Origin of the sequence: Kitasatospora sp. CB02891 (assembly GCF_002803145.1) — a bacterium.
Lineage (GTDB): Bacteria > Actinomycetota > Actinomycetes > Streptomycetales > Streptomycetaceae > Kitasatospora > Kitasatospora griseola.
The window spans coordinates 848,933-1,078,241 of sequence record NZ_NNBO01000001.1 but is presented as its reverse complement, the minus strand read 5'-3'; the positions used below and the strand labels follow the sequence as shown (position 1 = coordinate 1,078,241).

Annotated in this window: 193 protein-coding genes, 4 tRNA genes, 3 pseudogenes and 2 riboswitches (2 of these 202 cut by a window edge); of the genes and pseudogenes, 106 read left to right on the top strand and 94 right to left on the bottom strand. The window is 73.9% G+C overall.

Annotation, left to right across the window (positions count from 1 at the left end; translation table 11 throughout):
- Positions 1–120 carry the 5' portion of a nitrous oxide reductase family maturation protein NosD gene (locus CG736_RS05040; RefSeq protein ID WP_232733788.1) on the bottom strand. Its footprint begins 1,215 nt before the window's first position, so the window shows 120 of its 1,335 coding nt (coding positions 1–120); the start codon lies at positions 118–120; its stop codon lies off the left edge, out of view.
- A gap of 31 nt (positions 121–151) precedes the next feature.
- Here CG736_RS05040 and CG736_RS05035 point away from each other — a divergent pair, with 31 nt between their 5' ends.
- The 3 genes from CG736_RS05035 (at position 152) to CG736_RS05025 (ending at position 2,736) form a co-directional block, all read left to right on the top strand.
- A complete protein-coding gene (locus CG736_RS05035; protein WP_232733787.1) occupies positions 152–1,303 on the top strand; it encodes a Dyp-type peroxidase in 1,152 nt (383 codons plus the stop codon).
- A 100-nt stretch (positions 1,304–1,403) separates the two neighbouring features.
- Positions 1,404–2,291, top strand: coding sequence for a hypothetical protein (locus tag CG736_RS05030; RefSeq protein ID WP_157815416.1), 888 nt, complete (start codon positions 1,404–1,406; stop codon positions 2,289–2,291).
- 10 nt (positions 2,292–2,301) lie between these two features.
- Positions 2,302–2,736 (top strand): hypothetical protein, encoded by a 435-nt coding sequence (locus tag CG736_RS05025; RefSeq protein ID WP_157815415.1) that lies wholly within the window; start codon positions 2,302–2,304, stop codon positions 2,734–2,736.
- A gap of 38 nt (positions 2,737–2,774) precedes the next feature.
- On the opposite strand, the gene CG736_RS05020 is transcribed toward CG736_RS05025, so the two are convergent.
- The 5 genes from CG736_RS05020 to CG736_RS05000 are packed head-to-tail and all read right to left on the bottom strand — an operon-like array spanning position 2,775 to position 9,034.
- Positions 2,775–3,854, bottom strand: a complete 1,080-nt coding sequence (locus tag CG736_RS05020; RefSeq protein WP_100584871.1) for an XdhC family protein — start codon at positions 3,852–3,854, stop codon at positions 2,775–2,777.
- Between the two features lie 22 nt (positions 3,855–3,876).
- Positions 3,877–5,307, bottom strand: coding sequence for an NCS2 family permease (locus CG736_RS05015; protein WP_100584870.1), 1,431 nt, complete (start codon positions 5,305–5,307; stop codon positions 3,877–3,879).
- Between the two features lie 15 nt (positions 5,308–5,322).
- Positions 5,323–7,680, bottom strand: a complete 2,358-nt coding sequence (gene pucD, locus CG736_RS05010; protein WP_100584869.1) for a xanthine dehydrogenase subunit D — start codon at positions 7,678–7,680, stop codon at positions 5,323–5,325.
- Positions 7,677–8,162 (bottom strand): (2Fe-2S)-binding protein, encoded by a 486-nt coding sequence (locus CG736_RS05005; protein WP_100584868.1) that lies wholly within the window; start codon positions 8,160–8,162, stop codon positions 7,677–7,679. The genes pucD and CG736_RS05005 overlap by 4 nt, the downstream gene beginning before the upstream one ends.
- Positions 8,159–9,034, bottom strand: coding sequence for a xanthine dehydrogenase family protein subunit M (locus CG736_RS05000; protein ID WP_100584867.1), 876 nt, complete (start codon positions 9,032–9,034; stop codon positions 8,159–8,161). The genes CG736_RS05005 and CG736_RS05000 overlap by 4 nt, the downstream gene beginning before the upstream one ends.
- Before the next feature lie 306 nt (positions 9,035–9,340).
- Here CG736_RS05000 and CG736_RS04995 point away from each other — a divergent pair, with 306 nt between their 5' ends.
- On the top strand, positions 9,341–10,888 hold the full coding sequence (locus CG736_RS04995) for a PucR family transcriptional regulator (RefSeq protein ID WP_100584866.1): 1,548 nt from the start codon (positions 9,341–9,343) through the stop codon (positions 10,886–10,888).
- 7 nt (positions 10,889–10,895) lie between these two features.
- Here the strand turns inward: CG736_RS04995 and CG736_RS04990 are convergent, their stop codons facing one another.
- The 3 genes from CG736_RS04990 to CG736_RS35940 form a co-directional block, all read right to left on the bottom strand.
- The gene (locus tag CG736_RS04990; protein ID WP_100584865.1) at positions 10,896–12,122 is read right to left on the bottom strand and encodes an acyltransferase; all 1,227 of its coding nucleotides are present in this window, start codon (positions 12,120–12,122) and stop codon (positions 10,896–10,898) included.
- 2 nt (positions 12,123–12,124) lie between these two features.
- Complete coding sequence (locus CG736_RS04985) at positions 12,125–14,215, bottom strand: bifunctional polysaccharide deacetylase/glycosyltransferase family 2 protein (RefSeq protein ID WP_100585048.1); 2,091 nt, start codon at positions 14,213–14,215, stop codon at positions 12,125–12,127.
- A 118-nt stretch (positions 14,216–14,333) separates the two neighbouring features.
- Complete coding sequence (locus CG736_RS35940) at positions 14,334–14,759, bottom strand: hypothetical protein (RefSeq protein ID WP_157815414.1); 426 nt, start codon at positions 14,757–14,759, stop codon at positions 14,334–14,336.
- A 386-nt stretch (positions 14,760–15,145) separates the two neighbouring features.
- Here CG736_RS35940 and CG736_RS04980 point away from each other — a divergent pair, with 386 nt between their 5' ends.
- Positions 15,146–16,060, top strand: coding sequence for a glycoside hydrolase family 16 protein (locus CG736_RS04980; RefSeq protein ID WP_100584864.1), 915 nt, complete (start codon positions 15,146–15,148; stop codon positions 16,058–16,060).
- Positions 16,061–16,120: 60 nt separating this feature from the next.
- Here CG736_RS04980 and CG736_RS04975 read toward each other — a convergent pair whose 3' ends face one another.
- Entirely contained in the window at positions 16,121–17,206 is a 1,086-nt protein-coding gene (locus CG736_RS04975; protein WP_369879841.1) for an alpha/beta hydrolase, read from the bottom strand.
- 281 nt (positions 17,207–17,487) lie between these two features.
- Here CG736_RS04975 and CG736_RS04970 point away from each other — a divergent pair, with 281 nt between their 5' ends.
- From CG736_RS04970 to CG736_RS04960, 3 genes are all read left to right on the top strand, one after another.
- A complete protein-coding gene (locus CG736_RS04970; RefSeq protein WP_100584862.1) occupies positions 17,488–18,624 on the top strand; it encodes an ROK family glucokinase in 1,137 nt (378 codons plus the stop codon).
- Between the two features lie 1,190 nt (positions 18,625–19,814).
- On the top strand, positions 19,815–21,608 hold the full coding sequence (ggt, locus tag CG736_RS04965; RefSeq protein ID WP_100584861.1) for a gamma-glutamyltransferase: 1,794 nt from the start codon (positions 19,815–19,817) through the stop codon (positions 21,606–21,608).
- A gap of 105 nt (positions 21,609–21,713) precedes the next feature.
- On the top strand, positions 21,714–22,517 hold the full coding sequence (locus tag CG736_RS04960; RefSeq protein ID WP_232733786.1) for an exodeoxyribonuclease III: 804 nt from the start codon (positions 21,714–21,716) through the stop codon (positions 22,515–22,517).
- A 9-nt stretch (positions 22,518–22,526) separates the two neighbouring features.
- On the opposite strand, the gene CG736_RS04955 is transcribed toward CG736_RS04960, so the two are convergent.
- A complete protein-coding gene (locus CG736_RS04955; RefSeq protein WP_100584859.1) occupies positions 22,527–23,024 on the bottom strand; it encodes a hypothetical protein in 498 nt (165 codons plus the stop codon).
- Positions 23,025–23,139: 115 nt separating this feature from the next.
- Here CG736_RS04955 and CG736_RS04950 point away from each other — a divergent pair, with 115 nt between their 5' ends.
- The 4 genes from CG736_RS04950 (at position 23,140) to CG736_RS04935 (ending at position 27,831) form a co-directional block, all read left to right on the top strand.
- Positions 23,140–23,667 carry a PadR family transcriptional regulator gene (locus CG736_RS04950; protein WP_043911223.1) on the top strand — a complete coding sequence of 176 codons (528 nt, stop codon included), beginning with the start codon at positions 23,140–23,142 and terminating at the stop codon, positions 23,665–23,667.
- A complete protein-coding gene (locus tag CG736_RS04945; protein WP_100584858.1) occupies positions 23,664–24,350 on the top strand; it encodes an ABC transporter ATP-binding protein in 687 nt (228 codons plus the stop codon). Before CG736_RS04950 ends, CG736_RS04945 begins: the two co-directional genes overlap by 4 nt.
- Positions 24,347–26,713 (top strand): FtsX-like permease family protein, encoded by a 2,367-nt coding sequence (locus tag CG736_RS04940; RefSeq protein WP_100584857.1) that lies wholly within the window; start codon positions 24,347–24,349, stop codon positions 26,711–26,713. Before CG736_RS04945 ends, CG736_RS04940 begins: the two co-directional genes overlap by 4 nt.
- 470 nt (positions 26,714–27,183) lie before the next feature.
- Entirely contained in the window at positions 27,184–27,831 is a 648-nt protein-coding gene (locus CG736_RS04935) for a hypothetical protein (RefSeq protein WP_100584856.1), read from the top strand.
- Positions 27,832–27,961: 130 nt separating this feature from the next.
- Here the strand turns inward: CG736_RS04935 and CG736_RS04930 are convergent, their stop codons facing one another.
- Complete coding sequence (locus CG736_RS04930) at positions 27,962–28,648, bottom strand: lysoplasmalogenase (protein ID WP_100584855.1); 687 nt, start codon at positions 28,646–28,648, stop codon at positions 27,962–27,964.
- Positions 28,645–29,520 (bottom strand): sterol desaturase family protein, encoded by an 876-nt coding sequence (locus tag CG736_RS04925; protein WP_100584854.1) that lies wholly within the window; start codon positions 29,518–29,520, stop codon positions 28,645–28,647. Before CG736_RS04925 ends, CG736_RS04930 begins: the two co-directional genes overlap by 4 nt.
- A gap of 89 nt (positions 29,521–29,609) precedes the next feature.
- Here CG736_RS04925 and CG736_RS04920 point away from each other — a divergent pair, with 89 nt between their 5' ends.
- Together CG736_RS04920 and CG736_RS04915 are read left to right on the top strand one after the other, a co-directional pair.
- A complete protein-coding gene (locus CG736_RS04920) occupies positions 29,610–30,992 on the top strand; it encodes a DUF2398 family protein (protein ID WP_100584853.1) in 1,383 nt (460 codons plus the stop codon).
- A 24-nt stretch (positions 30,993–31,016) separates the two neighbouring features.
- Complete coding sequence (locus CG736_RS04915) at positions 31,017–31,433, top strand: hypothetical protein (RefSeq protein ID WP_100584852.1); 417 nt, start codon at positions 31,017–31,019, stop codon at positions 31,431–31,433.
- Here the strand turns inward: CG736_RS04915 and CG736_RS04910 are convergent.
- The 6 genes from CG736_RS04910 to CG736_RS04890 form a co-directional block, all read right to left on the bottom strand.
- Complete coding sequence (locus tag CG736_RS04910) at positions 31,423–31,635, bottom strand: cold-shock protein (RefSeq protein WP_100584851.1); 213 nt, start codon at positions 31,633–31,635, stop codon at positions 31,423–31,425. The two genes, CG736_RS04915 and CG736_RS04910, sit on opposite strands and share 11 nt — an antisense overlap.
- A 75-nt stretch (positions 31,636–31,710) precedes the next feature.
- Positions 31,711–31,887: a hypothetical protein gene (locus CG736_RS35935; RefSeq protein ID WP_157815413.1), complete on the bottom strand. Its 177-nt coding sequence runs from the start codon at positions 31,885–31,887 to the stop codon at positions 31,711–31,713.
- A gap of 32 nt (positions 31,888–31,919) precedes the next feature.
- A complete protein-coding gene (locus CG736_RS04905) occupies positions 31,920–33,029 on the bottom strand; it encodes a hypothetical protein (protein ID WP_100584850.1) in 1,110 nt (369 codons plus the stop codon).
- A 324-nt stretch (positions 33,030–33,353) separates the two neighbouring features.
- Positions 33,354–35,009 carry a BCCT family transporter gene (locus CG736_RS04900; protein WP_100584849.1) on the bottom strand — a complete coding sequence of 552 codons (1,656 nt, stop codon included), beginning with the start codon at positions 35,007–35,009 and terminating at the stop codon, positions 33,354–33,356.
- A 73-nt stretch (positions 35,010–35,082) separates the two neighbouring features.
- Positions 35,083–35,712 (bottom strand): TetR/AcrR family transcriptional regulator, encoded by a 630-nt coding sequence (locus CG736_RS04895; protein WP_157815412.1) that lies wholly within the window; start codon positions 35,710–35,712, stop codon positions 35,083–35,085.
- A gap of 76 nt (positions 35,713–35,788) precedes the next feature.
- The gene (locus tag CG736_RS04890; protein WP_369879836.1) at positions 35,789–36,700 is read right to left on the bottom strand and encodes an acyl-CoA thioesterase; all 912 of its coding nucleotides are present in this window, start codon (positions 36,698–36,700) and stop codon (positions 35,789–35,791) included.
- A 105-nt stretch (positions 36,701–36,805) separates the two neighbouring features.
- Between CG736_RS04890 and CG736_RS04885 the strand changes: the two genes are divergently transcribed.
- From CG736_RS04885 to CG736_RS04865, 4 genes are all read left to right on the top strand, one after another.
- On the top strand, positions 36,806–38,110 hold the full coding sequence (locus tag CG736_RS04885; RefSeq protein ID WP_100584846.1) for an SWIM zinc finger family protein: 1,305 nt from the start codon (positions 36,806–36,808) through the stop codon (positions 38,108–38,110).
- Positions 38,111–38,243: 133 nt separating this feature from the next.
- The gene (locus CG736_RS04880) at positions 38,244–40,907 is read left to right on the top strand and encodes a DUF6493 family protein (protein ID WP_100584845.1); all 2,664 of its coding nucleotides are present in this window, start codon (positions 38,244–38,246) and stop codon (positions 40,905–40,907) included.
- Between the two features lie 339 nt (positions 40,908–41,246).
- Complete coding sequence (locus CG736_RS04870) at positions 41,247–41,780, top strand: TetR/AcrR family transcriptional regulator (protein WP_043911254.1); 534 nt, start codon at positions 41,247–41,249, stop codon at positions 41,778–41,780.
- Positions 41,781–41,832: 52 nt separating this feature from the next.
- Entirely contained in the window at positions 41,833–42,186 is a 354-nt protein-coding gene (locus CG736_RS04865) for a hypothetical protein (RefSeq protein WP_100584844.1), read from the top strand.
- A 7-nt stretch (positions 42,187–42,193) separates the two neighbouring features.
- Here the strand turns inward: CG736_RS04865 and CG736_RS04860 are convergent, their stop codons facing one another.
- The 3 genes from CG736_RS04860 to CG736_RS04850 all read right to left on the bottom strand — a co-directional run bounded on the left by CG736_RS04860 (position 42,194) and on the right by CG736_RS04850 (position 44,851).
- Positions 42,194–43,516, bottom strand: coding sequence for an MBL fold metallo-hydrolase (locus CG736_RS04860; RefSeq protein ID WP_369879869.1), 1,323 nt, complete (start codon positions 43,514–43,516; stop codon positions 42,194–42,196).
- A 324-nt stretch (positions 43,517–43,840) separates the two neighbouring features.
- The gene (locus tag CG736_RS04855; RefSeq protein ID WP_198520348.1) at positions 43,841–44,296 is read right to left on the bottom strand and encodes a MaoC family dehydratase; all 456 of its coding nucleotides are present in this window, start codon (positions 44,294–44,296) and stop codon (positions 43,841–43,843) included.
- Positions 44,297–44,431: 135 nt separating this feature from the next.
- Positions 44,432–44,851 (bottom strand): pyridoxamine 5'-phosphate oxidase family protein, encoded by a 420-nt coding sequence (locus tag CG736_RS04850; protein ID WP_100584841.1) that lies wholly within the window; start codon positions 44,849–44,851, stop codon positions 44,432–44,434.
- Between the two features lie 167 nt (positions 44,852–45,018).
- On the opposite strand from CG736_RS04850, the gene CG736_RS35930 reads away from it, so the two are divergent.
- The 13 genes from CG736_RS35930 (at position 45,019) to CG736_RS38530 (ending at position 59,189) form a co-directional block, all read left to right on the top strand.
- Positions 45,019–45,855, top strand: a complete 837-nt coding sequence (locus CG736_RS35930) for a hypothetical protein (protein ID WP_043911262.1) — start codon at positions 45,019–45,021, stop codon at positions 45,853–45,855.
- 142 nt (positions 45,856–45,997) lie between these two features.
- Positions 45,998–46,627, top strand: a complete 630-nt coding sequence (locus CG736_RS04840) for a hypothetical protein (RefSeq protein ID WP_100584840.1) — start codon at positions 45,998–46,000, stop codon at positions 46,625–46,627.
- Positions 46,621–47,535, top strand: coding sequence for a hypothetical protein (locus tag CG736_RS04835; protein WP_100584839.1), 915 nt, complete (start codon positions 46,621–46,623; stop codon positions 47,533–47,535). Before CG736_RS04840 ends, CG736_RS04835 begins: the two co-directional genes overlap by 7 nt.
- An 88-nt stretch (positions 47,536–47,623) precedes the next feature.
- Positions 47,624–48,256 (top strand): SAF domain-containing protein, encoded by a 633-nt coding sequence (locus CG736_RS04830; protein WP_100584838.1) that lies wholly within the window; start codon positions 47,624–47,626, stop codon positions 48,254–48,256.
- Positions 48,256–49,704, top strand: coding sequence for a hypothetical protein (locus CG736_RS36825; protein WP_198520347.1), 1,449 nt, complete (start codon positions 48,256–48,258; stop codon positions 49,702–49,704). Before CG736_RS04830 ends, CG736_RS36825 begins: the two co-directional genes overlap by 1 nt.
- Positions 49,694–51,295 (top strand): CpaF family protein, encoded by a 1,602-nt coding sequence (locus CG736_RS04820; protein ID WP_100584837.1) that lies wholly within the window; start codon positions 49,694–49,696, stop codon positions 51,293–51,295. Before CG736_RS36825 ends, CG736_RS04820 begins: the two co-directional genes overlap by 11 nt.
- Positions 51,295–52,272: a type II secretion system F family protein gene (locus tag CG736_RS04815; RefSeq protein ID WP_100584836.1), complete on the top strand. Its 978-nt coding sequence runs from the start codon at positions 51,295–51,297 to the stop codon at positions 52,270–52,272. The genes CG736_RS04820 and CG736_RS04815 overlap by 1 nt, the downstream gene beginning before the upstream one ends.
- The gene (locus CG736_RS04810) at positions 52,269–53,156 is read left to right on the top strand and encodes a type II secretion system F family protein (RefSeq protein ID WP_100584835.1); all 888 of its coding nucleotides are present in this window, start codon (positions 52,269–52,271) and stop codon (positions 53,154–53,156) included. Before CG736_RS04815 ends, CG736_RS04810 begins: the two co-directional genes overlap by 4 nt.
- Before the next feature lie 52 nt (positions 53,157–53,208).
- Positions 53,209–53,478 carry a hypothetical protein gene (locus CG736_RS04805; RefSeq protein WP_035868447.1) on the top strand — a complete coding sequence of 90 codons (270 nt, stop codon included), beginning with the start codon at positions 53,209–53,211 and terminating at the stop codon, positions 53,476–53,478.
- On the top strand, positions 53,475–53,921 hold the full coding sequence (locus tag CG736_RS04800; protein ID WP_100584834.1) for a TadE family protein: 447 nt from the start codon (positions 53,475–53,477) through the stop codon (positions 53,919–53,921). Before CG736_RS04805 ends, CG736_RS04800 begins: the two co-directional genes overlap by 4 nt.
- On the top strand, positions 53,918–54,355 hold the full coding sequence (locus CG736_RS35925; RefSeq protein WP_157815411.1) for a TadE/TadG family type IV pilus assembly protein: 438 nt from the start codon (positions 53,918–53,920) through the stop codon (positions 54,353–54,355). The genes CG736_RS04800 and CG736_RS35925 overlap by 4 nt, the downstream gene beginning before the upstream one ends.
- 80 nt (positions 54,356–54,435) lie before the next feature.
- Complete coding sequence (locus tag CG736_RS04790) at positions 54,436–54,831, top strand: hypothetical protein (RefSeq protein WP_152645006.1); 396 nt, start codon at positions 54,436–54,438, stop codon at positions 54,829–54,831.
- On the top strand, positions 54,831–59,189 hold the full coding sequence (locus CG736_RS38530) for a BTAD domain-containing putative transcriptional regulator (protein ID WP_100584833.1): 4,359 nt from the start codon (positions 54,831–54,833) through the stop codon (positions 59,187–59,189). The genes CG736_RS04790 and CG736_RS38530 overlap by 1 nt, the downstream gene beginning before the upstream one ends.
- Positions 59,190–59,314: 125 nt before the next feature.
- On the opposite strand, the gene CG736_RS04780 is transcribed toward CG736_RS38530, so the two are convergent.
- Positions 59,315–60,241 carry an NAD-dependent epimerase/dehydratase family protein gene (locus tag CG736_RS04780; protein ID WP_100584832.1) on the bottom strand — a complete coding sequence of 309 codons (927 nt, stop codon included), beginning with the start codon at positions 60,239–60,241 and terminating at the stop codon, positions 59,315–59,317.
- A 159-nt stretch (positions 60,242–60,400) separates the two neighbouring features.
- On the opposite strand from CG736_RS04780, the gene CG736_RS04775 reads away from it, so the two are divergent.
- Both CG736_RS04775 and CG736_RS04770 read left to right on the top strand, forming a co-directional pair.
- Positions 60,401–61,306 (top strand): MerR family transcriptional regulator, encoded by a 906-nt coding sequence (locus CG736_RS04775; RefSeq protein WP_100584831.1) that lies wholly within the window; start codon positions 60,401–60,403, stop codon positions 61,304–61,306.
- An 18-nt stretch (positions 61,307–61,324) separates the two neighbouring features.
- Positions 61,325–61,555: a hypothetical protein gene (locus CG736_RS04770; RefSeq protein WP_100584830.1), complete on the top strand. Its 231-nt coding sequence runs from the start codon at positions 61,325–61,327 to the stop codon at positions 61,553–61,555.
- Here the strand turns inward: CG736_RS04770 and CG736_RS04765 are convergent.
- Together CG736_RS04765 and CG736_RS04760 are read right to left on the bottom strand one after the other, a co-directional pair.
- Positions 61,542–63,017 carry a phospholipase D-like domain-containing protein gene (locus tag CG736_RS04765; protein WP_100584829.1) on the bottom strand — a complete coding sequence of 492 codons (1,476 nt, stop codon included), beginning with the start codon at positions 63,015–63,017 and terminating at the stop codon, positions 61,542–61,544. The two genes, CG736_RS04770 and CG736_RS04765, sit on opposite strands and share 14 nt — an antisense overlap.
- Positions 63,018–63,264: 247 nt before the next feature.
- Positions 63,265–63,747 (bottom strand): VOC family protein, encoded by a 483-nt coding sequence (locus CG736_RS04760; protein WP_100584828.1) that lies wholly within the window; start codon positions 63,745–63,747, stop codon positions 63,265–63,267.
- A gap of 221 nt (positions 63,748–63,968) precedes the next feature.
- On the opposite strand from CG736_RS04760, the gene CG736_RS04755 reads away from it, so the two are divergent.
- Entirely contained in the window at positions 63,969–64,805 is an 837-nt protein-coding gene (locus tag CG736_RS04755) for a nucleotidyltransferase domain-containing protein (RefSeq protein ID WP_157815410.1), read from the top strand.
- Here CG736_RS04755 and CG736_RS04750 read toward each other — a convergent pair.
- The 3 genes from CG736_RS04750 to CG736_RS04740 all read right to left on the bottom strand — a co-directional run bounded on the left by CG736_RS04750 (position 64,771) and on the right by CG736_RS04740 (position 67,529).
- Positions 64,771–65,898 carry a hypothetical protein gene (locus CG736_RS04750; RefSeq protein ID WP_100584827.1) on the bottom strand — a complete coding sequence of 376 codons (1,128 nt, stop codon included), beginning with the start codon at positions 65,896–65,898 and terminating at the stop codon, positions 64,771–64,773. The two genes, CG736_RS04755 and CG736_RS04750, sit on opposite strands and share 35 nt — an antisense overlap.
- Before the next feature lie 42 nt (positions 65,899–65,940).
- Positions 65,941–66,690 carry a class I SAM-dependent methyltransferase gene (locus tag CG736_RS04745; protein WP_100584826.1) on the bottom strand — a complete coding sequence of 250 codons (750 nt, stop codon included), beginning with the start codon at positions 66,688–66,690 and terminating at the stop codon, positions 65,941–65,943.
- A 290-nt stretch (positions 66,691–66,980) separates the two neighbouring features.
- Complete coding sequence (locus tag CG736_RS04740) at positions 66,981–67,529, bottom strand: DUF4240 domain-containing protein (RefSeq protein WP_157815409.1); 549 nt, start codon at positions 67,527–67,529, stop codon at positions 66,981–66,983.
- Positions 67,530–67,656: 127 nt separating this feature from the next.
- Between CG736_RS04740 and CG736_RS04735 the strand changes: the two genes are divergently transcribed.
- The gene (locus tag CG736_RS04735) at positions 67,657–68,610 is read left to right on the top strand and encodes a zinc-binding dehydrogenase (RefSeq protein WP_232733785.1); all 954 of its coding nucleotides are present in this window, start codon (positions 67,657–67,659) and stop codon (positions 68,608–68,610) included.
- On the opposite strand, the pseudogene CG736_RS38850 reads toward CG736_RS04735, so the two are convergent.
- Positions 68,507–69,105, bottom strand: a pseudogene (locus CG736_RS38850) (DUF6210 family protein). The gene CG736_RS04735 and the pseudogene CG736_RS38850 overlap by 104 nt on opposite strands.
- Before the next feature lie 92 nt (positions 69,106–69,197).
- On the opposite strand from CG736_RS38850, the gene CG736_RS04730 reads away from it, so the two are divergent.
- Both CG736_RS04730 and CG736_RS04725 read left to right on the top strand, forming a co-directional pair.
- Entirely contained in the window at positions 69,198–70,241 is a 1,044-nt protein-coding gene (locus CG736_RS04730) for a S66 peptidase family protein (RefSeq protein ID WP_100584823.1), read from the top strand.
- A 195-nt stretch (positions 70,242–70,436) separates the two neighbouring features.
- The gene (locus CG736_RS04725; RefSeq protein WP_100584822.1) at positions 70,437–72,656 is read left to right on the top strand and encodes a hypothetical protein; all 2,220 of its coding nucleotides are present in this window, start codon (positions 70,437–70,439) and stop codon (positions 72,654–72,656) included.
- A gap of 7 nt (positions 72,657–72,663) precedes the next feature.
- Here CG736_RS04725 and CG736_RS04720 read toward each other — a convergent pair whose 3' ends face one another.
- Together CG736_RS04720 and CG736_RS04715 are read right to left on the bottom strand one after the other, a co-directional pair.
- On the bottom strand, positions 72,664–73,053 hold the full coding sequence (locus tag CG736_RS04720) for an Imm1 family immunity protein (RefSeq protein WP_100584821.1): 390 nt from the start codon (positions 73,051–73,053) through the stop codon (positions 72,664–72,666).
- Positions 73,054–73,119: 66 nt separating this feature from the next.
- Positions 73,120–73,527, bottom strand: a complete 408-nt coding sequence (locus CG736_RS04715) for a carboxymuconolactone decarboxylase family protein (protein ID WP_198520345.1) — start codon at positions 73,525–73,527, stop codon at positions 73,120–73,122.
- A gap of 431 nt (positions 73,528–73,958) precedes the next feature.
- Between CG736_RS04715 and CG736_RS04710 the strand changes: the two genes are divergently transcribed.
- Together CG736_RS04710 and CG736_RS04705 are read left to right on the top strand one after the other, a co-directional pair.
- Positions 73,959–75,593 (top strand): ABC-F family ATP-binding cassette domain-containing protein, encoded by a 1,635-nt coding sequence (locus tag CG736_RS04710; protein ID WP_100584819.1) that lies wholly within the window; start codon positions 73,959–73,961, stop codon positions 75,591–75,593.
- A gap of 598 nt (positions 75,594–76,191) precedes the next feature.
- The gene (locus CG736_RS04705; RefSeq protein ID WP_100584818.1) at positions 76,192–77,859 is read left to right on the top strand and encodes an ABC-F family ATP-binding cassette domain-containing protein; all 1,668 of its coding nucleotides are present in this window, start codon (positions 76,192–76,194) and stop codon (positions 77,857–77,859) included.
- A gap of 62 nt (positions 77,860–77,921) precedes the next feature.
- On the opposite strand, the gene fabG is transcribed toward CG736_RS04705, so the two are convergent.
- From fabG to CG736_RS04690, 3 genes are read right to left on the bottom strand one after another with little or no spacing between them, the layout of a single operon-like run.
- Positions 77,922–78,680 carry a 3-oxoacyl-ACP reductase FabG gene (fabG, locus tag CG736_RS04700; RefSeq protein ID WP_100584817.1) on the bottom strand — a complete coding sequence of 253 codons (759 nt, stop codon included), beginning with the start codon at positions 78,678–78,680 and terminating at the stop codon, positions 77,922–77,924.
- A gap of 35 nt (positions 78,681–78,715) precedes the next feature.
- The gene (locus CG736_RS04695) at positions 78,716–79,903 is read right to left on the bottom strand and encodes a thiolase family protein (protein WP_100584816.1); all 1,188 of its coding nucleotides are present in this window, start codon (positions 79,901–79,903) and stop codon (positions 78,716–78,718) included.
- 55 nt (positions 79,904–79,958) lie between these two features.
- A complete protein-coding gene (locus CG736_RS04690; protein WP_100584815.1) occupies positions 79,959–81,107 on the bottom strand; it encodes an acyl-CoA dehydrogenase family protein in 1,149 nt (382 codons plus the stop codon).
- Between the two features lie 136 nt (positions 81,108–81,243).
- On the opposite strand from CG736_RS04690, the gene CG736_RS04685 reads away from it, so the two are divergent.
- From CG736_RS04685 to CG736_RS04675, 4 genes and pseudogenes are all read left to right on the top strand, one after another.
- Positions 81,244–81,873 carry a TetR/AcrR family transcriptional regulator gene (locus CG736_RS04685; protein ID WP_100584814.1) on the top strand — a complete coding sequence of 210 codons (630 nt, stop codon included), beginning with the start codon at positions 81,244–81,246 and terminating at the stop codon, positions 81,871–81,873.
- Between the two features lie 167 nt (positions 81,874–82,040).
- Complete coding sequence (locus CG736_RS04680) at positions 82,041–82,466, top strand: hypothetical protein (RefSeq protein WP_157815408.1); 426 nt, start codon at positions 82,041–82,043, stop codon at positions 82,464–82,466.
- A gap of 100 nt (positions 82,467–82,566) precedes the next feature.
- Positions 82,567–82,911, top strand: a pseudogene (locus CG736_RS38845) (DUF3592 domain-containing protein); the annotation flags it as partial.
- Between the two features lie 593 nt (positions 82,912–83,504).
- Positions 83,505–84,236, top strand: coding sequence for an MIP family channel protein (locus tag CG736_RS04675; RefSeq protein ID WP_043911319.1), 732 nt, complete (start codon positions 83,505–83,507; stop codon positions 84,234–84,236).
- 143 nt (positions 84,237–84,379) lie between these two features.
- On the opposite strand, the gene CG736_RS04670 is transcribed toward CG736_RS04675, so the two are convergent.
- The 10 genes from CG736_RS04670 to CG736_RS04625 all read right to left on the bottom strand — a co-directional run bounded on the left by CG736_RS04670 (position 84,380) and on the right by CG736_RS04625 (position 94,784).
- Positions 84,380–85,567 (bottom strand): aminoglycoside phosphotransferase family protein, encoded by a 1,188-nt coding sequence (locus CG736_RS04670; protein ID WP_232733784.1) that lies wholly within the window; start codon positions 85,565–85,567, stop codon positions 84,380–84,382.
- Positions 85,568–85,640: 73 nt separating this feature from the next.
- Positions 85,641–86,630, bottom strand: coding sequence for an L-histidine N(alpha)-methyltransferase (egtD, locus tag CG736_RS04665; protein ID WP_100584812.1), 990 nt, complete (start codon positions 86,628–86,630; stop codon positions 85,641–85,643).
- Entirely contained in the window at positions 86,627–87,403 is a 777-nt protein-coding gene (gene egtC, locus CG736_RS04660; protein ID WP_100584811.1) for an ergothioneine biosynthesis protein EgtC, read from the bottom strand. Before egtC ends, egtD begins: the two co-directional genes overlap by 4 nt.
- A complete protein-coding gene (gene egtB, locus CG736_RS04655) occupies positions 87,403–88,731 on the bottom strand; it encodes an ergothioneine biosynthesis protein EgtB (RefSeq protein WP_100584810.1) in 1,329 nt (442 codons plus the stop codon). Before egtB ends, egtC begins: the two co-directional genes overlap by 1 nt.
- Positions 88,725–89,987 (bottom strand): ergothioneine biosynthesis glutamate--cysteine ligase EgtA, encoded by a 1,263-nt coding sequence (gene egtA / locus CG736_RS04650; RefSeq protein WP_232733783.1) that lies wholly within the window; start codon positions 89,985–89,987, stop codon positions 88,725–88,727. Before egtA ends, egtB begins: the two co-directional genes overlap by 7 nt.
- Before the next feature lie 359 nt (positions 89,988–90,346).
- A complete protein-coding gene (locus CG736_RS04645; RefSeq protein ID WP_157815407.1) occupies positions 90,347–90,622 on the bottom strand; it encodes a hypothetical protein in 276 nt (91 codons plus the stop codon).
- Between the two features lie 98 nt (positions 90,623–90,720).
- Positions 90,721–91,263 carry a HEAT repeat domain-containing protein gene (locus tag CG736_RS04640; RefSeq protein WP_100584807.1) on the bottom strand — a complete coding sequence of 181 codons (543 nt, stop codon included), beginning with the start codon at positions 91,261–91,263 and terminating at the stop codon, positions 90,721–90,723.
- A gap of 68 nt (positions 91,264–91,331) precedes the next feature.
- Positions 91,332–91,982 (bottom strand): hypothetical protein, encoded by a 651-nt coding sequence (locus CG736_RS04635; protein ID WP_232733782.1) that lies wholly within the window; start codon positions 91,980–91,982, stop codon positions 91,332–91,334.
- A 210-nt stretch (positions 91,983–92,192) separates the two neighbouring features.
- A complete protein-coding gene (locus CG736_RS04630; protein WP_232733781.1) occupies positions 92,193–93,440 on the bottom strand; it encodes an MFS transporter in 1,248 nt (415 codons plus the stop codon).
- A 162-nt stretch (positions 93,441–93,602) separates the two neighbouring features.
- Positions 93,603–94,784, bottom strand: a complete 1,182-nt coding sequence (locus CG736_RS04625; RefSeq protein WP_100584804.1) for a winged helix DNA-binding domain-containing protein — start codon at positions 94,782–94,784, stop codon at positions 93,603–93,605.
- Between the two features lie 523 nt (positions 94,785–95,307).
- Between CG736_RS04625 and CG736_RS04620 the strand changes: the two genes are divergently transcribed.
- From CG736_RS04620 to CG736_RS04600, 5 genes are all read left to right on the top strand, one after another.
- Positions 95,308–97,191: a glycoside hydrolase family 6 protein gene (locus CG736_RS04620; protein WP_100585044.1), complete on the top strand. Its 1,884-nt coding sequence runs from the start codon at positions 95,308–95,310 to the stop codon at positions 97,189–97,191.
- 217 nt (positions 97,192–97,408) lie between these two features.
- Positions 97,409–98,215 carry an SAM-dependent methyltransferase gene (locus CG736_RS04615; RefSeq protein WP_100584803.1) on the top strand — a complete coding sequence of 269 codons (807 nt, stop codon included), beginning with the start codon at positions 97,409–97,411 and terminating at the stop codon, positions 98,213–98,215.
- On the top strand, positions 98,212–100,446 hold the full coding sequence (locus tag CG736_RS04610; RefSeq protein WP_232733780.1) for a bifunctional diguanylate cyclase/phosphodiesterase: 2,235 nt from the start codon (positions 98,212–98,214) through the stop codon (positions 100,444–100,446). The genes CG736_RS04615 and CG736_RS04610 overlap by 4 nt, the downstream gene beginning before the upstream one ends.
- A 130-nt stretch (positions 100,447–100,576) precedes the next feature.
- The gene (locus CG736_RS04605) at positions 100,577–101,491 is read left to right on the top strand and encodes an NADP-dependent oxidoreductase (RefSeq protein WP_100584802.1); all 915 of its coding nucleotides are present in this window, start codon (positions 100,577–100,579) and stop codon (positions 101,489–101,491) included.
- Positions 101,488–102,243, top strand: a complete 756-nt coding sequence (locus CG736_RS04600; RefSeq protein WP_100584801.1) for a VOC family protein — start codon at positions 101,488–101,490, stop codon at positions 102,241–102,243. The genes CG736_RS04605 and CG736_RS04600 overlap by 4 nt, the downstream gene beginning before the upstream one ends.
- A gap of 218 nt (positions 102,244–102,461) precedes the next feature.
- Here the strand turns inward: CG736_RS04600 and lnt are convergent, their stop codons facing one another.
- Together lnt and cobN are read right to left on the bottom strand one after the other, a co-directional pair.
- Positions 102,462–104,021, bottom strand: coding sequence for an apolipoprotein N-acyltransferase (gene lnt, locus CG736_RS04595; RefSeq protein WP_100584800.1), 1,560 nt, complete (start codon positions 104,019–104,021; stop codon positions 102,462–102,464).
- 169 nt (positions 104,022–104,190) lie between these two features.
- A complete protein-coding gene (cobN, locus tag CG736_RS04590) occupies positions 104,191–107,799 on the bottom strand; it encodes a cobaltochelatase subunit CobN (protein ID WP_100584799.1) in 3,609 nt (1,202 codons plus the stop codon).
- 169 nt (positions 107,800–107,968) lie between these two features.
- Positions 107,969–108,107, bottom strand: a riboswitch (cobalamin riboswitch).
- A gap of 193 nt (positions 108,108–108,300) precedes the next feature.
- On the opposite strand from cobN, the gene CG736_RS36820 reads away from it, so the two are divergent.
- From CG736_RS36820 to CG736_RS04575, 3 genes are read left to right on the top strand one after another with little or no spacing between them, the layout of a single operon-like run.
- Complete coding sequence (locus tag CG736_RS36820) at positions 108,301–109,656, top strand: hypothetical protein (protein WP_232733779.1); 1,356 nt, start codon at positions 108,301–108,303, stop codon at positions 109,654–109,656.
- Positions 109,653–110,279: a precorrin-8X methylmutase gene (locus CG736_RS04580; RefSeq protein ID WP_100584798.1), complete on the top strand. Its 627-nt coding sequence runs from the start codon at positions 109,653–109,655 to the stop codon at positions 110,277–110,279. The genes CG736_RS36820 and CG736_RS04580 overlap by 4 nt, the downstream gene beginning before the upstream one ends.
- Positions 110,276–111,835 (top strand): precorrin-2 C(20)-methyltransferase, encoded by a 1,560-nt coding sequence (locus tag CG736_RS04575; RefSeq protein ID WP_100584797.1) that lies wholly within the window; start codon positions 110,276–110,278, stop codon positions 111,833–111,835. The genes CG736_RS04580 and CG736_RS04575 overlap by 4 nt, the downstream gene beginning before the upstream one ends.
- Before the next feature lie 16 nt (positions 111,836–111,851).
- Here the strand turns inward: CG736_RS04575 and CG736_RS04570 are convergent, their stop codons facing one another.
- The 4 genes from CG736_RS04570 to CG736_RS04555 form a co-directional block, all read right to left on the bottom strand.
- On the bottom strand, positions 111,852–112,592 hold the full coding sequence (locus CG736_RS04570; protein ID WP_100584796.1) for a cobalt-precorrin-6A reductase: 741 nt from the start codon (positions 112,590–112,592) through the stop codon (positions 111,852–111,854).
- Between the two features lie 141 nt (positions 112,593–112,733).
- On the bottom strand, positions 112,734–113,144 hold the full coding sequence (locus tag CG736_RS04565) for a RidA family protein (protein WP_100584795.1): 411 nt from the start codon (positions 113,142–113,144) through the stop codon (positions 112,734–112,736).
- 32 nt (positions 113,145–113,176) lie between these two features.
- Positions 113,177–113,935 (bottom strand): IclR family transcriptional regulator, encoded by a 759-nt coding sequence (locus CG736_RS04560; protein ID WP_100584794.1) that lies wholly within the window; start codon positions 113,933–113,935, stop codon positions 113,177–113,179.
- Positions 113,932–115,077, bottom strand: coding sequence for a sugar kinase (locus tag CG736_RS04555; protein WP_232733778.1), 1,146 nt, complete (start codon positions 115,075–115,077; stop codon positions 113,932–113,934). The genes CG736_RS04560 and CG736_RS04555 overlap by 4 nt, the downstream gene beginning before the upstream one ends.
- Positions 115,078–115,324: 247 nt before the next feature.
- On the opposite strand from CG736_RS04555, the gene CG736_RS04550 reads away from it, so the two are divergent.
- The 3 genes from CG736_RS04550 to CG736_RS04540 are packed head-to-tail and all read left to right on the top strand — an operon-like array spanning position 115,325 to position 118,951.
- Positions 115,325–116,659 carry an alanine racemase gene (locus CG736_RS04550; protein ID WP_100584793.1) on the top strand — a complete coding sequence of 445 codons (1,335 nt, stop codon included), beginning with the start codon at positions 115,325–115,327 and terminating at the stop codon, positions 116,657–116,659.
- Positions 116,659–118,269, top strand: a complete 1,611-nt coding sequence (locus CG736_RS04545; RefSeq protein ID WP_100584792.1) for an amidohydrolase family protein — start codon at positions 116,659–116,661, stop codon at positions 118,267–118,269. Before CG736_RS04550 ends, CG736_RS04545 begins: the two co-directional genes overlap by 1 nt.
- Before the next feature lie 52 nt (positions 118,270–118,321).
- Positions 118,322–118,951 (top strand): bifunctional 4-hydroxy-2-oxoglutarate aldolase/2-dehydro-3-deoxy-phosphogluconate aldolase, encoded by a 630-nt coding sequence (locus CG736_RS04540; RefSeq protein WP_100584791.1) that lies wholly within the window; start codon positions 118,322–118,324, stop codon positions 118,949–118,951.
- 160 nt (positions 118,952–119,111) lie between these two features.
- On the opposite strand, the gene cobM is transcribed toward CG736_RS04540, so the two are convergent.
- The 4 genes from cobM to CG736_RS04520 all read right to left on the bottom strand — a co-directional run bounded on the left by cobM (position 119,112) and on the right by CG736_RS04520 (position 123,179).
- Entirely contained in the window at positions 119,112–119,852 is a 741-nt protein-coding gene (gene cobM / locus CG736_RS04535; protein WP_100584790.1) for a precorrin-4 C(11)-methyltransferase, read from the bottom strand.
- Positions 119,849–121,114 (bottom strand): precorrin-6y C5,15-methyltransferase (decarboxylating) subunit CbiE, encoded by a 1,266-nt coding sequence (cbiE, locus tag CG736_RS04530; protein ID WP_100584789.1) that lies wholly within the window; start codon positions 121,112–121,114, stop codon positions 119,849–119,851. The genes cobM and cbiE overlap by 4 nt, the downstream gene beginning before the upstream one ends.
- Before the next feature lie 124 nt (positions 121,115–121,238).
- Positions 121,239–122,504 carry an IS4 family transposase gene (locus CG736_RS04525; protein WP_100584788.1) on the bottom strand — a complete coding sequence of 422 codons (1,266 nt, stop codon included), beginning with the start codon at positions 122,502–122,504 and terminating at the stop codon, positions 121,239–121,241.
- A gap of 228 nt (positions 122,505–122,732) precedes the next feature.
- Positions 122,733–123,179 carry a MarR family winged helix-turn-helix transcriptional regulator gene (locus CG736_RS04520; RefSeq protein WP_232733777.1) on the bottom strand — a complete coding sequence of 149 codons (447 nt, stop codon included), beginning with the start codon at positions 123,177–123,179 and terminating at the stop codon, positions 122,733–122,735.
- 211 nt (positions 123,180–123,390) lie between these two features.
- Here CG736_RS04520 and CG736_RS04515 point away from each other — a divergent pair, with 211 nt between their 5' ends.
- Complete coding sequence (locus CG736_RS04515) at positions 123,391–124,536, top strand: S9 family peptidase (protein ID WP_232733776.1); 1,146 nt, start codon at positions 123,391–123,393, stop codon at positions 124,534–124,536.
- Positions 124,537–124,577: 41 nt separating this feature from the next.
- On the top strand, positions 124,578–125,141 hold the full coding sequence (locus tag CG736_RS04510; protein ID WP_100584786.1) for an HAD domain-containing protein: 564 nt from the start codon (positions 124,578–124,580) through the stop codon (positions 125,139–125,141).
- 136 nt (positions 125,142–125,277) lie between these two features.
- Here CG736_RS04510 and CG736_RS04505 read toward each other — a convergent pair whose 3' ends face one another.
- Positions 125,278–125,559, bottom strand: coding sequence for a hypothetical protein (locus CG736_RS04505; protein WP_100584785.1), 282 nt, complete (start codon positions 125,557–125,559; stop codon positions 125,278–125,280).
- Positions 125,560–125,736: 177 nt separating this feature from the next.
- Entirely contained in the window at positions 125,737–127,206 is a 1,470-nt protein-coding gene (locus CG736_RS04500) for a carboxyl transferase domain-containing protein (protein ID WP_100584784.1), read from the bottom strand.
- Positions 127,207–127,600: 394 nt separating this feature from the next.
- On the opposite strand from CG736_RS04500, the gene CG736_RS04495 reads away from it, so the two are divergent.
- Both CG736_RS04495 and CG736_RS04490 read left to right on the top strand, forming a co-directional pair.
- Positions 127,601–128,038 (top strand): Rrf2 family transcriptional regulator, encoded by a 438-nt coding sequence (locus CG736_RS04495; protein ID WP_100584783.1) that lies wholly within the window; start codon positions 127,601–127,603, stop codon positions 128,036–128,038.
- A gap of 186 nt (positions 128,039–128,224) precedes the next feature.
- Complete coding sequence (locus tag CG736_RS04490) at positions 128,225–129,406, top strand: globin domain-containing protein (RefSeq protein ID WP_100584782.1); 1,182 nt, start codon at positions 128,225–128,227, stop codon at positions 129,404–129,406.
- Positions 129,407–129,476: 70 nt separating this feature from the next.
- On the opposite strand, the gene CG736_RS04485 is transcribed toward CG736_RS04490, so the two are convergent.
- The 12 genes from CG736_RS04485 to CG736_RS04430 all read right to left on the bottom strand — a co-directional run bounded on the left by CG736_RS04485 (position 129,477) and on the right by CG736_RS04430 (position 141,221).
- Positions 129,477–130,259 carry a DUF3050 domain-containing protein gene (locus tag CG736_RS04485; protein ID WP_100584781.1) on the bottom strand — a complete coding sequence of 261 codons (783 nt, stop codon included), beginning with the start codon at positions 130,257–130,259 and terminating at the stop codon, positions 129,477–129,479.
- A gap of 93 nt (positions 130,260–130,352) precedes the next feature.
- Positions 130,353–131,315 (bottom strand): alpha-ketoacid dehydrogenase subunit beta, encoded by a 963-nt coding sequence (locus tag CG736_RS04480; RefSeq protein ID WP_100584780.1) that lies wholly within the window; start codon positions 131,313–131,315, stop codon positions 130,353–130,355.
- The gene (locus CG736_RS04475; RefSeq protein WP_232733775.1) at positions 131,312–132,295 is read right to left on the bottom strand and encodes a thiamine pyrophosphate-dependent dehydrogenase E1 component subunit alpha; all 984 of its coding nucleotides are present in this window, start codon (positions 132,293–132,295) and stop codon (positions 131,312–131,314) included. The genes CG736_RS04480 and CG736_RS04475 overlap by 4 nt, the downstream gene beginning before the upstream one ends.
- On the bottom strand, positions 132,292–133,209 hold the full coding sequence (locus CG736_RS04470) for a phytanoyl-CoA dioxygenase family protein (RefSeq protein WP_100584779.1): 918 nt from the start codon (positions 133,207–133,209) through the stop codon (positions 132,292–132,294). Before CG736_RS04470 ends, CG736_RS04475 begins: the two co-directional genes overlap by 4 nt.
- 18 nt (positions 133,210–133,227) lie before the next feature.
- Positions 133,228–134,232 (bottom strand): 4-hydroxyphenylpyruvate dioxygenase family protein, encoded by a 1,005-nt coding sequence (locus tag CG736_RS04465; protein WP_100584778.1) that lies wholly within the window; start codon positions 134,230–134,232, stop codon positions 133,228–133,230.
- Positions 134,229–135,518 carry a beta-ketoacyl-[acyl-carrier-protein] synthase family protein gene (locus CG736_RS04460; RefSeq protein WP_100584777.1) on the bottom strand — a complete coding sequence of 430 codons (1,290 nt, stop codon included), beginning with the start codon at positions 135,516–135,518 and terminating at the stop codon, positions 134,229–134,231. Before CG736_RS04460 ends, CG736_RS04465 begins: the two co-directional genes overlap by 4 nt.
- Entirely contained in the window at positions 135,515–137,146 is a 1,632-nt protein-coding gene (locus tag CG736_RS04455) for a class I adenylate-forming enzyme family protein (protein ID WP_100584776.1), read from the bottom strand. The genes CG736_RS04460 and CG736_RS04455 overlap by 4 nt, the downstream gene beginning before the upstream one ends.
- Positions 137,147–137,201: 55 nt before the next feature.
- Positions 137,202–137,771 carry a hypothetical protein gene (locus CG736_RS04450; RefSeq protein WP_100584775.1) on the bottom strand — a complete coding sequence of 190 codons (570 nt, stop codon included), beginning with the start codon at positions 137,769–137,771 and terminating at the stop codon, positions 137,202–137,204.
- Positions 137,768–138,871: a beta-ketoacyl synthase N-terminal-like domain-containing protein gene (locus tag CG736_RS04445; protein ID WP_100584774.1), complete on the bottom strand. Its 1,104-nt coding sequence runs from the start codon at positions 138,869–138,871 to the stop codon at positions 137,768–137,770. The genes CG736_RS04450 and CG736_RS04445 overlap by 4 nt, the downstream gene beginning before the upstream one ends.
- Entirely contained in the window at positions 138,868–139,263 is a 396-nt protein-coding gene (locus CG736_RS36815) for a hypothetical protein (protein WP_232733774.1), read from the bottom strand. Before CG736_RS36815 ends, CG736_RS04445 begins: the two co-directional genes overlap by 4 nt.
- Positions 139,263–139,529: an acyl carrier protein gene (locus CG736_RS04435; RefSeq protein ID WP_100584773.1), complete on the bottom strand. Its 267-nt coding sequence runs from the start codon at positions 139,527–139,529 to the stop codon at positions 139,263–139,265. Before CG736_RS04435 ends, CG736_RS36815 begins: the two co-directional genes overlap by 1 nt.
- Positions 139,530–139,787: 258 nt before the next feature.
- Positions 139,788–141,221, bottom strand: coding sequence for a class I adenylate-forming enzyme family protein (locus CG736_RS04430; RefSeq protein ID WP_100584772.1), 1,434 nt, complete (start codon positions 141,219–141,221; stop codon positions 139,788–139,790).
- Between the two features lie 188 nt (positions 141,222–141,409).
- On the opposite strand from CG736_RS04430, the gene CG736_RS04425 reads away from it, so the two are divergent.
- From CG736_RS04425 to CG736_RS04410, 4 genes are all read left to right on the top strand, one after another.
- Positions 141,410–142,516: an alpha-hydroxy acid oxidase gene (locus CG736_RS04425; protein WP_100584771.1), complete on the top strand. Its 1,107-nt coding sequence runs from the start codon at positions 141,410–141,412 to the stop codon at positions 142,514–142,516.
- A gap of 103 nt (positions 142,517–142,619) precedes the next feature.
- On the top strand, positions 142,620–143,507 hold the full coding sequence (locus CG736_RS04420) for a methyltransferase domain-containing protein (protein ID WP_100584770.1): 888 nt from the start codon (positions 142,620–142,622) through the stop codon (positions 143,505–143,507).
- Positions 143,507–144,595, top strand: a complete 1,089-nt coding sequence (locus CG736_RS04415) for an alpha/beta hydrolase (protein ID WP_198520343.1) — start codon at positions 143,507–143,509, stop codon at positions 144,593–144,595. The genes CG736_RS04420 and CG736_RS04415 overlap by 1 nt, the downstream gene beginning before the upstream one ends.
- Positions 144,592–145,899 carry a PLP-dependent aminotransferase family protein gene (locus CG736_RS04410; RefSeq protein ID WP_232733773.1) on the top strand — a complete coding sequence of 436 codons (1,308 nt, stop codon included), beginning with the start codon at positions 144,592–144,594 and terminating at the stop codon, positions 145,897–145,899. Before CG736_RS04415 ends, CG736_RS04410 begins: the two co-directional genes overlap by 4 nt.
- Positions 145,900–145,967: 68 nt before the next feature.
- On the opposite strand, the gene CG736_RS04405 is transcribed toward CG736_RS04410, so the two are convergent.
- The 3 genes from CG736_RS04405 to CG736_RS04395 form a co-directional block, all read right to left on the bottom strand.
- Positions 145,968–146,732 carry an ABC transporter permease gene (locus tag CG736_RS04405; RefSeq protein WP_043911405.1) on the bottom strand — a complete coding sequence of 255 codons (765 nt, stop codon included), beginning with the start codon at positions 146,730–146,732 and terminating at the stop codon, positions 145,968–145,970.
- A gap of 46 nt (positions 146,733–146,778) precedes the next feature.
- A complete protein-coding gene (locus CG736_RS04400) occupies positions 146,779–147,732 on the bottom strand; it encodes an ATP-binding cassette domain-containing protein (RefSeq protein ID WP_198520372.1) in 954 nt (317 codons plus the stop codon).
- A gap of 159 nt (positions 147,733–147,891) precedes the next feature.
- Positions 147,892–149,067: a glycosyltransferase gene (locus tag CG736_RS04395; protein WP_100584768.1), complete on the bottom strand. Its 1,176-nt coding sequence runs from the start codon at positions 149,065–149,067 to the stop codon at positions 147,892–147,894.
- 197 nt (positions 149,068–149,264) lie between these two features.
- On the opposite strand from CG736_RS04395, the gene CG736_RS04390 reads away from it, so the two are divergent.
- The 7 genes from CG736_RS04390 to CG736_RS04360 all read left to right on the top strand — a co-directional run bounded on the left by CG736_RS04390 (position 149,265) and on the right by CG736_RS04360 (position 155,930).
- On the top strand, positions 149,265–150,197 hold the full coding sequence (locus CG736_RS04390; protein WP_100584767.1) for a 3-oxoacyl-[acyl-carrier-protein] synthase III C-terminal domain-containing protein: 933 nt from the start codon (positions 149,265–149,267) through the stop codon (positions 150,195–150,197).
- Between the two features lie 131 nt (positions 150,198–150,328).
- Positions 150,329–150,652, top strand: coding sequence for an acyl carrier protein (locus CG736_RS04385; RefSeq protein ID WP_100584766.1), 324 nt, complete (start codon positions 150,329–150,331; stop codon positions 150,650–150,652).
- A 2-nt stretch (positions 150,653–150,654) separates the two neighbouring features.
- Positions 150,655–151,530 carry a 2-hydroxy-acid oxidase gene (locus CG736_RS04380; protein WP_100584765.1) on the top strand — a complete coding sequence of 292 codons (876 nt, stop codon included), beginning with the start codon at positions 150,655–150,657 and terminating at the stop codon, positions 151,528–151,530.
- Complete coding sequence (locus CG736_RS04375) at positions 151,527–152,342, top strand: 4'-phosphopantetheinyl transferase superfamily protein (RefSeq protein ID WP_100584764.1); 816 nt, start codon at positions 151,527–151,529, stop codon at positions 152,340–152,342. Before CG736_RS04380 ends, CG736_RS04375 begins: the two co-directional genes overlap by 4 nt.
- Positions 152,339–153,217: a hypothetical protein gene (locus tag CG736_RS04370; protein WP_100584763.1), complete on the top strand. Its 879-nt coding sequence runs from the start codon at positions 152,339–152,341 to the stop codon at positions 153,215–153,217. The genes CG736_RS04375 and CG736_RS04370 overlap by 4 nt, the downstream gene beginning before the upstream one ends.
- Positions 153,218–153,222: 5 nt before the next feature.
- Complete coding sequence (locus CG736_RS04365) at positions 153,223–154,866, top strand: condensation domain-containing protein (protein WP_232733772.1); 1,644 nt, start codon at positions 153,223–153,225, stop codon at positions 154,864–154,866.
- Positions 154,867–154,988: 122 nt separating this feature from the next.
- Positions 154,989–155,930, top strand: coding sequence for a DUF5996 family protein (locus CG736_RS04360; protein ID WP_100584762.1), 942 nt, complete (start codon positions 154,989–154,991; stop codon positions 155,928–155,930).
- Position 155,931: 1 nt separating this feature from the next.
- On the opposite strand, the gene CG736_RS04355 is transcribed toward CG736_RS04360, so the two are convergent.
- Positions 155,932–157,449 carry a glycosyltransferase family 39 protein gene (locus tag CG736_RS04355; RefSeq protein WP_100584761.1) on the bottom strand — a complete coding sequence of 506 codons (1,518 nt, stop codon included), beginning with the start codon at positions 157,447–157,449 and terminating at the stop codon, positions 155,932–155,934.
- Positions 157,450–157,662: 213 nt separating this feature from the next.
- Here CG736_RS04355 and murQ point away from each other — a divergent pair, with 213 nt between their 5' ends.
- Positions 157,663–158,571, top strand: a complete 909-nt coding sequence (gene murQ / locus CG736_RS04350) for an N-acetylmuramic acid 6-phosphate etherase (RefSeq protein WP_100585038.1) — start codon at positions 157,663–157,665, stop codon at positions 158,569–158,571.
- A gap of 28 nt (positions 158,572–158,599) precedes the next feature.
- Here the strand turns inward: murQ and CG736_RS04345 are convergent, their stop codons facing one another.
- Positions 158,600–160,666: a SpoIIE family protein phosphatase gene (locus tag CG736_RS04345; RefSeq protein ID WP_100584760.1), complete on the bottom strand. Its 2,067-nt coding sequence runs from the start codon at positions 160,664–160,666 to the stop codon at positions 158,600–158,602.
- A 224-nt stretch (positions 160,667–160,890) separates the two neighbouring features.
- Here CG736_RS04345 and CG736_RS04340 point away from each other — a divergent pair, with 224 nt between their 5' ends.
- On the top strand, positions 160,891–162,273 hold the full coding sequence (locus CG736_RS04340) for a histidine kinase (RefSeq protein ID WP_157815406.1): 1,383 nt from the start codon (positions 160,891–160,893) through the stop codon (positions 162,271–162,273).
- 56 nt (positions 162,274–162,329) lie between these two features.
- Here CG736_RS04340 and CG736_RS04335 read toward each other — a convergent pair whose 3' ends face one another.
- On the bottom strand, positions 162,330–162,974 hold the full coding sequence (locus tag CG736_RS04335) for a response regulator transcription factor (RefSeq protein WP_100584758.1): 645 nt from the start codon (positions 162,972–162,974) through the stop codon (positions 162,330–162,332).
- A 95-nt stretch (positions 162,975–163,069) separates the two neighbouring features.
- Here CG736_RS04335 and CG736_RS04330 point away from each other — a divergent pair, with 95 nt between their 5' ends.
- The 5 genes from CG736_RS04330 (at position 163,070) to CG736_RS04315 (ending at position 167,165) form a co-directional block, all read left to right on the top strand.
- On the top strand, positions 163,070–164,872 hold the full coding sequence (locus CG736_RS04330) for an AMP-binding protein (protein ID WP_100584757.1): 1,803 nt from the start codon (positions 163,070–163,072) through the stop codon (positions 164,870–164,872).
- A gap of 289 nt (positions 164,873–165,161) precedes the next feature.
- A tRNA-Ala gene (locus CG736_RS35920) sits at positions 165,162–165,236 on the top strand.
- Between the two features lie 158 nt (positions 165,237–165,394).
- Positions 165,395–165,469 (top strand) — tRNA-Val (locus CG736_RS04325).
- A 12-nt stretch (positions 165,470–165,481) separates the two neighbouring features.
- A tRNA-Trp gene (locus CG736_RS04320) sits at positions 165,482–165,554 on the top strand.
- Positions 165,555–165,590: 36 nt separating this feature from the next.
- Positions 165,591–167,165: an SDR family NAD(P)-dependent oxidoreductase gene (locus tag CG736_RS04315; protein WP_100584756.1), complete on the top strand. Its 1,575-nt coding sequence runs from the start codon at positions 165,591–165,593 to the stop codon at positions 167,163–167,165.
- A 65-nt stretch (positions 167,166–167,230) separates the two neighbouring features.
- Here the strand turns inward: CG736_RS04315 and CG736_RS04310 are convergent, their stop codons facing one another.
- From CG736_RS04310 to CG736_RS04300, 3 genes are all read right to left on the bottom strand, one after another.
- The gene (locus tag CG736_RS04310; RefSeq protein WP_100584755.1) at positions 167,231–167,521 is read right to left on the bottom strand and encodes a hypothetical protein; all 291 of its coding nucleotides are present in this window, start codon (positions 167,519–167,521) and stop codon (positions 167,231–167,233) included.
- 217 nt (positions 167,522–167,738) lie between these two features.
- Positions 167,739–168,497, bottom strand: a complete 759-nt coding sequence (locus CG736_RS04305; protein WP_100584754.1) for an SDR family NAD(P)-dependent oxidoreductase — start codon at positions 168,495–168,497, stop codon at positions 167,739–167,741.
- Positions 168,498–168,593: 96 nt separating this feature from the next.
- Positions 168,594–169,733 (bottom strand): acyl-CoA dehydrogenase family protein, encoded by a 1,140-nt coding sequence (locus CG736_RS04300; RefSeq protein ID WP_100584753.1) that lies wholly within the window; start codon positions 169,731–169,733, stop codon positions 168,594–168,596.
- A gap of 222 nt (positions 169,734–169,955) precedes the next feature.
- On the opposite strand from CG736_RS04300, the gene CG736_RS04295 reads away from it, so the two are divergent.
- A complete protein-coding gene (locus CG736_RS04295; protein ID WP_100584752.1) occupies positions 169,956–170,552 on the top strand; it encodes a TetR/AcrR family transcriptional regulator in 597 nt (198 codons plus the stop codon).
- 63 nt (positions 170,553–170,615) lie between these two features.
- On the opposite strand, the gene CG736_RS04290 is transcribed toward CG736_RS04295, so the two are convergent.
- Positions 170,616–170,858, bottom strand: coding sequence for a hypothetical protein (locus tag CG736_RS04290; protein ID WP_100584751.1), 243 nt, complete (start codon positions 170,856–170,858; stop codon positions 170,616–170,618).
- 169 nt (positions 170,859–171,027) lie between these two features.
- Between CG736_RS04290 and CG736_RS04285 the strand changes: the two genes are divergently transcribed.
- The 3 genes from CG736_RS04285 to CG736_RS04275 all read left to right on the top strand — a co-directional run bounded on the left by CG736_RS04285 (position 171,028) and on the right by CG736_RS04275 (position 174,919).
- Positions 171,028–171,546 (top strand): SigE family RNA polymerase sigma factor, encoded by a 519-nt coding sequence (locus tag CG736_RS04285; protein ID WP_100584750.1) that lies wholly within the window; start codon positions 171,028–171,030, stop codon positions 171,544–171,546.
- Between the two features lie 79 nt (positions 171,547–171,625).
- Positions 171,626–172,573, top strand: coding sequence for a hypothetical protein (locus CG736_RS04280; protein WP_100584749.1), 948 nt, complete (start codon positions 171,626–171,628; stop codon positions 172,571–172,573).
- Between the two features lie 180 nt (positions 172,574–172,753).
- Positions 172,754–174,919, top strand: a complete 2,166-nt coding sequence (locus tag CG736_RS04275) for a tetratricopeptide repeat protein (protein WP_100584748.1) — start codon at positions 172,754–172,756, stop codon at positions 174,917–174,919.
- Between the two features lie 33 nt (positions 174,920–174,952).
- Here the strand turns inward: CG736_RS04275 and CG736_RS04270 are convergent, their stop codons facing one another.
- Together CG736_RS04270 and CG736_RS04265 are read right to left on the bottom strand one after the other, a co-directional pair.
- Positions 174,953–176,596 carry a translation initiation factor 2 gene (locus CG736_RS04270; protein WP_100584747.1) on the bottom strand — a complete coding sequence of 548 codons (1,644 nt, stop codon included), beginning with the start codon at positions 176,594–176,596 and terminating at the stop codon, positions 174,953–174,955.
- Between the two features lie 161 nt (positions 176,597–176,757).
- Positions 176,758–178,626 carry an NAD(P)/FAD-dependent oxidoreductase gene (locus CG736_RS04265; protein ID WP_157815405.1) on the bottom strand — a complete coding sequence of 623 codons (1,869 nt, stop codon included), beginning with the start codon at positions 178,624–178,626 and terminating at the stop codon, positions 176,758–176,760.
- 244 nt (positions 178,627–178,870) lie between these two features.
- Between CG736_RS04265 and CG736_RS04260 the strand changes: the two genes are divergently transcribed.
- From CG736_RS04260 to CG736_RS04245, 4 genes are all read left to right on the top strand, one after another.
- A complete protein-coding gene (locus tag CG736_RS04260; RefSeq protein ID WP_100584745.1) occupies positions 178,871–180,151 on the top strand; it encodes an MFS transporter in 1,281 nt (426 codons plus the stop codon).
- Positions 180,148–180,456, top strand: coding sequence for a sulfurtransferase TusA family protein (locus tag CG736_RS04255; protein ID WP_100584744.1), 309 nt, complete (start codon positions 180,148–180,150; stop codon positions 180,454–180,456). Before CG736_RS04260 ends, CG736_RS04255 begins: the two co-directional genes overlap by 4 nt.
- Positions 180,457–180,545: 89 nt before the next feature.
- Positions 180,546–180,690: riboswitch (cobalamin riboswitch) on the top strand.
- A 67-nt stretch (positions 180,691–180,757) separates the two neighbouring features.
- Positions 180,758–181,204, top strand: a complete 447-nt coding sequence (locus tag CG736_RS04250; RefSeq protein ID WP_232733771.1) for an acyl-CoA thioesterase — start codon at positions 180,758–180,760, stop codon at positions 181,202–181,204.
- A 260-nt stretch (positions 181,205–181,464) separates the two neighbouring features.
- The gene (locus CG736_RS04245) at positions 181,465–183,189 is read left to right on the top strand and encodes a putative Ig domain-containing protein (RefSeq protein WP_100584743.1); all 1,725 of its coding nucleotides are present in this window, start codon (positions 181,465–181,467) and stop codon (positions 183,187–183,189) included.
- A 46-nt stretch (positions 183,190–183,235) separates the two neighbouring features.
- Here CG736_RS04245 and CG736_RS04240 read toward each other — a convergent pair whose 3' ends face one another.
- A complete protein-coding gene (locus tag CG736_RS04240) occupies positions 183,236–188,680 on the bottom strand; it encodes a tetratricopeptide repeat protein (RefSeq protein ID WP_100584742.1) in 5,445 nt (1,814 codons plus the stop codon).
- A 353-nt stretch (positions 188,681–189,033) separates the two neighbouring features.
- Here CG736_RS04240 and CG736_RS04235 point away from each other — a divergent pair, with 353 nt between their 5' ends.
- Positions 189,034–189,516 (top strand): chromosome partitioning protein, encoded by a 483-nt coding sequence (locus tag CG736_RS04235; RefSeq protein WP_157815404.1) that lies wholly within the window; start codon positions 189,034–189,036, stop codon positions 189,514–189,516.
- A gap of 86 nt (positions 189,517–189,602) precedes the next feature.
- Here the strand turns inward: CG736_RS04235 and CG736_RS04230 are convergent.
- Positions 189,603–189,690, bottom strand: a tRNA-Leu gene (locus tag CG736_RS04230).
- A 248-nt stretch (positions 189,691–189,938) separates the two neighbouring features.
- On the opposite strand from CG736_RS04230, the gene CG736_RS04225 reads away from it, so the two are divergent.
- The 3 genes from CG736_RS04225 to CG736_RS38525 all read left to right on the top strand — a co-directional run bounded on the left by CG736_RS04225 (position 189,939) and on the right by CG736_RS38525 (position 193,013).
- Positions 189,939–191,261, top strand: a complete 1,323-nt coding sequence (locus tag CG736_RS04225; protein ID WP_043911451.1) for a M20/M25/M40 family metallo-hydrolase — start codon at positions 189,939–189,941, stop codon at positions 191,259–191,261.
- A gap of 206 nt (positions 191,262–191,467) precedes the next feature.
- Positions 191,468–191,710 (top strand): chaplin, encoded by a 243-nt coding sequence (locus CG736_RS04220; RefSeq protein WP_100584740.1) that lies wholly within the window; start codon positions 191,468–191,470, stop codon positions 191,708–191,710.
- Between the two features lie 361 nt (positions 191,711–192,071).
- Positions 192,072–193,013 (top strand): chaplin, encoded by a 942-nt coding sequence (locus tag CG736_RS38525; RefSeq protein ID WP_369879820.1) that lies wholly within the window; start codon positions 192,072–192,074, stop codon positions 193,011–193,013.
- 118 nt (positions 193,014–193,131) lie between these two features.
- Here CG736_RS38525 and CG736_RS04210 read toward each other — a convergent pair whose 3' ends face one another.
- Positions 193,132–193,341 carry a DUF5703 family protein gene (locus CG736_RS04210; protein ID WP_043912690.1) on the bottom strand — a complete coding sequence of 70 codons (210 nt, stop codon included), beginning with the start codon at positions 193,339–193,341 and terminating at the stop codon, positions 193,132–193,134.
- A gap of 353 nt (positions 193,342–193,694) precedes the next feature.
- Between CG736_RS04210 and CG736_RS04205 the strand changes: the two genes are divergently transcribed.
- A complete protein-coding gene (locus CG736_RS04205; RefSeq protein WP_100584738.1) occupies positions 193,695–194,297 on the top strand; it encodes a hypothetical protein in 603 nt (200 codons plus the stop codon).
- A 220-nt stretch (positions 194,298–194,517) separates the two neighbouring features.
- Here CG736_RS04205 and CG736_RS04200 read toward each other — a convergent pair whose 3' ends face one another.
- The 3 genes from CG736_RS04200 to CG736_RS04190 all read right to left on the bottom strand — a co-directional run bounded on the left by CG736_RS04200 (position 194,518) and on the right by CG736_RS04190 (position 198,159).
- Positions 194,518–196,611 (bottom strand): helix-hairpin-helix domain-containing protein, encoded by a 2,094-nt coding sequence (locus tag CG736_RS04200; protein WP_232733770.1) that lies wholly within the window; start codon positions 196,609–196,611, stop codon positions 194,518–194,520.
- Between the two features lie 28 nt (positions 196,612–196,639).
- Positions 196,640–197,620 carry an aldo/keto reductase gene (locus tag CG736_RS04195; protein WP_100584737.1) on the bottom strand — a complete coding sequence of 327 codons (981 nt, stop codon included), beginning with the start codon at positions 197,618–197,620 and terminating at the stop codon, positions 196,640–196,642.
- A gap of 140 nt (positions 197,621–197,760) precedes the next feature.
- The gene (locus tag CG736_RS04190) at positions 197,761–198,159 is read right to left on the bottom strand and encodes a hypothetical protein (RefSeq protein ID WP_100584736.1); all 399 of its coding nucleotides are present in this window, start codon (positions 198,157–198,159) and stop codon (positions 197,761–197,763) included.
- Positions 198,160–198,269: 110 nt separating this feature from the next.
- Between CG736_RS04190 and CG736_RS04185 the strand changes: the two genes are divergently transcribed.
- Positions 198,270–199,316 carry an LLM class F420-dependent oxidoreductase gene (locus CG736_RS04185; protein ID WP_100584735.1) on the top strand — a complete coding sequence of 349 codons (1,047 nt, stop codon included), beginning with the start codon at positions 198,270–198,272 and terminating at the stop codon, positions 199,314–199,316.
- A gap of 175 nt (positions 199,317–199,491) precedes the next feature.
- Entirely contained in the window at positions 199,492–200,193 is a 702-nt protein-coding gene (locus tag CG736_RS04180; protein ID WP_157815403.1) for a hypothetical protein, read from the top strand.
- Between the two features lie 307 nt (positions 200,194–200,500).
- On the opposite strand, the gene CG736_RS04175 is transcribed toward CG736_RS04180, so the two are convergent.
- Both CG736_RS04175 and CG736_RS04170 read right to left on the bottom strand, forming a co-directional pair.
- On the bottom strand, positions 200,501–201,973 hold the full coding sequence (locus tag CG736_RS04175) for a right-handed parallel beta-helix repeat-containing protein (protein ID WP_100584733.1): 1,473 nt from the start codon (positions 201,971–201,973) through the stop codon (positions 200,501–200,503).
- A gap of 495 nt (positions 201,974–202,468) precedes the next feature.
- Positions 202,469–202,813 (bottom strand): DoxX family protein, encoded by a 345-nt coding sequence (locus tag CG736_RS04170; protein ID WP_100584732.1) that lies wholly within the window; start codon positions 202,811–202,813, stop codon positions 202,469–202,471.
- A gap of 94 nt (positions 202,814–202,907) precedes the next feature.
- Between CG736_RS04170 and CG736_RS04165 the strand changes: the two genes are divergently transcribed.
- From CG736_RS04165 to CG736_RS38840, 7 genes and pseudogenes are all read left to right on the top strand, one after another.
- Positions 202,908–203,351, top strand: coding sequence for a MarR family winged helix-turn-helix transcriptional regulator (locus CG736_RS04165; RefSeq protein WP_100584731.1), 444 nt, complete (start codon positions 202,908–202,910; stop codon positions 203,349–203,351).
- A gap of 540 nt (positions 203,352–203,891) precedes the next feature.
- Positions 203,892–204,566: a hypothetical protein gene (locus tag CG736_RS04160; RefSeq protein ID WP_100584730.1), complete on the top strand. Its 675-nt coding sequence runs from the start codon at positions 203,892–203,894 to the stop codon at positions 204,564–204,566.
- A 330-nt stretch (positions 204,567–204,896) separates the two neighbouring features.
- The gene (locus CG736_RS04155) at positions 204,897–206,060 is read left to right on the top strand and encodes an ALF repeat-containing protein (RefSeq protein ID WP_157815401.1); all 1,164 of its coding nucleotides are present in this window, start codon (positions 204,897–204,899) and stop codon (positions 206,058–206,060) included.
- A 118-nt stretch (positions 206,061–206,178) separates the two neighbouring features.
- On the top strand, positions 206,179–207,597 hold the full coding sequence (locus CG736_RS04150; RefSeq protein WP_100584728.1) for an ALF repeat-containing protein: 1,419 nt from the start codon (positions 206,179–206,181) through the stop codon (positions 207,595–207,597).
- Positions 207,598–207,709: 112 nt separating this feature from the next.
- Positions 207,710–208,963: an LPXTG cell wall anchor domain-containing protein gene (locus tag CG736_RS35910; RefSeq protein WP_157815400.1), complete on the top strand. Its 1,254-nt coding sequence runs from the start codon at positions 207,710–207,712 to the stop codon at positions 208,961–208,963.
- A 206-nt stretch (positions 208,964–209,169) separates the two neighbouring features.
- A complete protein-coding gene (locus CG736_RS04140) occupies positions 209,170–210,513 on the top strand; it encodes a S1 RNA-binding domain-containing protein (RefSeq protein ID WP_100584727.1) in 1,344 nt (447 codons plus the stop codon).
- Positions 210,514–210,720: 207 nt separating this feature from the next.
- Positions 210,721–211,209, top strand: a pseudogene (locus CG736_RS38840) (TetR/AcrR family transcriptional regulator); the annotation flags it as partial.
- Positions 211,210–211,362: 153 nt separating this feature from the next.
- On the opposite strand, the gene CG736_RS04130 reads toward CG736_RS38840, so the two are convergent.
- Complete coding sequence (locus CG736_RS04130) at positions 211,363–212,361, bottom strand: magnesium and cobalt transport protein CorA (protein WP_369879814.1); 999 nt, start codon at positions 212,359–212,361, stop codon at positions 211,363–211,365.
- Positions 212,362–212,423: 62 nt separating this feature from the next.
- On the opposite strand from CG736_RS04130, the gene CG736_RS04125 reads away from it, so the two are divergent.
- The 4 genes from CG736_RS04125 to mshC all read left to right on the top strand — a co-directional run bounded on the left by CG736_RS04125 (position 212,424) and on the right by mshC (position 216,038).
- Positions 212,424–213,119 carry a histidine phosphatase family protein gene (locus CG736_RS04125; RefSeq protein WP_043911471.1) on the top strand — a complete coding sequence of 232 codons (696 nt, stop codon included), beginning with the start codon at positions 212,424–212,426 and terminating at the stop codon, positions 213,117–213,119.
- 185 nt (positions 213,120–213,304) lie between these two features.
- A complete protein-coding gene (locus tag CG736_RS04120; RefSeq protein ID WP_043911479.1) occupies positions 213,305–213,868 on the top strand; it encodes a DUF3090 domain-containing protein in 564 nt (187 codons plus the stop codon).
- A gap of 53 nt (positions 213,869–213,921) precedes the next feature.
- Positions 213,922–214,719, top strand: a complete 798-nt coding sequence (locus CG736_RS04115) for an SCO1664 family protein (protein ID WP_100585036.1) — start codon at positions 213,922–213,924, stop codon at positions 214,717–214,719.
- Positions 214,720–214,808: 89 nt separating this feature from the next.
- Entirely contained in the window at positions 214,809–216,038 is a 1,230-nt protein-coding gene (gene mshC / locus CG736_RS04110) for a cysteine--1-D-myo-inosityl 2-amino-2-deoxy-alpha-D-glucopyranoside ligase (protein ID WP_100584724.1), read from the top strand.
- Between the two features lie 219 nt (positions 216,039–216,257).
- Here the strand turns inward: mshC and CG736_RS04105 are convergent, their stop codons facing one another.
- Positions 216,258–217,169, bottom strand: coding sequence for a PAC2 family protein (locus CG736_RS04105; protein ID WP_043911482.1), 912 nt, complete (start codon positions 217,167–217,169; stop codon positions 216,258–216,260).
- A gap of 136 nt (positions 217,170–217,305) precedes the next feature.
- Complete coding sequence (locus CG736_RS04100) at positions 217,306–218,052, bottom strand: hypothetical protein (RefSeq protein ID WP_100584723.1); 747 nt, start codon at positions 218,050–218,052, stop codon at positions 217,306–217,308.
- A gap of 245 nt (positions 218,053–218,297) precedes the next feature.
- Between CG736_RS04100 and adhP the strand changes: the two genes are divergently transcribed.
- The gene (adhP, locus tag CG736_RS04095; RefSeq protein WP_100584722.1) at positions 218,298–219,311 is read left to right on the top strand and encodes an alcohol dehydrogenase AdhP; all 1,014 of its coding nucleotides are present in this window, start codon (positions 218,298–218,300) and stop codon (positions 219,309–219,311) included.
- Positions 219,312–219,371: 60 nt separating this feature from the next.
- On the opposite strand, the gene CG736_RS04090 is transcribed toward adhP, so the two are convergent.
- Both CG736_RS04090 and CG736_RS04085 read right to left on the bottom strand, forming a co-directional pair.
- A complete protein-coding gene (locus tag CG736_RS04090; protein ID WP_100584721.1) occupies positions 219,372–220,898 on the bottom strand; it encodes an FMN-binding glutamate synthase family protein in 1,527 nt (508 codons plus the stop codon).
- A gap of 147 nt (positions 220,899–221,045) precedes the next feature.
- Complete coding sequence (locus tag CG736_RS04085) at positions 221,046–222,023, bottom strand: glycosyl hydrolase family 18 protein (protein ID WP_100584720.1); 978 nt, start codon at positions 222,021–222,023, stop codon at positions 221,046–221,048.
- A 282-nt stretch (positions 222,024–222,305) separates the two neighbouring features.
- Between CG736_RS04085 and metH the strand changes: the two genes are divergently transcribed.
- The 3 genes from metH to CG736_RS04070 all read left to right on the top strand — a co-directional run bounded on the left by metH (position 222,306) and on the right by CG736_RS04070 (position 228,642).
- Positions 222,306–225,809, top strand: a complete 3,504-nt coding sequence (metH, locus tag CG736_RS04080) for a methionine synthase (protein WP_100584719.1) — start codon at positions 222,306–222,308, stop codon at positions 225,807–225,809.
- 179 nt (positions 225,810–225,988) lie between these two features.
- Complete coding sequence (locus CG736_RS04075; protein WP_043911494.1) at positions 225,989–226,693, top strand: HAD family phosphatase; 705 nt, start codon at positions 225,989–225,991, stop codon at positions 226,691–226,693.
- Between the two features lie 350 nt (positions 226,694–227,043).
- On the top strand, positions 227,044–228,642 hold the full coding sequence (locus tag CG736_RS04070; RefSeq protein ID WP_100584718.1) for an ABC transporter substrate-binding protein: 1,599 nt from the start codon (positions 227,044–227,046) through the stop codon (positions 228,640–228,642).
- 69 nt (positions 228,643–228,711) lie between these two features.
- On the opposite strand, the gene CG736_RS04065 is transcribed toward CG736_RS04070, so the two are convergent.
- Positions 228,712–229,309, bottom strand: the 3' portion of a protein-coding gene (locus tag CG736_RS04065) for a response regulator transcription factor (protein ID WP_043911498.1). Its footprint extends 74 nt past the window's final position; the window shows 598 of its 672 coding nt (coding positions 75–672); its start codon lies beyond the right edge, outside the window; its stop codon occupies positions 228,712–228,714.

Genomic DNA, 229,309 nt, shown 5'->3' with positions numbered 1-229,309 from the left:
CGACGAGGAACAGGCGGCCAGCGCCGGCAGCAGCAGGCCCAGTGCCACGAGGCCGGCCCGGAACCGGCGCGGACCGGTCCGACGGCGCATCAACGGGTGGAAATCATGGAGGAGTTGCATGAAACGTGTTCTATCGTCTCCAATAGCGGCCATGCACATCGAATCGGGGAACCCGCAGGACGCCGCCGCCACTGCCCGGCCCCGGATCGGCCGTCGGGCGCTGCTGTCGGCCGGCGCCGTGCTGGCCGCCGGGGCGGGCGCCGCCACCGCCACCGCCTTCGGTCGAAACCCCGGGCCCGCGCCGGCCGCCGCGCCGCCCGCCCCGATTCCGCACCACGGCGCGCGGCAGTCCGGCCTGACGTACCGCCAACTCCCCGCCACCAGGCTGCTGGCCCTCGACCTGCCCGCCTCCGCCGACCGCGCGGCGCTGCGCGGCCTGCTCGCGGGCCTCGACAAGGTGCTCGCCGCCGCGTCCGACGGCAGCCTCGCCGACCCGCGACTGGCCGCCGCCCCGATCTCCTCGCTGGTCGCGATCGGCCCCGCACTGGCCGCCCGGCTGAAGCTCGACGCGCCCGCCGAACTCGCCGAACTCCCGGCCTTCCCCGGTGACCGGCTCGACGAGAAGCGCGGCGGCGGCGACCTGCTGCTCCAGGTCTCGGCCGAACAGCCCTGGACCACCGGCATCCTGACGGAGCATCTGCTCGCCGCGGCCAAGCCCTTCGGTGCTTCGTCCCGATGGAGCCAGGCCGGCCTGCTGCCGCCCGTCCCCGACGGCGAGACCCCGCGCAACCTGTTCGGCTTCAAGGACGGCAGCGCCAACCCCGACCCCGCCGACCCCGGCCTCTGGCACTCCGACGGCACCATCCTGGTCTACCGCCGGATACGCATGGACAGCGCCGCCTTCACCGCGCTCCCGACCGACCGTCAGGAACTGGCGATGGGCCGCCGCCTCGCCTCCGGCGCCCCGCTCACCGGCACCGCCGAGCACGACGACCCCGACATCTACATCAAGCACCCCGACGGCTCGTACGTCATCCCCGCCGACGCGCACGTCCGCCTCAGCAGCCCCCGCCTCGACGGCGGCGCCCGGATGCTCCGCCGCGGCTACTCCTACGACGACGCCCCCGACGACCGCGGCCTCCTCTTCTGCGCGTTCATGCGCGACCCCGCCCTGTTCACCCGCGTCCAGAACCGCCTCGCCGGGAACGACGCCCTCAACCCCTTCCTCACCCACAACGCCTCCGCCGTCGCCTGGGTCCTCCCCGGCTCCCAGCCCGGCCGGCCGTTGGGTGCGGCCCTCTGAGCTCCTCGGTACCCTGGGGCCGCCGATCCGGGAACGTGCGCAACCACCGTGACGGCGACGGGATCTGACGGACCGAGGATTTGCCTGGATGGGGATGGACATGTCCGACAACGCACGCCTCTCCGGGGAAGTCCTGCTGGACGTCGGCAGCCCGGAGGAGTACCGGGCGACCGTCCTCCGATTCCTCACCGATGCGCTGGGCCGGATCGAAGGCCCGCTGAAAGCCCGCGTCGACGACCTCGCGGACGGCAGCGCCGGGCGGGTCCACGGCGACGCGCTCGTCGGCCGAATCCGGCTGTCCGCGGCCTCGTTGGAGCTCGGCGGCATGTTCCAGCACCGCCCGTACAGCCCGGAGAACCTCGACTGGCTCGCCGAACGGGCAGCGGAGGGCCGGACCGTGTACGCAGTGGCAGCCGTCATCGGGCAGGGCGGACTCAACGTCGAGGTCGTGTGCGACCTGACGGCATGGCGCGACGACGCCGACGACCGGTGGGCGGTCCTGCGGATGGAGACCCCGGACTCCGGCGCCCTGGTGGAGAGCATCCGCGCGGTGGCCGAGCAGGTGGACCCGGTGTTCGGATCCATCGGCCACGGCGGGGAGATGACGTGCACCGAGCTGGAGCACGCGCTGGGCCTCCGCGACCTCGGCGACACCTACGACGACGCCCGCCGGATCCTCCGGGGCTACGACTGGATCACCGTCGCACCACGGCAGTTGGCAGCCGAACACGGCGGCGCCGCAGCGTTCGCCGGCTCGGCCCTCTCCACCGTCGACGAACTCCCGTCCGGCGCCCTGTGGCTGGCCGCCACCGAAGAGTTCGCCGACTACCGCGGCTCGGCGGTGTGGGCGATGTTCGAGGCGGTGGCCCCCATGCTCCCGACCGGCCTGCCGACCCGGCGCGAGTGGCCGGGCGTGCCGCGGCAGGTGAGCCCGGTGGTCCTGGAGGACGCCGAGAAGTACGGCGCGACGCGGGCGTTCGATTCCTGATGGAGGAGAAGTGAAGCGCAGGCCGTCACGCGTCATGGGACTGCCGTCGTTCTTCGCGGTGGCGCTGCTCGGCTTCGGACTGATCGGCGGCTGCGAGCGGTACTCCGCGAAGAAGGACCACCCGGATGTGACGGGAACCTGGGTGGCCGGTGAGGAGCGGCTGGAGATCCTGCCCGATGGGCGGTTGGGAAGTACGACGGTCCTCGAGTCGTTGTGCCGCGCCTCGCTCGAAGGGTCCACCGCTGTCAAGGAAACCAGCGGTGGCACCTGGCAGTACAAGGAACTGCCCTCCGCAGGGCCGGGCATCGAGGTCGTCCTGCCGGATTTCTTCGGACCCGGCCGCGCGTGCCCGGTCGAACTGCTCTTCAGGATGTCGGGGAAAGCCGTGGACAGCCTGGCGCCGACCAGCGGGCCGCCGTCGCCCGACCGGTTCCGCAGGCAGTGAGATCTGCACACCGCTCGATGTGCCGGTCGGACGTCCCGTCAGGCCTGTTCGTGGTGGATCGGCCCCCTGGTGGCGGTGAGGGGCAGGCAGGTGCCGCCGCGGGTGTGGGCGACGAGTTCGGCGGCGATGGAGACGGCGGTCTCCTCGGGGGTGCGGGCGCCGAGGTCGAGGCCGATGGGGGAGTGGAGGCGGGACAGTTCGGCGGGGGTGAGGCCGGCTTCGCGGAGGTGGGTGAGGCGGTCGTGGTGGGTGCGGCGGGAGCCCAGGGCGCCGACGTAGGCGAGGGGGAGGCGGAGGGCCCGTTCGAGGAGGGGGAGGTCGAACTTGGCGTCGTGGGTGAGGACGCAGACGGCGGTGCGGGCGTCGAGCCGGGAGGCTTCGGCGTCGAGGTAGCGGTGGGGCCAGTCGACGACGATCTCGTCCGCGTCGGGGAACCGGCGGCGGGTGGCGAAGACCGGGCGGGCGTCGCAGACGGTGACGCGGTAGCCGAGGAACCTGCCGATGCGGGCGAGGGCGGCGGCGAAGTCCATGGCGCCGAAGATCAGCAGGCGCGGGGGCGGGACGTAGGACTCGACGAAGACGGTGGCGTCGCCGACCGGCAGGAGGCCGGTGCGGCCGGCCGCCAGCATGGCGCGGGTCTCGGCGACCACCGGGTACGGGAGCGGGAGGGCGCCGTACGAGGCGTCGGGGGTGACGGTGAGGGTGCGGCCGAGCAGGGCCGGCGGTCCGTCGACGATCCGGGCCACCGCGACGGGGGCGCCGGAGGAGACCAGGCGGACGGCGGCGTCCAGGCCGGGGGAGGTGCCCGGGACGACGGGGTGGACGAAGACGTCGAGGGAGCCGCCGCAGGTCAGGCCGACGGCGAAGGCGTCCTCGTCGCTGTAGCCGAAGTGTTCGAGGACGGGGGTGCCGGAGGCCAGGGCCTCCTGGCAGGACTCGTACACCGCGCTCTCCACGCAGCCCCCGGAGATCGAGCCGACGGCCTCGCCGTACGCGTCGACGGCGAGCGCCGCGCCCGGGCCGCGCGGGGCGCTGCCGGAGGCGCGGACCACGGTGGCGACGGCGAAGGGGCGTCCGGTGGTGTGCCAGGCGTGGAGTTGCGCGGCGATGTCCTGCACGAAAGGTGCTCCCTCCGGGTGGCTAGTGGACGCCGAGCCAGGACTTGATCGGGGCGAGGGCGAAGTAGACGACGAAGACGACCGTGAGGATCCACATCAGCACCCCGGGCTCGCGCCACTTGCCGGTGCCGGCCTGGACGACCGTCCAGGAGACGATGCCGGCCGCGACGCCCGCGGTGATGCTGTAGGTGAAGGGCATGACGACGCTGGTGAGGAAGGCGGGGACGGCGACCTCGCGGTCCGACCAGTCGATGAGCCGGGCCTGACTCATCATCAGCGAGCCGATCACCACCAGCGCGGCGGCGGCGACCTGGACCGGCACGATGGCGGCGAGCGGGGAGAAGAAGAGCATCAGGGAGAAGACGGCTCCGATGACGACGGAGGCCAGGCCGGTGCGGGCGCCGTCGCCGACGCCGGTCGCGGACTCCAGGAAGACGGTCTGCCCGGACGCCCCGGCCACGCCGCCGATCGCGCCGCCCGCACCGTCGATGAACAGCGCCTTCGACAGGCCCGGCATCCGGCCCTTGGAGTCGGCGAGGCCGGCCTCGGTGCCGACGCCGATGATGGTGGCCATCGCGTCGAAGAAGCCGGCCAGGACCAGGGTGAACACCGCGACGGAGGCGCTGATCGCGCCCATGCCCTGCGCGCCGAACGCGCCGAACAGGTCGACGTGGCCGAAGAGGCCGAAGTCGGGTGCGGCGACCGGCGATCCCGGCCAGACCGGCGCGGAGCCGCCCCAGTCGTCGGCGGTCAGGTCGGCGGCCTTGTTGACGATCATCGCGGCCGCGGTGCCGACCGCGAGGCCGATCAGGATCGCGCCGCGCACACCCCGGGCCAGCAGCACGAAGATCAGCAGCAGGGTGAGTGAGAAGAGCAGCACCGGCCAGCCCACGAGTTCGCCGAACGGGCCGAGGGAGAGCGGGGTCGGCCCGCCGGTGTGCACGAATCCGGCCTTGACGAAGCCGACGATGGAGATGAACAGGCCGATGCCGATGGTGATCGCGTGCTTCAGCGCCAGCGGGATGCCGTGCATGATCTTCTCGCGCAGGCCGGACACCACCAGCAGCACGATCAGCAGGCCGTAGATCACGCACAGGCCCATCGCCTGCGGCCAGGTGCTGTGCGGCACCACCAGTGCGGAGATCACGCCCGAGACGGACAGGCCGGCGGCGAGTGCGAGCGGCACCTTGCCGAACACGCCCATCACGAGGGTGGTGACGGCGGCGGCGAGCGCGGTGGCGGTGACCAGCTGGGCGTGGTCGAGGCGGTGCCCGGTGACGTCCGCGCCGCTCAGGATGATCGGGTTGAGCAGCAGGATGTAGGCCATCGCCATGAAGGTGGTGAGGCCGCCGCGGACTTCCGTGCCCACGGTGGACCCGCGCGCCGAGATCAGGAAGTACCGGTCCAGCGTGCCGCGCGAGGTGGGGCCGGGTTCCGCCGGGGTCTGTGCCATGTCGGTTCCAAGGGGTCAGGGCGTGTCGGTGAGGTGCTCCGGCCGCACCGGGATGCGGGTGAGCGCCTTCCCGGTGGCCTGCCGGATCGCCGCCACGATGGACGGCGTGGCGGAGACGGTCGGGGCCTCGCCGACGCCGCGCAGCCCGTACGGGGCGTGCGGGTCGGGGAGTTCGAGGAGTTCCACCGGGATCGGCGGGGTGTCGAGGATGGTCGGGATCAGGTAGTCGGTGAACGAGGCGTTGCGCACCTTGCCGTCCGTCAGCACGATCTCCTCCATCACCGCCAGGCCCAGCGCCTGCGTGCAGCCGCCGTGGATCTGGCCGACCACGGCGAGCGGGTTGAGCGCCCGGCCGACGTCCTGAACGGCCGTCAGTTCGACCACTCTGACCAGACCGAGCTCCACATCCACGTCCACCACGGCGCGGTTCGCGCAGAAGGAGTACTGGACGTGGCCGAAGCCCTGGCCGGTCTCCGGGTCCAGCGCGGCGGTCGGCCGGTGGCGGTGCACCCGGGTCTGCTCGACGGGCTCGTCGCCGAGCAGCTCGGCCAGCGGGGCGAGCACCCCGGCGGAGGCGGACACCACCTGACCGCCCGTCAGCGTCAGGTCGCGGTGCGTCCAGCCGTGCCGGCGGCGTCCCCGGTCGAGCAGCACCTCGCGGACGGCCTCGGCGGCGAGCTTGACCGCGCCGCCCGTCATGTACGTCTGCCGGGACGCCGAGGTGGAGCCGGCCGAGCCGATCCCGGTGGTGGCGGGGTGGATGGTGACCCGCTCGACGCCGAGCTCGGTGCGGGCGATCTGGGCGTGCACGGTGATGCCGCCCTGGCCGACCTCGGCCGCCGCGGTGTGCACCAGGGCGACCGGCTCGCCGCCGATCACCTCCAGCCGCACCCGGGCGGTCGAGTAGTCGTCGAAGCCCTCGGAGAAGCCGACGTTCTTGATGCCCACCGAGTAGCCGACGCCGCGGACGATGCCCTCGCCGTGCGAGGTGTTGGACAGCGCGCCCGGCAGCGCGCGCCGGTCGGACGGGTCGAGCGGCGGCGGCAGCGGCCGGTCCTTGGCGCGCTGCAGCAGCTCGGCGACCGGCGCGGGCGCGTCGATCGGCTGCCCCGTCGGCATCAGGTCGCCCTGCGCGACGGCGTTCAGCTGCCGCAGCTCCACCGGGTCCATGCCGAGCGCGGCCGCCAGCCGGTCCATCTGCGACTCGTAGCCGAACGCGGCCTGCACCGCGCCGAAGCCGCGCATCGCCCCGCAGGGCGGGTTGTTGGAGTACAGCGCGAGGGCGTGCATCCGGACGTTCGGGATGACGTACGGGCCGTGGCCGAGCGAGGCGGCGTTGCCGGCCACGGCGGCCGAGGTGGAGGCGTACGCGCCGCCGTCCAGCACGATCCGGCAGTCCGCGAAGACCAGCTTCCCGTCCCGGGTGGCGCCGTGCTCGTAGCGCATCCGGGCCGGGTGGCGGTGCACGTGGCCGAAGAACGACTCGTCGCGGGAGTACACGATCTTGACGGGCTTCCGGGTGTGCAGCGCCAGCAGGCAGGCGTGGATCTGCATCGACAGGTCCTCGCGGCCGCCGAACGCGCCGCCCACCCCCGCCAGCGTCAGCCGGATCTTCTCCTCCGGCAGGGCCAGCACCGGGGCCATCTGCTGCCGGTCCACGTGCAGCCACTGGGTGGCGATGTACAGGTCCACGCCGCCGTCCTCGGCGGGCACCGCGAGACCCGACTCGGGGCCGAGGAACGCCTGGTCCTGCATGCCGACCTCGTACTCGCCCGCCACGACCACGTCCGCCAGCGCCCGCACCTCGTCGGTGACGCCGCGGCCCGCCACCAGCCGCTGCTCGTGGCAGAGGTTGCCGTGCGCGCGGGCCTTGTACTCGTGCGGCTCGTGGACGTACCCGTGGGTCTCCGGATCCAGGCACTGCTGCTCGGTGGTGATCGGGGTGAGCACCTCGTAGTCGACGACGATCCGCTTCGCCGCCCGGCGGGCCGTCTCCGGATGGTCGGCGGCCACCAGGGCGACCGGCTCGCCCTGGTAGCGGACCTTGTCGACGGCCAGGGCCGGCTGGTCGGCGACCTCCAGACCGTAGAACTTGGCGCCCGGGATGTCCTCGTGGGTGAGCACCGCGTGGACGCCGGGGACGGCGAGGGCCGCCGAGACGTCGACGGAGCGGATGTTCGCGCGCGGGTGCGGGGAGCGCAGCGCCGTGCCCCACAGCATGTCCTCGTGCCACAGGTCGGAGGAGTAGGCGAACTCGCCCTTCACCTTCAGCGTGCCGTCGGGCCGCAGCGGGGACTGCCCGATGCCGTCCTTGGACGCCTGGTCGATCCGCTGCAGGTTCTTCTCGGCCTGGACCGGACGGGTCGTCGTCATTCCCCGCCCCCCGCCCCTGCGATGCGGGCCGAGGCCAGCCGCACCGCGTCCATGATCTTCTCGTAGCCGGTGCAGCGGCACAGGTTGCCCGACAGCGCCTCGCGGATGTCGGCGTCGGACGGGCGCGGGTGCTGGGCCAGCAGGGCGTCGGTCTGCACCAGCAGGCCGGGCGTGCAGAAGCCGCACTGCACGGCGCCCGCGTCCAGGAACGCCTGCTGGACGGGGCCGAGCCCGCCGTCCGGGTCGGCCAGCCCCTCCACGGTGCGGACCTCGCGGCCCTGCACCTGACCGGCCGCCACCAGGCAGGCGCAGACCGGCACCCCGTCCAGGTAGACGGTGCAGGAGCCGCACTCGCCCTGCTCGCAGGCGTTCTTCGAACCCGGCAGGCCGACCCGTTCGCGCAACACGTACAGCAGCGACTCGCCCTCCCACACGTCGTCGGCCTCGACCGGCCGGCCGTTCGCGGTGAACACCACCCTCATGCGGTCCTCCCCAGCTGCTCGCGGTAGTCGCTCCAGCACCAGGCCAGCGTGCGCCGGGCCAGCACCGCCAGGGCGTGCCGCCGGTACGCGGCGGTGCCCCGGACGTCGTCGATCGGATCGGCGGCGGCCGCCACCAGCTCGCCGAAACGCCGCACCGCCTCCGGGTCCGGCGGGTCGCCGGACTCCCAGGCCAGCGCGTCCGCCAGGTACGCCTCGGCCCGCGCGGCCCGGCGCGGCGTCGGCGCGGCCGAGCCCAGGCCGGTGCCGACCGTGCGGTCCGCCGGGTGCAGTGCGAGGGCGAACGCGCACACCGCGATCACCATCGCGTTGCGGGTGCCGACCTTGGAGAACTGCTGCGGGCCGTCGGCGACCGGGATCCGCACCGCCCGGATCAGCTCGTCCGGGGCCAGGCAGTGGCGCTTCACCCCGAGGTAGAACTCGTCGATCGGGATCAGCCGCACCCCGCGCACCGAGTGCGCCTCCACCCGCACTCCGCGGCCCGCGGCCAGCAGCGCCGGATGCGCGTCGCCGGCCGGCGAGGCCGCGCCCAGGTTGCCGCCGACACTGCCCCGGTTGCGGATCTGCGGCGAGCCCACGGTCCGCGCAGCCAACGCCAGCCCCGGCAGCGGAACGGACAGCTCGTCGATGATCCGGGCGTACGGCACGGCCGCGCCCAGCCGCACCGACGACCCGTCGGTGCTCCACTCCGTCAGCTCGCCGACCCGGTTCAGGTCGAGGATCGCGGACGGCCGGCGCAGGTCGAAGTTCAGCTCGACCATCACGTCGGTGCCGCCGGAGACCGGCAGCGCCCCGGGGTGCTCGGCCATCGCCACGAGCGCCTCGTCCCAGGTCGCAGGCCGAAGGAACTCCATGCGGTGCCTCCTCTCTTCGCCGGCGGACGGGGGTCCGGCGCCCCGGCCGGGGGTGGCCCGGCCGACCGCCCGGCGGGCACCGCGGTGCAGCCCGGCGGCGTGCAGGCCAGTGAACCGCCGCGGCCGGGGCCGCCGGCAGTCACCGATGGCACGAGGGCCGACGGTGCGCAGCCGCACTGTCCTGTACGTTCGTCCAATGTGGACGATCCGCAGGCCCACTCGGGTCACCCTGGGCCGTCCTCGCCCCGGAATCACCCCCACGATCCACCCGCAGCACCCGCCGCACCGTCACGAAGGGCCCCGTCCATGCGCGTCCGCGACCTGCTCGCCCCCGGCGCACCCCGACTGCGCCTGCTCGCCGGCGAGGAGGAGCTCGACCGGCAGGTCACCGGAGTGATGACCACCGACCTCCAGGACCCGGGGCGGTTCCTGCACGGCGGCGAACTCGTCCTCACCGGCATGCTGTGGCGCACCGGCCCCGCCGACTCCGCGCGCTTCGTGCGCACCCTGGTGGCCGGCGGCGCCGCCGCGCTCGGCGCCGGCGAGGTGGAGGTCGGCCCCGTCCCCGACGACCTGGTCGCCGCCTGCCGACGCCACCGGCTGCCGCTGCTCGCCGTCCCCGACGACATCGCCTTCGGCGCCGTCACCGAGTACGTCGGCCGGCACGTCTCCGCCGGCCGCGCCGCCGACCTCGCCGCGCTGGTCGACCGGCACCGGCTGCTGGTGTCCGCCGCCGGCGCGGGCGGCCTGGACGCCGTCCTCGACCTGCTCGGCGGCGACCTCGACCTCGACTGCTGGGTGCTCACCCCCACCGGCCAGGTGGTCGCCGGCCCCGCCGACCGCCTCGCCCCCGCGGACCGCGACCGCCTCGCCCGTACCCACCTGGCCGCCCAGCAGCGCGGCCAGCACCCCCCGCACCGGGTCCGCCTCGCCGACGGCGCCTACTCGCTGCTGCCCGCCGCCGAGGCCGCCACCGGCACCCCGCTCGCCGACTGGATCCTCGCCGTGGCCGGCGACCTCACCGAATGGCCCGCCAAGCGCCGCCAGCTCGCCGAGAACCTGGCCCGGCTGGTCGCCGCCGAACGCACCCGCCGCGACGACGGCCGCCGGCTGCGCCGCCGGATCGCCGACGAACTCCTCGCCCTGCTCCGGCGCGACGCCGACCCCGCCGACATCGCCCGCGTCCTGCACGGCGAGGGTCGGCCGCACTGGCTGGTGCTGTCCGCCGACGCCGCCGGCCTGCCCGACGGCGCGCTGCGCCCCGTCCTCGAAGAGTCGCTGCCGGCCACGGCCCTGGTCGCCGCGGACGGCCCGACCGGCGCCGTCGCCGTGCTGCCCGCCCCCGACACCGCCGTCCCCGCCGCCGCTCCCACCGACGACGTGCGCGCGCTGCTGGCCCCGCTGGAGGCCGGACTCGACGCCGGGAGCCGGATCACCGTCGGCGTCGCCGCGCCCGTCGCCGAGTCGGGCGGCCTGCGCGGCGCCCTGGAGGAGGCCCGGCATGCCCGCCGGGTCGCCGACGCCCGGGCCGGCCGGATACGGGTCGCCGGCCCCGAGGACCTCGCCTCCCACGTGCTGCTGCTGGCCGCCGTCCCCGACGAGGTCCGGCGGGCGTTCCGGTCCCGACTGCTCGACCCCGTCACCGCCTACGACCGGGAGCACCAGGCCGACCTGCTGCACACCCTGGCCGCGTTCCTGCGCGCCGACGGCTCCTGGACGCGCTGCGCCGCCCAGCTGCACGTGCACGTCAACACGCTGCGCTACCGGATCGGCCGGATCGAGGAGCTCACCGGCCGTGACCTGTCCCGGCTGGAGGACCGGGTCGACTTCTACCTGGCCCTCCAGCTGGGCTGACGGGCCGTCAGGCGGCGCTCCGGCGCCGGCCGCGGGGCCGGCGCGGGTACGGGAACAGCCGGGGCCGGCGCTTCGCCGCCACGTCCTCGACCCAGCCGAAGACCAGCACCAGCAGGGCCAGCAGCGGGATGCCGACCAGCAGGGTGAACCACTGGCTGGTCAGCAGCCACTTCAGGTGCTGGAAGAAGAAGTCGACGCCCCACAGCCGGTCGATCAGCGGGACGGCCAGCACCAGCGCCGTCACGTGCCACAGGTAGACGCTGACGGCCCGCGAGTTCAGCAGGCTCACCAGGCCGTTCCAGCGCTCCAGCGGCGCGGGCCACTGCTCCCAGGACGGGCTGATGTGCAGGAGCATGGCGACGAAGCCGAGGGACCAGACCGCCTGGGCGATCGGCCAGGCCTCGATGTCGGTCGGCTGGGTCGGGTCGACCGGCCGGGTCTGCAGGTACCAGAAGCCCGCCACCATGACCAGCGGCGCGATCGACGGCAGCACGTACTGCGGGATCTTCCGCAGCAGCCCCTCCTGGTGGGCCATGCCGAGGATCCAGCAGGAGCCGAACATGGCGAAGTCGTTGGCGGTCTCCCAGACCCGCGGATAGACGACGTCCTGGTCGACGAAGAACACGTTCATCACGATCACGATCGCCAGCGGGGTGCACAGCGTCAGCACCGGGAAGCGGCGCAGGGCCTTCAGCATCAGCGGCGACAGCAGCACGTACCAGAGGTACGCCCGCAGGTACCAGAGCGGCACCACCAGCTGGGTCGCCCAGCCGGACTCCAGGTGGCCGCCGAAGCCGTGCAGCCCGTTCGTCGCGTACGGCGGGGTGCTCAGCGGCAGCACCCAGAACGCCAGCTTCGCCCACCACCAGGTGGGGTGGCCGTCGGAGTGCGGGCCGCCGCCGTCGAGGACCTGGAGGGTGACCACGATCGCGCCGAACAGCCACATCGGCGGCAGCAGGCGGCGCAGCCGGCCGCGGATCACGCCGAGCGCGGGGCGGCTCAGCGAACGGGTCATCAGCGAGCCCGCCAGCGCGAACATCACGCCCATCGACGGGAACAGCAGCGGCAGCCAGAACCAGCCGAAGTTGTGGTACAGCACCACGCGGACCAGTGCCAGGGCGCGCAGCAGGTCGAGGTAGCGGTCGCGGCCGCCGGTGCGGGCGGGCGGCGGCGGGTCGGCGGGCAGCTCCCGGCGCAGCTGCTCGGGGATCCGCAGCCGAATGGTGTCGCTCATGGTCAGGCCTCCACCGGTGCGGCGGCGACCTCGCCGGTGCGCCGGAGCTTCTGCCAGCGCAGCCGGCCACCGGTGAACGCGGTGATCGTGGACTGCAGCAGGACGATGTACATCAGCTGCCGGTACACCACCTGCTGGATCGGCAGGCTGATCAGGTGCCAGGGCTTCTCCCGGTCGAGCCGGAAGGCGTACCAGGACAGCAGCGCCTGCAGCGCGATGAAGGCGCCCCAGCTGGCCAGCGTGATCGGGGCGTCCGTGAACAGCACGCCGTACAGCAGGAACAGGTCGACCAGCGGCGCCAGCAGCGGGGCGACCACGCCGAACAGCACCACCAGCGGCAGTCCGATCCGGCCGAAGCGGCCGGCCGGGCCGCGGGCGATCACCGCGCGGCGGTGCTTCCACATCGCCTGCATGGAGCCGTAGCTCCAGCGGTAGCGCTGCGACCAGAGCTGCTGGAGGCTGGCCGGCGCCTCCGTCCAGGCGCGGGCGCGCTCGGCGTAGACGATCCGCCAGCCGTCGCTGAGCACCGCCATGGTGATGTCGGTGTCCTCGGCGAGGGTGTCGTCGCTCATCCCGCCGACCCGCCGCAGCGCCTCCTTGCGGAACGCGCCGACCGCGCCGGGGATGGTCGGGATGACGTTCAGCACGTCGTACATCCGGCGGTCCAGGTTGTGGCCGAGCACGTACTCGATGTGCTGCCAGGCGCCGATCAGGCTCTCCCGGTTGCCGACCTTGGCGTTGCCCGCGACCGCGCCGATCTTCGGATCGCCGAACGGCTGGACCAGTTCGCGCACCGTGGACGGCTCGAACACGGTGTCGCCGTCCATCATCACCACGATGTCGTACGAGGCCGCCGCGACGCCGGCGTTGAGCGCGCTGGGCTTGCCGCCGTTGACCTTGCGGATCAGCCGGACGAACGGCAGGTTCATCTCCTCGACGATGTCCGCGGTGCCGTCCGTCGAGCCGTCGTCGATGACGATCACTTCGATCGGATAGTCACTGGCCGCCAACGAGTTCAGGGTGTTGGCGATGCACTCGCGCTCGTTGTACGCCGGGACCAGCACGGTGACCGGCCGGGTGACGGGCTGCCCCCAGGCGCCCTGCCGCTTGGAGCGGCGGGCGTGGATCGGGGCGAGCACGATCATCAGCCCGAACCGGCCGAAGTTCAGGAAGCCGACCAGGGCCATCAGGCCGACCAGCACCGGCAGGGTGTGCACGGCGACCTGGGTGGCCCAGATGAAGCCCTTGCCCGCCCACAGCTGGAAACCGTGCACCGGCACCGTCCCGGGGGAGGCGCCGAGCGCGTCGGAGATGGTGGTGAAGCGGTAGCCCTCGCCCTGCAGCTTGACGATGATCTGCTCCAGCGCGGCGACCGTCTCGGCGCGGTCGCCGCCCGCGTCGTGCAGCAGGATCAGCTCGCCCGCGCCCGGCGTGGCGGGCATCGCCGCCTTGACGATCTCCTCGACGCCGGGACGCTTCCAGTCGTCGGTGTCGCGGTCGATGAACGCCGTCAGGTAGCCGTGCGCGCCCACGTACTTGATGACCGGGTAGTTCCAGTCGTCCAGCGCCGCGGAGTTGGAGGAGTACGGCGGCCGGAACAGCGAGCTGTGCACGCCCGCGACGCCGGCCAGCGCCAGCTGGGTCTGCGCCAGCTCCCAGCTGATCCGGGCGTGCGACTGGTACACCAGGTCGGGGTGGGTGAAGGTGTGCAGGCCGATCTCGTGGCCGCCCGCGACGATCTGCCGGATCAGCTCCGGGTTGCGGGTGGTCATCGCGCCGGTCACGAAGAAGTCCGCCCGGATGTCGTGCGCCTTCAGCACGTCCAGGACCTTCGGCGTCCACTCCGGCGAGGGGCCGTCGTCGAAGCTCAGCACCACCGTCTTGTCGGGGATCCGGTAGCTGACCGGGTTCGCCTGCTTGTCCCCGCGCGCGTCGATCACCGGGCCGCCGTTGAGCAGGTTCTCCGGGACGGTGTCCTTGTCGACGGAGACGGCGATCCGGGTGTCGTGGAACACCTCGTTGGTGGCCAGCCCGCGCAGCACCAGCAGCGCCAGCAGGCACGCCAGCAGGGACAGCGGCATGACGAAGCGCAACGGCGGCGCGGCCAGTCGGCGCGGCCTCAGCAGGGACTGCCGGCGGCGCTGGTGGCGGGACAAATGGCGCTCCTGGAAAGGGTGGTGCGGATGGATCGGGGGTACGTGGCCGACCGGGTCAGGGGTGCTTGGTCGACTTCCCCGAGGGCGTCGCCCCGTGCGTCCCGGTGCTGGGTTTCGTGGTGCCGGCCGAGCTGCCCGGCCGCGGCGACGTGGAGCGGGTGGGCGTTCCGGACGAGGACGCGGACGCCGACGGAGACGCTGACGGCGAGGGGGACGGAGCGGCCGACGCGGCCGCGGCCGGCGCGGGCTGCGCCGGGATCTCCATCGCCGGGGCGTCCGCCTGAACGCCGATCAGACTGCCGCCCATCGCGACCGCCAGCACCGCGCCCACCACCGACACCGGCCAGCCGAGCCCGCGCAGCAGCCTGCCGCGCAGCCCGGACTCGTCGACGAACACCGGTTCGGGCAGCGGCTCCTCGGCCTCCGGGCCGGGTGTGCCGGGCTGGATCAGGTGCTCCGATCCGCGCTCGGAGGAAGGCATGGCAGAGCGCACCGAGCGAGGCCTTTCGGGGCAGGGAGGGAAGTTGTGAAGACCGCGGGAGCGTAACTCGAACGCTAGTGCACCGTCCTGGGACGAATTGGGCCCGATGTCCACTTTCGACGCGTTCCGCGTCAGGGTTGTAATCGGATCGAGACCCCTACCGGTCCGTACCAGGTTTAGACCTGTGTACGGATCGTCGATCACGGCCCCGATCCGCCCCGGCCGGGCCGTCCCCGCGGCGAAGCCGGAGGTGAGCACGGTTAGGATGACCGCCTCCGACCGGTCGTCGATCCCCGCGCAGCAGGCGTGTTCCAGCTGACACCGCTGCGCCCCAAGGAGTTTGTGTGCGCCAGCCCCGCCGCTTTCCGCGCCCTCGTGCGTGGAGCGTGATCACGCTGCCGACCCTGCTGTGCGCGCTCGCGGCGTGCACCGGCGACCCTGCCTCCGGTGGAGACTCCGGCGCGAAGGGCACATCCGCCGCCAGTGCCTCGCCGACGCCCACCGGGCCGCCGGGAACGATGTTCGACACCTTCAAGTACAGCGGCCCCGACGACCCCGCCTTCGCCGCGCACGGCTGGCAGGTCCGCGACGGCGGCGGCGGCCCCGGCATCAAGGACACCTGGTCCGCGGCCGGCGCCTCGTTCCCCGCCGACCCGACCGCGCAGGGCGGCCGGGCGCTGCAGCTGCGCTCGTCCACCGACGGCACCAAGCAGGGCACCAAGCAGGTCGAGGTCCAGAGCACCCGCACCAACCTGTTCCACGGGACCTTCGCCGCCCGGATCCACTTCAGCGACAAGCCCTCGACCGGCCGCACCGGCGACCACGTCGTGCAGACCTACTTCCCGATCTCGCCCGCCGACGACTCGGCGAACTACAGCGAACTCGACTTCGAGTACCTGCCGAACGGCGGCTGGGGCGCGCCGGGCCCGAAGCTCGACACCACCAGCTGGTTCAAGGCCGACCCGCCGGACCGCGTCACCCGCGCGGCCAAGCAGCGGATGGAGGGCTGGCACACCATGGTGATCACCGCCATGGAGGGGAAGGTCGTCTACTCCATGGACGGCAAGGAGCTGTTCACCAGCTCCGACAAGTACGTCGCGCGCGAGAAGATGGACATCCACTTCAGCAACTGGTTCATCGACCTGCTGCCCTCGATCACGGGCCAGCGCAGCTGGGACATGAAGGTCAACTGGTTCTACTACAAGGCCGACCAGGCGCTCTCCCCGGCCGACGTCCAGCAGGCGGTGGACGGCTTCTACGGCGCGGGCACCGACTACGTCAACACGCTGCCGAAGTCCTGACCCCGCGCCACGCGAAGGGCCCGGCCGCGCGTGCGGCCGGGCCCTCGTGCGTGCGGGGCGTCAGTGCTGGGCGGGGATGATCGTGGTCAGCCAGGTGAAGATGCTCGGGACCAGCTGCTTCCAGACGTCGCTGCTGTGCGGGCCGGTGGTCTCCTGCGTGGTCACCGTGGTCGGGGCCTTGGCCGCGGCCTTCAGCGCCTCGCCGCCCTCCAGGCCGTCGCCCTTGTTGCCGGTGACGTACAGCGCGACCTTCGGCGGGGTCTTGGCGTTCTTCAGGATGTACAGCGGGTTGGAGATCTCCTTCAGGTGCGGGTCCTTCGCGGTCAGCGACTGGCCCTCCGCACCCGGGTCGTTGTAGCCGGAGAGGCTGATGCCGGCCCGGTAGCGGTCCGGGTGCTCCAGCGCCAGCTTGGCCGCGCAGTGCCCGCCCGCGGAGTAGCCGGCCACCGCCCAGCGCTCGGCCGAGGTGTCGACCCGGAAGTTGTCCAGCACCATCTGCGGAACGTCCCGGGACAGCCAGGTGTCGGCGTTGACCTTGCCGGGCACGTCCGCGCAGCCGGTGTCGGTGGAGTCGCCCAGCAGGTTGGTGCGCGGCGAGACCAGGATGAACGGGGCGACCTGCCCGCTCTGCATCATCGGCTTCAGCTGCTCGGACACCCGCAGCGTGCCGTACCAGGTCTTCGAGGAGCCCGGCCAGCCCGGCAGCAGCTCGACCACCGGGAAGGTCTTGTCCTTGTACGCCGGGTCGTTGTACTGCGGCGGCAGCCAGACCAGCACCTCGCCGTCGACACCGGAGACCGCGCCCTTCAGGTCGGTGGTCTGCACGTCGTTCGGCACCTTCGGGTCACCGACCGGCTTGAACTGCTGGATCACCTTGGAGCGCTGCGGCTTGGAGTCGTTGCCCGGGGCGGCGCTGCCGCCGGCCTCGGCCTGCACGTTCGGCACCGCGCGGACGTGGTTGCCGGTGCCCAGCAGGTCGTCCCAGCTGCCGTAGATCAGGTTGGCGTTGTTCACCATGACGAAGACCATCATCACCGCGGTGATCTGACAGACCAGCAGCATCACGATCCGGGACAGCACCTGGACCGGCTGGGGCCCGCGGACCCGGCCCCACAGCAGCAGCGCCGCCGCGATGGAGATCGGCACCAGGATGATCGTCAGAATAAGGAAAGGGGTGCCTGTCAGCTGCATCGGGTCTCTCGAATCGGGTCGTCCGGCCGTCCGGGGCAGGGTCCCCCGGTTCGCACATCACACTTGTCAGACTGCGTCAAACACACGATCAGTTGCTGGCGACACCCGCAGAAACCTGAGAGGAACATCACGTTTTCGTGAGAATCCGCTGTGCGTTCGCGGCCTAGTCTGCCAGCTCGTTCGAACCCCTCCCGCACCAGCCCGAAGCTTTTACCGAAACCAGGAGCATTCATTCCGTGACCAGTGCCAACGGCCCCGCCCGCCCCGCCCTGCCCAGCCTGCTGGGCCTCGGCCCGCGCGCCGAACGCCGCCGCCGCACCCTGCCCGCCGGAGTGCTGCGGCTGCCCACCATCGGCGTCGACATCGGCGGCACCAAGGTGGTCGCCGGCGTGGTCGACGGCGAAGGCCGGGTGCTGGACCGGCTGCGCACCGAGACCCCCGACAAGAGCAAGAGCCCCAAGGTGGTCGAGGACGTCATCGTCGACCTGGTCCTCCAGCTCGCCGACAAGCACGACGTCCACGCCGTCGGCGTCGGCGCGGCCGGCTGGGTCGACTCCGAACGCTCCACCGTGCTGTTCGCCCCCCACCTGAACTGGCGGAACGAACCCCTCCAGGAGGCGCTCAGCTCCCGGCTGCGCTTCCCCGTGGTGGTCGAGAACGACGCCAACGCCGCCGCCTGGGCCGAATGGCGGTTCGGCGCCGGCCGCGGCGAGGACCACATGGTGATGATCACCCTCGGCACCGGCATCGGCGGCGCGGTCGTCCGCGACGGCTACGTGGACCGCGGCAAGCACGGCCTGGCCGGCGAGTTCGGCCACATGCAGGTGGTCCCCGGCGGCCACCGCTGCCCGTGCGGCAACCGCGGCTGCTGGGAGCAGTACTCCTCGGGCAACGCGCTGGTCCGCGAGGCCCGCGAACTCGTCGCCGAGGAGTCCCCGGTGGTCCAGCCGCTGCTCGCCCGGGCCGGCGGCAGCCCGCTCGGCATCACCGGCCCGCTGGTCACCGAAGCCGCCCGCGACGGCGACGCCGTCGCCACCGAGCTGCTCTACGAGGTCGGCCGCTGGCTCGGCGTCGGCATCGCCAACCTGGCCGCCGCGCTCGACCCCGGCCGGTTCGTCGTCGGCGGCGGCGTCAGCGAGGCCGGCGACCTCCTGCTCGGCCCCGCCCAGGACGCCTTCCGCCGCACCCTCACCGGCCGCGGCTTCCGCCCCGAGGCCGAGATCGTCCACGCCGCCCTCGGCAACGAGGCCGGCCTGGTCGGCGCGGCGGACCTCGCCCGCCAGGTCGCCCGCCGGTTCCGCACGGTCAAGCGCCGGCGGGTGGAACGCGAGCCGCTGACGCGGGGTCTGCTGGGCGGCGGCGCGAGCCGCTGACGCGGGGTCTGCTGGGGGTCGGGTTTCTCGGTGAGTTGCCGGGGCGGGCCTGCTGGTGTCGGGCTGTGCTTCGTCGGCGCGGGTCTGCCGTCTGCTGGTGCGGCCTCCTGCTGGCGCGGGGTCTGTTCCTGGGGACCGGTGCGGTGCCTGCCGTGGTCGTGGGGCGAGCCGCTGGCGTAGGGCCTGCTGGGTGGTGGTGCGGGCCGCTGGCGCGGGGTCTGCTGGGGGTCGGGCTTCTTCGTGGGTCGCCGGGTCGGGCTTGCTGGTGTCGGGCTGTGCTTCGTCGGCGCGGGTCTGCCGTCTGTCGGTGCGGCCTCCCGCTGGCGCGGGGTCTGCTCCCGGGGACCGGTGCGGTGCCTGCCGTGGTCGTGGGGCGAGCCGCTGGCGTAGGGCCTGCTGGGTGGTGGTGCGAGTCGCTGGTGTGGGGCTTGTCGGGGTCGGGTTTCTCCGTGGGTCGCCGGGTCGGGCCTGCCGGTGCCGGGCTGTGCTTCGTCGGCGCGGGTCTGCCGTCTGTCGGTGCGACCTCTCCCGCTGGCGCGGGGTCTGCTCCTGGGACCGGTGCCTGCCGTGGCGGTGGTGCGAGTCGCCGGTGTGGGGCCTGTCGGGGTCAGGCGTCTCCGTGGGTCGCCGGGGCGGGCCTGCTGATGCCGGGCTGTGCCTCGTCGGCGCGGGTCTGTCGTCCGGTGGTGCGGCCTCCCGCTGACGGGGGCGCGGGTGTGGTGCCTGTCGTGGCGGTGGTGCGGGTCGCTGGTGTGGGGCCTGTCGGGTCGGGTTTCTCGGTGAGTTGCCGGGGCGGGCTTGCTGGTGCTCGGCCGTGCTTCGCCGGCGCGGGTCTGTCGTCCGTCGATGCGATCTCCCGCTGACGTGGGGCCTGCTCCCGGGGGCCGGTGTGGTGCCTGTCGTGGTTCTGGGGTGATCCGCTGGCGTGGGGCTTGTCGGGGTCGGGTTTCTCCGTGAGTCGCCGGGGCGGGCCTGCCGGTGCCGGGCCGTGCTTCGTCGGCACGACTCTGCCGTCCGCCGGTGCGGCAGCACGCCGACGCGGGGCCCCTGCGGGGAAGGCGGTTTGTGGCGGTGCGGTCTGATGCTGCGACAGGATCGTTTCGGCGTGCGGCAGTTGGCCGAACGTGCCGTTGTCGAGTGCGTGGCGGGTGTGGGAGAACGGGAGACCGATGCCGTCCCAGGGAGGCCGTATGAGACCCCTCGTCCGTCTCGTCCCCGCATTCGCACTTGTCACCGGACTGCTCTGCACCGCCGCGCCCGCGCAGGCCGGCCAGGCCGTCGTCGCCGGGAAACAGCCCGAGGCGGTGGGCTGGGGCGGAGCGGTGAGCAGCGTGGACGCCGACGCCACCGCCGCCGGGTTGGAGGTGCTGCGGCGCGGCGGCAACGCCGTGGACGCCGCGGTCGCCACCGCGGCCGCGCTCGGGGTGACCGAACCGTACTCGGCGGGTATCGGCGGCGGCGGGTACTTCGTGTACTACGACGCCCGGACCGGGAAGGTCACCACCCTCGACGGGCGGGAGACCGCCTCCCGGACGGCCGACAGCTCGCTGTTCCTGGAGAACGGGCAGCCGCTGGCGTTCAACGACGCCGTCACCAGCGGCCTGTCCGTCGGCGTGCCCGGCACGGCCGCCACCTGGGAGCAGGCGCTGCGCCGCTGGGGCAGCCGCGATCTGGCCGAGGTGCTGAAACCGGCCGAGCGGATCGCCGACCGCGGGTTCACCGTCGACCAGACCTTCCAGGACCAGACCGCCCTCAACCAGGCCCGGTTCCAGGACTTCCCGGCCAGCCGGGCGCTGTTCCTGCCGAACGGCAAGCTGCCGGTCGTCGGCTCCACCCTGCGCAACCCCGATCTCGCCGCCACCTACCGGGAGTTGGGCCGGACCGACACCGCCGCGCTGTACCGCGGCCCGATCGGCGCCGACATCGTCCGGACCCTCCAGCACCCGCCCGTCGACCCGGCGTCCGGGCGCAACGCCCGCCCCGGGAAGGTCGACGCCGCGGACCTGGCGGCCTACCAGGTCCGGCAGCAGGACCCGACGCACGTCACCTACCGCGGCCTGGACGTGTACGGCATCGCCCCGTCCTCCTCCGGCGGGACGACCGTCGGCGAGGCGCTGAACATCCTCGGCACCAGCAGCCGCGCCGACCTCGCCGACCCCGTCCAGTACGACCACCGCTTCCTGGAGGCCAGCCGGATCTCCTTCGCCGACCGCAACCGCTGGGTCGGCGACCCGCGCGCCGTGCAGGTGCCGACCCGTCAGCTCCTCGACCCGGCCTACGGCGCGTCACGGGCCTGCCTGATCGACCCGAAGCACGCGCTGACCAGCCCGCTCGCCCCCGGCGACCCCTACCACCCGGCGGCCTGCGCCAGCAGCGGACAGCCGGTCGCCGAACCGTACGAGGGCCTGAGCACCACCCACCTGACGGTCGCCGACCGGTGGGGCAACGTGGTCGCCTACACGCTGACGATCGAGCAGACCGGCGGCAGCGGCATCGCCGTGCCGGGCCGGGGCTTCCTGCTCAACAACGAGCTGACCGACTTCAACTTCGCGCCGCTCACCCCGGGCGTCCCCGACCCCAACCTGCCCGGCCCGGCCAAGCGTCCGCGCTCCTCGATCTCGCCGACCATCGTGCTGAAGGACGGCAAGCCGTACCTGGCGGCCGGCTCGCCCGGCGGCGCCTCCATCATCACCACCGTGCTGCAGGTGCTGACCGGGCGGATCGACCGCGGCCTGACGCTGGAACAGGCCATCGCCGCGCCCCGCGCCAGCCAGCGCAACACCGCCGCCACCCAGGCCGAACCGGCCTTCCTCGCCTCGCCCGAGGCGGCGAAGCTCCAGGCCATGGGCCACGTGTTCACCAGCACCCCGGAGATCGGCGCCGCCACCGGCATCGAACGCCTCCCCGACGGCCGCTGGCTGGCCGCCGCCGAACCCGTCCGCCGCGGCGGGGGAGCGGCCGCGGTGGTGCACCCGTCCCGCTGAGCCGTCGCCTGCCGGGCGCTGTCGGCCCCGGGCGGTATGTTCGGACGGGGTGCCCGGCCCGGTGCCGCGCGCCCCGTCCGTCCGTACCGCCGAGGGAAGGCCGCCGTGACCGTCCGCATCGCCACCTGGAACATCAACTCCGTGACCGCCCGGCTGCCCAAGCTGCTGGAGTGGCTGGAGTCCGCCAAGCCGGACGTGCTCTGCCTGCAGGAACTCAAGTGCACCACCGAGGCGTTCCCCGCCGAGGCGATCGGCGAGCTCGGCTACCGGAGCGCCGCGCACGGCACCGGCCGGTGGAACGGCGTCGCCGTGCTGTCCCGGATCGGCCTGGACGACGTGGTCCGCGACCTGCCCGGCCAGCCCGGGTACCTCGCCGAGGACGCGATGCTCCCCGTGATCGAGCCGCGCGCGGTCGCCGCGACCTGCGGCCCCGTCCGGGTCTGGTCGGTGTACGTGCCCAACGGCCGCGAGGTCGACCACGCCCACTACCGCTACAAGCTGGAGTGGCTGGCCGCGCTGCGCGACGCCGTCCGCGAGGACACCGCCGGCGACCGCCCGTTCGCCGTCCTCGGCGACTACAACATCGCCCCCGCGGACGAGGACGTCTACGACATCGCCGCCTTCGAGGGCCTCACCCACGTCACCGCCCCCGAGCGCGCCGCACTGACGGCCCTCCAGGAGATCGGCCTGCAGGACGTGGTGCCCCGCCCGCTCAAGTACGACCACCCCTACACCTACTGGGACTACCGCCAGCTGGCCTTCCCGAAGAACCGCGGCATGCGGATCGACCTCACCTACGCCAACAAGCCGTTCGCGGACGCGGTGTCGGACAGCTACGTCGACCGCGAGGCCCGCAAGGGCAAGGGGACGTCGGACCACGCGCCCGTGGTGGTCGACCTGGACCTCTGAGCCCGGGCGTCAGAACAGCAGCGAGAGGACGACGGTGCCCAGCACCGGGTTGGCGTTGACGTAGTCCAACTCGGCCCAGTGGTACAGGGCGACGGCGCACACCAGCAACGGGTCGGGCTCCGCCGACACCCGCCCGTCGGAGTCGGCCGGGCTCCGGCCGTCCTCCAGGAGTTCCGCGCGGAGCAGCCCGCGGCGGACGAAGCGCAGGGTGCGGTCGCCCGCGCAGAACTCCACGAAACGGCCGGAGCGCAGCGGGTGCCGGCCGCGTGCGCGGAGGTGCAGCTCGGCGCCGTCGAAGACGCCGGCGACGCCCCGGGTCGCCGGCTTCGCGGCGTGGAAGCCGGGCCGCCCGAACGCGGGCAGCTCGGCCGGCGGGCGGCCGTCGAGCTCCACCCGCCAGGACTCCGTGGCGTCGGTGCACGTCCTCAGCCGCGTCCGGTGCAGCGCCGGCTCGCCGAGCTGTGTGGCGGCTGACGCCCCGTCCGGGCGAATCTTCGTGAACTCCACCGCGTCGTCCCCCTGTTCGTGAAACCGCAGGTGAAGGCCAGTGGGTGGAGCTTCCTGCGCCAGTATTCTCTGAGTGTATAGACGCGGAGTACACCCCCGGCGTACTCTCTCGATCATGAGCGTTCCACTCACCCTGCTCGGGCTCCTCGAACGCGAGCCCAGCCACGGCTACGACCTCAAGCGGGACTACGACGCGTTCTTCGGACGCGGAAAGCCGCTGCCCTTCGGCCAGGTGTACGCGACCCTCGGGCGGCTCGCCCGGGACGGGAAGGTCGTCGTCGGCGAGCCCGAGGCCGGCGACGGGCCCGACCGCAAGCGCTACGTGATCACCGAGACCGGCGCCACCGAGTTCGAGGACTGGCTGCGCGAACCCGTCGCCGCCGAACCCCACCTGCAGACCGTGCTGTTCAGCAAGGTCGTGCTCGCCCTGATGCTCGGCCGCGACGCCGAGCTGTACCTCGACACCCAGCGCGCCGCCCACCTGAAGCGGATGCGCGAACTCACCGAGATCAAGCGCTCCGGCGGCCTGGTCGACGCGCTCCTCGCCGACCACGGCCTGTTCCACCTGGAGTCCGACCTGCGCTGGATCGACCTGACCGCCGCCCGACTCGACGCCCTTGCCGCAGAGGTGGCCAAGCGATGACCGACCCCCTGATCCACGCCCACGACGTCACCCTCGCCTTCGGTGAGACCCCCGCCCTGCGCGGCGCCGAACTCGCCGTCGAGGCCGGCGAGATCCTCGCCGTCATGGGCCCCAGCGGCTCCGGCAAGTCCACCCTGCTGCACTGCCTGGCCGGCATCCTCACCCCCGACAGCGGCGAGATCCGGTTCGACGGCCGCCGGATCGACAACCTCGGCGAACAGGAGCGCAGCGCCCTGCGCCGCGAAAGCTTCGGCTTCGTGTTCCAGTTCGGCCAGCTGGTACCGGAGTTGACGGCCGAGGAGAACGTCGCCCTGCCGCTGCTGCTCGGCGGCCGGCGCCGGGCCGCCGCGCTCCAGCAGGCCCGCAGCTGGTTCCCGAAGCTCGGCCTGGACGGCCTGGAGGCCCGCCGCTCCGGCGAACTGTCGGGCGGTCAGGCCCAGCGCGTCGCCCTCGCCCGCGGGCTGGTCGCCGAACCCCGCGTCCTGTTCGCCGACGAACCCACCGGCGCACTCGACTCCCTGACGGGCGAACAGGTGATGGACCTGCTGGTGGGCTGCGCCCGCGAACAGGGCACCACCGTCGTCCTGGTCACCCATGAGGCCCGGATCGCCGCCTACGCCGACCGCGAGGCGATCGTCCGCGACGGCCGCGCCACCTCGATGAGCGGACGGCTGACCTCATGATCGGGCTCGGACTGCGACTGGCCGTCAGCGGCGGGCGCGAGGCACTGGTCCGCCTCGCCATCACCGCCGGCGCGGTCGCCATCGGCGTGGGGCTGCTGTTCACCACGCTCGCCGCGATCAACGGCGTCCACGCCCAGAACGCGCGCAACGCGTGGCTCAACACGCCGTTCGTCAACGGGCTCCCCGCCGATCGGGAGGCTGCGGGGAGTTCCGGCGGCGGCCAGGGGGCGAGCGCGTCCGGCGGTGCTGCGGAGGCGGGGAGTTCCGCTCCCGGCGGCGCGCCGGCGGTCGACGGTCGGGCGGCGAGTGCGGCCGGGGTCGATCCGATGTGGTGGACGACGCGGCGGGACACCGTGCAGGGCAAGGAGATCGGGCGGATCGACGTCGCGCCCACCGGGCCGCGGGCGGCGCTCGCACCCGGCGTGCCGCGGATGCCCGGGCCCGGCGAGTACTACCTGTCGCCCGCGCTGGCCCGACTGGTCGACGAGCTGCCGCCCGCGCAGTTGGGGGACCGCTTCCCCGGGCACCGGATCGGAATCCTCGGGGACGCCGCGCTGCCCGCGCCGGACAGCCTGCTGGCGCTGGTCGGCCGCACCCCGCAGGAGCTCTCGGGGCAGCTCGGCGCCACGACGGTGGACCAGGTCGCCACCATCGCGCCCGAGAAGTGCGCGAAGTGCGTGGTCGGCATCAAGGCCAACGGCGTGGACCTGATCCTCACGGTGGTGACCGGCGCGCTGGTCTTCCCGGTGCTGATCCTGATCGGCACCGCCACCCGGCTGAACGCGGCCCGCCGCGAGCAGCGGTTCGCCGCGATGCGGCTGGTCGGCGCGACACCCCGTCAGGTGTCCACGGTGTCGGCGGTGGAGGCGACGGTCGCCGCCGCGCTCGGAGTGCTGCTGGGCTTCCTGCCATACCTGGCGCTGCGCGGCCCCGTCACGAACGCGAAGCTGACCGGCGCACCGTTCTTCGCCTCGGACATCGCCCTGACGCCCGTGCAGATCGCCGCCGTCGCCGTGGGCGTCCCGCTGGCCGCCGCCGTCGCCGCCCGGATCGCGCTGCGCCGGGTGCAGATCTCCCCGCTCGGGGTGAGCCGCCGGGTGACCCCCAAGCCGCCCAGGACGTGGCGCGTGGTGCCGCTGGTGGCCGGGCTGGTCGAGCTGTCCGCGTTCCTGGTCTGGCACCCCGAGTCGGTGCCCGGGCAGGTCAAGGCGTACCTGTCCTCGTTCCTGCTGATCGCGCTCGGCCTGGTGCTGTCCGGCCCGTGGCTGACCATGAAGGGCGCGGGGCTGATCGCCCGGCGCACCCAGCGCCCGGCGACGCTGATCGCGGTGCGCCGACTGGTCGACAACCCGACCGCCGGGTTCCGCGCGGTGAGCGGACTGGTGCTGGCCCTGCTGGTGATGACCGCGACGATCGGCGTCATCACCACGATCAGCGAGGAGCGCAACCACCCCCACGGCGGCCCGCAGTTCAACAACATGCTGGTCAACGACCTCACCGGCGGATTCGACGAGGGCGGCGAACGGTTCGTGAGCCAGGGCCCGCCCGCCTCGCCCGAACTGCTCCAGCGCCTGCGCGCCGTCCCCGGCGTGCGGACCGTGCTGCTGGCCCACCCCGGCGACCGGCAGCTGGAGGTGCAGGCCGCCGACGGACCCGCCACCACCCGGGAAGTCGTGGCCTGCCGCGACCTGGAGCCCCTCAAGCTGTACGGCCACTGCGCGCCCGGCGCGCAGAGCGCCTACGTCCCGGTCACCTGGTACGGCTGGCGCGACGAGAGCGCCACCGAATGGCCCGCCGCCCCGTTCACCCCCGACCAGCTGGACGCCACGGGCGTACTGAACGTGGTGGTGGACACCGACGGCTCACCCGCCGCCGTCGAGCAGATCCGGACCATGGTGGACGTCGCCTACCCGGCCGAGCGCCAGATGATGACCCTCGGCGAGGCGTGGAGCCTGGCCGGAGCCGAAGTGCGCGGCTTCCAGCAACTCGCCGACGCGGTGATCCTGGCGACCTTCCCGATCGCCGGATGCAGCCTGGCAGTGAGCGTCGCCGGCGGCCTCAGCGAGCGCAAACGCCCGTTCAGCCTGCTGCGCCTGACCGGCGTGCCGCTCGGCACCCTGCGCCGGGTGGTGGCCATGGAGTCGGTGGTGCCGCTGCTGGTGATGGCCGCCGTGGCGATCGGCGTCGGCCTGCTCGCGGCCGACCTGTTCCTGCGCTCCCAGCTGAAGTACACGCTGCACGCACTCGGCGCCGGCTACTACCTCGTGGTGATCGGCGGCCTGAGCGCCGCACTGGCCATCATCGGCGCGACGATGCCGCTGCTGCGGCGGATCACCGGGCCGGAGACGGCCCGCAACGAGTAGCCCTCCGGTTGGTGGAGTCCGGTGGCGCTGCGTCCCACGGACGCGGTGCCACCGCAGGTCACCGGGGTCCGACCGTCCCGTCGGGAAGACGGGACGGCGGAGGCTCGAGGGGCCGTGGCCCGGTTCCGGAGCACGGATCCCGGCGGGAGCCGCACCGTGCGGCGCCCCGGCGACGACCGAGGGGGGTGGTGAACGTGTCGTTGGTCAGGTTGTCGTCGTACAGCTCCTGCCGACTGAGGCAGTGGTCCCGGGGGTGGCGATCCCGAAGGTCCCAGGGCGAGCCGGGCGCCGGTGCTGATCACGTACGACTGGCCGGTCGCCACGGGTTCCGGGACAGGGCGACGCTCCGGACCCGAACGGCCCTTGAGGTGTCGCCGGGCCCGGGGCCCTGGCCTAGCGTGGTCGGCGACCAAGGGTAGTGGGGCGGTCACGCACCGCTGCCCCTCGGCTCGACTCCCTGGAGGTACGGCATGCGCCGAACGCGCACCGCCGGCGTCGCTCTGCTCGGCACCACCGTCCTGCTCGGCCTGGCCGGCGCTGCTGCCGGCCCCGCGTCCGCGAAGGGCAGCCAGCCCGCCTGGGTCAGCCCGGCGCAGGCGCAGCCCGGCCAGTCCGTCTCGGTCAGCGTGAACTGCGCCGGCAACGAGACGAAGACGCTGACCGCGAGTTCGCTCGCCTTCGCCGGCGGCTCGACCACGCTCAGCGTCGGCCCCGACGGCAAGTACTCGGGCACCGCGACCGTCATCTCCGAGCACGAGATGGCCGACGCGGCCGCCAAGCGCTCCACCGCCAACGACCCGTCCTGGGGCATCGACGGCAAGTGCCCGAACGGCGACAAGTTCGTCGGCGCGGTCGCCATCGCGGCAGCCGGGGCCGGCAGCGGCAACACGGGCAGCGGCAACGCCGGCAACGGCAATCCGGGCAGCGGCAGCGGCGCCGTGGGCGGCGACTGGGAGGGCGCCGCGCGGCTCCCGCACGGCGGGGTGGAGACCGGGGTCGGCGGTTCGGTCGGCATGGACGCCGGGCGGCTGGCCGCCGGGGCCGGGCTGGTGACGGCCGGAGTGGCCGGGTTCTGGCTGCTGCGCCGGCGCGGATCGGCTGCCGGCGAGGAGCTCTGAGCGGTCGTCCGGTACGCGCCCACCGTACCCGGCGGGCCCCGCGTCCCCCGCGGCCCGCAGCACGCAACGCCCGAGGGCGGCTCCCACCAAACGGTGGGAGCCGCCCTCGAAGCGTGTCCGGGCGGGCCGGTCAGACGGCCGGGACCGCGGCGGCCGCGGGAGCGGCGTCGGTGCGCTGCAGGGTGCCGATGGTCAGCAGGTACTGGCCGACGATGTAGGTGAGCATGATCAGGAAGCTGTGCATGGGCAGCAGCTTCCAGTGCGCCAGGTCGGTGGCGATCAGGGTGTCGGACAGCAGGAACAGCGCGCCGCCCACGCCCGCCCGCCAGTCGATCCGGGAGGACGTCACCGCGGTGGAGGCCAGCAGCAGGCTGTAGGCGGCCATCGGGATCCGCATGGCGGCGTCCAGGTCGGGCAGCAGCAGCGTGATCAGCGTCGCCCAGGCCACCGCGTAGCAGGCCGCGACCATCGCCGTGCGGCGGCGGTCGGCGAGCGCGCCGAGCTTCACGAACATCGTCACGTAGCAGGCGTGGCCGACCGCGAACGAGCCCATGCCGGCCAGGAACCCGACGGTGCCGCCGACCTGCAGCAGGATGTCGCCGCCCGCGCCGAACAGCAGCGCCGGGATCAGCAGCTTCGGCGTGGCGGGCCGCGCCGACGCCCACACCCAGGCGGCCAGCAGCGGCATCAGCAGCGGCTTGGTGGAGTACCGCAGGACCGGCACGTGGACGGCGATCGCCGTCAGGTGCGCCACCGAGACGACGGCGAAGGCGATCAGCAGGGCCCGCGCGGTGCGCGGGTCGCGGGCGGGGCTCATGCGGGGGCACTCTCCGGTGAGGCGGCGGGGGAATCGGTACGCGGCGCGGGCTGCCAGCCCGGGCCCTTCACCAGGTGGCGCAGCCGATCGCCCCAGGTGGTGGCGCGGGCCACGTCCCGGGCGATCGCCGCGTACTCGTGGGTGGCGACCTTCAACGGATTGTAGGTCGAGATGTTCTTGGTCAGTCCGTACACCGGCTGCTCGGCCTCGGCCGCGAAGGAGCCGAACCAGCGGTCGAAGACGATCAGGATGCCGCCGAAGTTGCGGTCCAGGTAGCCGCCCTGCGAGGCGTGGTGCACCCGGTGGTGCGACGGCGTGTTGAAGAGGTACTCGACCGGCCGGGGCAGCCTGCCGATCCGCTCGGTGTGGATCCAGAACTGGTACACCAGGTTCACCGAGCCGCAGAACGCCACCGCCGCCGGGTGCACGCCCGCCGCGATCATCGGCAGGTAGAAGATCCAGCTGGTGGCGGACGTCCACGGCTGACGCAGCGCCGTCGACAGGTTGTAGTGCCGGCTGGAGTGGTGCACCACGTGGCAGGCCCACAGCACCCGGATCACGTGGTGGCCGCGGTGCGACCAGTAGTAGAAGAAGTCGTAGGCGAGCAGCATCAGCGGCACCGTCCACCACAGCACCGGTGTCCGAAGCGGCGTCAACTCGTACAGGAACGAGTAGATCGCCACGATCGGGATCTTCCACCCGGCGTCGAACAGCAGCGAACCCAGGCCCATCGACAGGCTGGCCGCGGTGTCCTTCGCGGCGTAGCCCTGCTCGTCGTCGTCCGGGTGGAAGCGGTAGGAGACGATCTCCAGGACGGTGAGCAGCACAAAGGCCGGTATCGACCAGAGCACGACATCGGGTAGGTCAGGCATGCCCGGAACCATAAGGGACGTGGGCGACCGGCGGAAGAGGTAGTTACCGACGCGTAGTGTGCGGTGCGGCGTCTAGGCTTGGGGGCGACATGGAGCGGCAGGAAGCAGCCGCCGGCGCCCTGGCGGCCACCGGCGGTACGGGGAACGGACGCACGGGCGGGGCCACGCGGCTCGCGACCCCCGGCCGGACGTACCCGCAGATCGTCGGTACCGGAAGCGAATTCGCCGATTCCGTGCGGCGGTTGGCGGAGCGGTTCGCCGCCGCCGACCGGGCCGAGGCGGATCTGCTGGCCTCGGCCGTGCTCGGCGCGCACGGCGCCCGGCACCTCGGCGGCGCACCCCAGCAGGCCGAACCCGCCGCCGGCACCAGCTGGTGGCACGGGCCGAGCGTCCACCACACCACCTCGCCGCTGTTCCGGCCGCTCGGCTACCGCCGGATCCGGCGCGAGGCCCCCGCGCTGCCCGCCCCCCGCGCCACCGGCGGCGGCCGGCACCGCAAACCCGAACGCCCCACCACCGAACTGCGCATCGCCGCCCGGCTGCTGCTCGCCCACCCGCTGGTCACCGCCGACGGCCCGCACGGCGCGTCGCTCCCGCTGATCCGCCGTCACGCCGCCACCCTCGCCGAACGCTTCCACACCCTGCTCGGCTACCGGCTCACCCTCGGCCCCGCCCACGCCCGCCTGCACAAGGCCGCGCTGCCCGGCCGCGGCCTGCCCGGCCTCGACCCCGCCGGGTACGCGGCGCTCGTCCGGGCGCTGGCCGCGATCGCCCGCGGCGAGCGGCCGACGGCGGACGTCGACGCGGTGCAGGCGCTGCTCGACCAGTGGCGGCCGCCCGCCGAACTCGCCGCCGACCTGCTCACCGCACCCCCGCTGCCACCCGCCGGACCCGAGCTGACGGTCCGCCGACTGCTCGCCGAGACACCCGTCGTCCTGCTCGACGACCTCGCCCCCGCCGAACGCGACCACCTGCGCGAGGCCGTCCCCGCGGAGACGGAACGATTCGCCGACGTGCTCGGCCTGACCGCCGAGATCCGCGCCGAAGGCATCGCCCTGCTCGACCCCGCCGACGAACTCACCGACCTCGCCCTCCCCGGCACCGGCACCCTCGCCCAGGCCGCCCTGCTGCTCGCCGAACGCCTGGTCGAGGACCTCCGTCCGGTCGACACCGAGAGCGCCCCGCCCGCCGTGCTGATCCCCGACGCCCTCATCGACGGCACCCTCGGCGACATCACCGACGACTACGGCATGAGTGCCGGCTGGGACGCGGGCTACCTCGCCGACCTCGCCGCTTTCCGCCGCGACGCCCTCGACCTGCTCCACCGGATGGGCCTCGCCGCCCCCGCCGGCCGCAACTGGCTGCTCCGCGCCCCCGCCGCCCGCTACGCCCCGCGCGCCGAACTCCAGCCCGCCCCGGGCTCCGGCCGCCACTCGCGCCCCGCGAAGGGCCGGGACCGGCAGGCGGTGTGAGGACGGGCCCTAGGATCTCGGGGCATGACGAGCAAGGGATGGGGCGCCCTGTACGGGCTGGCGGTCATGGCGGTGCTCGGCTGGGGGCTGACCGGACTGGTCGAGGCGGGGTGCGACTGGGGTTTCTCGCGGGGCCGGCGGCAGTGCGGGGTTCCCGACGGGTACCTGCCCCACTTCATCGCCTGCGGTGTGGCGGCGTTCTCGACCGCCGGGCTGGGCTGGACGGTGATCCGCACCGACGACTGGCGGCCCTCGCTGGGCGCCTCGGCGGGCGGGCTGGTCGCGCTGGTGATCACGCTGGCCAACGGCCGGAGCGGCGGGCACCTCGCGCTCGCCGCGCTGGAGGCGGCCGTCGTGATCGGGCTGCCGGTGACGCTGCGTCAGGTCGGCCGGGCCGGGGCGCGGCGGGCGGGGAAGGCGGCGGGGGGCGTCAAGGGGTGAGCGGGCGGACGTGTTCGGCGACCGGGCGGAACTCCTGGACGGTGGTGTCGTACTGGACGCGCTGGCCCTGGTGGAGGAAGCGGTTGTCGTCGGGGGCGAGGACGGAGTCGTAGTAGACGGCGACCTCGGGGCCGCCCGCGTCCGGGGTGATGTAGCCGTAGGCGTGGTGGATGTCGAACCACCGCACGGTGCCGGTCTCCATGGCGGGACTCCCTTCGGGCCGGTCACCCTCAGTATCGGCCGCGGCCCCGGGACCCACCACTCGTTCGGCCGAGCGTCAGCGCTGCGCGGCGCTCACGGCGTGGCCCTGGCGGACGGTCTCCACGGTGGCGGCGACGCCGAAGGAACCCAGGACGACGGAGGCCGCGACGGCGGCGCAGGCGAGCATCCGGCGGTGGCGCTTCGGCAACGGGAAGCGCAGAACCGGGGCGGACGCGATGGTGCGGGCGTTCATGGCAGAGAGCGTGGCAGGGCGGCGTTACGCGGTCACCAAACGCGGGTGAAATCCGGAAGGGATCTCGGCGTCGGAACCTCCACGACCCGATCGCCGCAGGTCGGCAGGGGAGTCGCCGGTGTGCGCAGCAGGCCCGGCAGGAACGAGGCCAGCACCTGCTGGGCCGCGCCGTAGAAGAAGATCGGCAGCAGCACGGCCGGGTGGCCGCCGAACTGGGCGCCCGCCAGCGCGGCCGCCGCGCTGGTGTTGTTCAGGCCCGAGGCGAGGGTCAGCGTGGTGCGGGCCGCCGGCGCGGCGGGGGAGCGGCGGGTGGCCAGCCAGCCCGCCAGGAACGGGCCGGCGCAGACCAGCGCGCCGCACCCGGCGGCGACCGCGACCAGCCGGGGCTCGGGCCGCAGCACGATCTCCCGGGCCACACCCGCCGCGTTCAGGTACGTCAGCGCGAGGGCGTTCAGCAGACCCGCCAGCCGCAGCCGGGGCAGCAGCGCGGCGCGCAGCCGACCGCTCAGCAGACCCCGGGTGGCGCGGCGGGCCAGCAGCCCGGCCAGGCAGGGCAGCGCCACCCACAGCGCCATGAACCGGCAGGTGGTGTCGGAATGGGCGAGGGCGTCCAGCACCCGGCGCAGGCCGCCGCTCTCCGGCTCCTCGGCGAGCGCCAGGCCGAGCGGGGTGGTGAGCGGGCTGAGCAGCGTGGTGACGAGGACCAGGCCGAGGCCGAGCGGCGCGTCCCCGCCGACCCTGGCGCCCCAGGTCTGGGCGGCGCCGGCGACCGGCATCGCGGCCGTCAGCGCCAGCCCGACCACCAGCCAACGGGCCTCCCGGACGTCCGGCCAGCACCCGGCGGCGGCCCGCTCCGCGCCGAGCAGCACCACCGCCCGCAGCACCAGCGCCACCCCCAGCCCCGCCAGCAGCAGCCCGGGCCGCAGCAGCGCCCGGCCGACGTCCGCGGCCCGGGTCTCGAACCCGCCGATGAACATCGCCGCCACCAGCATCAGCGTCGGCACCGTCACCCCCGCCGCCCGACAGTGCCGGATCTCCCCCGCCGCGGCGGGCAGCAGCGCGCCCAGCAGGCAGGCGGCCACGGTGGCGGCGGCGAGCCGGCGGCGCAGGGCGCGGTCGAGGGCGGTGCAGAGCGGGCGCATGGGGGGCGGGGCTTCCGGGGGGTGTTCGGCGGGACGTGCGGCGGAAAGGCAGCGGGGCGCGGGGGCGGGTGGACCCGGGCGGCGGGTCCGGGTGGCGGACGTCCGGGCTCCCGGGCGGCGCGGGGCGTGGAGGACCGGCGGGCGCGGGCGGATGACGGCCGCCCGGCCCGCCGCGCGGCGTGGAGTCCGACCCGGATCAGCCTGCCACCGTCCCGCGGCGGCTTTGACCATTACGAACTCTTGGTAAAGCCGGGCGAGTTGCCGCTCGCCCAGACGCCGCACGGGCCGCCGGGACAGCCGCCGCGACCCGGCGGCGGGGCCGTTTCACTCCTGCGGGCGAGACCGCCCGGGGTATTCCTCGCCGACGGCGGTGCCGACGGCGTCGCGCAGCCCGTGCGCCGCGTGCATCCGCGACGGCCCCGCCGCCGGGTCGTCGCGCAGCTCGCGGATCAGGGACAGGCAGAGCGCCAGCATCACCAGCACGAACGGCAGCGCCACCAGGATGGTGGCGTTCTGCAGCGCCGTCAGGCCGCCCGCCAGCAGCAGCGCCGCCGCGACCGACGCCATCAGCGCGCCCCACACCACCACCAGCCAGGTGCGCGGGTGCAGCGCGCCCCCCGAGGAGAGCGAACCCAGCACCAGCGAGGCCGAGTCCGCCGAGGTGATGAAGTACAGCATCACCAGCAGCACGGCGATCACACTGGTCAACGAGCCCAGCGGCAGCGACTTGAGCATCTCGAACAGCCCGGCGTCCGCGCCCTGCGGAATGGTCGCGACGAGGTCGGCCGCACCGGTGGACTGCAGCCGGATCGCCGTGGCGCCCATCACCACGAACCACACCGTGGTCGCCCCGCTCGGCACCAGCAGCACCCCGATCAGGAACTGGCGGACCGTCCGGCCGCGGGAGATCCGGGCGATGAAGGTGCCGACGAACGGCGCCCAGGACAGCCACCACGCCCAGTAGAAGATCGTCCAGGAGCCCAGCCAGTCCTCGTCGGTGAACGCCCCGGTCTGGGTGGCCAGCACCGCCAGGTCGGACAGGTAGCCGCCGACGGTGGAGGGCAGCGCGTCCAGCACGAACACCGTCGGGCCGACCACGAAGACGAACGCCATCAGCGCGGCCGCCAGCACCACGCTGGTGGTGGACAGCCACTTCACGCCGCGGTGCACACCCGACATCGCGGACAGCACGAACGCCCCGCCGAGCGCCGCGATCACCACCAGCTCGACGCCCTGGGTGGCCCGGACGTCCGTCACGTACCCGAGGCCGCCGGCCACCTGGATCGCGCCCAGGCCCAGGCTGGTCGCCGAGCCGAACACCGTCGCGAACACCGCCAGCAGGTCGATCACCCGGCCTGCCCAGCCGTGCGCCCGGCGCTCGCCGAGCAGCGGCACGAACGCCTCCGACATCCGGTTGCCCCGGCCCTTGCGGAACGTGGTGTACGCCAGCGCCAGGCCGCCCACCGCATAGATCGCCCACGGGTGCAGCGTCCAGTGGAACAGCGAGAACTCCAGCGCCCGCTGCGCCGCCGCCGACGTCTGCGGCGCGATGTCGGAGCCCGGTTGCGGCTGCGCGTACAGCTGAAGGGGCTCGCCGACGCCGTAGAACAGCAGGCCGATGCCCATGCCGGCGCTGAACATCATCGCCACCCAGGCCAGCGTGGAGAACTCCGGCTGCTCGCCGTCCCGGCCCAGTGGCACCCGGCCGAAGCGGCTCAGCGCGATCACCACCGCCAGCACCAGGAACACGTCCGCGGCCACCACGAACAGCCAGCCGAAGGAGTGCAGCACCCAGGACAGCGCGGTGCTGGACGTCCGGCTCAGCGAGTCCTGCGCGAACACCCCCCAAGCGACCACCCCCAGCACCGCGACGGCGCCGACGCCGAACACCACCCGGTCCACCGGGAAGGCGTCCGGCGCGGACGGCCGAGGGTCTGTCGAAGGCTCGGAGGGCCCGAAGGGCTCGGAAGGCGTGGGCATATGAGGCACTATGTCCACAAACGCCCGCCCGCCGGTAGGCGGCACGCCGAGGGGCCGCGCAGCCGGCCCGGCGTCAGGCGGCCGGCACCGGCGGCGGCTCGTACGGGCCCAGCACCAGCCGGACCATCTCCTCCAGCCGGGTACGGGCGTCGTCCAGGGTGGACCGGCCGGTCACCCAGGCCGTCAACTCGCCCTGCCAGGCGTGCCCCACCATGTGCCGCACCAACTCCCCGGAGCCCGGCGGGACCTCCGGCAGCACCGCGCCCAGCGCCGCCCGGTCCGCCCGGGCCAGCCCCTGGAGGGCCTCGCTGGCGAACGGATCCGTGGACGTCGCCACCGCCACCCGCAGCCGGGCCAGCTCGGGCTGCCGCTGGTACGCCCGCATCCCCCGGCGCACGAACCGCACCGCCCGCTCGGTCGGCGAGGCGCTGCGCCCCGCCCCCACCTCGCCCACCAGGTCGGCGAGCAGCAGCCGATGCCAGTCCGCCATCGCCGCGGCCAGCAGATGGTCCTTGGAGGAGAAGTACCGGTAGGCGGTCCCGAGAGCCACCCCCGAACGCTCCGACACCTGCTTCATCTGGAGCCGCTCCACGCCGATCTCGGTCACCAGGGCCAGGGCGGCGGACAGGAGGGAGCCGCGGCGTTCGAGCTGACGGGGGGACATCGCCTCCACCGGACGAGGTGACAGGTCAACCTTGGTCACCCGAACCATGATACGGGGCGGCCCCTCGCCGCGGTATGACGCGACAGGTCACCGGTCAGTGACGGTCGCTCCCGACTCAGGGCGACTTCGGCGCCCCCGGGACCCCGGGCCGCAGCTCGCGCAGCAGGGTCTCCTGCACGGCCGACGCCACCAGCACCCCGTCACGGTCGTAGAACTCGCCCATCGCCAGCCCCCGGCCGTCCGACGCCGACGGGCTGCGCTGCGCGAACAGCAGCCACTCGTCGGCGCGGAACGGGCGGTGGAACCACATCGCGTGGTCCAGCGAGGCCAGCGCCACCCGCGACTCCGCCACCCGGTGCACCCGGTGCGGCTGCAGGTGCAGCGCCGTGGTGGACGCCAACGTCAGGTCCGAGAGGTAGGTGAGCGCGCACACCTGAAGCAGCGGATCGTCCGCCGGCAGCCCGGCGTCCGTCCGCAGCCAGACGAACTGCTGCGGCACCCCCGGCAGTTCGGGCGGCAGGCCGGGCGCGCCGGCCGGGACGAACCGCATCCGCAGGGCGCGGAAGATCGCCGACAGCTCGTACTCCTCCGGCGCGTCGCGCTGCCAGGCCAGGTACGGGTCCGGCAGCTCCTCCGGGCCCGGCACCGGCGGCATGGTGCGCTGACGGTCGCCCGCGGACTCCGGGCGCTTGAACGACGCCGACATGGTGAAGATCGCCTCACCGCGCTGGAGCGCCGTCACCCGCCGGGTCGCGTACGAGTTCCCGTCCCGGGCCCGGTCCACCTGGTAGACGATCGGACGGCGCGGATCGCCCGGCCGCAGGAAGTAGCCGTGCAGGCTGTGCACCCGCCGCGCCGGCTCCACCGTTCGCCCCGCCGACGTCAGCGCCTGCGCCGCCACCTGGCCGCCGAACGCCCGCAGCGGCGCACCCGCGTGACAGTGCCCCCGGAACAGGTTCTCGTCCAGCTCCTCGATGCCGAGCAGATCGGTGAAGGAGGGGGCGTCGGTCGGGGAGTTCGGAGTCACGCGGCACATGCTAGAACACGTTGCAGTGTTGATCGGATGTGGAACGGGTCACGTCGCGCTGTCCGAGGTGATCGCCTGTCGGAGGTGATCGTTAGCGTTCCGTCCATGACCACGGCCGTCCACACCCTGCGCTACCCGAGGCCCTCCGCGCTGCGCCCGCACCGGCTGGAACTCGCCACCCAGCACGGACCGTTCTTCGACGGCACGCTGCGCCACCCCGGGCCGGCCGCCGCCGCGCTGCTGGCCGTCGCCGACGTGGCCGCGGCCCGCTACCACCGTCCGCTCGCCGCCGCCTCGCTCGACCCCGTGGTCACCGCCGACGGCGACCGGCTGCGCTTCGAGTCCTTCTCCGGCTGCGGCGGCGTGCACGCCCGCCTCGACCTGCTCCCCGACGGCCTCGACGGCGCCGCCACCGGCCACGGCACCACGAACATCGACATCGGCGCCCCGCTGCGCGAAGCCCTGCGGCTGCGCGCCCCGGCCGAGCGGCTCAGCCTCGCCGTCGGCGCGGACGAGGTCGAAGTCGGCATCGGCGCGGACACCTTGATCGAACGGAAGGTGCCGCTGCCGACGCGCTGGCTCAAGGGCTTCGCCGAGACCCAGGTCCGCACCGCCCGGTTCGACCTGCGCGCCGAACTGCCCGCCGCCGAAGCCGTCCGCTTCCTGCGCACCCTGCCCACCGGCGGCCGCAGCACCGTCCGCTGGGTCCTGCCCACCGGCCGCGGGCTGCGCCCCACCTCCCGGCCCGGCCCCGGCGCCGTCTGCCTGCCCGGCCCCGAACGGCTCGCCGCCCTGCGCCCGCTGCTGCGGCATGTCGTCGCCCTGCGGATCTACGGCCCACCCGGCACGCCCACCGGCCCCACCGCCTCCGCCTGGGAACTCGCCCTGCCCGGCGGCCGGATCACCCTCACCCTGTCGCCCGACGCCTCCCGCGGCTTCTCCGGCGAAGGCGGCCTGCTCGACCTGCTGGCCGTGCCGACCGCCGCCGGCGACGCCGAGATCCTGGAGGCGCTGTTCGACGACGAGCCCCGGATCGACCTCGCCGCAGACCTCGGCCTGCCCCCCGACCGGGTCCGGGCCGCCCTCGCCCACCTCGCCACCGCGGGCCGGATCGGCTACGACCTCGCCGACGCCGCCCACTTCCACCGCCAACTCCCGTACACCGCCGAACGGGTGGCGGACGCCAACCCCCGCCTGCGATGCGCCCGCGACCTGCTCGCCGCCGGGGCCGTCGGCCCGCGCGCCGGCGACATCCGCGTGGTGACCGTCGGCGACCACGCCCACCACGTCCGCCTCGACGCCGACGGCCCCGCCGGCTGCACCTGCCGCTGGTGGGCCCGGCACCGGGGCGACCGGGGGCCGTGCAGCCATGTGCTGGCGGTGCGGATGGCGACGGAGGGGACGCGGTGAGGCGGGGCGGAGTGCGGCGACCGGAGGTGCTGCGGGCTGCGCGGGGACGTCCGGCTGGTGGGCCGCCGTCGCGGCGACCGGGGGCGTGCAGTGCGGTGGCGGCGGTGCGGACGACGATCGAGGAGAACCAGCGGTGAAGCAGCCCGAGACGGACCTGGTGGCGGCGATCCGCCGTGCCGACTTCGACGAAGTCGCCCGACTGGTGGGTGGGTTGACGCCGCCGCAGCGGCGGGCCGAGGTGCCCGGGCTGAAGGCGCTGCGGCGTGAACTGCGCGACAGCATCCACTCCCGGGCCGGGGCCGGGACGGCCCTGCTGGTCGCCGGGGCGGTCTGCCACACCGCGCCGTCCGGTGCGGCCGAGTGGATCGGCTCCGGTGACTTCGAGGGCGTCGAGCGGTGGCACCGGCCGCCGCTGGGCGGCCTGCTGGACGGTCAGGACACCAGCTGGCAGCGGGAGGTGGCCCTGCGGCTGGCCCGCCGTCCCGGTGACCGCGAGAGTTGGGGGCCGTCCACCGCCTACCGGATCGCCGAGCACCTGCTGCGCGCGAGCGACACCCCGCCGCCGACCGACCCCGGGTTCGTCGTCGAGTGGATGACCGACCGCGGCGACCCGCGGCCCCGGCACGGGGAACCGCGACTGCCGCCCGGCATCGACCTGTTCGCGCGGCTCGTGCAGGACAGCTTCACCCCCGTCCTCGCCCCGCTGGTCTTCGACGCCGACACCGCCGGGCAGCTCTCCGGCCCGTGGGTCGCCAAGGAGGACGCCCAGCGCTGGCCCGGCGTCCTCGCCCGGCTCGCCGACGAACAGGTCGTCGACCGCGAGGAGTTGGTCGCCCGCGGCTTCGCCCGGCTGGTGCGCGGCGGCGGGGCCGGGGAGCTGCGCGGCTACCTCGCGGTGGTCCGCGCACTCGCCCCGTCCGAGGACGAACTCCTCGCCAACCTGCGGGCGTTGACCGCCCTGCTGGACGCCGCCTCGCCGCTCGCCGGATACGCGCAGGACTGCCTGATCACCCTCGACCGGGCCGGGCGGCTCGACGACGCGACGGTGGCCGAAGCCGCCGAGGTGCTGCTCGCCCGGCCGGAGAAGAAGCTCGTCCGCACCCAACTGGCCTGGCTGGACCGGGTGGCGGCGCGAGCACCCGAGCTCGCGCTGCGGGCCGCCGCCCAGGCCTACGGGCACCCGGACCGGCAACTCCAGGGCCAGGCGCTGAAGGTGACCGGCCGCCATGTCGCGGGCGGCCGCGGCCGGTTGCTGGTCGAGCTGCGGGCGGCCGCCCTCGCGCTGGACCCCGCGCACGCCGAGACAGCGGCTCAACTGCTCGGCATTCACGTCGAGTCGGAGGAGGCGGCGGAGGAACAGGACCGGCTGCCCGAGCCGCCCCGACCGGTGGCGATGCCCGCACCGCTCGGCAGCCCCGCCGAGGTCGCCGAGGAGCTCGCCGCCGCGCTGGCCGGCGACGGCGACGGCGTCGCCTTCGAACGCGTCCTGGACGGTCTGGTCCGGCACGCCTGGCAGGACCGGGAGGCGCTCGCCGCCGCGCTCGCCCCCGTCCTCGTGGCCGACGAGTGGCGGACGCTCGGCGTACTCGCCGGAGCCGTCACCGGCGCACTGCCCGAGCAGCGGGCCTGGCGGTCCCTGGCGACGCCCAAGGCCAGCCCGTTCCGGACCTGGGAACTGCGCGGCGGCGTGGGCGGGTTGATCGCGGCCCGACTGGAGGAGACCGCCTGGCGACTGACCGGCGACCCCGTCCCCCTGCTGCTCTCCACCCCCACCCGCCGGAACGGCGCGCTCGACCCCGGCGAGCTGGTGGCGCGACTTCGCCGGTACGAGGAACTCGGCCTCGAACCCGGCCCGATCGACCTCGCCCAGGCCCTGCTGCGCACCGTCCCCGACGGCATGTCTGACGCCGGGGCGGACGGCCTCGCCTCCCCGGCGGGCGCGCGGCTGGCCGCCTGGCTGCGGGCCGGCGGGCTGCCCCGGCAGGCCGCCACGCCGATCCCCGCCGGGACGGCGCGGCCCGGGGTGCGGATGACCGAGTACCGCCGCTTCTGCGACCAACCCGGCCTCGGTGACGGCGAGTTGTCGATGCTCGGGGTGCCCGGATCCGGCGCACCCGGCGTGCGGCCGGAGGGCGGAGTGCCGGATCCGGTCCGGGCGCTGCTCGGCCCCACCGGGCGGTTCCACCGGTGCTCCGAGGTCGAGCACTCCATGCCGGACGCCCGCTGGCTCGCCGTCCTGCCGCACCACCGCGAGGAACTCGCCGTCCGCCTCATCGGCCAACTCGCCGACTCCGCCGGTTCGTCGCCGGTCCGCGGCCACCCCCAACTGCTCCCGCTGCTCGCCGAGACGGGCGGTCCGGCCGGCTTCGCCGTTCACCAGGCCCTCGCCTACGGCCTCGGCGCGGCCTTCCCCGAGGACCGCACCGCCGCCGTCGACGCCGTGCTGCTGCTGGCCGCGCAGTCCGCGCTCGACGCGACGCTGCTCGGCCACGAGACCGGCGAACTGCTGCGCGCGGGTGCGGTCAAACCGAACCGCCTCGCCGCCACCTGCACCGAACTCGCCGACGCGGGCGCGCCGAGGCTCGCCTGGACGGTGCTGGCCGGCGTCCTGCCCGCGCTGCTCGACGGCCGCCCGCCGACGGGCGCGGCGGGGCTGCTGACGGCAGCGGTGGAGTGCGCGCGCCGCGCAGGGGCGAGAGGGGAGATTCCGGCGGTGACGGCCGCCGCGACAAGTGGCGGGCGCAGCAAGCTGGCTGCGGAGGCGAGAGTCCTGGCCGGACTGCTGGAGCGGGCCTGACGGCGCGGGCCGTCAGGCGGCCGGCTTCTTTCGGACCGGGACGTGCTGGGCGCTGTTCCCGGTGAAGGGCGCGCGGGTCCGGCCGTCCCAGCGGCGGCGGAGCCGCAGGCCGGCGAGCCGGGCCATGAGGTCCAGCTCGGCGGGCCGGACCCAGCGGAAGGGGATCGTTCGGGCTTCGCCGCGGCCGTCCTCGGCGACCGTGAGGTGGCGGCAGGTCGCGTCCTGGGGGACGGCGTCGTGGACGGTGCAGGCCCACTCGGTGACGGGGATCTCCGCGCCGTGCGAGTTCTGGAACGCTCGTTCTTGACCGATCGTTCTCGAATGTCTAGGGTCATGGGCATGGGAAGACCACGCGCCTTTGACGAGGCCGAGGCGATCCGGAGGGCCGCGGTGCTGTTCGCCGAACGCGGCTACGACGGCACCTCGGTCGACGACCTGGTACAGGGCCTCGGTGTGCACCGCGGCAGCCTGTACAAGGTGTTCGGCAGCAAGCGGGGGCTGTACCTCGCCGCGCTCCGGCACCACTTGGAGGACGAGGTGCTGCCCACCGTGGCGGCGCTGACCGTCACCAGCGGCCCGGCGGAGGCGCTCGCGCAGGCGGCGGGCGGGTTCGACGGCGGGGCCGCGGCCGGGCTGCTGCTGTCCGCCGCGGTTCATCAGGCTCCGACCGACCCGGACGTCGCGGCGCTGGTGGAGGAGGCCCTGCGGGCGTTGGAGCGGGCGCTCGCGGCGGTGCTCGGCGAGCCGGCCGACAGCCCGCTGATCGGGGCGCTCGGGGCGAGCGTGCTCGGACTGCGGCTGCGGGACCGGGCGTTCGGGCCGGCGGCGTCCGCCCCGGCGGTCCATGCGCTGGCCGCCAGACTGGCCGACTGACCGGCCGTCGACTCACTGTTTCGCACACACCGTACGAGGAGGGTTCACCGAGATGGCTCGACTGTCTGTCGACAACGGGACGCTGGTCGTGGAGATCGAGGGTCTGGACAAGCTCTGGGCGATCAAGAGCCGAATAGAGATCCCGCTGGCCAACGTCCGTGGCGCGACCGCGGATCCGGGCGTTGCGTCGGAGCCGAAGGGCATCAAGGTCGGCGGCACCCAGTGGCCGGGTCTGATCACGGCGGGCCGCTTCCGCCGGCACGGCGAGTTGGTGTTCTGGGACGTGAAGAACCCGGCGAAGGCCGTGGTGATCGAGCTCGCGGACGAGCACTACGCCCGGGTGATCGTCGAGGTGGAGGACCCGCGGGCCGCAGTGGCCCTGGTCGAGGGCGCACTGCGGCACTGAGCGGGCGTCAGGCCGGCCGGACGGGCCCGCCGTCCTGGCCGGAGCGGCCGGAGGAGTGCTCGGCCGCGGCGGCCTCCGGCTCGACGGTCCGGACGGCGCTCGCGGCCGGCTTGGCCGCGGCCAGCGGCGCGTCCGGGCGCGGGGCGGCGGCGGTGAGGCCGGCCGGGGTGTCCGGGACGGGGGAGGGGGCCTCGGGAACGAGGACGTCGGCGCCGGCCGGGGTGGCGGCGACGGCGCGCCACCAGGGTGCGGCGGGCGGCGGGTCGGCCGGTTCGAAGGGCTTGCCGGGGCGCGGGACGGCCAGCGTGACGCCGGCGGCCTGCGCGGCGGCGACCGTCCGTTCGGCGGGCTCTTCCCACGGGTGGGGGGCGAGGTTGAAGGTGCCCCAGTGCATCGGGAGCATGACCTTGCCGCCGAGGTCGCGGTGCGCCTGCACGGCCTCCTCGGGCGTCAGGTGGACCTCCGGCCAGTGCTCGGAGTACGCGCCGACCTGCATCATGGTGGCGTCGAACGGCCCGAAGCGGTGGCCGATGTCGGCGAAGCCCGGGAACCAGCCGGTGTCGCCGCTGTGGAACAGACGGTGGCGCTTGCTCTCCACCACCCAGGACGACCAGAGGAACTTGCCGCTGGGGCGCGGCCCGCGCGAGCAGTAGTGGCGGGCGGGAGTGGCCGTCAGCCGCAGGCCGTCCAGTTCGGCGGACTCCCACCAGTCGAGGTCGACGATCCGGTACGGCTCGACGCCCCAGTGCTCCAGGTGCGCGCCGACGCCCAGCGGGACCGCGAACACCGCGTCGCCCGCGGCCAGTGTGCGGATGGTGTCCATGTCCAGGTGGTCGTAGTGGTCGTGGGAGATCACCACCACGTCCACCGGCCCGAGTTCGGCCAGCGGCAGCGGCACCGGGTGCAGCCGCTTCGGGCCGATCCAGTCGAACGGCGAGACCCGCTCGCTCCACACCGGGTCGAACAGCACCCGCACGCCGTCCAGTTCGGCCAGCACCGTGGCGTGGCCGAGCCAGGTCAGGCGCAGCCCGGACTCGGGCGGGGTGGACAGCTCGGCCGGCAGCAGCCGGTGCACCGGCACCGCGGCGGCGGGGCTGCGGCGGCCGCCGTCCACCGCCAGTTTGGTGCGCATCAGCGCCAGCGGGGTGTGCCCGTACGCCAGTGGGCGGGTGGGCACCGGGTTGCGGAAGGAGCCGTCCACGAAGTGCGGCGAACCGGAGACCCGGTGCAGGCGCTTGCCGCGCGGGTCGGCGCCGAACGCGTCGGTGCGCACCCGGTGCCAGCTCTCCCGCGGCAGGGTCCGGTAGGAGCGCTTCACGTCGCGCAGCAGGAGCCCGGCCTCGGCAGCCAGCTCACCGGCGCGGAACAGCCAGGAGACGGGACGGGACAAGGCACCTCCACGGTAGAACACCCGAACGGCGGCGTGCCGGGGCGGCGGAACGCGGTTGCGCCCCGCACGGGTCCACGGCAGGCCGGACGGCGCCGCCCGGGCAGCCGGGAACCCCGGCGCGGACGACGCATCTCGAACCTGGACATTACCTTTCCAAACGGCCAAAACCCACCGAACGGGCCGTCGGCGCGCCGTTCGGCCCAACGAGAACGGACCGCCCCGGGTTGCGGGACGGTCCGTGCGGGAGGCGTGAAAAGGCGCAGATCAGGCCCGGTAGAAGCGGGTGATCGTCTCGGCGACGCAGTGCGGCTTGGCGCTGCCCTCGCTGGAGATGGTGAACCGGACCACCGCCTGCACCCCGCCGGGCACCTCGTCGGCCGACACCAGCACCGCCGTCGCCCGGACCGCCGAGCCCACCGGCAGCGGGGCGGGGAAGCGGACCTTGTCCGAGCCGTAGTTGAGGGCCATCGCGATGTTCTCCACCGCGTAGCACTCCTTCGCGAGCACCGGCAGCAGCGACAGCGTCAGGTAGCCGTGCGCGATCGTCCCGCCGAACGGTGAGTCCTTGGCGCGCTCCGGGTCGACGTGGATCCACTGGTGGTCGCCGGTCGCCTGCGCGAACAGGTTCACCCGCTCCTGGTCGACGGTGTGCCACTCGCTGGTGCCCAGTTCGGCGCCGACGGCGGCGGTCAGATCGGCGAGCGAGGCGAAGGTCGTCACGGTGCGCTCCACAGGTGCGACGGGGCAGGGGCGGCCCGTCCGGGCCGCCCCGCAGAGTATGCCTACTCGTCGGTCACCTGTCAGTGGGGGCCGGGGCCGGCCGTGCCGCGGGCGGCCGGCCCGGCTCCGGCGGGATCACAGCGCGGGATCGGGCATCAGCCGGCGGCCGGAGACCAGCTCCGGGGTGATCGCCACGTACTCCGGGCCCGGTTCCGGGATCCACGGGCGCAGGCCGTCCGACTCCAGCGCCGCGCGCTCCTCCGCGTCCCGCACCACCTCGGCGCGCCCGTGCACCAGCACGCTCCAGCCGCAGCGGCCGGCCGGGTCGAAATCGTCCACCTGGAACGCCGCCACCGTCCCGTCCAGCGCCCTGGCCACCCTGGTCCCGGTGCGCAGCGCCAGGATCAGCCGCCCGTCCTCGGCCAGTCGAAAAGCCACCGGCAGCACCGCCGGAAGCGCGTGCTCGGTGTACACCACGCGCCCCAACGGCACGGCGCCGAGCAGGCGCAGGCACTCGGCCTCGCTCAGGGTCTCCACCCGGTCGTCTCGGTCCATAAGGTCGATGGTGCCCCGCCCGCACCGCCCACGAACAGGGCCCATGGTCCCTGAGCTGGGGCTCATCGGGCCGAATTCGGCGCGCGCCGACACCGCTCGGCGATACCTTGGCATCCGGCCGCAGCACTCACTGGTGGCCGGAATGCGCAGGCGAGGGGGCGGTACAGGTGAGCGGTGGCATCGAACTGGTGGTGATCGGCGCGGACGGCGGCCCCGAACGCGGCCACGGCGGCTCCGCCCGCGCCGCCGACGGCGCCCGCACCCTCGCCGCCGCCCTGCCCGGCCGCACCTTCGACGCCGGCACCCGCGGCAGCAACGTCAGCATGCCGCCCGCCGACGCCGACGCCAACACGCTGCTCACCGCGCTGCGCCAGGCCTCCGCGCGGCCGGCCCGCTGGCTGGTGGTCTGCCTGCTCGGCCAGCTGATCGCCGACCCGCGCGGGCGCCGGGTCGCCCTGGTCACCGCCGGGTCGACGCCCGACAACGCCTACCGGCGCGGCCTCGCCTGGGACTGGATCACCAGCGCCATGGTGCACGGCGAGCAGGAGGAGACCCTGCTGATCGTCGACGCGGTCGCCGACCGCGACACCTGGGCGGCGCTGCTGCGCGAGGACGGCGCGGGCGAACTGCTCGGCCACTCCCGGGTGCCGCTGTGGGGCCGGATCGGCCGCTGGAGCGCCGGGCGGCGCGGCCGCGACGGCGTGCTCCCCGGCGCGGAGGGCTCGTTCAGCTGGGCGCTCGGCCGGGTGCTGGAGCACGGCGTGCCCGGCGCGCCCGCCGCCGTCGGCCCGCTCGACCTCCAGCCCGCCGTCGAGGGCCAACTCGGCTGGGGCGAACCGGCGTCGGCCGGTGAGGCCAGACTCCTGGTGCCCCGTGACGGAGGGAGACTCCTGATGCGCAACCGGGCCGCCGTGCGCGGAGCGCTCGCCGGACTGCCGCTTTCCGATGAACTTTTGGCTGTTCTGTGGCGAGAAAGTGCCCCAACGGATCCGCCTTCCGCGTAAGGTCAGGACGCCCCGGGTGTTGCCGTGCCGGGGCGGGTTGGCGAAGAATCGACCTCCGAGCGACCCGGAATCACCACAGGGGACGGCAGACGAGATCCGCGGTCCGGACCCGCCACAGGTTCGGCCGCGACAAGGTGGGGCTATGCGGCAGCGCGGAATTCTGGTGCGCCCTAAGGCGGTTGGGATCAGCGGGCTGGTTCTGCCATTCCTGCTGGCGGCCCTGACGGCATGCGGAAGCACCGAGAAAGGCTCCGCCGACCGCCTCGGCACCCCCGCCTCCGGCCTTCCCCGGGCCACCGCCGCCCCCACCGCGAGCAGCGACCCGAATCGCAGCCCCGTCCCCGACCAGGGCGACCAGGGGCTGGAGGCGCACGCCGCGGTGACGGCCTATCAGGCCTGGTGGGACGTCCGCACCGAGGCGTTCAAGCGATCGAATTCGGACGGAACGGCGCTCGGCCAGTACGCCACCGGAAACGCGCTCAGCGAGGCCCTGCTCTCGCTCACCCAGCTGCACGATGCGAAACTCGTGATGACCGGAGCGCCGAAGACCTCACCCCTCGTCAAAACCCTCGACCTGCAGGCCAGTCCGCCCACCGCGACGATCGAGGACTGCCTCGACGTCAGCGGCTGGCACCAGGTGGACGCCGCCACCCAGCAGATCAAGGATCCGCAACAACGGCCGTCCCGCTACCCCGTGACCGCGGTCCTGAAGAGATACGGAAATCGCTGGCTGATCGCCGACTTCACCCGTGAGGTGACCAAGACATGCTGAACTCCGCCTGGCGCGCAGCGCTCTGTGCACTGACCGGAATCGGACTGACGGTCGCGTTCGTCCCCTCGGCGAGCGCCGACGTGACGCCGTGCGCCGACGACATCATCTGCACAGGCATCCACGAACCCGGCAGCGGCGGAACCCCCGGCGGCGGGTCGACCGGCGGCGGCGGAGGCTCCGGCTCCGACACCTGCAGCTGGAACGGCCAGCCCGTGCCGTGCTGGCGCGACGACCTGGGCTGGTTCTCCAGCGGCTGCTACTACCGCCTGGCGAAGCCCCAGCCGCTGGAGACCGAGGACGTCTGGGACGGGAAGACCAGCAAGGACGGCGCGATCTACGACCGGGCCTGCCTCGGCAACGAGGCGCCCGGCTCGGTCTTCCTCGCCCAGCCGCCCGGCGGGATGAAGCCCCCGACGCCCCGGCAGCTCGCCTTCGACGCCCTCGACCAGATCAAGGTCGCCCGGCCCGTGCTGCACGCCGCCCCGCAGACCGACGCCGTGGTCGGCTCCCCGGTGTGGTTCTGGTTCGACGCCACCCCGCAGAGCGCCGGCCCGATCAGCCACGACGTCCCCGGGCCCGGCTACGCCGTGACCACCACCGTGACGCTCAAGCAGGTCGTCTGGTCCGTCGACGACGGCCCCGCCGGCGGCCGCTCCCAGGAGTTCACCTGCGCGGACCCCGGCACCCCGTTCGCCGTCGGCCAGACGCCCAGCTGCAGCCACATCTTCGCCAGGAGCTCGGCCGCCATGGCCGACCACGCCTACACCGTGCGGGTCGCCCTGCTGTGGCGGGTCACCGCGAAGACCTCCGCCAACACCGACATCGACATGGCGGACTTCACCTGGCGCAGCGAGTTCCCCGGACTGACGCTGCGGATCCCGGTCAACGAGGTCCAGGTGCTGAACTGACCGGCCCGGCGGCCGGACCGCCGGCCGCCGCACCAGCATTGACGTTCCATCACGAGTGAGAGGCCGCGAAGCGGTGGAGAACCGAAGCATGCCGACCCCGCCGCGCCGCCTCGGGGCGCGCCGGCGCAGGCCCGCCGTGCTGGCGATGGCGGCCGCGCTGATCGCCGCCGGGGGACTGGGCGGCGCGGTGCTGTACAACAGCAGCGGCCAGCGGATCGCCGTCCTGGCCCTGGCCCGCGACGTGCCGATGGGCCAGGTGATAAGCAACGACGACCTGGTCGTCGCACACATCGCCGGCGACCCCGCACTGCACCCGCTGGACGCCCGCGACCTCGAACACACCGTCGGGCTGCGCGCCACCACCGACCTCAAGCGCGGCGCCCTGCTGGTCAAGTCCGACCTGACCAGCGACCCCGCCACCCAGCCCGGCCAGCAGATCGTCGGCCTCGCCGCCAAACGCTCCCAACTCCCCGCCACCCGGCTCCAGCCCGGCCTCCAGGTGCTGATCGTCTACACCCCCGACAGCACCAAGCCCGACGGCAACACCCGCACCCCCGACACCATGACCGCCACCGTCGCCGTCGTCGGCCGCGCCGACACCGACGGCACCACCGTCATCGACGTCGCCATCGGCCCCGGCGACGGCCCCCGGCTGGCCTCCTGGGTGGCCGGCGGCAAGTTCCAGGTGATCCTCGCACCCCGAAACGCCGGGGGCTCCTGATGACCGTGGTGGCCGTGCTCGGCGGGCCGGGGGCGCCCGGGGCCACCAGCAGCGCCCTCGCCCTGCTGCTGTCCTGGCCGCTGCGCCCGGGCCGCCGGGTGCTGCTCGTCGAGTGCGACCCCGACGGTGGCGCGATCCTGGCCGGCGCCCTGGAGGGCCGCGTCGACGCCGTGTACGGACTGCGCAACCTGGCCGTCGCCGACCGGCGCGGACTGCTCGCCCAGGCCCTGTGGGAACAGCTGCTGGACGTCTCCCCGCAGGGCAACGGCGAGCGCCTGCTGCTGCCCGGACTCACCGACCCTTCCCAGGCCCCCGGCCTCGCCTACACCTGGGAACCCCTGGTGGAGGCGCTGCGCGCGCTCGACCCCGAGGGCTACGACGTGATCCTCGACCTCGGCCGCTCCGGCGCGAACGGCCCGATGGCGGTCCTCGCCCGGCGCTCCGACGTGGTCGCCGCGACCGTCCGCACCACGCTGCGCGGACTGTCCGCGGTCCGGCCCCGGCTGGCCGCGCTGCGCGAGGACCTCGACACCAACGGCACCGGCGCGGACAGCCTCGGGCTGCTGCTGGTCGCCGAAGGCCCCTACCCCGACCACGAGGTGTCCCGGCAGTTCCAGCTGCCCGTCCTCGGCACCCTCACGCACGCGCCGCGCACCGCGCGCGTGCTGTCCGACGGCGGCGACACCACCGACCGCCGGTTCATCCGCTCCGAGCTGATGCGCACCGCGCGGACCGCCGCCGACCGGATCCAGCACCACGCCGAGGGCCGCCGCCGACGCCTCGGCCCGCAGGCCCAGCAGCCGCCGCAGATCCAGCAGGCGCCGCAGGCCCAGCAGCCGCCGCAGCCGCCGCAGATCCAGCAGGTGCCGAGGACCCAGCCCGCCCAACTCCCGCCGCAGCCGCCCCAGCAGGCTCAGCCGCAGCTCCAACAGCCCTACCAGGCACCGGCCCCCCGGCCGTCGACGCCCCAGCAGGCCGTACCCTCGCAGCAGATGACGCACCAACAGATGACGCACCCGCAGGCGCCGCCGCCCGGGGCCCCGTTCGCGCAGCCGCCGTTCGCAGCCGGACCGGTGGGCGGCCGCCCGGAGCGGCCGTACCCGCCGCAGCCGTACCCGCCCCAGGCGTACCCGCCGCAGCACCAGCAGCCCGTACACCAGCAGCCCGGCCGGCCGCAGCCGTACCCGCCGCAGCACCAGCAGCCCGTCCAGCCCTCGCCCGTCCAGCCCTCGCCCGTCCCGCCGCCGCTCGGCCAGCCGCCGCGTCCGCAGCCGGGCGGGCAGTTCACCGGCGAGTGGCCGATCCGGGTGGAGAGCCAGCCGCAGATCTCGTACGCCGCGCCGTACATCGCGCCGCCGGTGGTGCCGCAGCCGCCCGCGCCCGCGCCGTTCCCCGGACAGGACGACGGGCCCGAGGACGGCCCGGGGGAGGTGCCCCGTGCGCGCTAACCCGTACCAGGGGCCGCCGCCGTACCCGGGCGGCCCGCAACAGCCCGTCAACGGGCAGGTGGTGTACGGCGGTTCGCCGGACGCCGCCGGGCTGCCGTGGGCCAAGCCGGCCGTCCCCGCGCCGATGCCCGCCGCGCCCGTGCCGCCGGCCGGGCCGGTGGCGGCCGTGCCCTCCGCCGTGCCCGCGCTCGCCACGGCCGGCGCGGTGCCGGCCGTGGACCCGCAGGTCGCCCGGGAGCTGAAGCGGCAGGTCGCGGCCGAGCTGCACCAGCAGCTGTCCCGGCTGAACGAGGCGTCCGGCACCGAGGCCGACCGGGCCACCCGGCGCCAGCGCGGGCGGGCGCTGATCGAGGAGTCGGTGGCCCGCTGGTCCGACGCGTACGCGCAGACCCACGGCATCCCGCCGACCCGCGAACAGGACCGGGCCCTCGCCGAGGCCGTCTACGACCTGCTGTTCCGGGCCGGGCGGCTCCAGCCGTACCTGGACGACCCGGAGATCGAGAACATCCTGATCAACGGCTGCGACGACGTCTGGGTGTCCCGGGTGCACCAGCCGCTGCGCCAGGTCCCGCCGGTCGCCGACTCCGACGAGGAGCTGATCGAGCTGCTCCAGGACTTGGCCCGGCAGCACGGCGGCGGCGAACGCAGCCTGTCCACCGCCAGCCCGATGCTGGCGCTGCGCCTGGAGGGCGGCATGCGCCTGCAGGCGATGACGGAGGTCACCCCGCGCCCGTACGTGGCGATCCGCCGCCACCGGGTGGCCAGCGCCACCCTCCGCGACCTGGTCCAACTCGGCACCGTGGACACCACCCTGGCCGCGTTCCTGGCCGCCGCGATCCGGGCCCGGAAGAACGTGATGATCACCGGCACCCAGGGCGTCGGCAAGACCAGCCTGCTGCGCGCGATGGCCGCCGAGATCCCGCCCGACGAGCGGATCGGCACCCTGGAGTCCGAGTTCGAACTCTGGCTGCACACCCTCGGCCACCTGCGCCAGGTCGTCCCGATGGAGGCCCGCGAGGGCAACGGCGAACGCGTCGACGGCCGCCTCGCCGGCGAGCTGACCATCGGTGAACTCATCCCCGCCGCCCTGCGGATGACCCTGTCGCGGATCATCGTCGGCGAGGTCCGCTCCGGCGAAGTGGTGCCGATGCTGCGGGTGATGACCAACGGCGAGGGCGGCTCGATGTGCACCCTGCACGCCCGCGGCCCGCACATGGTGGTCGACCGGATCGCCGAACTCTGCCTCGAGTACGGCTCCCACATGACCGACAGCCTGGCGTACCGGCTCACCGCCAACGCCATCGACTTCATCGTGCACGTCACCATGGTCGACGAGACCGCCGTCGGCGGCCGCCGCCACCGGTTCGTCTCGCACGTCCTGGAGGTGGCCGGCCTCGGCGAGTCCGGACGGCCCGCGATGAACACCGTCTTCGGGCCGCGCCCGGAACTCGGCGAGGTGCGGGCCGTCCCCGTCACCCCGCCGCACTGCCTGGACGACCTGCGCCGGGCCGGATTCGACGCGGGACTGCTCGCCTCCCCGTACGGGACCTGGGGCGCGCCGCTGAACCTGCGGATCGGGGGGATGCGCTGATGCTGCTGTACGTGCTGTGCGGACTGCTCGTCGCCGGCGGACTGGTGGCCCTGGCCGCCGGACTGACCGGGCGACAGCGCGACCCCGACGAGCGGGCCAACCCGCTGGAGGGACGGCTGCACACCCTCTGGTACGGCGCGCCCGGCACCGCCTCGCCCGGCATCGCCCGGCTGCGCCGCGTCCAGCTCGCGCTGGCCCTGCTCGGCGGCCCGGCCGGCTGGCTGTTCACCGGCATCCCGCTGGTCGCCCTGCTGGTGCCCGCCGCCGTGTTCGGCCTGCCCTGGCTGTTCGACGCCACCCGCTCCGACACCCGCCGGATCGAACGCCTGGAGGCACTCGCCGAGTGGACCCAGCGCCTCGCCGACGTACTGCTGCTCGGCGTCGGCCTCAACCAGGCCATCGTGACCAGCCGCCGCACCGCACCCGCCGCCCTGGAGACCGAGATCGCCGACCTCGCCGCCCGCCTGCAGGCCCGCTGGCGCCCGGAGGACGCGCTGCGCGCCTTCGCCGACCAACTCGCCGACGCCACCGCCGACAAGGTGCTCGCCGCACTGCTGCTGCGGGCCGGCGACAGCGGCCCCGGCCTGGCCCGGGCGCTCTCCGACATGGCCGAGTCGGTGCGCGAGGAGGTCCGCCAGCGCCGCACCATCGAGGCCGACCGCGCCAAGCACCGCACCACCATCCGCTGGATGGTCGGCATCATCCTGCTGGTCGTCGTCCTCGGCTCGTTCAACTCCAGCTACACCCAGCCCTACACCACCGGCATCGGCCAACTCGTGCTCGGCGTCGTCGCGGTGGCGTTCGTGCTGGTGATCGCCTGGATGCGCGCGCTGGCCTCCTACACCCCGCTGCCGCGGATCCTGGAACAGGACCGGCGCTCCAAGGCCGGCCGGATGCCCGGACAGCGCACCGGCGAGGAGAGCCCCGACACCGCCGCCGGCGACGACACCGACCCGCTGGTCAAGGGGGCCCGATGATCTCGCCCTGGGCCGTCCTGGCCGGCGCCGCCGCGGCCGGCGGCCTCGCCCTGCTGCTCGCCGAACTCCGGCCCGCCCCACCGGACCTGGGCCAGGCCCTGGACCGGCTGCACCGCACCCCCGAACCGCGCCGGGACACCGCCGAGAACCCCGCCGACCCCTGGTACGACCGGGTCGGGATGCGCTCCCTCCAGCTGCCCGGGGTCCGCATCCCGCAGCAGGAACTCGCGCTGATCGGCCGCAGCCCCGCCCGGTTCATGGCCCACAAGGTGCTGTTCGCCGTCCTCGGCCTCGCCCTGCCCGGCTGGTTCGCCGCCCTGGCCGCCCTGTTCGGCGACGGACTGCCGCTCGCCGTCCCCGTGCTGGTCGGACCGCTGCTCGGCGCCCTGCTCTGGTTCGTCCCCGACGGCATCGTGGCCGGCGAGGCCAAGGAGGCCCGCACCGAGTACCTGCACGGCATCGCCGCCTACCTGGAACTCGTCGCGCTGGAACGCGCCGCCGACTGCGGACCCGCCGAAGCCCTGCGCCGGGCCGCCGCCGCCGGCCGCGGCACCGTGTTCCGCCGGATCCGCGACGCCCTGGAACGCGCGGCCACCGACCGGGTCCCGCCCTGGGACGGACTCGACGCCCTCGCCCAGGAGTTGGGACTCACCCCGCTCCAGGACGTCGCCGACATCATGCGGATCTCCGGCGTCGACGGCGCCGCCGTCTACGACACCCTGCGGGCCCGCGCCAAGAGCCTGCGCGGCGAACTGCTCTCCGAGGAACTCGCCAAGGCCAACACCGACAGCGAACGGATGGTCGCCCCCGGCTCCGCGCTCACCCTGCTGATGACGGTCCTGATCGTCTTCCCCGCGCTCTACCAGATGCTGACCGTCCAATGACCCCACCGCAGGCACCCCGTCCCCCCGCACCGAACGCACCGGAGAGCACACCATGACCCGAATCCGCGCCCTGGCAACGGCAGTTCTGCTGCCGCTGCTGTTCCCCGTCCACCTGCTGCGCCCCGTCCTCGAGTTCCGCCTGGTCAAGCTGCGCGCCGCCCGGGCCTCCGGCGACCGCGGCGCGATCAGCATCGAACTCGCGCTCGCCGTCATCGTGCTGGTCGCCATCGCCGGAGCGGTGGTCTACGCGATCACCCAGCTCGGCACCAACGTGAAGAACAAGATCCCGCAGAACGTCCCGGACGGAGGCCAGGCGCCGTGACCCGACGCCCGCCCCGGCCCTTCGCCCGCGCCGCCCTGACGGCCCGACGATTCCGCGGACGCACGCTCGACGTGGGAGCGATGTCGATCAGCCTCGCCATCGTCTTCCCCGCCGTGCTGTTCGTCATCCTCCTGGTCGTGCAGGCCGGCCTCTGGTGGTACGCCGACCAGGCCGCGCTGACCGCCGCCCGGGAAGGCGTGGACGCCGGACGCGTCAACGGCGCGCACACGGACGACGGGCCGAGGCGGGCCCAGGACTTCACCGACCGGCTGGGCAACCTGGCCCGGCTGGAGCGGATCGACCCCGACAACGGCGACCCCGAGCTGTACCGGCTGTCCGTCACCGTCCACCCGGCGTCCGTGCTGCCGTTCTTCGACCGGCTCACGCTCACCAAGACCGCCAGCGCCCCCCGGGAGAAGTTCGTACCGCAGGGGCAGCCGTGACGACCCGACACCTGAAGGACGACCGCGGGTCGTTCGCGATCGAGGCCGCGATACTTGTGCCCGTGGTGCTCGCCTTCGCGCTGATGGCGGTCGCCGCCGGGCGCGTCCAGAGCACCGGCGCGATCGTGGACGCCGCCGCCCGCTCCGGCGCGCGCGCCGCGTCGCTGGCCCGCACCCCGGAGGGCGCCCGGCAGGCAGCGGCGGACGCCGTGACGCAAGCTCTCGAAGACCGCCACGTGCAGTGCGCGACCGAGCCCGTGGGGGAGCCCGAGTACGGCATCCTGAACACCGACGGCGAACCGCTCACCACCATCACCGTCAAGGTCTCCTGCACCGTCGCGTTCGGCGACCTGATGGAACTGGACGGCCTGCCCGGCCACAAGACGCTCACCGGTACATTCACCTCCGTGGTGGACCGGTATCGGGGAAACTGACCGCACGGCACCACCGGATGGGGGGAGGGACTGTGAACGAACAAGGCGTGAACTGCCGTGACCGGGGCAGCATTTCGGTCATGGTCGCCGTCACCGCCGTCAGCCTGGTGGCCGTGGTCGGCCTGGTCCTCGACTGCGGCGGCCGACTGCGCGCCGTGGAACGGGCCGACGCGCTCGCCCAGGAAGCCGCCCGGGCCGGCGGACAGCAACTCGACATCGACGCGCTGCGGGCCGGCCAGGGCTACCGCTTCGACCGGGCCGCCGCCGAACGGACCGCGACCGCCTACCTGCGCAGCCACGGCGTCAAGGGCGCCATCGGCTTCCCCCGGCAGGGCGACCTCAAGACCTTCAGCGTCACCGTCGAAACGGACTACCCGACCGCGCTGCTCGGCCTGGTCGGCATCACCACACTCCCCGTGCAGGGCCACGGCAAGGCCACCCTGGTGCACGGCATCACGGAAGGGACGACCGGCTGATGGCCGCGCGCGGAGCCGACGACCAGCACCGCAAGGGCCGCCAGGAGCGGCGACCGCACCCCGGCGGGACCCCGCCCGTGCACCTGCGCCCCACCCGCCGGCGCGGCGCCGGCGGCTCGGTGTTCGCCGCGCTCGGCTCACTGCTGGCGCTGGCCCTGCTGCTGATCGGCGTACCCGCGCTGCTCGGCTACGGCACCGCCACCGTCGCCGCGATGGGCAACCCGCTGGGCCGCGGCCTGCTGGAGGCCCTCACCAGCCCCGACGACGGCAGCCTGTTCCTGTGGCTGCTGGTCGCCGTCGGCTGGCTCGGCTGGCTGTGCTTCCTGGCCTCCGTCCTGATCGAGATCCCCGCCCAGCTGCGCGGCCGGGTGGCCCGCCGGATCCCCGCCTTCGGCTGGAGCCAGCGGATCGCGGCCGGCCTGGTCGGCTCCGTCCTCGCCCTGCTCCCGGTGGCCGGCTCGGCCTTTGCCGCCACCCCCGAACTCGGCGAACGCCCCGCCGCCGTCGCCCAGTTGACGACCTCCCCGGCGCTCGCCGCGCTGCCCGCCGCCGTTCCGGCCACCGCGCCCACCGCCGACCCGCAGCAGCCGAGCTACACCGTCCGCGACTCCCGGCCCGCCGACAGCCTGTGGTCCATCGCCGAACGCCAACTCGGCTCCGGCGACCGCTGGACGGAGATCGCCAAGCTGAACGCGGGCCGCCCGATGGACGACTCCGGCACCCGCTTCGACGCCGACCGGCCGATCCAGCCCGGCTGGCAGCTGCTGATGCCCGCCGACGCCAAGCCCGACGGCGCCGCCGCCCCGGCGGCCGACGCCGCCGCCGGCGGGAGCAACCGGAGCGCCGCCGTCACCCCGCCCGGACTGTCCGCGGCCGCCCACGCCACCGTCACCGTGCACGGCGGCGACTCGCTGTCCTCCATCGCCCAGCGGGAGTTGGGCGACGGAGACCGCTGGCCCGAGCTGTTCGACGCCAACAAGGGCGTCACCGCCCCCGACGGCGAGAAGCTCACCGACCCGGACGTGCTCGCCCCCGGCATGGTGCTCACCGTCCCCGGCGCGCAGCCGCCCGCTCCCCAGACGCCCGCTCCGCAGCCGCCGGACGCCCAGTCGCCGGCCGCCCCGCTGCCCGCCCCGCAGCTGACCGTTCCGCGCAGCCACGCACCCGAGCGGCCGGAGGTCGACGAGCGGACGGCGCCGCCGGCGCAGACGCCGGTGGCCGCGACGCCTGCTGCCCAGCCGCCCGCCGCCGAGACGCCCGCTGCTCAGCCGCCTGCCGCTCAGCCGTCCGCCGCTCAGCCGTCCGCCGCTCAGCCGTCCGCCGCTCAGACACCGGCTGCCGAGACGCCTGCCGCCCAGCCGCCTGCGCCGCAGGACAGCGCGCCCGCCGCAGACCTGCCCGCCGCCGGCGACCAGCAGAAGGCGCACCACGGTGACGACTACACCGTGCCGCTGGCGGTCTCCACCATCGGCGTGCTGATGGCCGCGGCCCTGATCACCCTGGTCGCCCGCCGCCGCACCGACCAGCAGCGGGCCCGCCGCCCCCGGCACCGGATCGCCCTGCCGTCCGGCCCCGCCGGGCGCCTGGAGGCCGAGCTGAAGGCCCGTCAGAACGACGGCGGCCTGGACCTGCTCAACCGCGCGCTGCGCACCCTCGGCCGCAACACCGTCCGCGGCGACAAGCGGCTGCCCGCCCTGGTCGCCGCCCGGATCACCACCGCCGGCACCGTCGAACTGCACCTCGCCGCGCCCGCCGTGCCGATCGCCCCGTTCCGGGCCGCGCACGCCCCCAACGTGTGGTGGTGCCCGGACGACTCCGGCGAACTGCTGTCCGCCGGACAGGCCGCCAAGTACAGCGCCCCCTACCCGGCGCTGGTCACCCTCGGCAACAGCCCCGACGGCTCCACCGTCCTCGCCGACCTGGAGACCGTCCGCCTGGTCCACCTCTCCGGGCACCCCGACGACGCCGACGACGTGCTGCGCACCCTCGCCGTCGAACTCGCCCACAGCCCGCTCGCCGACCGCCTCCACCTGCACCTGGTCGGCATCGCCACCGACCTGCCCGCCGCCGGCCCCGCCACCGACCGGGTCCACCACCACGCCACTCTGGAGGCCGCGCTCGCCGCGCTCGGCCCGCGCACCGCCAAGGCCCGAGCCACCCTGGTCGCCGCCGAGGCCGGCAGCCCCCGCGAGGCCCGCAGCCGGGGCAGCGCCGACGAGGCGTGGGTGCCGGAGATCGTGCTCTCCGCGCAGCCGCCCGCCGGCAGCATCCCCGCCGAGCTCGGCCGCCTGCTCGACGGCCGCCCCCGCACCTGCCTGGCCGTCCTCACCCGCGCCCCCGAGCGCGGCGCCGGCCCCGTCGCCCGCTGGACGCTCCCCGCGACCGGCCAGTCCACGCTGCCCGGGCTGCACCTGAGCGTCGAACTCCAGCGCCTGAGCCGCGAACAGTACGACCAGCTCGGCGAACTCGTCCGCGCCTCGGGCGACTTCACCCAGCACCCGGCCCCCGAGTGGACCTTCGACGGCCCGCACAACGGCCCCGAGGACGAGGAGGAGATCCCGCTGCCCGCCGTCCCCGCCCTGGCCACCGTCGGTGCGGCGATCGCCACCCACCCCGGGCTGATCGGCCTCGACTCCGAGCCCGTCGCGTTCGCCTCCGAACGGCTCTCCGAGCGGTCCTCCGAACGGCTCTCCGGCCGGTCCTCCGAGCGGGCCGACACCGCGCTCGACGCCCGGCTGATCGCCCTGCTCGGCGGCCCCGGCGGAGCGCAGCAGGACGTCACCGACGCACCGTCACCGCTCTCGCTCGCCAAGCCCGCCGCCGACGGCGACGCCGCCGGACCGCGCGTGGTGGCCCGGGTCGTCCCCACCGGCAGCAGCCCGTTCGCGGGACTCGTCCCCACCGCTCCCACCAACCCCTACGCCGTCATCCCGGTCTCCCCGGTCGCCCCGGTCCCGCCCGCGGCCGCGGTCCCGCCCGCGGCCGCCGAGCCTGCTGTGCCCGTCGAGCCCGCCGCGCCCCGGCACGCCGCCAACGGGCAGGCCCGCAAGGCCACCACCCCGCCGCACGGCACCCGCATCGACCCGCGCCTCGGCGGCGCCTACCCGACCCCGGCGGACAGTCCCGTCGAGCAGGGCCCGGACGCCACCGACACCGCCGAACTCCCGCCCGTGGACGCCGCTCCGGCGCCGACGGAGCAAGTGCAGTACGGCGAGGGCACGCAGTACTTCGAACTCCTGCCGGCCGAGAGCGCCCCGGAGCCGAGCACGGAGCCCAGCACGGAGCCGGTCGTGGAGCCGGTCGCGGAACCCGCTGCGGAGGGCACCCAGTACTTCGAACTCCCGCCCGTCGCGACCGTCCCCGAGGTTGCCTCCGCCCCGGTCGCGCCGATGGCCCCCGCCGCCCCCGCCGCCCCCGCCGCGCCCGTGGTGCCCTCGGTGCCCGAGCCCACGCCGATGCACGACCAGGCGGAGGCGCCCGACCCGCACGGCGTGAGCATCGCCGCCCGGCCGTCCGCCCGGCCCGGAAGCACCGCCTCCCGGACCGACAGTGACGACCTGTTGGCGATCCTGCGCTCCCCGGAGGCGCACCACCTGCGCTCCGCACCCCGGATCCGGCTGCTCGGCCCGGTGGACGTCCTCGGGGTCGCGGGGACCATCGACCCGGCGGGCCGCCCCCGGCTGACCGAACTCGCCGCCTACCTGGCGCTGCGCCCCGGCTCCGAGCACTCGGCGATCGACCGGGACATCCACCCCGGCGCCGCCCACCTCGACCCGAAGGCCACCGCGGAGCGCCTCGCCGAGCCGCTGCCCGTCAAACTCGCCGCGCTGGCAGCCTGGTTGGGCACCTCCCCGGAGGGCCGCGACTACCTGGCCGCGGAACCCGCCGAGACGTACACCTTCGCGCCGACGGTCGGCTGCGACTGGGACGAGTTCCGCAGCCTGTATCGGCGCGGCATGCGCTCCACCTCCACCACCGCGGACGCCGCACTCGCGCACGCCCTCGCCCTGGTCCGCGGCGCCCCGTTCGCCGAGGCCCCGGCCGGCACCTTCGCGTGGGCGGAGACCGAACGCCAGGACATGCTGGCGGCGATCGTCGACACCGCCCACGAACTCGCCGCCCGCCGCCTCCAGTACGGCGACCACCGCACCGCCGAGGCCGCCATCTTCCGCGCCCTCGCCGTCGCCCCGGACGTCGAACTCCTGCACCGCGACCTGTTCTACGCGTACGCCTCGGCCGGCGCCCGCGACCAACTCGTCCGCGCCGTCAACCGCCTCGACGCCCTCAGCCGCCGCACCGGCCGCGACCTCGACCCCGACACGGTCGCCCTGCTCCGCGACCTCCTCACCGGAGGCTGAGCTCGCACCGGAACTGGCGAGGAGAGGTGACGAAGGCCCGGGCCGCTCAGCGGTCCGGGCCTTCGCACGACCGCCTGTCCGACGGCCGGGCCGCCGTCCGGACGCCTGCTGGGTCGCCCGGCCGGTCACGGCCCCGTGCTGATCGCTTCGGCGACGGCGCCGGGCAGCCAGTCGGTGGTGCGGGAGAAGGCGAAACCGAGCTTCTTCGCACGGGCGTTGCTCATGGCGTAGTGCCGGTCGAACGAGAACGGCGAAGCTTCCCCGCCCACCGGGACGGTCCGCAGGACGGGCTCCCGGCCGACCTCCTCGGCGACGATCGCGGCGAGGCCGTGCACGTCGAGCGGGCCGTCGGAGCAGGCGTTGACCGGGCCGGTGAACTCGGCGACGGCCGCCCACACCAGCAGCTCGGCCAGCTCCTGGCAGTGGATGAAGACGGTGGGCAGCGCCTCCGCATGCACGTCGACCGCCCGGCCCTCGGCGATCCGCTCGACGTAGTGCGCCAATCGCCCGGTGAACTCCTGCGCGCCACCCCCCAGGACGTGCGCACTTCGCACAGCGGCGAACTCGACGCCACCGGCACGGGCGAACACGGCCTCCGCCTGCCGCTTGCCCTCGGCGTAGTGCGCCGCTCGGTACGCGTCGTCCTCCCACGGCAGATCCATGACCACCGGCCAGCCGCCCAGGTCCACCACCTCCTCCGACACCGGCACCTCCGCCGCCAGGCTCGGCAGCGGGCCGCTCCGCGGGTCGTAGACCTCGATCGTGGAGGTCATCACGTACCGCCGAGTCCGACCGGCGAAGACCCGGACGGCGACGGCGGCCTGCACGGGGGTGTAGCAGACCTGATCCACCACGACGTCGAAGTCGCGACCACCGAGGGCGGCCGTCAGGGCGGCCTCGTCATTCCGATCGACCACGAGGTGCTCGACACCGACGGGCGGCGGGACGGAACCACGGTTGATCACCGTGACCTGGTGCCCTGCGGCCAGCAGTCGTTCGACCAGGAGCTTCCCGAAGTACCGGCTTCCGCCGATGACGCAGATCTTTCGCATGTGCCCATGGTGGTAGCGGGTGGGCACCAGTAGAAGTCCCGACTTGCAGGGCAGCTGTGAAGAAGAACTGTTGATCGAACGGACGGTCCGCGGCCTCCGTGCTCCACCGCGGGTTCGCCGGGTTGCTCCTCCTGTAGGGGGAGGTCGGAGGATGGCGGGATGACAGGCGACACGCGCTACTCGATCGGTGCGTTGGCCCGGCGGACCGGGCTGACGGTCAAGGCGATCCGGTTCTACGCCGATCGGGGCATCGTGCCGCCCACCGGCCGTACCCCGGCCGGGCACCGCTGGTACGGCGTTGATGCCGTCGCACGGCTGGACCTGGTGCGGACGCTGCGCGACCTGGGGTTGGGGCTTCCGGCGATTCGGAGGGTCGTGGACCGGGAGCTCTCGCTGTCCGAGGTCGCGGCTGCGCACGCCGAGGCGCTTGCCGTGCAGATCGACGTGCTGCGGCTGCGGCGTGCGGTACTGACGGCGGTGGCCAGGCGCGGGGCGACACCCGAGGAGACCGAATTGATGCACCGACTGGCCAAGCTCTCGGCGGACGAACGCCGGCGGCTGATCGAGGACTTCCTCGACGCCGCCCTCGGGGACGCCCCCGAACTCGCCGGCGCCAGGCGCACGTTGACCCCGGAGCTGCCCGACGATCCGGATGCCCGCCAGGTCGAGGCCTGGCTGGAGCTGGCGGAACTCACCCAGGACCCGGAGTTCCGCGACGTCGTCCGGCAGTTGGTCGACGGGCGCCGTCCCGGCCTGCACCGGGACGCGGTCGCTCTGGTCCGCGACCGGGCCGCCCCGGCGGTGACCGCCGGCCTCGACCCGGCGTCCGCGCAGGCGGATCCGGTGGTCGAGGCGGTGACGGCCCAGTACGCCGAGGAGCTGGCCCGGCCCGACGACGTCGAGCTGCGTCGTCACCTGTGGACGTACCTGGAGGCGGCGAACGATCCGCGCCGCGAGCAGTACCTGCGGCTGCTCGCCGTGATCAACGGCTGGACGGCCCCGGAGGGTCTCACCCCGGTCCTCACCTGGTTCACCCGCGCCCTGGCCGCCCGCCTCCCGGGCTGACGTGCCATCATCTGCCGCATGCGCCTCACCGTCGACGGAGCCGTCGCGGCCTCGAGGCTCGTCCTGATCGACGAGTTCGAGACCGACGACGGCTACGCGTTCGTTCCGACCCGCCCGCTGTTCCTGGCCGCCGGCGATCGGGTGGAGCTCGCCGACCCCGGTCCGGCCGTCGTGCGGGCGGACGGTACGCGGCACCCGTTGGACGGTGGCTGGGAGACCCGGTGCCGGTGGAGTCTCAGGAGACGTTGAGCGCCAGGTCGTCGAGGACGAACGAGGTCTGCTTCTGGTAGTCCTCGGCACCGGTGAAGGTCAGTGTCACGGTCTGGCCCGCGTAGGCGGAGAGGTCGACGGTGTGCTGGGCGTAGCCGGTGTTGTGGTCGAGGTTGGAGTGGGTGGCGACGGTGGCGCCGTTGGCGGTGACGGTGAGCTTGTCGTAGGCGGTGGTGGTGCTGGTCTCGGCGGTGTCGACGTGCAGCCAGTAGGTGAGGCTCGCGGCGCAGCCGGCCGGGACGGTGACGGTCTGGGTGAGGGTCTCGGTGCGGGTGGTGCCGTAGCCGTCCAGCCAGACGTCCCAACTGCCGCTGCGGGCGGGCTCGGTGGCGGCGCTGTTGACGGTGCCGGCGGTGCCGGTCCAGGGGCTGAGGGCGCCGGTCTCGAAGCCGGGGTTGCCGAGCAGCTGGGCGGGCGTGCAGGAGCCGGTGGGCGGCGGGGTGGTGCCGCCGGTGCTCGGGACGCGGTTGAAATCGGCGGTGAAGGTGGACTCGATGCCGGAGATCACGGCCGGGTCGGCGATGATCAGGCCGAGTTCGCGGTTGTGGTTGAGCGAGTTGTCGGAGAAGTTCTCCGAACCGGCGAACACCTTCGCGGTCGAGGTGCCGTAGTCCGCGACGATCGCCTTCGCGTGCACGTAGAACCCGGTGCTGCTGGTGTACGCGGTGACCTTGCCGCCCGCCGCGGTGACCTGGTTGAACTGCGCGGTGTACTTCGCGGAGGTGTCCTCGGCGACCACCCGCACCGTCACGCCGCGCTGCTCGGCGGCGACGATCGCGTTGACCAGCGCGGCGTCGCCGAACTCCTCCTGCTCGACGTCCAGACTGTGCTGGGCGCCGTTGATCAGCGCGAGCAGCCGGTTCTGCGAGTCGGTGGGCGACCACACCAGGTCGGTCCCGTCGGACGGGGTGACGGCGGTGTGCGCGTAGTCCGCATTGAAGACCTGCTCGATCGCGGCGACGTCGGCCGCGTCGGTGTCCAGCACGCCGTAGTCGCGGGAGGTGGCGTAGTAGGTGGTGTCGAAGTTGCCGGTGGAGACGTACGACGTGGCGCCGTCCACGGTGATGGTCTTCTGGTGGGTGTAGGTGAACGAGGCGGACGAGTAGACCACGCTCACCCCGCCGGCGGTCAGCGCGTTGTACGCGGCGCTGTTGACGGTGCTGTGGTTGGGGTCCATCACCACCCGGACCTTCACGCCAGCCTTCTGGCGGTTCACCAGCGCCGTGGTGAGGTTGGCGTCGCGCAGCTCGTAGATGGTGACGTCGACCGACCTGGTGGCCGAGTTCACCAGGCTGTAGATCGCGCTCTCGCCCTGGTCGGGCAGGACGACCAGGGTGTAGGCGCCGGTGGCGGCGTGGCCGGCCGTGACCGGGGCGAGCGCGGTGGCGGCGACGGTGGCACCGGCGGCGAGGGTGCGCAGCAGGCGGCGGGTGAGGCTCATGGCGGGGCTCCAGCTGTCGGGTGCACATACGGAAGTGACGCGCGTAGCGCCGCCCAGTAAGACACGCCCTGACGGCCGATCAGAAGAGTCCGGACATGACAGATCGCTGAACAGGAATACTTTTACCGGGACCCGGACAACCGTTGACCGGACGTTCTGTCCCGCGTTCGCCCCGCCGCCCCGGCTCGCGCGAAGGTTCGAGCCCGGGTGAGGGGCGACCCGTCGGCTGCGCCTTCACCCGGACGAGTCACCGTCGGCCGTCGGCCGCGGCCTCCAGCACGGCCAGGTCGAGCCTGGTCATGGCGAGCATCGCCGTCACCGTCCGGTTCGCCCGTACCGGGTCCGGGTCGTTCAGCAGCTCCAGCAGCCGGCGCGGCACGATCTGCCAGGACAGGCCGAAGCGGTCCTTCAGCCAGCCGCACTGGCCGGGCTCCCCGCCGTCCGCGGTCAGCAACTCCCAGTAGCGGTCCACCTCGGCCTGGTCGTCGCAGTCCACCTGGAGCGAGAACGCCTCGTTGAAGGTGAACATCGGCCCGCCGTTCAGCGCCCGGTACTCCCGGCCGAACAGTTCGAACGACACCAGCATCACGCTGCCCGCCGGGCCCGGCCCGGCCTCCGAGTAGTGCTTGACGTCCGTCACCCGGCCGTCCCGGAAAACCGAGAGGTAGAACGCGACCGCCTGCTCGGCCTGGTGGTCGAACCACAGGAACGGGGTGATCTTCTCCGCCATCGGGGGAACGCCTTTCGTCGCTGTTCGAGGCCTGCCGCATCGACGCTAGCCCGGCAGGTCCGGCGGGAGCGGGCGGCGCTCCGGCGGTGCGCCAGGTCGGGGGACGGGCCGAGGGAACGGGCCGAGGCGGCGGGTCGAGGGGCGGGCCGGGGGAGAGCTCGGGGGACAGGTGGGGGCGGAATGCGGGGCGGGGCCGTGCGGGCCGTGGCAGAGTCGGTGCCATGACGCTCCCGGACCCGGTCACCCCGCCCGCCGACGACCTCCCGCCCGTCGCCGGCCTGCCCACCGCCGCCGAACAGGCCGAGCGCGACCCGGCCCAACGCGCCCTCGCCGCCCCGCTGCTGACGGAGTTCACCGCTCGCCTGCACGCCGTCACCCCCGTCACCGCGCTCTGGGTGCACGGCTCGCTCGCGCTCGGCGACTACCGGCACGGCCGCAGCGACCTCGACCTGATCGCCGTCCTGCCGACCGCGCCGGACCGCCGGCTGCGCACCGAACTCGCGCTCCTGCACCAGCAGTTGATCGCCGAACGGTCGCCCGCGGAGAAGCTGCACTGCACCTACCTGTCGCAGGACGCGCTCGCGGACCCGGCCGTCGACCACTTCACCTTCGCCCAGGGCGAGCCGATGGACCGGCCGGTCACCGCCGTCACCAGGCGCGAACTCCTGGACGGCGGAATGCGGTTGGCCGGCGCCGAGGCGGTCGCGCTGCTGCCCCCGGTGAGCGACCAGGAGTTGCACGCGCACCTCCGCACCGACCTGCGCACCTACTGGTACCCCGTCACCGACCGCCCCGGACCCTGGCAGCGCGACATCTGGGTGGACTTCGGCCCGATCACCACCACCCGCGCCACCGTCGCCCTCCGCGAGAGCCGCCTGATCACCAAGCGCGAGGCGATCGCCCGACTCCCGTCCCTGGACGCGCCGTCCGAGCTGGTCGCGGACATCGTCGCCCGCCGCTACGGCACGCCGCTGCCGCTCACCGGGGAACAGCGCGACCAACGCGCCGAGCAGGCCCGGCTGTTCACCCGCTCGGTGATCGAACGGGCGCTGGAGTGACGGGAGTTCGGCCGAGGACGGACAGCGCCGCGCGGAGCGAGCCGTAGCCGTCGGCCGGGTCGGCACGGTCGCGCAGACAGCGGTGGAGGGCGGCGGTCAGTTCGAGCCGCGGGCCGATCCGGCGGTCGATCAGGGCCACCGCGAGCCGGGGACGGGTCTCGGCGTCGACGTCCTCGTTGTTGCGCAGCGGGAGCCAGCGGGCGCCCCTGGCACGGCAGGCGGTCTCGCCGAGGTACCAGAGCGCACAGTCGAAGACCGGATCGTCGAACAGGCGGATCACGGACGGGAGATGCGCGATCCGGTAGCGCTCCACTGCCGCCATGTGGTCCAACCTGTCGGCCAGGCCCAGGGTGTGGACGCGCTGCCGCAGCACCTCCTCCAGTGCGTCCAACGACCGCTCCGAGAAGTCGAGTTCACCCTCCCGGCCGGTGGCCCGCGCCCACAGCGGGAACGCCTCCTCGCGCATCGCCAGCCAGAGCGCGAGGTCCTGGCCGGGCCGGCCGGGGTCGAGCGGTCCGGGCGCGTCGGGCCGGGGACGGCTGCCCCGGCTCTGCCCGGGCCGGGCGCGGGCCAGCTCCAGGGCCCGGTCCACCACCGAATCCCAGAACGCATAGCCCTCCAGCGTCTCCGCCAGCCGGTCGCCCGCCGGCGGGCCGGCCGCCGCGACCACCGTGTCGAGCGCGGCGCACATCGGGAAGTCGTCCTCGTACAACTCCTCGGCCTCGGCCAGCTCCTGGGCCTCCTCCTCGTCCAGCACCTCCTTCGGCAGCCGCAGCAGCGGCTGCAGCCGCCCGGGCGCATGGGGTGCAGGCTCGGGCGAACAGTGCCACAACGCACCGTAGTTGCGGACGTGCACCTCGCCGAAGTACCAGGCCGCAGCGGTCAGGAACGGCTCGTTCCGCGCCGCGTCCGCCCGCTCCCGGTCCGGGAAGCGCTCCCGGACGGTCCGCTCCAGGCGAAGGAGCGAGCCGGTGTCGAAGTCCCAGCCGCCGCCGGTGAGTTCGGCCCAGGCGGGAAACCCGTCCCGGCCCTCGGCCAGCCAGGCGTTCAGCCGGGGATTGTCGCGCCACTCGGGGTCGTCGATGGTGGTCATGGCCGCCGAGAGTAGGCGGCGGGACGGACAGTCGACGGCCTGTCAGCGCGTGGGGCGCCGGAACAGGGCGGTCCACAGGAACGGCATGCCGAACAGCGGCGACTCGGCGGGCTGCTCCCGCATGCGGCGCAGTTCGACCTCGGTCAGGTCGGCGAACACCCGGCGCAGCGCGTCCGGGGTGTACGCGAGGCCACCGTGCAGGGAGCGTTCGCGGTAGCAGTCCGCGTCGGAGAGCTCGGAGCCCATGCCGCCCTCGCCGGCGGCGAAGCAGGTCAGCGCGAACAGACCGCCGGGGGCCAGGACGCGGTCGAGCAGCGCCAGGTAGCCGACCCGGCGGTGCGGCGGCAGGTGGTGGAAGCAGCCCGAGTCGACGATCAGGTCGTACGGCCCGCTCAGCTCGTCCGCGCCGAGCGCGAAGGCGTCCCCGCAGCGGAAGCGGACGTCGACACCCGCCTCGCGGGCCCGCTCGCGACCCCAGTCGACGGCGACGGGGGAGAGGTCGACCGCGTCCACCTCGAAGCCCCGCGCGGCGAGGTGCACGGCGTTGCGGCCCGGGCCGCAGCCCAGGTCCAGCGCGCGGCCGGGGGCGATCAGTCCCCGGTCGAGGTGCGCGGCCAGGTTCTCGTCCGGTTTCGCCACGAAGAACGGGACCGACCTGCTCCGGTCGCCGTAGAAGCGGTCCCAGTAGTCCCGGCCGTCGCCGGTGGCGAGCCGGCCGGTCTCCGGCGTGGTGCCGAACAGCCCGTCCAGGAGCGCGAGTACGTCCTCGACCGTGCGAACGGTCCGGTCCATCCGGCCCCCCTTCCGACCTGGCCGATCCTAGGCAGCGGGGACCGGACCGACCAGGTCGGGCGAGTTTCGGCCACCGCCGCAGCGGGCTGCTGCCGCCCGGGGCCGACACCGAAGGCCCGGACTTCGGGCGACGGGCCCCGGGCCGGGCGGGCCGCCCCTGCCGGGCCGGGACGGGCGCCTTCCGCGCGGCGCCCGGCCGCCCGGGGGCGAGAAAAAATCATCCGGGCGGGTGACAGGGCGTGGCGTGGCCGACATTCGCCCCAGGGCTGGATCCGCGGGCCGACGGGGTGTCAGTCGGCGGCGGGGAACAGGGCGGTGAGCTTCGGCAAGCGGGCGGCGGTCTGCTCGGCCGTCCACGGCTCGCCGTCCGGGTCGGCGACCAGCGGGCTGTCGTGGCCCTGGGCGAGCATCGCCTCCTCAAGGCCGTCCTCGTTGCCGGTGAGCGCCTCCCAGGCGTCGGCCGCGCAGTAGTCGAGGGTCTCCCAGCCGGGCAGGTGGCGGTCGGTCTCGGCGGCCAGCCGCCGGAACTCGGGGTGGTCGGCGAGCGCGTCCGGCTCGTCGACGGCCAGTCGGTGGGCGTCCTGACCGAGGCCGACCAGCCAGGCGTGGAAGTACCACAGGCCGTCGTCGCTGAGCCGGCCGGGCGCCACCAGCTTCGCCACTGCGACGGTGGCCCGGGTGTCGACCGGCGCCCGCACCTCGTCCAGGCGCAGCTGGAACTCCAGCACCTCCTCCAACGGCAGTTGTCCCAGCCGGTCGACCAGCAGCTTGGTGCGGTCGCAGGGCGCGCCGGCCTCCAGGGTCGACTCCACCAGTTCCCAGAAAACGCTCAGGTCCATGCCCGGCATGCTCCCACGCCCCGAGGACACCGGTTTCCGCCGCCGGTCCTTGACTTCAAGGGCGCTTGAACTCGCAGGATGGGCGACGGCAGGGCCGGAAACGTCCGGCCGGACGACGGGTGGAGGCATGATGCGGGCAGTGTGGCTGCGGGAGTTCGGCGGGCCGGAGGTCCTGGTGCCGGGCGAGGCGCCGGACCCGGTGCCGGGGGACGGCGAGGTGCTGATCGAGGTCGCCCACGCCAACCTGACGTTCGTGGAGACCCAGTTCCGCGCCACCGGACTCGGCCCGTTCTCCGCCGCGCTGCCGATGATCCCCGGCAACGGCGTCGGCGGCACCGTCGCCGCCGTCGGCCCCGGCGTCGGCGCCGAGCTGCTCGGCCGGCGCGTCGTCTCCTCCACCGGCGGCAGCGGCGGCTACGCGGAACGCGCCGCCGTCCCCGCCGCCGGCCTCCACCAGGTGCCCGACGGCCTCGCCCTGGACAGCGCGACCGCGCTGCTCGCCGACGGCCGCACCGCCCGCCTGCTGCTGGAGACCGCCGCACCCGCCCCCGGCTCCCGGGTCCTGATCCTGGCGGCCGCGGGCGGCGTCGGCACCCTGCTGGTCCAACTCGCCGCCCACGCCGGCCTGCAGGTGGTCGCCGCGGCCGGCGGCCCCGCCAAACTCGCCCTCGCCGCCGAACTCGGCGCCGCCGAAACCCTCGACTACCGGCAACCCGACTGGACCGCCCGCACCGCCCCCGTCGACCTCGTCCTCGACGGCGTGGGCGGCACCCTCGGCCGCGCCGCCACCACCCTGCTCCGCCCCGGCGGACACCTACTCAGCTACGGCCTGGCCAGCGGCAGTTGGACCGACCTGCCGCCGGACGAGGTCGCCGCCCGCAGGCTCACCGTCCTCACCCTGCGCCCCACCCCCGACGCCGTCCGCGCCGCCACCGCCCACGTCCTCGCCGAGGCCGCGGCCGACCGCCTGCGCCCCGTCATCGGCCGCCGCTTCCCGCTGGCGCAGGCCGCCGACGCCCACCGCGCCATCGAATCCCGGGCCACGCTCGGCAAAACGCTGCTGGACGTCCGCCCGGAGTGACCCGGACCCTGCGTCGAACCCGAGTGACGCCCGGTCGGTCGGAGTTCGACCACACCAGCACGGCCGGCCCGTCCGGCGTGAGCACCGGAACCCACGCCTCGTCCGCCCGGTCGAGCCGGGTCTCGTCCAGGCACAGGGGGGCAGTTCGGTGACGCCGTCGGAGGTCCAGCAGCGGACGGTTCCGACGATCGCGCGGAGGCGGCGCCGCTCCTCGGCCGACCAGGCGTGGTACCAGGCGCCGGGGCCGCGGAAACGGCGTTCGAACAGCTCGCGCGGCGCGTCCGACGCGGCCGGGGCGAACAGCGGCATCAGGAAGCCCTCGACCTGCCCCGAGCGGCAGGCGGCGCCGCCGTACTGGTGCTGACGGACGATCCCGGTCGGCGCCTCGACCAGCGCGAGGAGCCGGCCGCCGCCGCTGGTGCCGTCGGGGTCGAGGAGGACGACGCGTCGAAAGGCCGTGGCCGCAGTCCTCCCGGCCGCAGGCGCCGGGCTCAACGGGATGCCCCGCGGTCGCGGCCGCGGCCGAAGCTGACGGGCCGTCGGAAATCGGGTCGTGCCCGGCCCGACGGTCTCGTTAGCATCCCGACATGTCAGATCAGCCGATGTACCCTCCCAAGCCCCGGCCCGGCGACCGCGTCGCCGTGCTCTCGCCGTCCTTCGCCGGGCCCGCCGTGTTCCCGCTGCCGTACGAGCTCGGCCTGCGCCGCCTGCGCGAGGAGTTCGGACTGGAGCCGGTCGAGTACCCGACCACCCGCAAGCTCGGGGCGAGCCCCGAGGAGCGGGCCGCCGACCTGCACGCGGCGTTCACCGACCCGAGCATCACCGCCGTGCTGGCGACGGTCGGCGGTGAGGAGCAGATCAGTCTCGTCCCGTACCTGGACGGGGAGTTGCTCCGATCGCACGCCAAGCCGTTCTTCGGGTACAGCGACAACACCAACCTGCTGGACTTCCTGTGGCGGCACGGCGTGGTCTCGTACCACGGCGGTGCGGTGATGACCGAGTTCGGCCGGCCCGGCGCCCTGCACCCGCTCACCGAGGCCTCGCTGCGGGCCGCGCTGTTCGACAGCGGCGAGTTCGAACTGCGCGAAGCCGAGGACGTCAGCACCGAACTCGGCCGCTGGGAGGACCCGGCCACGTTCGAACAGCTGCCGGCGAGCGAGCCCGGCACCGGCGCCTACTGGCACCGCTCCGACCGGGTGGTCGAAGGCGTCAGCTGGGGCGGCAACCTGGAGATCCTGCACTGGATGGCCGCCGCCGACCGCCTGCTGCCCGTCGAGGCGTACGCGGGCTGCGTGCTGGTGCTGGAGACCTCCGAGGAGATGCCGTCCGGCACCGAGGTGTACCGGATGCTGCGCAACCTCGGTGAACGCGGACTGCTCCGGCAGTTCCCGGCCGTGCTGTTCGGCCGCGCCATGGCCTGGTCCTTCGAGCAGCCGAACGACGCCGCGCAGCGCGCCGAGTACCGCGCCGAGCAGCGGGCCGGCGCGCTGCGCGCCCTGGACGCCTACGCGCCGGACACCACGGCCGTGTTCGACGTCGACCTGGGCCACACCCAGCCCCAGCAGGTGATTCCGTACGGCGGCCGGATCCGGGTCGACGGCCCGGCCCGCCGCATCACCGTCACCTACTGAACCCGCCCGGCGGCACGTGCCCGCACCCGCGCCGACCAGCGCGTGCCGCCGCGGGCCGCGCCACCCGGCCTGGCCCGGTCGCCCGCCGACCACGTATCGTGGCCGGGATCGGAACGCGGTGCCCGGGGCACTGCGGCGAACGGGCACGACGTCGCGCGGGCGGCGGACGGGGGCGGTGACCTGACGGTGGCTGACGTGGCATCGACGACGGGGGACGGGCCGACGGCGGCAGACCTGGAGGACACCTTCAAGCTGCCGACCCAGCCGGCGGGAAGCCCCGCGCAGGGCGCCGAACTTCCGCCCGCCAACGACCCGTTCGCCACCTCCGTCAACCTGCGGGTCAACCTGACACCCCCGGACCTCACCCCCGGCGGCAACCGGCCGGCCCCGCCGCCCACCCCGACCCCGGCCGGCGGCACGCCCGTCCCGCCGCCGCCCGCGATGCCGCCCGCCCCGGTCAGCACCGGGTGGACGGGCATGATCCCGGTGATCACCGCCGACATGCCGCCGCCCGGCACGGCCGCCCCGGCGCCCGTCGCGGCGTCAACTCCCGTACCCGCGCCGGTACCCGCGCCCGCCCGCGGCATCGGCCAGGGCCTGCGCGGCCGGATCCTGGTGATCGAGGGCGGCTACGGCGGCGGCCGCCGCTGGGGACGCGGCGGCACCGCGCACGCCTCCGTGCTGTCCGCCGCGCTGGCCGGCGTCGCCCCGCAGATCCTGCTCTCCGCCGACCAGGTGGACGCCGTCCACCTGCCCGGCGCCAACGACCCGCAGACCGTGCTCGCCCACCTGCGCGCCGCCGCCCGCCACCCCGGGCCGCTGCTGATCCACCTCGGCGGCCACCTGGTCACCGACCGGCGCGGCGACCAGATGTACCTCTCGCTGCGCGAGAACAAGGCCTCCGAGAGCCTGCCCTGGTCCGCCCTCGCCACCGAACTTCGGCACCGCGGAACCGAGTTCGACACCCTGGTGATCGGCGACCTGAGCGCCGACCCGGTGCTGTGGCCGCACCTCGTCTCCGCCGCCGGGCAGCAGCTGAGCGAAGGCGTGCCGCTGTGGGCCGTCGTCAACCACGACCCCGATCAGCTCGGCACCTTCACCCGCGCGCTGATCGAGACCCTGCACCGCGGCCGCCCCGGCGCCGACCAGCTGCTCACCCCCGAACTGGTCCGCCAGCAGGTCCACTCGGTGCTGCGCGCCGACACCGTGGTGATCGCCGCCCACCCCGGCGACCGGCCGTGGTTCCGCAACACCTCCCGGCAGATCGGCCCCGCCGACACCGCTGCCGGCCGACCGGCCGCACCCCCCGCCGCGGCCCCGGCCGCCCCGCCCGCCGCGCGCCCCGCCGAACCGGCCCGGCCCCGGCTCGCCCCCGGCTGGACGCCGCGCGCCCTGGTCTCGCTGCGCAAGCCCGGCGTGCCCGCCACGCCCGCCCGCCGCCGAATGATCGTCTCGCTGGTGCGCGGCGTCCCGATGGTCCCGGTGGACACGCCGCTGGTCGACCTCGGCAAGGACCGCCCCGCACCGGACATCGCACCCGAGCCCACCGTCCGGCTCGGCAAGGACCTCCCGGCGGCGGCCGCCGCACCGGCGGTCGAACGCGCCGAGTCCGCGCCCGCACCGGCCGAGTGGTACGCCGTGGACTTCGCCAAGCCCGCACCCGCGCCCGCACCGGCCGGACTGCTCGAACGGTCCGAACCCGCCGCGGCGGAACCCCGGTTCGACCCGCTGGCCGCGACCGTCCCGATCACCGGCGACGCCCTGGCCGCCACCCTGCCGCTGCCCGACCCCGGCGCGACCGTTCCGACCGTGCCGCTCGACAAGCCCCGACCGCCGGTCCGGCACGACCCGTTGGCGGCGACCGTGCCACTGGACAAGCCGCCGGTCCGGCACGACCCGCGGGTGGCCACCGTCCCGCTGGAGGAGAACGCCGCCGCTGCCCCGTCCGCCCCGGCCGAACAGGCCCCGCCGACCGACTACTTGGAGGCCATCGGCGAGATCGTCCGGGCCGCCGAGGCGGGCGACCACGACACCGCCGCGACGCTCGCACTCGCCCTGGAGAACAAGGCGGTCGCCGCGCACGGCACCCTCGCCCCGGTGGTGCTCCAGGTCCGGCAGGTCCGCGCGCACGTCTCCCGGGTGGCCGGACTGCCCCTGCTGGCCGCCGAGTTGTACCGCCAGGTGGCCGCCGCGCTGCTGCAGGTCGAAGGCCCCGAGCACCCCGAGACCCAGCGCGCCGCCACCAACGCCGAAGCCTGCTGGCGCGCCGTCAAGGACCCGACCGAGGCGATCCGGATCGCACCCGAGATCATAGAGCTCCGCGCCCACCTGCCCGGCCCCGACGGCCGCAAGCTGCGCGCCTCCGAACGCTACCTCCAGCAGCTCGTCAACGCGAAGGCGGCGGCGGGCAGTTGATGCCCGCTCACCGATCCACGGTCCACGGCGCGTCCGGCGGCGGTGCGCCGGTGTCCAACAGGTGCCGGACGAGGCGCAGCGCCCGGTCGAGCGGGACGGTGTCATCGTCCGGGTACTCGTCGTGCTGGCCGTTGGCGAGCAGGTAGCCGTCGCTCCACCCGTCCGCGCCCGGGTCGACGGCGTGCCCGCCCGGGTCGCCCGGCCCGTCCAGCAGCATCACCATCGCCCGCTCGCCGTTGCAGACCACCGCCAACTGCCGCCCGCGCGAACTGTGCAGCCAGTTCTCCAGCCGGCCCGCGCCGATCCGTCGCCGCAGCTCGGCGACGGCGTCCTGCCCGTCGGCCGCGATGGACGCATGGTCGGCGAACTCCCAGCGCTCGGTGTGCTGTTGGGTCATGCGGGCGGTCTCCCTCCGGGTGCGGCGGCGCGGTCCCGAACCGCCCACGCTACCGGGAGGCCGGGCTCAGTCGGCGTCGACGGGGAGCAGGCCGCGCTCGGCGAAGACCCGCTTCGCGGCGAGGGTGGCGTTGATCGCCCGGGGGAACCCGCAGTAGGCGGCGGCGTGCAGCAGGGCCTCGACGATCTGACGTGGCGTCAGGCCGACGTTCAGGGCGGCGTTCACGTGGACCTCGACCTGGGGCTCGCAGCCGCCGAGCGCGGTCAGCATGCCGAGCGTGACGAGCTGCCGGTCGCGTGGCTCCAGCGCCGGACGGGAGTAGATCTCGGCGAACCCCCAGGCCGCGATCTGGTGCGCCAGCTCGGGGGAGACGTCCGTCAGCGCCGCCACCATCCGCTCGCCCGCCTCGCCGTCGATCCGCCCGAGGACCCGCATGCCCCGCTCGAAACGCTCACGGCGGTCGTCCGTGGTCATGGCCCCGCTCCCTGCGTGGTTCGACGATCGGGCAGCTCGACGGCCCGAAGGCCACCGTAGAGTCCGGACGGGCCGCATCGGGCGGGCCGCGCCGACGCGACCCCCCGGCGGCCCAGCGGAGGGCGGCCCTGCGGGGCCCGGTCGGTCCGACACCGACCGGAATCAAATGCTGCGACGTCCGGCGCAAGGAGGCGCTACACTCGCCGCGACACCGTTGGTACGCGATGCGCGGGTACGCGATTCGCGTGAGCAGAGGGACAGAGACGTGGCGGGTGACGACGACATCTCCGGGTGAGATCCGGATCTGACGGCCACCGGGCCGGCGCACAGGAGCGCTGCCGGAGTGGTCCGTTTCGTCGTCCCCTTTTTCGCCCGTCCCCTCGGGGCAGTGGCTGTTCCCTGCCCTCCAGCACCTTCGAGGTCTCTTCACCATGTCCGACGCTGCCGTCGTCTGCTCCAACCTGTCCTTCTCCTGGCCGGACGACACCCCCGTCTTCCACGACCTGTCGTTCAGCGTGCCCACCGGCCGCACCGGCCTGGTCGCCCCGAACGGGTCCGGCAAGTCCACCCTGCTCCGGCTGATCGCCGGGCAACTCAAGCCCACCGCAGGCTCGGTGACGGTCTCCGGCACCCTCGGCTACCTGCCGCAGACCCTGCCGCTGACCGGGAACCTCACGGTCGCCGAGGTGCTCGGCATCGCCGAGGTGATCCGCGCCCTGGACGCCGTCGAGTCCGGCGACGTCGCCGAGGAGCACTTCGCCACCATCGGCGACGACTGGGACATCGAGGAGCGCACCCGCGCCCAGCTCGACCGCCTCGGCCTCGGCCACCTCGCCATGGACCGCAGCCTGAGCACGCTCAGCGGCGGCCAGGTGATCTCCCTCGGCCTCGCCGCCCAACTCCTGCGCCGCCCCGACGTGCTGCTGCTCGACGAGCCCACCAACAACCTCGACCTGACGTCCCGCCACCGGCTCTACGACGTGCTGTCCGAGTTCAACGGCTGCCTGCTGCTGGTCAGCCACGACCGCGCGCTGCTCGACCGGATGGAGCGGATCGCCGAACTCGGCAACGGCGAACTGCGCCTGTACGGCGGCGACTTCACCGCCTACGAGGAGGCCGTCCGGGGTGAGCGGGAGGTCGCCGAACGCAACGTCCGCAACGCCGAGCAGACGCTGAAGCGGGAGAAGCGCGAGGCCCAGCAGGCCCGGGAACGCGCCGACCGGCGGGCCAGCAACGCCGCGAAGAACCTGAAGAACGCCGGACTGCCGAAGATCTTCGCCGGAAACATGAAGCGCGGCGCGCAGGAAGCCGCCGGCCGCTCGGGCCAGGTGCACGCCGCCCGGGTCGACGAGGCCAAGGCCCGCCTCGACGAGGCCGGGCGGGCGGTGCGCGAGGAGCAGCGCCTCAGCCTGGAACTGCCCGACACCCAGGTGCCCGCCGGCCGCACCCTGTTCCACGGCACCGGCCTGCAGGCGCGCCTCGACGGCAGCGAGGTGTTCGCCCCCGGTGGCGTCGACCTGGTCGTCCGCGGCCCCGAGCGGATCGCGCTGACCGGCCCCAACGGCGCCGGCAAGACCACCCTGATGCGGCTGATCACCGGCGCGCTCACCCCGGACAGCGGCGAACTGCGGCGCGGCGAAGGCCGGATCGCCTACCTGTCGCAGCGCCTGGACCTGCTGGACGAGAACCGCACCGTCGCGGAGAACTTCGCCGAGTTCGCGCCCGAGCGCCCCGAGGCCGAGCGGATGAACCTGCTCGCCCGGTTCCTGTTCCGCGGGCCCCGCGCGCACCTGCCGGTCGGCGTGCTGTCCGGCGGCGAGCGGCTGCGCGCCACCCTGGCCTGCGTGCTGTGCGCCGAACCCGCACCGCACCTGCTGCTGCTCGACGAGCCCACCAACAACCTCGACCTGGTCGGCGTGGGCCAGTTGGAGAGCGCCCTGAACGCCTACAAGGGCGCGTTCCTGGTGGTCAGCCACGACGAACGGTTCCTCGCCGAGATCGGCGTCGACCGCCGCCTGCGCCTGGCCGACGGCGTCCTCGCCGAAGCGGCGGCCCCCGCGATCTGACCGACCGCCCCGCGAAACCTGCCCGGACGGGCCACCGGCCGTCCGGGCAGGTGTCGCGAGTGGGCCGCGGTGAGGCTGCCCTGCCGGTTCTCGTGGATTGCGGCAGCGTGCCCGGCGGGCTGCTCGTCGCGGACTGCGGGGGAGTTCGGCGGGGGCTCGACCGGCCGAGGGTGCGGGCGAGGCCGGGCCACCTGGGCGGGGTCGGCCCGGCGCACTGCCCGGTGTGGCTGTGCTGCGGGGCTCCGTGGCCGACGGGGTGCTTCAAGCATGCTTCAACCACGGTCGTGCGCACCCGAGTTGCCGAGCCCGGGGCGGCGGCGGGCCGCACCGTGCGGCCGTCCCGCCGGGCCCCGCCGCGTCCCGCGGCCCGGTGGCAGCTCGCTCGCCGCCGACCGTGCCGCAGGAGCCTCGCTCACCGCGCCTCAACCAGCTCCGGCTGTCGCCGAGTCGGTCCGTCCGATCCGAGCTCCGGCTGTCGCCGAGTCGGTCCGTCCGATCCGAGCTCCGGCTGTCGCCGAGTCGGCCCGTCCGTCCGATCCCGGCCCGGGCCGCTCGGCCGCCCGAAGCGAGCCGCCAATGACTGCAAGGGAGTTACCTCATGACCCAACCTGCCCTGATCGCCCACGACCTGGTCCGGGTCCTCGGCGGCCGCCGGATCCTCGACGGCCTGTCGCTGACCGCCGCACCCGGCCGCCGTCTCGGCCTGATCGGCGAGAACGGCTGCGGCAAGTCCACCCTGCTGCGGGTGCTGGCAGGCGTGGACGAGCCCGATGCCGGGAGCGTCGACCGCCCGGCCGACCTCGGGTACCTGCACCAGGAGATCCCGTTCGACGCCGCCACCACCGTCGCCGCCGTACTGGACGACGCGCTGCGCGAGGCCCGAACCGACCTCGCCGAACTCGACCGGCTCGGAGCCGACCTCGCCGAACTCCCGGACGGCGACCCGCGCCTGCCCGACCTGCTGGCCGCGTACGGCGCGCGGCTGGAGCAGGCCCAGGACCGGGAGGCCTGGGACGCCGACCGCCGCGCCGCCCTGCTGCTCGACGGTCTCGGCCTGGCCGCCGTCGCGCCGCAGCGCACTCTCGGCTCGCTGTCCGGCGGGCAGCGCGGCCGCCTCGCCCTGGCCGCCCTGCTGGTGCGCCGCCCCGCGGCCGTCCTGCTCGACGAGCCGACCAACCACCTCGACGACGGCGCCACGGCCTTCCTGGAGGAGCAACTCCGCTCCCTGCCGGGCACGGTGGTCGTCGCCAGCCACGACCGGGCGTTCCTCGACGCGGTCTGCACCGACCTGCTCGACCTCGACCCGGCGGCGGACGGCCCGGTCCGCTTCGGCGGCGGCTACCGGGCCTACCTGGACGCCAAGCGCGCCCGGCGGCACCGCTGGGAGCGCCGGTTCGCCGACGAGCAGCGGGAGTTGGCGGAGCTGCGGCGCTCGGTGGAGGTGACCGCGCACCGGGTCGCCCCGGACCGCGGGCCCACCGACAACGAGAAGATGGGCTATGGCCACCGGGCCGGCCGGGTGCAGCAGCAGATCTCCCGCCGGGTGCGGGACGCCGCCGGCCGACTCGCCGACCTGGAACGCCGCCAGGTGGCCGAACCGCCCGCCCCGCTGCGCTTCGCCCCGGACGCCCTCGCCACCGGCCCGGACGCCCTCGCCGGCGGCCCGGACGCCCTCGCCACCGGCCCGGAGCAGGAGGTGCCCGACCCGCTGGTGACGTTGCACCGGCTCCGGGTACCCGGACGGCTCGCACTCGACGCCCTGGACGTGGCTGCGGACGAACGCCTGCTGATCACCGGCGGCAACGGCACCGGCAAGTCCACCCTGCTCGCCGTCCTGGCCGGCCGCCTCGACGCGACGGGGCGGGTGCACCGGAGGCCCGGCCTGACGGTGGGTCTGCTCACCCAGGACACCGCGTTCGAACGGCCCGACCGCACCGCCCGCGACACCTACGAGCTGGCGCTCGGCCCCGACCGCGCCGAACGCGTCCCGCTGGCCTCGCTCGGTCTGCTGGCCGCCACCGACCTCGACCGCCCCGTCGGGTCCCTGTCGGTCGGCCAGCGCCGCCGCCTCGCCCTCGCCCTGCTGGTGGCCCGCCCGCCGCAGCTGCTGCTGCTCGACGAACCCACCAACCACCTCTCCCCGGTGCTCTGCGACGAACTGGAGGAGGCCATGGGCGCCAAGGGCCCGGGGGCGATCGTGGTGGCCGCCCACGACCGCTGGCTGCGCCGCCGCTGGCAGGGCCGCGAGATCGGCCTGAACCCCTGACGCACCGCCGGCCCGGCCCGGGCTCCCACGAGCCCGGGCCGGGCCGGCCTGCGCCAACGGACCTACCGCGCGCCGCCGTTGACGTACAGCGTCTGCCCGCTCACGTACGACGCGTCCTCGCTCGCCAGGAACGCCACCACCGAGGCGACCTCCTCCGGCAGGCCCACCCGCCGCAGCGGGGTGCGCTGCGCGACCTCCGCCTGGTGCGCCTCCGGCGTCGCCCCGACCCGCTCGGCCGTCGCCGCCGTCATCGAGGTCGCGATGTAGCCCGGCGCGACCGCGTTCACGTTCACGTTGTACAGACCCAGCTCGATCGCCAGCGTCGCCGTCAGGCCTTGGATGCCGGCCTTCGCCGCCGCGTAGTTGGCCTGGCCGCGGTTGCCCAGCGCCGATCGCGAGCTCAGCGACACGATCTTGCCGTACTTCTGCTGCACGAAGTACCGCTGCGCGACGTGCGAACAGTTGTAGGCGCTGGTCAGATTGACCGACAGCACCAGGTCCCAGTCGCTCTTCGGCATCTTGAAGAACAGGTTGTCGCGGGTGATCCCGGCGTTGTTCACCAGGATGTGCACCCCGCCCAACTCCTCGACCACGGAGGCGAACACGGCCTCCACCGCCGCGTAGTCGGCCACGTCGCAGCCGAATGCCCGCGCTGTGCCGCCCGCCGCGACGATCTCCTTGACGGTGCCCTCGGCCCGCTCCGCCGTCAGGTCGACCACGGCCACCGCCGCGCCCTCCTCGGCCAGCCGCCGCGCCGTCGCCGCCCCGATGCCCTGCGCGGCGCCGGTCACCACCGCCACCTTGCCGTCGAACCTGCCCACAGTCACACCTTCCTGATGGTTCGTCATGAATGAACTCAGTCCCGCTCGACCAGCACCGCGGAGCCCTGGCCGACGCCCACGCACATGGTCGCCAGGCCGCGCCGGGCACCGGTGCGGCGCATCCGGTGCAGCAGCGTGGTGAGGATCCGGGCGCCCGAGCAGCCCAGCGGGTGGCCCAGGGCGATCGCCCCGCCGGACGGGTTCACCAGCTCCGGGTCGATGCCCAACTCGCCGACGGACGCCAGCGCCTGGGCCGCGAACGCCTCGTTGAACTCGGCGGTCTCCACGTCCTGCAGCTTCCAGCCGCCGCGCTCCAGCACCCGCCGGGTCGCCGGGACCGGCCCGATGCCCATCACGTCCGGGTGCACGCCCATCGACGCGCCCGCCACGTACCGCCCCAGCGGCTCCAACTCCAGCTCCGCGAGCGCTCGTTCGCTGACCAGCAGCAGCGCTGCCGCGCCGTCGTTCATCGGCGAGGCGTTGCCCGCGGTGACGGTTCCGCCCGCCCGGAACACCGGCTTCAGCGCGGCCAGCTTCTCGGCCGTGGTGTCGGGACGGATCGACTCGTCGCGCTCCACCAGCACCCCGTCCGGGCGCTCGACGGCCAGCAGCTCGGCGTCGAAGTGGCCCGACTCCCGTGCCTGCGCGGCCAGTCGGTGGCTGCGCAGCGCGAACGCGTCCTGCGCCTCGCGGTCGATGCCGTAGCGGGCCGCGACCTCCTCGGCGGTCTCGCCCATCGACAGCACGCCGTGCAGCTCGCGCATCCGCGGGTTGGTGAGGCGCCAGCCGAGCCGGGTGTCGAAGGTCTCCAGCTTGTGCGGCAGCGCCTCGTCCGGGCGGGGCAGCACGAACGGGGCCCGGCTCATCGACTCGCAGCCGCCCGCCACCACCACGTCCGCCTCGCCGGACCCGATCGCCCGGGCCGCCGTGGTGACGGCCTCCATCCCGGACGCGCACAGCCGGTTGACGGTCGCACCCGGGACCGAGTCGGGCAGGCCGGCGAGCAGCACCGCCATCCGGGCCAGGTTGCGGTTGTCCTCGCCGGCCTGGTTGGCGGCGCCCCAGTACACGTCGTCGATCCGCGCCGGGTCCAGCCCCGGCACCTGGTCGAGCAGTCCGCGCAGCACCGCCGCCGACAGGTCGTCGGGCCGGACGGCGGACAGTGCGCCGCGCAGCCGACCGATCGGGGTGCGGCGGGCGGCGGCGATGAAGACCGGAAGCACTTCGTCGAGCTCCTGTTCGTGACGGTCGGTCGACCGGTGCGCTCGTGACGCACGGTCAGAAGGCGTTGACCCCGGTGAGGGAACGCCCGATGAGCAGCTTGTGGATCTGACTGGTGCCCTCGTACAGCGTCATCACGCGGGCGTCGCGCAGGTACTTGCCGACCGGGTACTCGTCGATGAAGCCGTACCCGCCGAACACCTGCAGTGCGTTGTTCGCCGACCGCACCGCCGCCTCGGAGGCGAACAGCTTGGCGACCGAGGACTCGGTGGCGAACGGCAGGCCGCGGTCGACCAGGTCGGCCACCCGCCAGGTCAGCAGCCGCGCCGCGGCCACGTCCACCGCGATGTCGGCCAGCAGCTCCTGCACCAACTGGTGGTGGGCGATGGACTTCCCGAACTGCTCGCGTTCGCCGGCGTAGCGGACGGCCGCGTCGAGGGAGGCCTGCGCGATGCCGACGCAGCCCGCCGCGACCGACATCCGGCCCTTGGCGAGCGCCGCCATCGCCACCGTGAAGCCCTTGCCCTCCGCGCCGAGCCGGGCACTGTCGGGCACCCGGACCGCGTCGAAGGACAGCTCGGCGGTCGCCTGGCCGCGCAGGCCCAGCTTGCCGTGGATCGGCGTGCGGGTGAACCCGGGCGTGTCGGTGGGCACCAGGAAAGCGCTCACCCCCCGGTGCCCGGGCTCGCCGGTGCGGGCGAACACCAGCGCCACCTCGGCCCACGTCCCGTTGGTGATGAACATCTTCGAACCCGAGATCAGCCAGTGGTCGCCGTCCCGCACCGCCCGGGTGGTCAGATTCGCCGCGTCCGACCCGGTGCCGGGCTCGGTCAGCGCGAAACACGCCAGCGCCTCGCCCGAGCACAGCCGCGGCAGCCACTGCCGCTTCTGCTCCGCCGTGCCGAACGCGTTGATCGACTTGGCGACCAGGCCCAGCGAGACCGACACCACCCCGCGCACCGAGGAGTCTCCCCGCCCGAGCTCCTCCAGCACCAGGCAGTACGCCAGGTGGTCGCCGCCGCTGCCGCCGTACTCCTCCGGCAGGGTCAGGCCGAGGAAGCCCAGCGCGCCGAGCTTCTTCACGATCCCCAGGTCGATCGACTCCGCCCGGTCCCACTCGGCGGCGAACGGCACGATCTCCCGGTCGGCGAACCCGGCCGCCAACTCCCGGACGGCGGCCTGCTCCTCGGTCAGCTCCAGGTCCACGCGGCGACCCCTCGACAGTCCCAATAAACTAGCGGTGCAAGTTTTACGGCGACTGTAGCCCGCCCCCGCCCCGCACGGAAGAGGCCGCCTGCGACAATGGGCCGGTTCCGTCGGCCCGCGACCCGAGGAGGCCAAGATCGCCCGACCGCGCACCCCTCTGCTCAGCCGGGACCGGATCGTCGCCGCCGCACTCGCCCTGGTCGACACCGAGGGACTGCCCGCCCTCTCCACCCGCCGCCTGGCCGCCGAACTATCCGTCAGCGGACCGTCCCTCTACAACCACTTCGCCACCAAGGACGAACTCCTGGACGCCGTGGTCGACAGTGTGATGGGCGAGGTCGACCTCACCATGTTCGACGCGCCGGACGACTGGCGCACCGCCCTGCGCGACTGGGCCCGCTCCTACCGCGCCGCCCTGGCCGCCCACCCGCACCTCGTCCCCGTCCTCGCCCAGGGCCCCGGCCGCCGCCCCAACGCGCTGCGCCTCGCCGACGCCGTCTTCGGCTGCCTGGTCGACGCCGGCTGGCCCCGCGGCCAGGCCACCCGGATCGGCGCCCTGATGCGCTACTTCATCACCGGCTCCGCCCTCGGCTCGTTCGCCGCCGGCTTCCCCGAGGACGCCGCCCTCTACACCGCCGACTACCCCCACCTCGCCGACGCCCACCGCCTCGCCGAACACCGCCGCACCATCGACGAAGGCGCTTTCGAAACCGGCCTCGAAGCGCTCCTCGACGGGCTCGAACTCCGCTACCGCAAGCTGAATTGACGGAGCGTCATCAGCCGTGAGCCGTGGGAGTCCGTGCCGCCGACGACGTCGAACGGGCGCAGCGCACCTTCGCGCCCGGACGCACTGACCTGCCCCTGCCCTCCGCCGGCCGTGCCCCGCCTGCCATGATCCACTCGTTCGCGGACCGCAGTGAGGAAGGCAGCACGATGAGCCGCAACCCGAAACTCCTCGCCCTGATCGGCCCGTTGCTCATGCTCGTCGCAGTCCTCATGGGCTGGTCGAACATCCAGGCCCGCATCGACTTCGCCGACGCACCCCGCGTCCGGGCGACGGTCCTGACCGCCGACTACCGCGAGGCGCGCAGCTCCACCGCCCGTGACATCACCCTCGGCGTACCGGAGCCGGTTCCGCTCGACGACATTCGCACCGCCCCCGGCGGCCTGGTGCCCGGCGCCACCGTCACCGCCCTGGTCCGCCCCGGCCACGCGCTGCTCCCCGCACAGCTCTCCTGGTCCACGCTGATTCTCCCGGTCTTCCTCGCCGCGCTGGGTCTCGCCGGCACCGTGATCGGCGTCTGCGCGATCCGGGCCGACCCGCCGACCGGGCCCACCGACCCGGAAGCCTGGTTCTGACCGGGCCGGGGATTCCGTCGCACGGCCAGGCGGAAGGCACTTGCCCCGCGCGCCCCGTGATCCTGTTCTGCGGCGCATCGCACGGCACCGGGGGGAACGGATGCCCGACGGAGAACAGGCTTTTACTACGCTCTTCAGCCTCATCGCGGGGCTGCTGGCCCTGATCGGCCTGCTGATCGCCGGCCGCGGCATCACCGGCATCGTCCTCGTCCTGCGGCGCTCCTGCCGCCGCACCCGCATCCGCACCTCCGGACTCGTCGCCGAGGCGCAGGTGCTGGACAGCCACCCGACGAGGGCGCGGCCCGACGACTGGCTCTCCACCGTCACCCGGCGCCACGTCGTCCTCGGTTTCCGGACTGCCGACGGCCAGGACATCCGCGTCGAGGACACCACCGGCATCCCCCGGACCGTCGGCGACCGGGTCGCCCTCCGGGTATCTCCCCGCCCACCCGCACCAGGCCCTTCCCACCGATGCGCCCGGCTCCGGCCGGCACCTCGGGCACACCCTCGGCGTCGTGTTCGGCTCGTTCTTCGGACTGGCCGGCCTGGTCTTCGCCGCAGTCGCCATCGGCATGGCCGTCTTCGCCTCCCAGCTGCCGCCCGAGCCGCCGCCCGACCCGGGCACCTGGCCGTAGCGACCGGCGCCGCGCCCGAGCGTCTCCGGCTTCGACGCCCCGAGAGCCCTTGCGGGAGCCCTAGTGGGCGGTCTGCGCGACTGCGTTCTGTCGACCGGGCCCGACCGGGCGCCCGTGGAACGTGCCGCGGATGCGCTCCAGAGCCGTCTGGGCCGATGGTCTGACGTTCCGACAGCGGTTCGCTGCCCAGCCTGTACCTTTCTGTCCGTTTTACTTCCGTTTTGCATTGAGCTCTCCGTTTCCGTACGGTTTCATCCGTTCGGAGCAATTCGGCAGGCGGACGCGCCGTGAACACGGCGTTGCGCCGTCCGGCCGACATGCGGTCGCTCGAACGGTCGACCATGGTCGGCCGGACGTGGGCGGCACCGGTCCGCCTGCCCTGACGGTCAGGAGGACCAGGCGTATGGGTGGAACGGACAGGCGGGCGGTGATCGGCGAGTTCCTCGGGACGCTGCTGCTGGTTCTGCTGGCGGTGGGCGCCGCGGTGCTCGCGGGCGAGGCGATCGGCCCGGTCGGCATCGCGCTGGCGTTCGGCTTCGTGCTGCTCGCGCTGGCGTACGCGCTCGGACCGATATCCGGCTGCCACGTGAACCCGGCGGTGACGCTCGGCTTCCTGCTGGCCCGCCGGATCGACGGGCGCACCGCGGTGTCGTACTGGATCGCGCAGGTGCTCGGCGGCATCGCCGGCGCGGCGCTCGTCCTGGTGCTGGCCAAGCAGGTGCCGGGGCTCGAAACCCACGGCAAGCTCGGCACCAACGGCTGGGGCGACCGCTCCGAGGTGCACATCAACGCCGGCGGCGCGTTCCTGACCGAGGTCGTCCTCACCTTCCTGCTGGTGTACGTCGTGCTGGCGGTCACCCACCGGCTGGCCGCGGTCGGCTTCGACGGGCTGCCGATCGGCATCGCCCTGGCGGTCGTCCACCTGGTCGGCATCCCGCTCACCGGCACCTCGGTCAACCCGGCGCGCAGCCTCGGCCCGGCGCTGTTCGCAGGCGGCGACGCGCTCTCCCAGCTGTGGCTGTTCCTGCTCGCCCCGCTGGTCGGCGGCGCCCTGGCGGCGGGCATCCACCTGCTGACCCACCCGCAGCCGAACCTTCCGGTCGCGGAGGCCCTGGCCACCGACGCCCGGGTGTAGTACCCGACCCGACGGCCGAAGCGGCGGTCGGGACCGTGATGAACGGTCCCGGCCGCCGCTTCGGCGTCGGGTGCTGCGGGGCCGGCCGGGCACGCGGCTCGAAGTCGCTCACCGGGCCGGCCCGCACTCCGGAGGGAGAGCGCCTACCGCAGGGCGCGGCGCAGGGACGCCGCCGGGTCGCCCGCGTGGTACGGGCGCTCGCTGGGCTCGATGCCGTCCAGGAACTCCTGGTAGCGCAGCGCGTAGTGGAGGTGCATCAGCGGGGCGGCCGGCTTCAGCGCGCGCAGCGGGTCGCTGCCCGGGACGAGGGCCTGCCAGGCGGCGGCCCAGCGGGCCCGGACCTGGGCGGCGCGCTCGGGGGAGAGGAACGGGTCGGGGCGCAGGCCGTCGAGGGCCGGGTGGCTCCACACCGCGTCGGAGAAGTCCAGGACCACCCCTCGCTCGCCGTCCCAGCGCCAGTTGCCCGGATGGCAGTCGCCGTGCACCAGCGTCAACGGCAGCCCGCAGTCCGCGAGTTCGTCGACCAGCTCGGGCAGCCGGTCGGCCAGTGCCAGGGCCCGGTCGTACTCCTCGGCGGTCAGCTCCGGCCGCAGCCGCTCCAGCAGCGCCGGGAACAGCTCCGCCAGCGCCGCCGGCGAGCGGTCCGTCAACCCGCCCGGCCCGTCCGCGGCAGCGGCCGCCTGCACGGCCGCCCACCGGTCGACGACACTCAGCATGCCGTCCTCCGGCAGCCCCCAGCAGTCCACGCCCGGCACGTCCGCCATCAGCATCCGACGACCGTCCGCCGCCAGCACCTGCGGCACCAGCCCCGGGTCGGCCTTCGCCACCCGGGCGATCACCTCGGCCTCGGCCACCGCGAACGGCGGAGTGCTCTTCAGCCAGGCCGCACCCGCACCGGTCGGGAAGCGGGACAGCGCCGACAGGTTCCAGCTGCGCAGCTGCTCCACCGGGCCGGACCGCGGCCGCCCCAGCGCCGCCAACTCGCCGTCCGCCCATGCCCACTCCGCGGCCAACCCGTCCGCAGACGCCCACGGCAGCCGCAGCGACTGCTCGTCGATCTCCACGGCGGGGGCCGCGGTCAGCGGCTGCGACGGACGCTCCAGCGCCTGCGCCAGGTACACCACGTCCCCGCAGCTGCCGGTCTCCCCACCGTCCACGGCGAGCATCCGCAGCAGGGCCACCGGTGCCCCGGCCGCCTCGGCGGCCGCCCGCACCACCTCGCCGATCTGCGCCCAGTAGGGCGAGGAGGCCGTGAAAGGCCCCACCGCGCCGAGAAGTTCACCCTGCCATGCGATCAGGACGGTAGCCGTCCGCTGTTCAGTGTTCTGCACCCCGGCATTGTCCGGACGCAGCGGCCCGCCCGCCAGCGAATTACCGCCGACGGGCGGGCCCGGCGGTCGCCGCTCAGTCCGAGGCGTCCGTCATCGGCCGCGACAGCGACAGCCCGAACCGGCCCTCCGCGTCCGTCCACCATTCGGTCAACTTCAGTCCGGCGGCGAACAGTTCACGCTCCACCCGCTCCCGGCGGAACTTCGCCGACACCTCCGTGTACAGCTCCTCGCCCTCCTCGAAGTGCACCGCGAGACCCAACTCCGTGATCTTCACGCTCTGCGCCCGCAGCGAGCGTAGCCGCATCTCGATCCACTCCTGCTCGGGATCCCACAACGCGACGTGCGCGAACTGCGCGGGGTCGAAGTCCGCGTCCAGCTCCCGGTTCAGCACGGACAGCAGGTTCCGGTTGAACGCCGCCGTCACCCCCGCCGCGTCGTCGTACGCGGCGACCAGCACCGCCGGGTCCTTCACCAGGTCGGTGCCCAGCAACAGGGCGTCGCCCGGCAGCAGTTGGGCCCGCAGGCCGGACAGGAACGCCGCCCGCTCGGCCGGCACCAGGTTGCCCAGCGTGCCGCCGAGGAACACCACCAGCCGCGGGCCGCCGCCCTCCTCCGGCAGGCCGAGACCGGTGGTGAAGTCCGAGAGCACCGCGGAGACGTCGAGCCCCGGGTACTCCTCGATCAGCGACGCGGCCGCCGACTCCAACGCGCTCTCGCTGACGTCGACCGGCACGTACCGCTCCAGGGTGCCGTGCCCGCGCAGCGCGTCCAGCAGCAGCCGGGTCTTCTCCGAGGAGCCGGAGCCCAGCTCGACCAGGGTGCGGGCCCCGGTCGCGGCCGCGATCTGCCCGGCCCGCGCGGTCAGGATCTCCCGCTCCGCCCGGGTCGGGTAGTACTCGGGCAGCCGGGTGATCTCCTCGAACAGCTCGGAGCCCCGGGCGTCGTAGAACCACTTCGGCGGCAGCCGTTTGGGCTGCCCCGTCAGACCTGCGCGCGCATCGGCGCGCAGCGCCCGGTGCAGGTGGTCGGCGGGCAGCAGGCGGGTCAGCCGGTATCCGGTCACAGCGGGGCGTCCTCTCGGCTACGCGGCCCGGTCGGGGCCAGGGGGGTGAGCGCGCTGCCGGCCGCATCGGCCACCAGCAGGGAACGGTCGGGGACTTCGGACCAGCCCGGCCCGTCGTCGAACGGCTCGGAGGCCACCAGCAGCGAACCGTCCGCGTCCCGCCGCCGGAACAGCGTGTCCCCCCAGGCGGTCGCGGCCAGGCTGCGGCCGTCGGTGGCCAGCAGGTTGATCCGGGCATCGGCCAACTCGGACGCAGCCAGGCACACTTCGGCCAGCGCCTTGCCCAACTCGACGCCGCTGCGCAGCCGGTTCAGCACCACCGCCCAGAGCAGCGCCGAATCGGTGCGCGCCTCCAGCTCCAACAGCTCACCGGTCGGGATCAGTTCGGCCAGCGGCTCGAACGCGCCCGGCCAGCCCGGCAGCGCCCCGTTGTGGCTGAACAGCCAGCGCCCGGCGGCGAACGGCGCCGCCGCCTGCGGGCCCGGCGCGCAGCCCGGGGTGGCCGAGCGGACCGCGCCGAGGATCGCGTGCGAGCGCACCACCCGGGCCAGGTCCGCCAGGTCGCCGTCCGCCCAGATCGGCCCCTCCCGCCGGTAGCGGGCCGGCCGCTCGTCGCCCTCGGCGTACCAACCCACCCCGTAGCCGTCCACGTTGACGGTGCCGTGGCGCTGCAAGCGGGGCGCCCAGGACTGCCGCAGCGGCCCGAACGGCGGATCCAGCAGCACCGTGCGCAGCGCCACCGGCCGTCCCAGGTAAGCGAAGTGACGACACATCAGGCCTCACCCGCGCCCTCGGCGTCACGGGCGGTGCGGAACCCGGAGAAGATCTGCCGCCGGATCGGGTAGTCCCAGTTGCGGAAGGTGCCCCGGCAGGCGACCGGCGCGACCGCGAACGACCCGCCGCGCAGCACCTTGTACTCGGGCCCGAAGAACACCTCCGAGTACTCCCGGTACGGCCACGCCCGGAATCCCGGGTAGGCGGTGAAGTCGCTCGCCGTCCACTCCCACACGTCGCCGATCAACTGCCGCGCCCCGTACGGCGACTCGCCCTGCGGGTAGGCGCCGACCGGGGCCGGGCGCAGGTGGCGCTGGCCCAGGTTGGCGTGCTCCGGGCCGGGCGGCTCGTCGCCCCACGGGAAGCGGCGGGAGCGGCCGGTCGCCGGGTCGTGCCGGGCCGCCTTCTCCCACTCCGCCTCGGTCGGCAGCCGCCGTCCCGCCCATCGCGCGTACGCGTCCGCCTCGTACCAACTGACGTGCAGCACAGGCTCGTTCGGCGGCACCGGCTCCAGGTGGCCGAACCGGCGGCGCAGCCACTGGCCGCCCTGATCGGTCCAGAACAGCGGCGCCGTCAGGTCGGCGGCCATCCGGTGCTCCCAGCCGGCCGGCGTCCACCAGCGGGGCTCCCGGTAGCCGCCGTCCGCGATGAACGCCTGGTAGGCGGCGTTGGAGACCGGCGCGGTGTCCAGCCAGAACGCCGGCAGGTCCACCGGGTGGGCCGGTCGCTCGTTGTCCAGCGACCACGGCTCGGTGTCGGTGCCCATGGTGAACGGCCCGGCGGGGACCAGCACTTCGGGCCGCAGGACGCCCTCGGCGGCGGGCGGGGGAGGGGCGTCCAGGACCGCCGGGCCGGTGCGCAGCTGGTGGGTGATCAGCATCGTCTCGTCGTGCTGCTGCTCGTGCTGCGCGATCATTCCGAACGCGAACCCGGCGTCCAGCAGCGGCGCACCCTCCAGCGGGGAGGCGGCCAGCAGGTCCAGCACCCGGCCGCGCACCTCGTGCGCGTAGGCGCGGGCCTGGTCGGGCGGCAGCAGCGGCAGGCTGGGCCGCTCGGAGCGCGGGTGCTCGAACGCGTCGTACAGCGGGTCGATCTCCGGATGCATCGGGTCGCGGCCGCCGACGTTGCGCAGCAGCCACAGCTCCTCCTGGTTGCCGATGTGCGCCAGGTCCCAGACCAGCGGCGACATCAACGGCGAGTGCTGGGCGACCAGTTCGGCGTCCTCCACGGCACCGGTGAGCAGCGCGGTGCGCTCCCGGGCGGCCAGCAGTTCGGTGGCGATCAGCTCGCGCAGTACGGCGGGGTCGGTGCGGTCGGCGTTCAGCACGAGGAGTCCTCCTGCAGCGCGGGCGCCGCACCGGAGCGCAGCGCGGCCAGCTGGTCGTCGGCGGGGCAGCGGCCCCGGGCCGGATAGCGTTCGGCGAACTCCAGTACGGCGGATCGCAGTTCGCCGTCGCGGCGGGACAGCGCCCGGTCGGCGGCGGCGAAGCAGGCCAGTGCGGCCCTGCGCAGCTCCGGGTCGGCCATGCCGAGCGCGGCGGCGCGCCGCCACAGGCCCGAGCGGGGCGCGCGCGAGCCCGCGTGGCCGAGCCGCTCCAGCGCGTCCAGGGCCTCCTCGGCGGCCGGCGGATCGTCCATCAGCGCGGAGACCAGCGCCAGCGGCACCCGCCAGCCCTCGCCCGGCTGGGCGTCGATCATCCGCAGCTCCAGATGGCCGCGCGGGCGCACCGGCGGGAACAGCGTGGTGCGGTGGTAGTCCAGGTCGGCCAGCGCGACGCCGCGCTCGCCGCCGCCGCGCAGCCAGTCGCGGAAGGTCAGTCCGGCCGGCGCGTCCCACGGCAGGCGGTCGGTGCGGCGCACGCACAGCACCGTGGCGTCCAGCACGTACCGGGTCCACGCCTCGCGCGGATCGGCCAGCGGCGGCGGAGCGAGCGTGCGGGAGGGGTCCATCCGGGACCAGATCAGCTGCCGGGTCGACTTCCAGCCCGTCGGGCGGCCCTCCAGCAGCGGCGAGTTGGCGAACGCGCCGACCAGGACCGGGCCCAGCAGGTGGGCGAGTCGCCAGCGGTCGAGGTAGGTCCGCTCGGTGCCCGCGTCGACGCAGACCTGTACCGAGGCGGTGCCCGTCATCATGATCCGGCCCCACGGGCCGCCGCGGTCGAAGTAGCGTTCCATCGCCCGGTACCGCGGGTGGGTGGCCTGCATCTGGCGCTCACGGTCCAGCGGATCGGTGCCGGTGCCCGTCAATCGCAGGCCCTCGGCGGCTAAGGCCGCCCGCAGCACCGCCTGGTCGGCGCTCAGACCGGCCGCGCAGGCGGCCGGGTCGGGGGCGGGCGGGGAGCTCAGCTCGACCTGCCCGCCGGGTTCGTACGTCAGCCGCGAGCCGGCCGGAAACACCGGGCCGTCGGCCGAATCGGGCAGCACCGCCAGTGCGGACGCCACCCGGGCGGGATCCACCGGGGCGGTCGGACATCGGTCGTCGTGGACGAACCACTCCGCCTCCACCCCGACCAGCGCCGGGGGCCCGATCTTGAAACAGATGGCGCCCAGGTGTCGTTCGGCCGACGCCTCGGTCAATTCCATCAATGCGGTTACGCTCTGTGTCGAACCGACCGGCCGATCGGCCTGTGGTGGACGTAGAGATGTCACCGGACTCACCATCCCTCGGTACGTGACTATGGCCCGGTTGTTCCTGCTCAGTCTGCCCCGGAGCAAACCTCGACGCCGCTCGGCCCGCAGTCGCGCAGGTCAAGCGGGTGAGAGCGGTGCGGGGACGATCCGACGGCAGGGCGGGATCCGGCCAGGGGCGGGCGGAATCGGGTGAATTCGTCCACCAGTTCGACTTGACCCTGTGTGAGCGGCTGTGCGGGCGGTCCGGCCGGCGGCCGGACCGCCCGCAGGAGTGGCCGCCGGTCCGGCCGGACGCCCGGCCTGCCGCAGGCTCAGCGGTCGAGGCCCAGGGAGTCGGGAAGGCCCCGGATCCAGGCGGCCCGATCCGGTTCCGCCGCGGCGATGCGCTCCAGCCCGTCGACGAACCGCCGGTGCGCCGCCGCGTCCATGCCGCCCAGCTCGTGGGCGACCCCCTCCAGCGTGCTCAGCGCCAACCGGGCGTCGTGCCCCACCGCGACGAGGTCCTCCAGGGTCGCCAGCGCCGTCAGGAGCGCCCGGACCACCTCGTCCCCCTGGGCCACGGCCGCCTCCTCCACCCGAGTGATCACGGAGGCGATGCTGCCATCCGCACCGGACGCCCGGGACGGCGGGTCCTGGGCCGGGCGTCCGAGGACGCGCACCGGCGGTTCGACCGGGCCCCGGGCGGCTACCTCGGCGGGCGCGGTGCCGTCCGCCGGTGGATCGGCCCTCCGGGCGCGTACCAGCCCGCCTTCTTCCGGACGGCCGGGCTCGGGTCGTCGGCGCGGGCCGCCTCCAGGGCGGCGACGGCGCGGGCCTCGGTGTGGACGAACTTGCCGACCAGCTCGGCGGCCCGCACCCGGACCCGCGGATCGGGGTCGGACGCCAGATGCCGCAACGCGGGCTCGATGACCCGCTCCGCACCGGGCGCGCACGTGTCGTCCTTGCACCGGTCGCAGGCCAGGGCGTGGAACGCCGCGATCCTGACGTCGGCGTCCGGATCGTCGGCCATGGCGATGAGCCGCCCCATGGACCCGGTGTCGACGAGATGGTCCAGCAGGCGGCAGCACCCCTCGCGGACGGCCGCGTTCCCGTCGGACAGGCCGGCCCGGATGGCGCCCAGCGCGTCGTCCTTGCGCAGCAGCAGCTCCCGGTAGGCCGCCACGGCGCGCTGCGGGTCGCCCAGGCACGAGACCAGGGCTTCGTTGTCGGTCCTGACGAATCCCAGCATGGCGCCAGTGTCCGCCCCAACGGCCGCCCCGGCAAAGGGATTTCACCGCGCGGCCACGGGGGAAGGGGTCAGGACAGCTCGGGGTCCGGGTGGGCCGGGGTGCGGTCGGCGGCCTTGAGGCAGGCGATGGTCCGCTCGTGGGTGTCCCCCACCCGGTCGACGACCTGGACCCGGATGTAGACCTCGTCGACGACCTGCATGGCGTGCTCGGTGAACCAGCCGAGGAAGCGCCTCCCCTGGGCCGGGAGCGGCATGCCCGCGGTGGTCACCGTGAGCATGAAGTCCTTCCGCTGCTCCAGGCCCGCGGCGGCGATCTCCGCGATCGCGTGCAGCGCCGGCCCCCAGGCGCCCGGTGCGCGGGGCGGTGCGCCGTCGGCGGGCGGCCGGAACGCGACCAGGTAGCTGATGTCCGAGATGACGGCGACGTCCTGGGCGGCGTTCGTCAGATGGCACGCCCAGGCCCGCTGCCCCAGCGGGGCCATGCCGTCCACGGCCCGCCCGGAGTGCCCGAGCGCGGGCCTGACCGTCCTCGCGTACTGGGCGCGCGCGAGCGACGCACCGAGTGCGGCGAGCGCGGCCGTGGTCGCGCTCTGGATGTCGAGGAGCTTCAGCTTCCACGGCCAGGTGTTCTGCAGATGGTCCGACAGGTTGTCGTGGATCACGCTGTACGCCAGCATCGCCAAGGCCACCGCGGCCGCGGTGTTCAACAGTCTGGACAACAGCGTGTTCCTGCGGACGACCCGCTGCTCGCTCTCCATCAGGCCCCCAGTCCCGGCCGGCGACCCGATCCCCCGAACGGCGGGCGCCGGCCACTCCAGGGTCCCCGACGGGCGGCCCGAAGGGAATCAACCGGCCGAGAAAATCAGCACAGTTGAAGCATCACGAAGCCGCCGCGGCCCGGCCCGGGCCGAGGACGCGTCCGGCCTGCCTCAGGTGCCCGGCACCCGCCGCAGCTCACGGATCGGGCGGCTCAGCAGCAGCGCCGAAGCCACCAGCAGCGCGGCCAGCGCCACGGCGGTGAGCACGGTGCTCGGGCCGAACGCCTCGGCGGCCGGGCCGGCGAGCGCACTGCCGATCGGGAGCATGCAGACCGAGCCCGCGACCTCGTACGCGTGGATCCGGTTGAGCACCTCGCCGGGGACCTGGGTCTGCACACTGGTCGCCCACATCACACCCCAGAACGTGACGCCCGTGCCCACCAGCACCTGGGCCACGGCCAGCACCGGAACGTGCCAGCCCAGGACGATCCCCAACGGGTAGAGCGGAAAGGCGAGCAACGCCACGGCGCCCGCCGCGAGCGGCCGCCGGGGCTTGAGCCGGATCGCCAGCAGCCCGCCGCACACCGTTCCGACCGCGAAAGCACAGCTGAGCAGCCCGAACAGGGCCGATCCGTACGCCGGGACGAGCACGCCGGCGGCGACCGGCAGCAGCGGCCCGGTGGAGAACATCGTGTAGAACATCCAGATCACGATGGTGCCCCACAGCCACCGGCGGGAGCGGAACTCCCGCCAGCCGATCGCCAGGTTCCGCCAGAGACTGTCCCCGGGCGGCGGAGCGGCGACCGGGCCCAGCCGCAGCGCGAACAGCCCGCAGGCGCTGATGCCGTAGGTGACGGCGGCGATGACCATGACCCAACCGGTCGCGGCCGCGCCCACCAGCAGGCCCGCCAGCGCCGGGCCGAGCAGCGCGGTCAGGGCCTCGGACGTCCGCAGCACACCGTTGGCCCCCTGCACGTCGCGGGCGACCAGCGGGACGGTACTGGCGGCGCCGGGCTGGAACATCGCCGCGGCCGCGCCGGCCGCCGCCATCAGCGCGTACAACTGCCAGAGCCGCTCGATGCCCTGGAAGAACAGCAGGGCCATCAGGGCGCGGGTGACCAGATTGGTGAGGTCCGCGCCGATCATCATCCGGCGGGCCGTGAACCGGTCGGCGAGCACGCCGCCGAACAGCACCAGGCCGGCGAACGGCGTCGTCATGAAGGCCAGCGCCAGGCCGACGCTGCCGAGCCCGTGGCCCGCACCGATCAGCCCCGCGGAGACCGCCACCGGCAGCATGGTGTGCCCCAGCAACCCGGCGCTGCGCGCGACGAAGTAGTACCGGAAGTTGCGCGACCAGATCGCCGGCCCGGCAGTGGCGGCGGGGCCGAAGAGCGGGGGCTGCAGCTCGGAGTGCGTCACGGGAAGCAGTCTTGGTGCCGACCGGCCGGGATTTCCAGTCGCCACGGGTCACGATCCGGCGGTGGGCGGAAGCCGATCGCCACCGCACCGCAGCGGACCGGATCCGATCGCAGGTCAGGCACCGTCCCGGGCCGGCCGAACCGGTCCGGCGCGGCCGGGGGCTCAGGAGGTGAGACGGCGCTCCAGCGGGGTGCGGAAGCGCGGGGTGACGCGGGCGTCGCCGAGGACGGTGCGCAGGACGGCGGCCTCGGCGGAGATCGCGCCGCGGGCCTCGCGGCCGGGGTCGTCCAGGAGGTCGAGGACCACCTCGCCGTCCGAGCGCTGGGCCCAGCCGCCGACGATCCGGCCGTTCCACCAGACCGTCGGGCCGAGATTGCCGGAGCGGTCGATCAGCTCGGAGCGGTGGGCGGGGGAGAGGTACCAGTCGCGGTGCTTCATGCTCATCGCGGTCGGGTCCAGGGCGGGCAGCAGCGCCGCCCACGGGGCCGGCTCCGGGACGGGGGTGAGATCGTCGGGGAGGACGAAGCCCGCTGCGCCGCCCGCGAGTTCGACCTCGACGGCGGCGCAGCCGGCCAGCGCCGCGCGCACCTCGCGGACACCCCAGCCGGTCCACCACACCAGGTCGTCCTCGGTCGCCGGGCTGTGGCTCGCCAGCCAGCGCCGCGCCAACTCGACCTGCGCGGCGGCGCGTTCGGCGGCGGACGGGGCGGCGGGGGCGTCCGGACCGGGGGCCCAGCGGTGCCGGCTGCTGGTCCAACTGCCCTGCGGGCGGCGGCGGACGATGCTGCCCTCCATGCCCAGCAGCCGCAGCAGCCGCATCCCGACCGGCTGCTCGGCCTGGTAGGAGGTGCCCGCGCCGTACTCGATCGTCTCCCGCAACTGCGGTACGGCCTCGCTGAGTTGGGTCCCGGTCAGCTCGGTGGGCGAGTCGGTGAGGGCGGCCCGGACGGCGGCCTCCACCCCGGCCGTCCACGCGGCGTCGCGGCCGGAGGCGGCGAAGTCCTTGAGCAGGCGGGCGCGTTCGCGGGCCACCACCTTCGCGGTGGTGGAGGCGTACACGGTCGGGGCGAGCGCGGCGGGGATCGCGAACAGCGTGCTGCGCATGCCGTGGTGACGCAGCACGGTGCGGTCCTGGTAGAGGGCCCGCTCGGTGTCGGCGATGCCGGGGGTGGCGAGCCGGGCCGAGACGGCGAGGAAGACCGTGGCGGGGTCGGTGGCGTGCACGGCGACCAGGTCGTCCACCACCTGCTCGGCCCGGTCCGCCCGGGCGCCGGGGGCGAGGCGGTGCCGCCGGGCCAGCCGGGCGCGGCGCTGGTCGTCGTCGAACTGCGGTCGGGCGGGCACGCGTTCCTCCTCGAACTCCGGGCACTCCGGGCCGCCCAGCCTGCCACGCCGCGCCGTCACCCCGCGCCCGCCACACGGACGCCCGGCAGCACCGACAGCCCGCCACACCCGTCACGCCCGTCACAGCGGCCACCGGCCCGGCGACCCCGCGACGTGAAAGTTTCACCCGGGCGGCCGGCCCGCCGCGGGGGTGCGGCGGGGAGGGTCTCGCGTGAAGCGGCAGGGCGGTGAACTGCGCGGCCGGGCCACGGGGCCACCGGAGGCGCGACGGGAGCGCTCCCACGGTTTCTGTGCAACTCCTTGACGACACATCGAGGCCATGGCTTCATATCGGTTGTTCCCAGGCCGAGTTCCACTACGGCCCGGGCCAAGCTTGGGAGCGCTCCCATCCCCAGGGAGGCTCCACCGAGTCCGTCCCCCACCCGAAAGGACTCCCGTCACTGTGTCGGCCAACCTGACGCGCCGTCTTCGGACGGCGGCAGCGGCCGCGGCGCTCGGCGCCGCGACCGTACTGCCCATTGCCATGTCGACCCCCGCCGCCCACGCGGCGGCCCGTGTGGACAACCCCTTCGCCGGCGCCGGGGTGTACGTGAACCCCGAGTGGTCCGCCAACGCTGCCGCCGAGCCGGGCGGTTCGGCCGTCGCCAACCAGCCCACGTTCGTCTGGCTGGACCGGATCGCGGCCATCAACGGCGTCAACGGCGGCATGGGTCTGCGCGACCACCTGAACAAGGCGGTGCAGCAGGCGGCCGGCAAGCCGTTCGTCTTCCAGGTCGTCGTCTACGACCTGCCGGGCCGCGACTGTGCAGCCCTGGCCTCGAACGGCGAGCTCGGCCCCACCGACCTGCCGCGCTACAAGAGCGAGTTCATCGATCCGATCGCCTCGATCCTGGCCGACCCGGCCTACGCGAATCTGCGGATCGTCACCACGATCGAGCTCGACTCGCTGCCGAACCTGGTGACCAACGCGGGCGGCACCGCCACCGCCACGCCCGCCTGCGACACCATGAAGGCCAACGGCAACTACATCAACGGCGTCGGCTACGCGCTCGCCAAGCTCGGCGCCATCTCCAACGTCTACAACTACGTGGACGCCGGTCACCACGGCTGGCTGGGCTGGGACTCCAACCTGCAGCCGACCATCGACACCATCAAGCAGGCCGCCACGGCGTCCGGCTCGACGCTCGGCAACGTCCAGGGCTTCGTCGTCAACACCGCCAACTACGGTGCGCTGCACGAGCCCAACTTCACCGTCGGCGACTCGGTGAACGGCACCACCGTGCGCCAGTCGAAGTGGGTGGACTGGAACAACTACGTCGACGAGGCGTCCTTCGCGAAGGCCTGGCGGGCCAAGGCCGTCGCGTCCGGCTTCAACGCCAACGTCGGCATGCTGATCGACACCTCGCGCAACGGCTGGGGCGGCGCCAACCGCCCGGCCGGACCGGGCCCGAAGACCTCGGTCGACGCGTACGTCGACGGCGGCCGGATCGACCGCCGCTTCCAGACCGGCAACTGGTGCAACCAGTCCGGCGCGGGCCTCGGCGAGCGTCCCAAGGCCGCCCCCGAGGACGGCATCGCCGCGTACGTGTGGGTGAAGCCCCCGGGCGAGTCGGACGGCGCGAGCTCGGCGATCTCGAACGACGAGGGCAAGGGCTTCGACCGGATGTGCGATCCGACGTACACCGGCAACCCGCGCAACAACAACAACATGTCGGGCGCGCTGCCGAACGCCCCGCTGGCCGGCCACTGGTTCTCCGCCCAGTTCCAGGAGCTGATGCGGAACGCCTACCCGGCGCTCGGCTCGTCCGGCGGCAGCGACACCACCGCGCCGACCGCGCCCACCGGCCTCGCCGCGACCACCACCGCCAACAGCGTCGCGCTGACCTGGAGCGCCGCCACCGACAACGTCGGCGTCACCGGCTACGACGTGTACCGCGGCGGCGCCCTGGTCGGCTCCACCGCGAGCACCTCCTACACCGACACCGGCCTCACGGCCTCCACCGCGTACTCGTACACCGTCAAGGCGCGCGACGCGGCGGGCAACGTCTCCCCGGCGTCCGCGGCACTGGTCGCCACCACCAAGGCGTCCGGCGGCGGCACCGGCTCCGGCTGCACCGCGAGCTACAAGGTCACCAACGACTGGGGCGCCGGCTTCAACGCCGACGTCACCGTCACCGCCGGCAGCGCGGCGATCAAGACCTGGAAGGTCAGCTGGAACTACGGCGGCAACCAGCAGATCACCAACCTGTGGAACGGCCAGCTCGCCCAGTCCGGCCAGGCCGTGAGCGTCACCAACCTGGCCTACAACGGGACGGTCGGCGCCGGCGCCAGCACCTCCTTCGGCTTCGGCGCCACCTACTCCGGCGCCAACGCCCTGCCCACCCTGACCTGCACCGCCACCAGCTGACGACGCAGGAACGCAACCCGGCCGCCGTCCGCCCGCAGATCCAGCGGGCGGGCGGCGGCCCCGTTGCCGGGCGGCAGGGCCCCCGAAGTCGCGCGACCGGCGGCGACCGGCGCGGCCGCTCGGACGAGGTGGCTTGCCGAGCGGATCGGAAGTATAGGAAGATCTTTATGTCCTGTTGCCATTTTTCGACCGATTGCCCGCCGGAAGGGGTGCCGTCATGGCGCGTCCGAACTGGGTGCCCGCGGGGACCGACCTCGACAAGCCGAACGCCGCCCGGGTGTACGACTACTACCTCGGCGGTTCGCACAACTTCGAGGTCGACCGGCAGATGGCCCGCAAGGCGATGGAGCTCTGGCCCGACCTGCCGAAGATCATGCGGGCCAACCGGGCGTTCCTGCACCGAGCCACCCAGTACGTGGCCGCGGAGGGCATCAACCGGTTCCTCGACATCGGCTCCGGCATCCCCACCTTCGGCGCCGTCCACGAGGTCGCCCGCGAGTACCAGCCCGACGCCCGCGTGGTCTACATCGACATGGACCCGGTCGCCGTCGCGCACAGCCGCCTGATCCTCGCCGACGACGACCTGTGCCAGATCGTCGACGCCGACCTGCGCAACACCGACGACCTGCTCGCCCGCCCCGAGGTGGAGGACCTGCTCGCCCCCGGCGAGCCCGTCGCCGTCATCCTCAACGCCGTGATGCACTTCGTCACCGACGACGACGAGCCCGAGAAGATCCTCGCCAAGCTCCGCGAAGCCCTGCCCAGCGGCAGCGCCCTGGTCCTCTCGCACGCCTCCCTGGAGGGCCGCCCCGACCAGGCCGGCTCCCACCAGGACCTGTACCGGGCCACCCCCACCCCGCTCACCATGCGCAGCCGCGAACGGATCACCTCCTTCTTCGAAGGCTTCGACCTGGTCGAGCCCGGCGTGGTCTACCTGCCCGAGTGGCGCCCCGACGAGGCCGCCGCGGTCGAGCCGCACCCCGAGCGGATGACCGGGATGGCCGGCGTCGGACGCCTGTCATGAACGAGGCGGCCGCCCCGGACAACGGGTTCCGTACCGCCTGGGCCGCCATGCTGCGCACCGGACACGGGGCGGCCGTGCGCCCCGGCGTCCTCAACCCGTTGATCGCGCGGACCGCCGAACTGCTGCGCCGCGCCGCCCTGGAGCACCCGTTCCGCCCGGAACTCGCCGGGCAGGTCGGCGCGCTGCTGATCGACAACCACTTCACCGACCCCCAGCTGCTCTCCGAAGCCGTTCAGCTGATTCAGAGCCGCGCCGTCCCCGACGGGCGCGGCCCGGCGCTGTCCGGCGCCTTCGCGGCCGGCTGGGCGGCGGCGCTGCGCGAACGCACCCTGCGCGAGCAGGAGGCGATCCGGCTGGCCGCCGACACCGCCCGCCAGGAGATCGAGCGGGCGCTGCGGGTCTCCGAGGCCCGCTTCCGCGCCCTGTTCGAATCCGCGGCGATCGGCATCGGCCTCGGCGACACCGACGGCAACATCCTGGCCGTCAACCGGGCCCTCGGCGAGATCTTCGGCGGCGGCCCCGAGGACATGCAGGGCGTCCGGGTCAACGACCTGATGCACCCCGAGGACACCCCCGGCGTGTGGGAGGCCTACGAGGAGCTGATCAGCGGCAAGCGCGAGTACTTCCAGTTCGACAAGCCGTACTACCGGCGCGACGGCGAAGTGGTGTGGACCCACCTGACGGTCTCGCTGATCCGCGACGACGACGGCTCGCCGCTGTACCAGGTGGCCATGCTGGAGGACGTCACCGACCGCTACCGGCTGCAGGAACGGCTGCGCCACCAGGCCACCCACGACCCGCTGACCGGCCTGCCCAACCGCGCCGCGTTCTTCGAACGGCTGGAGCGCCTCTTCGAGTCGCCGGAGCCGGACGCCCGGTTCGGCCTGTGCTACGTCGACCTGGACGGCTTCAAGGTCGTCAACGACAGCCTTGGCCACGACATGGGCGACCAGCTGCTGTCCGTGGTCGCCCGCCGGCTGGAGTCCGCGCTCAGCCCGCTCGGCCACATGGTGGCCCGGCTCGGCGGCGACGAGTTCGTGGTGCTGCTGGAGAACTGCCGCGGCGAACAGGAGGCCGTCGCCGCCGCCAAGACCGTGCTCGCCGCGCTCACCAAGCCCGTGGTGATCGGCGACCACCGGCTCGCCGTAGGCGCCAGCGTCGGCGTGCTGGAGCGCCGGATCTCCAGCACCACCCCCGGCGCGGCCGTCCGCGCCGCCGACCTGACGCTGTACCGCGCCAAGGAGGCCGGACGCGGCCGCTGGACGCTGTTCGATCCGAAGGAGAACGCGCGCGCCGTCAGCCGGTACGCGGTGTCCGTGCGGATGCCCGCCGCACTGGACCGCGGCGAGTTCTTCATCGACTACCAGCCGATGATCGACCTCGGCACCGGCGTGATGACCGGCGTCGAGGCGCTGGTGCGCTGGCGCGACCCGCAGCTGGGCGTGCTCAGCCCCGAGGAGTTCGTCGGCGTCGCCGAGGAGACCGGGCTGATCATGCCGCTCGGCCGCTGGGTGCTGGAACAGGCCTGCGGGCAGGCCGCCGAATGGGTCGCCAGGTTCGGCGACCGGGCGCCCCGCCTGAGCGTCAACCTGGCCGTCCGGCAGGCCCGCAACGCCGGCCTGGTCGGCGACATCGACCGGATCCTGCGCAGCACCGGACTCGACCCGTCGATGCTGCAGCTGGAGATCACCGAATCGACGGTGGTCGGCCCCGAGGACGAGGCCCTCAAGGCCCTGCACGCCCTGGTCGACATGGGCGTCTCGCTCGCCGTCGACGACTTCGGCACCGGCTGGTCCAACCTCGCCTACCTGCGCGACCTGCCGGTGTCCAACCTGAAGATCGCCGGCTCGTTCGTCGGCGACCTGCACGACCCCGCCAAGGACACCCACCTCGGTTGGCGGATCGTCAGCGGCCTGGTCTCGCTCGCCCACACCCTCGGCCTGTCCGTCACCGCCGAGGGCGTCGAGAGCCGCGCCGACGCCGAACGCCTGCGGCTGATGGGCTGCGACCTCGCCCAGGGCTGGCACTTCGGACGGCCGGTCCGCCCCGCCGAGATCGCCCGCCGGATCGCCGAGGGCGACCCCGACCGGACCGCCGAGATCGAGCCCACCACCGGCCCCGACGGCACCGAACGCCGACGCGCGCCCGAGGGCGTCCGCCAACTCCCGACGGCCGGGCCGGAGTTCGCCCCCGAGTCGGAGCTCGCCCCGCGGACCGACGGCGACTCCTGAGGCCCGGCGCCCCGCCCCCGCCTCCCGGCCCGGCGCTCCCGTTCGGCCCACCCGTCCCCGGCTACCCGCCAGTACCCCGGCAAGCTGAAGGGCGTCGGCGGAACCGGAGAGCAGGAGGAGGCAGGACGCGATGGTGAAGGCATTCGGGTTCGTCGCGTACGGCGGGCCGGAGCAGCAGCAGGTCCTGGACCGGCCGCTGCCCGTGCCCGGCCCGGGCGGGGTGCGGATCGAGGTCAGGGCGGCCGGCGTCAACCCGGCCGACTGGAAGAAACGCGAAGGCTGGTTCGGGACGGTCGCCGAGCCGCCCCTGGTGATGGGCAGCGAAGCCGCTGGCGTGGTGACCGCCGTGGGGGACGATGTGGACGCCTTCGCCGTCGGCGACGAGGTGTTCGGCATCGCCCCCGGCGGCGCGTTCGCCGAACAGGTGCTGCTGTCGGCCCGCGCCACCGCCCGCAAACCCCCCACCGTCGGCTTCGACCAGGCCGCCGCGCTGCCCGTCGCCGCCGCCACCGCCTACGACGCGCTCCGGCAACTCGACCTGCACTCCGGCGAGACCCTGCTGATCGTCGGCAGCTCCGGCGGCGTCGGCAGCGCCGCCACCCAGATCGCCCGCGCCCGCGGCATCACCGTCCTCGGCACCGCCGGAGCCGGCAGCGCCGACCACGTCCGCTCCCTCGGCGGCACACCCGTCCGCTACGGCGACGGCGTCGCCGACCGCCTGCGCGACGCCGCCCCCGACGGCGTCGACGCCGTCCTCGACCTGGTCGGCGGCACCGCCGTCCGCGACGTCGCCGGGGCGCTGCGCCGACCCGGACGGCTGGTGTCCACCGCCGACCGCGCCACCATCGAGGACCTCGGCGGCGCGTACGTGAAGCGCGACGGCACCGCCGCCGTGCTCACCGCCCTCGCCGACCTGGTCGCCGCCGGGACGCTGAACGCGCAGATCAGCGCCAGGTACCCGCTGGAGCACGCGGCCGAGGCGATCGCCGAGGTCGAGTCCGGACACGCCCGCGGCAAGCTGATCCTGGAGATGAACCGCCCGTGAAGATCACCGACGCGAAGCCCGGCGCGCCCTGCTGGGTCGAACTGTCCACCAAGGACCCGGTCGCGGCCAGGACCTTCTACCACGAACTGTTCGGCTGGCGCACCGAGGCCGTCCCCGAAGAGAAGGCGATGGGCTACACCCGGCTGTACGTCGGCGACCGAATCGCCGCCGGCCTGGTCGGGTTGATGAAGGAGGGCCAGCCCACCGCGTGGAACATCAGCTTCCACGCCCCCGACGTCGACGCCACCGCGGAGAAGATCACCGCCGGCGGCGGCAGCCTGATCGTCCCGCCGACGGACGCCCTCGACTGGGGGCGGTTCACCGTCGTCCGCGACCCCGCCGGCGCGGTCTTCTCCGCCTGGCAGCCCCGGAACCGGCGCGGCTGCGAGGTGATGAACGAACCCGGCTCGCTCGGCTGGATCGAACTCGCCACCCGCGACCCGCGGGGCGCGGTCGTGTTCTACCGCGAGATCTTCGACTGGACCGTCACCGTCGGCGAGATGTACACCCAATTCGGCCTGGACGGGCGGGACTTCGGCGGCATGATGGACATGGCCGACCAGTTCCCGCCCGAAGTCCCGCCGTACTGGATGCCGTACTTCGCGGTCGCCGACGTCGACCTGAGCGCCGAACGCGCCGCACTCCTCGGCGCCACCGTCACCCTGCCGCCCACCGACGTCCCTGACGGCCCGCGCCTCGCCGTGCTGCGCGACCCGCAAGGCGCGGCGTTCGGCATCCACGTGGCGTACTAGGAGAGCTGAGCTCGAACAACCCTGCTATCCGGCACCGGAGTTCAGGCTCACGGACGACAACAGGTCGGCGGGCGGCTCGGGCGGCGCAGGCGCCGAGCACCGCAACGCCCGGAGCCGGTAGGGGGGTTCAGACCCGAGCCGATGGCAGGTCGGAGGACGGCGGGGCGGCGGGTGGCGCAGGCGCCGAGCACCGCAACGCCCGGTGCCGGTAGGGGGGTTCAGACTCGCGCCGATGGCAGGTCGGAGGACGGCGGGGCGGCCGGAGCGGACGGTCGGCGGCGCTCACGCAGCCGGGGCAGCAGGCCCGCCGCCCCGGCCGCCGCCGTCACCGCCAGCGCCGACAGCGGCACCCAGTCGCCCAGCCGGACGTACCACGTCCGGGCCGCCGGATCGGCCGGCGACAGGTGGACCGTCACCGCGCCCGACTCGCCCGTGGTCAGCCGCGCCAGCCGGCGGCCCTGCGCGTCGTACGCCACCGACTCGCCCGTCAGCGCCGCCTGAACCACCGGCCGGCCGGTCTCCGCCGCGCGGATCGCACCCAGCGAGGCGTGCTGCGCCGGCGCCCAGGTGGACTGGAAGGTCGAGGTCGCCGACTGGTAGACGATCAGCTCGGCGCCCTGCCGGGCCGCGGTGTGCGACATGTCGGGGAACGCCGACTCGAAGCAGATCAGTGCGCCGACCGGCAGCGGGCGGCCGCCCTGGCCCACCACCGGCAGCAGGTGCACCGAACGGCCCGGAGCCCGGTTCTCGCCCGCCGCCGAACTCACCCCCGCGATCCAGCCCAGCAGCGGACGCAGCGGAATGTACTCGCCGAACGGCACCAGCCGGATCTTGCGGTACCGCGCCACGATGCCCGAGGAATCCACCAGCACCGCGTCCTTGGAGATCCGGCCGTCCGCCTTCCGGGCGTCCTCGCCGACCAGCAGCTGCGCGCCCGTCGACTGTGACAGCGCGGTCAGCCGGTCGAGGGTGGCGCCGTCCCGGTCGAGGTCGGCGGTGGTGGAACTCTCGCCCCACACCACCAGGTCCACCGGGCGGCCCGCCAGCGAGCGGGTGATCCGGACGTTCGCCTCCAACCGGGCCCGCTCGTCCGTGGTCTGGCCCGCCTGCACCAGCGCCACCGACGCCGAACCGCGGGTCGCCGGCGCGGGCTGCGCGGCGAACGCCACCGGACCCGACACCACCGCGACCAGCGCGGTCGCCGCCGCCAGTGCCCGCAGCCGCACCTCGCGGGCCAGCACCAGCAACGTCAATGCCGTGTTGACCGTGACGAGGGCCCAACTCACCAGCCACACCCCGCCGACCGAGGCCAGGCCGAGCACCGCCGGATGCTCCCACTGGGACGCGCCCAGCAGCGCCCACGGCCCGCCCAGCGCATGCCAGGACCGGGCGAACTCGGCGCTCACCCACACCGCCGGGACGACCACCAGCGCCGCCGCCGACCGGCGGAGCGTCAAATCGCCGTGCAGCAGCCACCACACCGCCACGCCCACCGGCGCCTGCAGCACCCCGAACACCACCGCCAGCAGCGGCAGCGCCGGGCCGATCGACGGGATCAGCCAGTACATGGCGGTCAGGATGAACCCCGCGCCGAACCACCAGCCGCGCACCGCGGCCTCGCGCGCCGTGCCCGCCGCCCGCATCAGCAACAGCCCCGGCACCAGCGCCACCCAGGCCAGGGCGGCCAGGCCGGCACCCGGGAACGTCAGGACGGGCAGCGCGCCCGCGACCAGCGCGCCGTAGCGCGCCGGGCGGGTCAGGGCGGTTCGCAGGCTCATGCGGAAATTGTCCGCCCGGGCGGGCCGGAAGACACCCCTTCGCGATCATCGGCACGTCAAGTGTCGTCCGACGTTCACCTCCGGCCCCGGCCGGGGCCCGACGTTCACCTCCGGCGTGCGTCGGGACCCGGCCCGGTTTCGAGCCTCGGCCCGGTGGCGGGATCCGCCGTCACTCGCCTTCCAGGTCGCCCTCGGTCTCCAGGAAGACCTGCCGCAGCTCGGCCAGCAGCGCCGGGTCCGGCTCCGCCCACAGGCCGCGCTCGGCGGCCTCCAGCAGGCGTTCCGAAATGCCGTGGAGGGCCCACGGGTTGGCCTCGGCGAAGAACTCGCGGTTGACCGGGTCGAGGACGTACTCCTCGGTGAGCTTCTGGTACATCCAGTCCGCGACCACGCCGGTGGTGGCGTCGTAGCCGAACAGGTAGTCCACCGTCGCGGCCATCTCGAACGCGCCCTTGTAGCCGTGCCGGCGCATCGCCTCCAGCCAGCGCGGGTTCACCACCCGGGCCCGGAACACCCGGGCCGCCTCCTCGGTGAGGGTGCGGGTGCGCACCGTCTCCGGGCGGGTCGAGTCGCCGATGTACGCCGCCGGGCTGCTGCCGGTCAGCGCACGCACCGTGGCCACCATGCCGCCGTGGTACTGGAAGTAGTCGTCGGAGTCGGCGATGTCGTGCTCGCGGGTGTCGGTGTTCTTCGCCGCCACCGTGATCCGCCGGTAAGCGGTTTCCATCTCCTCCCGGGCCGGCCGCCCGTCCAGGTCCCGGCCGTACGCGTAGCCGCCCCACACCGTGTACACCTCGGCCAGGTCCGCGTCGGTGCGCCAGTCCCGGCTGTCGATGAGCTGTAGCAGGCCCGCCCCGTACGTCCCCGGGCGGGAGCCGAACACCCGGACGGTGGCCCGGCGTTCGTCACCGTGCTCGGCCAGGTCCGCCTGCACGTGGGCGCGGACGAAGTTCTGCTCCGCGGGCTCCTCCTGGCGGGCCGCCAGCCGCACCGCGTCGTCCAGCAGCGCCACCACGTGCGGGAAGGCGTCCCGGAAGAAGCCGGAGATGCGCAGCGTCACGTCGATCCGGGGCCGGCCCAGCTCGGCGAGCGGGATCGCCTCCAGACCGGTGACCCGGCGCGAGGCGTCGTCCCAGACCGGCCGGACGCCCAGCAGGGCGAACGCCTCGGCGATGTCGTCGCCGGCGGTGCGCATCGCCGAGGTGCCCCACAGCGACAGGCCCACCGACGGCGGGAACTGGCCGTCGTTGTCGGCCCGGTACCGCTCGATCAGGGAGGCGGAAAGCGCTTGCCCGGTCTCCCAGGCGAGCCGGCTCGGCACCGCCTTCGGGTCCACCGAGTAGAAGTTCCGGCCGGTCGGCAGCACGTTGACCAGCCCGCGCAGCGGCGAACCCGACGGCCCGGCCGGCACGAACCCGCCCTGCAGCGCGTGCAGCACCGCGTCCAACTCGTCCGTGGTGGACGCCAGCCGCGGCACCACCTGGGCGGCCGCGAAGGACAGCACCTCGGCGACGGCGGCGGGCAGACCGGCCGCGACCTTCGCCACGGCGGCCGGGTTCCAGTCCTCGGCCTCCATCGCCTCCACCAACGCCCGCGCCTGGGCCTCGGCGGCGTCCGTCGCCCCCAGCGTCAGCGCCGCCTCGTCCAGGCCGAGCGCCTCCCGCAGCCCCGGCAGCGCGCTGACGCCGCCCCAGATCTGCCGCGCCCGCAGGATCGCCAGCACGATGTTGACCCGGTCGGCGCCGCTCGGGGCCTGGCCGAGCACGTGCAGGCCGTCGCGGATCTGCGCGTCCTTCACCTCGCACAGCCAGCCGTCCACGTGCAGCAGGAAGTCGTCGAAGCCGTCGTCCTCCGGCCGCTCGTCCAGACCGAGGTCGTGGTCCAGCCGGGCGGCCTGGATCAGCGTCCAGATCTGCGCCCGGATCGCCGGCAGCTTCGCCGGGTCCATCGCCGCGATGTTCGAGTGCTCGTCCAGCAGCTGCTCCAGGCGCGCGATGTCGCCGTACGAATCGGCGCGGGCCATCGGCGGCACCAGGTGGTCGACCAGCGTGGCGTGCGCCCGGCGCTTGGCCTGGGTGCCCTCGCCCGGGTCGTTCACCAGGAACGGGTAGACCAGCGGGAGATCGCCGAGCGCCGCGTCCGGGCCGCACTCCGCCGAAAGCGCCGCCGTCTTGCCCGGCAGCCACTCCAGGTTGCCGTGCTTGCCCAGGTGCACCACCGCGTGCGCACCGAACCCGCCGTCCTCCTGCGCCGCCGCGATCCAGCGGTACGCCGCCAGGTAGTGGTGGCTCGGCGGCAGGTCCGGGTCGTGGTAGATCGCCACCGGGTTCTCGCCGAACCCGCGCGGCGGCTGGACGAGGACCAGCAGGTTGCCGGAGCGCAGACCCGCCAGCACCAGGTCGCCGTCCGGGTTCTGCGAACGGTCCACGTACAGCTCGCCCGGCGCCGGACCCCAGTGCTCCTCCACCTGCTCGCGCAGCGCGGCCGGGAGCGTGGCGTACCAGCGCCGGTAGTCGGCGGCCGGGATGCGCACTGGGTTGCGGGCCAGCTGCTCCTCCGTCAGCCACGCCTGGTCGTAGCCGCCCGCCTCGATCAGCGCGTGGATCAGCGCGTCGCCGTCGTGCTGGTGCTCGGTCTCGGTGTGCAGACCGGGCAGGCTGTCGCCCAGGTCCATGCCCTCCGCGCGCAGCCGCTCCAGCAGCCGGATCGCCGACGCCGGGGTGTCCAGGCCGACCGCGTTGCCCACCCGGGCATGCTTGGTCGGATAAGCCGACAGGACCAGTGCCAGGCGGCGCTCGGACGCCGGAGTGTGCCGCAGCCGGGCGTGCCGCACCGCGATGCCCGCGACCCGCGACGCACGTTCCGGGTCCGCCGCGTACACCGTGAGCCCGTCCTGGTCGACCTCCTTGAAGGAGAACGGAACGGTGATCAGCCGGCCGTCGAACTCCGGGACGGCGACCTGCGTCGCCGTGTCCAACGGCGACAGCCCGTCGTCGCTGCCCTCCCACTGCGCCCGCGACCAGGTCAGGCACAGCGCTTGCAGGATCGGCCGGTCCAACGCCGCCAACGCGCCCGCGTCCCAGGCCTCTTCGTCACCACCGGCCTGCGCGTCGGCCGGCCGGGTGCCGCCCGCCGCCAGCACCGTCGTCACGATCACGTCGGCCGCGCCCAGCTCCGCCAGCAGCTCCGGCTCCGCACCGCGCAGCGACGCGCAGAAGTACGCCCGGGCCTGCGCGCCCTCCGCCTCGATCGCCCGGCAGAGCGTCTCCACGAACGCCGTGTTGCCGCTCATGTGGTGCGCCCGGTAGTACAGCACCGCGACGGAAGGCCCCTCCGACGAGTGCGCGGTGCGCTCCAGCGGACCCCAGGACGGGGCCGACGCCGGCGGCGCGAAACCGTGACCGGTCAGCAGCACCGTGTCCGACAGGAACGCGCCCAGCTCCGCCAGGTTCGCCGGACCGCCGTGCGCCAAGTACGCGTGCGCCTCCGCGGCGATGCCCGCCGGCACCGTCGACAACTCCATCAACTGGGCGTCCGGCGCCTGCTCGCCCGTCAGCACCACCACCGGACGCGGCCCCGCGAGCAGCGCGTCCAGACCCTCCTGCCAGGCCCGGCGCCCACCCAGCAGCCGCACCACCACCAGCTCGACGCCGTCCAGCAGTTCGGGCAGCCCGGCCGGATCCAGCCGGGCCGGATTGCCCCACCGGAACCGCACCGGACCGTTCGACGCCCGGGCACTCAGCAGGTCCGTGTCGGACGTGGACAGCAGCAGGATCATGCGAAAGCCCTCCCGGGCGTCTCGGACAGCGCGGACAACCCGGTCGTGGGAGCACAGGTGCGATCGAGGACGCGGAAGGGCCCGACGGGGACAGAGCCCACGGGCACCCGCCAGGATGCGGGCATGCGACGGCGCATGGCACGGACCTTCCTCGGGGTCCTCGCCCCGGGCAGTGGAGGACGGCCGGAGTTCCTGGCTCCCACGGCTCACTGAGCCGCGGTCACAGTGGCGGGACCGCACCGGATTCTCACCGGACTTCCTCCGCTGTGCCGTCGCTGGCAGCGGACACCCCGAAAGGCGCCCGGGACGCCTCGAAAGGCACCCGCCAGCATCGTACGGGTTGACGGCGCATCGGGGGAGTGTGACCTGCGACGCGCCCCCGATCCGATCCGCGCCGACCCCGGAACCCCACGCTGAGCTGGGCATTCGCCGGGCCCACGACACCGGAGGTCGACACTCGGGGCAGTGGCGCGACCCGCCGCCATGGGTATGCTCGCCGCCATGCCACCCACACCCGACGCCTTCGCGGCACCCTTCGTCGGGCCCGACCGAGGCCGCGCCGACGCCTGCCCCGGCGCGCTCCGCCTGCACCTCGCCGAGGACGGCCACCTCGCCCGACTCCGGCTGCCCGGCGGTTACTTGACGTACCGTCAGCTGCTGGTGCTGGCCGACGCGGCCGACGCGCTCGGCGACGGCGAGGTCGAGATCACCTCCCGCGGCAACCTCCAACTGCGCGGCCTGCGCGAGCAGTGCGCCGCCGACCTCGCCGAACGGCTGCGCGCCGTCGGCCTGCTGCCCTCCGACACCCACGAACGCGTCCGCAACATCGCGGCCTCGCCCCTGGCCGGCCTGGACGGACGCGGCCGCCCTGACGTCGATCTGCCGCGCTGGGTAAGGGAGTTGGACGCCGCCCTGTGCGCCGCGCCGTGGGCCGCCCGGCTCTCCGGCAAATTCCTGTTCGCCCTGGACGACGGCCGCGGCGACATCGCCGCCCTCGACGCCGATGTGACCTTGATCGCAGTCGGCGACGGGCGCGCCCTGCTGCGCCTCGGCCGCGCCCGCACCGGAACCGTCGTCGACCACCCCGTGCCCGCCGCGCTCGCCGCCGCCCGGCACTTCCTCGACCTGGCCGCCGGACGCGCCTGGCACCTGCGCGAAGTGCAGGCCGAGCTGCCCGACGGAGAGGTGGCGCTGCCGCGCTTCGCCGGCGAGCGGCCGCTGCTGGGCGCGGTCGGTGACGCCGCCTCGGTCGGGCTGCGGTTCGGGCGGGCGAGCAGCGCGCAGTGGCGGCTGCTGGCGGACGCGCTCGGACCGGACGGTGCGGGTGGCGGCGGAGGCGGGAGCGTGCGGCTCACCCCGTGGCGCGGCGTCGTCGTGCCCGGGGCCGGGGCCCAGTGGCTGCCGCGGCTCGCCGACGCGGGCTTCCAGGTGGAGTCCGGCGGCCCCTGGGAAGGCGTCAGCGCCTGCACCGGCCTGCCCGGTTGCGGGAAAGCGCTTGCCGACGTCCGTGCGCAGGCCGCCCGGGCGATCGCCGCCGCCCCCGCCGAAGGCCTGCCCGTGCACTGGTCCGGCTGCGAACGCCGCTGCGGGCACCCCGCCGGACGCTGGGTCGACGTGCTGGCCACCGCCACCGGACACCGCGTCACCGTGGACGGCCGCGTCCGCGAGACGCCGTGGCCGGTGGCGTCCGGGCAGGGGGCGACCGGGAACGGCCCGACCGGGAACGGCCCGACCGGGAATGACACGACCGGGAATGGCCCGACCGGGGACGGCCCGGCCGAGAACGACACGACCGAGAACGACCTCGCCGAGGCAGTCGCCGAGGCGCGCAATGCCGACTGGCGGAGGACCGCATGATCGACTACGAGAAGGACGGCGCGGCCATCTACCGCCAGTCCTTCGCCACCATCCGCGCCGAGGCCGACCTCGCCGCGCTGCCCGCCGACGTGGCCCAGGTCGCGGTGCGGATGATCCACGCCTGCGGCATGACCGACCTGGTCGAGGACCTGTTGTGGTCGCCGAACGTGGTCGCCGACGCCCGGCGCGCCCTGCACGCCGGTGCGCCGATCCTGTGCGACGTCAACATGGTGGCCAGCGGGGTGACCCGCAAGCGGCTGCCCGCCGACAACGAGGTGATCTGCACCCTCACCGACCCGTCGGTGCCCGAACTGGCCCGCGCCATGGGCACCACCCGCAGCGCCGCCGCCATGGAACTCTGGCTGCCCCGCCTGGAGGGCGCCGTGGTCGCCGTCGGCAACGCACCCACCTCGCTGTTCCGCCTGCTGGAGCTGATCGAGGCCGGTGCGCCCCGACCCGCCGCCGTGATCGGCGTCCCGGTCGGCTTCATCGGCGCCGCCGAGTCCAAGCAGGCCCTGGCCGAACACCCGGCCGCACTGGAACACCTGGTGGTCCGGGGCCGCCGGGGCGGCAGCGCGATAGCCGCTGCCGCGATCAACGCGATTGCGAGCGAACAGGAATGACGGACCGTCAGGAAACCTCCTCGGCGACCACCGGCCGGCTCTACGGCGTCGGCGTCGGACCGGGCGACCCGTCGCTGATCACGGTGCGCGCCGCCGAACTCATCGGCCGGGCCGACGTCATCGCCTACCACTGCGCGCGGCACGGCCGTTCGCACGCCCGAGCCATCGCCGAGCGCTATCTGACGGGCAGTCAGCTGGAGGAGCGGCTGATGTACCCCGTCACGGTGGAGACCACCGACCACCCCGGCGGCTACCGGGGCGCGCTGGACGACTTCTACCAGGAGGCGTCCGAGCGGCTCGCCGCCCACCTCGACGCCGGGCGCACCGTCGTCGTCCTCGCCGAGGGCGACCCGCTGTTCTACGGCTCGTACCAGCACATGCACAAGCGCCTCGCGCACCGCTACCCCACCGAGGTGGTGCCCGGCGTCACCTCGATCAGCGCCGCCGCCGCCCGCCTGGGCACCCCGCTGGTGGAGGCCGAGGAGGTGCTGACGATCATTCCCGGCACCCTGCCGGAGGAGGAGCTGACCGCGCGCCTCGCCGCCACCGACTCCGCCGTCGTCATGAAGCTCGGCCGGACCTTCCCCACTGTGCGCCGCGCCCTGGAGCGGGCCGGACGCCTGGACGAGGCCCGGTACGTCGAGCGCGCCACCATGGACGGCGAACGCACCGGCCTGCTCGCCGAGATCGACGCCGACAGCGTGCCGTACTTCTCGGTCGCCGTGCTGCCCAGCCGGGTCGCCGCCCTCGACTCCGACGGGCAGCCGTTCGAGGCGCTCGCGGCCCCGGCCGAACAGCCGTCGCAGACCGGCGAGGTGGTGGTGGTCGGGACCGGCCCGGCCGGGCCGCTGTGGCTGACGCCCGAGGCGCGCGGGGTGCTCGCCGGCGCGACCGACCTGGTCGGCTACACCACCTACCTGGACCGGGTGCCGGTCCGCGCCGGCCAGGTCCGGCACGGCTCCGACAACAAGGTCGAGGGCGTACGCGCCGAATTCGCCCTGGAGTTGGCGCGTCGCGGCCGTCGCGTCGCGGTCGTCTCCTCGGGCGACCCGGGCGTGTTCGCGATGGCCACCGCCGTCCTGGAGGCCGCCTGCGAGGACCCCTACCGGGACGTCCCCGTGCGCGTCCTGCCGGGGATGACCGCCGCGCACGCCGCCGCGTCCCGGGCCGGTGCGCCGCTCGGCCACGACTACGCGGTGATCTCGCTCTCCGACCGGCTCAAGCCGTGGGAGGTGATCGCCCGTCGGCTGCGCGCCGCCGCCGAGGCCGACCTGGTGCTCGCGCTGTACAACCCCGGCTCCAAGTCCCGTACCACGCAGGTGGGTTCGGCGCGCGACCTGCTGCTGGAGTACCGCGACCCGGCGACCCCCGTGGTGCTGGCCCGGGACGTCGGCGGCCCCACCGAGCGGGTCCGCACCGTCGCGCTGGCCGAACTCGACCCCGCCGACGTCGACATGCGCACCCTGCTGCTGATCGGCTCCACCCAGACCCAGTGGGTGCAGCGCGACGGCGGGCGCGACGTGGTGTGGACGCCGCGCCGCTACCCGGAGGCCTGACGCTCCGTCAGTTCGTTCAACCCGCCAGCTGGCGCAGCCAGTCGACCGCCCCGGCGACGTCCGGGGCGGTCTGCACGCCCTGCGGGGCGGCCGGGCGCTGGACGACCACCACCGGCAGGCCGAGCTCGCGGGCGGCGGTCAACTTGGGGGCGGTGGCGGCGCTGCCGCTGTCCTTGGTGACCAGCACGTCGATGCGGTGCGCCCGCAGCAGCGCGCGCTCCCCGTCGAGGGTGAACGGCCCACGTTCCAGCAGGACTTCGACGGCCGCGGGCATCGGCGACACCGGCGGCTCGACCGAACGCGCCAGGAACCACAGGGCGTTCAGATGCGCGAACGCGGCGATGCCCTGCCGTCCGGTGGTCAGGAACACCCGGGCGCCCAGCGCGGGCAGGGCCTCGGCCGCGGCGGCCAGACTCGGCACCGGATGCCACCGATCGCCGTCCTGCGGCAGCCAGCTGGGACGACGCAGCGCCAGCAGCGGCGTCCCGGTCTCGGCGGCGGCCAGGGCCGCGTTGCGGCTCATGGTCTCGGCGAACGGGTGCGTGGCGTCGATCAGCACGTCCACCCGGTGCCCGCGCAGCCAGGCCGCGAGCCCGGCCGGGCCCCCGAACCCGCCGATCCGCACCTCTCCGGCAGGCAGCCGCGGCTGGGCCACCCGCCCGGCCAGTGAACTCGTCACCCGCAGGGCCGGGTCGGCGACCAGCACCTCCGCCAGCCGACGGGCCTCACTGGTACCGCCGAGGATCAGGACGTGCATGGCGGACTCCCGGAGCCGACGCGATTCGGACACACCACCCTAACCGGGGCCGCCCGCACGCCGAGAGGCCCCCGGCGGGTCGGCCGGGAGCCTCTCGGGGCCGGCCGCGGCGGTCGGCCGGAGCCTGCTGCGGCAGCGGCGTCAGTCGGTGACGACGGCCTGGGCGTCGATCTCCACCAGCATGGGCTCCTGGGGGAGTTCGACGAAGATGGTGGTACGGCACGGCTTGACGCCGCCCGGCTTGATGTTCTCGTCGATGAAAGCGGCGTAGACCTCGTTCATCAGCGGGAAGTCGGCGCGCTTGGTGAGGTAGACGCGGAACATCACGACGTCCTCGATGGTGGCGCCGCCGGCCTCGACGATGGCCTTGACGTTCTCCAGGGTGCGGCGGGTCTGGGCCTTCACGTCGCCGTGGTGGAGGTACTCGCCGGTGGCCGGGTCCTGCGGGCCCTGGCCGGAGACCTGCAGGATCGGGCCCTTGCGGACGCCCTGCGAGAACATCCAGGCCGGGGCGGGCGCGCCGTCGGTGCGGATCTCGGTCTTGTCGGTCATGTGCGGTGCTCCAAAAGGAAGATGACGGTACGTCAGGAGAGGTGCCCGCGGGCGGGGAGGCCCGCGTCGGCGGAGATCGCCCGGGTGCAGGCGAGCAGCTGGGGGAGCAGGTCGAGGACCTGCTCGTAGGGGAGGACGACGTCCGGGACGGAGATGGACGCGGCGGCGACCACCCGGCCGGAGGCGTCCCGGATCGGCGCGGCCACACAGTTGATGAACGCCTCGTGCTCGGCGTGGTCCTGCGCCCAGCCCTGCGCGGCGACCTGCTCCAGTTCGGCGAGCAGCGCGTGCGGGCTGGTGATGGTGTTGGGCGTGTGGACGGTGAACTCGATGGTGCCCACCACCCGGCGACGCTCGACCGGCGACAGGTCGGCCAGCAGGACCTTCGCCACGGCCGTGTTGTGCAGCGCCGCGCGCAGCCCGATCCGCGAGTACATCCGCACCGGGTGCCGCGAGTCGTACTTGTCGATGTAGACCACCTCGCCGCCCTCGTACGCGGCCAGGTGCACGGTCTGGCCGGTCGTCGCGTTCAGCTCCGCCAGGTGCGGGGCGGCGGTGCGCCGTATGCCGCGCTGCTCCAGGGCGAGGCTGGACAGCGCGAACAGGCCCGCGCCCAGGTGGTAGCGGTACTGGGCGTCGCGGTGGACGAACCGTTCCTCCTCCAGGGTCTGCAGCAGCCGCAGCACGGTGGTCTTGTGCACGCCGAGCAGGTCGGCCAGCTGGTCCAGGGAGCGTTCGCCCTCGCCGAGTTCGGCGAGCAGGCGCAGGGCGCGGGTGACGGTCTGGCTCATGGGTGTCCCGATGTTCCGAGGGTTTCGAGGGCTTCGGGGAGGTTACGGGTTCCGGCGTCCGCGGGGGAGGCGGGTACAGCGGAGGCGGGTGCGGCGGAGGCGATCGCGGGGGAGGTGATGCCGGACGCGGAGACCCGGGTCGCGGCCCAGTCCCGCTCGTCGGCGGCGAGCAGCGCGGCCACCGTGCGGGCGTCCGGGAGGGTGCCGTGGTCGGCGGGCGCGGTCAACGCGCTCGCCGCCGCCAGGTGGCCCAGGCGCAGCCGGGAGCGCTGGTCGAGGCCGCGCAGGGTGCCGGCCAGGTAGCCCGCCGCGAAGGCGTCGCCCGCGCCGGTGGGCTCCACCACCTCGACGTGCAGGGCGGGCTCGGTGACCGAACCGCCGTTGCGGTCGAGCGCGGTGACGAGGTGTCCGGAGTCCTTGACGACCAGCACGGAGGGAGTGGGAAAGCGCTTTCTGAGTGCGGTCGGGTCGCCGGTGCCGAACGCGTCCTCGGCCTCGTCCGCGCCCAGCAGCAGCACGTCGGCGGCGTCCAGCAGGGCCGGGAGCACCGACGGGTCGCGGCGGCGCCACAGCGCGGGACGCCAGTTCAGGTCGAAGGAGACGAGCCGGCCGGGGCGGCGGCGGGCCAGCAGGGCGCGGACCAGCTCCAGGCAGTCGTCGGAGAGGGCGGGGGTGATGCCCGTCAGGTGCAGCAGCGGGGCGCGGTCCAGCAGCGCGGCGGCCGCCGGGTCGTCCAGCAGGGCGGGGGAGAGCGCGGAGGCGGCCGAGCCGGTGCGGTAGTAGTGCAGGCGGGAGCGGCCCGCGCCGAGGTCGTGCGGCAGGTCGGAGCCGCCGGTCTCCTTCAGGTAGACGCCGGTGGGGCGGTGCGGGTCCACCGCCACGGCGGAGACGTCCACCCCCGCCGCGGCGAGGTCGCCGGTGAGGCGGCGGCCGAAGCCGTCCGCGCCGACCCGGCTGATCCACGCGGTCGGCACGCCGAGCCCGGCGAGCGCCGCGGCGACATTGGACTCGGCGCCGCCGACCGAGGGCCGGAACGCGCCGACAGCCTCGAACGGTCCCGGCCGGTCGGGCAGCAGCACCGCCATCGACTCGCCCAGGCACACCGCCCGGCCGGTCGCCGCCCCGCCGTCCTGATCCGCCATCAATCCCGCTCCCTCACCCTCGGGCCCGTGCTCCCCGCCCCCGCCAACACGGCCCGCGCGGCCGTCGCTCGGCGGTGAGTTCCGGTGCTGCGTACCTGGTGGGAAGGGGGACGGGCCGCGTCGCGGTCCGTTGACCGCCGTCCGGCGTGAATGCTAGAACCGTAACACCAACATGCGCAATAGAGGTTGCACATGTTGCAACATCCCAGCTCGTCGGGCGGGCCGGGACCGGAACGGAGGCACAGCCATGGGCAACACGGCAGCACACCAGCACACCGGACACCACTCCTTCGCGGACCCCGCCCCCGGGCCCGGCATCGACCGGGACGCCGTCGCCGCCCTCGCCGACGAAACCCTCGACTGGCGCTTCAAGGCCGTCCCCGCCGACGCCTGGGGCCGCACCGTCCGCGACTGGCTCGCCACCGGCCCCTCCCTCGACAGCCTCGGCACCCCGCTGCTCACCCTCGACGCCGCCGCCCTCGACCACAACCTGCGCACCATGGCCGCCTGGTGCCGCGAAGCCGACGTGCTGCTCGCCCCGCACGGCAAGACCACCATGGCCCCCGCCCTCTGGCAGGCCCAACTCGCCGCCGGCGCCCACGCCATCACCCTCGCCAACCTGCCCCAGCTGCGCGTCGCCCGCGCCTTCGGCGTCCAGCGCCTGCTGCTCGCCAACACCCTGCTCGACCCCGCCGGCCTCGCCTGGCTCGCCGCCGAACTCGACCGGCACCCCGACTTCGCCTTCACCTCCTGGGTCGACTCCGCCGACAGCGTCCGCCAGATGGACGCCGCGCTGCGCGCCGCCGGCGCGAAGCGCCCCGTCGAAGTCCTGGTCGAACTCGGCGGCCCCGGCGGCCGCACCGGGGCCCGCGGCATCCCCGCCGCCCTCGACGTCGCCGCCGCCGTGCACGCCGCCCCCACGCTGCGCCTGGCCGGCGTCGGCGGCTACGAAGGCGCCCTCGCCCACGACGCCTCCGACCGCGCCCTGGCCACCGTCCGCGACTACCTGCGCGACCTCGCCGAACTGCACCGCCGCCTCGCCCCCGGCTACCCCACCCCCACCCCCGTGGTCACCGCCGGCGGCAGCGCCTACTTCGACGCCGTCGCCGAAGAACTCACCCCCCTCGCCGAGGAGTTCCCCGGCACCAAGGTCGTCGTCCGGGCCGGCGCCTACCTCGCCCACGACGACGGCTTCTACCGCGGCATCTCCCCCCTCGCCCGCACCACCGGAGCCACCCCCCTGCGCTCCGCCATGCACGGCTGGGCCCGCGTCGTCTCCCACCCCGAACCCCAACTCGCCCTGCTGGACGCCGGGAAGCGCGACCTGCCGTTCGACGAAGGCCTGCCCGAACCGCAACTCGTCCGAGGGACCGGTGAGTTGACCGGCGCCGAGGTCACCGCCCTGAACGACCAGCACACCTTCCTGCGCGGCGCCGGCGAGACCGCCCCGATCGGCGCCGTCGTCCGCCTCGGCCTCTCCCACCCCTGCACTGCCTTCGACAAGTGGAACCTCATCCCCGTCGTCGACCACGCCGACGCCCAACACCCGCGCGTCGTCGACCTGGTGAGGACGTACTTCTGATGCCCGACCTCCTGCTGCGCGGCGCCACCGTCGTCGACGGGACCGGCGCCGACCGCCGCCGCGCCGACGTCACCGTCACCGACGGCCGCATCGACGAGATCGGCCCCGGCCTCACCGCCCGCCGCACCATCGACGCCGACGGCCTCGTCCTCGCCCCCGGCTTCATCGACCTGCACGCCCACTCCGACCTGAGCCTGCTCGTCGAACCCGACCACCCCTCCCGCATCACCCAGGGCGTCACCCTCGACGTCCTCGGCCAGGACGGCCTCTCCTACGCGCCCGCCGACGACGCCACCCTCGCCGCGCTGCGCCGCCAACTCGCCGGCTGGAACGGCGACCCCGACGGCTTCGACTGGAACTGGCGCACCGTCGGCCAGTACCTCGACCGCCTCGACCGGGGCATCGGCGTCAACGCCTGCTACCTGGCCCCGCACGGCACCATCCGGATGCTCGCCATGGGCTGGGACAACCGCCGCCCCACCGAAGCCGAACTCGACCGGATGCGCGCCCTGCTGGAGCAGGCGCTGGCCGACGGCGCGGTCGGCATGTCCACCGGCCTCACCTACACGCCCGGCATGTACGCCGACACCGCCGAACTCGTCGAGCTCTGCCGGACCGTCGCCGCCCGCGGCGGCTACCACGCCCCGCACCAACGCTCCTACGGCGCAGGCGCGCTGGAAGGCTACGCGGAGATGGTGGAGATATCCCGGCGGTCCGGCTGCCCGCTGCACCTCACCCACGCCACGATGAACTTCGGCGTCAACGAAGGCCGCGCAGGAGAGTTCCTCGCCCTGGTCGACAGCGCCCTCGCCGACGGCATCGACGTCACGCTCGATACCTACCCGTACCTGCCCGGATCCACCACGCTGGCCGCCCTGCTGCCCAGTTGGGCCACCGAGGGCGGTCCCGAGGCCACCCTCGCCCGCCTCGCCGACCCCGCCGCACGCGAACGCATCCGCGTCGACGTCGAAGAACGCGGCAGCGACGGCTGCCACGGCGTGGTCACCGACTGGGACACCATCCAGATCTCCGGCGTCCGCAACACCGCGCTGGCCGCCGTCGTCGGCCGCACCGTCTCCGAACTCGCCGCCGAACAGGGCCGCACCGGCACCGAGACGTTCTTCGGCCTGCTGCTCGCCGACCAGTTGGGCACCACCATCCTCCAGCACGTCGGCCACGAGGAGAACGTCCGCGCGATCATGCGCCACCCCGCGCACACCGTCGGCAGCGACGGCCTGCTCGTCGGCGCCCGCCCCCACCCCCGCGCCTGGGGCACCTTCCCGCGCTACCTCGCCCACTACAGCCGGGACTTGGGCGTCCTCACCCTGGAACAGTCGATCGCCCGGATGACCGGCCGCGCCGCCCGCCGGCTGCGCCTCGACCGGCGCGGACTGATCCGCCCCGGCCACCACGCCGACCTGGTCCTGTTCGACCCGGAGACCGTCCGCGACACCGCCACCTTCGACCACCCCCGCCGCCCCGCCGCCGGCATCGCCCACGTCCTGGTCGGCGGCGTCGCCGCCCTCACCGACGGCAAACCGACCGGCGACCTGGCGGGACGGGCCCTGCGGCGCGACGCGGACGGGCTGGTGCGGGCGGTGGACCGATGAGCTGCCGGACAGGCATTGGCAGACGTCTTTCAGGAAACAGGAGTTGGGGAGCATGGGAACCGAAGTGACCGACCTGCGCGCGGCGTTGACCGCGCAGCCCGTGATAGCCGTGGTGCGGGCGCCGGAGATCCCGGACGCGGTCGCGCTGTGCGAGGCGCTCGCCGAAGGCGGCGTCGCCTGGACCGAACTCACCTTCACCACACCGGACGTGACCCGCCACGTCGCCGCCGCCGCGAAGGCCGGCTGCCGGATCGGCGTCGGGACCGTCCTCACCGCCGAGCAGGCCCGCCAAGGCATCGACGCCGGGGCCGGGTTCCTGGTCACCCCCGGCCTGCGCCCCGCCGTCGCCGCCGTCGCCCGCGAGGCCGGGATCCCGGTCGTGATGGGCGCGTTGACGCCCAGCGAGGTCGCCGATGCGCTCGACCTCGGCGCGGCCGCCGTGAAGATCTTCCCCGCGAAGGCCTTCGGCCCCGGCTACTTCAAGGACCTGCACGGCCCCTACCCCGGCATCCCCCTGGTCGCCTCCGGCGGCGTCAACGCCACCAACGCCAGGGCCTTCCTCGACCACGGCGCCCTCGCCGTCTGCGCCGGCACCGACGTCGTCCCCCCGCAGACCGTCGCCGCCGGCGACTGGGCCGAGATCACCCGCCGCGCGAAGGCGTTCGTCGCCTCGCTCGACTGAGCGCGGCCCGGTCGCCGTCGGGGAGCATCGGGCGTCGCCGGTGGGGCGTCGGTGGGGCGTCGGTGGGGCGTCGGTGGCGCGGAGGGGGCGGAAGAGGAGCACGTGCCCCTCGCTCCGCCCCTCCGTGCGTTCGTGTCCGCGCGGAGGGGCGGGAAAGCGCTTACCGGCTGCGGGTGGTGGAGTACAGGTGACTGTCGCGGAACTCGGTCGCGGCCAGCGTGCGGCCGACGATGATGACGGCCGTGCGGATGACGCCCGCGGCCTTCACCTGGACGGCGATGTCGCCGAGGGTGCCGCGCAGCACCAACTCGTCCGGACGGCTGGCCATCGCCACCACTGCGGCCGGGCAGTCCGGCCCGTAGTGCGGGAGGAGTTCCTCCACCACGCTGTCCACGTAGCGGGCCGCCAGGTGCAGGACCAACAGGGCGCCGCTCCGGCCGAGGACGGCCAGTTCCTCGCCGGGGGGCATCGGCGTCGCCTGCCGGGCCACCCGGGTCAGGATCACCGTCTGGCCGACCGTCGGGACGGTCAACTCGCGCTTCAGGGCCGCCGCGGCCGCCGCGAACGCCGGAACGCCCGGCACCACCTCGTACGGGATGTCCGCCGCGTCCAGGCGGCGCATCTGCTCGGCCATCGCCGAGAACACCGACGGGTCGCCCGAGTGCAGCCGCGCCACGTCCTGGCCCTCGCGGTGCGCCCGGACGATCTCCGCGATGATCTGGTCCAGGTCCAGGTTCGCGGTGTCCACCAGTCGCGCCCCCGGCGGGCAGTCGGCCAGCAACTCCTGCGGCACCAGGCTCCCCGCATACAGGCACACCCCGCAACGCGCCAGCGTGCGCTGGCCGCGCACCGTGATCAGATCGGCCGCACCCGGCCCCGCACCGATGAAAAAGACCGTCACTTCGCTGCTCCTCCGACTTCCTCGGCCGCGCCGGACACCCCGGCGTCGCCGCCCTTGACGACGCTCCACTGAGTGACCGGCATCGCCTGCCGCCACCCCGTGAACCCGCCCACCGGCACCGCGTGCGCGACGCTCAGCTTCACCAACTCCCCGCCGCAGCGCCGGTACCACTGCGTGAGCAGGGCCTCCGACTCCAGCGTCACCGTGTTCGCCACCAGCCGCCCACCCGGGCGCAACGCCGCCCAGCAGGCCTCCAGCACGCCGGGCACGGTCAGCCCACCGCCGACGAACACCGCGTCCGGGACGGGGAGTTCGGCCAGCGCCGTCGGCGCCGCGCCCTGCACCACCTGCAACCGCGGCACCCCCAGCGCTGCCGCGTTGCGGACGATCCGCTCCGCGCGCACCGGGTCGCGCTCCACGCTGACGGCCCGGCAACTGCGGTGCGCCCGCAGCCATTCGATGCCGATCGAACCCGAGCCGCCGCCGATGTCCCAGAGCAGTTCGCCCGGGGCCGGACCGAGCGCCGCGAGCGTCGCCGCACGAATGTGACGCTTCGTCAGCTGGCCATCGGATTCGAAGAGTTCATCGCGCAGGCCGGAAGTCAGCTGCTGGTGCGGCGCGTTCGGGTCGGCGGCCGCGCAGTCGATCGCCAGCACGTTCAGCGGATCACCCGGCGGCAGCGACCAGCCGTCCGCCACGCCCTCGTGCAACGCCTCGGTGGGGCCGCCGAGTTGCTCCAGCACCCGCAGGCGGCTCGGCCCGAATCCGCGGTCCGTCAGCAGCTTCGCGACCAGGGCCGGCGTCGAGGCGTCCTTGCTCAGGACAAGTATTCGGCGGCCGTGGTAGAGCGCTGCGTGCAGCGCCTCGGGGGCGCGGCCGACCAGCGTCACCACCTCGGTCTCCTCCACCGGCCAGCCCAGCCGGGCGCACGCGAGCGACACCGACGACGGATGCGGCAGTACCCGCAGCGACCCGGCCGGCACACCGCACTCGATCAGCGTCCGGCCGATCCCGTAGAACATCGGATCGCCGCTCGCCAGCACCGCCAACCGCCGCCCCGCGAAACGGGCCACCAGGCCCGGCACCGACGGCCGCAACGGTGACGGCCACGGCACCCGATCCGCCGTCACCTCGACCGGCAGCAGCGCCAGCTGCCGCGGCCCGCCCAGTACGGCCTCCGCCGCGGTCAACGCCTCCCGGGCGGCCCGGGACAGCCCCGGCCAGCCGTCCGCACCGACCCCCACCACGGTGATCGCAGACACGCGCAAACTCCTCACAGCTCGGGGGACGGGCAGCCGCAGCCTACCCGCAGCCGGCCGCCACACCCCCCACGAGCTGCGGAGATCCACGGTGCGACATTGGCCACACCGGGGCGTGCGGGAGCCCTCAACGAGGCTCGGACACCAGCTGGACCGCGGGCGGCATCGGGGCGGTGGGCGCGGCGCCGGGTGAGGCGGGGAAGGCGCGGTGCAGGAGCAGCAGGGCGAAGATCTCCTGCTCGATGCCGTCGGGGTGGCGCGAACGCAGGGTGCGCGCCGGATGAGGAGGCGTCAGGTGGTCGAGCGCCGCCCCGCTGCGGGACTGCTGGGCGTAGCGGGCGGCGAGATCGGCGGCCGGGGCGGCGGCCGGGTCGAGGATGCTGGTCAGCAGACGGTGGGGCGGGGCGCCCAGGCGGTCGGTGTCGAGCGTGTAGTCGATGACCCGGACCTGTGCCGGGCAGACGCGTTCACGCCCCCGATCGGTCGGGACGATCGGAACGCTCGGAACGCTCGGGGCCGCCGGACCGGTCGGATCGGAGGCCGTGGCCGGACCGGTCAGGTGGGAGCCGTCCGCCAGCCGTGCGGTGAGCGGGAGTCGGAGATGACCCGGCACCCGCCAGAGCAGGTCGGCGCCGCCCGCGCGGGCGGCCTGCCAGGTCGCCGGGTCGGTCGTGCCGCGGTCGGCGAGGACCAGCATGTCGCGGGTCAACGTCGGGTAGATCGCCTCGGCGAGGGCCCGCTCGTGGGTCGAGAGCGGACCGACATCGGCCGCGAGCGCCCTGTTGGTGCCGCACTCGACCAGGGCGCTGACCCGGGCCTGCGGGTAGCTGACGGGCTCCTGGAGCGTGGATCGGCCGGCGCGGGCGGGAGTTCGCGGCGCGGTCCGGACGGTGCTGCCGAGCGACCGGCCGAAGTGCGCGGCGTTCGGCGGCGTGTCCGGGACGTCGAGGATCGTGCCGTCCAGCGCGACCAGCCGGCGGCCGCGGTACCAGGCGTCGGCGGTGGTGGAGGCGGCCGGCGGCGGACACGTCTGCTGGAACAGGCGGCGCAGCGGCTCCGGCCCGAGCCGCAGCCGGGCCCGGCCGATCGCGGCGGCGGTCGGCACCTGCCTGCCGTGCGGCCACCAACGCTCCCGCTCCAGGTCGTTGACCAGCAGCCGGGCGACCTCCGGGTAGCCGCGCTCGGCGAACATGCCCATCGCCAGCACGAAGTAGACCACCACGCGGGCCGGCAACAGTCGACTGCGCTGCTCGACCCGCCCGCAGTCGAGCAGTACCTGGTCGATCAGCTCGGGCGGGAAGGCGCGGGTCAGCCCGCCGAGAGCGGCCCGCTCCGCGGGCCGGACGTCGGTGAGCGGGTGGGTCGGCGGGCCGGACTGCCCTGGTACTGGCACGACCCGTTCAACGAGTTGCGCGCACCGAAGTCACCGGTGCCCGTGAGTCACCTCGGTGGGGCCGGGCCATCGGGGGCGGGGAGGGGAGCGGCGGCGGTGACGGCTCGGCGGGGCGAAGTCCGCGAGGTTGCGGTCGGCCTGCTCGGATGTCGGCGCGCGCTGCGCCCAGCCGGTCGCGGAATGCCGCTCGTTCCGTTCGCGCCGATCGGCGGCGGTGCCGCGAGCCGGTCAGTCGAGGGCGTCCGCGGCGCGGCGGAGCGCGCTGGTGGCGCGGGCCAGGAGTTGGCGGAGGTGGTCGCGTTCGGCGGGGGTGAACTCGGCGTGCAGGGCCTGCTCGACGGCGCTGGCGCGGTCGTCGGCGAGTTCCAGGGCGGCGCGGCCCCGGTCGGTGAGGCGGGTCTCCAGGATGTTTCGGTGCCAGCGGTGCGGGGCGCGCTCCACCAGGCCGCGATCGGTCAGGTGGCGGAGCAGCACGGCCATCGCCTGCGGCGTGACCTGGCAGGCCCGGGCGAGTGCGGCGCCGCTGATGCCCGCGTTCTCGGCGAGCACGAACAGCGCCGCGTACTGGGGCACCGTCAGCCCGGCGGGCTCGACCGCGATGCGCTTCGCGGCCAGCAGCTCCTGGTCGGCGAGGTGCAGATCGATGCCGAGGCGGTCACTGGCAGGCATTCCCATGCGGCGATGCTACAAGGCCTGCTCACCGTATCGACGTTGACAGTCATCAATGTGTTGATGATGATCGTAGTGTTGAGCTTGAGCTTGAGCTTGAGCTTGAGGGGGAGCGGAGCGCTGCGCCGTTGCCGTCCCCGGACCTGCCCGCGTTTCGATGTTGATTTGTCGATCTGTCAGTTCGGCTGACACCCGTGTCCCGGAGGACCGCACACCGATGACCGACCTCTCCTTCCTCTCCGTCCCCGGCATGGCCGCCGGCTTCGTCGCCGAGACCCGCCCGAGGGCCCACGGCGCGGGCGTCGACCTCTACGAGTACGACCGGGTCACTGCACCCCTGGAATCCCTGCTGCAGTGGCCGGAGGCCTGCCGCGAGGCCGCACTCAGGCACCGCGCCGCCGCCGAGCGGGCCGCGGGCCGCGGTCGGACCCGGACGGCCGGCGAGCGCCACCGGCTGGCCGCCCGGTGGTTCCACCTCGCGGGCCTGATCCCCGACCCCGACCGGGCGCGGGCCGCCGAGCTGGCGAGGGAGGCGGACCGGTCGATGGAGCAGTCGCTGGCCCTGCTCGAACCGCAGGCGCGCCGCCTGTCCGGCGACGGCTTCGCGGGTTGGCTGCGGACACCGGCGGACGCGGGCCCCCAGGTGGACGGACACGCGGGCCCGCAGGTGGGCGGACACGCGGACGCGGAGGCGAACGGCAAGCGCTTTCCCGTTGCGGTGGTGATCCCTGGGATGGACTCCGCGAAGGAGGAGTTCCACGCCGTCGCGGACGCGCTGCTCGCCCGTGGCGTCGCCGTCCTGGCGATCGACGGGCCGGGCCAGGGCGTGCTGGGCGCCGGGACGGTGCTGGACGCGACCGGCCACCGGAAGGCCGTCGCCCGGGCCCTGGACGCGCTCGCCGGGGTCGGCTCCGCCGCCGACGGGTGGGGCCTCGACCTCGAGCGGATCGCCGTGGTCGGCCTCAGCCTGGGCGGGTACCTCGCCGCGGCGGTCGCCGCCCATGACTCGCGGGTGCGGGCGGCGGTACTGGTCAGCGGCCCGTACCGGCTGGAGTGGGACAGGTTCGTCCCGTTCGTCACCGCCACCCTCGGCCTGCGGTGCGGCGGCCCGGACGCCGCCCGCGACTTCGCCGACCGCCTGGACCTGGCCGCGCTCGCGCCGCAGCTGCGCGGCCCACTGTTGCTGGTCGAGGGCGGCGACGACCGGATCCCCGGCATGACCAACGCGGAGGCGCTCGCCGCCGACCTCCCGCACGCCGAGGTGCTGCACGTGCCGTACGGCAACCACCTGCTCGGCAACGCACCGGCGGACTGGCTGCCCGACACCGCCGACTGGCTGGCCGAGGCGCTGCTGACGGTGTGACAGGTGCGGCGGAGCCTCCGCCTCGGGCATCATCGACCCCGATGGAGTCTCCGCCGCCCCCGCCGCCCCCGCTGCCTCTGCTCTACCTCGACGTCGACGGCCCACTGATCCCGTTCGGCGGCGACCCGGCACGGCACCGCACCCACCTGACGGAACGCCGCATCCGTGAGCTCACCGGCGGGTCGAACCCGCTGCTGACCCGGGTGAACCCCGCCCTGGGCCCGCAACTCGCTGCGCTGCCCTGTCGGTTGATCTGGGCCACCACCTGGTTCGACGACGCCAATGCGTGCCTCGCCCCGCTGCTCGGCCTCCCCCCGCTCCCTGTCCTGCCGGACCCGCCCCTCGACGCGTCCGACCCGGCGCCCGGTGTCCACTGGAAGACCCCCGCCCTGGTTGCCCATGCCGCCGGCACCCCGTTCGCCTGGGTCGACGACGAGATCACCGAACGCGACCGTGAGTGGGTCGCCCAGCACCACCCGGGCCCCGCGCTGCTCCACCGCATCGACCCCGAAGTCGGCCTGACCGAACGGGACTTCACCGTCCTCGCCGACTGGCTGCGCAACCCGACCCGACGCCGGATCGGCCCGCCCGCCGGATCCCGGTGAACTACCGGTCGGCTGCGCCGGGTTGCGCCGGGTTGCACCGAGCCGCGCTGACTTGCGCCGAGTTGCAGCGAATTGCGCCGCGTGAGGCACCGGATGTGCCACCGGCCGGCCCCCTCCGGCGCGGTGGGACGCGGCCTCAGAGGACGAAGTAGCTCACCCCGAAGGTCTTCGCGGACTTCCCGGGATCCACCTCCGCCGTCACCGGGCCCTGGCAGTTCGCCGCGGCGTGCACCAGCACCGCCGAGTCGGTGAAGTTCTCGACGGTCACGGGGGACGTGGTGCTGTAGCAGCCGCGCGGCGGGTTGTGGTGGGCCACGCCGTTCACCACCAGGAGGCCGGTGGCCGCTTGGGCGGGCGTCGAGAGGGCGAGCACGCCGGCGGCGGCCAGCAGGCCGATTCCCGTGAGACGACGACGCATGACTGATCTCCCTTCCGAGGACGCCCGGCTGGGAGCGGGTGCCTCTTCGGACGGGGGATTCCCGTTGCGGACCGTCCGTTGCGGAACGCCGCGGCCAATCCCTCGAATCGGCGAGCGTGCAGAGATGCAGGGGTGGTGACAGGTGCCTCGGACTCCCGGAGGGCGTGGGACGCGTGGTCAGCCGGTGGTGGGCGGGCCGCCGAGGCGGCGGTTGCGGGTGCGGCGGTCGGCGAGGCGGTCGGCGGCGGGGAGGCGGGCGAGTTCGGCGAGGGCGTGGGTGATCGCGACGGCGAGGTCGGCGCGCAGGTCGGCGGGGTCGTCGGTCTCGGGGACGACCTGGTCGACCAGGCCGGTGGCGGCGAGCGCGGTAGCGGTGATGCCCTGGGCGCGGGCGAGCTGAGCGGCGTGCTCGCCGTCCCGGTGGACGATGGCGGAGGCGCCCTCGGGCGGCAGCGGGGCGAGCCAGGCGTGCTGGGCGGCGATGACGCGATCGGCGGGCAGCAGGGCGAGCGCGCCGCCGCCGCTGCCCTGGCCGAGCAGGACGGCGAGGACGGGGGTGCGCAGGCCGACCAAGGTGGTCAGGCAGTGCGCGATCTCCAGTGCCACACCGTCGAGTTCGGCCTCGACGGAGAGCTCGGCGCCGACCGTGTCGACCACGGTGAGCAGCGGCATGCCCAACTCCTCGGCCAGCTCTGCCTGTTGCCGAACCGCCCGCAGGTCGGCGGCGGTGAACGGCAGTTCGGGACGGTCGGGGCCGGAACGTTGCTGGGCGACCACCATCACCGGGCGTCCGTCGATCAGCGCGAGGGCCCGGACGAGGGCGCTGTCGCCGTCCAGCGGGAGGAGCAACTCGGCGGTCTGGGAGAGGAGTTCGAGCGCGGAGAGCCGGTCCGGCCGGCGGCTGCGGAGCACCGACTCCCAGGCGTCCTCGGCGGTGGGGGCGACATCGAGGACGGCCGGTGGCGGCGAACCCGCCTCGGGCGGCCGGACGGTGAGGACGGTGAGCGCGCGGGAGAGGAACGGGCGCAGGCGGTCGGGCGGCACGATGGCGTCCAGGCGGCCGTTGGCGGCGAGCGTCTCGGCGCGCTGGACGGCGGGCGGCAGCGGTTCGCCGCGCAGTTCCTCGTAGACGCGCGGGCCGAGGAAGCCCAGGCGGGCGCCCGGTTCGGCGAGGACCAGGTGACCGAGGGTGCCCCAGGAGGCGAACACGCCGCCCATGGTGGGGTTGCGCAGGTAGGACAGGTACGGCAGGCCGGCGGCCCGGTGGGCGTGGACCGCGGCGGTGACCCGGACCATGCACAGGAACGCGGCGGAGCCCTCCTGCATGCGGGTCCCGCCGGAGACCGGCAGGGCGAGCAGGGGGAGGCGCTCGGCGGTGGCGCGCTCCACGGCCCGGGTGATCCGCTCGGCGGTGGCGACGCCGATCGAGCCGCCCAGGAAGCCGAACTCGCAGGCGATCAGCGCCAGCGGGCGGCCGTCCAGCAGAGCGCGGCCGGTGAGCACCGCCTCGTCCAGCCCGGTGCGGGCGCGGGCCCCGGCCAGTGCGTCCCGGTAGTCGGGGTCGGCCGGCTCGGTGGTGATCGGCTCGTCCCAGGAGGCGAAGCTACCGGGGTCGACCAGCAGATCGAGGAGTTGACGTGCCGTCACCGGGGGCCTCCGTCGCGGGGGAGTGGGGAACACAGGGGAACGCAGGGGAGTACAGGGGAGCGCAGGGAACACGGGGGAGCGCAGGGAATGCGGGGAAGATCGTCGAGCGGGAGGTGCCGAGCCTACGGGTGGACCCGGGCCGCCGGCGGGTACGGCGCACAGTGGTGACCGGGATCACCGCCGACGGGCCGGGCAGGCCGGGGCGAAACTGTCGCCGGGCCGTGCGGTGCGTGCGGGCCGTGCGGTGCGGGCGTGGAGCCGGGTGCGGAATCGGGTCGTGGAACCGGGCGCCGGGCGGCCTTCGAGGCGGCCCTCGGGGCGGGCGGCGGAACGTGACGCAGCAGACATTCGGCTAATTGGTATCCAAGATGCCGAATTGGATAGAGTCAGCGCCGTGAGGCTGACCAAGAGCACCGACATCGCACTGCGCATCGCAATGCGGCTGGCGGTGCTGGACGAGGACCAGACCCCGACCACCCGCGAGGTGGCCGAGGCGGTCGACGTCCCCTACAACCACGCGGCGAAGGTGGTCAGCCGTCTCCAGCACCTGGGCGTGGTCGAGGCCCGGCGCGGGCGCGGTGGTGGGCTTGCCCTGACTGCCGCCGGCCGCACCGGATCGCTCGGCCGGATCGTCCGGGAACTGGAGGGCGCCGGGGACGTGGTCGGCTGCGAGGATGAGCCGCCGTGTCCGCTGCGACACTCCTGTCGACTGCGCGGGCTGCTGCGCAGGGCGCAGGAAGCATTCTTCGCGACGCTCGACCCGCTGACGGTGGCCGACCTGGTCGGTCCGCCGACCGGCCCGGTCCTGCTCGGACTGCCCGGGCGCGGATAGCCCGGCCCGGTTCGGGCGGGGTGCGGTTCGGGATCGTCCGGGCTCGTCCCGGCGTGCCCGGAAAGCGTTTTCCACCCGCAGGTCGTCAGTGTCCGGCAGTCCGCCGTCGAGCAGTCACCACAAGGTATTCCGCAGGTATTCCCACACCTTAAAATGCGCATCTCAGATGCGAGTTTGGAGCTTCGGATGCTGTCCGAGAAGTCCGCGCAGACCGTGCGTGCCACCCTGCCCGTGGTCGGGGCGGCCATCGAGGAGATCACCGGATCGTTCTACAACCGGCTCTTCACCGCTCACCCCGAGCTGCTGCGCGACTTGTTCAACCGGGGCAACCAGGCCGACGGCAGCCAGAAGTCGGCGCTGGCCGGCTCGATAGCCGCCTTCGCGACCGCCCTGGTGAACAACCCCGACCAGCGACCGGACGCCATGCTCGCCCGCATCGCCCACAAGCACGCCTCGCTGGGCGTCACCGGCCCGCAGTACCAGGTGGTGCACGACAACCTGTTCGCCGCCATCGTCGAGGTGCTCGGCGAGGCCGTCACCCCCGAGGTCGCCGAGGCCTGGGAAGAGGTGTACTGGCTGATGGCCAACGCGCTGATCGCCCTTGAGGCCCGCCTGTACGAGGAGAGCGGCACCCACGGCGAGCGCCGCCCCTACACCGTGGTCTCCCGCACCGCCGAGACCGCCGACGTGGCGACCTTCCTGCTGCACCCGGCCGACGGCGGCCCCGTCCCGGCGCACAAGCCCGGCCAGTACGTCTCGGTGCAGGTCGAGCTCCCGGACGGCGCGCGGCAGATCCGCCAGTACAGCCTGTCCGGCCGGCCCGACGGCGGCCTGCAGATCACCGTCAAGCGGGTCGCCGGCGACCCGGCCGGTGAGGTCTCCACCCACCTGCACCAGCACGTCGACCAGGGCGACACCCTGCTGGTCAGCGCCCCGTTCGGCGATGTGCAGCTGGTCGACGAGGACCGCCCGCTGGTGCTGGCCTCCGCCGGCATCGGCTGCACCCCGATCATCGGCATGCTGGAGCACCTCGCCGAGACCGGCGCCACCCGCAAGGTGATCGCCGTGCACGGCGACCAGCAGGAGTCCACCCATGCCTTCCGCGAGGATCTCGCCCGACTGGCGGAGAAGCTCCCGAACGCCGAGGCCCACGTCTGGTACGAGCGCCCCGAGGGCGAGCGGCCCGCCGAGCGCACCGGCCGGGTCGACCTGACCGGCGTGGCCGTGCCCGCCGACGCCGTCGCCTACCTGTGCGGCCCGCTGCCGTTCATGCGCGCCGTGCGCACCCAGCTGCTGGAGGCCGGCGTGCCGGCCGCCGACATCCACTACGAGGTCTTCGGCCCCGACATGTGGCTCGGCCAGAACTGACCTGTCGCACCACGGCTTTCCGGGCCCGGCCCCGGCGCGGAGCTGTCCGCGCCGGGGCCGGGCCCGTCGGTCACAGCGAGGCGGTGATCGCGTCCCACAGCGCGACCCTGGCCCGCAGCGCGGTGCGGACCGTCGCCGCGCACTCCTCCCAGCACTCGGTGTCGTCGCCGCACAGGTCGATCAGCATCTGCATCGCCATCGGGGTGTGCTGCTCGCCGTCCACCTCGATGTGCCGGGCCAGGTAGTCCTTGAAGACGCCGAGCCGCCCCGCCGAGTCGTCGATCCGGACCACCTGCTCGAACATCTCCGGGATCAGGTCCTCCCGGCCGAACGCGAACGCCGCGGCCTGGCAGTGCACCGGCGCGTCCTCGATGATCCCGAACGTGACGGCCGTGAACTCGGCCGCCGCCTGCGGGATGTCGGCCAGCTTCGCGGCCTCCGCCACCGACCGGCCGGAACGGATCGCCGCCAGGAAGGCCTCGACCGGGCCCGTGTCGGCGCCTGCTCTCGCCATGCCGTCCAGGTACAGCTCGAAGTGGCTGATGTAGCCCTCGCCGAGCTCGTCGCTCTCCTCGACCAGCACGATCTCGTTGATCAGCCGGCGACTCGCCGTCGGACCGTCCGGCAGCCACGGCAGGGTCACGCAAGTGAGCTGCCGCTGAAGGCACTTGAGCAGGGACATGAAGTCCCAGACGGCGAACACGTGGGTCTGCTGGAAGGTCTGCACCTTCTCCAGGCTGTCCAGCGAGAGGTACATCGGGTGGGAGACCACCTCGCGGCGGACCTCCTCGATCGACTCGCGCAGGGCGGTCAGGCCGGGGTGGCTGCGGTCCCAGTGGTAGCGGTCGCTCATGGCTGCTCTCCTCGGGTGATGTGGTGAGGGTGTGGCATGGTGCAGCTGGGGGTGCGCGGGGGTGTCCCGGGACGGCTGTCGGCCGGCGGCCGGTCACTTCATGACGGCACGGATCGCGTCCCGCAGTTGGGCGGCGTCCGGCTGGAGGGCGCGGTCCAGGCCGAGGGCGAACGGCAGCACCGCGCCGTCCGGTCGGGTCACCCGGCGCGGCGGGGCGAGCAGCCGGCCTTCCTCGCCGGCGATCGCCAGCGCCTCGGCGGCGAACCCGGCGAAGCGGTTGGAGTCGTCCAGCACCACCAGCCGCCCGGTGCGCTCCAGGGAGGCGAGCAGCGCGGCCCGGTCCAGCGGGTACAGGGTGCGCGGATCGAGCACCTCCACCGACACCTCGTCCGCCAACTCCTCGGCCACCGCGAGGGCTTGATGCACCAGGTGCCCGACGGCGAGCACCGTCACATCGGCGCCCGGCCGATGCGTCCGGGCCACGCCCAGCGGCACCGGCGCCAACGGCGCCGTCACGTCCTCGCGGACGCCCAGGGCGCCCGCGGGGGCGAACAGCACCACCGGGTCGTCGTCCGCGATCGCCGAACTCAGCAGCCCGTACGCGTCGGTGGGCGTCGCCGGGACGAGCGTCTTGATGCCGACGTGCGCGAACAGGCCGTACGGATGGTCCGAGTGCTGGCCCGCCCAGCCGCTGCGGGAGCCCGAACCCGGCACCACCACGGTCAGCGGGACCCGCGCCTGGCCGCCCGTCATCAGCGAGAACTTGTGGGCCTGATTGGCGAGTTGCTCGAAGACCAGGAACAGTAGCGACGGGATCTGCAACTCGATCACCGGGCGCATCCCGGCCAGCGCCGCGCCGATGCCCGCCGAGGTGAACGCCTGCTCCGACAGTGGCGTGTCCACCACCCGCTCGGTGCCGAAGCGCTGCTGCAGGCCCAGCGTCAACCCGGCCAGGCCCGCGCCCACGTCCTCGCCGAACACGCACACCGCCGGGTCGGCCGCCAATGCGTCCGCCAGCGCCCGGTTCATCGCCTTCGCGTACGACAGCAGGGTCACAGTGCCGCTCCCGACCGGGGCCGCAGCCCGCTCGCGTACAGGTGATCGTCGGCCGTCGCCGGATCCGGTTCCGCAGAAGCTAGCGCGAACTCGGCAGCCAAGGAAAGAAGTTGTGAGATATCGGCGTCGATCGAGGCGACCTCGGCGGGCGGCAGGGCCGCGGCGGCGGAGACGAGCGGATCGCGCTCGCGCCAGGCCGCGACCTCCTGCGGGGCGCGGTAGGAGAGACGGAACCGGCGCTCCATGGTGTGGTGCGCCTCGAAACGGTACGTCAGGCACTCCAGGAACCCCGGGCCGCCGCCCGCCCGTGCCCGCTCCGCCAGCCGCTGCGCCGCCGCCCGGACCGCCTCCACGTCCATGCCGTCCACCGTCTCCGCCGGAATGCCGAACGCCTCCGCCCGGCCGCACGCCGAACCGCCGACCGCCGCACCGGCCGGCAGCGTCGTCGCGTAGCCGTTGTTCTCGCACACGAACAGCACCGGGGCCCGCCAGATCGACGCCAGGTTCAACGCCTCCAGCAGCACCCCCTGGTTGAGCGCGCCGTCGCCGAAGAACGAGGCCACCACCCGGGGCCGGCCCTGCCGCTGCGCCGCCCAGGCCGCGCCGACCGCGATCGGCGCGCCCGCGCCGACGATGCCGTTCGCGCCGAGGATGCCCAGCGAGAAGTCCGCAGCGTGCATCGACCCGCCCCGGCCCCGGTTCAATCCGTCGACCCGGCCCGCCAGTTCGGCCAGCAGCCGGCCCGGGTCGGCGCCCTTGGCGAGCACGTGTCCGTGGCCCCGGTGGGTGGACGTCAACTGGTCGTCCGCCGTCAGCGCCGCGCACACGCCGACCGCCACCGCCTCCTGGCCGATGTACGGATGGGTGCCGCCGACGATCAGGCCCGAACGCACCCACTCCAGCGCCAGCTCCTCGAACGAGCGGATCAGCCGCATCGCCCGGTACCGTCCGGCCCGGTCGGCCAGGTGCGGCAGGCTCACCGGCCCGACCGCCACAGCACCGGGCAGAACTCCGGGTCCGCGTAGTCCGGCCGGCCGGCCGCCGTGCGCCGCACCACCGCGTCGTGGTTGTACACCACCGGGGAGCCGTCCGACTTCAGGAACGAGCGGTAGCGGTTCGAACCGTCCTGCAGGTGCAGCGAGACCGCCCGGCGCGGCTGGGCGGACCGGTTCGGGCCGGAGCCGTGATAGGTCCGGCAGTGGTGGAAGGAGACGTGCCCGCGCGGGATCTCCACCGGCACCGTGCGCACCTCGGCGCCGTTGAACTCGGCGTTCTCGTGGAGGAGTCGGTCGAGCTCGGCGCGGTCGCGGGCGGCGAAGTGCCGGGTCGAGTCGTCGCCGCCCGGGCGCTCCTCCCAGCGGTGGCTGCCGTCCACCATGGTGATGGTGCCCATCTCCTCGGTGCAGTGGTGGAACGGCAGGAACGCCGTCAGCATCCGCTGCGAGGTGGACGTCTGCCAGTAGTGCTTGTCGAAGTGCCACGGCACCACGTTGCTCGGCTCGCCCGGCACCGGCGGCTTGTAGATCAGCGTCGCCTGGAACACCCGGATCTCCTCGGCCTGCGCCAGGCGCGCCGCGACCGCGCCCAGCAGCGGCTTGCGCAGGATGCGGCCCATCTCCGCGTGCTCGTAGTGCACGTAGTCGTTGTGCCGCTGCACCGGCCCGTCGGCCGGCGTCCAGGACGCCAAGTGCGGCGGACGGTCGGGAAGTTCACGGTCCCGCTCGCCCGCGTAGTAGCGCTCGGTGGCGGCCTGCAGCACGTCCAGCTCCTGGTCGCTGAACAGCCGCCGCGACAGGTACCAGCCGCGCTCCGCGTACTCCAGCACCTCCTCGGCGGTCGGCAGCAGCGCCGACTCCTCCTCCGACAGCTCGAACGGCTCGGTGGTGGTGGCCACGTGAGGGATCTCCTTCGGTCAGTGGTCCGCGGTGACGGCGCGCTCGCGCTCCACCGCCTCGTACAGGGCCTTGATGTTGGCGGTGCCGAACGAGCCGGCGCCGCGCCGCTCCACCAGCTCCAGGAAGAAGGTGCGGCGCGGGTGGGTGGAGCGCGCGAAGATCTGGAACAGCTCGCCGCCGTGGTCGCGGTCCACCAGCACGTTGGTGTCGCGCAGGTCGGCCACCGGGATGCCGGTCGGGCCGAGCCGCGCCTCCAGCGCCCGGTAGTAGGCGCCCGGAGTGCTCAGGAACGCCACCCCGCGGTCGCTCAACTCGCGTACCGACGCGGTGATCGAGGCCGTGCTGAAGGCCACGTGCTGGACGCCCGCACCGCCGTGCGCCTCCAGGAAGCCGTCGATCTGACCGGCCGACCGCGACGTGTCCGGCTCCAGCAGGGTGAACGTGACGGAGCCGCACGGGCTCTGCACCACCCGGGAGTCCATCGCCTGCGCGCCGACCTCGATGTACTCGCGGAAGATCTCCCGGAAGCCCAGGCCGCGCACCGCCCACTCCACCGAGGCGTCCAACTGCCCGCCCGGCACCACGATCGCCACGTGGTCCAGTGACAACAGGCCTCCCGGGCCCGGGAGTTCACCGTCCGGAAGGAGATCCTGCGCGTCGGCGAAGCGCACCGCCAGGTCGCCGAACCCGGAGACCGTGCCCGCCCCGTCCAGGCAGCCGCCGCCCGCGTTCAGCGCCCGCTCGGCCGCCACCGCCGCCGCCACCCCGTCGGTGTGCCGCAGCGCGATCACGGCCACGCCGTCGCCGTGCCGCCGGACCCACTCCGTCACCTGGTGCTCGGCGTCCACCGCCGAGGTCACCAGCAGCCGGATCGAGCCCTGATGGGCCAACACCTGCACCGTTCCGGGCGAGTTGCGGGCCGGGCTGCTCAGCGTGAAGCCCCAGTCGTCGCGCAGTTGCGCGGCGTACTTGTGGGCGTCCTCCGCGTACAGTTCGAGATAGGCGATGCCCGCCACGGTCATGAGTCCCCTCCGAAGTGCCCGGCCGAGACGCCGAGTTGCTTGGCCGCGATGCTCGGCGGGCCGAACACCAGGCTCAGGTTGTGCCCGCCGAACGCGAACGAGTTGGACAGGGTGTGACGCACCGGACGGCGGACCGCAGAGCCGCGGACGTGCCGCAACTCGCAGTCGGCGTCGGGCTGTTCGAGGTTCAGCGTGGGCGGCAGCAGGCCTTCGGCGACGGCCAGTGCGGACACCGCCGCCTCCACCGCCCCGGCCGCGCCCAGCAGATGGCCCGTCGCGCCCTTGGTGGAGCTGACCAGCGGGTCGGCCGCGCCGAACACCTCGCGCAGCGCCAGGACTTCCGCCCGGTCGCCCAACCTGGTGCCCGTGCCATGGGCGTTGACGTAGTCCACCGCCGACGCGTCCAGGCCCGCCGAGCGCAGCGCAGCGCGCATCGCACTGGCCGCGCCGGCCCCGTCGGGGCGCGGCATGGTCGGGTGGTGGGCGTCGGTGGCCGCGCCCCAGCCGGACAGCTCCGCGTACGCCGAGGCGCCGCGGGCGGCCGCGTGCTCGGCGCGTTCCAGCACCAGGACGGCGCTGCCCTCGCCCAGTACGAACCCGTTGCGGCGGGCGTCGAACGGCCGGGATGCCTGCGTCGGGTCGTCCCAACCAGCGGCGAGGGCACGCGAGTTGTCGAACGCGGCGGCGATGGTCGGGTGCAGCGGGGCCTCCGCGCCGCCGCACACCACCACGTCCGCCTCGCCGCCCCGGATCAGTCGCAGGCCCTCGGCGAGGGCCTGCGCGCCGGCCGCACAGGCGGTGATCACGGTCGAGCTGTAGCCGCGGATGCCGTGCGTGATGGCGATCCGGGCCGCCGGCATGTTGGACAGCATGCCCGGCAGCAGGTACGGGCTGACGGCGGCCCGGCCGCGCTCGCGCCGCCCCGCGGCCTGCTGCTCGTAGCTCTCCAGCCCGCCGCCGCCGGTGGCCAGCACCACTGCGGCCCGCTCCGGGTCGCAGTCCTGACGGATCGTCAGTTTCGCATCGTCGAGGGCGTCGTTCGCGGCGGCCAGGGCCAGCAGCAGGAAGCGGTCGGCGCAGCGGGTCTCGGTGGGCGGCAGCACTTCGGTGGCGGGCACGGGCGGGGCGATGCCGGCGGCCCGCAGCCAGCCCGCCGCCGGGTGGTCCGCGGCCGGGGCGGTCAGCCCGGAGCGGCCCTCGACGAGGGCGCGGAACACCTCCGGGACGCCGCGGCCCAGCGGCGTCACCCAGCCGATGCCGGTGATCTGCGCGGCGGGCGCGTTCACCGGGCGCCCGCCGCGGCCAGGTGCTGCTGCCGCAGCAGGCCCTTGCGGACCTTGCCGGTCGGGCCGAGCGGGATCTGCTCGTCCGGCACGGCGAGCACCGCGCGCACGGTGTCGGCGACGTGCGGCTCCAGCGCGGCCAGCACCCGGGCGGTGCGGTCGTCGGCCGGGTCGTCGCCGACACCGGTGGACGGGGCGAGTTGCAGCAGGACGTCCGTGACGACCCGGTCGCCGTCGCGGAACGCCACCACCGTGCAGTCGAGCACGTCCGGGCAGGCGACCAGGACGCGTTCCTCGGCGGCGGCGGTGTGCAGGAGGCGGCCCTCGCCGAGGTCGACGGTGTCGACGGCGCGGTCGACGTGGTAGTAGTAGCCGTCCTCGTCGCGGTACATCAGGTCGCCGGTGAGGAAGTAGTCGCGCAGCCGGGTGCGGTGGGTGGTGACGGAGTCGTTCCAGTAGCCGACCGCGAGGGTGGGGGAGCGGGTGCCGAGTTCGCCGACCCGGCCCGGGCCGAGCTCGTTGCCGTCCGGGTCGAGGATCGCGCAGTCGACGAACGCGTGCGGGCGGCCCACGCAGCGGCCGTAGCGGTCGGAGTCCGCGGTGTGGGTGATGAAGAAGTGCGAGTGGCCCATCTCGGAGGAGCCGAGGCCGTCGATGAACACCGAGCCGGCGGTGCGGACCCGGCCCTGCCGGGTGGCGGTCTCGCGCGAACCCTGGGCGACCAGGCGGCGGATGTGGGTCTCGTGCGCGCAGTCGCCGGTGTTCCACCACAGGCCGACCGAGGACAGGTCGCGCGCGGCCAGGTCGTGCCGGGCCAGGTCGGCCCAGGTGGTGGCGAAGCCGTACACGCCGAGCGGCTGCCAGCGTTCGACGGCGTCCAGCACCATCGGGCCCGACTGGCCCGACAGCAGATGGAGTTGGGCGTCGAAGCTGAGCGCCAGGTTGACCGCGATCAGGGTGGCCGCGTGGGCGGCGGGCAGCGCGCTCAGCACCCGGTCGATGCCCTGCGGGCGGGGCAGCAGCAGCCGGTGGCGGATCGCCGCGTACAGGCTCTGGTGCGAGTGCAGCACGGCCTTGGGCAGGCCGGTGGTCCCCGAGGAGTGGGTGATGGCGACCGGGTCGGTGGGCCAGTGCCGGTACGGCGCGGGCGCGGACCGCGGGTCGCCGTCGGCGAGTTCGGCGGTGTCGGCGAGCAGGGCGGTGCCCAGGTCGAGGCCCGCCAGGGCCTTGGCGTGCTCGGCGTCCGCGAGCAGCCCGACCGCGTTCAGCCGGCGCAGGTAGCGGGCCGAAGTGTCCACGTCCAGCGCCGGGTTGAGCAGGGCCGGGACGGCGCCGAGTCGGGTCAGCGCGAGGAAGGCCAGCACCTGGTCGGCCGCCGCGGAGGCTTGCACCGCCACCGGATCGCGTCGGCGCACCCCGAGCGCGTGCAGGGCGGCCGCCCGCGTCCGTACCGCCAGGTCGAGTTGACGGAGCGTCAGGGCGGTGTTGGCGGGGTGGCCGTCGACGGGGGTGTCGAAGGTCAGGGTCGGCGAGTCGAGGCCGAGTCCCTGTTCGACCCGGGTGGTCAGGACGTTGCCGGCGCCGACGGAACTGTCCTCGGACAGCACGGCGCGCAGGGTGCGGAGGCTCATGGATCCCGTTCTTCTCGTGGTGCGGGACGTCGGCGGGCTCGAACCCCGGGGTGCGTCAGGGGGCGAGCAGGACGGCGGTGGCGTGGTCGGGCGGGCCCTGGACGGCGGTGATCAGCAGCACCTGATCGGCGTCGCCGTCCTCGATCAACAGGCGGGCCCGGTCGTGGAGTTCGGTGTCGCTGTCGAAGCCGGGGCCGAGCGCCACGACCGGGCCGTCGAGCTGCCAGCGGGCGGCGAGGTGGCCGAGGACGGCGTTCGGGTTGGACTGGAAGAACAGCAGCGGCGGGACGCGCCGGCCGGTGGCAGTGGCCCCGGCGAGGGCGTCCGCCGTGCCGGTGTCGCCGGTCGGGCTGGCCAGCAGCAGAGCGGTGCGCGGCGGGTCGAGCGCCGGCGGCGGCCCGTAGTGGCGGCGCAGACAGCGGTCGGCGGTCTCGGCCACCAGCGGATTGAAGGCGGACTCCACGAACCCGGCGATGGCCGGGAGCCGGTCGTCCGGACGCTCGGGCCAGGCGGCGGACGCCAGCACCCGCAGCGGGCCGGTCAGCTCCCGGGGGCCGAGCGGCGCGGCGACGGCAGGCTCCACCGGGGCGGGCAGCGGCGTGCCCTCGGCGGTAGTGGCGGTCATGCGGCGGCCACCAGGAGTGCGGTGTTCGCGCCGCCGAACGCGGAGTTCAGGGTGAGGGCCAGACCGGGGACGGCCGGGCGGGGACGGTCGAGGACCAGGTCGAGCGGACAGCCCGGGTCCGGGTGTTGCCACCCGGCGTTGACGGGAAGCGTCCCGGACTGCAACACGCCTACGGTGACGGCGAGTTCGAGCAGTGCGGAGGCCTCCAGGGCGTGGCCGTGCACGGACTTGGTGGAGCTGACCGGCGGCGTGCCGGACGGGAACACGGTCCGCAGGGCGGCGGCCTCGGCGAGGTCGCCGAGCTTCGAGCCCGCGCCGTTGGCGTTGACGTAGCCGATCGCCTCGGGCCCGGCGCCCGCCCGGGCGAGGGCGTGGTGCACCGCCCGGGCCAGGCCGGTGCCGTCCGGGTGCGGCCGGCAGACGTGGTGGGCGTCGCCGGTGCGGGCCCAACCGGCGATCCTGGCCAGCGGGTTCAGCCCGCCGCGTCGGCGCAGCGACGGCACCGACTCCAGGACCACCGCCACCACGGCGTCGCCGAGCAGCATGCCCTGCCGGCCCAGGCTGAACGGGCGGACGGCGCCGTCCCCGGCCAGCGCCCGGCCCGCGTCGAACACCGCGAAGGTGTCCGGCTCGACCAGGTAGCCGGCGGCGACCAGCACGCGTTCGCGGCGGCCGGAGGCGATCAGCGCGGCGGCGTCGGCGACGGCCGTGGCGGCCGCCACGCACGCGCCGGTGTACACCCGGGGCCGCAGCCCGGTGCGTTCGGCGACCTCCGCGGCGACCGGTCCGGCCCGCCGATCGCCGTGCAGGGCGAGCAGCAGGTCCTCGGGGGCGTCGTCGGGAGAACCGGACAGCGCGCCCGCCTCGGCGAGCACGTCCACCAACTGGTCGGCCAGACGCGGCGACCCGGGTGTGACGGCGGCCCGGTCGGTGCGGTGGCCGGCGGTGTCGAAGCGGTCCACCGGGACGAACGCGGGCCGGCCGGCCGTCGCGCCGTCCCGCAGCGCCGCGAGGCCCGGGCCGAAGGCCGAGCGGACACCGATGCCGCCGACCAGGACGGTGCGCCGCGGCGGACCGTTCCGGAGAGCGGTCGCGGTCATGGCGCGGCGACTCCCGCTTCCGGGCGGGCGCCGACCGGTGCGGGGGTGGGCGGTGCGGCGTTGGACGCGACGGCGTCGGCGGTGGCGTTGGACGCGGCGGCGTCGGCGGGCGGTGCGGGGGCAGGCGGTGCGGCGAGTGGGGCGCCGAGCTGCTCGGCGAGCTGGGCGCCGAGTGCGGCGACCGCGTCGTCCACCGTCCGGATCGCGTCCAACCGGTCGTCGTCGAGGTCGAGTTGGACGCCGTAGGTCTGTTCGGCCTCGGCGATCAGCCAGGTCAGTTCGAGCGAGCCCAGGTGTTCGTCGACCTGGTCGGGGGAGCGGTCGCCGTAGCGGGCGAGCATCGCGACCGCCTCGGCCCGGCCGAATCGCGCCACGGAGTCGGTGGTACCCATCAGGCGGTGCCCACCGAGGACTTGGCGATCCGGTCGGCGACCTCGGCGCTGAACTCGTCGATGGTCATCAGCGCGGTGGACTCCATGTCGTCCAGCTCGAAGCGGATGCCGTACTCCTCCTCGACCTGCACGGCCAGGTCGGCCAGGGCGAGCGACTCCAGGTCGAGACCGGCCGGGCCGAGGTCGGTCTCCGAAGTGACCTGCGAGACGTCGTAGTTCATCGCCGCCAGGGTGGCCAGGACGAACGAGCGGATCTGTTCCTGCATGGACTTGCTCTCTCCAACGCGTCGGGGTGCCGGGGTTCGGGGCATGGGGTGTCTCTGGACGGACGGACGGGTGGACGGACGGACGGGGCAACGGGGCTCCGGCGCACGAGACCTTCGTGCGGGGGTCGCGGTGTCCGGGGGTTTCCGTGTCCAGAGGTTCAGGGCAGGGCGCACCGACGGACGGGCGGACGGTGTCTGGAGCCGTCCACCCGGCCGGGCGCACTGCGGCGGAAGGGGGAGGGGAAAAGGTGAGGCGGATCAGCGGGCGGCGTCGACCTGTCGGCGCAGGGCGGCGACGTCCCGCAGCAGCTTCCCGGTGGCGGTCCGGGGGAGCTGCGGCATCAGGTGCAGGCGGCGGGGCAGCTTGTAGCCCGCCAGTTCCCTGCCGAGCAGTTCGCGCAACTGCCCGGTCGCGCCGTCCCGTTCGGACGGTGCGCGGGAGGCGCCGTCGGCGGTCGCGGCGTACGCCTCGATCGCGCCGTCGGCGAACACCACGACGGCCTCGACCACGCCGGGAAGCCCGGTCAGGGTCTGCTCGACCTCGTTCAGGTCGACCTTGAGGCCGCCGATGGAAATCTGTGAGTCGCGCCGCCCCAGTACCGTCACCCGTCCGGTGCCGGCGTCGAGCAGTGCGGCGTCCCTGGTGTGCAGCAGGCCGTCCGACCAGCGGGTCGGGTCGGTCGGGCCCAGGTACGGGGAGTGCGCGCGGGTGATGTTCAACTCGCCCGCGCTCAGCGACAGTTCCATACCGTGTACGGGTTGCAGGGCCGGATGGTGGCGGCCCGTCAGATCGGTGGCGATGACCCCGGTCTCGGTCATCCCGTACATGGTGCCCAGCGGCACACCGTAGCGTTCGCGGAACGCGGCGGGAAGCCCGGGACGGATCAGCTCGCCGGCCACGACCATCCGGCGCAGCTGCGGGAGTCGGGGCGGCGCGGCCACCGCGGACAGCAGCTCCGCGTGGAACGGCACGCCGATCACGGTGGTCGGGGCGGCGCCGTCGGCGACCGCAGTGAGGATGCCCGCGGGGGTCATCCGCTGCGGCACCACGAGTTCGACGCCCGCATGCAGGGCGTGCAGCAGCCCGCCGACCAGGCCGAGCACGTGCACCGTCGAGGACAGCAGCACGGTGCGCTCGCCCCGGGCCGGGAACTCCGGCAGCCGGGCGTAGCAGTCGAGTTCGCGCAGCAGGTCGCCCGCCGTCCGCCCGATCACCTTCGACGGGCCGGTCGAGCCCGAACTGAGCTGGATCAGCGCGTGATGGTGGGACGTGGCTGGTTCGGCGACCGCGTCCGGGTCCAGCGGGGCAGCCGGGAGAGACCTGAACTGCGGACGCCCGTCGGCGAGTTCGACCAGCACCCGGGGGCGCAGCCGGTTCACGGCACGGTCCACCTCGGCGGCGGTGAGACGGTGGTCGAGCAACACGGCCCGAGCTCCGGCCCGCCACGCGGCCAACAGCACCGCGACGAACTCCGCCGAAGGCGGCATGCGCAGCGCCACCGTGCCCTGCTCGCCGAGACCGGCCGCGGCCAACTGCCGCTGCCGCTCGGCCACCAGGGCCCGCAGCGTCCCCCTGCTCACCGGAGCGCCGAAGCGCAGGCACGGTTCGCCGTCCGGTCCGGCGAGTAACTGCTCGTCCACCCAGTCCGCGGCAACCGTGCGGCCGCGCACCGGGGTTGGGATCAACGTCAACGCAACTCCACGCGCTCGAATGGGAAGCATGGGTCGGAAGTTGTGATGCTTCAGTGTGGATCCCCCGTCGGTGCCGACCTTTGCACGGGAGCGCATCAAGGGTCAAGGTCTATACCAGTGGCGACCGGACCCCTACGCTGTCCCTCGTTTTCGCACCGGTTGACGGATCATCAGGAGGTTCGGAGACGATGGTTCCGCTCACTCTGGCGGAGCACGGCGCGCTGGCGAAGGGCCTGCTGCCTGCGGCGATCTGGGACTTCTTAGAAGGCGGCGCCGGAACCGAGTGGACTCGCCGGGCCAACCTCGACGCCTGGCGCCACCACGTGCTGCGCCCGCGCGTCCTGGTGGACGTCTCGGCGCCCGACTGCGGCACCGAGCTGCTCGGCGCCCGGCTGACCGCCCCGTTCGGGGTCGCGCCGATGGCCTACCACCAACTCGCCCACCCCGACGGGGAGTGCGCCACCGCCCGGGCCGCCGCCGAGGCCGGCGCGCTGCTGATCGTCAGCATCTTCGCCAGCCGCACGCTGGAGCAGATCGCCGCCGCCGCACCCGGCGCGCCGCGCTGGCTCCAGCTGTACTGGCTGCGCGACCGCGAAGCGCTCACCGCGCTGGTGCGGCGCGCCGAACAGGCCGACTACCGGGCCCTGGTGCTCACCGTGGACGCGCCCAAGGTCGGCCGCCGGCTGCGTGACCTGCGCAACGCCTTCGCGCTGCCGGCCGACCTGACCGCCGCCAATCTGGACCCCCGGTTGACCAGGAGCGCCGGGCACTCGGCCGCCGGTCGCTCCGGCATCGAGGAACACTCCCGGCAGCAGTTCGACCCCACCGTCAGCTGGGCCGACCTGGCCTGGCTGCGGGAACGCACTCGCCTGCCGCTGGTGCTCAAGGGCGTCCTCACCGCCGAGGACGCCAGGCTCGCCGTCGAGCACGGCGTGGACGCGCTGATCGTCTCCAACCACGGCGGCCGCCAACTCGACGGCGTCCCGCCCGCGTTGGCCGTCCTGCCGGAGATCTTGGACGCCGTCCCCGCCGAGTACCCCGTGCTGGTGGACGGCGGCCTGCGGCACGGCTCCGACCTGGCGACGGCCCTCGCGCTCGGCGCCCGCGCCGCACTGATCGGCCGCCCCGTGCTGTGGGGCCTGGCCCACGGCGGCGCGGACGGCGCCCGGGCGGTGCTCGACCTGCTCCGCGAGGAGCTGCTCGACACCATGGTGCTGGCCGGTCGACCCACGCTCGCCGCCCTCGACCGCGACGCGCTCGCGCCCTGGCCGCCGGCCGCCGCCGCGCCGCTCTGAACGCGCCTCGTTCTCCTTATATATAGGGGCTCATGACAAGACACCGACAAGCAGGTGCTGTCGGGCCCCCTCGCACCCCCGTACGCCAGCAGGAAAGGACCCCGTGGCGACCATCGCAGAACCCGAGCCCGCCAGACCTGAGCCCGTCGCAGCCGAGCCCGCCAGACCCGGGCCCGCCGCAGCCGCAGCCGTCGGGGGCACAGCTGTCGGCGAGCTGTTCGAGGACTGGGACTGGGAGGACCCCGCAGGGCTCGAAGCCCGCACCGACGCGTTCACCGAGAACCTCGCCCGGTGCGCCTCGATCGACACCGTCCGTCCCGAAGTGCCGCACACGCACGGAGACTTCCAGGAGCTCGGCGTCACCGGCATCGAGTTCGCCGCGTTCCGCACCCGGCACCCGCACGGCCTCGGCACCGATCTGGTCGGCCTGCACACCGACCACGAAGCCACTCGCCCCGGGCCGGTCTACCGGATCGACGGCGCCGACCTGTTCACCCAGCTCGACATCGGCCGGCCGCTCCCGTTCGCCGACCACAGCGTGGACTGGGTGTACGCCGAGCACCTGATCGAACACGTCCCGCTCGGCACCGCCGTGCACTGGCTCGCCGAAGTCCGCCGCATCCTGCGCCCCGGCGGCGTGCTCCGCCTCACCACCCCAGACCTGGCGCGCTACATCGACGGATACCTCGACGGGAGCGAGCAGTTCTTCCGCCGTCACCGCCGCCGTCTGCGCACCATGCGGGTCGGCCCGCCGATGCCGGAGCGCCGCGCGTTCATGCTGAACCAGATCTTCTACCATTTCGGACACCGGTGGATCTACGACGAGGCCGAGCTGCGGCACGTCCTCGACCGCGCCGGGTACCACGAATTCGCCATCGAACGACGGGAGTTCCAGATCGGCGTACGTCCCGACGTGGCCGACCTCGACACCGCCTTCCGGAAGGACGAGTCGATCTACCTGGAGGCCGTCGCCCCCGGAGGACCGTACTGATGCCACTCCACCCGCAGGCCCGAGCGTGGCGCGCCCGTCGCGCCGCGGCCGGCACCCCGCCGCTGTACACCCTCACCCTGGACCGGGCCCGCGCCGCCGACCTCGCCGACCTGCGCGTCGCCTCAGGCACCGGTGAACCCGTCGCCGCCGTCGACGAGTTCACCATCGACGGCCCCGGCGGCCCGCTCACCCTGCGGCACTACCACCCACCGGCCGAGACCGACCGCCCCGGCCCCGCGCTGCTGTACCTGTACGGCGGCGGCTGGGCGCTCGGCTCGCTGGACACCGGCGACCCGATCTGCCGCGCGCTCGCCAACGGCACCCGCGCCGACGTCCTCGCCGTCGGCTACCGGCACGCCCCCGAACACCGCTTCCCGGCCGCCGTCCACGACTGCTACGCGGCACTCGACTGGATCGCCCGGAACGCGCGACGGCTCGGCCTCGACCCGGCCCGGATCGCCGTCGGCGGCGACAGCGCCGGCGGCAACCTCGCAGCCGCCGTCACCCTGCTCGCCCGCGAACGCGGCGGACCCGCGATCGTGCACCAGCTGCTGGTCTACCCGAACACCGATCACCGGGTTCCCGCAGCAGGCGATTCGTCAACGGCCGTTGACGGAGGGGGTTCGGTGCACGGAGGGCGGCCGACACACGGTGAGGATCTGACACGCGGCGAGGATCCGGCGCATGGTGAGGATCCGCCACTCGGTGAGGACCCGGCGCTGTTCAACCGCCACTCGGTGGCCTGGTACTGGTCGCACTACCTCGCCGACCCGGCCGACGCCGCCCACCCCCTCGCCAGCCCGCTGCGCGCCCCCGACCACCGGGGCCTGCCGCCCGCCACCGTGATCACCGCCGAGTACGACCCGCTGCGCGAGGAGGGCGAGCAGTACGCCGCCGCGCTGCAGGCCGCCGGCGTCCCCGTCACGCTGCGCCGCTACCCGGGCATGCCGCACGGGTTCTTCGCCATGCCTGGCGTGCTGGACGACGGCCGGGCGGCCCAACTGTTCGCCGCGGACCAGCTGAGGGCGGCTTACGCGGCACCCGCGGCACCCATGCTGCACACGGCTCCGGCGGAGGTCGGCCGGTGAGCGGGGTGCTGCGGCTGGGCGAGCTGCACGGCTCGCTGTCGGACCCGCTGCTGGACGCGATGACGTTCCTCAACGAGGTCACGGGGCGCTACCCCGAGGCGATCTCGTTCGCGCCGGGCCGCCCGCACGAGGAGTTCTTCGACCCTGCAGACATCGTCGGCCACCTGGACAGGTACCTGCGACACCTGCGCGAGGAGCGCGGGCTGACGGAGAACCAGCTCCGGCAGGAGGTGTTCCAGTACGGGCGGACCAAGGGCCTGATCGGGCCGCTGATCGCCCGGGCGCTGGAGGCCGACGAGGGCATCACGGCCGACCCCGAGGCGCTGGTGGTCACCGTCGGCGCACAGGAGGGCATGCTGCTGGTGCTGCGGGCCCTGTGTGCGGGCCCGGACGACGTGCTGCTGGTCTCCTCGCCGTGCTACGTCGGCGTGACCGGCGCCGCCCGGCTGCTCGACCTGACGGTCCGCCCGGTGCCGGAGGCCGGCCCGGACGGCGGCCTCGACCCGGAGGCCCTGGCCGCGGCCGTCCACGAGCTGAGGGCCGCCGGGAAGCGCCCCCGGGCCTGCTACGTCGTCCCCGACTTCGCCAACCCGAGCGGCGCCAGCCTGGACGAGAGCGCCCGCCGACGGCTGCTGGACGTCGCCGAGTCCACCGGCGTCCTGTTGATCGAGGACAACCCGTACGGCTTCTTCGGCCGCAACGGGCCCGTCCGGCCGACGCTCAAGGCGCTGGACGGCGACCGGCGCAACGTGGTCTACCTCGGATCGTTCGCCAAGACCTGCTTCCCCGGCGCCCGGGTCGGCTACGTGCTCGCCGACCAGCAGGTGGCCGCACCGGACGGGCGGCTCGGCCTGCTCGCCGACGAACTCGCCAAGCTCAAGAGCATGACCACCGTCAACACCTCGGCGCTCAGCCAGGCCGTGATCGGCGGCATGCTGCTGGCCGGCGGGCTGCGCCTGCGGGAGGCGAACGAGCCCGCCCGGCAGTTCTACGCGCACAACATGGATGTCCTGCTGACCGAACTGGAAACCGCTTTCCGTCCGCTCCCCGGCATCTCCTGGAACACCCCGGAGGGCGGCTTCTTCGCGGTCGTCACCGTCCCGTTCCGGGCCGACGCCCGGGCCCTGGACGCCTGCGCCCGCGAGTACGGCGTGCTGTGGACCCCGATGGACGGCTTCCACCCCGGCGGAGGCGGCGAGCACCAGCTGCGGCTGTCCTGCTCCTACCTGACGCCGGACCAGGTCGTGGAGGGCGTGCGGCGGCTGGCCCGGTTCGTGACGGAGCGGACGGTGCAGCAGACCTGACGCGGCAGCACTGATCGGGGCCCGGCACACCTCGCCGGGCCCCGATCAGTGCTGCTTTCCAGGAGGTGTCAGCGGATCCGGCGGGCGAACAGGCGGGCCGCCCAGGCCACCGCGAGCACCGTCATCAGGCCGGTCAGCAGCAGTCCGCGCCAGACCTCGGGCGCGTCCAGGTGGCCGGCGAACAGGGCGCGCATGCCCTCGACGCCCCAGTAGCAGGGGTTCCAGGAGGCGGCGGTGCGCAGCCAGGCCGGGGCGAGGGCGATCGGCAGCAGGGTGCCGGAGAGCAGGGCCAGTGGTTGGGCGATGGTGTTGACGACGGGGCCGAGGGCGGCGTCGGTGGGCACCAGCAGGGCGAGGCCGTAGGAGACCGAGGAGGCCATCAGGGCCATCAGGGCGAGCAGCGCCATGGCGAGCAGCAGATCGGTGAAGCCGACGGTCAGCCCGAACGGGATGGCCAGGACGGCGATCAGCAGGGACTGGACGAGCAGCGCGGTGGTCTCCCGCAGGGCGCGGCCGAGCAGCAGGGCGACCCGGCTGACGGGCGTGACCCGGGAGCGTTCGATGATGCCGGCGTGCAGTTCGCCGAGCAGGGTGAAGCCGGTGAACAGGCCGCCCATCACGGCCAGCGCCGACAGCAGGCCGGGCACGTAGATCCGGTAGGCGTCGGCGGTGCTGTGCGCGCCGGAGGCGGCCAGGGCCGAGGTCAGCAGCGGGGCGAACAGCAGGAGGTAGCACAGGGGTTGGAGCAGTCCGACGGCCAGCCACGCGGGTGAGCGGGCCATCAGGAGCAGTTGGCGCTGGTAGACCAGCCAGGTGTCGCGGGCGAGCTTCACGGGGACCTCGGGGGCGTCGGGGCGGCGGCGTGGGGCCGGCGCGGTGTCAGCTGTGGACCGGCGAGCGGCCGGTGAGGGCGAGGAACACGTCGTCCAGGCTGGGGCGTTGCAGCTGGACGTGGTCCGGTTCCAGGCCGGCGGCGGCCAGCGCGCGCAGCAGCTGCGGGATCGCGGTGTCCGCGGAGTCCACGTGCAGGCGCAGCCCGTCCTCCTCGGGCAGCGACTCCAGGCGTCGGACGCAGGGGAGTTCGGCGAGGACGTGCGCGGCCCGGGCGGTGGCCCCGGCATCGGGGAGGCCGATGGTGACGGCGTCGCCGGAGATCTCCTGCTTGAGCTGCTCGGGGGTGCCCTCGGTGACGATGCCGCCGTGGTCGACGATGCCGATCCGGTCGCACAGGGCGTCGGCCTCGTCCAGGTAGTGGGTGGTGATCAGCACCGTCATGCCCTGATCGCGCAGGCGGCGGACTTCCGTCCAGACCTGGGCGCGGCTGCGTGGGTCGAGTCCGACGGTGGGCTCGTCCAGGAACAGCACCTTGGGGCGGTGGACCACACCCAGTGCGAGGTCGAGGCGGCGGCGCTGGCCGCCGGAGTAGGTCCGGCACGGGCGGTCGCCGAACTCGGTGAGGTCGAAGGCGGCCAGGCCCTGTTCGGCGCGTCGCAGTGCCTCGGCCTTGCGGATGCCGTGCATCCGGGCCTGCAGGACGAGTTCCTCGCGGGCGGTGGCGTGGTCGGTGGTGCCGCCGCCCTGGGCGACGTAGCCGATCCGGCGGCGGACCTCGCCGGGGTCGGTGCGCAGGTCGGCGCCGGCCACGGTGGCCGTGCCGCCGTCGGGCGGCAGCAGGGTGGCGAGCATGCGCAGCGTGGTGGTCTTGCCGGCGCCGTTCGGGCCGAGGAGACCGTAGATCCGGCCCTCCGCGACGTCGAGGTCGATGCCGCGCACCGCGTCGACGGTGGCGGCGCCGCGGCGGGGCCGGAAGGACTTGCGCAGCCCCTTGGTCACGATCAACCCGGACTCCTGTGCTGGTCGGTGGGTTCGAATGGGGTGGTTCGAATGGGGTGGGGAGGTGCTCCCGGGGAGGGACGGCGGACGCCGGAGCAGACCCTAGGGCCCGGCCCCGCCCGCCGACAATGGTCTGGACCAGGTGGGCGGATCCGATGTTCAGCGCGGTGCGCGGGCGAACCGCTCCAGCCGCTCGACGGCCGACACCGTGCCGCCGCCCGCCAGGAGTTGACGTCCGAGCAGCTGGGCGGCGGCGCGGAACGAGGGGTCGTCGAGAACGGAGCGCAGCGCCGCGCGCAGCTCCCCGGAGGTGGCGGTGGCGAAGTCGACCCGGACGGCCGCGCCGAGCGCGGCCAGCCGACCGGCCGTCACCGGCTGGTCGTGGCGGATCGGGGCGACCACCAACGGCCGCCCGTGGACGAGGGATTCGACCGCGGTGTTCATCCCGCCGTGGCACAGTACGGCGTCCACCGCCCCGCGCTCAAGCAGTTCCAGCACCGGAACGCGGTCGCAGGCCACCGCGCCCGGCGGCAGAGCGGCGTCCGGCGGGCCCGCCACCACGGCCTGCACGTCCGGGAGTTCGGTGAGCGCGGCGGCCGCCCGGTGCAGGAAATCGCCGGCCACCTCGGCCGACAGCGTGCCCATGGTGACCAGCACCCGGCGGCGTCCCGGCGCCAACCGGTCCCAGGGGAACGGCGGTTCGGGCCGGTCCGCGAGCAGCGGCCCCACCAGGGCGTACTCGGCGGGCACCCGGTCGAGCCCCGCCAGCTCCCGGCAGGTCGGGGCGATCACCAGGCCGGGGGAGAAGCGCGGGTCGGTGAACTCGGCGGCGGGCAGGCCGGCCCGCTCCCACAGGCCGTGCAGCACCTCGTCCCGCCAGGACGCCAACTCGCAGTCGCCGAACGGCGGATCGCCGATCTCCAGCGAGGACGGCGCGAAGGACGCCCACCGCACGCCCGCGCCGTGCGAGGCCAGCGCGCCCGCCGGACTGTGCTGGTCGACCAGCACCACGTCCGGCCGCCACTGCTCGACCGCCCGCCGCACCGCGCCCAGCGTGAACCTGGTGTGCGGCACCACGAAGCCGTCCCAGAGCGAACGCACCGCCGCCGCCCCGCCCACCGCCTGCTCCCGGAACAGCCGGGCACCGGTGGGATGCACCACGGCGTCCGGCCCGAGCACCGGCCGCAGCGCGGACTCCGGCCCCACCCAGGCGACCCGGTGCCCGCGCGCGGCCCAGGCCAGGGCCAGCGCCCGGGCCGGCAGCAGGTGCCCGGCGAGCGGCGGCGCCACGATCAGCAGGCGCAACGCGCCCCCGGGGGAGGTAGGTGCGGGCATGGGGGAATCCTCTCGGGAGGGGGTGGGCGGCGCATTCGACTGCGCGACGTGCGGCCGTAATCGCCGGGCCGGGCGAAGAGACTTGCGTGCGTCGTGTGCCAACGACGGAGAAGTGGTACAGACCACAAGGGGGAGTCGGGAAGGAAACGCCGGAGATCCCTTGTGCGGGCCGGTGAGGCGTGGGAATACTAGCCCGCGTGACCGCTCTGGAAGCAGTCGCCGTCCACCTTCCGCCCGTCGCCGAACCGATCGAACTGGTCGGGGAACGCCTCGGACTGACGGATCGTCAGATCGGGCTCTTCCGCCGGTTCCACGGCCTCGACCAGGTCAGGGTGGACCGCGACGGAGACCTGACCGATCTGCTCACGGCCGCAGCGAAGGCCCTGGCCCAGCTGTCCGGCAACGAACACCGCGTGAAGTACGTGCTGCACGCGCGCAGCCTGCCGATCGCGGCCCCCTACCCGCACAACCCGCTGCACGACGCGCTCGGCCGTCTGGGGCTGACGCACGCCCGTGCCTTCACCATCACCCACCACGCGTGCGCCGGCTCGCTGTTGGCGCTCGACGTGGCCGGTCGGCTGCTGGCGGCAGACCCCGACCCCGAGGCGCTGGCGTTGATCCTGGCGGGCGAGAAGACCTTCACCCGGGACGCCCGCATCGTCCCGGACACCGCCCTCTTCGGCGAAGGGGCGGCGGCCGCTCTGGTAAGGGCCGAAGGCGAACGCGACCGCGTGCTGTCCTACGCGGTCGACCAGCGCGGCGAGTTCGACGGGCGACTCGCCGACGATCCGGAGCTGATGGCGCGCTACCAGCGCAGCTACCCGGACCTGGTGATCGCGGTGATGGAAGCCGCGCTGAACGAAGCCGGCGAAAGCTGGGAGTCGATTCGGCTGCTGCTCCCGCACAACGTCAACCGGATCTCCTGGCAACGGATCTGCCGCCGGATCGGGTACCCGCCCGACCGGGTGGTGCTGGACAACGTCCCGGCAGTGGGGCACAGCTTCGCCGCCGACATCCTGCTCAACCACCACACCGCCACCGGCCGCGGCCTGCTCCGCCGCGGCGACCGCTACCTGGTCGCCGCGTCCGGACTCGGCGCGACCTTCGCCGCCATGGTGCTCCAGCACTGAGGCCCGCTCCGAACCGGGGGGCGTCACCGCCCCCTGGTCCGGCACGCCCGGGCGAAGGAGCCGCGCCACCGGCCGCCGCGTGAGCGCCGCACCCGGCCCGCACCCCCGGGCCCCGCCGACAGGGAATCGCCATGACCGACTCCGCCACCGACTCCTCCGTCCTCGTGCAGGATCCGGCCGACGACGCCGTCGACCCCGAGCTGCGCAGCCGCGCACTCGACGGGATCCTGCTGCTGCTGCCCCGCGTCCTCAAGCGCGACCTGCCCGAAGTCACCGAGAACGCCTGCCTGTTCGACGAGGTCGGCCTCACCTCGGCCGCCACCCTGGAACTCATCCTGGAGCTCGAGGACCACCTCGACGTGCAGATCGACGTCGAAGGCATCGACCAGGACGACCTCCGGTCGGTCGGCACCCTGGCCGGCTTCGTCGCCGGACACGTCATCGCCGAGGACTGAGCGTGCGCGTCCGCGGACCGCTGCCCGCCACCACCCTGCCGCGCACCGCCTCCCCGCTGCGCCTGACCGCCGCCCGGGCCTTCGACCTGACCGGCGACTCCCCGCTCGCCGCCGACCCCGACCTGCGCACCTTCACCGCCGACCTCTCCCGCCCCTACGGGGTGGCTCCGGACGAGGACGCGCTGGCCGGAGCCCGCGGCCAGTCCTACGCCGCGCTCGCCGAACTCGCCGTGCGCCAGCTGGTGGACCCGGCCCGCCCGGTCGACCTGCTGGCGCTGGTGTACGCCACGCCCGACGTCCGCCCCGGGCAGTCGGTGGCGATCCAGCTCGCCGGCGTGTGCCCGGGGGAGCCGCTGTCCTTCGCCATCTGCGACGAGGGAGCCGGCGGCACCTTCAGTGCGCTCGGCATCGCCGACGCCTACGCCCGCACCGGCGGCGCGCGGCGGGCCCTGCTGATCGCCGTCGAACAGGCCGACCTGCACCATCGGCCGCACCGCCCGGCCCGGTTGCCCGACCGGCACTCCGCCTCCGCACTGCTCTGGGAGTCCGGCGGGGGAGGCCGGGCGCTCCAACTGCTCGACAGTCGAGCCGATGTGACTACGGGTCAAGTGGCGGAATTGGTAGCGGAGTTCGAAGCAGATCTGCCCGCTCAGTCGCTGCTGGTGCTCGGCCCCGGGTTGGCCGACGTCCCCGCGCCCGGCGGTGCGGAGACCCGGCGGGCCCGACCGGGCAACCCGTACACCGGCGGCTGGACCGCCCTCGCCGATGCTCTCGCCGATCCCCGGCTCGCCGGACGTCCGCTCGCGCTCGCCGACCGGGAGCCGGAGACCGGCAGGCTCGACCTGGCGTGCTGGGCGCCCGAGGACCCCGCCGGATGACCGAGATCTGGCTGATCGCCACCGACATCACCGAAGAACAGGCCGCCGCCCTCGGGGAGTTGATCGACCCGGACGAGCGCGCCCGGGCTGCCCGCACCCCCGACGGGCCGGGTCGGCGCCGCTTCCTCGCCGCGCACGCCGCCGCCCGCCTGCTGACCGCCGCTGCCGCGGGCGTCCCGCCGGAGCGCGTCCGATGGCGGCGCGGCCCGCACGGACGCCCCGAACCCGTGGACCTGGAAGGCAAGTTGAGCGTCAACCTGAGCACGGCAGGCCGGTGGGCGCTGTTCGCCGTCCAGCAACGTGCCGACGGGGACGGCGAGATCGGCGTGGACCTGGAACCCGTCCCCAGCGGCCATGCGGCCGCCCGACTTGCCCGGCGCTACTACCCGGCGTCCGAAACCGGCGGCGGGGCCGCGGAGTTCACCCGCAGATGGACCCGCAAGGAGGCGTACACCAAGGCCCACGGCGGACGCCTCGCCGACGGGCTGCGCACCCACGCCGGGCCGGTCGGCGGCCCTGGCCCGTACCGGATCGACGGGCCGCTCGGGCCCTGCACCGTCCATGACCTGCCCGCACCGCCCGGCCACCGGGCCGCCGCCGCCCGCACCGGCAGCCGACTGGTCCGGCCGCGGCTGCTCTCCTACCCGGCCGACCTCGCCCAGGAGTTCGGCATCCGCCGCGTCGACGGACTCGACCCCCACCACCTCCAGCGCGTCGACGGCCTCGACCCCCACCACCTCCAGCGCGTCGACGGCTCCGGCGCCCATCGCACCCCCGCCACCCGTCGGCCCGACCTCGAAGGCAGACCATGACCCGCCACCCCGACGACGCCACCCCGCTGCCCACCGCCGCCGCCGGCGTCCAACTCCAGTCCGCCGCCTACGAGAAGCTGCTCGGCGCGCTGCGCGAGGCGATCGCCCGGCTCGCCGCCGACGAACCGTTCGAACGGCTGGTCGTGCCACCCGTGATCTCCCGCGCCACCATCGAACGGGCCGGGTACGTCGCCTCCTTCCCGCAGCTGCTCGGCACCGTGCACAGCTACACCGGCAGCGCCGCCGACTGGCGTCGACTCGCCCCGCTGATCGCCGAATCCGGGCCCTGGCACGACCGGCAGACGGTGTCCGACCTGGTCCTGCTGCCCGCCGCCTGCTACCCCGTGTACGCCACCCTCACCGGCCAGGACCTCCACCACCCCGCCCGGTTCAGCGTCGAAGCGCAGTGCTTCCGGCAGGAAGCCACCGCCGAACCCGGCCGGCTGCGCACCTTCCGAATGGCCGAACTCGTCACCGCCGGCACTCCCGCCCACTGCCTCGACTGGCGCGAACACTGGCTGCAGCGGGTCGCCGACTGGCTGGAGACGCTCGGCCTCAAGCCGTCGATCGACCTGGCCGACGACCCGTTCTTCGGCGGCGGCCGACGCCTCTACCAAGCGGCGCAGCGCGCCCAGGAGTTGAAGTTCGAACTGCGGGTCCCGGTGGCCGACGGACTGGTGCAGGCGATCGCCTCCGCCAACATCCACAAGGACCACTTCGGCGAGGCCTTCGCCTTCACCGCCGACGGCGCGCCCGGCCACACCGCCTGCACCGCCTTCGGCCTCGACCGGATCGCCCTGGCCCTGCTGCACACCCACGGCTCCCGCCCCGTCGACTGGCCCGAGGCCATCAGAACCGCCCTGAACGGAGACTGACGCACGTGTCCCAACAGCAAGACGTCGTGGTGCAGTTCGGAGTCGAAACCGCCGAGGCCGAGGGCCCGCTCACGCTCGGCCAGGACAACATGATCCGCTGCCTGCGCCACGACGAACCCTCGCACATGAACAAGCAGGCCACCTGGACCGTCCCCGCCACCGCCGACCTGGCGGGCTGCCTCTCCGCGCTGCGCACCCTCGCCGAACGCCACGCCGCGCTGCGCACCGTCTTCCCCGGCCCCGCCGATCGCCAGCCCGAGCGCCAACGCGTCAGATCGGCAGGCGAGTTCATCGTCCGGGTGATCGCACTCGGAGCGGACGAGAACCCGGCCGAGTGCGCCGAACGCTACTGCTGGGACGGCCGCCGCCAGGCCTTCGACCTGGGCGAGGACTTTCCGCTGCGGTTCGCCCTGCTCACCCGCCACGACCTCCCCGTGCTGCTCGCCGTGGTCATCTGCCACGCCCAACTCGACGGCGTCGCCACCGGGTTGCTGTACCAGGAGTGGCTGACCCTGGCGGCCGGCGGCACCCTGCCCCCGCCGGCCGCGCCCACCCCGATCGAGGTCGCCGAGCAGGAGCGGTCCAGCTCCGGGCAGCGCCGCACCCGCGCCGCGCTCCGGCACTGGGAACACATCCTCGCCGACCAGCCGTCCGCCGTGTTCGCCGACGACCGGATCGGCCCCAACGACACCCAGCTGCCCACGCTCGGCGTCCGCTCCACCGCGGGGGCCGCCGCCCTGGTCCGCGCCGCCCGGCGCACCGGAGCCTCCAACTCGGCCGTCCTGCTGGCGTGTTACGCAGCCCTGGCCGCGCACCGCGCCGCCCGCGGCACAGTGGTGATGGCCGCGCTGTCCGCGAACCGCCACCGCCCCGGCCTCGCCGAGCACATCGGCACCCTCGCCCAGGACGCCCTGCTCGCCGTCGACACCGACTGCCCCGACCTCGACACCCTGATCGGTCGCACCCAGGCCCAGGCACTGTCCGGCTACTGGCACGCCACCTTCGACGCCGAACGCATCTGGCAGCTGATCGAGGACGTCGCCCACCGCCGCGGCGCCCGGTTCGCCCGCCACGTCGTCGTCAACGACCTCAGCGCCACCGTCCCCGACAGCGTCGCCGCCACCAGGCCCGACCCGCCCACCGACCCCGACCTCGCCTGGTACCCCGCCGAACCCACCCCCACCCGGCTGATGCTCAACATCTGGCGCACCGCCGGCTGCCTCGAATTCACCCTGCACACCCACCCCGACGTCCTCGACCGCGACGAGACCGAACTCTTCGCGCACGCCCTGCTCCGCCTGCTCGACCTGGCCGGCCGGCGCACCGTCCGCCTCGGCCCCGACGGCGAACTCGCCGCCCTCACCGGCCTCCCCGTCGGCCGCCGCGACAAGGGCCGCTGGCAGCAGATCGGCGCCAACTGGATCGACCTGGACGCCGTCGCCGACCTGCTGCGCGCCGCGCTCGACGCAAAGGACGTCGAAGTGCACTGGCAGGGAGGTGAGTTGACCGCGACGGTCGACACCGGAGGTCGGGCGCTCACCCCCGGGCAGGTGCACGCCGCGGTGATGGCCGCATTGCCCGGGCACGACACCGCGATGGCGCCGCACCGCTACGAGCTGACCGGCGGCAGCGGCAGCGGACGGGACTGACCGCGGCACCCGGGTGGAGCAGTCTCCCCGCCGCCCGGGCGCGTCGCACCCGGACGGCGCGGCCCGCCCCGCGAGGATGGGACGCAACACCCGTCGCGACCCACCCCCAGCCGGAGCGCACCATGGAACTCTTCCCGCCCCTGCCCCTGGAGTCCTGGCGGGACACCAAGGAGACCCTGCACCGATTCGCCCAGGTCATCGGCAAGATCCGGCTGGCCGGCAGCCCCCGCCGCAACCACTGGTGGAACGTCCCCTACCACCTGACCGGACGCGGCATCACCACCCGGCCCACCGGCCCCACCCGCGGCGGCGACGCCTTCACCATCGACTTCGACTTCACCGACCACCGCCTGTACCTCCGCACCCTCGGCGGCCGCGAGGACTCCTTCCCGCTGATCGGCCGCTCCGTCGGCGACTTCTACCGCGACACCCTGCGGGCCCTCATCCACCTCGACATCGACATCGTCCCCGAACACCCCTACCCGTACGACCTGCCCGACAGCCACCGCCCGTTCGCCGACGACGACGAACACCGCAGCTACGACCCGGCCGCCGTCACCACCTACTGGCACATCCTCAGCCAGGTCGCCCTGCTGCTGGAGGAGTACGCCAGCGGCTACTCCGGCAAGACCAGCCCCGTGCACCACTTCTGGCACACCTTCGACCTCGCCGTCACCCGCTTCTCCGACCGCGAGATCGACCAGCCCGCCGCCGACCCCGTCACCCGGGAGGCCTACTCCCGCGAAGTCATCAGCTCCGGCTTCTGGTTCGGCGACGACAACGTCCCCGAGCCAGCCTTCTACTGCTACACCGCACCCGAACCCACCGACCTCGCCACCCGCCCCCTGCACCCGGCCGCCGCCTCCTGGACCGTGAACCGGGGCAGCCACCTCGCTCTCCTGAAGTACGCGGACGTCCGGACCGCCGACGACCCGTGGGCGACCGCGCTCGACTTCCTGAACTCGGCCTACCGCGCGGGCGCCGAACTGGCCGGCTGGGGGCGCCGCCGCGAATGCCCGGGCGGCGTCACCGACAGCGTGCTGCGGACCGCCCCGCCCACATAGGTCAGTAGAAGTGCCGTAGCTGCGGCCAGAGTTGCGACCACGGCCGGACCGGCCCGTCGCACAGCAGGACCGGGGCGTGCTGCTCCTCGTTGGCCAGGCCGCGGCCGTTGTCGACCCGGGCGACCTCGCGGCAGCCGGTGAAGGCCCGCTCGACCTGCGGGTACGGTGCGGGGTGGATCAGCAGCACCGGTCCGGTCGAGGAGTCCGGCGGCGGGCCCCAGTCGGCGAACGACATGTGGCCCGAATACGGCGCGGGCAGGCCGTAGTCGCCGCCGAACCGGGCCAGCGCGCCCGCCTCGCCGTAGTCGGCGGCGAACACCACGGCGCGGCCGCGCTGCTCGGCCGGGACCAGCGCCCAACCGGCACCCGCCGCCGCAGCCAGTTCCGGCCAGCCGACCTGCTCCGCCGACTCCTGGTACACCCAGGCCACGAGCGGGAGTTGACGCGCGGGCAGCACCGGCAGCGTGATCACCGCGTTCAGTGCCACCGCCAGTGCCAGCACCCCGACCAGCCGCGCCCGGCTGCGGGCCGCCGGCCACATCCGGTCCACCACCGGCTGGCACCCGGCCGCCATGACCAGCAGCAGCGGCGGCAACGCGTAGTACGGCTTGCCGCCGAGCAGCAGCACCAGCGCGCACAGCCCCAGGTAGCCGTACGCCAACGGCCGCGCCCAGCGCAGCTCCGGCTCCTGCCGCAGCCGGCGCAGGCCGCCGAGCCACACCGGCACCAGGACCGGTGACAGGTACAGCAGTTGCATCGGCACGAAGGTCAGCCGGTCGGCCAGGCCGTCCTGGCCGCTGATGCCCGACGCCACCGTCAGCTGCGGCCAACCGTGCCGGGCCTGCCAGTACAGGTTCGGCGCGGCCACCAGCACCGCCAGCAGCGCACCCACCGGCAGCCAACGCCCGCGCAGCACCTGCCGGTTGCCCGTGAACCGGACGGCCGGCAGCAGCGCCGCCGCCAGCAGCAGCACCAGATCCTTGTTCAGCAGTGCGACACCCACCGCCGCGCCGATCGCCACCCACCAGCGGCGGTCACCGGTGCGCAGCAGCCGCAGCACCAGCACCCCGATACCCGTCCACGCGAACAGGTCGAAGCTCGCCGTGGAAAGCATGTGACCCAGCGCCAGCACCATCGCCGACACCGCCGCACCCGCCGCCGCCAACACCTGACCGCCCCGCCGCGCCCCCAACTCCCGGGCGGCCAGGGCGGTCAGGACGATCGTCGCGGCGCCCAGCAGCACCGCGACCACCCGCAGCCCCGCCGGGCTCTCGCCGAACAGCGCCGTCGACCACCGGGCCAACAGCGGCGTCAGCGGCGGCTGATCGACATAGCCCCAGGCCAAGTGGTGCCCGGCGGCCAGGAAGTAGAGCTCGTCACGGTGGAAGCCGTACCGCCCGAGCAGCACCGCCTGGAGCGCCGCGACACCCGCTGCGACGGCCAGCACCGGCTGCCATGCGAGCCGCGACAGTGCGACGGGCGCCGAGGCGCCAGTGGATCCATCCCCCCGAATGTCCATGCCGGGAGTGTGCCAGACCCGGCGCGCCGTGCCACCGGACGGACCGGCAAAGCTTCGACGGGATGCGGCAACCGGGGGACGGAGAGCGATTGTTCGGCAGCGGGCGCACGGTTAGGCTCGGGCGCTGTGAACGGCACCCCGCACCCCAGTGACCTGCCCCTCTCGTCCGCCGAGGCCCCGAACCGGCCCGGTGCCGCCGAGCCGGCCGCGGACCTGGCCGCGCTCGCCGGACTGGCCACCGAGACCCGGCGGCCCGAGCACGCGGGCATCGACCTGCTGCCGACCCTGGAGATCGCCCGGCTGATGAACGCCGAGGACCGCACCGTCCCGGACGCCGTCGCCGCCGAACTGCCCGCGATCGCCGCCGCCGTCGACGCGATCGCCGAACGGATGGGCCGCGGCGGCCGGTTGATCCACGCCGGCGCCGGAACCGCCGGCCGACTCGGCGTCCTCGACGCCGCCGAGTGCCCGCCCACCTTCAACACCGCGCCCGGCCAGGTCGTCGCACTGATCGCCGGCGGCCCCGCTGCCTTCACCGCCGCCGTCGAGAACGCCGAGGACGACCGCTCCGCCGCCGGCGCCGACCTCGACGCCCTCCACCTCACCGCCGACGACACCGTGGTCGGCATCTCCGCGTCCGGCCGCACCCCCTACGCTGTCGCCGCCGTCGAGCACGCCCGCGCCCTGGGCGCCCTCACCGTCGGGCTGTGCGGCAACCGCGGCTCCGCGCTCGCCGCCGCCGCCGAGCACGGCATCGAGATCGTCACCGGCCCCGAACTGCTCACCGGCTCCACCCGGTTGAAGGCCGGCACCGCCCAGAAGCTGGTGCTCAACATGATCTCGACGATCACCATGATCCGACTCGGCAAGACCTACGGAAACCTGATGGTCGACCTCCGCGCGACCAACGAGAAACTCCGCGACCGCAGCCGCCGCATCGTCGCCCTCGCCACCGACGCCGAACCCGCCGACGTCGCCACCGCGCTCGACGCCACCGGCGGAAAGGTGAAGGACGCCATCCTGCTGCTGCTCGCCGACGTGGACGCCGCCACCGCCGCCGGGCTGCTCGACCGGCACGACGGACGGCTGCGCGAGGCCGTCCGGGCCGCGCTGACGGGCTGAACCCCGGAGGATCCTGCCGGGAACGGGCTCAGAGCTGCTGTTCCGCCCAGATGGTCTTGCCGCGCGGCGTGTGCCGGGTGCCCCAGTTCCGGCAGAGCTGCGCCACCAGCAGCAGACCGCGGCCGCCTTCGTCGAAGGTGCGCGCCCGGCGCAGATGCGGGGCCGTGCTGCTGCCGTCCGACACCTCGCAGATCAGCGTGCCGCGGTCCCGGATCAACCGCAGGCCGATCGGCGGCTGTCCGTACCGGACCGCGTTGGTGACCAGCTCACTGACCACCAACTCGGTGACGAACGCCGCCGCTTCGAGCCCCCACTCGGCGAGCGCCGCCGCGGCCAGCTTGCGGGCCCGGGCCACCTCCGCCGGGTCGCGCCGCAACTCCCAGTCGGCCACGTCCTGTTCGTGCAGCGCCCGGGTGCGGGCCAGCAGCAGCGCCACGTCGTCGCTGGGCGCGTCCGGGCCCAGTGACGCGGACAGCACCCGGTCGCACAGCTCCTCCAAGGAGTTCGCGGGCTCGGCGAGTGCCGAAGCCAGTCCGTCCAGGCCGAGTGCCGGGTCGCCGCGCAACTCCGAGGCCCGCAGCAGGCCGTCCGTGTACAGCGCCAGCACGCTGCCCTCCGGGATCGCGAACTCCTCCGCCTCGAACGGCAGTCCACCGAGGCCCAGCGGCGGGCCCGGCGGCAGCTCGGGGAACGTCACCGCGCCGTCCGGGCCGACCAGCGCCGGACCCGGGTGGCCCGCCCGGGCCATCGTGCACGTGCGCGTCACCGGGTCGTACACCGCGTACAGGCAGGTCGCGCCCACGCTGCCGCCCGCCCAGGCCATGGTGCTGTCCGGCAGCTCGTCCAGATCCACCCGCAGTACCAAGTCGTCCAGGTGGGTGAGGAGTTCGTCCGGCGGAATGTCGATGTCGGCCAGCGTCCGCACCGCCATCCGCAGCCGTCCCATCGCCGCCGCCGCGGGCACCCCGTGCCCCACCACGTCGCCCACCACCAGCGCCACCCGGGCGCCCGACAGCGCGATCACGTCGAACCAGTCGCCGCCCACCCCGTCCCGACCGCTCACCGGCAGGTAGCGGAACGCCACCTCCACCGCCGCCTGCCGGGGCGTCCGGGCCGGCAGCAGCGAACGCTGCAGGGCCAACGCGGTGTCCCGCTGCTGGGTGTACTGGCGGGCATTGTCCACGGACAGCGCCGCCCGCGCCGTCAACTCCGTGGCCAGCACCAGATCGTCGTCGTCGAACGGCTCCGGCGAACGGTGCCGCAGGAAGATCGCCACGCCCAGCGTCACCCCGCGTGCCGTCAACGGCACCAGCAGCAACGAATGGATCCCGAACTCCGCCGTCGACTCGTGCCGCCGCGGCTCCTGGTCGATCCAACTGCGCACGATCGGGTCCCGCATGTCCGTCCGCACCGGTCGCCCCGAGGACAGCACCTGCGCCATCGGCGACTCCGGGAGGATCACGTCACGCGCCCCCACCGCCACCGCCGACTCCGGAGAGCCCGGTAGTACCGACTGCTGCGCCACCCGGTAGAACACCAGGCCCGCGTTGGACGGCGGACTGCCGCCGAACACCGGCTCCAGCAGGTCCACGCCGACGAAGTCCGCGAAGTCCTCCGTCCCGACGTCCGCCAACTCCTGTGCGGTGCGCCGGACTTCGAGGGTCGATCCGATCCGCAGGCCGGCCGCGCCGAGCATCGCCAGTCGGCGCCTGGCCAGATCCTCCGGACGGGTCTCCCGCTCGGGCACCTCGACGATCGGCGGCGGATCGACCCCCAGCGGCTGCAACGGCTGCGCGGACACCACCCAGGTCGGCTCGCCGCCCGCCGTCCGCACCGGGACGATCGCCAACTCCACCGCTACCGGATCGCGCTCCGAGCGGATCAGCCGGACCATCCCGGTGAACGGCTCACGCCGAACCACCGCGCGCAGCACGGCGATCGGCGCGTCGCCGGCCAGCAGGGCGAACGCGGAACGGCCCAGCACCCGGTCCGCCGAGAACCCCGACATGCGCTCGGCCGCCGCCGACCATCCCGTGATCGAGCCGGCACCGTCCACCGTCGCAGTGGCCGCACGGCCCGGTACCCGTGTCGCCATGTCCGCACATTCCCCTTCGGAGCAGCAACCCCCAGGCCATGCCCTCAGCATCGCTCCGCGACGCAGAGGCCTCAAACCGCCACGCCGCACCGGCACCGGTATGGATCAGGCGTTCGATCGATGGTGCGGTGGCGACCCGCGGGACGCAGCCCCGGGCACGACGGTGATCGGACCGCGCGATCGGAGGACCGGCGTCGATGTGTGGACCCGGTACGCTGCCGCGCATGAACGGCGGTGGCGGGAGCGAACAGGAGGCCGAGGTGCTGGCCGCGCTCGCCGAGCTGGACCGGATCGAGCGTGCACGGATCCACCGGATAGGGATGCTGGACACCCGGCGCATGCTCCGGGCCATCGCGGAACGGGCCCGGGCCGAGCACGGGTTCGAGCTCGGCCTCGGCGGGCTGGTGGAAGGCCGCGATCTGGTGCTGCGCGCCTGGTCGGGCACACTCCACAGCACCCTGCACGACCTGCGGATCCCGCTCGGCCTCGGCCTCGGCGGCCGAGTGGCGGCCGTCGGCAGCTCCGTCGCGGTCCGCGACTACTACCGCTCCAGCCGCATCACGCATGATTTCGACCAGCAGGTCGGCAGCGAAGCCGTCACCGGTATGGTCGGCCTCCCGATCGGCACCGGCCCCGCCCGCGGCGTCCTCTACGGCGCCATCCGCGGCAGCGGACAGATCGGCGACAGCGCCATCGACGGCCTGACCCGACTCGCCCACCTCGCCACCCTCGCCGTGGACGTCGCCGACGGCGCCGCCACCCTCGCCGACACCGCCGTCACCGGCGAACGCCGCCGGATCGCCGCCGAACTCCACGACGGCGTCGGCGCCATGCTGTTCGGCCTCGGCAGCTCCGTCCGCGACCTGCGCGCCGACACCGCCCACCACCCCGAACTCGCCGACCGCCTGCGCCGCCTCGAACGCGAACTCGGCGACGCCGCCGCGACCTTGCGCGCCGCCGTCGCCCGCCTGCACCGCGACCGGCCCACCGCCGACGACGGCGAGTGCGGCGGCGACCGCCTCGCCGCCGACCTCGCCGAGACGCTCCGCAGCTTCGAACAACGCACCGGGACTCCCGCCGCCTTCATCCCCATCGGACCCGTCCCGCGCCTGGACCCCGAACGCGCCGCCCTGCTGCGCCGCACCGTCGCCGAGGGGCTGCTCAACGTCGAGAAACACGCCCGGGCCGGCTCGGTCGCCGTCACCCTCACCCACGACCGGCACCGCCTCGGCCTCGCCGTCATCGACGACGGGCCGGGGCCCGAACCCAACGGGAAACCGCTTTCCGGGTACGACGGGAAATCGCTTTCCGCATGCGCCGGGAAACCGCTTTCCGTTCGCGACGGGAAGCCGCTTTCGGTTCGCGCCGGGAACCCGCTCCCGGGGACTGGAGGGAAACCGCCTTCCGTGGACGCGGCCGCCGACCACCAGGTCGACACCGCTGCCACCGGTGCCGGCCTGCCCGGCCTGCGCGCCCGGTACGAACGCCTGGGCGGCAGCCTCCACCTGCACAGCGACGAGGACGGCACCACCCTGCGGGGCGAACTTCCGCTCCCCGGAGGCCCGTTCCCGCTGCCGTCCACCCGTCCGCAGCACCACCCGGCCTGACTGGCCTGACCGGCCGGCCCGTCCGCGCCAGTCCGCACTCGTCCGCGCCCGCCCCGTCAGAGCAACTGCTCCTGCTGCGCCCGGCGGATCGCCTCCACCCGGTTGCGCGCCCCGAGCTTCTGCATCGCCGTCTGCAGGTACGTCTTGACGGTGTTCCGGGTCAGCCCGAGCTCCTCCGCGATCTCCGGGTTGGTGCGGCCGGTCGCCGCCGAGCGGATCACCTCGTACTCGCGCCGGCTGAGCGACAACCCGAACAACCGCGCCTGCAACTGGGCCGGGGCCGAACCGTTCAGTCGTGGGTCGAGCACCCGCCCGCCCGCCGCGGCCAGCCGCAGCTGGGCCACCAGATCGGTGTCCGTGACGTCCTTCAGCAGGCAGCCGTGCGCACCCGCCGCGAGCGCCGCGGACAGCGCGTCCCGGTCCTCGAACGCGGTGAACAGCACCACCCGGGCATCCGGCGCGGCCGCCCGCAGCAGCGGCACCGTCCGGGAACCCGGCAGGTCCGGCAGCCGCAGATCCAGCAGCACGACGTCCGGGCGCAGCGACGCGGCCAGCGCCACGCCCTCGCGCGCCGTCCGGGCCGAGCCGACCACGGACACGTCCTCGGCCCGCCGAATCAGCGCGGACACGCCGTCGCAGACCACTGGATGGTCGTCGACCACCAGGACCCGTACGGTACGACCAGTGGAGCCATCCGCCATCCGAGCGAACTCTCCTCTCCAGGTGGGGGGACCGCAGACCCGGGGCCGGCGGAAATATTGGGTGCGACGGTAACTGAACACAGAGGGGTCAGGCCATGGGCTCAGCCGAGAACGTCCACAACAACGAGCAGCCGCCGTCCCGGCCGGGCGACGGTGCCGCCTCCGGCGCGGACTCCGGGACCGGGGCGCGGCTCGACCGCGCCACGTCGGCGGCCAACTTCCACGCCGCCCGCGAGGTGCTGTGGCAGCACGCCACCGACTACGACACCGCGTACCGCACTTTCCAATGGCCGGAGCTGGGCGAGTTCAACTGGGCCCTGGACCACTTCGACCCGATGGCCCGCGGCAACGACAAGCCCGCGCTGTGGGTCGTCGAGGCCGACGGCAGCGAGCGTGTCCACACCTTCGACCAGCTCGCCCGCCGCTCCGACCAGGTCGCCAACCACCTGCGCGAACTCGGACTCGGGCGCGGCGACCGGGTCCTGGTGATGCTCGGCAACGTCAGCGAGCTGTGGGAGGTGATGCTCGGCGCGATCAAGCTCGGTGTGGTGCTGATCCCCGCCACCCTGCTGCTGTCCGCCGAGGACCTCGCCGACCGCCTGGAACGCGGCGAGGTGAGCGCCGTGATCGCCGCCGCCGAGGTCGCCGACCGCTTCGCAGGCCTCCCCGGCGCCCCGCTGCGGATCGCCGTCGGCAGCACCGGCGAGACCCCCGAGGGCTGGCACGACTACGCCCGGGTCGACACCGCAGCCGAGGAGTTCACCCCCGAGGGAATCACCCTCGCCGACGACCCGCTGCTGCTGTACTTCACCTCCGGCACCACCTCCAAGCCGAAGCTGGTCGAGCACACCCACGCCTCGTACCCGGTCGGCCACCTGTCGACCATGTACTGGATCGGACTGCGCCCCGGCGACGTCCACCTCAACATCTCCTCGCCGGGCTGGGCCAAGCACGCCTGGAGCAACCTGTTCGCGCCGTGGAACGCCGAGACCACCGTCCTGGTCTTCAACTACGGCCGGTTCGACGCCCAGCAGCTGCTGGACGTGATCGCCCGCTGTCGGGTCACCACGCTGTGCGCCCCGCCCACCGTCTGGCGGATGCTGATCCAGGCCGACCTGGGCGCGCACCGCACCGAACTGCGCGAACTCGTCGGCGCCGGCGAACCGTTGAACCCCGAGGTGATCGAACAGGTCCGCGCCGCCTGGGGATTGACCCTCCGCGACGGCTTCGGCCAGACCGAGACCACCTGCCAGATCGGCAACACGCCCGGCCAGCCCGTCAAGCCCGGCTCGATGGGACGGCCGCTCCCCGGCTACCGCATCGCCCTCCTCGACCCCGACGGGAAGCCCGCCGAGGAAGGCGAGTTGAGCCTCGACCTGGCCCACCGCCCGCTCGGCCTGATGCGCGGCTACCGCGGCGACCCCGAGCGCACTGCCGACGCCATGCGCGACGGCCACTACCGCACCGGCGACGTCGCCGCGCGGGACGCCGACGGCTGGATCACCTACGTCGGTCGCGCCGACGACGTCTTCAAGGCCAGCGACTACCGGATCTCCCCGTTCGAGCTGGAGAGCGTCCTGATCGAACACCCCGCCGTCGCCGAAGCCGCCGTCGTCCCCTCGCCCGACCCGCTGCGCCTGGCCGTCCCCAAGGCGTACGTGGTGCTGGTCGACGGCCGCACCCCCAGCCCCGAACTCGCCCGCGACATCCTCGGGTTCACCCGCGAGAAGCTCAGCGCCTACAAGCGGATCCGCCGCCTCGAGTTCGCCGACCTGCCGAAGACCATCTCCGGCAAGATCCGCCGCGTCGAACTGCGCACCCACGAGGCGGAGCGCGTCGGCGACCGCAACCCGAACGAGTACCTGGACAGCGACTTCCCGGAGCTCCGCCAGGGCTGACGGCCGGGGGCGGTGCCTCGACTGCCGGAACTGCGGGACGGAACCGCGGGACGGAATTGCGGGACGGAACTGCGGGACGCGACCGTGGGACGGGACCCTGGGACCGGGCTGCTGGGCGGCACCGCTGGAGACGGAAACCGCTTTCCGGGTGCCCTGCCGAACCATCGGGAGGGGCTCGCGGAAAGCGGTTTCCCGTTGCTCGGGGGAGCGGGGACGGGGCGGGGGCGGAGCGGGGGCGGAAAAGCGTTTGCCGACCGCCCGGTGCGTGTCGGTAGCATCTCGTCCACCTCCCGGGCGTGAGCGCAGAGGCAGACGCGCCGCGACGGCATCGCGGATCACGCCGGTTCGAATCCGGCCCCCGGGAGGTTCTGACGAACGGTAACCGCTTTCCGCACGTCCTCGTCGGCCATCGACCATCGGCCGGGGCGGGGCATGCGGAAAGCGATTTCCCGTTGGTCGGGACAGGCTCACGGAAAGCGCTTGCCGAGCTCCCCGTGCGTACCGGTAGCATCCCTCTCACCTCCCGGGCGTAGCGCAGAGGCAGGCGCGGCGCGTCAACAGCGCGTCAAACGCCGGTTCGAATCCGGCCCCCGCGAGGCCCCCGGCACCGGGCCCGTAGCGCAGAGGCAGACGCGCCGCCCTCCACAGGCGGAACACGCCGGTTCGAATCCGGCCGGGCCCGACCCCGCCGATGCACCGTCACTCCGAAGGAAGCCCGATGAGCACGCCCGAGCCGACCGACACCCGCGGCTTGGACGAGCCCCCGGCTCCGGAAGAGACCCGCAGCCCGGGTGAGACCCGCAGCCCGGGTGAGACCCGCGGCGCGGGCGAGACCTGCGGCGGTGCGGACGAGCTTCAGGGCCTGGATGAGACCCGGGCCGCCGTCGAGGCCGAACTCGCCGCGCTCGGCCGCGCCGTCGGACGGCTGCGCGCCCTGCCCGTCGACCACCCGCTGCGGCTGCGTGCCGAGCGCGTCGCCGAGTCCTTCGTGCGTGACAGCCGCCAGCACCGCCGGCGCGAGCGTCGCGCCGAGGCCGTCCTCGCCGATGCCGAACTGAGCGCTGCCACCGCCACCGGCGGCGACGGCCGCCGCGAGGACGCCGCGCTGCCCAGTGCGACCGGCCACACCCCGATCGGCGAGCTCCGGCGGAACCGGCGCTGCTACGTCTGCAAGCGCGGCTACCGCCAACTCGACGGGTTCTACCACCGGTTGTGTCCGGACTGCGCCGCCGACCACACCACCCGACGCGCCCTCAGCACCGACCTGACCGGTCGGCGGGTGCTGCTCACCGGCGCGCGCGTCAAGATCGGCTTCCAGCTGGCGCTGATGATGCTCCGCGACGGCGCCGACCTGACCATCACCAGCCGTTTCCCGCACGACACGCTGCGCCGGTTCGCCGCCGCCGAGGGCAGCGCCGACTGGCTGGACCGGCTGCGGATCGTCGGCATCGACCTGCGCGACCCGCGGCAGGTTCTCAGTCTGTGCGAGCAACTGCGGTCCGAGGGGCGGCCGTTGGACATCCTGGTGAACAACGCGGCGCAGACCGTCCGCCGCCCGCCCGAGGCGTACGCGCTGCTCGCCGCCGGTGAGCACGGACCCGTCCCGGTGCAGGTCGGTCACGCTCCCGGCTTCCGCCCGATGCCGGTCCTCGCCGCCGCCTGGCCGGCCGTCGAACTCGGCGCCGTACCCGTCGTCGCGCCCGCCACCGCACCTACCACTGAACCGACAGCGCAGGAGGCGGCGTTGGCGGCTCCGGCGCTGCCGCTCCTCGCCCCGATGGACGAGGCGGGTCTGCTGCCCGACCGTGCCCCGCAGAACTCCTGGTCGGCGACGCTCGGCGGACTCGATCCGGCGGAGGTGCTGGAGACCCAGCTGGTCAACGCGCTCGCCCCCGCCCTGCTCTGCGACCGGCTGCTGCCGCTGCTGGAGGCGTCCCCGCACCCGTCGCGGTACATCGTCAACGTGACGGCGGTGGAAGGGCGGTTCGCGGTCCGCAACAAGATGCCCGGACACCCGCACACCAACATGGCCAAGGCCGCCCTGAACATGCTCACCCGCACCAGTGCCGCCGAACTCGCCCAGCGCGGCATCCACATGTGCGCGGTCGACACCGGTTGGATCACCGACGAGAACCCGGCGCCCAAGAAGTCCCGGATGGCGGGCGCCGGCTTCCGCACCCCGCTCGACATCGTGGACGGCGCGGCCCGGATCTACGACCCGATCGTCCGGGGCGAGGCGGGCGAGCCGCTCAGTGGCGTCTTCCTGAAGGACTACCAGGTCGCGGACTGGTGACGCGTCGGCCCGGGGCCGAGATCGGTCGACGAGGCCGGGACCGGCCAGAAGGCCCGCCGGCGCGGTCAGTTGACGAGGAGGTACACCCGCACCGAGAGGTCGGAGCTCCAGCCGACCTCGCCCCGCAGCCGGACGTTGCCGTTGCCGGGGGCGACGTTGTGCACGGTCGTGGTCGCGTCGCCGACGAAGGGCTGGCCGTTCGAGTTGATCTCCGTCATCGACGCCATCACCACACTGCTCGGCGTCACGCCCGGGACGCTGAAGTTCACCGTGAACAGCCCGTGGATCCCGAGGTCGTAGCTGAACGCAGTCGCCGGCCGGATCGTCAACGGCGTGACCTGAAGCGGATCGTTCACGGCTGCGCACCCTTTCACGGACGGAAGTTCGTACCCAGCGCACAGCCTGCACCCGTCGTCGACCGAGGACAACGACATCCGGTGGAATTCACTCGTTTCGTCCGATCGGCCGCGAAACAGGGGTGCCGAGGCGGGCCACGGAACAGCGCCACGGAACAGCGCCACGAAACAGGGCCGCCCACCGGGGGCGGCCCTGCGTCACATCGGGGAGGCGTGCTCAGCGGGCGGACATCCGCAGGGCGCCGTCCATCCGGATGGTCTCGCCGTTGAGGTAGTCGTGGTCGGCGACCATGGCCACCAGGCGGGCGTACTCCTCGGGGTGGGCGAGGCGCTGCGGGAAGGTGACGGTGGCGGCTAGGCCGGCGCGGATCTCGTCGGAGAAGCTCGCCATCATCGGGGTGTCGACGATGCCGGGGGCGATGGTGACGACGCGGATGCCGAACTGGGCGAGGTCGCGGGCGGCGGTGATGGTCATCCCGGCCACGCCGGCCTTGGAGGCGGCGTAGGCGATCTGGCCGACCTGGCCCTCGAAGGCGGCGATGGACGCGGTGTTGACGACCAGTCCGCGCTGGCCGGCCTCGTCGGGCTCCTGGGCGGACATCGCCTCGGCGGCGAGCCGCATCACGTTGAAGGTGCCGATCAGGTTGACGTTCAGCACGGTGCGGAACAGGTCCAGGTCGTGCGGGCCGCGGCGGCCGACGATCCGGGCGGACGGGGCGATGCCCGCACAGTTGACGGTCAGGCGCAGCGGGTGGCCGTCGAAGGCGATCCGGGCCAGCGCGTCGCGTACGGGCTGTTCCTCGGTGACGTCCGCGCCGAGCAGGGTGACGCCCTCGGGCGGGGTGGCGGACTCGACTGCCTTGGGCAGGTCCAGGCCGTAGACGTGGGCGCCGAGGCCCGCCAGGTGGGCGGCGGTGGCCGCGCCGAGGCCGGAGGCGGCACCCGTGACCAGGGCGGCGGTACCGGTGAGCTGCATGCTGGAAAGCCCTTTCCGAGTGGCGTGCGGGGTGGCGTTCGGGGCCGTTGGACAGCGGCCCCGAACGGGTGATGACGAACCGTCAGGGGCGCGGGGTCAGCGGGCGAACTGGCGGCTGATCACCAGGCGCTGGATCTGGTTGGTGCCCTCGAAGATCTGCATGATCTTCGCCTCGCGCATGTACCGCTCGACCGGGAAGTCCCGGGTGTAGCCGTAGCCGCCGAGCACCTGCACCGCGTCGGTGGTGACCTTCATCGCGGCGTCGGTGGCGATCAGCTTGGCCACGCTGGCCTGCCGGCTGAACGGGCGGCCGAGGTCGCGGCGGCGGGCCGCGTCCAGGTAGGTGGCGCGGGCGGAGTCCACGGCGGCGGCCATGTCGGCGAGCAGGAAGCCGAGGCCCTGGTGGTCGACGATCTTGCGGCCGAAGGTGGTGCGTTCGTTGGCGTACGCCACGGCGGTGTCCAGTGCGGCCTGGGCGAGGCCGGTGGCGCAGGCGGCGATGCCGAGCCGGCCCGAGTCGAGGGCGGAGAACGCGATGGACAGGCCCTGCCCCTCGGCGCCGATCCGGCGCTCCGGCGCGAGCAGCGCGCCGTCCCAGTACGCGGCCGTGGTCGGCACGCCGTTCAGGCCCATCTTCTCCTCGGGCGCGCCGAAGGTCAGGCCCTCGACCTGGCCGGGCGCAAGGAAGCAGGAGATGCCGTGCGCGCCGGGCGCGGTGCGGGCGAACAGGGCGTAGAAGTCGGCCTTGCCGCCGTGGGTGATCCACGCCTTGGTGCCGGTGATCCGGTACCCGCCGTCGACCGGCTCCGCCTTGCAGGTCAGCGCGGCCGCGTCGGAGCCGGCGTTCGGCTCGGACAGGCTGTAGCCGCCGACCATCTCACCGGCCAGCATCCGGGGCAGCCACTGCTCCTTCTGCTCCGGCGTGCCGAACGCGTTCAGCGGGTGGCAGGCCAGGGTGTGCACGCTGGTGGCGACCGCGACGGCCGCCCAGCGCGCCGCCAGCTCCTCCAGCACCTGGAGGTACACCTCGTACGGCTGCCCGCCGCCGCCGAACTCCTCCGAGTACGGCAGGCCGAGCAGACCGGCCTGGCCGAGCAGTGCGAACAGGCCCTCCGGGTACAGCTCCTGCTTCTCGTGGGACTCGACCTTCGGGGCGAGTTCCTTGTCGGCGAGATCACGGGTCAGCGCGATCAGGTCCGCGGCTTCCTCGGTGGGAAGCAGGCGATCCACGGCCATGTCCGGCTCCAAGCGGTACGCAAAGCGGTACGTCAGTACCGGGAAGCGTAGCGCAGTAGCGGCGGCAGTGGGGGCCCCGGAGACGGTGAACAGGGAAAAGTCCGGGAAAGGACGGAGAAAGCGAGCGCGCACGGGAAGCGCGGGGGAGTACGGGACGGGGCCCGGGGTACGTGGGGCGGCCGGATCGGCGGCTGCGGAGAGGCCGACTGTCATACTGGGCCGGTGATCGACAGCGCCGCCGCACCCCAGCCCAGCGGACGGGGCGCCGCCCGCCGCAGCGCCCTCTTCGAGGAACTCGTCGCACTCTTCACCGCCGAAGGGTTCGCCCAGTTCACGCTGGACGACCTCGCGGCCCGGCTGCACTGCTCGAAGCGGACCCTGTACGGACTGGCCGGCTCCAAGGAACAGCTGGTCCGGGCGGCCGTGGTGCACTTCTTCCGCGACGCCACCTCCCGGGTGGAGGCCGCGCTGGCCGCCGAGACCGACCCGGCCGCGAGGCTGGCCGCCTACCTGCGCGCCGTCTCCGCCGAACTCGCCCCCGGCTCGGCCCGGTTCTTCGACGACCTGGCGGCCTTCGACCCCGCCGCCGAGGTGTACGGCCGCAACACCCGCGCCGCCGCCCGGCAGATTCAACAGCTGATTGACGACGGGGTCGCGGAAGGCGCTTTCCGCGAGACCCACGTGGCGTTCGCGGCGGACGTGATCAGCTCGGTGATGGTCCGCATCCAGCAGCGCCAGGTCGCCGAGACCACCGGCCTGGCCGACGCCGAGGCGTACGGGCACCTGGCGGAGCTGCTGCTGCACGGCCTGCTGCGCTGAGCACCTGCTGAGGACCTGTTGAGAACCCGCTGAGGCTCCCGCGACGCCCGGCCTACCGCCCTGCTACGAGCCGGCGTCGACCTCGGCGACGGACGGCCCCGCCGGTTCGGCGTCGCAGACCGGGCACCGCCCGCCTTCCCGGACCTTGCCGCACTCCTCGCAGACCAGATTCAGCCAGCAGGCGGGCTCGCCGCCCTCGCGTCCGGTGCTCTCGATGTGCTCGCCGCTCTCGACGCGGTCGATGCGGGCGACGGGCTCGATGCGTCCGGCGCGTTCGGTGCGTCCGGCGCGTTCGACGGGATCCATGAGGTCCAGTGTGCCGCCGTCGCCGGGAGAGCGGGCGAACGGGAGGGCGGGAAGGGCCGGGCGGCCGCCCCTCCGTTACTCAATCTTGATCTTGGGCGGCGCGACGAACCGCCTCCGGTGCAGCGTCTATTCAGCACATTGACGAAACGATTCTCATCCGGGGGACCACATGACCGAGGGGCTCGACTTCGACGAGTTCGCGGCCAGTCGGACACGCCGCCTGTTCCACATCGCGTACCTGATGTGCGGGGACTGGCACCAGGCCCAGGATCTGGTGCAGACCACGCTGTCCAAGATGTACCCGGTCTGGGGCCGGCTGCGGCGGGGCGACGGGGAGGCGGGGGTCGACGCGTACGCCCGGAAGGTGCTGCTGCGCTGCTACCTGTCGCACCGTCGGCTGCGCCGCTCCACCGAGGTCGTCGTCGCCGAGTTCCCGGACGAGCCGATGGTCGGCGTCCGGGAGGGCAGTGCCGCCGCGCTGCGGATCACCCTGGTCGCGGCGCTGCGCCAACTGCCGCCCCGCAACCGGGCCGCAGTGGTGCTGCGCTACCTGGAGGACTACAGCCTGGAGGAGACGGCGGAGGCGATGGGCATCACCGTCAGCGCCGTGAAGAGCCTCAACTCCCGTTCGATGACCCGGCTGCGTGCCATCCTCGGTCCGGACCGCGCGCTGCTGCTCCAGGACTGACCGGCCGACCCGGCCGCGTCGCCCGCCCGACCTTCGCCACCTCGTGGCACCCACCCGCCAGTACGGAAGGCAACGAACATTGGACCTGGACCGGGAGCTCTCCCGGATGATGGAGAAGAGCGTCGAGGAGCTGTGCGTCCCGGTCGCCGTGATCGTCGCGGAGAGCAAGCGGCGAGGTCGTCGGCTCCAGCTGGTCCGGCGACTGCAGGGGGCAGGCGCCGCGCTCACCGTCGTCGCGGTGGTCGCGGCCGGTGCGAACGCCGCACTGTCCGGCACGACCGCGCGGACGCCCGTCGGCAGCACCGGCCCGGCCGGTGCGGGCGTCGCCTCGGCCACCGACCCGGCGGGCCTGTTCGGCCGTTCGTCCGGCCAGGGGGAGTCGAGTCCCGGGCCGGACCGCAGCCCCGCATTCGACGTGTCCGCGCCGCCCGCACCGGGCCGGCCGTCGGCCACCGGCACCCCGCTCTCCGGCGGCCTGCTGGCGTTCACGCCCGCCCAGGTGTCCAAGACGCTCGGTGCGCTGCTGCCCGCGGACCTGCAGTACCTCAAGGGCGCCGAGAACCACCCCGGTTCGCTCCCCGTCGGCACCATGGGCGTCCTCGTGCACTACGTCGACGGCACCGGCGAGGCGGCGAGCATCGAGGTGACGGTGCGTCACTCGAAGGCCGCCTTCCCGACGGACCGGAACGCGCCCGTCGACCCGAGCGCGCTGCCGTTCCAGTGCACGGAGACCGTGCTCGGCAACGGGGCCCGATCCGTCCAGGGCTGCCACTTCGGCTTCCTGCCGGACGGCACCGGAGAGATGGTGGAGTCCAACGACGCTCCGGTGCCCGGTCTGTACAGCCACCGGGTCAGCGTGTGGCGACCGGACGGCACCGTGCTGGAGTTCACCGAGTACAACGGGTTGCGCGACTACACCGGCGGGAAGTCGCTCAAGACCCGCACCGAGCCGCCGATCCCGCTCGCCGTCTGGCGCGAGGTCGCGGAGAGCCCGGACTGGCACTGGTTCGCCGTCCCCAAGTCCTGACGCCCGGCCCGAGTCCTGACGCCCGGCCCCGAGGGCCGGCACCTCGGCGCGCCGGCCGCCACCTCGGCCCGCCGGTCGGCATCCCGGCCCAAGGGCCGACACCCCGACACCCGGCACGCCCACCCGCCCGGGTCCCGCCGTCTCCCGGTCAGCGCCCCTGCCGGCGCGTAGGGTTGGCGGGTGACCGAACAGACGCGCAACGTGGTGGGCGACGACGCCCGGGTGGACACCGTGGTGCAGGCACAGCACGTCGGCACCGTGAACATCCACCAGGCGGCCGCCACCGCGCCCGCCCCGGCCTTCGAACTGCCGCCCGAGCGCGCCCACTTCGTCGACCGGACCGAGGAACAGCGACGCATCGCCGAGCTCCGCGGGCCGGCCGACGCCGGCGCGGGCACCCCGCAGGTGGTGGCGATCAGCGGCCTGGGCGGCATCGGCAAGACCGCCCTGTGCCTGCGGGTCGGCCACCGCCTCGCCGGCCGCTACCCGGACGGCGCGCACTACGTCGACCTGGACGAGTACCGGCGCGACGGCGCGGTCGACCCGGCCGCGGTACTCGCCGACCTGCTGTCCGGCCTGGGCGTCGAACGGGCCTGGCTGGGGCCGGACTTCCGCGCCCTGGCGCGCCAGTACTGGGCCCGGACGCGCGGCGGTCGTCGACTGCTGGTGGTCGACAACGCCCGCACCGGCGCCGAGGTCCAGCCGCTGCTGCCCGCCTCCGCGGCCAGCCTGGTGCTGGTCACCAGCCACGGCCCGCTGTACGACCTCGGCGACACCGCCCCGCTGGAGCTGACCCTCGCCCCGCTGAGCACCGACCACACCGCCGAACTGCTGCGCCGGCTGTTCGGCGAACAGCGCTGGGCCGCCGCCGACCCCGCCGCCGTGCGCACCCTCGCCACCGCGTGCGCCGGACTGCCCAAGGCGGCCGAGGTCGCCGGCGAACTCGCCCGCCGCCTCCCGCACCGCAGCCTCGCCGCCCTCGCCGAACGTCTCACCGCCGAACTCCACCAGCAGGGCAGCCGGCCGGTGGAGGCGGTCTGGGACGCCGCCTACGCCGAACTCGGCGACACCGCCGCGCAGTTGTACCGCGTCCTGCCCGAGTGCCCGGGCCCGTTCGCCACCGAGTACACCGCCGCCGCGCTGCTCGGCCACGGCCTGCCGGCCGCCGAGGACGCCCTCGCCGAACTCGTCACCGCCGGACTGCTCGACTACCGCGCCGACGGCTACCGCCAGCACGCCCTGGTCCGCGGCCACGCCGGCCGCCGGGCCCGACAGGCCGACCCCGACGGCGCCGAACGCGCCGAGGCCCGGCGCCGCGTCCTGCACTGGCTGCGCCGCCAGACCGCCCGCGCCGACCTGCTGATGGCCGGCCGCCGCCTCACCGTCGAACCCGAGGTCCCGCCGCTGCCGGACGTCCCCGACGCCGACCTCGGCACCGCCAAGTCCCAGGCGCTGCACTGGATGGAGGGGAACCGGCAGGCCCTGTACGGCGCGGTCGCGCTCGCCCACGACAGCGGCCGTGACCAGGACGCCGTGGCGCTCGCCGAATCGCTGTGGACGCACTTCCTCGACCACCCCCGGCACGCCGACGCCATCGACGCCTTCCGCGCCGCCGTGGCCGCCGCCGACCGCACCGAGAGCGTTCCGGCCCGGATCCGCACCCGCTGCCTGCTGGCCCGGCCGCTGTGGGAGACCGCCCGGTTCGAGGAGGCCGCCGCCGCTCTCGACCGGGCCGGGGCGCTGGCCGCACTGCTCGGCGACGAGTTCGACGACCGCCGTCTCGCCGCCTCCGCCATCGACTTCCGCGGCCAACTCGCCCTCGCCGAAGGCCAATGGGCCGCCGCGCATCACGACGCCGACACCGCCGGCGAGCACTTCACCGCCGCCCGCGCCGACTTCGACACGGCCCGGGCGATCCACCTGGCGATCGACAACGCGTACGGCGCGGCGCTGCAGACCTACCAGTCCGCCAAGGCCGCGGCCGCCGCCGACGACCCGACCGGGGCCGCGGAGCTGTTCGCCCAGGCGTACCGGGCGTTCGACGGCATGACCGGTCGCCTGCGGATGACCGCCCGGGCCCGCTCCGGCCTCGGCCAGGCCCTGCTCCGATCCGGCCGATACCCGGACGCCGAACCGCACTTGACCGCCGCCCTGGCCGACGCGGAGGCCCGCCGCTCCACCTTCGACGAGGCCCGCATCCGCACCGACCTCGCCACTCTCGCCGACCGCACCGGCCACCCCGACCAGGCCGCCCACCACCGCGCCAAGGCCGCCGAGCTGCGCGCCGCACACGGCGGCGTCCCCGACGAGTCCGCCCCGGAGGAGCCGCGCCCCGAGGAACGCTGACCGGTTGGCGACCCCAGCCCGGTCGGCGGCAGGTCACAGCTCCGCGTCGAGCTCCTCCGCCAGGGCCGGGCGGATCGTGAGGCGGGCGGTGAACGGGGCCAGCACGCAGTCGAGTTCGACGGGACGGTCGGGTGTCGGGGAGAGCGTCGGGCGGGTGCCGAGCCAGGCGTGGACGGCGGAGACGGCGGCGGACGGGTCGAGGTGGTGGATGCGGCCGGCGGAGCGGCCGGGGGCGAGCCGGACGGTGAGGGCGCCGCGTCGGCGGTGGCGCAGGACGATGCGGTCACCGGACAGCACGGCGGCAGCGGTGAGGCAGGCGGGGAGTTCGGCGAGGACGTGGGCGGTCCAGCCGGAGACCGTCCAGCGGCCGGAGCCCGGGCGTCGCCACAGGACGGCGGCGCTGCGCACCTGGGCCAGGCCGGCCACCGGATGCTCGGCGGACAGGTGGTGGATCGGCAGGTCGGTGGCGGCGGGGAACCGTTCCACCCGGACCCGCTGCCCGTCCACCTCGGCGCGCACCGCGAGCGCCGGCGCGGCGGACCGGGGCACCGAGGGTACAGGCAGCGGCTGGGCCGGCACGGCCCGCCGAGGGGGCGTCAGGTCGAGCAGCCGGTACAGCTCGGTGCGCAGCAGGCCGAGGGCCTGCCCGGGCCGGTCGAAGGCGTCGGCGGCGGGGCCGGGGGCGGCCGTGGACGGCGGGAGCCCGCGGACGGTCTCCAGGCCGGTGAAGCGCGGCGCGGCGGCCAGCAGTCGGGCCATCGGGGTGCCGGCGATCAACTCCCGGCTGCCGTCGTAGGCGTTCAGCACCGGGCGGCCGAGCGCGGCCGCGTACAGCGCGGTGGAGCCGTGGTCGGTGATCACCGCGTCGGCGGCGACCAGGACCGCCGCCCAGTCCTGGTGCGGGGAGGGCAGCAGCAGGCCGGCCCGCAGTTCGGGGCGGAACTGCTCGGCGAGGTCGAGGCGGCTGCGTTCACCGACCTCGTTGGGGTGGACCAGCAGCGCGACCCGGTACCGGTCCACCGGCAGGCCGAGCACCAACTCGCCCGGCAGGTCGGGTCGTTGGACGAGCAGGCTCTCCGGTCCCCAGGTGGAGAGCACCGCCAGCAGGGTCCGCTCGCCGAGGTCGAGCGCGGCCCGGTACGCCTCGCGACGGGGGCCGGACTCCAGCATCCGGTCCAGGGTGGGATCGCCGACGACGACCGCACGGGTGGCCGCCGGCGGGCAGAACTCGGCCAGCCGGGACAGCTGTTCGGCGTGGCCGAGGCCGTGCAGGTCGGCCCAGGGCGCGCCGTCGGAGAGCAGGAACGCCGGATCGAGGCCGCTCGGCAGCTCGGGCGAACCCTCGTCGTGCAGCGCCTTGTTGAAGCCCGCGCCGTGCGGCAGCAGGGCCCGGGCGCGGCCGGACAGGCTGGCCAGCGCGCCCTTGGGGCTGGTGGTGAGGATCAGGTCGAAGGGCCGGTCGGTGGCCTGCTCGAAGTCGATCACCCGGGCGCCGGAGCGGTCGAGCGCGGCCAGCGCCTCCAGGTCGAAGCGAGAGCCGGGCACCAGGGTGAACCAGCGGGAGATCCGGCCGTCGCCCTCGAACACCGGCAGGACGTCCAGCAGTCGGTGCAGCGCCACCGCCGAGCGGAACGCCAGCAGCACGGAGCGCCGCTGGTCCCCGCCGGTGTCGCGCATGCGCCGATGCTATCCGGGAGGCCGCCGCCCGCCCGCCGGGACACGGCGGCTGACGGGCAGTGGGAAACCGGAGAGGGCCGGTGCAGAGGGACGCTGATACGCCGGCCGCCGGTCCCCGGCCGACGGATCAGCGGGTACCGGCGGCGGGCGGTGCGAGGTGGTCAGGCCGTGTCGGCGACCTGGATGGCGGCCTCCGTGCCGGAGGCGATCGCGCCGGAGATCCACGCGTGGTATCGCGGCTGGCAGTGGTCGCCGGCGAAGAACAGCCGTCCGTTCACCGGCGTCGCCACGTGCGGGCCGAGGCTGAGCAGTTGGCCGGGCGTCTCGATGACGGCCTCGCCGAGCGCCCAGCGGTTGCGCAGCCAGGACTGCGAGACGTGCCGGTCGGTGACGTAGCGGCGGATCCGCTCGCCGTACAGGCCGGTCAGGTGCTCCAGGGCCTCGGTGTGGCGGTCGGCGGGGGTGAGGGCGTCGAAGCGCAGCGCGTCCTCCGCCCAGTTGTAGGCGGCCAGCACGACGCCGCCGGGCGCGCCGCCGTCGCTGGGGTGGGAGGGGAAGTAGACGAACCGGCTGGCCTCGTCGGAGACGCAGCCGCCGCCGACCGCGGCCACCGCGTCGCCGTGCGGGGCGGGCCGGTAGTCGCTGCCGAGCTTCTCGTGCCAGGTGGCCTCGTCCCACTCCCACCAGCGTTCGGTGAACTCCAGCAGCACCTTGTGCGCGGTGTCGTGCTTGAGCTCGTTGATCGCCCGGCGCTTGCCGTAGGGGAGCAGCGGCTCGAAGTCGACGTGCCGCAGCGCCGCGAACGGCACCGCCAGCACCACCATGTCGGCCCGGTACTCGCGGGCCTGGCCGCCGATCGCGCCGTCGCAGGCCTCGTCCTCCGGGCCGGTCTCCGGTTCGGCGGTGACCGTCACGCCGTCGCCGTCCGTGCGGACCCGGGTGACGACCTGGCCGCGCTCGATCGGCAGGTCGGCGGCCAGGGCCTCGGTGAGCGCGTCGGTGCCCGCGTTGAACTCGAAGTAGGTGACGGACGGGTTGATGTCGCCGGCGTCGAACACCGAGTGCAGGAAGCCGTAGGACAGTCGGCTGGTCAGGTTCTCCAGCGTGCCGACGGCCTGGACCTGGGCGTCGCTCCAGCCCTCGCCCTCCTGCAGGTAGCGCAGCAGCGAGTAGCCGTCCATGTCGTACAGCAGGTCCGCCATGCCGGTGACCCGGTCGGCGATCGGCTTGTCCGTCCAGCTGCCGTCGGGGTTCTTCGTCATGGTGTAGGCGCGGGCGGTGTCGAGCGCCTTGTCGAAGGCCGCGGCGGTGGTCTGGCCGCTGTCCCAGCCGAAACTCTTGTTGATCGGGCCCGGGGCGGCGTTGTAGTCGGCCTTGCTGACGGTCTGTCCGTTGACGTGCACGAAGCGGTTGCCGAGCCCCTTCGGCGCGACGTACACGGGGGCCTCGCCGCTGGCGAACTCCTCGCCCGTCCACGACTTGTAGACCACGCGGGAGTCGTGCGAGACCTGGTCCGGCACCGGCGGGAGGTCCACCAGGTCGAACGGGCGGCGCGGCACCTTCAGGTGGTCGGCGAGCGCGAGGGTCAGCACGTGGCTGGACGGGATGCGCATCGCGCCGGCCTCGGCGTGCAGCCGGGGGTCCTGCCAGACGTCGCCGCGGAAGGTCTTCACCCGGCCGCCGACCCGGCTGCGGTTGGCCTCCAGCACCCGCACCCTGTGCCCGGCCGCCTGCAGCAGCCGGGCGCACACCATGCCGGCCACGCCCGCGCCGACCACCACGACGTCGCGCGACTCGGTCTTCTTGAGACGCTGACGGCCCGTCAGCAGCTTGAGGTAGTCGAGCGTCAGGTCGTTGTGGTCGGCGTCGGTCAGCAGGATCCGGCGCGCCATGATCAGCGCCGCCGCCTTCCGTGCCGGGTCCGGCGGAGCCGCGCCCGCCGCACGAGAGGAGCCGGCCACCGGGCCGGCCAGGGTGGCGGCCGTCACCGCGCCGCCGGAGGCAAAGAGCAGTCCGCGTCGAGAGATCACCGGCCCAGCCTGGCAGCGCCGCACACCCCGAGATGTGCGCTCCGCCCATCGAGTCCCATTGATCACTCGCACGGGGGGCGCTCGCCGCACCCGCCGGCGCTACCGCTCCCGACACGTGCGCCCGGCGCTCGGTCGGCGGGCCCGGCAGGCCGGTCGGGGGCGGAATGGGGCGGTCGGGACGGGTTCCGTCGGGACAGCGGGCGGTTAAGGTATTCCACGAAACATTGGAGAATAGAGGAGAGCCGTGAAGTCCGAGACCAGCGCCGGCGTCGCCGCGCCGCCACCCGCCGAACTCGCTGCCGACCCCGCCGTTCAGCGGCACATCCTGGGCGTGCTGGTCACCTCCCAGATCCTCAGCGGCGCGGGGCTGGCCGCCGGGATCACCGTCGGGGCGCTGCTCGCCCAGGACATGCTGGGCAGCACCGGACTGGCCGGGCTGCCCAGTGCGCTGTTCACCGCCGGCAGCGCGCTCGCCGCGATCGTGGTGAGCCGAATATCCGCCGCCCGCGGCCGCCGCCCCGGACTGGCCGTCGGCTACGCCACCGGCGCCGTCGGCAGCGTCGGCGTGATCGCCGCCGCCGCGCTCGACAGCCCCGTCCTGCTGTTCCTCGCCCTGTTCGTCTACGGCGCCGGCACCGCCACCAACCTCCAGGCCCGCTACGCCGGGGCCGACCTCGCCGCCCCCGGCCACCGGGCCCGGGCGATCTCCACCGTGCTGGTCGCCACCACCCTCGGCGGCGTCCTCGGCCCCAACCTGGCCGCCCCCACCGGCGCCCTCGCGCACGCCGTCCACCTGCCGCGCCTCGCCGGACCGTTCCTGCTGGCCGGCCTGGCCTACGCCGCCGCCGCGGTCGTCCTCGCCACCCGGCTGCACCCCGACCCGCTGCTGCTCGCCCGCGCCGCCGCGGCCCCGACGGAGCAGGCCCCGGCCGACGACCCCGCGGCCGCCGCCGCGTCGACCGCCCGCACCCGCAACCGCGTCCTGCTCGGCGCCCAGGTGATGGTGGTCACCCAGGTGGTCATGGTCGGCGTGATGACCATGACGCCCGTCCACATGCACGACGCCGGACAGGGCACCGCCGCCTCCGGACTCGTCATCGCCCTGCACGTCGCCGCGATGTACCTGCCCTCCCCGCTCACCGGACGCCTGGTCGACCGGCACGGCCCGCTCGCCGTCGGCGCCGCCGCCGGACTCACCCTGCTCGTGGCCGGCCTGCTCGCCGCCGCCGCCCCCGCGCACTCCGTCCCGCTGCTCGCCCTCGCGCTCGTCCTGCTCGGCCTCGGCTGGAACTTCGGCCTGGTCTCCGGCACCGCGATCCTCACCGACGCCGTCCCGCTCGCCACCCGCGCCAAGACCCAGGGCGGCGTCGACGTCGCCATCGCCATCGCCGGCGCCACCGGCGGCCTCGCCTCCGGCGCCGTCGTCGACCTGGCGGGCTACCCCGTCCTCGCGCTCGGCGGCGGCCTGCTCGCCCTGCTGATCCTCCCCGCCCTCGCCACCGCGGCCGCCCGGGGCCGGCGATGACGAACCGTCAGGAACCCGCGATCACCTTCGACGGCCGCGGACTGCTCTGCGTCACCCTGCTGCTGCGCCTGCGCGCCGCCATCGCGGACGCCCCCGCCGGCACCCTGGTGCACGTCCGCGCCACCGACCCCGCCGCCCCGCTCGACCTCCCCGCCTGGTGCCACCTCACCGGCCACGACTACCTGGGCCCCGTCGCCGACGACACCGACGACACCGACGACGACGCCGACACCTACGCGCTGCGCCTGACCGCCGACCCGGCCCCGACCCGCGCCGACGCCCCGTGGCACCGCCCGGCGGGCTGACCGCCACCGCCGTCGGGAGCACCTCGAACGGGGATATAGGCTGGTCGGGCAGCGGTTCGCCCCCGTCCGAGCCAGGGCGGGCGCGTCGCAAGAGGGAACCTGGTGCGAGTCCAGGACTGCCTCGCAGCGGTGAGCGGGAACGACCGCCGTCACACGCACTGGGCCCGACCGGCCCGGGAAGCGACGGCCAGTAGACAGGCCCTCCACGGGAGATGCCCGCGAGTCCGAAGACCTGCCGCCGCCCGCAGCGCCCACCGGCGCCGCGGACCGTCCGAGCCGCAACTCGCGAAGGAGAGTTCCCGTGGCAGACCAGACCGTCGTAGCCGTGACGGCCGCCGCCAAGCCCGTCCAGGCGTCCCAGGTCACCCTCGCGCACATCATGAGCGAGCACGACACCAACCTCTACGGCACCATCCACGGCGGCGTGGTGATGAAGCTCATCGACGACGCCGCGGGCGCGGCCGCCGCCCGGCACGCCGAAGGCCCGGCCGTCACCGCCGCGGTGGACGGCATGGCCTTCCTGGCCCCCGTCCGGGCCGGCGACCTGCTCACCGCGCACGCCGAACTCGAACGGGCCGGCCGCACCTCGATGACCGTCCACGTCACCGTCACCGCCGAGCGCTGGAACGCCGCCGGCCCCGTCACCCAGGTCGCCACCGGCCGGCTCACCTTCGTCGCCATCGACGCCGAGAGCCGCCCGCGCCCCGTCCCGGCGCTGCTCGCCGCGGAGCCCGCCGAGATCGCCTGACGCCGCCTGACGCGCCGTCACCGCACTGGCGCGAGCGCCGTCACCTCCCGTGCCCGGAACGCCGTCCCCACCTGGCGTTCCGGGCACACGGCTGTCCCGATCGCCACGTGATCACTGTCACGCCGGGACGAACCGGGTGATTGCGGACAGCGTGAGATCGACATGTTCCGTTCAAGCTCCGATTACCCCACCATGGCAGCGTGTGCCCGCCTACGCGCGTAGCGCACCCCATGGTTCTCGTGGTCCAAGGAGATTGACAGATGATCAGAACGTGGAAGGCCGCCCGCCCGCTGGCCCTCGCCGCCGCCGCGCTGGTGGCCGCAGCGGGTGCGAGCGCCGTCCCGCAGCACGCCACCGCCGCCACCCCCAAGACCGCCGCCGCGGCCGCCGCCGCCACCCCGAAGCGGGTGCTGTTCGACAACACCAAGGCGGAGACCGCGGGCAACGCGGACTGGATCATCTCCACCAGCCAGCCCGACCCGCTGGCGCAGAACGCGAACCCGACCACCGAGACCAGCTGGACCGGCGCCCTCTCGGCCTGGGGCGTGGCCCTGCAGAAGACCGGCAACTACAGCCTGAAGACGCTGCCCGCCGGCAACACCATCACCTACGGCACCGGCGGCGCGCTCGACCTCGCCAACTTCGACGAGTTCGTGATCCCCGAGCCCAACATCCGCCTCAGCGCGGCCGAGAAGACCGCCGTGATGACGTTCGTCCAGAACGGCGGCGGCCTGTTCCTGATCTCCGACCACACCCAGAGCGACCGCAACAACGACGGCTGGGACTCCCCGGCCATCATCAACGACCTGCTGACCAGCAACGGCGTCAACAACAACGACCCGTTCGGGTTCTCCGTCGACCTGCTGAACATCACCACCGACAACCCGCGGGCGATCTCCTCCACCACCGACCCGGTGATCAACGGGCCGTTCGGCACCGTCACCGGCTCGATCATCCGCAACGGCACCACCTTCACCCTCAAGCCGGCCGACAACCCGAACGTCAAGGGCCTGGTCTACCGCACCGGTTACAGCGGCAACACCGGCGCGGCGTTCGCCACCTCCACCTTCGGCAAGGGCCGGGTGGCGATCTGGGGCGACTCCTCCCCGATCGACGACGGCACCGGCCAGAGCGGCAACACCCTGTACAACGGCTGGAACGACCCGGCCGGCACCGACGCCGCGCTCGCCCTCAACGCCACCGCGTGGCTCGCCCAGGGCAGCGGCTCCACCGGCAACACCGGCTCGGTCACCCTCACCAACCCGGGCGCCCGCACCGCGACCGTCGGCACCGCGACCAGCCTCCAGCTGTCCGCCACCGACACCGCCGGCGGCACCCTCGGCTACGCCGCCACCGGCCTGCCCGCCGGACTGACCGTCAACCCGGCCACCGGCCTGATCAGCGGCACGCCCACCACCGCCGGCACCTCCACGGTGACCGTCACCGCGACCGACTCCACCGGGCCGTCCGCCACCGCCACCTTCACCTGGACGGTCGCCGCGAGCGGCGGCACCACCTGCACCCCCGCCCAGCTGATCACCAACCCGGGCTTCGAGACCGGCTCCACCTCCGGCTGGACCGAGACCAACAGCGGCGGCGCCAGCACCATCAACAGCAGCACCAGTGAGCCCGCCCACAGCGGCACCTACGACGTCTGGCTCGACGGCTACGGCGCCACCAACACCGACACCCTCGCCCAGACCGTCACCCTGCCGACCGGCTGCTCCACCTACAACCTGAGCTTCTGGCTGCACATCGACAGCGCCTCCTCCACCACCACCGTCTTCGACACCCTCACCGTCGCGGCCAACGGCACCACCCTGGCCACCTACTCCAACGTCAACGCCGCCGCCGGCTACCAGCAGCGCACCTTCAACCTCGCCGCCTACGCCGGCCAGACCGTCACCCTGAAGTTCACCGGCGCCGAGGACTACACCAAGCAGACCTCCTTCGTCCTCGACGACATCACCCTCAACGTCTCCTGACCCCCCACCAGCCCCCCGGGCCGGCCCCACCCGGCCCGGGGCCGGTTCAGCCCGCGCCGCCCAGCCGGACCGCCTCCAGGTACGACGGGTGCCGGTCGCCGAGAGCGGCGGCGAGTGCGGCCAGGACCTCGCCGACCTCCGTCGCGGACCCGGTGGCGAGGGCGGAGAGGTGACGGAGCAGGAGGACGTCGGGGTGGTCGAGGCCCAGGCCGTCCGCTGCGGCGGCGAGGGCGGGCGCGACGAGTGCGACGACCCGGTCGGGGCGGCCCTCGGCGTGGGCCGCCCGCGCCAGCACGGTGCAGGCCTGGACAGCGGTCGGGCCGCCCGCCGCTCCCTCGGCCAGCGCGGTCGACCACTCCGCCTCGGCGAGCACGGCGGCCTCCGCGGCCCGGCCGTCGGAGCGCAGGGCGTCGGCCAGGCCGACGGCGACCTGCCGCGTGGTGGGGTGGTCGGCGCCGAAAGCCTCCAGCGCGTCCAGGTGAGCCTGCCGGGCGTGCCTGACGGCCTCCGCGGTACGTCCGGCCCGGCGGCAGCTGGCCGCCAGGTTGGACCGGGCCCACAAGGTCTCCGGATGCCGCGCCCCCAACAGTTGCGCCCGCCGCGCCAGGACGTCCGCCTCCAGTTCGATCGCCTCCTCGGCGAACCCGGCCCGCGAGCGCGTCGCGGCGAGGTTGGCGGTCAGCGTCAGCACCTGCGGATCATCGGGCCCGAGCGCGGCCAGCCGCACGGCTCGGACGGGCGCCAGCAGCGCGGCGGCGTCCGCGAACCGGCCGGCCTGGAAGGTGACCGCCGCGAGGCTCGCCCGCGCGGCCAGGCTGTCGGGGTGCTCGGGCCCGTGCAGCCGTTCGTGGATCTCCAGCAGCTCCCGCTGGAGCGCCAGGGCCTCGTCGGGACGGCCGAGCTTGCCCAGGAAGAAGGCGATGTTGGACCGTACGGTGAGGGTCTTCCGTGCCTCGGCACCGATCCGTGCGGCGAGTTCCGCCGCGACCTCGCGCATCAGCTCCAGCGCGTCGGCGACCCGACCGGCCTCGTCCAGCGCGAGGGCGTACTGCAGCCGGTAGTTCGAACGGCTTGCCGGCTCCATTTCGAGCGCGTCGGCGCGCGCGACCACTGCGGCGAGCTCGGTCAGCGTCTCGGCGGTCTGACCGGCCGACCCCAGCGCCCGCGCCCGGTGGCAGCGGCTGTCCAGGACGAACACGTGGTCGGGGCCGTGCAGTTCGGCGGCGAGTTCGGCGTTCAGACCGTGCAGCTCCGCGGCCGCCGCCCGGTCGCCACGCGCGGACAGACTGTGCGCCAGGTTGTTGCGGGCCAGCCAGGTGTCGGGATGCCCGGGGCCGAGTGCGCGCACCCGCAGGCCCAGGACGTGCCGCTCCAGCTCGACGGCCTCCGGCCGGCGGTCGGCGGCCCACAGGTACACGGCCTGGTTGAGCACGGCGCCCAGGGTCTGCGGGTGTTCGTGGCCGAGCACCTCCTCGGCGGCGGCGACCACCGACCCGCCGACCTCCAGAGCCTCGGTGAACTCGCCCGCCTGGTGCAGGGCCGCGGCGAGGTTGGACCCGGCGCTGATGGTTCCCGGGTGCCGCTCGCCGAGCAGCTCGGTGCAGTGCCGCAGGACCTCCCGTCCGAGCGTGATCGCCTCGGCGGTGCGGCCGATCCCGCTCAGCGCGACCGCCAGGTTGCTCCGGGCCAGCAGGGTGGCCGGTGCGAGCGGCCCGTGCACCCGGGCGGTGGCTTCCGCGATCGCCTCGGTCACCATCGCCGCCTGCCCCAACCGCCCGGCCGCGTGCAGCGCCGCGCCGAAGTTGACGGCCGCCGTGAGACTCTCCGGATGGTCCTCGGTGTAGCGCCTGATCGTGGCGTCCAGAGTCGCGCCGGCCGTCTCCACCGCTCGGTCGAGTCGGCCCGCCTGGACCAGCGCGTTGCCCAGGTCGCTGCGGGCGGTCAGCACCCGCGGATGGTCAGGGCCGAACGCCGCCTCGACATCGGCCAGCAGCCGCTCGTGCTCGGCGAGCGACTCGTCCGCCAGGCCCGCCTCGTACAGTGCCCGGGCCAGCCCGGTGCGCAGCATCAGCACCAGCTGGTCGGTCGGCCCGCCGAGCGTCGCGGCCTGCTCCACCAGGCCCCGGGCCTGATCGAGGGCGTCCTCGTGCCGACCGAGCTTCGACAGCAGGGACGTCCGGTTCGACCGGGCTGTCAGCGCGGCCGGATGGTTCGGGCCGAGCGCGTCGGCCGCGTCCGCGGCGACGGCCCGCAGCGCCTCGACGGCCTCCTCGGTGCGCCCGCAGCCGTGCAACGCGAGCGCCTCGTTGTTGCGGCTGTTCAGCGTGCTCGGGTGGTTCGGCCCGAGTGCGGCGGTCTGGGCGGCCCGGACGGCCGAGGTCTCGGTCAGGCAGTCGAGCATCCGACCGGTGCGGGACCACATGAACGCCAGGCTCTGACGTGAGGTCAGGGTGTGCGGATGGGTGGCGCCCAGCAGTTCCGACCGCAGCCGCACCACCTCCGCGACCTCCGCCGCCGCCTCCGCGTCCCGGCCCTGCGCGGACCGGATCAGCGCGAGGTTGTGACGTGCTGTCAGTGCCTGCGGATGCTCCACGCCGCGCTGCGCCACGATCGCGTCGCGCGTCTCGCACAGCATCCGCTCGGCTTCGTCGAGGCGGTTTTCGAGCCGGCGCGACGCGGCGAGGTCGGCGAGGGCGGCCAGGGTCGCGGGATGCGTCGCCCCCAGTTGAGCGGTACGCGCCCGAAGGACGTGTTCCTGCAGCGGCACCGCCTCGACGTGGCGCCCCGCCGCGACCAGTGCGGTGGCGAGGGTGGCGGCGCAGTCCAGCGCCGCCGGATGCAGGTGGCCGACGGCGACGCCGTCGGTACCGGTGTCGGCGACGGCGTCCGCGTGGGCTGCGGCAGCAACCGTGACCGCGTCGGCCGGACGGCCGAGCGCGACCAGTGCGAGGGCGGAGACGGTCCTCGCCTCCAGCTGCAGCTGATGCCGGTCGCCGACCGCGGCGGACAGCGCCTCGGCGGCGCGGGTCGCCTGCGCCAGGCTCTCCTCGTACCGGCCGCAGCCGAACGCGGCGCCCGCCACGGCGGTCCGGGCGACGGCGACCACCGGGTGGTCGGCGCCGTGCAGGTGCTCGCGGCGCTTCAGCAGCCGCGACGCCGCGACGTGGGCGGCGCGGGCATCACCGGTCAGCGTGAACCGGGTGATCAGCACCGACTGCTCGACCTGCAGCTCGCCCGCCGCGGACCGCAACGCGGGAGCGCCCGCCTGGTCCAGGACCGCCTGCTCGTGCGCGGCGGCCGCCTCCGGGCGTCCGTTCAGCTGCTCCACCTCGGCCGCCGCCAACCGGGCCGCCAATGCGACCTTGTGCGCCGGGCCGAGGGCGGCCGCCGCCGCGTCGACCAGCTCGGCCGAAAGCTCGGCGGCAGCACCGTACTGCCCGGTCGCGGCCACTGCCCGGACCGCGATCAGCCGGGCCTGCAGATGGGCCTCCGAGTCGGGGCCCGCGGTACGCAGTGCACGCTCGGCGGCCGCCTCGGCGAGGGCCAGGCCCTCTTCCGGCCGGCCGACGGCGATCACCGTCTCGGCCTGCCAGTAACAGGCCTCGACCGTGTCCGGCGCGTCCGGCCCGAGTACGTCCCGACAGGCGGCGGTGTGTTCCTTCCACAGCTGCTCCGCCGCGCGGAGCAGACCCGCGGAGGCCATGCTGCGGGCCAGGCGGGTGAGCAGCGCGGGGCCGTCCGGGACCTCGTACAGCCGGTTGCCGAAGTGACGCCGCAGGGCGCCCGCGTTGGCCCGCAGAACCTCCTCCAAGTCGGGGTCCGTGTAGTCGAATTCGGGCCACGGGCCGACCACGGAGGTGGCTGCGCAGGCGAGCTGCGCGGCCCGCAGGTGCGGAGGCGTGGTCTCCCGGGAGGCCCACGCGGTCAGTGCGGGAAGCTGCACCGCCCGGGGCTCGGCCCTCCGGTCGTGGGTCAGCAGTCTGTACTCGTGCAGCCTCCGCACGGCCATCATGCCGACCCCCTGCCCGCTCACCCCGCCGAAGTCCTCGGCGCCCTGGCCGAGCAACAACTCCCGCACCGGCGCCGCCTGCCACCACCGCTCCGGATGCCCGGTCGGCTCGAAGCAGCCGGCCAGCCGCATCGCCGGTTCGGCCGCGCCGGTCGGCCGGCGGCAGCCGGCGGCGTCCAGCGAGAGCAGCAGCGCGGCGGTCACCGCAGGGGCGCCACTGGTCGGGTCCGGGAGCAGCATGTCGTCCAGGCCGGCGGCGCGTTGCCGCAGCCGATCGAGGTAATCGGCGACCGGCCGGCCTTCCTCGGCCAGCGCCGTCGCCGCACATCCGAGCGCCAGCGGCAGGTGCTCCAGCTCCGCGGCGAGCTCGGCCAGCGTGCCGCCGTGCTCCTCGCCCGCCGGTTCCTGGTGCTCCGAGGCACCCAGCCGTCCGCGCAGGAACGTCAGCGACTCCGCCGGGGTGAACGGCTCGACCTTGACGACGGCGCCCACCTTCGACCTGGTGGACGACCCGCGCAGCCGGGTGGTGATCACGACCCGACGGTCGTCGGCGGTGCTGTACGGCAGTAGGCGGGCGAGCAGCGTCGGATCGGACAGGTTGTCCAGCACCACCAGCGCGGACGGGCCCGGGGTGCGGAACCACTCCAGGAACGCCTCGGCGTCGGCCTCCAGGCCGGTCGGCTTCCGCCGGGGCAGCACTTTCCACGCGGCATGCGCGAACGAGGTGGCGAGTGACGTCCCGTCGGTGGCGTCCGCCCACAACACCAGCAGGGCCGTCCCGTCGGCCGTGGCCCGGAGCGCGTGCGCCGCCGCCAAGTGCGATTTGCCGACCCCGCCCGGCCCGCTGAGCAGCACCGAACGGTGTGCGGTCAGGGCCTTCGCCAACTCCTTCCCGACCTCGTCGCGGGACAGGGCGAACGGCTCCGGCGTGGGCGGCCGGCCGATCGCCAGTGGCCACTCGACCGGGCCCGGTGCCGCCTCCTGGAGGGTGTAGTTGAGGTCTCCTCGTAGTTCACCCACCGCCACGCTGCGGTCGGCGGCGAAAATCACTTGCCCCGAAGCCGGGGGCGGCGGCGGAGTGCCGCCCTGCGGTTCCGGCCGGTTCGCGGTGGGCGGCGCTGCCGGGCCGGAACGCGGCGTCCGCACGGCGGCGGCGGCGGGCTGCGGTTCCGGTGGGGTGGTCCCGGGGCGTACTTGCGGCGGAGCGGTGCCGAGTCGAGCCGCCAGCGCCGTCAACTCCTGGGCGAACTCCGGGTCCTCCGCGACGGCGTTCTTCAGTGCGATCACCAGCCGCATCCGGGTGCCGTTCGGGAGCGGTTCCGCTCCGGCAGCGTCCCGCACGGCCCGCTCCCACGCGGGAGCCCCGTCGAGTCGGCCGTGAACCAGTTCGTGCAGACGGGACACCGCCTCGCTCGGACCGGGGTCGACGACGCCCGACATCCGTGCCACCACGTACCCGACCACCAGCTCGATGTCCGCCACCGGACCACCCCCCGAAGCGTCCTGACAGTGGGTCAGACAGTAGCGGGGGCGGGGTCGCCGCCGGGCCGGAACGGCGGATTCCCCGAAGGGGCTCCACCGTGCGGGGAACGGCGCGGCGCCGGGCGCGAGGAGACCTGGCCACGGTGGCTCGGCCGCCCCGCGACCCCAGCTGCTCCCCGGCGGCCACGGGAGCGCCCAACCGCCCACCGCACAACGCGAGTTGAATGCCGTCAGGGCTGCCCGGGCCCGGCCTGGCGCTCGAACGCCCGACAGGATGGCCGATATCGCGGTGGAGCCGACCGATCGGGGGTACGGTCTGCTGCACGTGGTCGGGTCTGCTTCGAGGGGGTCTCGTGGTTCCGGGTGTGGAGATCGCGGTGGGGTACGTGTTCGCGTGGGCAGTGCGCAAGGCGCGGCTGGTCGCGGGCCGGGCGGACGGCGAGGTCGACCGCGTGCTGGAGACCGGGATGGACCGCGTCCACGACCTGGTCACCACCAAGCTCGGACAGGATCCGGCTCTGACCAAAGCCGTCGCGGAGGCCGGGGCCGAGACCGCGGTCCTCTCCGCCAACACCCGGCAGTGGCTCGCACTGAGCCTCAACGACAGGGCGGAGCAGGATCCGCAGTTCGCCGCTGCGCTCCTCGCGGCTGTGCAGGTGGTGCAGAGCGCCGAGCGCTCCGCCGGCGTGTCGGCGAGCGGCGACGGCATCGCGGTCGGCGGCCCCGTGACCATCAACGCGACGGGCGCCGGGTCGGTCGCGGCGATGCGCATCGACGGACCGGTGACTGTCGGAGTGCCGGCTCCCACCCCGCCACCGGGCAAGGCCCAGGACTGACAGCGAGCGTGTGCGGTGCCGTTCGCCGGCTGGTCGTGCGACTGTCGGAAAACGCAGAAGGCCCCAGCTGAGCTGGGGCCTTCCGATGGTGTCCGAGGGGGGACTTGAACCCCCACGCCCGATAAAGGGCACTAGCACCTCAAGCTAGCGCGTCTGCCATTCCGCCACCCGGACGGGGTGTTGTCTTTGCGGGGTGTTCCCCCGCGCTGACATGGACAACAGTAGCAAAGATCGCCTGGTAGACCCAAAACCGGGGGCGGCGGGGTGGTTCGGGGCTTCGAAACCGGGAAGTGCGGACGGGTGCGCCCTTGGGGCCGGGCGGGTGCTGGGGGAGGATGGCGGAATGGCGCCCGCGGCTCCCGGCCGGGTCGGGGCGGCGCGGGCCGCAGCCGCGCCGGGCGGGCCGAGACTAGGTGGGAGCGATGAGTGTGGGCAGCGAGCGCGCGGTGACGGCCGAGTCGGAGGTCGCCGAGATCTGCCGTGACCTGATCCGGATCGACACCAGCAACTACGGTGACGGGTCGGGCCCGGGGGAGCGGAAGGCGGCCGAGTACGTCGCCGAGCAGCTCGCCGAGTTCGGGCTGGAACCGCAGATCTTCGAGTCGGCGAAGGGCCGGGCCTCCACCGTGGTCCGGATCGAGGGCGAGGACCGCTCCCGGCCCGGCCTGCTGATCCACGGCCACACCGACGTGGTGCCGGCCAACGCCGACGACTGGACGGTGCACCCGTTCTCCGGCGAGATCACCGACGGCTGCGTGTGGGGCCGCGGCGCGGTCGACATGAAGGACATGGACGCGATGACCCTCGCGGTGGTCCGCGACCGGCTGCGCACCGGCCGCAAGCCCCCGCGCGACCTGGTGCTGGCGTTCCTCGCCGACGAAGAGGCCGGCGGCACCTACGGCGCCCGGTTCCTGGTGGACCGTCACCCCGAGCTGTTCGAGGGCGTCACCGAGGCGATCGGCGAGGTCGGCGGCTTCTCCTTCACCGTCAACGACCAGGCCCGGCTGTACCTGATCGAGACGGCGGAGAAGGGCATGCACTGGATGCGCCTGACCGTCGAGGGCCGGGCCGGCCACGGCTCGATGGAGAACAACGACAACGCGATCACCGAACTGTGCGAGGCGGTGGCCCGGCTCGGCCGGCACCAGTTCCCGCTGCGGATCACCAAGACCGTCCGGGCGTTCCTGGACGAGCTCTCCGACGCCCTCGGCGTCCGGCTCGACCCGGAGGACATGGACGAGACGCTCCGGGTGCTCGGCGGCATCGCCAAGATGATCGGCACCACCCTGCGCAACACCGCCCAGCCCACCATGCTCGGCGCCGGCTACAAGGTGAACGTGATCCCCGGCCAGGCCACCGCGCACGTGGACGGCCGCTTCCTGCCCGGCTACGAGGAGGAGTTCCTGGCCGAGCTGGACAGCGTGCTCGGCCCCCGCGTGAAGCGGGAGAGCCTGCACTACGACAAGGCACTGGAGACCAGCTTCGACGGCCCGCTGGTCGAGGCCATGCAGACCGCGCTGCGCGCCGAGGACCCGATCGCCCGGGCCGTCCCGTACTGCCTGTCCGGCGGCACCGACGCGAAGTCCTTCCAGGACCTGGGCATCCGCTGCTTCGGCTTCGCACCGCTCCAGCTGCCGCCCGAGCTGGACTTCGCCGGCATGTTCCACGGCGTGGACGAGCGGGTGCCGGTGGACGGCCTGCAGTTCGGCGTCCGGGTGCTGGACCGGTTCATCGACCTGGCCTGAGACCGGCTCACCCGTGATCCGAGAGGAAATCCGGACATCCAGGAAATATGAGAAGCAGTCGAGCGTGAGAGATGCCGATCAGCTGTTCGCTTGATCACTTCAACGGGTGAATGTCGGCCCGGCCCCGCAACCCGGGCGCCGGGCCTTCGTTCATCCGTGTGCAGCCCGGGGGAACGGGCTGGAAACGACCAGGAGGAACAGAACAGATGAAGGCCAAGAAGATCGCTGCCGTCGCCGCCGCCACCGGTGGTCTGCTGCTCGCGGGCGCGGGTGTCGCCTCGGCGCACGGCGGCGCGCAGGCCGAGGGCGCCGCAATCGGCTCCCCGGGCGTGCTCTCCGGCAACCTGATCCAGATCCCGGTGCACGTCCCCGTCAACGTGTGCGGCAACACGATCAGCGTGATCGGCCTGCTCAACCCGGCGTTCGGCAACCACTGCGCGAACTTCTGACGGATTCCCTGAATTCGGACCCCCGTGCGACCTCCGGGTCGGGCGGGGGTTTTCGCATGTCCGGCGAAAATCGGCGGGGCGCACCTGTGGGCCTTCTCGTCCGGGTGAACGTCGTGGTTCCCGGCATAGGGCAGACCTCACCCGATCGGATGAACTGACTGCAACCGGCTCAACCTTCACCACCAAGGGTCGTTGAACGTAGTGCTGCCGCAAATGCGGCACGGAATTCCGACTATCGGATCGATGAGCGGTCCCGACTGGCGGAATGTGGAAGTCATCGGAAGTCGGTTCATCAGTCCACCGGACTAGGAAACAAGGGGAGTCAATGCGACAGGTCGCCAGGAAAGGCCTCCTCACGGCCATGGCCACCGGCAGCGTGCTGGCCTCGACCGCGGGCTACGCCCACGCCATCGCCGACGCTCACGGCGTGGCCGCGAACTCGCCGGGCGTCGGCTCGGGCAACGCGGTGCAGGTCCCTGTGGAGCTCCCCGTGAATGCGTGCGGCAACACCATCAACGTGGTCGGCCTGCTCAACCCGGCCTACGGCAACAACTGCGCGAACCACAGCGGCTCGGGCTCCACCGGCGCCGGAGCCGGCACCACCGGGTCCGGCTCGACCGGCTCCGGCACCGGCTCCCACGCCGGCGGTTCGGGCTCCACCGGCGGCTCGGACTGGACCGGAGGTTCCGGCTCCCACACCGGCGGCTCCGTCCCGACCGGAACGTCGGCGGGCGGGACGTCGGGTGCGGGCTCCTCGGCCGGCGGCGTGGCCAGTAACTCGGCGGGCGTGATCTCGGGGAACCAGGCGCAGGCGCCGGTCGACGTGCCGGTCAACGCGTGCGGCAACACCATCGACGTGATCGGCCTCGGCAACCCGGCGTTCGGCAACAACTGCGTCAACGAGGTCACGCCGCAGCCGCCCGTCCCGGTCGAGGAGACGCCGCCGCCGGCCTGCACCCCGCCCGGCGGCGAGTGCCCGCCGACCACGCCGCCGGTCGGTGAGTGCCCGCCGACCACCCCGCCCGGCGGCGAGTGCCCGCCGACCACGCCGCCCGTCACCCCGCCGGTGACCCCGCCCGTCACCCCGCCGGTCACCCCGCCGGGGCGCACCATCGTCCCGGTCGGCGGGCAGGCGTCCCCCCCTGGCTCGCACGCGGCCGGTGCCCACTCCGGGGAGACGGGTCGGCAGCTGGCCTCCACCGGCGCGGAGGGTCTGGAGATCCTCGCCCCGGCGGGCCTGCTGCTGATGCTCGGCGGCGGCGTGCTGTACCGCCGCTCCCGGACCCTCGCCGGCCGCCGCTGAGCCGGACCGGACAGGCCCCGGACCGGGGAACGACGCCGGAGAACGACGCCGGAGAACGCCCGCGCCCGGGCCGCCCCACCGCTGATGCGACGGGGCGGCCCGGGCGCGGGCACGCGCGCTACCAGGTGGAGCGGACCTGCCGGATGATGCGCCGCTTCAGTCGGACCGTCCGACTGCCGTCGGGGTACAGCCGGAGCCGGTCGAGCTCCCACTGCCCGTACTCGGCGTGGTCGGTGAGCAGTTGGCGCGCGGCGTTGCGGGAGGTGCCGCGCGGCAGACGAAGCGACTGGTACTCGTACTCCGGAAGCCGGACCGGTTTGGTAGGAATCAAGACTTCTCCTCCGCTGCTGTGCTGCCTGCAAGCCTACGGCGCGCCGCCGACCGGTGGCCGGTTCGGGTCCGATCCGTCCCGGGCGGCAGGACGAGCCTTCCCGGGGTCGGAGCTGACCGTCAATCAGTTTTCCCTTCCGGTACGGATACCCGCCCCGGACCGCGCCGATGCGCGTTCGACGCGTGCGCCGATCAGGCCGGTTCGGGCGGGCCCGGCGGCCGGTGCGCCCCCGGGAATCGCGGTGACAGAAAGCCGCAGATCGGACATCCGGGGTGAACTTGCCCGGTTTTCACGGCCGTAGGTGACAACCGCTGTGCGTGTCGTCGCCAGGTGGGGATAGCGTCTGCACCATGTCTGATGCCGCGCAGCTGACCATCACCGAGGTACGGGCCGCCGCAGAGGCGGTCAAGGCCGCCATTGACCGCCACCTGCAGGCCGTCTCCAGCTCCACCGAGCCCGGCGATCCGGTCGTCGTCCACGCCTACGAGGAGCTCGCGGCGGCCGCCATTGCCTACGACCAGATCCTTTACGAGGTCTACGACGAGGTCACCCCCTTCGAGATCCCGGGCGACGAGCCGGGGGCCGGTTACCAGGGCCCCGAACAGCCCGAGGCGATCAGCGTGCTGATCCGCCGCGACTACCTGATCGCCGACCCGAAGCGCCTGCGCGCCCAGGCCGAACGGGTCGACGAGACGCTCACCCCCGGCGGGGGCGGCGAGTCCGAGGTGACCGCGGCGATCGGCGTGCTGTTCGGCGAGTACGAGCCGGACGAGATCGCCGCCCGGGCCGAGGAGTTCGGCCTGGAGGAGGGCGACTCCACGTTGTGGGTGTCGGCCACCGATCCCGCCGAGCCCGGCGAGTGGCTCCCCGAGCCGTTCGAGGGCGCCGACCCGGAGCTGCTGATCTGCCGCTTCGACGTCAGCGAGGTCTACGACGACGAGCTGGACGACTGACGGACCGTCATCCTGTCCGAGGGACGACACCGGCCCGGTGCCGCCGGGCCGGTGAAACCGAAACGCCGGACGCCAGAAGCGACCGGACGCCACCGACGAGAGGGCCCGGGACGACGCACCTGTCGTCCCGGGCCCTTCGACGTGCTTCGGCCGACCAGCTGCCGGTCGCTGAACGGCTGCTGGTCGGCCACCGACCGGCCACTGACCGGCGGCCGGTCGGCTACTGGTCGGTGAGGACCGACCGCAGGCGGGTGGTGCGGGGCGCGGCGGGGCGCTCGGCGACCGCCTGGGCGAGCGCCGGGCCGGCTGCGTGGACCACCGAGAGGTGTCGCTCGGCCCGGCCGAACGCCGAGTACACCCACTGCCTGGTGAGCTGCCCGGCCGCGTCCTCCGGCAGCACCACGACGACCGCCGGCCAGCGCCGGCCGACCGCCTGGTGGGCCGTCACCGCCCAGCCGTGGCGCAGCTTGGCGGCCTGCTGGGGGCTGAGCGTGAGCCGCCCGCCGTCGGCGAGCTCCAGGTGCAGGCCGCTCGCGTCGCCGTCCAGCACCCGCGCGGGCAGGTTGACGCCCAGCGCGGGGGAGTGCACCACCCGGTCGCCCGGGTCGAAGCCGCCGAAACGGCCCGGGCCGGGGTTCAGCCTGGCCTTGGCGGCGGCGTTCAGCGCCCGGGTGCCGGCCGGGCCGCCGTGGCCCGGCGTCAGCAGCACGGTCTGCTCGGACGGGATCGACAGCGCGCGCGGGATGGAGTCGGTGAGCAGCTGCACGGCGCGGTGCACGGCCTCGCCGCCGTCCTTGGCGGTGAGGATCACCACCTCCTTGTCGGGGGCGTCCACCGGCTGGAGCTCGCCGATGCCGATGCCCGAGACCAGCTCGCCGATCGGCCCGAAGTCCGGCGTGCGGGACGCCACCGCCGGGCACGCCTTGGCGGCCAGCAGGTCGGCGAAGAACCGGCCCGGGCCGGCCGACCACAGGCCGCCCGGGTCGCCGGACAGCACCAGCCGGGTGCCGTCCGCGAGCGCCTCCAGCAGCGTCGCGGCGGTCTCCACGTCCAGCAGCGGGGCGTCCAGCACCACCAGCACGTCCAGCGGCAGGGTGCCGTCGACCGCGCGCGGCAGCGGCGCGCCGTACAGCAGTTCGGCCAGCGTGCCGATCCGCCCGGCGGCGGGGGAGTCGTCCGGGAGCAGCGCGGCCAGCGCGTCGCGGCCCTGGCCGGTCCAGGTCGCCGCCCACACCCGCAGGCCGAGCCCGGCGGCGGCGTGCAGCAGCGCGGCCGGTTCGGCCCGGGCCGCCTCGCCGCCGGTGTGCAGCACCAGGCCGGATTCGGCGACGGTGCGCACCAGCTCCTGCGCGGACCGGGACGAGGCGGCCGCGGCCGCCGCCTCCCACGCCGCCGGGCCGGGCTGGACGGGGGCGGCGTCGGCCGACGGGCCCTCAGCGGCCGTCTCGCCCCCGGCCGGTGCGTCGACGCCCTCGGCGGGCTCCGCCGGTGCGTTGTCCGCCGCGTCGGCGTCCTCGGCGTCCTCGGCGTGCGCTGCGTCCTCGGCGGCGGCCGTGTCCTCGGCGTCCTCGGCGTGCGCTGCGTCCTCGGCGTCCCCGCCGTCCTCGCCCGGCGTGAAGGTCGACAGCAGCCGGACCAGGCCCTCGCCGAGGCTCTCCTCCGCCAGCGCGAGGCGCTCCAGGGCGAGCAGGGTGCGGACGGGCGGCTCCTCGTCCTCGTCGTGGCTGCCGGGCGGCATCGGCAGCTCCTCCTGGAACGGCATCACCCGCCCGTCCTCCAGCACCGCCTGGAGCGCGCCCGCCGGGTCGGGGACGTGCTGGGCGCGCAGCGCCTCGGAGACCTCGCCGAGCTCCTGCGCGGAGTGCCCGCGCAGCGCGGCCTGCTCCAGCAGCCAGGCCACCAGCGCCTGGGCGCGCCGCGGGTCGCCGGGCTGCGCGTCGGGGCCGAGCAGCCCGCGGGCGAAGCCGTCGGCGTGCTCGGGGCGGACGCCGGGCAGCGAGAGCACCGCCCACGGGTCCTCGCGCAGCTGCTCGGCCGCGCCCTCGCCGAGCTCGGCGACCGCGACGGGGGCCAGCTGCGCGGGAGCGCCGCCGGCCGCCAGCACCTCGGCGACGGCCGTCAGCGCGGCCTTGCGCTGGGCGTCGGAGGTCGGGCCGTCGGAGGTCGGGCCGTCGGTGGGCGGCGCGTCGGCGGACGAAGCGTCAGGATCGCTCTGGCCGCTCCGGCCGACCGCGCGGATCGCTTCGGCGAGGGCGGCGACGGTACCGGCGTGCTGCTCGGCGGCCGGGGCCGGGCTCTCCTCGGGGGTGGTCATGCGGAAGGCTCCTTCAACGGGCGGACGGCTACGACAGCTCCGTCCAACCCTGGTCCGGGTAGCGGTGCACCGGGGCCGACACGTCGTCCAGGGCAGCGCGGATCTCACCCGGAAGCGTAAGCGCCTCCACCGACAGTGAGGACTGCAGCTGGGCGGCGGTGCGGGCGCCCAGCAGGGCGGCCGACACGCCGGGGCGGTCGCGCACCCAGGCGAGGGCGACCTTCAACGGCGTGGACGCCAGGCCGTCGGCGGCGGTGGCCAGCGCGTCCACGATCCGGCGGGACGTCTCGCCCAGGTACGGCTGGACCGAGCCGGCCGGGTGCGGGGCGGCGCCGCGCGACTCCGCCGGCACGCCGTGCCGGTACTTGCCGGTGAGCACGCCCCGGCCGAGCGGCGAGCAGGCCAGCAGGCCCACCCCGGCGTCCAGCGCGGCGGGCAGCGCCTCGCGTTCGATGCCGCGCTGGAGCAGCGAGTACTCGAGCTGGACGGCGGCCAGCGGGGTGCGGCCGGGCGAAGCGTGCTGCCAGGCCGCGGACTTGGCGAGCTGCCAGCCGCTGTACTGGCACACCCCGGCGTACCGGGTCCGGCCCGAGGCCACCGCCAGGTCGAGGGCGTGCAGGGTCTCCTCGGTCGGCGTGGCCGGGTCGTACGCGTGCACCTGCCACAGGTCGACGTGGTCGGTGCCGAGCCGGCGCAGCGAGGCGTCCAGGGCGTTCAGCAGGTGGCCGCGGGAGGCGTCGTGACGGGGGGAGCCGGGCAGCGCGCCGGCCTTGGTGGCGATCACCAGCTCGGAGCGCGGGATCAGACCGTCCGTCAGCCGGGACAGCAGGTACTCGGCGCCGCCGTCCGCGTACACGTCGGCGGTGTCCACCAGGGTGCCGCCGGCGTCCACGAAGGCCTTCAATTGCTCGGCGGCCTCGTGCTCGTCGGTGTCCCGACCCCAGGTGAGGGTGCCCAGGCCGAGTCGGGAGACCCGCAGGCCGGTGCGGCCGAGCCGTCGCTGTTCCATCGCGCCCTCCGTCAACCGTGCTGCGCCACGCAGGACGGCGCAGGTCGGGGGCGGTGCCCCCCACGTGCTGCGAGATTAGCGGCGAAACCCCCTGCCGCCGGGGACGACCCGCTCGGCCGACGTGTCCGCGTGCCGCGCGCTCAGCAGTAGGTCGCGATGTACAGCAGGACGCGGCCGTCCGCGTCGGCGAACTCGTACGCCTCGTGGCGCGGATCCGCGGCGGCGTCGTACCCGGCGCGCGCCCGCAGCCAGGCGTCCGGGCGCTCCTCGGGGGTGAGCAGGCGCGGGACCCAGAACCGGGCCCGCTCGTCGTACTCCTCGCCCATCGTCATCCGGTCGGCGGTGCCGGCGAGCCGCTTGGCCCGGCGGACGTCCAGCGGCCCCCGGGCGAGGCGCCAGTGGCAGCCGTCGATGTCGGTGAAGCCGCCGTCGGCGACGGGCATCGGGTTGTGGCGGACGTCGGGTTCGTCCTCCGGCGGTGCGGGCATGGCCGCCACCAGGTCGGCGAAGGTGGTGGCGGGCGGTCGCTTCTTCGGCACCCCGGCAGCATGCCAGGCAGGTGTGGCGCACGACACTTCTACCGGTCGGTAGCAGGCGGTCGGCACGGGGGCTACGCTCGCCGCACCACCGACTGGAAGGCAGCGGGCACATGCGACTCGGCATCAACCTCGGTTACTGGGGACTCGGCCTGGACGCCGACAACATCGCGGTCGCCCAGGAGGCCGACCGGCTCGGCTACGCGGTCTGTTGGGCCGCCGAGGCGTACGGGTCGGACGCCGCCACCGTGCTGTCGTACGTCGCCGCGAAGACCGAGCGGATCGACGTCGGCTCCGCGATCTTCCAGATCCCCGCCCGCACCCCCGCGATGACCGCGATGACCGCCGCCACCCTCGACACCCTCTCCGGCGGCCGCTTCCGGCTCGGCCTCGGCGTCTCCGGCCCGCAGGTCTCCGAGGGCTGGTACGGCGTCAAGTTCGACAAGCCGCTGGCCCGCACCCGCGAGTACGTGGAGATCATCCGCAAGGCGATGTCCCGCGAGCGGCTGGTCCACGACGGCGCCAACTGGACGCTGCCGCTGCCCGGCGGGCCCGGCAAGGCGCTCAAGCTCACCGTCCACCCGGTGCGCGAACACCTGCCGATCTACATCGCCTCCATGGGCCCGAAGAACCTCGAACTCACCGGCGAGGTCGCCGACGGCTGGCTCGGCCTGTTCTTCGCCCCCGAACACGCCGCGCTCTCCGTCGACGCCCTCGCCGCCGGCCGCGCCAAGGCCGGCCGGACCCTGGACGGCTTCGACCTCTGCCCGACCGTCAACATCGCGGTCGGCGACGACATCCACGCCGCCGCCGACACCCTGCGCGACTACACCGCCCTCTACCTCGGCGGCATGGGCAGCAAGGAGAAGAACTTCTACAGCCGGCTCGCCCGCCGGATGGGCTTCGAGCAGGCCGCCGACGAAGTACAGACCCGCTACCTCGCCCGCGACAAGGCCGGCGCCGCCGCCGCCGTCCCCCACGACTTCATCGACGCCACCTCCCTCCTCGGCGACACCGCCCGCATCGCCGACCGCATGCAGGCCTACGCCGCCGCCGGCGTCACCACCCTCACCCTCGCCCCCTCCGGCTGGACCCTCGACGAACGCATCACCGCCCTCCGCACGGGCGTCGACGCCCTGGAACGCGCCGGCCTCGCCTGAGGAGGTCGGGGTTGCCGATGGGTGGTGCGACCTGGAGGCGGCCCGGTTCGAGTCTTCGGGCGTGCGGGTCTGTCTGGAGGCGGCCCGGTTCGAGCCTTCGGGCGTGCAGGTCCGTCGGGCCGCCCTCGGGCGGAATTCACGTGAGGCCGGGGCGGGTCGGTGGCACACTGCCGGGGTGGATCTTCAGGTTTCTGCTGACAGCGGGTGGATGTTCGACTTGGTGAGTCGGGATCCGCTCCGTCGTGATGCCGCTGTGGCGCGTCATACCCGCTCCAGGGCCGAGCTCGATCGCGCGCTTCGGGCGATGAACGAGGCGTGGTGGGCGGCCGGACAGTCCTGGAGCCCGACGGATCCGGTCCTGGCGGTTTCGGCGCGCGCGGCGCGGGCCGCCCACGCGGCTGCGGTGGCGGACACGCTCCACGGAGTCGTCGGCAAGTTCCATGCGGTGCGCTGGGCCGGTGATCTCGACGACTACCGGCGGCTGGCGCCGTACGCGGTGCTCTTCCTCCAGTGGGAGGCGCGTCACCCGGAGCAGTGGCGGTCGGCCGGCCCGTGGTCGCCCTGGGGCCTGAAGAAGCGGGTGCTGCGCCAGTTCGCCGATATGGACGTGCCGCCACCACAGGTGCCTGCGGTGACGGAGTTGACCCTCCGGGCGGTGCACCGCGGCCAGCGGTGCGAGGATCTCGGCTACGTGCTGCTGGCCCGGAGCCTGGACGGCCCGGCGCTGCGTGCCGGGCTCGACGCGGCAGCGCACTCGCCGGACCCGACGGTGCAGCGTCGGTCCGGCTATGTGCGCTGGGCACTGGACCACGCCGAGTCACCGGTGACCGCGGCAAGTTGGCGGGGCTGGTGTGAAGACGCGGCGCGGACCGCGTGATGCGGTCCAGACCGCCAGATCCGGGGGCGGACCCCACAGCAGGGAACTGGATCGAAGTCTGGGCGTTCACGAGTGAATCACCGAATCCGGCCCCCTCCGGCCGGACCCTCGACGAACGCACCACCGCCCTTCGCACGGGCGTCGACGCCCTGGAACGCGCCGGCCTCGCCTGAACAAGCGGGTGTCCCGCCGGGATCGCCCTGCCTGGTGGCGCCGGGACGCTCCGGAGGGGCATCCCAGCGGCTGTGTCGCCGGGCGGCTCGGCCTGGGTGCCGGCGGGTTCTGAGGTTCGGGCCCCGGGGGTGGTTCAGCGGCGCAGTCGGCGCACCGTCAGGAGCGTGCCGATGCCGATCAGCACAGCGGCCGCCAGCAGCCACGGCGCCGGATCGCTGCCGGTCTCCGCCAGCGGGACGGGCCGTACACCCCGGCTCGGGCTCGCGGAGGCGGACGGGCCGGGTTCCGGGGTGCCGGTCGGCTCGGGGGACGGCGAGACGGTGGGGGTGGGGGTGGGCGTCGGTGAGGCCGCGGGTTCCACGCAGAAGGTCAGGTCGCTGACGGCCGCGCCGTCGTCGGGTGAGGAGACCTGGATCCGGACCGGGAAGTCGCCGGCGGTGGTGGGCGTGCCGGAGAGCACGCCGTCCGCGCTCAGCGTCAGGCCGGGCGGCAGTGGGCCGCTGACCAGCGACCAGGTGAGGGGTGCGCCCGGGTCAGGGGTGTAGGCCTGCAGTTGCTGCTGGTAGGGCTGGCCGACGGTCGCGCACGGGATGCCGGTGGTGATGATGCACGGGGGCTGGGTGATGTTGTCGAGGTTGAGGTTCCAGCCGTCGAAGGTGTTGCAGATCAGCCTGGTCTGGGTGGGGTCGTCCACGCTCACGCCGTACCCGTAGGTGTCCGCGTAGCCGGGGCGGTCCGGGGCGGTGCGGGCGATGTGGTTGTAGGAGACCGTGACGTCCTGGCTGCCCACGACCACCACGCCGATGTCGGCCCCGGCGCCGCCGAAGGTGTTCTGGGTGATCAGCAGGTGGTTGGCGCTCGCCACCAGCACTCCGGTGGAGGTGTTGTCGGCCGCGCCGTAGGCGGTGGTGATGATGGTGTTGTGCTGGACGGTGCCGCCCGTGCCGGGCAGCGAGGGCGAGCCGATCTGCAGGCTGTTCTGGGCCAGTCGTCCCGGGCCCGGGATGGTCAGGTCGGGCGGGCCGAAGGTGTTGCCGGAGGCGTTCAGCGTCACGTCGCCCATCGCCAGCAGGCCGCTGCGCTGGAAGTTGGCGGTCGTCGAGTCGGTGATGGTGACGGTCTGCGGGCCGGTGTCCGCCCTGACCATGATCGAGTGCACGGTCAGGCAGGCCGAGTGCTGGGTGATGTCCGTCGCGTTCACCCTGGTCATCGTGCCGCTGGCGGAGTGGTAGAGGATGCCGACGGTCGGGTTGGCGTTGTCACAGCCGTAGGCGAAGCCGGTGCCGCGCACCGTCAGGTCGGTCAGGTCCATCGAGGTGCCGGCATTGGTCAGCACGGCTCCGTGGAAGAGGCCGGCCGGGGCGTTCGCCGGGTCCGGGTCGTGCGCGGTGATCTCGTGGCCCGCGCCGACCACCGTGAAGCCGTCCGGCACGCTGAGGGTCGCCGTGGTGTCGCAGTCGGCCGTGAGGGTGAAGGTGCTACCGGCGACCGTGCCCGCGCAGGCCGTGGTGATGCTTCCCCCGGCCGCCCGGGCGGCCGGGGCCCCCAGCAGCAGCTGGGCGGCCCCGGCGGCCAGGAGCAGGAAGGCAGTGGGACGTACGCGCATGGGCACTCCAGGGGGCGACGGTCATCGAATGTGCCTGCGAGATTACCGAGGGTGATCGCTCGCGTCGTGGACGAACTGCGTGTCGACCCGGCCCCGCTGGGCCGGCCGGAAACAAGGGAGAGGCATCCGACGCTTTCCGGCGCTTAAACGAGTCTGGCCCCTCCAATTGGACCCTCGACGAACGCACCACCGCCCTCCGTGCGGGCGTCGACGCCCTGGAGCGGGCCGGCCCCGCGTCATCGGGTGGGCGGACGACAGCGCTGCCCGGCGCGTCCGATCCGTTCACCCGACCGAAGCCGGGCCGCCGGCCCAAGAGTTGGACCGGGCCGCACGACGGGTGTGCGGCGTCCGCAGTGGCTCGCCTCGGCGCACCCGGACCGTGCAGCCCGCCCTGGACCTGCCCCCCCGCGTAGGCGGCCATCGGCCCCGGCCCCGTCTGGCGTCGACAAGGGCACCCCCGAGGACGAGTGGGCCGCCCCGGAAGCCCCTGAGGCGTCAGGCAGCTGTGCGCAGCACCAGTGCGGCCGCCGAGAGCAGCGTGAGCACGACGACCGGTGCTACGGCGTAGTCCTTCACGCGCAGGTGGGAGACGGCCGCGCCGACGAAGTAGAGCATCAGGCCCACCGCGGCGGCCACTCCGAGTGGCGGGACGAGCAGGCCGGCGAGCAGGCCGAGCGCGCCCGCCGCTTTGGCGGTCCCGAGCCAGGGCAGCCAGGAGTCGGGCACGCCCACCTTGGTCATGCTGGCCGTGACCTGCGGGTTCCGGGTGAAGGTCAGGAAGGCGGAGGCGGACAGGCCGAGTACGAGCAGCGCGGCGACGACGACATAGCCGGTGAACATGGAATTCGCCCAATGGTTGGTAGCAGAGAAACCATTGAACCGTACCAATGATTTGTTGTCCTCCATAATGCGGCCGCTGTGTACGGTGGACGCCATGGCAGCTGCACACCCGATCGACCGCCTCGGCTTCCTCCTCTCCTTCCGCGGGGAGCTCGCGGGCACCCGCATTCGCGCCGCGCTGGCCGTCGCCGGGCTGCATCCGCGCAATGCGATGACCTTGGTGCGGCTTGCCCCCGGCGCCACCAGTCAGCGCGAACTGGCCGCCGCGATGGAGGTCGACCCGAGCCAACTGGTCGCCGTTCTGAACGAGTTGGAGTCCGCCGGGCTGTGCGAGCGCCGCCGCGATCCCGCCGACCGGCGGCGCCACATCGTGGAGATCACTCCGGCCGGTCGGCAGGTGTTGGAGCGCATCGACCAGGAGGTCAACACGGCCGAGCGCGAACTCTTCGGCGACCTCAGTGCCGAGGAACAGGCCCAACTGCGCGACCTGCTCGACCGCGTCCTGGTGGACCCGGCCACCCACGAGTGCAGCGAGTAGCGCCGACCGGTCCTCGGCCCGCCTCGGGTCGGGTGTCCCGGCGCCGGGCCGGGCGTCCCTGGGGTCGGGTCCGCCCGTTCAGCGGCGGGATCCGCCCCGGCTACCAGGGAACACCGCCAGTACCGACGACGCGCCCGTGGCGCCGTGCGACGGCTGCGAGCGCTGCTCACTGCTGACCGGGTCGGGTACTGGGATTCGAGCGACCCGCAGCAGGGGCGGGAGTTCGCATTCAAGCTGTTCATGGCTCAGGGGGAGCACCGGAATGCCCGGACCTGCAACCGGCAGGGGCTGCGCGGGCTCGCCGTGACGGGGGGATTGCCGGGCGGCCCGCGTGCAGATTCATGTACGTGCGGCTGCCCTGCGGCGGGAAGCAGTGACCCGAGAGGGGGGCGCTCGTCCCGGCCGGTCGGCCGGAGTGCCGGGCAGGCGGCGGGTCGGTCGGGTGTGCCAGGGGCAGCTTGCGGGGCGACGCCGGGGCACGCTGGAATGACTTCCGCACGGGACGCTGTCCCGACGCGTCGTCAAATCCCTGGGGGGACAATGAAGTTCGACCGACCGGCTCTGCTGATCCCGACAGTGCCCGCGCCCGTGCCCGGCGGGCGGGCGGGCACCGTCACGGTCACCAACGACACGTCCCGCACCTGGCTGGAGGTCAGGACCGCATCGTCGGCCGGGTTCTTCAAGACCCAGAGCACCGACCGCAACGAGAGCAAGCTCGACCCGGTCGGCCCCGGGGGGTCGGTCGCCGTCGGCCTCTCCTTCGCCACCGGTACGGAGCTCCAGGGCGTGCGCTACGGCGGCATCGACATCACCGCCTCCCCGGTGGGAAAGCACGAGGCCGTCGACACTGCCAGGTACCCGCTGATGAGCGCCGGCCAGGGACTGCAAGTGGTCGTCGGCCGACCGGGAGGCCCGGAGGGGATGGGCTACGGCAACGAGCGGGACGCGATCCTCTACGCCCAGCACCCGGAGTGGATCGCCTTCGTCCCCTTCGGGGCCGGCATGGTCCTCATGACGGGGCTCACCGTGAACGGCGTGCCCCGGAACGACTTCCTGAACCTGGACCAGAACAGTCCGCTCCTCAGCTTCAGCACCGGACGGATCGTCCACTCCCGCGACCGCACCCTCCTGTCGCAGGCCGGTCCCTGCACCCTCAGCTGGCACGAGTACCGGCAGGACGGCACGCACGCCGGGCCGTTCACCGTCAAGGTCTGACCCCGCCCGTGCCGCGTTCCTCCGCCGGAGCGGCGCAGGAACGCGGCACGGCACGAGTTCGGCCCCCTCCGGCCGGACCCTCGACGAACGCGCCACCGCCCTCCGTACGGGCGTCGACGCCCAGGAGCCCCGCCGGCCTCGCCCAGGGCCTGGCCGGTGGGGCTCCTGGGCCGATGTCGGGGTGTGTGGATATGCTCGAACACGATCAATAGCCAGGAAAGAAATCGTTTTGACGGGGCATAAGGTTCCGGTACGATCGCTCGCGTTCGTCGCCGTGTGAATCCGCCGCGGTGATGATCTGCGCGCGAATGTCCTTTTCTGGGGGGAAATTTGAGCATCCGTCGGTCGGTCGCTGCTGCCATATTCGTGGCCGCCGTCTCCGCGCCCACCGCGTTCGGCGGCGCACAGGCCATGGCCGAGACCCCGCCGACCGGCCAGTCCCAGCCGGACGCCGTCGTGTCGGACGCGGAGCCGGCACCGGCACCGGCGGACCCTGCGCCCACGGAGACCGCGCCCACGGAGGCCGCTCCGGCGGGCCCCACGCCGGCCGAGCCGGCGCCTGCGGAGCCCAAGCCGGCCGAGCCCGCTCCGACCGAGCCGGCGCCTGCGGAGCCCGCTCCGGACGATCCGGCGGCGGTCGAGAAGGAGTTGCGCGACCGGCTCGGCAGGGCGATCGCCGAAAAGGGCCACAGCACGTACTTCTACGAGCACGCGAAGGCCGCCGCGGCCGGCACCGTCGACGACGTCAGGAAATTCCTGGACGTCGACATGCCGCACATCCTGGTCCAGGACAAGTACGTCCGAATCTCGCAGATCCTGGGCCTTTCGGAGCCGGGCAGTCCGCTCCGGCAGGCCGCCCAGGAGGCGCTCGAAGGCGGCACGGAAGCGGACGCGGACCGATTCCTCACCACCGTCTGGCCGTCGTTCGCCACCGAGTACCGGGTGAAGGTCGCCCGGATCCTGAACGAGCCGGGCATCACCCGGATCCTGCGGGACGCCGCGAACGAGGCGCTCGACGGCAGGGACCAGGAGCTCATCCACTTCATCGCCCGGCTGCCGCAGCTCCGCCACGACGACGACCAGCTGCGGATCTCCCGGCTGGTCGAGGTCGGCGGCCCCGAGGTCCGCAAGGCCGCCCTGGCCGCCGTGGAGAACGGCTCGAACGAGGCGCTGCGCACCTTCCTGGAGGTCGGCCTGGCCGAGGCGCAGGCCCGTGACGCCGCCGCGCAGGAGCAGCAGAACCACCCGCAGACCGGCAACAACGGCAGCAACGGCAACAGCGGCAGCAACGGCGCCGGCGTCACCCGGGCGTCCAACACCACCACGGTGACCACGACCACGGTGACCACCACCGACACCACCGCCGCCGCCACGGGTGTCCTTGCGTCCACCGGCGTCGACGCCCCGCTTGGTGCGATCACCGCCGCCGGCGTCACGTCCGTGGCTCTCGGCGCCGCGCTGGTGGCCGCCCGCCGCCGTCGGCAGCAGTCCTGACGCTCTGTCGGTCGAGTCCGGCAGAGTGGTCGCTCTCCGGACGGCCGCCCCGCGGTTCCTCCTTCTTCCGCCGCCCGCGTGTGCGGCGACAACCCGAAACCTGTTACCAGGGGAGACTTTGAGCATTCGCCGTTCGATCGCCGCTGCCGTTTTCGTCGCCGCGGTCTCCGCGCCCACCGCCCTCGGCGCAGCGCCGGCCCTGGCCGACACTGCGCCCACGCCGACCGGCCAGTCCCAGCCGGACGTCCCGGCCACGGATGTCCCGGCCGCGGAGACCCCGGCTGCTGAGACGCCCGCCCCCGAGACGCCCGCCCCCGAGACGCCGGCGACGGACCCGGGCTCCGGCACGCCCGCGCCGGGCGGGACCACGCCCGCACCCGGTGGCAGCTCCTCGCAGGAGTTGGACGACCTGCGGGTGCGGCTGCTGCGGGTGATGGCGGAGCCGGGCCACAGCCGGTACTTCCAGGAGCGGGCCGGCAAGGCGCTCGACGGCACCGTCGAGGACATCCGGCACTTCCTGGACGTCGAGATGCCGAGGATCATCCGCGACGACAAGCGCATCCAGGTCCTGCGCATCATCGACACGGCCGGGCAGGGCACCTTCATCTGGCAGGCCGGGCAGAAGGCGCTGGACGGTGACGACGCGGCGATCGACCACTTCCTGGAGGTCGAGTGGCCGGAGCTGGTCGCCAAGGAGCGCCGGGGGAAGGTGCTCCACGAGATGATCCGCCCGGGCAGCACGCTGACGCTCAATGAGGCCGCCGCGCGGGCACTCGACGCGGACGAGCTCAAGGCCTTCCTGGCCGATCTGGACACCATCGACGGGACCAGTGCCCGCATCATGATCGCCCAGGCCATGTCGATCGGCGGGCCGGAGGTCCGCGAGGCCGCGAACCGGGTCCTGGACTCGTACGACCCCGCCTACCTCCGCAGCTTCCTGCTCACCGGCCTGGGCGAGGCGCAGGCCCGGGACACGGCCAACGCCAAGGCCAACGACGCCAACTGGCGGAAGGTGCTCCAGACGCTGATCCGGCCGGGCAGCTCGCTCACCCTCACCGAGGCCGCTGCCAAGGCCCTCTCCGCGGACGACCTCAAGGCCTTCCTGGCCGGCCTGGACGGCACCGACGTCGGCGAGGCCCGGCTGCGGATCACCCAGGCCATGGGGCTGGGCGGGCCCGAGGTCCGCAAGATCGCGAATCGGGCTCTGGACTCGTTCGACAAGGCGTACATCCACAGCGTTCTGCTCACCGGCCTGGCCGAGGCACAGGCCCGGGACACGGCCAACGCCCACCAGCCGGAGGGCGGCAACCAGGGCACCGGCACCACTCCCGAGCAGGGCGGTACCACCGTCACTCCGGTGTCCGACACGACCACCACCACGGTGACCACCACCGACACCACCACCACCGCCACGGGCGTCCTCGCGTCCACCGGTGTCGACGCCCCGCTCGGTGCGATCACCGCCGCCGGCGCCGCTTCCGTGGCTCTCGGCGCCGCCCTGGTGGCCGCCCGCCGCCGTCGGCAGCACCAGTCCTGACGTCCAGTCAGGTGATCTCGCTCCCACCGTCCCCGCCGCCCGCGTGCGTGGCGGCGACCAACCCCTGAGGAAGACTTTGAGCATTCGTCGTTCGGTTGCCGCTGCCGTTTTCGTGGCCGCGGTCTCCGCGCCGGCCATCCTCGGCAGCACGCCGGCCCTGGCCGACGCCGTGCCCACGCCGACCGGTAAGTCCCAGCCCGATGTGCCGGCGACGGACACCCCGGCCGCGAGCACCCCGGCCACGGACACCCCGGCCACGGACACCCCGGCCACGGACACCCCGGTCGCCGACGCTCCGGCAACGGACGCAGGTACCGGCGTGACCGGGCCGGAGGCCGGCACGCCCGCGCCGAGTGGCACCGCTCCCGCGCTGAGCGGCAGCGCCTCGCAGGAGGAGGACGAGCTGCGGGCGCGACTGAGGCAGCTGATCGCCGAGCCGGGCCACGGCCAGTACTTCCACGAGGAGGCCGGCAAGGCGCTGAACGGCACCGTCGAGGACATGCGGCACTTCTTCGACGTCCTGCCGACGATCATCATCGACGACAGGGACATCTTCATCACCCAGGTCATGAGCATGAGCGACCACCGCGGCCAGCTGTGGCGGACCATCCAGAACGCGCTCAGCGGCACCCGCGCGGACCGCGACCACTTCCTCGACGTCACGTGGCCCGCCGTCAGGTTGCAGTACTTGAAGGACGCCGCCCGGATCGCCGGCGGCTCCGACCCCCAGTTGGCGGCGCGGGCCCGGCAGGCGATGGAGGCCGATGACGGCGGCAAGGCACTCGTGGGGTTCATCGAGGTCGAGGTGCCGAAGGCGGCCAACGACGCCAACTGGCAGAAGGTGCTCCACGCGCTGATCCGGCCGGGCAGCTCGCTCACCCTCACCGAGGCCGCCGAGCAGGCCCTCGGGGCGGACGCGGCGAAGGCTTTCCTGGCCGGTCTGGACGGCATCTCCGATGACGAGGTCCGGCTGCGGATCTCGCAGGCCATGTCGATCGGCGGGCCGGAGGTCCGCAAGGCGGTCGGCCACGTCCTGGACGGCCACACCTCCGCGTCGCTGCACGCCTTCCTGCTCACCGGCCTGGCCGAGGCCCAAGCTCGCGACACGGCCAACGCCCACCAGCCGGAGGGCGGCAACCAGGGCACCGGCACCACTCCCGAGCAGGGCGGTACCACCGTCACCCCGGTGTCCGACACGACCACCACCACGGTGACCACCACCGACACCACCACCACCGCCACGGGTGTCCTCGCGTCCACCGGTGTCGACGCCCCGCTCGGTGCGATCACCGCCGCCGGCGCCGCTTCCGTGGCTCTCGGCGCCGCCCTGGTGGCCGCCCGCCGCCGTCGGCAGCAGCAGTCCTGACGAGTCGTCACCGCAGGTCCTGAACGCGGCGCACTCCGGTCACGCACCGGTGTGCGCCGCGGTTCTCGTTCCGCGCCGGGTGGCCGGCCGTCCGCCGACCGATGCTGCGTCAGGTTCCTTGCAGGCCGGTCGACTTGGTGGTTCCTTGTGAGTGAAACGGGCTTAGTTCGTCACGGCCGTTTACCCTTGAGGAGTTCGCCGTGTCCATGAAGCTGGAACGCGAGCCGGGTCGACCGGTGGATCCCAACCTGGTCTTCTTCCTGATGCCGTACGGGAGGAAAGCCGTACCCGACGGCCGCACCCTCGACTTCGACTCGGTGTACCGGGAACTAGAGTCCGTGGTGCGGAGTTTGGGGCTGAGCGCCCAGCGCGCCGACACCAACGACGAGACGACGCTCGGCCCGCTGGAGGCCGCCTGGGACGGGGTCGACCGGGCCGGCATCGTGGTCGTGGACCTGTCGGTTCCGTCGACGTCGGTGGCCATGGAGCTCGGCTGGGCCATGTGCCTGCACAAGCGCATGGTGGTGACCATGTACGAGGGGGCGGCGGTCCCGACGAACGTGGTCGGGCGGCTCCGGCCCATCACCTACACGCAGGAGTTCGAGCAGTTCGGGCGGTTCAAGAACGAGCTGCGGGAGCGGATCCAGGCGGAGCTGCAACGCACCGCGCCGGAGCGGGACCTGGTGCCGCGGACCGCGACGTGGGGGGCGTACGAGGCGACGGCGCAGGTGGAACTGGCGTTTCCCGACCGGGTCTTCGTCCGGAACATCCAGGACCCGTTGCAGGCCGCCGAGATGAGGCGCGAGGAGGTCAGCTACTGGGACATGGTCCCGGAGGACATGTCGGCCAGCAAGCACTACCGCCAGGGCAGTACGGTCAACGGCTTCTTCGTCGTCGACCAGGGGCGGGTGGTCTTCACACAGCGCTATCGCCAGGAGAACCCGTGGCCCCGGCTGGTGGCGGCCTACCGGCTGCGGCAGGTGTACTCGGCGCGGGTCACCAATGTGAGCCCCGCGGCCGGTGCGTTCATCGAGCTGCTGCCCGAGGGCGGCAAGTCGTTCATCCCGGCCTATCAGGTGCGGGCCGCGGGCATCGCGAAGGACGACGAGGTCCAGGTGCGGATCCTGCGGGTGGACCCGGTGCAGCGGCGCATCGACGTGGCGCTGGCCGACGCGCCGAAGGCCGGCCTCGCGGCGCCGCCCGCCGGCGAGTACCCGACGGTCGGGGAGCGTTTCGCGGGCACGGTGCACGACGTGCAGGCCAACAAGGGCTACGTCCGGGTGCGGCTGGACGGCTACCGGCGGCCGGGCCTGCTGCACCGGTCGAACATGAGCGATGCGCTGTGGCAGGCGGTGCGAGCGGGCCGGGTCACCGCCGGCTCCACGATCGACGTGGTGGTGCTGCGGGTGACGGCCTCGCGGAACCGGGTGGCGCAGTGGGACATCGCCCTGGAGGAGGACCGGAGTGCGCAGGCCGCGCCGCGACAGACTGCGGCCGGCGCGGACGACGGTGCGGGCACGACGGCGCCCGGCCCGGGCCCGGGCGCGTGAGCGACGCGGTCCCCGCGTGCGCCTGCCGCCGATGCGCTCCCACCGCCGTCCGGGAGGATTCGAGGACCCCGGGCGCAGGGTCGTCGTCGCGTCGGGACCGGCTCCGGGCCCAGCTGTCGGCCGAGGTCCGATCGGTCGCGCGGGACATCATCGGGCGGGCACGGGGCGGCGGCCCTCACGCCGGCCGCCGCGGCACGTGCGGTCGGGGTGACGCCCGCGCCGCTCTACCGGTACTTCACCGGGCTCCCCGATATCGTCCGGCAGGCCGCGCGCGACATCGTCGGGGACCTCTGTCGGGAATTGCGGGATGTCGTCGAGGCCGAGGCCCAGGCCGAGAGCGACTTCGCGGCACGACTCGTCGAGCCGTCAAGGGCCTTCCGGCGGTGGTCACTTGCCCATCGGCAGGAGTTCGGCCTGCGGTTCGGAAGCCACGGTCCGGTGGCGGGCGGGGCCTGCGGGGAGGTCACGGGCGAACGGGTCCGCCGGCTCGCCGGCGTCCGGGGGCCGGTGTTCACGCAGCTCTGGGCGGCCCGGCCGGATCCGATCCCGGCCGAGGAGGAACTGGACCCCGCGCCGAGGCGGCAGCTGTCCGACTACCGCCGGGCCGCGGGAGTGGACCTGTCGCTCGGTGCGCTGGTCGTCGTGCTCTCCGGCCGGCGGTCGCTCCACGGGCGGGTCGCGCGCGAAGTGTTCGACCACTTCGCGCCCCTGGCCACGGATCAGGAGCCGATGTTCGAGCTGCTGATGCAGGACCTGACGGCGAGGACGGGCCGGCCGCCGACTACCGGCCGCCCCGGACGAACGCCGGCCGCTGACGGCGCGGCCGGACCCGCCGGGAGCGGACGGCCGCTACAGCCAGCCCGCGCGTTTGAACAGGCGGTGCAGGACGAAGCAGACGCCGGCCATCAGGGACAGCGCCGCCGGGTACCCCCAGACCTGGCGGAGCTCCGGCATGTGCTCGAAGTTCATGCCGTAGATGCCGGCGATCATGGTGGGAACGGCGGCCAGGGCGGCCCAGGCGGAGATCTTCCGCATGTCGTCGTTCTGCTGGACGCTGACCTGGGCGAGGTTGGCGGACAGGATGTCGGAGAGCAGGCGGTCCAGGCTCTCCACCGCCTCGTTGACCTTGGCCAGGTGGTCGGCGACGTCCCGGAAGTAGGGGCGCAGCTCGGCGGGGACGAACGGCACGTTGACCTCGCCGGAGCCGGTGCCGGCCCGGGTGAGGCGCAGCGCGGGCTCCATCAGCGGGAAGGCGGCCTTTCGGAAGTTCACCACCTGCCGCTTGAAGCCGTAGATGCGTTCGGCGGCGCCGCGGACCCGGCCGGGGGAGAAGATCTCCGCCTCCAACTCGTCCAGGTCGGTCTGGAGTTCGGTGGCCACGTCGAGGTACTGGTCGACCACCATGTCGAAGATCGCGTAGAGCACCGCGGCGGGCCCGTGCGCCAGCAGTTCGGGCTGCTCCTCCAGCCTGGCCCGCAGGTCCTTGAGCGGGCTCTCCGGCCCGTGCCGGACCGTCATCACGTACGAGTCGCCGAGGAAGATCATCAGCTCGCCGATGGAGACCGATTCGTCGTGCGGGTGGTACCCGGCGGTCTTCAGGACGGTGAACACCGAGTCCCGGTAGATGTCGAGCTTCGGGCGCTGATGCGCCGTCACCGCGTCCTCCACCGCCAGCGGGTGCAGGCCGAACTCGTCGGCGGCGTGGTCGAATTCGGCCGTCGTCGGATCGGCGAGGCCGATCCACACGAAGCCGTCGCCGGCCGCCCGGACCGCATCCAGGGCGTCCGAGAAATCCTCCGGCCCCTCGGTGCGCCGTCCGGCCCGGTAAGTGCCGCAATCCACGATCATGCCCGCCATTGTGACCCGAACCCCCGGCCCGCCGGGAGGGGAGCACCCCGTAGGCTTGCGGTATGCCCACCCTGCTGCTCGTGCGCCACGGCCGCTCCACCGCCAACACGGCCGGGATCCTGGCCGGCTGGACGCCCGGCGTCGACCTGGACGACACCGGGCGCGCCCAGGCCGCCGCCCTGCCGGAGCGGCTGGCCGGACTGCCCGTCGTCCGGCTGGTCAGCAGCCCGCTGGAGCGCTGCCGGCAGACCCTGGAACCGCTGGTCGCCGCCCGCCCCGAACTCGGCCCGCCCGAGCTGGACGAGCGGCTCGGCGAGTGCCACTACGGCGACTGGACCGGCCGTCCGCTGTCCGAGCTCGCCGACGAACCGCTGTGGCGCACCGTCCAGGACCACGCCTCCGCCGCCGCCTTCCCCGGCGGCGAATCGCTGCGCGCGCTCAGCCACCGCACCGTGGACGCCGTCCGCGAGTGGAACGAGAAGATCTCCGTCGAACACGGCCCGGACGCGCTCTGGGCGGTCGCCACCCACGGCGACGTGATCAAGGCGATCGTCGCGGACGCGCTCGGCCTGCACCTCGACCACTTCCAGCGGATCTCGGTCGAGCCGTGCTCGGTGACGGCGATCCGCTACACCCCGAACCGCCCGTACCTGCTGCGCCTCGGCGACACCGGCAGCCTGTCCTCGCTCGCCCCGCGCCCGCACGGCCACTCGGCCGGCGACGACGCGGTGGTCGGCGGCGACACCGGCACCGTCTGAGCCCCGCCGGGCCGGCGCCGTCGGGGCCCGGCCGGACCCGCGCGGTCCGAGCCCCGCCGGGCCGGCGCCGTCCGGGCCTCCGCCGTCCCCGGCAGGAATCCGCGCCACCCGCACCCCACGGCAGGGCCGTTTGGCCGTAGGGTGAGATCGAGAAGACCGCACACCCCCGTACCGGAGCGAGCAGCGTGTCCCGTCAGGTCCACTTCTACGACCAGCCCGAGCGGTTCGTGGCCGGCACCGTCGGCCAGCCCGGCGCCCGGGCGTTCTACCTGCAGGCCTCCTCGCGCGGCCGGATCACCAGCGTGCTGCTGGAGAAGGCCCAGGTCGCCGCCCTCGCCGAACGCATCGAGGAAGTCCTCGACGAGGCGCTGCGGCGCAGCGGCGGCGAGGCCCCGATCCCGGCCGCCGCGCCCGTCGACCTGCTCGACGCCGCGCCGCTCGACCTGCCGCTGGAGCAGGAGTTCCGGGTCGGCACCATGGCACTGGCCTGGGACGCCCGCGAGGAGTGCCTGGTGGTCGAGGCGCAGGCGTACGTCGAGGAGTCCGAGGACGAGGACGAGATCGAGGTCTTCGACGACGAGAACGGCCCCGACCTGCTGCGGGTGCGGCTCAGCGGCGCGATGGCCCGGGTGTTCGCCAAGCGGGCCCTGGACCTGGTCGCGGCGGGCCGCAAGCCCTGCCCGTTCTGCAACCTGCCGCTCGACCCCGAGGGCCACCTCTGCCCCCGCGCGAACGGCTACCGGCGCTGAGCGGGCAACCGGCCGTGGAAGCCCCCGGCACCGACCCGGCCACCAGCGCCGCACTGGCCGCCGACACCCCCGCCGCGCTCGCCCTGCTGCGCGAGGGCACGCTGGCCGTCCACGGCCGGGTCACCGACGCCTCCAACGCCGTCCTGTACTGCACCGCCACCCTCGACGGCGTCACCGCCCCGTGCGTGTACAAGCCCGTCGCCGGCGAACGCCCGCTGTGGGACTTCCCCGACGGCACGCTGGCCGGCCGGGAGACCGCCGCCCACGAGCTGTCCGCGGCCACCGGGTGGCAGCTGATCCCGCCGACCGTGCTCCGTGAGGGCCCGGCCGGGCCCGGCATGGTCCAGCTGTGGATCGAACCCGACCCGGACGCCCCCGAACTCCTCGACCTCCAGCCCCTCGACGGGCCCGCCGCCGGCTGGCTGCCGATCGTCCGCGCCGAACTCGACGCCGGCCGCCAGGCCTGGCTGGTGCACCGCGACGACGAACGGCTGCGCCGCCTCGCCGTGTTGGACGCCGTCCTCAACAACGCCGACCGCAAGGGCGGCCACTGGCTGCCCGCCGCCGACGGCCGGATCTACGGCATCGACCACGGCGTCACCTTCCACACCGAACCCAAGCTCCGCACCCTGCTGTGGGGATGGGCCGACCGGCCGCTCACCGCCGAGGCCCTCGACGTCCTCGGCCGGCTCGCCGCCGACCTCGACGGTCCGCTCGGCGAGCGGCTGCGCCCGCACCTCACCCGCGCCGAACTCGACGCGCTGCGGGCCCGGACCGGCGCGCTGCTGGCCTCCGGACGGCACCCGCAGCCGTCGGCTGACTGGCCATCTATTCCCTGGCCGCCGGTCTGATACCGATCCGAAACAGAGAACTGGCGGAATCAAGCCGATCACGCCAACAGGTTGGTCTTTCAAATCAGTGCACGGTTAGAGTCGGTGCCATGCATGCCTGGCCCACCTCCGAGGTTCCCGCCCTGCCCGGTCAGGGGCTCCCCCTGCGCATCTACGACACCGCCACGAGCAGTGTCCGAGAGGTCGTACCCACCGGCCCGACCGCCCGGCTCTACGTCTGCGGCATCACTCCCTACGACGCGACCCACCTGGGCCACGCAGCCACCTACAACACCTTCGACCTGGTCCAGCGGGTCTGGAAGGACGCCGGCCACGACGTCCTGTACGTCCAGAACGTCACGGACGTCGACGACCCGCTGCTGGAGCGCGCCGTCGCCACCGGCCAGGACTGGACCGAACTCGCCGCCCGCGAGACCGCTCTGTTCCGCGAGGACATGACGGCGCTGCGGATGCTCCCGCCCGCGCACTACATCGGCGCCGTCGAATCGATCCCGTGGATCGTCCCGCTGGTGCAGCAGCTGCTTGCCTCCGGCGCCGCGTACGAGGTCGACGGCGACATCTACTTCTCCGTGGAGTCCGACCCGCACTTCGGCGAGGTCTCCGGGCTCACCCGCGAGCAGATGCTGCCGGTCTTCGCCGAGCGCGGCGGCGACCCCGAGCGCCCCGGCAAGAAGAACCCGCTGGACGCGCTGCTCTGGCTCGCCGCCCGACCCGGCGAACCCGCCTGGGACACCGAGCTCGGCCACGGCCGGCCCGGCTGGCACATCGAGTGCGTCGCCATCGCGCTGAAGTTCCTCGGCATGGACTTCGACATCCAGGGCGGCGGCAGCGACCTGTCGTTCCCGCACCACGAGATGGGCGCCTCGCACGCCCAGGTCGCCCTCGGCGCCCACCCCTACGCCCGCGCCTACGTGCACGCCGGGATGGTCGCCCTCGACGGCCACAAGATGTCGAAGTCGCGCGGCAACCTGGTGTTCGTCTCCGCGCTCCGCCGCGAGGGCGTCGACCCCGCCGCGATCAGGCTCGCGCTGCTCGCCCACCACTACCGCAGCGACTGGGAGTGGACGGCCGAGGACCTCGACTCCGCCCTCACCCGCCTCGCTGCCTGGCGCGCCGCGGTCTCCCGCCCGGACGGCCCCTCCGCGACGTCGCTGCTCGCCGAGATCCGCGAGGCCCTCGCCGACGACCTCGACGCCCCGGCGGCGCTGGCGGCCGTCGACCGCTGGGTTGCGACGGCCCACGCGGACGGCGGCGACGACATCTCGGCCCCGGGCCTGGTCTCCCGCGCGGTCGACGCGCTCCTGGGCGTAGCCCTGTAAGGGAGCTGCAACAGGGGCGCGTGGGGGGGGCACCTCCCGGCCCGCAAGAGCTGGGGGACGGGGGGGCACCTCCCGGCCCGCAAGGGCGGGGGGAGAACTGCGTGACAAGCGCAGACCACGTCCGCAAGGTCGCGATCAAGTGCAGGTCATTGTCCTGCGTCGCGATCTTGCGGACGTGGCGCCTTCCGCTTCGCGCAGTTCCCGCGCGCCCGGTTGCTCCTACTCTTCGTCCTCGTCCTTGGGGCGCTCCGTGGCGTGCCCCGTGATGGGCTTTTCGCCCTTCGGGCCCTGGTTCTCGCGGCGCCGCAGGTACCTCTCGAATTCGCGGGCGATCGCGTCCCCGGAGGCCTCCGGCAGCTCCGCGGTGTCCTGGGCCTCCTCCAACTGCTGGACGTACTCGGCGACTTCGGTGTCCTCCGCGGCGAGCTGGTCGACGCCGAGCTGCCAGGCGCGGGCGTCGTCGGCGAGCTCGCCCGGGGGGATGCGGAGGTCGAGGAGGTCTTCCAGCTTGTTGATCAGGGCCAGGGTGGCCTTGGGGTTGGGCGGCTGGGAGACGTAGTGCGGGACGGCGGCCCAGAAGGTGACGGCGGGGACCCCGGCGTGGGCGCAGGCCTCCTGGAGGACGCCGACGATGCCGGTGGGGCCCTCGTAGCGGCTCTCCTCCAGGTCGAGGCTGCGGGCCACCGAGGCGTCGGAGGTGACGCCGGAGACCGGGACCGGCCGGGTGTGCGGGGTGTCGCCCAGCAGTGCGCCCAGGACGACGACCAGTTCGACGCCCAACTCGTGGGCGAAGCCGAGCAGTTCGTTGCAGTAGGAGCGCCAGCGCATGCTGGGCTCGATGCCGCGCACGAGGACCAGGTCGCGCGGCTTGGGCTCGGTGACCCGGACCACCGAGAGCCGGGTGGTGGGCCAGGTGATCCGGCGGACGCCGCCGTCGAGCCAGATGGTGGGCCGGTTGACCTGGAAGTCGTAGTAGTCCTCGGCGTCGAGCGCGGCGAACACCTTGCCGCCCCAGGTCTCGTCGAGGTGTCCGAGCGCGGCGGAGGCCGCGTCGCCGGCGTCGTTCCAGCCTTCGAAGGCGCAGATCATCACCGGGTCGATCAACTCGGGCAGGTCTTCCAGCTCGATCACCCGGCATCTCCCTCCGTCCGTGGCGGGGGCACGGCCGCCCCCAGGTCCCTTACCTGCCCAGCCTACGGGCTTTGAATGCCACCCGTGGCCGGGCAAGAGGCCCAAGCGTATCGCCGTGAGCGGACGGGCCCGGCCCTCAGTCGACGGGCTCGGCGCAGGCGACGGTCGGGTTCATGGCGAGGGTGCCGGGCGGGGCGGGGATGGTGAAGGTGACGGTGGCCTCGTCGGGGCAGGTCGCCTCGGTGCTTCCCTTGAGCTGCACGGTCTGCTTCACGTACTCCTTGTCGACCTTGTACTCGGGCTTGTGGTCGCCCTTTCCGTCGCAGCGGGTCTCGGCGACGGTGTCGGAGCCACTGGCGCTCTTGGTGGCGTAGACGCAGTCGCCGACGACGATGCCGGGGCCGCCGCCCCCGCCGGGCTCGCCGGGGTGCGGGTCGTGCAGGTTGCGCAGGCAGGCCCAGGCGGCCCGGTTGCGGGTGACGTTGGTCAGGTCGTTCTGGGTGAGGTCGAGGGCGACGTCGGTGCCGTCGGGGCAGTCCGCGCCGTGCGGGAGGGCGGCGGCGACGCCGGTCAGGGTGCCGCTGCGCTTGGTGACCTTGGCCTCGGCGTTCGGGCTGTCGCAGGGCACCGTCTCGTAGTGGGCGGTGGTCCCGCTGCCGCCCGGGTTGAGGGAGCGGGCGCAGCTGCCTTCGGCGAAGTAGGAGTCGTCGAGCCGGGAGGGCGTGGGGGAGGCGACGGGGGAAACGGCGGCAGTGGCGGTGGGGGAGGGGCTGGGCGGCGGTGCGGCCTTGGCGTGCTTGGCGGGTTCGCAGCCGACCAGGAACAGGCCGGCGGTGAGCAGGGCCAGTCCGGTCCCGGCGGTGCGCAGCAGTGCGCGGGTCATGTCGGTCCTCCGTACCCGGGGTGTGTCCGATGTGTCCGGTGGGCACAGAAAATGCCCAACCCGCCTGGGAATGACGGGCTTTGGTCAACGCTACCCTGACGCGCCGTCAGCCCCGGGCGGGGAGCGGACGGCGATCTTCGTCGGGGTCGGCGCGCCCGTTCGCGGTTCCCCGGCGGAGCCAGCAGGCTGAGCGCAGAGAGACATCCCTTTTGTCGGATTCACCCGCTCTGCGAGGAGAGAAGGCCATGAAGGCAGCTGTGGTCCGGGACTTCACCGAGCCGCTGGAGATCGAGGAACGCGAGGTGCCGGCCCCCGCGCCGCACCAGGTGCTGGTGCGGATCGAGTGCTCCGGCCTGTGCCACACCGACATCCACGCCGCGCACGGCGACTGGCCGGTCAAGCCGTCCCCGCCGTTCGTGCCCGGCCACGAGGGCGTCGGCGTCGTGGAGGCCGCCGGTTCGAACGTCCGGCACGTCAAGGTCGGCGAGCGGGTCGCCGTCCCGTGGCTGGCCGACGCCTGCGGCCGCTGCGACTACTGCGTCACCGGCTGGGAGACGCTCTGCCTGTCCCAGCACAACTCCGGCTACTCGGTGGACGGCGCCTACGCCGAGTACGCCGTCGCGCACGGCGACTACGTGGTGCCCGTCCCGGACGGCGTGGACCCGATGGACGCCGCCCCGCTGTCCTGCGCGGGCGTCACCACCTACAAGGCGGTCAAGCTGTCCGGCGCCCGCCCCGGCACCCGGGTGCTGATCTCCGGCATCGGCGGCCTGGGCCACCTGGCGCTGCAGTACGCCCGGATCTTCGGCGCCGAGACGGTCGCGGTGGACATCACCGACGACAAGCTGAAGCTCGCCAAGGAGCTCGGCGCCGACCACGTGATCGACGCCCGGATCCAGGACGTGGCGCACGAGGTCCACAAGCTCGGCGGCGCCGACGCCGCGGTCTCGCTGGCCGTCAGCAACGCCTCGTTCCGCGCCGCCTACGACTCGCTGCGCCGCGGCGGCACCCTCGTCCTGGTCGCGCTGCCCGCCGAGGGCGAGCTGACGCTGCCGGTGTTCGAGACGGTGCTGAACGGCACCAGGGTGATCGGCTCGATCGTCGGCACCCGGCAGGACCTGGCGGAGGTGTTCCGGCTGCACCAGCTGGGCCGGACCACGGTGATCCGGGAGACCCGCAAGCTGGAGGACGTGAACGCCTGCTTCGCGGACGTGCTCGCGGGCAGGGTGTCCGCCCGGCTGGTGTTCGACCTGCGCTGATCCGACCTGCGCCGGGCGGCACGGGGGCGGAGCCGGTCGGCTCCGCCCCCCGACGTTGCGTCAGACGGCCGGGCGGGCCGTCATCAGCGCGGTGATCCCCGCGGCGAGGTCCGGGCCGAGCTCGCCCCAGCCCTCCTTGTAGCCGTACACGCCGGCCAGGGTGCGGGCCTCGTAGTCGCCGTTCAGCACCTCGATGTCGGCGGCGGTGATCAGCGACGGGTGGGCGACGCCGAGCGCGGAGGAGACCTTCGTCAGCTCCCTGCGCAGGGTGCGCAGGTAGACCGCGGCCCGGGTGGACTTGGAGGCCGGGTCCACGCCGCGGGCCAGCCACGGGTTCTGGGTGGCGATGCCGGTCGGGCACTTGTCGGTGTGGCACTTCTGGGCCTGGATGCAGCCGATCGACAGCATCGCCTCGCGCGCCACGTTGATCATGTCGGCGCCGAGCGCGAACGCCACCGCCGCGTTCTCCGGCAGACCGAGCTTGCCGGAGCCGATGAACGTCAGCTCGTCGGTCAGGCCCAGCTCCGCGAAGGTGCCGTAGACCCGGGAGAAGCCCATCCGGAACGGCAGCGACACCGAGTCGGCGAAGATCCGCGGCGCCGCGCCGGTGCCGCCCTCGCCGCCGTCCACCGTCACGAAGTCGACGCCCCGGTCGCCGCGCGCCATCAGCGCGGCCAGCTCCTGCCAGAAGTCCAGCTCGCCGACGGCGCTCTTGATGCCGACCGGCAGGCCGGTCTCGGCGGCCAGCAGCTCGACGAAGTCCAGCATCGAGTCCACGTCGCCGAACGCGGAGTGCCGCGACGGCGAGGCGCAGTCCTTGCCGACGGGTATGCCGCGGATCCGGGCGATCTCGGGCGTCACCTTCGCACCCGGCAGCATGCCGCCCAGGCCCGGCTTGGCGCCCTGCGAGAGCTTGATCTCGATCGCCCGGACCGGCGCGCCCGCGACCACGTCCTTGAGCTTGTCGAGGCTGAAGCTGCCGTCCTCGTTGCGGCAGCCGAAGTACGAGGTGCCGAGCTGCAGCACCAGGTCGGCGCCCTTGCGGTGGTACGGCGACAGGCCGCCCTCGCCGGTGTTGTGCATCGCGCCGGCCTGCGCCGCGCCCTGGTTGAGCGCGGTGATCGCCGCCCCCGAGAGCGAGCCGAAGCTCATCGCGGAGATGTTCACCACGCTGCCCGGCCGGAACGCCTTGGCGCGCCCGCGCGGGCCGCCCAGCACCTTGGCCGAGGGCAGCGCGGCCTGCGGGTCGTGCCCGTCCGGCAGCGGCCCGGCGAAGGTGCGCTGCTTCAGGTAGGCGCGGCCCTGCGCCTGGGCGACGTCCACCTCGGTGCCGAAGCCGAAGTAGTTGTTCTCCTCCTTGGCGGAGGCGTAGATCCAGCTCCGCTGGTCGCGGCTGAACGGCCGCTCCTCCTCGTTGGAGGTCACGATGTACTGCCGCAGCTCCGGCCCGATCGTCTCCAGCAGGTACCGGGCGTGCCCGAGCACCGGGAAGTTCCTCAGCAGGGCGTGCTTCTTCTGGACCAGGTCGCGGGCGGCGATGACCGCCACCGCGGCGGCAGCGGCCGCGCCGATCTTCCGGGCTTGCATGAACGTTCCTCCTGAGTGCCGACTCCGTCCCCACACGGCGAAGCCGAACCGATGCTAGGAGGTCCCCCCGCACCGCCCGGCGGCCAGGGGGCCCCGACGCCGGATCACCCGAGGTCAGGGCCCCTGCGGACGGCACGCACCGGCCGCCTACACGCACCAGCCGTCGCGGTACGCCGCCCAGTGGTCCGGGGTCGCCGCGAAGTCCACGTACAGCGCCAGGCCGAAGTTCTCCCGGCCGTCGGGGCCGAGCGCGAGCCGGGCCCCGCGGACCGCGGCGCGGACCGTCTCCGCGTCGCCGCGGTGCGTCGGGGTGTCGTCCCAGTACGCGGGCAGGCCCATCAGCAGCGCCACGTTCGGCGGAGTGTTGGCCAGCGCCAGCGTGGTCTGGCGGGCGACGTAGCCGCCGTACAGCGACTCCACCGGCATCGAGGTGTCGTACGACATCACCGCGACCTGGTCGACCCGCCGCGCGGCCTGCGCGAAGTACCCGGCGCTCCACCACTTGCCGTGGTCGGTCAGCGCGAAGCTGACCCGGCCGACCATCGGGACGGGCTCGATCTGCGGGGCCGCGATGGACAGCGGGGCGGACCGGGCGGCGGTCAGCGCGTGCACCTGGTCGAGCAGCGCGAGGAAGCCCGACGAGCCGTCGTGCACCGGCTCCAGGTCGAAGTGGACGCCGTCGAAGCCCAGGTCGAGGACCTGTTGCGCGGAGGCGGCGATCCGGTCCCGGACGTCCTGGCGGTCCAGGTGCAGGCCGTCCTTCTCCGGCGCGACCACGTCGCCCAGCCAGGACTGGATCCGCACCCCCGGCATCGCCGCCCGGGCCCGGCCGAGGAAGTCCGCCACGCCCGGGGCCCGCTTCGGATCGAGCGATCCGTCGTGCTCCAGCGGGCCGGTGTGTACGTACAGGTCGTGGATGCCGGTGCCGCGCACCCGCGTCGCCAGCACCGACAGGTCGGCGTCGGTGCGCCGCCCGTCCACCCAGGCGTGGCCCAGCCAGATCGCGTCCCGGCCGCGGGTGCGGGCGTCGACCGCCGGGTCGCCCGCGTAGCACCAGCGCAGCGCGAGCGCCGCGCCCAGCACCGGCAGCACCAGCAGCGCCGCCACCACGGCGCAGGCGGTCAACGCACGGCGGCGCCGGGTCCAGCGGGTGCGTGCGGTCCAGCGGCGACGCGCCCGGGCCGGCGCTGTCCGCCATGCGGACGCGGCACGGGTGCGGACGCGGTGATGCCACCTGCTGGGACGTGGTGAAGCGGGCATGATCGGGCTCCCTTCCGGTGGACAGGGACGCCCACGATGCGAAATGGGTTCCATAGCACCGCCGCCGGGCGGATACCCTGGCCGGGTGCGCCCCAGGTCAAGGTGGGGCCGCATAGCCGACAGCCGTCGCAACCAGGGAGCAGCCTCATGGCCACCGTTGTATCCACGTCCGCCCAGCAGGACCGCGCCGCCGCCTTGCGCGAGGCGCTCGCCACCCGGGTGGTGGTGGCGGACGGAGCGATGGGCACGATGCTCCAGGCCCAGGAGCCCACGCTGGAGGACTTCCAGCAGCTGGAGGGCTGCAACGAGGTCCTCAACGCGACCCGCCCGGACATCGTCCGCTCGGTGCACGACGCGTACTTCGCGGTCGGCGTGGACTGCGTCGAGACCAACACCTTCGGCGCCAACTACTCGGCGCTCGGCGAGTACGACATCTCCGACCGGATCGGCGAACTGTCCGAGGCCGGCGCCCGGATCGCCCGCGAGGCCGCCGACGAGTACACCGCCAAGGACGGCCGCGTCCGCTGGGTGCTCGGCTCGATCGGTCCCGGCACCAAGCTGCCGACGCTCGGTCACATCGCCTTCGAGACGGTCCGCGAGGGCTTCCGGCAGAACGCGGCCGGCCTGATCGCCGGCGGCGCCGACGCGCTGCTGATCGAGACCAGCCAGGACCTGCTGCAGACCAAGGCCTCCGTGCTCGGCTGCAAGGACGCCCTCGCCGAGGCCGGCCTGGACCTGCCGGTGCTGGCGCAGGTCACCGTGGAGACCACCGGCACCATGCTGCTGGGCTCGGAGATCGGCGCGGCGCTGACGGCGCTGGAGCCGCTCGGCGTCGACTTCATCGGCATGAACTGCGCCACCGGCCCCGCCGAGATGAGCGAGCACCTGCGCTACCTGGCGAAGAACGCCAAGGTCGGGCTGTCCTGCATGCCGAACGCCGGCCTGCCGGTGCTCACCAAGGACGGCGCGCACTACCCGCTCAGCCCGCAGGAGCTCGCCGACGCCCACGAGGCGTTCGTCCGGGACTACGGCCTGGCGCTGGTCGGCGGCTGCTGCGGCACCACCCCCGAGCACCTGCGCCAGGTGGTCGAGCGGGTGCAGGGCCGGCCGATCACGCCGCGCGAGCCGAAGCCCGAGCCGGCCGCCGCCTCGCTGTACCAGGCGGTGCCGTTCCGGCAGGACACCTCGTACCTGGCGATCGGCGAGCGCACCAACGCCAACGGCTCGAAGAAGTTCCGCGAGGCGATGCTCGCCGCGGACTGGCAGACCTGCGTGGAGATCGCCCGCGAGCAGATCCGCGAGGGCGCGCACCTGCTCGACCTGTGCGTCGACTACGTGGGCCGCGACGGCGTCGCCGACATGAAGGAGATCGCCGGCCGCCTGGCCACCGCCTCCACCCTGCCGATCGTGCTGGACTCCACCGAGCCGCCGGTGCTGCGGGCCGGCCTGGAGATGCTCGGCGGCCGCGCGGTGCTGAACTCCGTCAACTACGAGGACGGCGACGGCCCCGACACCCGGTTCGGCAAGATCGCCGCACTGGCCCGCGAGCACGGCGCCGGCCTGATCGCCCTCACCATCGACGAGGACGGCCAGGCCCGCACGGCCGACAAGAAGGTCGCCATCGCCGAGCGGCTGATCGAGCAGCTGGGCCGCGAGTACGGCATCCACGAGAGCTCGATCCTGGTCGACTGCCTGGCCTTCACCCTGGCCACCGGCCAGGAGGAGTCCCGCCGCGACGGCATCGAGACCATCGAGGCGATCCGCGAACTCAAGCGCCGCCACCCGGACGTGCAGACCACCCTCGGCCTGTCCAACATCTCCTTCGGCCTCAACCCGGCCGCCCGGCAGGTCGTCAACTCGGTCTTCCTGCACGAGTGCGTGGAGGCCGGCCTGGACTCCGCGATCGTGCACGCCGCGAAGATCCTGCCGATGAACCGCATCCCCGAGGACCGCCGGCAGACCGCCCTCGACCTGGTCTACGACCGCCGCAGCGAGGGCTACGACCCGCTGCAGAAGCTGCTCCAGCTGTTCGAGGGCGTCTCCGCCGCCTCCAGCGCCGCCTCCAAGGCCGAGGAGCTGGCCGCCCTCCCGCTGGAGGAGCGCCTGCAGCGCCGCATCATCGACGGCGAACGGGGCGGCCTGGAGGCCGACCTGGACGCCGCGCTGACCGAGCGTCCGGCGCTGGAGATCATCAACGACACGCTGCTGTCCGGCATGAAGGTGGTCGGCGAGCTGTTCGGCTCCGGCGAGATGCAGCTGCCGTTCGTGCTGCAGTCCGCCGAGGTGATGAAGGCCGCGGTGGCCCACCTGGAGCCGCACATGGAGAAGTCCGACAGCGAGGGCAAGGGCACCATCGTGCTCGCCACCGTCAAGGGCGACGTCCACGACATCGGCAAGAACCTGGTCGACATCATCCTGTCGAACAACGGCTACAACGTGGTCAACCTGGGCATCAAGCAGCCCGTCTCGGCGATCGTCGAGGCCGCCCAGGAGCACAAGGCCGACGTGATCGGCATGTCCGGCCTGCTGGTCAAGTCCACGGTGATCATGAAGGAGAACCTGGAGGAGCTCAACCAGCGCGGCCTCGCCGCCGACTTCCCGGTGATCCTCGGCGGCGCCGCCCTCACCCGCGCCTACGTCGAGCAGGACCTGCACGAGGTCTACGACGGCGAGGTCCGCTACGCCCGCGACGCCTTCGAGGGCCTGCGGCTGATGGACGCCCTGATCGGCGTCAAGCGCGGCGTGCCCGGCGTGGTGCTGCCCGAGCTGCGGCAGCGCCGGCACGCCCGGGTCGAGGTCGAGGAGCCGGAGGAGGTCAACCTCGGGCAGATCCGCTCCGACGTGGCCGTCGACAACCGCGTCCCGACCCCGCCGTTCTGGGGCGACCGGATCATCAAGGGCATCCCGTTCCAGGACTACGCCTCCTGGCTCGACGAGGACGCCCTGTTCAAGGGCCAGTGGGGCCTCAAGGGCGGCCGCTCCGGCGGGCCGTCGTACGAGGAGCTGGTGGAGACCGAGGGCCGCCCGCGGCTGCGCGGCTGGCTGGACCGCCTGCAGACCGAGGGCTGGCTGGAGCCCGCCGTCATCTACGGCTACTACCCGGCCAACTCCAAGGGCGACGACCTGATCGTCCACGGCGAGGACGGCACCGAGCTGACCCGGTTCACCTTCCCGCGCCAGCGTCGCGGCCGCCGCCTGTGCCTGGCGGACTTCTTCCGCCCGGAGGAGAGCGGCGAGCGCGACGTGGTCGCCCTGCAGGTGGTCACCATGGGCAACCGGATCTCCGAGGCCGCCAACGAGCTGTTCGCCGGCGACTCCTACCGCGACTACCTCGAACTGCACGGCCTGTCCGTGCAGTTGGCCGAGGCGCTGGCCGAGTTCTGGCACGCCCGGGTCCGCTACGAGCTCGGCTTCGGCGACGAGGACCCGCAGGACGTCCGGGACATGTTCGCGCTCAAGTACCGCGGCGCGCGCTTCTCGCTCGGCTACGGCGCCTGCCCGAACCTGGAGGACCGGGCCAAGATCGCCGAGCTGCTCAGGCCCGAGCGGGTCGGAGTGATCCTCTCCGAGGAGTACCAGCTGCACCCCGAGCAGTCCACGGACGCCATCGTGCTGCACCACCCGGAGGCCAAGTACTTCAACGCGCGGTAGCCGCCGCAGCAGAACTTCAACCGGAGATCATCCGTTCGCCGCGCCGGCGCCCGACGCAATCCGCCCCGGCAGGCGTATTCTTGATGATCCTGAACGGGCCGGTCCGCTCACCAGCGGGCCGGCCTGTGCCATCCCCGGACGCAGTGCGCTCCGGACGACCACCCGGAAGGACGGCGCGCATGACGACGGTCTCGACCCCGATCCGTGTCGGCGGAGACGGCGAGGACAGCGGCCTGCAGGCCGTCCTGCTCGACATGGACGGCACCCTGGTCGACACCGAGGACTTCTGGTGGCAGGCCGAGGTCGACCTGTTCGCCGAACTCGGCCACCGGCTCACCCCCGAGGACCGCACCCACGTGGTCGGCGGCCCGATGACCCGCGTCATCGACTACCTGCTCACCCGCACCGGCGCCGCGATCCGCCCCGCCGACCTCGGCGCCCAGATCAACCAGCGCTTCGTGGACCTGCTGGACGGCGGCGTCCCGCTGATGCCGGGCGCCGAGCGCCTGCTCAACACCCTTGCCGCGCACGGCATCCCGGCCGCGCTGGTGTCCGCCTCGCACCGGCGCATCATCGACATCGTGCTGCGCAGCCTGGGCGCCCAGAACTTCGCCTTCACGGTGGCCGGCGACGAGGTGCCGCGCACCAAGCCCTTCCCCGACCCGTACCTGACCGCCGCCGCCCGCCTGGGCGCCGACCCGGCCCGCTGCGTGGTCGTCGAGGACACCCCGACCGGCGTCGCCGCCGCCGAGGCGGCCGGCTGCCCCGTCATTGCGGTACCCTCCATCGCCGCCATCGAGCCGGGCCCCGGTCGGCTGGTGCTGCCCTCGCTCGAACAGGTCGACCTCGACCTGCTGCGCACACTGGCCGCCACCCGGGTGTGACGTTCGTCTCAGCTGCGCGGTTTTCCGGTTCCCCTCCGCGTCCGTGGGTACGCGGACCGTATCCGGCAGCGGGTATGAAATCGGGCATTGGCTGACAACTCGTCGACGGTCCGGAGCCGGTCTTCCACCTGTCGGTCACCCATTGTTCGAACGGACGGTGACCGCCCCGGTGCGATGTGGCACGCTACAACCGATCAGACGCCCTCCCGCGCCGCCGCCCACCGTCGTCGAATCCGACAGGGGGCGCCCGCGTGGTCGTACCGGCCTGCGCCCTGCCGCCCCACCCCGGCGGCCGGACTCGGGTTCCCCCAGGGCGAGCCGGCCGCACGCAGTAAGGAAGACCACCCCGCATGACTACGCCCAACCGCCTGGCCGTGCTCAGCTGCGCCGCGCTCGTCGTGACCACGGCGGCCGGCTGCGCGTCCGTGGAGAAGGTCGCCAACGGCGGCGACAACGGTGCCGCGATCACCCTGGGCACCACCAACGGCACCACCGTGCTGGACCCGGCCGGCGCGTACGACATCGGCGCCTGGCTGGTGCTCAACAACTCCTTCCAGTCGCTGCTGGCCTTCCCGCCCGGCGCGACCGTGCCGCAGCCCGACGCCGCCGAGTCCTGCCAGTTCACCGGCAGCGACGCGATGACCTACAAGTGCACGCTGAAGGCCGGGCTGAAGTTCACCAACGGGCACCCGGTGACCGCCGAGGACGTCAAGTTCTCCATCGAGCGGGTCAAGAAGATCAACGACCCGACCGGTCCGAGCCCGCTGCTGTCGACCATCAAGTCGGTGGACGCGAACGGCGACCTCGAGGTCGTCTTCCACCTGGAGACCCCCGACGCGGTGCTCCCGGCCAAGTTGTCCTCGCCGGCCGGCGCCATCGTCGACCACCAGGTCTTCCCGGCCGACAAGCTGCTCGCCAACGACAAGCTGGTCGGCTCCGGCCCGTACCGGGTGGACGCGATAGAGAACCAGGGCAAGAGCCCGAGCAAGGTCACCCTGTCGCCGAACCCGACCTACCGCGGCAGCGCCACCAAGCCCGAGAACAGCAAGTTCGCCGTCCGCTTCTACGAGAAGGCGGAGGACCTGAAGGCCGCCCTCGACAAGGGCGAGGTCGACGTCGCGGACAACGGCCTCGACCCGGCCGTCGCCGCCCAGATCAAGAACGACGACCAGTCCGGCAAGGGCAACCTGCGGGTCGCCGAGGGCGACAGCGCCGCGACCTTCTACCTGGTGTTCAACACCAAGGACGAGGTCGGCGGCAAGCAGGCGATCCGGCAGGCCGCCGCCCAGCTGATCGACCGCAAGGCGCTCGCCCACGACGTGTACGCGGGCACCGTGCTGCCGCTGTACTCGGTCGTCCCGGCCGGCGTGGTCGGCCACAACACCGCCTTCTTCGACAAGTACGGCGAGCCGGACGTCGCCAAGGCCAAGAAGATCCTGACCGACGCGCACATCAGCACCCCGGTCAAGCTCACCATGACCTGGTCCCGCTCCCGGGCCGGCGCCGCCGAGCTGGAGGCCGTCAAGAAGCAGCTGGACGCCAGCGGCCTGTTCCAGGTGACGGTCCAGCAGGAGAACGACTGGAACACCTTCCTGGCCAACTGGTCGAACGACAGCTACCAGTCGTACCTGATCGGCTGGACCCCCGACTACGTCGACGCGGACGACTACATCAGCCCGCTGGTGGTCAACGGCGGCGCGTTCCACAACAACTGGGACAACCCGCAGATCAGCAACAAGCTGGTGCCGGAATCGATCAAGATGACCGACCGCACCGGCGCCGGCGCGTACGCCCAGATCCAGAACATCCTGGCCGACGCGGTGCCGATGGTCCCGCTGTACCAGAACAAGTCGTTCTACGTGTACAAGAACGGCGTCACCGGCGTCGACACCACCGTGGACAACACCAGCCGGTTCCGGTTCTGGCTGATCGGCCGCAACAAGAAGTAACGATTCTCCCGGCAGCACAACGGCCCGCCACCCCACCGGGGTGACGGGCCGTCCGCCGCTTCGGGTCCGCTACATCGCGCCGGGGCGCACCAGGCCGCTCTCGTACGCGTACACCGCCGCCTGCACCCGGTCGCGCAGCTGGAGCTTCGTCAGCACATGGCCGACGTGCGTCTTCACCGTCGTCTCGGAGACGAACAGCTCGGCCGCGATCTCCGCGTTCGACAGCCCGCGGGCCACCAGCCGCAGCACCTCCACCTCGCGCTCCGTCAGCACCGTCAGCGCCTGCGGCGGCGCCTCGTCGCCCGACGGCAGCTTGGTGGCGTACATGTCCAGCAGGCGGCGGGTCACCGACGGGGCGAGCATCGCCGCGCCGTCCGCCACCACCCGGATCGCCTGCACCAGCTCCTCCGCCGGGACGTCCTTCAGCAGGAAGCCGCTGGCGCCCGCGCGCAGCGCCTCCACCACGTACTCGTCCAGGTCGAAGGTGGTCAGCACCAGCACCTTCGCCGGGCCGCTGCGGTCCGGGCCGGCGATCCGGCGGGTCGCCTCCACGCCGTCCATCCGCGGCATCCGGATGTCCATCAGCACCACGTCCGGCTGCAGCGCGCGGACCTGGTCCAGCGCCTGCTGCCCGTCGCCCGCCTCGCCGACCACCACCAGGTCGGAC

What these genes read in the sequence shown, in the direction of transcription:
- CG736_RS05035 (WP_232733787.1), top strand. Translation starts at nt 152, where the DNA reads ATGCACATCGAATCGGGGAACCCGCAGGACGCCGCCGCCACTGCCCGG.
- CG736_RS05030 (WP_157815416.1), top strand. Translation starts at nt 1,404, where the DNA reads ATGTCCGACAACGCACGCCTCTCCGGGGAAGTCCTGCTGGACGTCGGC.
- CG736_RS05015 (WP_100584870.1), bottom strand. Translation starts at nt 5,307, where the DNA reads ATGGCACAGACCCCGGCGGAACCCGGCCCCACCTCGCGCGGCACGCTG.
- pucD (WP_100584869.1), bottom strand. Translation starts at nt 7,680, where the DNA reads ATGACGACGACCCGTCCGGTCCAGGCCGAGAAGAACCTGCAGCGGATC.
- CG736_RS05005 (WP_100584868.1), bottom strand. Translation starts at nt 8,162, where the DNA reads ATGAGGGTGGTGTTCACCGCGAACGGCCGGCCGGTCGAGGCCGACGAC.
- CG736_RS05000 (WP_100584867.1), bottom strand. Translation starts at nt 9,034, where the DNA reads ATGGAGTTCCTTCGGCCTGCGACCTGGGACGAGGCGCTCGTGGCGATG.
- CG736_RS04995 (WP_100584866.1), top strand. Translation starts at nt 9,341, where the DNA reads ATGCGCGTCCGCGACCTGCTCGCCCCCGGCGCACCCCGACTGCGCCTG.
- CG736_RS04990 (WP_100584865.1), bottom strand. Translation starts at nt 12,122, where the DNA reads ATGAGCGACACCATTCGGCTGCGGATCCCCGAGCAGCTGCGCCGGGAG.
- CG736_RS35940 (WP_157815414.1), bottom strand. Translation starts at nt 14,759, where the DNA reads ATGCCTTCCTCCGAGCGCGGATCGGAGCACCTGATCCAGCCCGGCACA.
- ggt (WP_100584861.1), top strand. Translation starts at nt 19,815, where the DNA reads ATGAGACCCCTCGTCCGTCTCGTCCCCGCATTCGCACTTGTCACCGGA.
- CG736_RS04950 (WP_043911223.1), top strand. Translation starts at nt 23,140, where the DNA reads ATGAGCGTTCCACTCACCCTGCTCGGGCTCCTCGAACGCGAGCCCAGC.
- CG736_RS04945 (WP_100584858.1), top strand. Translation starts at nt 23,664, where the DNA reads ATGACCGACCCCCTGATCCACGCCCACGACGTCACCCTCGCCTTCGGT.
- CG736_RS04940 (WP_100584857.1), top strand. Translation starts at nt 24,347, where the DNA reads ATGATCGGGCTCGGACTGCGACTGGCCGTCAGCGGCGGGCGCGAGGCA.
- CG736_RS04935 (WP_100584856.1), top strand. Translation starts at nt 27,184, where the DNA reads ATGCGCCGAACGCGCACCGCCGGCGTCGCTCTGCTCGGCACCACCGTC.
- CG736_RS04930 (WP_100584855.1), bottom strand. Translation starts at nt 28,648, where the DNA reads ATGAGCCCCGCCCGCGACCCGCGCACCGCGCGGGCCCTGCTGATCGCC.
- CG736_RS04925 (WP_100584854.1), bottom strand. Translation starts at nt 29,520, where the DNA reads ATGCCTGACCTACCCGATGTCGTGCTCTGGTCGATACCGGCCTTTGTG.
- CG736_RS04920 (WP_100584853.1), top strand. Translation starts at nt 29,610, where the DNA reads ATGGAGCGGCAGGAAGCAGCCGCCGGCGCCCTGGCGGCCACCGGCGGT.
- CG736_RS04915 (WP_100584852.1), top strand. Translation starts at nt 31,017, where the DNA reads ATGACGAGCAAGGGATGGGGCGCCCTGTACGGGCTGGCGGTCATGGCG.
- CG736_RS04910 (WP_100584851.1), bottom strand. Translation starts at nt 31,635, where the DNA reads ATGGAGACCGGCACCGTGCGGTGGTTCGACATCCACCACGCCTACGGC.
- CG736_RS35935 (WP_157815413.1), bottom strand. Translation starts at nt 31,887, where the DNA reads ATGAACGCCCGCACCATCGCGTCCGCCCCGGTTCTGCGCTTCCCGTTG.
- CG736_RS04905 (WP_100584850.1), bottom strand. Translation starts at nt 33,029, where the DNA reads ATGCGCCCGCTCTGCACCGCCCTCGACCGCGCCCTGCGCCGCCGGCTC.
- CG736_RS04900 (WP_100584849.1), bottom strand. Translation starts at nt 35,009, where the DNA reads ATGCCCACGCCTTCCGAGCCCTTCGGGCCCTCCGAGCCTTCGACAGAC.
- CG736_RS04885 (WP_100584846.1), top strand. Translation starts at nt 36,806, where the DNA reads ATGACCACGGCCGTCCACACCCTGCGCTACCCGAGGCCCTCCGCGCTG.
- CG736_RS04870 (WP_043911254.1), top strand. Translation starts at nt 41,247, where the DNA reads ATGGGAAGACCACGCGCCTTTGACGAGGCCGAGGCGATCCGGAGGGCC.
- CG736_RS04865 (WP_100584844.1), top strand. Translation starts at nt 41,833, where the DNA reads ATGGCTCGACTGTCTGTCGACAACGGGACGCTGGTCGTGGAGATCGAG.
- CG736_RS04850 (WP_100584841.1), bottom strand. Translation starts at nt 44,851, where the DNA reads ATGGACCGAGACGACCGGGTGGAGACCCTGAGCGAGGCCGAGTGCCTG.
- CG736_RS04840 (WP_100584840.1), top strand. Translation starts at nt 45,998, where the DNA reads ATGCGGCAGCGCGGAATTCTGGTGCGCCCTAAGGCGGTTGGGATCAGC.
- CG736_RS04835 (WP_100584839.1), top strand. Translation starts at nt 46,621, where the DNA reads ATGCTGAACTCCGCCTGGCGCGCAGCGCTCTGTGCACTGACCGGAATC.
- CG736_RS04830 (WP_100584838.1), top strand. Translation starts at nt 47,624, where the DNA reads ATGCCGACCCCGCCGCGCCGCCTCGGGGCGCGCCGGCGCAGGCCCGCC.
- CG736_RS36825 (WP_198520347.1), top strand. Translation starts at nt 48,256, where the DNA reads ATGACCGTGGTGGCCGTGCTCGGCGGGCCGGGGGCGCCCGGGGCCACC.
- CG736_RS04815 (WP_100584836.1), top strand. Translation starts at nt 51,295, where the DNA reads ATGCTGCTGTACGTGCTGTGCGGACTGCTCGTCGCCGGCGGACTGGTG.
- CG736_RS04810 (WP_100584835.1), top strand. Translation starts at nt 52,269, where the DNA reads ATGATCTCGCCCTGGGCCGTCCTGGCCGGCGCCGCCGCGGCCGGCGGC.
- CG736_RS04805 (WP_035868447.1), top strand. Translation starts at nt 53,209, where the DNA reads ATGACCCGAATCCGCGCCCTGGCAACGGCAGTTCTGCTGCCGCTGCTG.
- CG736_RS04790 (WP_152645006.1), top strand. Translation starts at nt 54,436, where the DNA reads ATGGTCGCCGTCACCGCCGTCAGCCTGGTGGCCGTGGTCGGCCTGGTC.
- CG736_RS38530 (WP_100584833.1), top strand. Translation starts at nt 54,831, where the DNA reads ATGGCCGCGCGCGGAGCCGACGACCAGCACCGCAAGGGCCGCCAGGAG.
- CG736_RS04780 (WP_100584832.1), bottom strand. Translation starts at nt 60,241, where the DNA reads ATGCGAAAGATCTGCGTCATCGGCGGAAGCCGGTACTTCGGGAAGCTC.
- CG736_RS04775 (WP_100584831.1), top strand. Translation starts at nt 60,401, where the DNA reads ATGACAGGCGACACGCGCTACTCGATCGGTGCGTTGGCCCGGCGGACC.
- CG736_RS04770 (WP_100584830.1), top strand. Translation starts at nt 61,325, where the DNA reads ATGCGCCTCACCGTCGACGGAGCCGTCGCGGCCTCGAGGCTCGTCCTG.
- CG736_RS04765 (WP_100584829.1), bottom strand. Translation starts at nt 63,017, where the DNA reads ATGAGCCTCACCCGCCGCCTGCTGCGCACCCTCGCCGCCGGTGCCACC.
- CG736_RS04760 (WP_100584828.1), bottom strand. Translation starts at nt 63,747, where the DNA reads ATGGCGGAGAAGATCACCCCGTTCCTGTGGTTCGACCACCAGGCCGAG.
- CG736_RS04755 (WP_157815410.1), top strand. Translation starts at nt 63,969, where the DNA reads ATGACGCTCCCGGACCCGGTCACCCCGCCCGCCGACGACCTCCCGCCC.
- CG736_RS04750 (WP_100584827.1), bottom strand. Translation starts at nt 65,898, where the DNA reads ATGACCACCATCGACGACCCCGAGTGGCGCGACAATCCCCGGCTGAAC.
- CG736_RS04745 (WP_100584826.1), bottom strand. Translation starts at nt 66,690, where the DNA reads ATGGACCGGACCGTTCGCACGGTCGAGGACGTACTCGCGCTCCTGGAC.
- CG736_RS04740 (WP_157815409.1), bottom strand. Translation starts at nt 67,529, where the DNA reads ATGGACCTGAGCGTTTTCTGGGAACTGGTGGAGTCGACCCTGGAGGCC.
- CG736_RS04735 (WP_232733785.1), top strand. Translation starts at nt 67,657, where the DNA reads ATGATGCGGGCAGTGTGGCTGCGGGAGTTCGGCGGGCCGGAGGTCCTG.
- CG736_RS04730 (WP_100584823.1), top strand. Translation starts at nt 69,198, where the DNA reads ATGTCAGATCAGCCGATGTACCCTCCCAAGCCCCGGCCCGGCGACCGC.
- CG736_RS04720 (WP_100584821.1), bottom strand. Translation starts at nt 73,053, where the DNA reads ATGACCCAACAGCACACCGAGCGCTGGGAGTTCGCCGACCATGCGTCC.
- CG736_RS04715 (WP_198520345.1), bottom strand. Translation starts at nt 73,527, where the DNA reads ATGACCACGGACGACCGCCGTGAGCGTTTCGAGCGGGGCATGCGGGTC.
- CG736_RS04710 (WP_100584819.1), top strand. Translation starts at nt 73,959, where the DNA reads ATGTCCGACGCTGCCGTCGTCTGCTCCAACCTGTCCTTCTCCTGGCCG.
- CG736_RS04705 (WP_100584818.1), top strand. Translation starts at nt 76,192, where the DNA reads ATGACCCAACCTGCCCTGATCGCCCACGACCTGGTCCGGGTCCTCGGC.
- CG736_RS04680 (WP_157815408.1), top strand. Translation starts at nt 82,041, where the DNA reads ATGAGCCGCAACCCGAAACTCCTCGCCCTGATCGGCCCGTTGCTCATG.
- CG736_RS04675 (WP_043911319.1), top strand. Translation starts at nt 83,505, where the DNA reads ATGGGTGGAACGGACAGGCGGGCGGTGATCGGCGAGTTCCTCGGGACG.
- egtC (WP_100584811.1), bottom strand. Translation starts at nt 87,403, where the DNA reads ATGTGTCGTCACTTCGCTTACCTGGGACGGCCGGTGGCGCTGCGCACG.
- egtA (WP_232733783.1), bottom strand. Translation starts at nt 89,987, where the DNA reads ATGGAATTGACCGAGGCGTCGGCCGAACGACACCTGGGCGCCATCTGT.
- CG736_RS04640 (WP_100584807.1), bottom strand. Translation starts at nt 91,263, where the DNA reads ATGCTGGGATTCGTCAGGACCGACAACGAAGCCCTGGTCTCGTGCCTG.
- CG736_RS04620 (WP_100585044.1), top strand. Translation starts at nt 95,308, where the DNA reads ATGTCGACCCCCGCCGCCCACGCGGCGGCCCGTGTGGACAACCCCTTC.
- CG736_RS04615 (WP_100584803.1), top strand. Translation starts at nt 97,409, where the DNA reads ATGGCGCGTCCGAACTGGGTGCCCGCGGGGACCGACCTCGACAAGCCG.
- CG736_RS04610 (WP_232733780.1), top strand. Translation starts at nt 98,212, where the DNA reads ATGAACGAGGCGGCCGCCCCGGACAACGGGTTCCGTACCGCCTGGGCC.
- CG736_RS04605 (WP_100584802.1), top strand. Translation starts at nt 100,577, where the DNA reads ATGGTGAAGGCATTCGGGTTCGTCGCGTACGGCGGGCCGGAGCAGCAG.
- lnt (WP_100584800.1), bottom strand. Translation starts at nt 104,021, where the DNA reads ATGAGCCTGCGAACCGCCCTGACCCGCCCGGCGCGCTACGGCGCGCTG.
- cobN (WP_100584799.1), bottom strand. Translation starts at nt 107,799, where the DNA reads ATGATCCTGCTGCTGTCCACGTCCGACACGGACCTGCTGAGTGCCCGG.
- CG736_RS36820 (WP_232733779.1), top strand. Translation starts at nt 108,301, where the DNA reads ATGCCACCCACACCCGACGCCTTCGCGGCACCCTTCGTCGGGCCCGAC.
- CG736_RS04580 (WP_100584798.1), top strand. Translation starts at nt 109,653, where the DNA reads ATGATCGACTACGAGAAGGACGGCGCGGCCATCTACCGCCAGTCCTTC.
- CG736_RS04575 (WP_100584797.1), top strand. Translation starts at nt 110,276, where the DNA reads ATGACGGACCGTCAGGAAACCTCCTCGGCGACCACCGGCCGGCTCTAC.
- CG736_RS04570 (WP_100584796.1), bottom strand. Translation starts at nt 112,592, where the DNA reads ATGCACGTCCTGATCCTCGGCGGTACCAGTGAGGCCCGTCGGCTGGCG.
- CG736_RS04565 (WP_100584795.1), bottom strand. Translation starts at nt 113,144, where the DNA reads ATGACCGACAAGACCGAGATCCGCACCGACGGCGCGCCCGCCCCGGCC.
- CG736_RS04560 (WP_100584794.1), bottom strand. Translation starts at nt 113,935, where the DNA reads ATGAGCCAGACCGTCACCCGCGCCCTGCGCCTGCTCGCCGAACTCGGC.
- CG736_RS04555 (WP_232733778.1), bottom strand. Translation starts at nt 115,077, where the DNA reads ATGGCGGATCAGGACGGCGGGGCGGCGACCGGCCGGGCGGTGTGCCTG.
- CG736_RS04550 (WP_100584793.1), top strand. Translation starts at nt 115,325, where the DNA reads ATGGGCAACACGGCAGCACACCAGCACACCGGACACCACTCCTTCGCG.
- CG736_RS04545 (WP_100584792.1), top strand. Translation starts at nt 116,659, where the DNA reads ATGCCCGACCTCCTGCTGCGCGGCGCCACCGTCGTCGACGGGACCGGC.
- CG736_RS04540 (WP_100584791.1), top strand. Translation starts at nt 118,322, where the DNA reads ATGGGAACCGAAGTGACCGACCTGCGCGCGGCGTTGACCGCGCAGCCC.
- CG736_RS04520 (WP_232733777.1), bottom strand. Translation starts at nt 123,179, where the DNA reads ATGGGAATGCCTGCCAGTGACCGCCTCGGCATCGATCTGCACCTCGCC.
- CG736_RS04515 (WP_232733776.1), top strand. Translation starts at nt 123,391, where the DNA reads ATGACCGACCTCTCCTTCCTCTCCGTCCCCGGCATGGCCGCCGGCTTC.
- CG736_RS04510 (WP_100584786.1), top strand. Translation starts at nt 124,578, where the DNA reads ATGGAGTCTCCGCCGCCCCCGCCGCCCCCGCTGCCTCTGCTCTACCTC.
- CG736_RS04505 (WP_100584785.1), bottom strand. Translation starts at nt 125,559, where the DNA reads ATGCGTCGTCGTCTCACGGGAATCGGCCTGCTGGCCGCCGCCGGCGTG.
- CG736_RS04490 (WP_100584782.1), top strand. Translation starts at nt 128,225, where the DNA reads ATGCTGTCCGAGAAGTCCGCGCAGACCGTGCGTGCCACCCTGCCCGTG.
- CG736_RS04485 (WP_100584781.1), bottom strand. Translation starts at nt 130,259, where the DNA reads ATGAGCGACCGCTACCACTGGGACCGCAGCCACCCCGGCCTGACCGCC.
- CG736_RS04465 (WP_100584778.1), bottom strand. Translation starts at nt 134,232, where the DNA reads ATGACCGTGGCGGGCATCGCCTATCTCGAACTGTACGCGGAGGACGCC.
- CG736_RS04455 (WP_100584776.1), bottom strand. Translation starts at nt 137,146, where the DNA reads ATGAGCCTCCGCACCCTGCGCGCCGTGCTGTCCGAGGACAGTTCCGTC.
- CG736_RS04450 (WP_100584775.1), bottom strand. Translation starts at nt 137,771, where the DNA reads ATGACCGCCACTACCGCCGAGGGCACGCCGCTGCCCGCCCCGGTGGAG.
- CG736_RS04445 (WP_100584774.1), bottom strand. Translation starts at nt 138,871, where the DNA reads ATGACCGCGACCGCTCTCCGGAACGGTCCGCCGCGGCGCACCGTCCTG.
- CG736_RS36815 (WP_232733774.1), bottom strand. Translation starts at nt 139,263, where the DNA reads ATGGGTACCACCGACTCCGTGGCGCGATTCGGCCGGGCCGAGGCGGTC.
- CG736_RS04435 (WP_100584773.1), bottom strand. Translation starts at nt 139,529, where the DNA reads ATGCAGGAACAGATCCGCTCGTTCGTCCTGGCCACCCTGGCGGCGATG.
- CG736_RS04425 (WP_100584771.1), top strand. Translation starts at nt 141,410, where the DNA reads ATGGTTCCGCTCACTCTGGCGGAGCACGGCGCGCTGGCGAAGGGCCTG.
- CG736_RS04415 (WP_198520343.1), top strand. Translation starts at nt 143,507, where the DNA reads ATGCCACTCCACCCGCAGGCCCGAGCGTGGCGCGCCCGTCGCGCCGCG.
- CG736_RS04395 (WP_100584768.1), bottom strand. Translation starts at nt 149,067, where the DNA reads ATGCCCGCACCTACCTCCCCCGGGGGCGCGTTGCGCCTGCTGATCGTG.
- CG736_RS04385 (WP_100584766.1), top strand. Translation starts at nt 150,329, where the DNA reads ATGACCGACTCCGCCACCGACTCCTCCGTCCTCGTGCAGGATCCGGCC.
- CG736_RS04375 (WP_100584764.1), top strand. Translation starts at nt 151,527, where the DNA reads ATGACCGAGATCTGGCTGATCGCCACCGACATCACCGAAGAACAGGCC.
- CG736_RS04370 (WP_100584763.1), top strand. Translation starts at nt 152,339, where the DNA reads ATGACCCGCCACCCCGACGACGCCACCCCGCTGCCCACCGCCGCCGCC.
- CG736_RS04360 (WP_100584762.1), top strand. Translation starts at nt 154,989, where the DNA reads ATGGAACTCTTCCCGCCCCTGCCCCTGGAGTCCTGGCGGGACACCAAG.
- CG736_RS04355 (WP_100584761.1), bottom strand. Translation starts at nt 157,449, where the DNA reads ATGGACATTCGGGGGGATGGATCCACTGGCGCCTCGGCGCCCGTCGCA.
- CG736_RS04345 (WP_100584760.1), bottom strand. Translation starts at nt 160,666, where the DNA reads ATGGCGACACGGGTACCGGGCCGTGCGGCCACTGCGACGGTGGACGGT.
- CG736_RS04340 (WP_157815406.1), top strand. Translation starts at nt 160,891, where the DNA reads ATGAACGGCGGTGGCGGGAGCGAACAGGAGGCCGAGGTGCTGGCCGCG.
- CG736_RS04335 (WP_100584758.1), bottom strand. Translation starts at nt 162,974, where the DNA reads ATGGCGGATGGCTCCACTGGTCGTACCGTACGGGTCCTGGTGGTCGAC.
- CG736_RS04330 (WP_100584757.1), top strand. Translation starts at nt 163,070, where the DNA reads ATGGGCTCAGCCGAGAACGTCCACAACAACGAGCAGCCGCCGTCCCGG.
- CG736_RS04315 (WP_100584756.1), top strand. Translation starts at nt 165,591, where the DNA reads ATGAGCACGCCCGAGCCGACCGACACCCGCGGCTTGGACGAGCCCCCG.
- CG736_RS04305 (WP_100584754.1), bottom strand. Translation starts at nt 168,497, where the DNA reads ATGCAGCTCACCGGTACCGCCGCCCTGGTCACGGGTGCCGCCTCCGGC.
- CG736_RS04300 (WP_100584753.1), bottom strand. Translation starts at nt 169,733, where the DNA reads ATGGCCGTGGATCGCCTGCTTCCCACCGAGGAAGCCGCGGACCTGATC.
- CG736_RS04290 (WP_100584751.1), bottom strand. Translation starts at nt 170,858, where the DNA reads ATGGATCCCGTCGAACGCGCCGGACGCACCGAACGCGCCGGACGCATC.
- CG736_RS04285 (WP_100584750.1), top strand. Translation starts at nt 171,028, where the DNA reads ATGACCGAGGGGCTCGACTTCGACGAGTTCGCGGCCAGTCGGACACGC.
- CG736_RS04270 (WP_100584747.1), bottom strand. Translation starts at nt 176,596, where the DNA reads ATGCGCGACACCGGCGGGGACCAGCGGCGCTCCGTGCTGCTGGCGTTC.
- CG736_RS04255 (WP_100584744.1), top strand. Translation starts at nt 180,148, where the DNA reads ATGACGAACCGTCAGGAACCCGCGATCACCTTCGACGGCCGCGGACTG.
- CG736_RS04245 (WP_100584743.1), top strand. Translation starts at nt 181,465, where the DNA reads ATGATCAGAACGTGGAAGGCCGCCCGCCCGCTGGCCCTCGCCGCCGCC.
- CG736_RS04225 (WP_043911451.1), top strand. Translation starts at nt 189,939, where the DNA reads ATGAGTGTGGGCAGCGAGCGCGCGGTGACGGCCGAGTCGGAGGTCGCC.
- CG736_RS04220 (WP_100584740.1), top strand. Translation starts at nt 191,468, where the DNA reads ATGAAGGCCAAGAAGATCGCTGCCGTCGCCGCCGCCACCGGTGGTCTG.
- CG736_RS38525 (WP_369879820.1), top strand. Translation starts at nt 192,072, where the DNA reads ATGGCCACCGGCAGCGTGCTGGCCTCGACCGCGGGCTACGCCCACGCC.
- CG736_RS04205 (WP_100584738.1), top strand. Translation starts at nt 193,695, where the DNA reads ATGTCTGATGCCGCGCAGCTGACCATCACCGAGGTACGGGCCGCCGCA.
- CG736_RS04200 (WP_232733770.1), bottom strand. Translation starts at nt 196,611, where the DNA reads ATGACCACCCCCGAGGAGAGCCCGGCCCCGGCCGCCGAGCAGCACGCC.
- CG736_RS04195 (WP_100584737.1), bottom strand. Translation starts at nt 197,620, where the DNA reads ATGGAACAGCGACGGCTCGGCCGCACCGGCCTGCGGGTCTCCCGACTC.
- CG736_RS04185 (WP_100584735.1), top strand. Translation starts at nt 198,270, where the DNA reads ATGCGACTCGGCATCAACCTCGGTTACTGGGGACTCGGCCTGGACGCC.
- CG736_RS04175 (WP_100584733.1), bottom strand. Translation starts at nt 201,973, where the DNA reads ATGCGCGTACGTCCCACTGCCTTCCTGCTCCTGGCCGCCGGGGCCGCC.
- CG736_RS04170 (WP_100584732.1), bottom strand. Translation starts at nt 202,813, where the DNA reads ATGTTCACCGGCTATGTCGTCGTCGCCGCGCTGCTCGTACTCGGCCTG.
- CG736_RS04165 (WP_100584731.1), top strand. Translation starts at nt 202,908, where the DNA reads ATGGCAGCTGCACACCCGATCGACCGCCTCGGCTTCCTCCTCTCCTTC.
- CG736_RS04160 (WP_100584730.1), top strand. Translation starts at nt 203,892, where the DNA reads ATGAAGTTCGACCGACCGGCTCTGCTGATCCCGACAGTGCCCGCGCCC.
- CG736_RS04140 (WP_100584727.1), top strand. Translation starts at nt 209,170, where the DNA reads ATGAAGCTGGAACGCGAGCCGGGTCGACCGGTGGATCCCAACCTGGTC.
- CG736_RS04130 (WP_369879814.1), bottom strand. Translation starts at nt 212,361, where the DNA reads ATGATCGTGGATTGCGGCACTTACCGGGCCGGACGGCGCACCGAGGGG.
- CG736_RS04125 (WP_043911471.1), top strand. Translation starts at nt 212,424, where the DNA reads ATGCCCACCCTGCTGCTCGTGCGCCACGGCCGCTCCACCGCCAACACG.
- mshC (WP_100584724.1), top strand. Translation starts at nt 214,809, where the DNA reads ATGCATGCCTGGCCCACCTCCGAGGTTCCCGCCCTGCCCGGTCAGGGG.
- CG736_RS04100 (WP_100584723.1), bottom strand. Translation starts at nt 218,052, where the DNA reads ATGACCCGCGCACTGCTGCGCACCGCCGGGACCGGACTGGCCCTGCTC.
- adhP (WP_100584722.1), top strand. Translation starts at nt 218,298, where the DNA reads ATGAAGGCAGCTGTGGTCCGGGACTTCACCGAGCCGCTGGAGATCGAG.
- CG736_RS04090 (WP_100584721.1), bottom strand. Translation starts at nt 220,898, where the DNA reads ATGCAAGCCCGGAAGATCGGCGCGGCCGCTGCCGCCGCGGTGGCGGTC.
- metH (WP_100584719.1), top strand. Translation starts at nt 222,306, where the DNA reads ATGGCCACCGTTGTATCCACGTCCGCCCAGCAGGACCGCGCCGCCGCC.
- CG736_RS04075 (WP_043911494.1), top strand. Translation starts at nt 225,989, where the DNA reads ATGACGACGGTCTCGACCCCGATCCGTGTCGGCGGAGACGGCGAGGAC.
- CG736_RS04070 (WP_100584718.1), top strand. Translation starts at nt 227,044, where the DNA reads ATGACTACGCCCAACCGCCTGGCCGTGCTCAGCTGCGCCGCGCTCGTC.